The organism is Janthinobacterium sp. Bl 1, assembly GCF_058215535.1.
Genome location: NZ_CM177086.1, coordinates 5,471,944 through 5,700,079 on the forward strand (window position 1 = coordinate 5,471,944; position 228,136 = coordinate 5,700,079).

General features: G+C 62.7%; 206 protein-coding genes, 4 tRNA genes and 2 pseudogenes (2 of these 212 running past the window's edge). 108 read left to right on the forward strand and 104 right to left on the reverse strand.

Annotated features, from left to right (window positions below; genetic code table 11):
* Together AC4BCN_RS24665 and AC4BCN_RS24670 are read left to right on the forward strand one after the other, a co-directional pair.
* On the forward strand, window positions 1-1,242 hold the end of the coding sequence (locus tag AC4BCN_RS24665; RefSeq protein ID WP_490491982.1) for an efflux RND transporter permease subunit. 1,875 nt of this gene lie to the left of the window's left edge; only the last 1,242 of its 3,117 coding nucleotides appear in the window; its start codon lies off the left edge, out of view; it ends in the stop codon at window positions 1,240-1,242.
* A gap of 131 nt (window positions 1,243-1,373) precedes the next feature.
* Complete coding sequence (locus AC4BCN_RS24670) at window positions 1,374-2,351, forward strand: hypothetical protein (protein WP_034747205.1); 978 nt, start codon at window positions 1,374-1,376, stop codon at window positions 2,349-2,351.
* Window positions 2,352-2,390: 39 nt separating this feature from the next.
* Here the strand turns inward: AC4BCN_RS24670 and AC4BCN_RS24675 are convergent, their stop codons facing one another.
* The 9 genes from AC4BCN_RS24675 to AC4BCN_RS24715 form a co-directional block, all read right to left on the reverse strand.
* Window positions 2,391-3,131 (reverse strand): hypothetical protein, encoded by a 741-nt coding sequence (locus AC4BCN_RS24675; RefSeq protein ID WP_485881155.1) that lies wholly within the window; start codon window positions 3,129-3,131, stop codon window positions 2,391-2,393.
* Between the two features lie 91 nt (window positions 3,132-3,222).
* Complete coding sequence (locus AC4BCN_RS24680; RefSeq protein WP_490491983.1) at window positions 3,223-4,617, reverse strand: efflux transporter outer membrane subunit; 1,395 nt, start codon at window positions 4,615-4,617, stop codon at window positions 3,223-3,225.
* The gene (locus tag AC4BCN_RS24685) at window positions 4,614-5,795 is read right to left on the reverse strand and encodes an HlyD family secretion protein (RefSeq protein WP_070301358.1); all 1,182 of its coding nucleotides are present in this window, start codon (window positions 5,793-5,795) and stop codon (window positions 4,614-4,616) included. Before AC4BCN_RS24685 ends, AC4BCN_RS24680 begins: the two co-directional genes overlap by 4 nt.
* Complete coding sequence (locus AC4BCN_RS24690; protein WP_456150884.1) at window positions 5,782-7,476, reverse strand: MFS transporter; 1,695 nt, start codon at window positions 7,474-7,476, stop codon at window positions 5,782-5,784. The genes AC4BCN_RS24685 and AC4BCN_RS24690 overlap by 14 nt, the downstream gene beginning before the upstream one ends.
* Window positions 7,477-7,673: 197 nt before the next feature.
* Entirely contained in the window at window positions 7,674-10,085 is a 2,412-nt protein-coding gene (locus AC4BCN_RS24695) for a catalase (protein WP_490491984.1), read from the reverse strand.
* A 240-nt stretch (window positions 10,086-10,325) separates the two neighbouring features.
* Window positions 10,326-10,679, reverse strand: coding sequence for an ElaB/YgaM/YqjD family protein (locus AC4BCN_RS24700; RefSeq protein ID WP_034747191.1), 354 nt, complete (start codon window positions 10,677-10,679; stop codon window positions 10,326-10,328).
* Window positions 10,680-11,112: 433 nt separating this feature from the next.
* Window positions 11,113-11,517 (reverse strand): energy transducer TonB, encoded by a 405-nt coding sequence (locus tag AC4BCN_RS24705; protein WP_338679614.1) that lies wholly within the window; start codon window positions 11,515-11,517, stop codon window positions 11,113-11,115.
* A 19-nt stretch (window positions 11,518-11,536) separates the two neighbouring features.
* A complete protein-coding gene (locus tag AC4BCN_RS24710) occupies window positions 11,537-11,923 on the reverse strand; it encodes a hypothetical protein (RefSeq protein ID WP_219327789.1) in 387 nt (128 codons plus the stop codon).
* Between the two features lie 398 nt (window positions 11,924-12,321).
* Window positions 12,322-12,741 carry a DoxX family protein gene (locus AC4BCN_RS24715; protein ID WP_217653682.1) on the reverse strand — a complete coding sequence of 140 codons (420 nt, stop codon included), beginning with the start codon at window positions 12,739-12,741 and terminating at the stop codon, window positions 12,322-12,324.
* 187 nt (window positions 12,742-12,928) lie between these two features.
* Between AC4BCN_RS24715 and AC4BCN_RS24720 the strand changes: the two genes are divergently transcribed.
* From AC4BCN_RS24720 to AC4BCN_RS24730, 3 genes are all read left to right on the forward strand, one after another.
* Window positions 12,929-13,906 carry an alpha/beta fold hydrolase gene (locus AC4BCN_RS24720; RefSeq protein WP_490491985.1) on the forward strand — a complete coding sequence of 326 codons (978 nt, stop codon included), beginning with the start codon at window positions 12,929-12,931 and terminating at the stop codon, window positions 13,904-13,906.
* 163 nt (window positions 13,907-14,069) lie between these two features.
* Window positions 14,070-14,813, forward strand: a complete 744-nt coding sequence (locus tag AC4BCN_RS24725) for a sensor histidine kinase (RefSeq protein WP_490491986.1) — start codon at window positions 14,070-14,072, stop codon at window positions 14,811-14,813.
* 14 nt (window positions 14,814-14,827) lie between these two features.
* A complete protein-coding gene (locus tag AC4BCN_RS24730; RefSeq protein ID WP_456150888.1) occupies window positions 14,828-15,469 on the forward strand; it encodes a response regulator in 642 nt (213 codons plus the stop codon).
* 30 nt (window positions 15,470-15,499) lie between these two features.
* Here the strand turns inward: AC4BCN_RS24730 and AC4BCN_RS24735 are convergent, their stop codons facing one another.
* Window positions 15,500-15,778 carry a XapX domain-containing protein gene (locus AC4BCN_RS24735; protein ID WP_490491987.1) on the reverse strand — a complete coding sequence of 93 codons (279 nt, stop codon included), beginning with the start codon at window positions 15,776-15,778 and terminating at the stop codon, window positions 15,500-15,502.
* Window positions 15,779-15,851: 73 nt separating this feature from the next.
* Entirely contained in the window at window positions 15,852-16,538 is a 687-nt protein-coding gene (locus AC4BCN_RS24740) for a hydrolase (RefSeq protein WP_072455759.1), read from the reverse strand.
* A gap of 210 nt (window positions 16,539-16,748) precedes the next feature.
* Between AC4BCN_RS24740 and AC4BCN_RS24745 the strand changes: the two genes are divergently transcribed.
* On the forward strand, window positions 16,749-17,381 hold the full coding sequence (locus AC4BCN_RS24745; protein ID WP_490491988.1) for a response regulator: 633 nt from the start codon (window positions 16,749-16,751) through the stop codon (window positions 17,379-17,381).
* Here the strand turns inward: AC4BCN_RS24745 and AC4BCN_RS24750 are convergent.
* Both AC4BCN_RS24750 and AC4BCN_RS24755 read right to left on the reverse strand, forming a co-directional pair.
* Complete coding sequence (locus AC4BCN_RS24750; protein ID WP_490491989.1) at window positions 17,355-20,435, reverse strand: sensor histidine kinase; 3,081 nt, start codon at window positions 20,433-20,435, stop codon at window positions 17,355-17,357. The two genes, AC4BCN_RS24745 and AC4BCN_RS24750, sit on opposite strands and share 27 nt — an antisense overlap.
* 6 nt (window positions 20,436-20,441) lie before the next feature.
* Entirely contained in the window at window positions 20,442-21,140 is a 699-nt protein-coding gene (locus AC4BCN_RS24755; protein WP_092713839.1) for a YoaK family protein, read from the reverse strand.
* 245 nt (window positions 21,141-21,385) lie between these two features.
* Here AC4BCN_RS24755 and AC4BCN_RS24760 point away from each other — a divergent pair, with 245 nt between their 5' ends.
* From AC4BCN_RS24760 to AC4BCN_RS24775, 4 genes are all read left to right on the forward strand, one after another.
* Complete coding sequence (locus AC4BCN_RS24760; RefSeq protein WP_490491990.1) at window positions 21,386-23,260, forward strand: amidohydrolase; 1,875 nt, start codon at window positions 21,386-21,388, stop codon at window positions 23,258-23,260.
* A 7-nt stretch (window positions 23,261-23,267) separates the two neighbouring features.
* Complete coding sequence (locus AC4BCN_RS24765) at window positions 23,268-24,359, forward strand: porin (RefSeq protein ID WP_490491991.1); 1,092 nt, start codon at window positions 23,268-23,270, stop codon at window positions 24,357-24,359.
* Between the two features lie 83 nt (window positions 24,360-24,442).
* Complete coding sequence (locus AC4BCN_RS24770) at window positions 24,443-25,270, forward strand: AraC family transcriptional regulator (protein WP_490491992.1); 828 nt, start codon at window positions 24,443-24,445, stop codon at window positions 25,268-25,270.
* Window positions 25,271-25,347: 77 nt separating this feature from the next.
* Window positions 25,348-25,767, forward strand: a complete 420-nt coding sequence (locus tag AC4BCN_RS24775) for a cupin domain-containing protein (protein WP_490491993.1) — start codon at window positions 25,348-25,350, stop codon at window positions 25,765-25,767.
* 68 nt (window positions 25,768-25,835) lie between these two features.
* Here AC4BCN_RS24775 and AC4BCN_RS24780 read toward each other — a convergent pair.
* The 3 genes from AC4BCN_RS24780 to pepN form a co-directional block, all read right to left on the reverse strand.
* A tRNA-Thr gene (locus tag AC4BCN_RS24780) sits at window positions 25,836-25,911 on the reverse strand.
* A 117-nt stretch (window positions 25,912-26,028) separates the two neighbouring features.
* Entirely contained in the window at window positions 26,029-27,030 is a 1,002-nt protein-coding gene (locus tag AC4BCN_RS24785) for a class 1 fructose-bisphosphatase (RefSeq protein ID WP_034747152.1), read from the reverse strand.
* 144 nt (window positions 27,031-27,174) lie between these two features.
* Window positions 27,175-29,829, reverse strand: a complete 2,655-nt coding sequence (pepN, locus tag AC4BCN_RS24790) for an aminopeptidase N (RefSeq protein ID WP_490491994.1) — start codon at window positions 29,827-29,829, stop codon at window positions 27,175-27,177.
* Between the two features lie 198 nt (window positions 29,830-30,027).
* On the opposite strand from pepN, the gene AC4BCN_RS24795 reads away from it, so the two are divergent.
* Window positions 30,028-30,657 carry a DUF4136 domain-containing protein gene (locus AC4BCN_RS24795; protein WP_490491995.1) on the forward strand — a complete coding sequence of 210 codons (630 nt, stop codon included), beginning with the start codon at window positions 30,028-30,030 and terminating at the stop codon, window positions 30,655-30,657.
* A gap of 168 nt (window positions 30,658-30,825) precedes the next feature.
* Here AC4BCN_RS24795 and AC4BCN_RS24800 read toward each other — a convergent pair whose 3' ends face one another.
* From AC4BCN_RS24800 to AC4BCN_RS24815, 4 genes are all read right to left on the reverse strand, one after another.
* Window positions 30,826-31,815: a quinone oxidoreductase family protein gene (locus tag AC4BCN_RS24800; RefSeq protein WP_436480062.1), complete on the reverse strand. Its 990-nt coding sequence runs from the start codon at window positions 31,813-31,815 to the stop codon at window positions 30,826-30,828.
* Between the two features lie 23 nt (window positions 31,816-31,838).
* Complete coding sequence (locus tag AC4BCN_RS24805) at window positions 31,839-32,228, reverse strand: methylglyoxal synthase (protein ID WP_139091126.1); 390 nt, start codon at window positions 32,226-32,228, stop codon at window positions 31,839-31,841.
* A gap of 28 nt (window positions 32,229-32,256) precedes the next feature.
* Window positions 32,257-33,177 (reverse strand): DMT family transporter, encoded by a 921-nt coding sequence (locus AC4BCN_RS24810; RefSeq protein WP_128142048.1) that lies wholly within the window; start codon window positions 33,175-33,177, stop codon window positions 32,257-32,259.
* A 143-nt stretch (window positions 33,178-33,320) separates the two neighbouring features.
* A complete protein-coding gene (locus AC4BCN_RS24815) occupies window positions 33,321-35,804 on the reverse strand; it encodes an alkaline phosphatase D family protein (RefSeq protein ID WP_490491996.1) in 2,484 nt (827 codons plus the stop codon).
* 143 nt (window positions 35,805-35,947) lie between these two features.
* On the opposite strand from AC4BCN_RS24815, the gene AC4BCN_RS24820 reads away from it, so the two are divergent.
* From AC4BCN_RS24820 to AC4BCN_RS24875, 12 genes are all read left to right on the forward strand, one after another.
* The gene (locus AC4BCN_RS24820) at window positions 35,948-36,673 is read left to right on the forward strand and encodes a YebC/PmpR family DNA-binding transcriptional regulator (RefSeq protein WP_034747129.1); all 726 of its coding nucleotides are present in this window, start codon (window positions 35,948-35,950) and stop codon (window positions 36,671-36,673) included.
* A 60-nt stretch (window positions 36,674-36,733) separates the two neighbouring features.
* Complete coding sequence (gene purD, locus AC4BCN_RS24825) at window positions 36,734-38,002, forward strand: phosphoribosylamine--glycine ligase (RefSeq protein WP_456150900.1); 1,269 nt, start codon at window positions 36,734-36,736, stop codon at window positions 38,000-38,002.
* Between the two features lie 125 nt (window positions 38,003-38,127).
* Complete coding sequence (locus tag AC4BCN_RS24830; protein ID WP_338679624.1) at window positions 38,128-38,937, forward strand: hypothetical protein; 810 nt, start codon at window positions 38,128-38,130, stop codon at window positions 38,935-38,937.
* Window positions 38,938-39,007: 70 nt separating this feature from the next.
* Window positions 39,008-40,558, forward strand: coding sequence for a class I SAM-dependent methyltransferase (locus AC4BCN_RS24835; protein ID WP_338679625.1), 1,551 nt, complete (start codon window positions 39,008-39,010; stop codon window positions 40,556-40,558).
* 107 nt (window positions 40,559-40,665) lie between these two features.
* On the forward strand, window positions 40,666-41,580 hold the full coding sequence (hemF, locus tag AC4BCN_RS24840; protein ID WP_490491997.1) for an oxygen-dependent coproporphyrinogen oxidase: 915 nt from the start codon (window positions 40,666-40,668) through the stop codon (window positions 41,578-41,580).
* A 20-nt stretch (window positions 41,581-41,600) separates the two neighbouring features.
* Window positions 41,601-42,248, forward strand: a complete 648-nt coding sequence (gene nadD, locus AC4BCN_RS24845; RefSeq protein WP_223278931.1) for a nicotinate (nicotinamide) nucleotide adenylyltransferase — start codon at window positions 41,601-41,603, stop codon at window positions 42,246-42,248.
* A complete protein-coding gene (rsfS, locus tag AC4BCN_RS24850) occupies window positions 42,249-42,938 on the forward strand; it encodes a ribosome silencing factor (RefSeq protein ID WP_490491998.1) in 690 nt (229 codons plus the stop codon).
* A gap of 6 nt (window positions 42,939-42,944) precedes the next feature.
* A complete protein-coding gene (rlmH, locus tag AC4BCN_RS24855) occupies window positions 42,945-43,415 on the forward strand; it encodes a 23S rRNA (pseudouridine(1915)-N(3))-methyltransferase RlmH (protein ID WP_034747108.1) in 471 nt (156 codons plus the stop codon).
* Between the two features lie 8 nt (window positions 43,416-43,423).
* Window positions 43,424-44,044, forward strand: coding sequence for a Maf family protein (locus AC4BCN_RS24860; protein WP_128142043.1), 621 nt, complete (start codon window positions 43,424-43,426; stop codon window positions 44,042-44,044).
* A gap of 43 nt (window positions 44,045-44,087) precedes the next feature.
* Window positions 44,088-45,551, forward strand: a complete 1,464-nt coding sequence (gene rng / locus AC4BCN_RS24865) for a ribonuclease G (protein ID WP_034747098.1) — start codon at window positions 44,088-44,090, stop codon at window positions 45,549-45,551.
* Between the two features lie 2 nt (window positions 45,552-45,553).
* Window positions 45,554-46,330 (forward strand): AraC family transcriptional regulator, encoded by a 777-nt coding sequence (locus AC4BCN_RS24870; RefSeq protein WP_139091137.1) that lies wholly within the window; start codon window positions 45,554-45,556, stop codon window positions 46,328-46,330.
* Window positions 46,331-46,405: 75 nt separating this feature from the next.
* Window positions 46,406-47,029, forward strand: a complete 624-nt coding sequence (locus AC4BCN_RS24875; protein WP_490491999.1) for a LysE family translocator — start codon at window positions 46,406-46,408, stop codon at window positions 47,027-47,029.
* Here AC4BCN_RS24875 and AC4BCN_RS24880 read toward each other — a convergent pair.
* The 3 genes from AC4BCN_RS24880 to AC4BCN_RS24890 all read right to left on the reverse strand — a co-directional run bounded on the left by AC4BCN_RS24880 (window position 47,005) and on the right by AC4BCN_RS24890 (window position 49,225).
* Window positions 47,005-47,544 carry a hypothetical protein gene (locus AC4BCN_RS24880; protein WP_252867309.1) on the reverse strand — a complete coding sequence of 180 codons (540 nt, stop codon included), beginning with the start codon at window positions 47,542-47,544 and terminating at the stop codon, window positions 47,005-47,007. The genes AC4BCN_RS24875 and AC4BCN_RS24880 overlap by 25 nt on opposite strands.
* Before the next feature lie 66 nt (window positions 47,545-47,610).
* Window positions 47,611-48,090: a hypothetical protein gene (locus AC4BCN_RS24885; protein ID WP_490492000.1), complete on the reverse strand. Its 480-nt coding sequence runs from the start codon at window positions 48,088-48,090 to the stop codon at window positions 47,611-47,613.
* Window positions 48,091-48,199: 109 nt separating this feature from the next.
* Entirely contained in the window at window positions 48,200-49,225 is a 1,026-nt protein-coding gene (locus tag AC4BCN_RS24890; RefSeq protein ID WP_128142040.1) for a LacI family DNA-binding transcriptional regulator, read from the reverse strand.
* 207 nt (window positions 49,226-49,432) lie between these two features.
* On the opposite strand from AC4BCN_RS24890, the pseudogene AC4BCN_RS24895 reads away from it, so the two are divergent.
* The 4 genes and pseudogenes from AC4BCN_RS24895 to AC4BCN_RS24910 all read left to right on the forward strand — a co-directional run.
* A pseudogene (locus AC4BCN_RS24895) lies at window positions 49,433-50,671 on the forward strand (malic enzyme-like NAD(P)-binding protein); the annotation flags it as partial.
* A gap of 252 nt (window positions 50,672-50,923) precedes the next feature.
* Entirely contained in the window at window positions 50,924-52,135 is a 1,212-nt protein-coding gene (locus AC4BCN_RS24900) for an O-antigen ligase family protein (RefSeq protein WP_490492001.1), read from the forward strand.
* A gap of 50 nt (window positions 52,136-52,185) precedes the next feature.
* Entirely contained in the window at window positions 52,186-53,919 is a 1,734-nt protein-coding gene (msbA, locus tag AC4BCN_RS24905; protein WP_139091141.1) for a lipid A export permease/ATP-binding protein MsbA, read from the forward strand.
* A gap of 35 nt (window positions 53,920-53,954) precedes the next feature.
* Window positions 53,955-55,055 (forward strand): glycosyltransferase family 9 protein, encoded by a 1,101-nt coding sequence (locus AC4BCN_RS24910; RefSeq protein ID WP_139091142.1) that lies wholly within the window; start codon window positions 53,955-53,957, stop codon window positions 55,053-55,055.
* Between the two features lie 15 nt (window positions 55,056-55,070).
* Here AC4BCN_RS24910 and AC4BCN_RS24915 read toward each other — a convergent pair whose 3' ends face one another.
* From AC4BCN_RS24915 to AC4BCN_RS24930, 4 genes are all read right to left on the reverse strand, one after another.
* Window positions 55,071-55,682 carry a response regulator transcription factor gene (locus AC4BCN_RS24915; RefSeq protein ID WP_189396615.1) on the reverse strand — a complete coding sequence of 204 codons (612 nt, stop codon included), beginning with the start codon at window positions 55,680-55,682 and terminating at the stop codon, window positions 55,071-55,073.
* Window positions 55,669-57,264: an ATP-binding protein gene (locus AC4BCN_RS24920; RefSeq protein ID WP_490492002.1), complete on the reverse strand. Its 1,596-nt coding sequence runs from the start codon at window positions 57,262-57,264 to the stop codon at window positions 55,669-55,671. The genes AC4BCN_RS24915 and AC4BCN_RS24920 overlap by 14 nt, the downstream gene beginning before the upstream one ends.
* A gap of 119 nt (window positions 57,265-57,383) precedes the next feature.
* Complete coding sequence (locus AC4BCN_RS24925; protein ID WP_490492003.1) at window positions 57,384-58,772, reverse strand: ATP-binding protein; 1,389 nt, start codon at window positions 58,770-58,772, stop codon at window positions 57,384-57,386.
* Entirely contained in the window at window positions 58,769-59,455 is a 687-nt protein-coding gene (locus AC4BCN_RS24930) for a response regulator (RefSeq protein ID WP_490492004.1), read from the reverse strand. Before AC4BCN_RS24930 ends, AC4BCN_RS24925 begins: the two co-directional genes overlap by 4 nt.
* A gap of 157 nt (window positions 59,456-59,612) precedes the next feature.
* On the opposite strand from AC4BCN_RS24930, the gene AC4BCN_RS24935 reads away from it, so the two are divergent.
* The 3 genes from AC4BCN_RS24935 (at window position 59,613) to AC4BCN_RS24945 (ending at window position 61,926) form a co-directional block, all read left to right on the forward strand.
* A complete protein-coding gene (locus AC4BCN_RS24935; RefSeq protein ID WP_485881219.1) occupies window positions 59,613-60,434 on the forward strand; it encodes a MipA/OmpV family protein in 822 nt (273 codons plus the stop codon).
* A 142-nt stretch (window positions 60,435-60,576) separates the two neighbouring features.
* Complete coding sequence (locus tag AC4BCN_RS24940; protein WP_490492005.1) at window positions 60,577-61,578, forward strand: VirK/YbjX family protein; 1,002 nt, start codon at window positions 60,577-60,579, stop codon at window positions 61,576-61,578.
* A gap of 117 nt (window positions 61,579-61,695) precedes the next feature.
* Entirely contained in the window at window positions 61,696-61,926 is a 231-nt protein-coding gene (locus tag AC4BCN_RS24945; protein ID WP_034747058.1) for a DUF6139 family protein, read from the forward strand.
* A gap of 63 nt (window positions 61,927-61,989) precedes the next feature.
* Here AC4BCN_RS24945 and dnaE read toward each other — a convergent pair whose 3' ends face one another.
* On the reverse strand, window positions 61,990-65,529 hold the full coding sequence (gene dnaE / locus AC4BCN_RS24950) for a DNA polymerase III subunit alpha (RefSeq protein WP_490492006.1): 3,540 nt from the start codon (window positions 65,527-65,529) through the stop codon (window positions 61,990-61,992).
* A 137-nt stretch (window positions 65,530-65,666) separates the two neighbouring features.
* Here dnaE and AC4BCN_RS24955 point away from each other — a divergent pair, with 137 nt between their 5' ends.
* The 17 genes from AC4BCN_RS24955 to AC4BCN_RS25035 all read left to right on the forward strand — a co-directional run bounded on the left by AC4BCN_RS24955 (window position 65,667) and on the right by AC4BCN_RS25035 (window position 85,293).
* Window positions 65,667-66,566 (forward strand): sulfurtransferase, encoded by a 900-nt coding sequence (locus tag AC4BCN_RS24955; protein WP_490492007.1) that lies wholly within the window; start codon window positions 65,667-65,669, stop codon window positions 66,564-66,566.
* A 960-nt stretch (window positions 66,567-67,526) separates the two neighbouring features.
* Window positions 67,527-68,297: a glucose-1-phosphate cytidylyltransferase gene (gene rfbF, locus AC4BCN_RS24960; protein ID WP_072455706.1), complete on the forward strand. Its 771-nt coding sequence runs from the start codon at window positions 67,527-67,529 to the stop codon at window positions 68,295-68,297.
* On the forward strand, window positions 68,297-69,364 hold the full coding sequence (gene rfbG, locus AC4BCN_RS24965; RefSeq protein WP_072455201.1) for a CDP-glucose 4,6-dehydratase: 1,068 nt from the start codon (window positions 68,297-68,299) through the stop codon (window positions 69,362-69,364). The genes rfbF and rfbG overlap by 1 nt, the downstream gene beginning before the upstream one ends.
* Window positions 69,365-69,382: 18 nt before the next feature.
* Window positions 69,383-70,708, forward strand: a complete 1,326-nt coding sequence (gene rfbH / locus AC4BCN_RS24970) for a lipopolysaccharide biosynthesis protein RfbH (protein ID WP_338679638.1) — start codon at window positions 69,383-69,385, stop codon at window positions 70,706-70,708.
* Window positions 70,709-70,716: 8 nt separating this feature from the next.
* On the forward strand, window positions 70,717-71,250 hold the full coding sequence (locus AC4BCN_RS24975) for a dTDP-4-dehydrorhamnose 3,5-epimerase family protein (RefSeq protein WP_338679639.1): 534 nt from the start codon (window positions 70,717-70,719) through the stop codon (window positions 71,248-71,250).
* Between the two features lie 13 nt (window positions 71,251-71,263).
* A complete protein-coding gene (locus AC4BCN_RS24980) occupies window positions 71,264-72,181 on the forward strand; it encodes an NAD-dependent epimerase/dehydratase family protein (RefSeq protein ID WP_072455159.1) in 918 nt (305 codons plus the stop codon).
* Entirely contained in the window at window positions 72,178-73,554 is a 1,377-nt protein-coding gene (gene wzx, locus AC4BCN_RS24985) for an O-unit flippase-like protein (protein WP_338679640.1), read from the forward strand. Before AC4BCN_RS24980 ends, wzx begins: the two co-directional genes overlap by 4 nt.
* A gap of 3 nt (window positions 73,555-73,557) precedes the next feature.
* Entirely contained in the window at window positions 73,558-74,586 is a 1,029-nt protein-coding gene (locus AC4BCN_RS24990; protein ID WP_338679641.1) for a glycosyltransferase family 2 protein, read from the forward strand.
* A 56-nt stretch (window positions 74,587-74,642) separates the two neighbouring features.
* Window positions 74,643-75,905, forward strand: a complete 1,263-nt coding sequence (locus AC4BCN_RS24995; protein WP_338679642.1) for a glycosyltransferase family 4 protein — start codon at window positions 74,643-74,645, stop codon at window positions 75,903-75,905.
* Window positions 75,898-76,590 carry an acyltransferase gene (locus AC4BCN_RS25000; protein ID WP_072455155.1) on the forward strand — a complete coding sequence of 231 codons (693 nt, stop codon included), beginning with the start codon at window positions 75,898-75,900 and terminating at the stop codon, window positions 76,588-76,590. Before AC4BCN_RS24995 ends, AC4BCN_RS25000 begins: the two co-directional genes overlap by 8 nt.
* Window positions 76,587-77,726 (forward strand): glycosyltransferase family 4 protein, encoded by a 1,140-nt coding sequence (locus tag AC4BCN_RS25005; RefSeq protein ID WP_338679643.1) that lies wholly within the window; start codon window positions 76,587-76,589, stop codon window positions 77,724-77,726. The genes AC4BCN_RS25000 and AC4BCN_RS25005 overlap by 4 nt, the downstream gene beginning before the upstream one ends.
* Window positions 77,727-77,782: 56 nt before the next feature.
* The gene (locus AC4BCN_RS25010; RefSeq protein ID WP_072455153.1) at window positions 77,783-78,994 is read left to right on the forward strand and encodes an O-antigen ligase family protein; all 1,212 of its coding nucleotides are present in this window, start codon (window positions 77,783-77,785) and stop codon (window positions 78,992-78,994) included.
* A 1-nt stretch (window position 78,995) separates the two neighbouring features.
* Window positions 78,996-80,069: a DUF1972 domain-containing protein gene (locus AC4BCN_RS25015; RefSeq protein WP_338679644.1), complete on the forward strand. Its 1,074-nt coding sequence runs from the start codon at window positions 78,996-78,998 to the stop codon at window positions 80,067-80,069.
* Window positions 80,053-81,030 (forward strand): UDP-glucose 4-epimerase family protein, encoded by a 978-nt coding sequence (locus AC4BCN_RS25020; RefSeq protein ID WP_072455151.1) that lies wholly within the window; start codon window positions 80,053-80,055, stop codon window positions 81,028-81,030. The genes AC4BCN_RS25015 and AC4BCN_RS25020 overlap by 17 nt, the downstream gene beginning before the upstream one ends.
* A 10-nt stretch (window positions 81,031-81,040) precedes the next feature.
* A complete protein-coding gene (locus tag AC4BCN_RS25025; RefSeq protein WP_072455150.1) occupies window positions 81,041-81,601 on the forward strand; it encodes a sugar transferase in 561 nt (186 codons plus the stop codon).
* Window positions 81,602-81,703: 102 nt separating this feature from the next.
* Window positions 81,704-83,650, forward strand: coding sequence for a polysaccharide biosynthesis protein (locus AC4BCN_RS25030; RefSeq protein ID WP_072455149.1), 1,947 nt, complete (start codon window positions 81,704-81,706; stop codon window positions 83,648-83,650).
* A gap of 404 nt (window positions 83,651-84,054) precedes the next feature.
* Window positions 84,055-85,293 carry a GumC domain-containing protein gene (locus AC4BCN_RS25035; RefSeq protein ID WP_072455148.1) on the forward strand — a complete coding sequence of 413 codons (1,239 nt, stop codon included), beginning with the start codon at window positions 84,055-84,057 and terminating at the stop codon, window positions 85,291-85,293.
* A gap of 245 nt (window positions 85,294-85,538) precedes the next feature.
* On the opposite strand, the gene AC4BCN_RS25040 is transcribed toward AC4BCN_RS25035, so the two are convergent.
* Window positions 85,539-87,089, reverse strand: coding sequence for a DEAD/DEAH box helicase (locus tag AC4BCN_RS25040; RefSeq protein ID WP_490492008.1), 1,551 nt, complete (start codon window positions 87,087-87,089; stop codon window positions 85,539-85,541).
* Between the two features lie 170 nt (window positions 87,090-87,259).
* Here AC4BCN_RS25040 and AC4BCN_RS25045 point away from each other — a divergent pair, with 170 nt between their 5' ends.
* Complete coding sequence (locus AC4BCN_RS25045; protein WP_490492009.1) at window positions 87,260-87,682, forward strand: oxidoreductase-like domain-containing protein; 423 nt, start codon at window positions 87,260-87,262, stop codon at window positions 87,680-87,682.
* A 10-nt stretch (window positions 87,683-87,692) separates the two neighbouring features.
* On the opposite strand, the gene AC4BCN_RS25050 is transcribed toward AC4BCN_RS25045, so the two are convergent.
* Window positions 87,693-89,378 (reverse strand): methyl-accepting chemotaxis protein, encoded by a 1,686-nt coding sequence (locus AC4BCN_RS25050; protein ID WP_490492010.1) that lies wholly within the window; start codon window positions 89,376-89,378, stop codon window positions 87,693-87,695.
* 480 nt (window positions 89,379-89,858) lie between these two features.
* Here AC4BCN_RS25050 and AC4BCN_RS25055 point away from each other — a divergent pair, with 480 nt between their 5' ends.
* The 7 genes from AC4BCN_RS25055 (at window position 89,859) to AC4BCN_RS25085 (ending at window position 94,195) form a co-directional block, all read left to right on the forward strand.
* Window positions 89,859-90,578 (forward strand): Crp/Fnr family transcriptional regulator, encoded by a 720-nt coding sequence (locus tag AC4BCN_RS25055; RefSeq protein WP_034747863.1) that lies wholly within the window; start codon window positions 89,859-89,861, stop codon window positions 90,576-90,578.
* Window positions 90,579-90,649: 71 nt separating this feature from the next.
* A complete protein-coding gene (locus AC4BCN_RS25060) occupies window positions 90,650-91,255 on the forward strand; it encodes a glutathione S-transferase (RefSeq protein WP_490492011.1) in 606 nt (201 codons plus the stop codon).
* A gap of 120 nt (window positions 91,256-91,375) precedes the next feature.
* Entirely contained in the window at window positions 91,376-91,867 is a 492-nt protein-coding gene (locus AC4BCN_RS25065; protein WP_456130064.1) for a DUF4265 domain-containing protein, read from the forward strand.
* A gap of 125 nt (window positions 91,868-91,992) precedes the next feature.
* Window positions 91,993-92,361, forward strand: coding sequence for a BPSL0067 family protein (locus tag AC4BCN_RS25070; RefSeq protein ID WP_490492012.1), 369 nt, complete (start codon window positions 91,993-91,995; stop codon window positions 92,359-92,361).
* A complete protein-coding gene (locus AC4BCN_RS25075) occupies window positions 92,358-92,750 on the forward strand; it encodes an STY0301 family protein (RefSeq protein WP_034746993.1) in 393 nt (130 codons plus the stop codon). The genes AC4BCN_RS25070 and AC4BCN_RS25075 overlap by 4 nt, the downstream gene beginning before the upstream one ends.
* Window positions 92,751-92,907: 157 nt before the next feature.
* Window positions 92,908-93,621, forward strand: coding sequence for a YjjG family noncanonical pyrimidine nucleotidase (locus tag AC4BCN_RS25080; RefSeq protein WP_331777010.1), 714 nt, complete (start codon window positions 92,908-92,910; stop codon window positions 93,619-93,621).
* A gap of 97 nt (window positions 93,622-93,718) precedes the next feature.
* Window positions 93,719-94,195, forward strand: coding sequence for a DUF2726 domain-containing protein (locus tag AC4BCN_RS25085; protein WP_338679649.1), 477 nt, complete (start codon window positions 93,719-93,721; stop codon window positions 94,193-94,195).
* A 16-nt stretch (window positions 94,196-94,211) separates the two neighbouring features.
* Here the strand turns inward: AC4BCN_RS25085 and AC4BCN_RS25090 are convergent, their stop codons facing one another.
* Both AC4BCN_RS25090 and AC4BCN_RS25095 read right to left on the reverse strand, forming a co-directional pair.
* A complete protein-coding gene (locus AC4BCN_RS25090) occupies window positions 94,212-94,547 on the reverse strand; it encodes an FKBP-type peptidyl-prolyl cis-trans isomerase (protein ID WP_331777012.1) in 336 nt (111 codons plus the stop codon).
* Window positions 94,548-94,903: 356 nt separating this feature from the next.
* Window positions 94,904-95,182, reverse strand: a complete 279-nt coding sequence (locus AC4BCN_RS25095; protein ID WP_338679650.1) for a DUF3892 domain-containing protein — start codon at window positions 95,180-95,182, stop codon at window positions 94,904-94,906.
* A 963-nt stretch (window positions 95,183-96,145) separates the two neighbouring features.
* Here AC4BCN_RS25095 and AC4BCN_RS25100 point away from each other — a divergent pair.
* The 3 genes and pseudogenes from AC4BCN_RS25100 (at window position 96,146) to AC4BCN_RS25110 (ending at window position 97,227) form a co-directional block, all read left to right on the forward strand.
* Entirely contained in the window at window positions 96,146-96,454 is a 309-nt protein-coding gene (locus AC4BCN_RS25100; RefSeq protein ID WP_338679651.1) for a hypothetical protein, read from the forward strand.
* 229 nt (window positions 96,455-96,683) lie between these two features.
* Window positions 96,684-97,013, forward strand: a pseudogene (locus AC4BCN_RS25105) (helix-turn-helix domain-containing protein); the annotation flags it as partial.
* Window positions 97,014-97,089: 76 nt separating this feature from the next.
* Complete coding sequence (locus AC4BCN_RS25110) at window positions 97,090-97,227, forward strand: hypothetical protein (RefSeq protein ID WP_425324064.1); 138 nt, start codon at window positions 97,090-97,092, stop codon at window positions 97,225-97,227.
* Window positions 97,228-97,340: 113 nt separating this feature from the next.
* Here the strand turns inward: AC4BCN_RS25110 and AC4BCN_RS25115 are convergent.
* The 7 genes from AC4BCN_RS25115 to ybiB form a co-directional block, all read right to left on the reverse strand.
* Window positions 97,341-97,419 (reverse strand) — tRNA-Ile (locus tag AC4BCN_RS25115).
* A gap of 109 nt (window positions 97,420-97,528) precedes the next feature.
* The gene (gene rpoD, locus AC4BCN_RS25120) at window positions 97,529-99,769 is read right to left on the reverse strand and encodes an RNA polymerase sigma factor RpoD (protein ID WP_034746980.1); all 2,241 of its coding nucleotides are present in this window, start codon (window positions 99,767-99,769) and stop codon (window positions 97,529-97,531) included.
* A gap of 464 nt (window positions 99,770-100,233) precedes the next feature.
* Window positions 100,234-102,030 (reverse strand): DNA primase, encoded by a 1,797-nt coding sequence (gene dnaG / locus AC4BCN_RS25125; protein ID WP_034746977.1) that lies wholly within the window; start codon window positions 102,028-102,030, stop codon window positions 100,234-100,236.
* Window positions 102,031-102,159: 129 nt separating this feature from the next.
* The gene (locus AC4BCN_RS25130; protein ID WP_070287781.1) at window positions 102,160-102,612 is read right to left on the reverse strand and encodes a GatB/YqeY domain-containing protein; all 453 of its coding nucleotides are present in this window, start codon (window positions 102,610-102,612) and stop codon (window positions 102,160-102,162) included.
* Between the two features lie 190 nt (window positions 102,613-102,802).
* Window positions 102,803-103,015 carry a 30S ribosomal protein S21 gene (rpsU, locus tag AC4BCN_RS25135; RefSeq protein WP_008451879.1) on the reverse strand — a complete coding sequence of 71 codons (213 nt, stop codon included), beginning with the start codon at window positions 103,013-103,015 and terminating at the stop codon, window positions 102,803-102,805.
* Between the two features lie 183 nt (window positions 103,016-103,198).
* Entirely contained in the window at window positions 103,199-104,413 is a 1,215-nt protein-coding gene (locus tag AC4BCN_RS25140; protein WP_338679652.1) for a BaiN/RdsA family NAD(P)/FAD-dependent oxidoreductase, read from the reverse strand.
* A 56-nt stretch (window positions 104,414-104,469) separates the two neighbouring features.
* Window positions 104,470-105,462 carry a DNA-binding protein YbiB gene (gene ybiB, locus AC4BCN_RS25145; protein WP_490492013.1) on the reverse strand — a complete coding sequence of 331 codons (993 nt, stop codon included), beginning with the start codon at window positions 105,460-105,462 and terminating at the stop codon, window positions 104,470-104,472.
* 158 nt (window positions 105,463-105,620) lie between these two features.
* Here ybiB and AC4BCN_RS25150 point away from each other — a divergent pair, with 158 nt between their 5' ends.
* Both AC4BCN_RS25150 and AC4BCN_RS25155 read left to right on the forward strand, forming a co-directional pair.
* A complete protein-coding gene (locus AC4BCN_RS25150; protein ID WP_490492014.1) occupies window positions 105,621-106,298 on the forward strand; it encodes a hypothetical protein in 678 nt (225 codons plus the stop codon).
* A 143-nt stretch (window positions 106,299-106,441) separates the two neighbouring features.
* Window positions 106,442-107,503, forward strand: coding sequence for a 3-deoxy-7-phosphoheptulonate synthase (locus tag AC4BCN_RS25155; RefSeq protein ID WP_290603517.1), 1,062 nt, complete (start codon window positions 106,442-106,444; stop codon window positions 107,501-107,503).
* A 131-nt stretch (window positions 107,504-107,634) separates the two neighbouring features.
* Here the strand turns inward: AC4BCN_RS25155 and AC4BCN_RS25160 are convergent, their stop codons facing one another.
* Window positions 107,635-108,042, reverse strand: a complete 408-nt coding sequence (locus tag AC4BCN_RS25160; RefSeq protein WP_338679655.1) for a nitrite reductase (NAD(P)H) small subunit — start codon at window positions 108,040-108,042, stop codon at window positions 107,635-107,637.
* Window positions 108,043-108,308: 266 nt separating this feature from the next.
* On the opposite strand from AC4BCN_RS25160, the gene AC4BCN_RS25165 reads away from it, so the two are divergent.
* Together AC4BCN_RS25165 and tsaD are read left to right on the forward strand one after the other, a co-directional pair.
* Entirely contained in the window at window positions 108,309-109,046 is a 738-nt protein-coding gene (locus AC4BCN_RS25165) for a PEP-CTERM sorting domain-containing protein (protein ID WP_338679656.1), read from the forward strand.
* 106 nt (window positions 109,047-109,152) lie between these two features.
* The gene (gene tsaD / locus AC4BCN_RS25170; protein ID WP_490492015.1) at window positions 109,153-110,193 is read left to right on the forward strand and encodes a tRNA (adenosine(37)-N6)-threonylcarbamoyltransferase complex transferase subunit TsaD; all 1,041 of its coding nucleotides are present in this window, start codon (window positions 109,153-109,155) and stop codon (window positions 110,191-110,193) included.
* 63 nt (window positions 110,194-110,256) lie between these two features.
* On the opposite strand, the gene eutC is transcribed toward tsaD, so the two are convergent.
* The 21 genes from eutC to ybaK form a co-directional block, all read right to left on the reverse strand.
* Window positions 110,257-111,027 (reverse strand): ethanolamine ammonia-lyase subunit EutC, encoded by a 771-nt coding sequence (eutC, locus tag AC4BCN_RS25175; protein ID WP_490492016.1) that lies wholly within the window; start codon window positions 111,025-111,027, stop codon window positions 110,257-110,259.
* Between the two features lie 9 nt (window positions 111,028-111,036).
* Entirely contained in the window at window positions 111,037-112,425 is a 1,389-nt protein-coding gene (locus AC4BCN_RS25180; RefSeq protein ID WP_490492017.1) for an ethanolamine ammonia-lyase subunit EutB, read from the reverse strand.
* Window positions 112,426-112,499: 74 nt separating this feature from the next.
* Window positions 112,500-113,963 carry a TIGR01777 family oxidoreductase gene (locus AC4BCN_RS25185; RefSeq protein ID WP_490492018.1) on the reverse strand — a complete coding sequence of 488 codons (1,464 nt, stop codon included), beginning with the start codon at window positions 113,961-113,963 and terminating at the stop codon, window positions 112,500-112,502.
* Entirely contained in the window at window positions 113,960-114,601 is a 642-nt protein-coding gene (locus tag AC4BCN_RS25190; protein ID WP_456150960.1) for a DUF4166 domain-containing protein, read from the reverse strand. The genes AC4BCN_RS25185 and AC4BCN_RS25190 overlap by 4 nt, the downstream gene beginning before the upstream one ends.
* Window positions 114,598-115,152, reverse strand: coding sequence for a GbsR/MarR family transcriptional regulator (locus AC4BCN_RS25195; protein ID WP_034746943.1), 555 nt, complete (start codon window positions 115,150-115,152; stop codon window positions 114,598-114,600). The genes AC4BCN_RS25190 and AC4BCN_RS25195 overlap by 4 nt, the downstream gene beginning before the upstream one ends.
* A 67-nt stretch (window positions 115,153-115,219) precedes the next feature.
* Window positions 115,220-116,338: a fatty acid desaturase family protein gene (locus AC4BCN_RS25200; protein ID WP_490492019.1), complete on the reverse strand. Its 1,119-nt coding sequence runs from the start codon at window positions 116,336-116,338 to the stop codon at window positions 115,220-115,222.
* A complete protein-coding gene (locus tag AC4BCN_RS25205; protein WP_490492020.1) occupies window positions 116,335-117,450 on the reverse strand; it encodes a sterol desaturase family protein in 1,116 nt (371 codons plus the stop codon). Before AC4BCN_RS25205 ends, AC4BCN_RS25200 begins: the two co-directional genes overlap by 4 nt.
* A complete protein-coding gene (locus AC4BCN_RS25210; protein WP_490492021.1) occupies window positions 117,447-118,070 on the reverse strand; it encodes a phosphatase PAP2 family protein in 624 nt (207 codons plus the stop codon). Before AC4BCN_RS25210 ends, AC4BCN_RS25205 begins: the two co-directional genes overlap by 4 nt.
* Window positions 118,071-118,084: 14 nt before the next feature.
* Window positions 118,085-119,389, reverse strand: coding sequence for a F390 synthetase-related protein (locus AC4BCN_RS25215; protein ID WP_490492022.1), 1,305 nt, complete (start codon window positions 119,387-119,389; stop codon window positions 118,085-118,087).
* On the reverse strand, window positions 119,386-120,216 hold the full coding sequence (locus tag AC4BCN_RS25220) for an MBL fold metallo-hydrolase (protein ID WP_490492023.1): 831 nt from the start codon (window positions 120,214-120,216) through the stop codon (window positions 119,386-119,388). The genes AC4BCN_RS25215 and AC4BCN_RS25220 overlap by 4 nt, the downstream gene beginning before the upstream one ends.
* Window positions 120,209-121,246: an NAD-dependent epimerase/dehydratase family protein gene (locus AC4BCN_RS25225; RefSeq protein ID WP_490492024.1), complete on the reverse strand. Its 1,038-nt coding sequence runs from the start codon at window positions 121,244-121,246 to the stop codon at window positions 120,209-120,211. The genes AC4BCN_RS25220 and AC4BCN_RS25225 overlap by 8 nt, the downstream gene beginning before the upstream one ends.
* A gap of 10 nt (window positions 121,247-121,256) precedes the next feature.
* Window positions 121,257-122,237: a 3-oxoacyl-[acyl-carrier-protein] synthase III C-terminal domain-containing protein gene (locus tag AC4BCN_RS25230; protein WP_034746931.1), complete on the reverse strand. Its 981-nt coding sequence runs from the start codon at window positions 122,235-122,237 to the stop codon at window positions 121,257-121,259.
* A gap of 49 nt (window positions 122,238-122,286) precedes the next feature.
* Window positions 122,287-123,195: an ion transporter gene (locus AC4BCN_RS25235; RefSeq protein WP_070301274.1), complete on the reverse strand. Its 909-nt coding sequence runs from the start codon at window positions 123,193-123,195 to the stop codon at window positions 122,287-122,289.
* An 80-nt stretch (window positions 123,196-123,275) separates the two neighbouring features.
* The gene (locus tag AC4BCN_RS25240; RefSeq protein WP_490492025.1) at window positions 123,276-125,027 is read right to left on the reverse strand and encodes a cation:proton antiporter domain-containing protein; all 1,752 of its coding nucleotides are present in this window, start codon (window positions 125,025-125,027) and stop codon (window positions 123,276-123,278) included.
* Window positions 125,028-125,139: 112 nt separating this feature from the next.
* On the reverse strand, window positions 125,140-126,372 hold the full coding sequence (locus AC4BCN_RS25245) for a metal-dependent hydrolase (protein WP_490492026.1): 1,233 nt from the start codon (window positions 126,370-126,372) through the stop codon (window positions 125,140-125,142).
* Window positions 126,373-126,474: 102 nt separating this feature from the next.
* Window positions 126,475-128,136, reverse strand: a complete 1,662-nt coding sequence (locus AC4BCN_RS25250; protein ID WP_490492027.1) for a GDYXXLXY domain-containing protein — start codon at window positions 128,134-128,136, stop codon at window positions 126,475-126,477.
* The gene (locus AC4BCN_RS25255) at window positions 128,133-129,092 is read right to left on the reverse strand and encodes a DUF2157 domain-containing protein (protein WP_072455121.1); all 960 of its coding nucleotides are present in this window, start codon (window positions 129,090-129,092) and stop codon (window positions 128,133-128,135) included. The genes AC4BCN_RS25250 and AC4BCN_RS25255 overlap by 4 nt, the downstream gene beginning before the upstream one ends.
* Window positions 129,093-129,131: 39 nt before the next feature.
* Complete coding sequence (locus tag AC4BCN_RS25260; protein ID WP_070301271.1) at window positions 129,132-129,422, reverse strand: DUF427 domain-containing protein; 291 nt, start codon at window positions 129,420-129,422, stop codon at window positions 129,132-129,134.
* A gap of 70 nt (window positions 129,423-129,492) precedes the next feature.
* Entirely contained in the window at window positions 129,493-130,164 is a 672-nt protein-coding gene (locus AC4BCN_RS25265; RefSeq protein WP_456130046.1) for a DsbA family oxidoreductase, read from the reverse strand.
* An 89-nt stretch (window positions 130,165-130,253) separates the two neighbouring features.
* The gene (plsY, locus tag AC4BCN_RS25270; RefSeq protein WP_223278936.1) at window positions 130,254-130,898 is read right to left on the reverse strand and encodes a glycerol-3-phosphate 1-O-acyltransferase PlsY; all 645 of its coding nucleotides are present in this window, start codon (window positions 130,896-130,898) and stop codon (window positions 130,254-130,256) included.
* Window positions 130,899-130,995: 97 nt separating this feature from the next.
* Window positions 130,996-131,487, reverse strand: coding sequence for a Cys-tRNA(Pro) deacylase (gene ybaK / locus AC4BCN_RS25275; protein ID WP_490492028.1), 492 nt, complete (start codon window positions 131,485-131,487; stop codon window positions 130,996-130,998).
* A 37-nt stretch (window positions 131,488-131,524) separates the two neighbouring features.
* On the opposite strand from ybaK, the gene AC4BCN_RS25280 reads away from it, so the two are divergent.
* Window positions 131,525-132,496: an endonuclease/exonuclease/phosphatase family protein gene (locus AC4BCN_RS25280; RefSeq protein ID WP_490492029.1), complete on the forward strand. Its 972-nt coding sequence runs from the start codon at window positions 131,525-131,527 to the stop codon at window positions 132,494-132,496.
* Here the strand turns inward: AC4BCN_RS25280 and AC4BCN_RS25285 are convergent.
* Window positions 132,471-135,035 (reverse strand): sensor domain-containing protein, encoded by a 2,565-nt coding sequence (locus AC4BCN_RS25285; protein WP_490492030.1) that lies wholly within the window; start codon window positions 135,033-135,035, stop codon window positions 132,471-132,473. The genes AC4BCN_RS25280 and AC4BCN_RS25285 overlap by 26 nt on opposite strands.
* A 392-nt stretch (window positions 135,036-135,427) precedes the next feature.
* On the opposite strand from AC4BCN_RS25285, the gene AC4BCN_RS25290 reads away from it, so the two are divergent.
* The 4 genes from AC4BCN_RS25290 to AC4BCN_RS25305 all read left to right on the forward strand — a co-directional run bounded on the left by AC4BCN_RS25290 (window position 135,428) and on the right by AC4BCN_RS25305 (window position 141,175).
* Window positions 135,428-136,666 carry an efflux RND transporter periplasmic adaptor subunit gene (locus AC4BCN_RS25290; protein ID WP_490492031.1) on the forward strand — a complete coding sequence of 413 codons (1,239 nt, stop codon included), beginning with the start codon at window positions 135,428-135,430 and terminating at the stop codon, window positions 136,664-136,666.
* Between the two features lie 3 nt (window positions 136,667-136,669).
* Complete coding sequence (locus tag AC4BCN_RS25295) at window positions 136,670-139,786, forward strand: efflux RND transporter permease subunit (protein WP_490492032.1); 3,117 nt, start codon at window positions 136,670-136,672, stop codon at window positions 139,784-139,786.
* A 361-nt stretch (window positions 139,787-140,147) separates the two neighbouring features.
* The gene (locus AC4BCN_RS25300) at window positions 140,148-140,867 is read left to right on the forward strand and encodes an MgtC/SapB family protein (RefSeq protein WP_205412515.1); all 720 of its coding nucleotides are present in this window, start codon (window positions 140,148-140,150) and stop codon (window positions 140,865-140,867) included.
* Window positions 140,867-141,175 (forward strand): hypothetical protein, encoded by a 309-nt coding sequence (locus AC4BCN_RS25305; RefSeq protein WP_034746892.1) that lies wholly within the window; start codon window positions 140,867-140,869, stop codon window positions 141,173-141,175. Before AC4BCN_RS25300 ends, AC4BCN_RS25305 begins: the two co-directional genes overlap by 1 nt.
* On the opposite strand, the gene AC4BCN_RS25310 is transcribed toward AC4BCN_RS25305, so the two are convergent.
* Complete coding sequence (locus AC4BCN_RS25310) at window positions 141,167-142,564, reverse strand: HAMP domain-containing sensor histidine kinase (RefSeq protein ID WP_490492033.1); 1,398 nt, start codon at window positions 142,562-142,564, stop codon at window positions 141,167-141,169. The two genes, AC4BCN_RS25305 and AC4BCN_RS25310, sit on opposite strands and share 9 nt — an antisense overlap.
* On the reverse strand, window positions 142,557-143,237 hold the full coding sequence (locus AC4BCN_RS25315) for a response regulator transcription factor (RefSeq protein ID WP_490492034.1): 681 nt from the start codon (window positions 143,235-143,237) through the stop codon (window positions 142,557-142,559). The genes AC4BCN_RS25310 and AC4BCN_RS25315 overlap by 8 nt, the downstream gene beginning before the upstream one ends.
* 234 nt (window positions 143,238-143,471) lie before the next feature.
* On the opposite strand from AC4BCN_RS25315, the gene AC4BCN_RS25320 reads away from it, so the two are divergent.
* From AC4BCN_RS25320 to AC4BCN_RS25330, 3 genes are read left to right on the forward strand one after another with little or no spacing between them, the layout of a single operon-like run.
* Window positions 143,472-144,596, forward strand: a complete 1,125-nt coding sequence (locus AC4BCN_RS25320) for an efflux RND transporter periplasmic adaptor subunit (protein WP_490492035.1) — start codon at window positions 143,472-143,474, stop codon at window positions 144,594-144,596.
* Window positions 144,589-147,693: an efflux RND transporter permease subunit gene (locus AC4BCN_RS25325; RefSeq protein WP_490492036.1), complete on the forward strand. Its 3,105-nt coding sequence runs from the start codon at window positions 144,589-144,591 to the stop codon at window positions 147,691-147,693. Before AC4BCN_RS25320 ends, AC4BCN_RS25325 begins: the two co-directional genes overlap by 8 nt.
* Window positions 147,680-148,957 (forward strand): TolC family protein, encoded by a 1,278-nt coding sequence (locus AC4BCN_RS25330; RefSeq protein WP_490492037.1) that lies wholly within the window; start codon window positions 147,680-147,682, stop codon window positions 148,955-148,957. The genes AC4BCN_RS25325 and AC4BCN_RS25330 overlap by 14 nt, the downstream gene beginning before the upstream one ends.
* Window positions 148,958-149,026: 69 nt before the next feature.
* On the opposite strand, the gene AC4BCN_RS25335 is transcribed toward AC4BCN_RS25330, so the two are convergent.
* From AC4BCN_RS25335 to AC4BCN_RS25360, 6 genes are all read right to left on the reverse strand, one after another.
* Window positions 149,027-149,224 carry a hypothetical protein gene (locus AC4BCN_RS25335; RefSeq protein ID WP_490492038.1) on the reverse strand — a complete coding sequence of 66 codons (198 nt, stop codon included), beginning with the start codon at window positions 149,222-149,224 and terminating at the stop codon, window positions 149,027-149,029.
* 80 nt (window positions 149,225-149,304) lie between these two features.
* Window positions 149,305-150,222 (reverse strand): site-specific tyrosine recombinase XerD, encoded by a 918-nt coding sequence (gene xerD, locus AC4BCN_RS25340; RefSeq protein WP_225242529.1) that lies wholly within the window; start codon window positions 150,220-150,222, stop codon window positions 149,305-149,307.
* A gap of 8 nt (window positions 150,223-150,230) precedes the next feature.
* Window positions 150,231-150,731 carry a methylated-DNA--[protein]-cysteine S-methyltransferase gene (locus tag AC4BCN_RS25345; protein WP_490492039.1) on the reverse strand — a complete coding sequence of 167 codons (501 nt, stop codon included), beginning with the start codon at window positions 150,729-150,731 and terminating at the stop codon, window positions 150,231-150,233.
* A gap of 425 nt (window positions 150,732-151,156) precedes the next feature.
* Window positions 151,157-152,437 (reverse strand): TRAP transporter large permease, encoded by a 1,281-nt coding sequence (locus AC4BCN_RS25350; protein ID WP_490492040.1) that lies wholly within the window; start codon window positions 152,435-152,437, stop codon window positions 151,157-151,159.
* The gene (locus AC4BCN_RS25355; RefSeq protein WP_099409695.1) at window positions 152,434-153,006 is read right to left on the reverse strand and encodes a TRAP transporter small permease; all 573 of its coding nucleotides are present in this window, start codon (window positions 153,004-153,006) and stop codon (window positions 152,434-152,436) included. The genes AC4BCN_RS25350 and AC4BCN_RS25355 overlap by 4 nt, the downstream gene beginning before the upstream one ends.
* A gap of 116 nt (window positions 153,007-153,122) precedes the next feature.
* A complete protein-coding gene (locus AC4BCN_RS25360; RefSeq protein ID WP_442908193.1) occupies window positions 153,123-154,115 on the reverse strand; it encodes a TRAP transporter substrate-binding protein in 993 nt (330 codons plus the stop codon).
* A gap of 135 nt (window positions 154,116-154,250) precedes the next feature.
* Between AC4BCN_RS25360 and AC4BCN_RS25365 the strand changes: the two genes are divergently transcribed.
* Entirely contained in the window at window positions 154,251-156,263 is a 2,013-nt protein-coding gene (locus tag AC4BCN_RS25365; protein WP_072455110.1) for a sensor histidine kinase, read from the forward strand.
* A gap of 39 nt (window positions 156,264-156,302) precedes the next feature.
* Complete coding sequence (locus AC4BCN_RS25370) at window positions 156,303-156,887, forward strand: response regulator transcription factor (RefSeq protein WP_490492041.1); 585 nt, start codon at window positions 156,303-156,305, stop codon at window positions 156,885-156,887.
* A 168-nt stretch (window positions 156,888-157,055) separates the two neighbouring features.
* Here the strand turns inward: AC4BCN_RS25370 and AC4BCN_RS25375 are convergent, their stop codons facing one another.
* The 3 genes from AC4BCN_RS25375 to AC4BCN_RS25385 all read right to left on the reverse strand — a co-directional run bounded on the left by AC4BCN_RS25375 (window position 157,056) and on the right by AC4BCN_RS25385 (window position 159,118).
* On the reverse strand, window positions 157,056-157,562 hold the full coding sequence (locus AC4BCN_RS25375; RefSeq protein WP_319990757.1) for a carboxypeptidase-like regulatory domain-containing protein: 507 nt from the start codon (window positions 157,560-157,562) through the stop codon (window positions 157,056-157,058).
* A 157-nt stretch (window positions 157,563-157,719) separates the two neighbouring features.
* Entirely contained in the window at window positions 157,720-158,547 is an 828-nt protein-coding gene (locus AC4BCN_RS25380; protein WP_051990799.1) for a siderophore-interacting protein, read from the reverse strand.
* 22 nt (window positions 158,548-158,569) lie between these two features.
* The gene (locus tag AC4BCN_RS25385; RefSeq protein ID WP_034746852.1) at window positions 158,570-159,118 is read right to left on the reverse strand and encodes a PadR family transcriptional regulator; all 549 of its coding nucleotides are present in this window, start codon (window positions 159,116-159,118) and stop codon (window positions 158,570-158,572) included.
* A gap of 218 nt (window positions 159,119-159,336) precedes the next feature.
* On the opposite strand from AC4BCN_RS25385, the gene AC4BCN_RS25390 reads away from it, so the two are divergent.
* Window positions 159,337-159,714, forward strand: coding sequence for a DUF3052 family protein (locus AC4BCN_RS25390; protein WP_319990756.1), 378 nt, complete (start codon window positions 159,337-159,339; stop codon window positions 159,712-159,714).
* Between the two features lie 7 nt (window positions 159,715-159,721).
* On the opposite strand, the gene queG is transcribed toward AC4BCN_RS25390, so the two are convergent.
* Window positions 159,722-160,813, reverse strand: a complete 1,092-nt coding sequence (queG, locus tag AC4BCN_RS25395; RefSeq protein ID WP_070301251.1) for a tRNA epoxyqueuosine(34) reductase QueG — start codon at window positions 160,811-160,813, stop codon at window positions 159,722-159,724.
* 78 nt (window positions 160,814-160,891) lie between these two features.
* On the opposite strand from queG, the gene tsaE reads away from it, so the two are divergent.
* From tsaE to AC4BCN_RS25410, 3 genes are read left to right on the forward strand one after another with little or no spacing between them, the layout of a single operon-like run.
* The gene (gene tsaE / locus AC4BCN_RS25400) at window positions 160,892-161,380 is read left to right on the forward strand and encodes a tRNA (adenosine(37)-N6)-threonylcarbamoyltransferase complex ATPase subunit type 1 TsaE (RefSeq protein WP_034746843.1); all 489 of its coding nucleotides are present in this window, start codon (window positions 160,892-160,894) and stop codon (window positions 161,378-161,380) included.
* Window positions 161,344-162,741: an N-acetylmuramoyl-L-alanine amidase gene (locus tag AC4BCN_RS25405; RefSeq protein ID WP_034746839.1), complete on the forward strand. Its 1,398-nt coding sequence runs from the start codon at window positions 161,344-161,346 to the stop codon at window positions 162,739-162,741. The genes tsaE and AC4BCN_RS25405 overlap by 37 nt, the downstream gene beginning before the upstream one ends.
* Window positions 162,742-162,755: 14 nt before the next feature.
* Entirely contained in the window at window positions 162,756-163,592 is an 837-nt protein-coding gene (locus AC4BCN_RS25410) for a D-hexose-6-phosphate mutarotase (RefSeq protein WP_319990755.1), read from the forward strand.
* Here the strand turns inward: AC4BCN_RS25410 and AC4BCN_RS25415 are convergent.
* The gene (locus AC4BCN_RS25415) at window positions 163,589-164,620 is read right to left on the reverse strand and encodes a carbonic anhydrase (protein ID WP_034746833.1); all 1,032 of its coding nucleotides are present in this window, start codon (window positions 164,618-164,620) and stop codon (window positions 163,589-163,591) included. The genes AC4BCN_RS25410 and AC4BCN_RS25415 overlap by 4 nt on opposite strands.
* 157 nt (window positions 164,621-164,777) lie before the next feature.
* The gene (locus AC4BCN_RS25420) at window positions 164,778-165,428 is read right to left on the reverse strand and encodes a VTT domain-containing protein (RefSeq protein WP_034746831.1); all 651 of its coding nucleotides are present in this window, start codon (window positions 165,426-165,428) and stop codon (window positions 164,778-164,780) included.
* Between the two features lie 248 nt (window positions 165,429-165,676).
* Between AC4BCN_RS25420 and AC4BCN_RS25425 the strand changes: the two genes are divergently transcribed.
* The 9 genes from AC4BCN_RS25425 (at window position 165,677) to AC4BCN_RS25465 (ending at window position 176,225) form a co-directional block, all read left to right on the forward strand.
* A complete protein-coding gene (locus tag AC4BCN_RS25425) occupies window positions 165,677-166,618 on the forward strand; it encodes a peptidylprolyl isomerase (RefSeq protein WP_338679681.1) in 942 nt (313 codons plus the stop codon).
* A gap of 127 nt (window positions 166,619-166,745) precedes the next feature.
* Window positions 166,746-168,659 (forward strand): DNA mismatch repair endonuclease MutL, encoded by a 1,914-nt coding sequence (mutL, locus tag AC4BCN_RS25430; RefSeq protein ID WP_338679682.1) that lies wholly within the window; start codon window positions 166,746-166,748, stop codon window positions 168,657-168,659.
* Window positions 168,660-168,757: 98 nt separating this feature from the next.
* The gene (miaA, locus tag AC4BCN_RS25435; RefSeq protein ID WP_490492042.1) at window positions 168,758-169,705 is read left to right on the forward strand and encodes a tRNA (adenosine(37)-N6)-dimethylallyltransferase MiaA; all 948 of its coding nucleotides are present in this window, start codon (window positions 168,758-168,760) and stop codon (window positions 169,703-169,705) included.
* Between the two features lie 228 nt (window positions 169,706-169,933).
* Window positions 169,934-170,010 (forward strand) — tRNA-Met (locus AC4BCN_RS25440).
* Window positions 170,011-170,069: 59 nt separating this feature from the next.
* Window positions 170,070-170,146, forward strand: a tRNA-Met gene (locus tag AC4BCN_RS25445).
* Window positions 170,147-170,328: 182 nt separating this feature from the next.
* Window positions 170,329-170,856 (forward strand): sigma-70 family RNA polymerase sigma factor, encoded by a 528-nt coding sequence (locus AC4BCN_RS25450; protein ID WP_139091212.1) that lies wholly within the window; start codon window positions 170,329-170,331, stop codon window positions 170,854-170,856.
* On the forward strand, window positions 170,853-171,839 hold the full coding sequence (locus AC4BCN_RS25455) for a FecR family protein (RefSeq protein WP_490492043.1): 987 nt from the start codon (window positions 170,853-170,855) through the stop codon (window positions 171,837-171,839). Before AC4BCN_RS25450 ends, AC4BCN_RS25455 begins: the two co-directional genes overlap by 4 nt.
* A 79-nt stretch (window positions 171,840-171,918) precedes the next feature.
* Window positions 171,919-174,399: a TonB-dependent siderophore receptor gene (locus AC4BCN_RS25460; RefSeq protein WP_490492044.1), complete on the forward strand. Its 2,481-nt coding sequence runs from the start codon at window positions 171,919-171,921 to the stop codon at window positions 174,397-174,399.
* A gap of 119 nt (window positions 174,400-174,518) precedes the next feature.
* Window positions 174,519-176,225 carry a histidine-type phosphatase gene (locus AC4BCN_RS25465; protein WP_490492045.1) on the forward strand — a complete coding sequence of 569 codons (1,707 nt, stop codon included), beginning with the start codon at window positions 174,519-174,521 and terminating at the stop codon, window positions 176,223-176,225.
* Here the strand turns inward: AC4BCN_RS25465 and AC4BCN_RS25470 are convergent.
* From AC4BCN_RS25470 to AC4BCN_RS25500, 7 genes are all read right to left on the reverse strand, one after another.
* Window positions 176,141-177,427 (reverse strand): MFS transporter, encoded by a 1,287-nt coding sequence (locus AC4BCN_RS25470; protein ID WP_139091215.1) that lies wholly within the window; start codon window positions 177,425-177,427, stop codon window positions 176,141-176,143. The genes AC4BCN_RS25465 and AC4BCN_RS25470 overlap by 85 nt on opposite strands.
* Before the next feature lie 550 nt (window positions 177,428-177,977).
* Window positions 177,978-178,298: a thioredoxin family protein gene (locus AC4BCN_RS25475; RefSeq protein ID WP_490493631.1), complete on the reverse strand. Its 321-nt coding sequence runs from the start codon at window positions 178,296-178,298 to the stop codon at window positions 177,978-177,980.
* Between the two features lie 21 nt (window positions 178,299-178,319).
* Window positions 178,320-179,015: a fumarylacetoacetate hydrolase family protein gene (locus AC4BCN_RS25480; RefSeq protein WP_139091217.1), complete on the reverse strand. Its 696-nt coding sequence runs from the start codon at window positions 179,013-179,015 to the stop codon at window positions 178,320-178,322.
* Window positions 179,016-179,091: 76 nt separating this feature from the next.
* Window positions 179,092-180,387: an MFS family transporter gene (locus tag AC4BCN_RS25485; protein ID WP_128141967.1), complete on the reverse strand. Its 1,296-nt coding sequence runs from the start codon at window positions 180,385-180,387 to the stop codon at window positions 179,092-179,094.
* Between the two features lie 153 nt (window positions 180,388-180,540).
* The gene (gene pcaF, locus AC4BCN_RS25490) at window positions 180,541-181,743 is read right to left on the reverse strand and encodes a 3-oxoadipyl-CoA thiolase (protein ID WP_490492046.1); all 1,203 of its coding nucleotides are present in this window, start codon (window positions 181,741-181,743) and stop codon (window positions 180,541-180,543) included.
* Window positions 181,744-181,784: 41 nt separating this feature from the next.
* Window positions 181,785-182,426, reverse strand: coding sequence for a 3-oxoacid CoA-transferase subunit B (locus AC4BCN_RS25495; RefSeq protein ID WP_456147680.1), 642 nt, complete (start codon window positions 182,424-182,426; stop codon window positions 181,785-181,787).
* A gap of 10 nt (window positions 182,427-182,436) precedes the next feature.
* Window positions 182,437-183,135: a 3-oxoacid CoA-transferase subunit A gene (locus AC4BCN_RS25500; RefSeq protein WP_490492047.1), complete on the reverse strand. Its 699-nt coding sequence runs from the start codon at window positions 183,133-183,135 to the stop codon at window positions 182,437-182,439.
* 165 nt (window positions 183,136-183,300) lie between these two features.
* Here AC4BCN_RS25500 and AC4BCN_RS25505 point away from each other — a divergent pair, with 165 nt between their 5' ends.
* On the forward strand, window positions 183,301-184,128 hold the full coding sequence (locus AC4BCN_RS25505; RefSeq protein ID WP_490492048.1) for an IclR family transcriptional regulator domain-containing protein: 828 nt from the start codon (window positions 183,301-183,303) through the stop codon (window positions 184,126-184,128).
* Window positions 184,129-184,144: 16 nt separating this feature from the next.
* Here AC4BCN_RS25505 and AC4BCN_RS25510 read toward each other — a convergent pair whose 3' ends face one another.
* Genes AC4BCN_RS25510 through AC4BCN_RS25525 form a run of 4 tightly spaced genes read right to left on the reverse strand, consistent with a single transcriptional unit; the run spans window position 184,145 to window position 186,260 of the window.
* Complete coding sequence (locus AC4BCN_RS25510; RefSeq protein ID WP_490492049.1) at window positions 184,145-185,002, reverse strand: ChaN family lipoprotein; 858 nt, start codon at window positions 185,000-185,002, stop codon at window positions 184,145-184,147.
* Between the two features lie 42 nt (window positions 185,003-185,044).
* On the reverse strand, window positions 185,045-185,476 hold the full coding sequence (locus tag AC4BCN_RS25515; RefSeq protein ID WP_485881389.1) for a DUF6691 family protein: 432 nt from the start codon (window positions 185,474-185,476) through the stop codon (window positions 185,045-185,047).
* Complete coding sequence (locus tag AC4BCN_RS25520) at window positions 185,473-185,898, reverse strand: YeeE/YedE family protein (RefSeq protein ID WP_490492050.1); 426 nt, start codon at window positions 185,896-185,898, stop codon at window positions 185,473-185,475. The genes AC4BCN_RS25515 and AC4BCN_RS25520 overlap by 4 nt, the downstream gene beginning before the upstream one ends.
* A gap of 8 nt (window positions 185,899-185,906) precedes the next feature.
* Window positions 185,907-186,260, reverse strand: a complete 354-nt coding sequence (locus tag AC4BCN_RS25525) for an ArsR/SmtB family transcription factor (protein WP_139091224.1) — start codon at window positions 186,258-186,260, stop codon at window positions 185,907-185,909.
* 334 nt (window positions 186,261-186,594) lie between these two features.
* On the opposite strand from AC4BCN_RS25525, the gene AC4BCN_RS25530 reads away from it, so the two are divergent.
* Window positions 186,595-187,002: a PEP-CTERM sorting domain-containing protein gene (locus tag AC4BCN_RS25530; protein ID WP_128141959.1), complete on the forward strand. Its 408-nt coding sequence runs from the start codon at window positions 186,595-186,597 to the stop codon at window positions 187,000-187,002.
* A gap of 70 nt (window positions 187,003-187,072) precedes the next feature.
* Here AC4BCN_RS25530 and AC4BCN_RS25535 read toward each other — a convergent pair whose 3' ends face one another.
* Genes AC4BCN_RS25535 through AC4BCN_RS25550 form a run of 4 tightly spaced genes read right to left on the reverse strand, consistent with a single transcriptional unit; the run spans window position 187,073 to window position 189,816 of the window.
* Window positions 187,073-187,252, reverse strand: a complete 180-nt coding sequence (locus tag AC4BCN_RS25535) for a hypothetical protein (RefSeq protein WP_034746783.1) — start codon at window positions 187,250-187,252, stop codon at window positions 187,073-187,075.
* Entirely contained in the window at window positions 187,249-187,650 is a 402-nt protein-coding gene (locus AC4BCN_RS25540; RefSeq protein WP_490492051.1) for a DUF3224 domain-containing protein, read from the reverse strand. Before AC4BCN_RS25540 ends, AC4BCN_RS25535 begins: the two co-directional genes overlap by 4 nt.
* Entirely contained in the window at window positions 187,650-188,237 is a 588-nt protein-coding gene (locus AC4BCN_RS25545) for a DUF1697 domain-containing protein (RefSeq protein WP_490492052.1), read from the reverse strand. The genes AC4BCN_RS25540 and AC4BCN_RS25545 overlap by 1 nt, the downstream gene beginning before the upstream one ends.
* Window positions 188,238-188,250: 13 nt before the next feature.
* A complete protein-coding gene (locus AC4BCN_RS25550; protein WP_490492053.1) occupies window positions 188,251-189,816 on the reverse strand; it encodes a sensor histidine kinase in 1,566 nt (521 codons plus the stop codon).
* A 207-nt stretch (window positions 189,817-190,023) separates the two neighbouring features.
* Here AC4BCN_RS25550 and AC4BCN_RS25555 point away from each other — a divergent pair, with 207 nt between their 5' ends.
* Both AC4BCN_RS25555 and AC4BCN_RS25560 read left to right on the forward strand, forming a co-directional pair.
* Complete coding sequence (locus AC4BCN_RS25555) at window positions 190,024-190,362, forward strand: hypothetical protein (RefSeq protein WP_072455083.1); 339 nt, start codon at window positions 190,024-190,026, stop codon at window positions 190,360-190,362.
* Complete coding sequence (locus AC4BCN_RS25560; RefSeq protein ID WP_490492054.1) at window positions 190,359-191,204, forward strand: HDOD domain-containing protein; 846 nt, start codon at window positions 190,359-190,361, stop codon at window positions 191,202-191,204. Before AC4BCN_RS25555 ends, AC4BCN_RS25560 begins: the two co-directional genes overlap by 4 nt.
* A gap of 152 nt (window positions 191,205-191,356) precedes the next feature.
* Here AC4BCN_RS25560 and AC4BCN_RS25565 read toward each other — a convergent pair whose 3' ends face one another.
* Window positions 191,357-191,683, reverse strand: coding sequence for a hypothetical protein (locus AC4BCN_RS25565; protein WP_034746769.1), 327 nt, complete (start codon window positions 191,681-191,683; stop codon window positions 191,357-191,359).
* Between the two features lie 662 nt (window positions 191,684-192,345).
* On the opposite strand from AC4BCN_RS25565, the gene miaB reads away from it, so the two are divergent.
* The 11 genes from miaB (at window position 192,346) to AC4BCN_RS25620 (ending at window position 203,900) form a co-directional block, all read left to right on the forward strand.
* A complete protein-coding gene (miaB, locus tag AC4BCN_RS25570; protein WP_139091229.1) occupies window positions 192,346-193,713 on the forward strand; it encodes a tRNA (N6-isopentenyl adenosine(37)-C2)-methylthiotransferase MiaB in 1,368 nt (455 codons plus the stop codon).
* Window positions 193,710-194,774 carry a PhoH family protein gene (locus AC4BCN_RS25575; RefSeq protein ID WP_034746759.1) on the forward strand — a complete coding sequence of 355 codons (1,065 nt, stop codon included), beginning with the start codon at window positions 193,710-193,712 and terminating at the stop codon, window positions 194,772-194,774. Before miaB ends, AC4BCN_RS25575 begins: the two co-directional genes overlap by 4 nt.
* On the forward strand, window positions 194,758-195,228 hold the full coding sequence (gene ybeY / locus AC4BCN_RS25580; protein ID WP_436479935.1) for an rRNA maturation RNase YbeY: 471 nt from the start codon (window positions 194,758-194,760) through the stop codon (window positions 195,226-195,228). The genes AC4BCN_RS25575 and ybeY overlap by 17 nt, the downstream gene beginning before the upstream one ends.
* 137 nt (window positions 195,229-195,365) lie before the next feature.
* Window positions 195,366-195,788 carry a DUF4259 domain-containing protein gene (locus tag AC4BCN_RS25585; RefSeq protein WP_490492055.1) on the forward strand — a complete coding sequence of 141 codons (423 nt, stop codon included), beginning with the start codon at window positions 195,366-195,368 and terminating at the stop codon, window positions 195,786-195,788.
* Window positions 195,789-195,905: 117 nt separating this feature from the next.
* Window positions 195,906-196,784 (forward strand): CorC family transporter, encoded by an 879-nt coding sequence (locus AC4BCN_RS25590; RefSeq protein ID WP_034746750.1) that lies wholly within the window; start codon window positions 195,906-195,908, stop codon window positions 196,782-196,784.
* 16 nt (window positions 196,785-196,800) lie between these two features.
* On the forward strand, window positions 196,801-198,381 hold the full coding sequence (gene lnt, locus AC4BCN_RS25595) for an apolipoprotein N-acyltransferase (RefSeq protein WP_490492056.1): 1,581 nt from the start codon (window positions 196,801-196,803) through the stop codon (window positions 198,379-198,381).
* 147 nt (window positions 198,382-198,528) lie between these two features.
* Window positions 198,529-199,446: a glycine--tRNA ligase subunit alpha gene (glyQ, locus tag AC4BCN_RS25600; RefSeq protein WP_034746745.1), complete on the forward strand. Its 918-nt coding sequence runs from the start codon at window positions 198,529-198,531 to the stop codon at window positions 199,444-199,446.
* Between the two features lie 39 nt (window positions 199,447-199,485).
* Window positions 199,486-201,588 carry a glycine--tRNA ligase subunit beta gene (glyS, locus tag AC4BCN_RS25605; RefSeq protein WP_139091234.1) on the forward strand — a complete coding sequence of 701 codons (2,103 nt, stop codon included), beginning with the start codon at window positions 199,486-199,488 and terminating at the stop codon, window positions 201,586-201,588.
* The gene (gmhB, locus tag AC4BCN_RS25610; RefSeq protein ID WP_490492057.1) at window positions 201,588-202,175 is read left to right on the forward strand and encodes a D-glycero-beta-D-manno-heptose 1,7-bisphosphate 7-phosphatase; all 588 of its coding nucleotides are present in this window, start codon (window positions 201,588-201,590) and stop codon (window positions 202,173-202,175) included. Before glyS ends, gmhB begins: the two co-directional genes overlap by 1 nt.
* Window positions 202,176-202,191: 16 nt before the next feature.
* The gene (locus tag AC4BCN_RS25615) at window positions 202,192-202,932 is read left to right on the forward strand and encodes a lysophospholipid acyltransferase family protein (protein WP_034746739.1); all 741 of its coding nucleotides are present in this window, start codon (window positions 202,192-202,194) and stop codon (window positions 202,930-202,932) included.
* Window positions 202,933-202,976: 44 nt separating this feature from the next.
* The gene (locus AC4BCN_RS25620; protein ID WP_490493632.1) at window positions 202,977-203,900 is read left to right on the forward strand and encodes a M48 family metallopeptidase; all 924 of its coding nucleotides are present in this window, start codon (window positions 202,977-202,979) and stop codon (window positions 203,898-203,900) included.
* 100 nt (window positions 203,901-204,000) lie between these two features.
* Here the strand turns inward: AC4BCN_RS25620 and waaA are convergent, their stop codons facing one another.
* From waaA to AC4BCN_RS25640, 4 genes are all read right to left on the reverse strand, one after another.
* Complete coding sequence (waaA, locus tag AC4BCN_RS25625; protein WP_490492058.1) at window positions 204,001-205,275, reverse strand: lipid IV(A) 3-deoxy-D-manno-octulosonic acid transferase; 1,275 nt, start codon at window positions 205,273-205,275, stop codon at window positions 204,001-204,003.
* Window positions 205,276-205,293: 18 nt separating this feature from the next.
* Entirely contained in the window at window positions 205,294-206,316 is a 1,023-nt protein-coding gene (gene waaC, locus AC4BCN_RS25630; RefSeq protein WP_139090775.1) for a lipopolysaccharide heptosyltransferase I, read from the reverse strand.
* Window positions 206,317-206,320: 4 nt separating this feature from the next.
* Window positions 206,321-207,715 carry a phosphomannomutase/phosphoglucomutase gene (locus AC4BCN_RS25635; RefSeq protein WP_139090774.1) on the reverse strand — a complete coding sequence of 465 codons (1,395 nt, stop codon included), beginning with the start codon at window positions 207,713-207,715 and terminating at the stop codon, window positions 206,321-206,323.
* A 103-nt stretch (window positions 207,716-207,818) separates the two neighbouring features.
* Window positions 207,819-208,127 carry an H-NS histone family protein gene (locus tag AC4BCN_RS25640; protein WP_077408468.1) on the reverse strand — a complete coding sequence of 103 codons (309 nt, stop codon included), beginning with the start codon at window positions 208,125-208,127 and terminating at the stop codon, window positions 207,819-207,821.
* A gap of 441 nt (window positions 208,128-208,568) precedes the next feature.
* Here AC4BCN_RS25640 and AC4BCN_RS25645 point away from each other — a divergent pair, with 441 nt between their 5' ends.
* The 7 genes from AC4BCN_RS25645 (at window position 208,569) to AC4BCN_RS25675 (ending at window position 215,013) form a co-directional block, all read left to right on the forward strand.
* Window positions 208,569-209,408 (forward strand): symmetrical bis(5'-nucleosyl)-tetraphosphatase, encoded by an 840-nt coding sequence (locus AC4BCN_RS25645; RefSeq protein WP_139090773.1) that lies wholly within the window; start codon window positions 208,569-208,571, stop codon window positions 209,406-209,408.
* Window positions 209,409-209,501: 93 nt separating this feature from the next.
* The gene (locus AC4BCN_RS25650) at window positions 209,502-210,422 is read left to right on the forward strand and encodes an AraC family transcriptional regulator (RefSeq protein ID WP_139090772.1); all 921 of its coding nucleotides are present in this window, start codon (window positions 209,502-209,504) and stop codon (window positions 210,420-210,422) included.
* A 129-nt stretch (window positions 210,423-210,551) separates the two neighbouring features.
* Entirely contained in the window at window positions 210,552-211,106 is a 555-nt protein-coding gene (locus AC4BCN_RS25655; protein WP_139090771.1) for a carboxymuconolactone decarboxylase family protein, read from the forward strand.
* Between the two features lies 1 nt (window position 211,107).
* Window positions 211,108-212,193: an acyl-CoA dehydrogenase family protein gene (locus AC4BCN_RS25660; RefSeq protein WP_490492059.1), complete on the forward strand. Its 1,086-nt coding sequence runs from the start codon at window positions 211,108-211,110 to the stop codon at window positions 212,191-212,193.
* A complete protein-coding gene (locus tag AC4BCN_RS25665; protein ID WP_490492060.1) occupies window positions 212,190-212,984 on the forward strand; it encodes an ABC transporter ATP-binding protein in 795 nt (264 codons plus the stop codon). Before AC4BCN_RS25660 ends, AC4BCN_RS25665 begins: the two co-directional genes overlap by 4 nt.
* Before the next feature lie 17 nt (window positions 212,985-213,001).
* Window positions 213,002-214,246: an ABC transporter substrate-binding protein gene (locus AC4BCN_RS25670; RefSeq protein WP_034746706.1), complete on the forward strand. Its 1,245-nt coding sequence runs from the start codon at window positions 213,002-213,004 to the stop codon at window positions 214,244-214,246.
* A gap of 2 nt (window positions 214,247-214,248) precedes the next feature.
* Complete coding sequence (locus tag AC4BCN_RS25675; RefSeq protein ID WP_139090767.1) at window positions 214,249-215,013, forward strand: ABC transporter permease; 765 nt, start codon at window positions 214,249-214,251, stop codon at window positions 215,011-215,013.
* On the opposite strand, the gene AC4BCN_RS25680 is transcribed toward AC4BCN_RS25675, so the two are convergent.
* From AC4BCN_RS25680 to AC4BCN_RS25705, 6 genes are all read right to left on the reverse strand, one after another.
* A complete protein-coding gene (locus tag AC4BCN_RS25680; protein WP_485881432.1) occupies window positions 215,010-215,756 on the reverse strand; it encodes a lysophospholipid acyltransferase family protein in 747 nt (248 codons plus the stop codon). The genes AC4BCN_RS25675 and AC4BCN_RS25680 overlap by 4 nt on opposite strands.
* Window positions 215,757-215,895: 139 nt before the next feature.
* Window positions 215,896-217,197 (reverse strand): dihydroorotase, encoded by a 1,302-nt coding sequence (locus AC4BCN_RS25685; protein WP_128141937.1) that lies wholly within the window; start codon window positions 217,195-217,197, stop codon window positions 215,896-215,898.
* Between the two features lie 24 nt (window positions 217,198-217,221).
* The gene (locus AC4BCN_RS25690; protein ID WP_034746695.1) at window positions 217,222-218,187 is read right to left on the reverse strand and encodes an aspartate carbamoyltransferase catalytic subunit; all 966 of its coding nucleotides are present in this window, start codon (window positions 218,185-218,187) and stop codon (window positions 217,222-217,224) included.
* The gene (gene pyrR, locus AC4BCN_RS25695) at window positions 218,180-218,704 is read right to left on the reverse strand and encodes a bifunctional pyr operon transcriptional regulator/uracil phosphoribosyltransferase PyrR (protein ID WP_034746692.1); all 525 of its coding nucleotides are present in this window, start codon (window positions 218,702-218,704) and stop codon (window positions 218,180-218,182) included. The genes AC4BCN_RS25690 and pyrR overlap by 8 nt, the downstream gene beginning before the upstream one ends.
* A gap of 39 nt (window positions 218,705-218,743) precedes the next feature.
* The gene (gene ruvX / locus AC4BCN_RS25700; RefSeq protein WP_490492061.1) at window positions 218,744-219,142 is read right to left on the reverse strand and encodes a Holliday junction resolvase RuvX; all 399 of its coding nucleotides are present in this window, start codon (window positions 219,140-219,142) and stop codon (window positions 218,744-218,746) included.
* Window positions 219,139-219,741, reverse strand: a complete 603-nt coding sequence (locus tag AC4BCN_RS25705; protein WP_490493633.1) for a YqgE/AlgH family protein — start codon at window positions 219,739-219,741, stop codon at window positions 219,139-219,141. The genes ruvX and AC4BCN_RS25705 overlap by 4 nt, the downstream gene beginning before the upstream one ends.
* 386 nt (window positions 219,742-220,127) lie before the next feature.
* On the opposite strand from AC4BCN_RS25705, the gene AC4BCN_RS25710 reads away from it, so the two are divergent.
* Window positions 220,128-221,591 carry a cryptochrome/photolyase family protein gene (locus AC4BCN_RS25710; RefSeq protein ID WP_490492062.1) on the forward strand — a complete coding sequence of 488 codons (1,464 nt, stop codon included), beginning with the start codon at window positions 220,128-220,130 and terminating at the stop codon, window positions 221,589-221,591.
* A 55-nt stretch (window positions 221,592-221,646) separates the two neighbouring features.
* Here the strand turns inward: AC4BCN_RS25710 and AC4BCN_RS25715 are convergent, their stop codons facing one another.
* Together AC4BCN_RS25715 and AC4BCN_RS25720 are read right to left on the reverse strand one after the other, a co-directional pair.
* The gene (locus AC4BCN_RS25715; protein WP_490492063.1) at window positions 221,647-226,944 is read right to left on the reverse strand and encodes an Hpt domain-containing protein; all 5,298 of its coding nucleotides are present in this window, start codon (window positions 226,942-226,944) and stop codon (window positions 221,647-221,649) included.
* Window positions 226,945-226,985: 41 nt separating this feature from the next.
* Window positions 226,986-228,136 carry the 3' portion of a methyl-accepting chemotaxis protein gene (locus AC4BCN_RS25720; protein WP_436479915.1) on the reverse strand. The gene runs 1,087 nt beyond the window's last position, so only the last 1,151 of its 2,238 coding nucleotides appear in the window; its start codon lies beyond the right edge, outside the window; it ends in the stop codon at window positions 226,986-226,988.

Below are 228,136 nucleotides of genomic sequence, written 5' to 3' on the forward strand. Positions count from 1 at the left end.
CGCAAGGAATCGATGGCGGACCTGGAAACCCAGCTGCGCCAGAAGCTCGATACCATCCCCGGCGCCCGCTTCACGGTGGGACCGCCCGACACCGGCGTCAAGATGCAGCTGGTGCTGCGCTCGGAAGACCCGGTGGCGTTGATGGCGGCGGCGCAAAAGGTCGAGCGCGAACTGCGCGGCCTGAAAGGCATCGGCAACGTCAATTCCAGCGCCTCGCTGGTGCGCCCGGAAATCATCGTGCGTCCCGATTTCGCCAAGGCGGCCGACCTGGGCGTGACGGCAGCGGCCATCGGCGAAACGGTGCGCGTGGCCACGGCCGGCGACTACGACACGGACCTGACGAAAATGAACCTGCCCGAGCGGCAAGTGCCGATCCGCGTCAAGCTGCCCAACAGCGTGCGCGCCGACCTGGCCGCCATCGAGCGCCTGACCGTGCCCGGCAAGAATGGTCCCGTGCGCCTGGCGAACGTGGCCAGCGTGACGATGGAAAGCGGCCCGGCGCAGATCGACCGCCTGAACCGCAGCCGCAATGTGACCCTCGACGTGGAACTCGGTTCGCGCACCCTGGGCGAACTGAATGAAGAGGCGCGCGCGCTGCCGTCGATGAAGAACTTGCCGCCATCCGTGAAGATCGCCGAACTGGGCGACGCGCAGGAGATGGCCTCGTTGTTCGCCAGCTTCGGCCTGGCCATGCTGATCGGCGTGCTGTGCATCTACTGCGTGCTGGTGCTGCTGTTCAAGGACTTCATGCAGCCGGTGACCATCCTGGCGGCGTTGCCGCTGTCGATCGGCGGCGCCTTCGTGGCGCTCCTGATTACGGGCAGCGCCCTGTCGATGCCGTCGATGATCGGCCTGATCATGCTGATGGGGATCGTCACCAAGAACTCGATCCTGCTGGTCGACTATGCGATCCTGGCGCGCCAGGCCGGCATGAACCGCTTCGATGCGCTGGTCGACGCCTGCCACAAGCGCAGCCGCCCCATCCTGATGACGACGATCGCCATGGGCGCCGGCATGATGCCGCTGGCGCTGGGCTGGGGCGCCGACCCCAGCTTCCGTTCGCCGATGGCCATTACCGTCATCGGCGGCCTGATCACGTCGACCCTGTTGAGCCTGCTGGTGGTGCCGGCCGTGTTCACCTACATCGACGACCTCGAGCACCTGCTCAAGCGCGGCATGGCGAAACTGCGCCGCCAGAAGGCGCCGCTGCGGCGCGATGACAAGGTGGCACTGGAAAAATAAGCGCCACGGTCAATTGCAAAATCGCCCCCTGCGGGCAAGGAAACGAGGGACCGGCCGCCAGGCCGCGCTCCCTCGCTTTCATCTATCTGGCATACTGCGCCCATTCTCCATGAACGCAATCTGCCCTGCCTATGAATTACCGCACCCCGCTCGTCCTGCTGATGGCATCCGCGCTGCTCGGCGCCTGCTCGGACAAGACCGCCCCCGCCAGCGCCGACCTGGCAGCTGACGTGGTCACCGAAGTCCCCGCTGCCGCAGCCGCAGCAGACACCGCATCGGCCGAACACGTGCCGCCGCCATCCGCCACCGCCCCCAGGACGGAAGCGATGAACACGCCCCAGGCGCGCGAGCGCGAAGTGGGCATGATGCGCGCCGTCTTCGGCAAGGACTACCGCAGCGACAGCGAAGATGCGCTGGCCGACCTGCCCGATCCCGATAACCACGTCGACAAGCTCAGTTACGTGGTCAGCGCCGTCAGCCACAAGCTGCTGCCCGATGGCAGCGCCATCCTGGTGGCGAATGCGGAAACGGCCAACACGGAAGGCACGGCCGAATCGGCGCATGCTTCGCCGGGGCTGCTGAATGTCTTTTTCCTGGCGCCCAAGGGCCAGCCGGAAGACGGCCAGTGGCAAGTCGTGAAACGCCTGGAAAACATCGCCGCCCTGGGTTCGTCGGGGCAGCTCGGCGAAGTCCACTGGGTCATGCTGGGCGCGAACAAGCCGGGACTGGCGATCCGCCATGGCTATACGGGCCAGGGCTACACCATCACGCAACTGGCCCTGTTTGAAATCGGCGACGGCAAGGTCACCTCACTCGATGGCGCCATCGACCTGTATTCGGACAATATGGGCGCCTGCGGGCCCGAGACGGACGAGTGCTGGATGGTCAAGGGGAACTGGCGCTTCGCGCCGGCGCGCAATGGCGGCGCCTACGATGACTTGCTGATCGATTTCAAGGGCGCCTCCGAGAAGATCAAGCCCGGCGTCACGGTCAAGCCCGACGAAGACCCGCCGCGCATCGCCACGCCCCTGAACAACCACGCGCGCTACGGCTTCGATGGCAAGGGATATAAACTGATTGAAGGGAAGAATACGGTGCCTGGCGTCTAATGGGATCAGACCCGCCGGGTCTGACCCCACGTAAGCCAGCTACTTGCGCGCCGCTTCCAGGCGCGCCAGCAGCGGCGCATACATGGCACGCGTATGGCTGCTCCAGCGGGCCATGGCGCTGTCGATATCGAGCAGCAGGCGTTCCGACAACACCTTGTCGCCCTGCTGCAGCGCCCAGATCGCGCACTCGGCACGGCACTCGAAGCTGTTGTAGCGCGTCAGCGCATCGTCGAATTCCGCTTTCGCTTCCACCTGCCGCCCGCTTTGCGCCAGCGCGCGCGCCGTCAGCAGGGACACCATCTCGGGACGGAAATGGATGTCGCTGCGGCGGATGAATTCCAGGTGCGTCAGCGCTTCGGCGCCCCGTTCGCACTCCAGGTAGGCGCGCGCCGCGCCCAGGCGAATTTCCAGGTCCGATGCGAACGCTCCCTGCAGGCAGGCTTCGTAGGTCGATGCCGCTTCCTTTGCATTGCCCGCTTCGAGCTGCGCGCTGGCCAGGCGCATCTGGTTTTGCGCCGTCGGCGTGTACTCGAAGGCCGCTTTCGCCTCGCGCAATTCGCGGTTCGGATCGAGCACCTGCACTGCCACCGACGCAACCTTGCGCGCGCCTTGCGGCAGGCGCGAATTGGGCAGGTAGATGGCGAAGAAATACACCACGCTGCCCAGCAGCGGGAACATGAACAAGATGAGCAGCCAGTACAGCTGCTGCCCGTTGCGCACCACGTGGACCGCAAAAAATACCGCGATCAGGATGTGGATGCCTATGCCAAAAATCGTCATGCTGCGACCTCGTTCGTGATGGGAGCAGCCGGCACCATGCCGCCGCTTTCCCTGCTCAGAATATTACACTGGCCACGCCGTGCACACGCGCCTATTGCGCCTTGGCCGACCAGCCGCCGCCCATGGCGCGGTACAGGTCCACCGAGGCGACGAGGATGCGCGTCTTCAGCTGCAACAGTCCCACGTCGGCACTGTACAGGGTGCGCTGGGCGTCGAGTTCTTCCAGGTACGAGGCATAGCCGTTGCGGTAGCGGTTGTGCGCGATGCGCAGGGTGTCGGCCGCCGTGGCGCGGCGCGCATCGTTTTCCACGGCTTGCTGCTGCAGCCGGTAGATGGCGCCCAGGCTGTTCTCCGTTTCGGCGAAGGCATTGCGCACCACGTTTTCATATGTGTACACGAGCTGGTCGCGCTGGGCGCCCGCCGCATCCGTCTGCGCCTGCACGCGCCCGCCATCGAACAGGGGGCCGGCCGCCAGCGCCGTCAGGCGCCACAAGGCAGTGGGCGCATGCAGGAAATCGGTGAGTGTTGTCGCTTGCCCGCCGCCGACAGCCGTCAGCTTGAACGAAGGCAGCAGCTGGTCGCGCGTGGCGGCCAGGCTGGCGTTGGCGGCTGCCAGGTTGTGTTCCGCGCGCGCGATATCGGGCCGCCGGCGCAGCAATTCGGATGGCAAGCCGGCCGGCACGCCAGGCGCCGCCAGCTCGGACAGCGGCAAGCCGCGCGCGATGGGACCGGGATTGCCGCCCACGAGGATGGCCAGCGCGTTTTCCTGTTCGAAGATCTGCCGCTGCAGCTGCGGCACCTGTTCCGCCGCCGCATGGTATTCCGATTGCGCCTGCAGCCATTCCAGGCGCGAGCTGTAGCCCACCTCGAACTGCTTGCGCGCCAGCTCGCGCGACTGTTCGCGCAGCTGCAGGGTCGATTGCGTGAGCGCCAGCTGCGCGTCGAGCCCCCGCAGGTTCAGATAAGCCGTCGCCACACTGGCGGCGATCGACAGGGCCGCCGCATCGAGGCTGGCCTGCTCGGCGCGGTAGCTCTCGCCGGCCGCATCGCTCAGGCTGGCCAGCCGGCCCCATACGTCGATCTCATAACTGGCCTGCAGTTCCGCCTGGAAGACATTCGTCACGTACGGTTTGCCGCTGGACGCGAGGGTGCGCGTGCGCGTGGGCGAGCCGTCGAAGGCCAGGTTGGGCGCGCGGTTCGCATCGGCCTGCGCCAGGCGCGCGCGGTATTCCTGCACGCGGGCGCGCGCCACGCGCAAGTCGCCATTGCGCGCCAGCGCCTCGCCCACCAGGTCGCTCAAGACCGGGTCGCCGAAGGCTTGCCACCACAACTGCTCGACATGGGCCTCAGTCGCCGCAGGTGCGCCGATGGCCTGAGCGCGCCAGCCGGATGGCAGCTGCAGTGCCGACGCAGGCTGCGGTGGCGCGTTGGCGGCACAACCGGCCAGCGCCAGCGCGCCGGCCATCAGCAGGAAACGGCGCTTCATGGCTTGGCCTTCTTCGGCGGCGGTGGCGGCGCCGGATTGTCCGCCGAGTCGTTCAGCACGGCGGACGTATCGACGCTGACCACCACCGACATGCCGGGCACGAGGCGGCGCGCATTCGCCTGCCCCGGATCGATGCGGATGCGCACGGGAATGCGCTGGGCGATTTTAAGGTAATTTCCCGTCGCGTTATCGGCCGGCAGCACGGAAAACTCGGAACCGGTGGCCGGCGAAATGCGCTCGACCTGGCCCGTCAGCACGGCGCCGTCGAGCGCGTCGACGTGGAAAGTGGCGCTCTGCCCTTCCTGCACGCCGTTCATCTGCGTTTCCTTGAAATTGGCAATCACCCACATCTGGCGCGGCACCAGCGCCATCAGCTGCGCGCCCGAATTCACGTACGCGCCCTGGCGCACTGTCACCTGACCCAGTTGGCCATCGGATGGCGCCACGATGCGCGTGTTATCGAGGTCGATCTTCGCCGCCTTGACGGCCGCCTGCGCATTGGCCACGGCCGCTTCCAGCGCCTGCTTGTTGACCACCACGCTATGCACGCTTTGCTGGGCGATGTCGAGATTGGCGCGCGCCTGCGCCAGCGCCGCCGCCATCTGCGCCTGCGTGGCGCGCGACTGGTCGTGTTCGCGCTGCGACAGCGAGCCATCGGCCACCAGCTGCTCCACGCGATTGAGGTCGGCGCTGGCCTTGCGCGCTTGCGCTTCCGCATTCGCCATCACGGCCTCGCTGACGGAAATGCCCGCCTGCGCGCTGGCCTTTTGCTGCGCCCAGTTCGACAGCGCCGCCTGCTGCGCGGCCAACTGGGCCTGCGCCTGCTCGTAGCGCTGCTGGTAGATGCGGTCGTCGATGCGCACCAGCAGCTGGCCTTCCTTGACGTCCATGAAATCCTGCACCGTCACCTCCACCACATAGCCCGACAGCTGCGTGCCAATGATGGTCACCTGCCCCCGCACGGTGGCGTTTTCCGTCGTCACGATGGGACTCGTGAACGGCGGCAGACGCCACGCATACAGCACGATCAGCACGCCCACCAGGGCCACGGCGGCAAAGGCCAGCGCGGACAGCCACTGGTGGCGGCGGTCCGGCTGCGCCGTGGAAGTGGTTGGCGCCGGCGTGGTCGCGGCTGCGGGCGTTGTCGGTGCTGGTGGCGGAGTATTATTTTCTGTCATTGCTCGGTTCCGAATTGGTAATGGGGACGATGGCCATGGCCGTCTGCGCATCGCGCACGGGGCCGACCAGGCGGCGCGCGCCGGTGGTGATGCGGGTCCAGGACTGGCTGACCAGCATCCAGATCAGGGTGGCGATGGCAACGCCGGCGATCATCAAAAAAACGTCGTTATAGGCCAGCACATTGGCTTCGCGCGTGGCGACGGCGCCCAGGCGCGCCACGCCCTGGGCGCTGCGCAAGGCAGGGTCCATCAGTACGCCGCCATAGCTTGCGGCGCCCGACTGCACGCGCGCCGCCACCTGCGGATCGAGCATGGTGAGATGCTCGACCAGATAGCTGGAATGGTATTTTTCGCGCGCCGTCTGGATGGTGCCGACGATGGCCGCACCGAGCAGACCGCCCAGGTTCTGCGTCATGGTAAACATCACGGAAAAGCTCACGAGGTTGCGCGGTTCGGCGATCACGGCGCCCATGCCCGCCACCATCGTGGGACCGAGAAAATACGTGCCGCCAAATGCCAGCAGGAACTGGCTCACATACATGTTGACGGGGCGCGTCTGGCTGGTGGCGTGCGCGTCGATCAGGGCGCCGGCAGCGATCAGCAGCAGCGCGAACATCAGCGAGCGGTTCAAGGTCGCCGGATTGATCGTCAGCGCGCTGACCACCAGGCCCGCCACGCTACCCAGCAGCACCACGACGAACAGGTTCTGCATCTGGTCCGTGTTCAGGCCCAGCGCCTGCAGAAAGCCGACGGCGCCCGTCGATTCGGACAGCACGATGCGAAACAGCAGCACCGATAAAAACAGCTTGGCGATCTTGCCCGTCGTAAGCCAGCGCGTGTTGAGCAGCGGACGCGCGCGGTTATGCTCGATGGCCAGCGAGGCGGCGATCAGCACGATGGAGCACGCCAGGCACACGCCCACCCATTCGGACTCCATCCACCATGCCGTGCGCCCCTGCGCCAGCACGGCACAGAGCAGCGCCACGCCGGGCGCGAACAGGATGAAAGTGAGGAAATCGAGCGGCTCGAACGTCTGCACGCGGTCGCCGGGCGGCAGCTTCAGGGCCAGCACACAGCCCAGCGCCAGCAGGGCCAGTCCCAGTTCGAACAGGTACAGGCCGTGCCATTCACCGATCTGCAGCAGTTCGGACGTGAAGATGCGCGCCAGCGGCAAGGCCAATTGGGCAAAGCCCAGGCCCAGCACCACGCCCTTCAGGCGGTGCCGCGCGGGAAACGCCTGCAAGGTGTAGTACAGCCCCAGCACGCCCAGCGCGCCGCCCACCATGCCATGCGCGGCCCGCACGGCGATCGCCGACGGCAAGGTATTAGCGTACAAGTGGGCGAACGTCACCAGCGCATACAGCACCAGGAACGCTTCCGTAAACAGGCGCAGGCCGAACTGCTGGCGGAACTTCACCAGCAGCAGATTCATGGAAACGATGGTCATCACGTAGGCGGCCGGCAGCCACTGCATCTGGTAGGCATAGGCGGCCAGCGAACCTTGCAGGTTCAGCAAATTGGCCGTCACCAGGCCATTGCCCAGTCCCCCCGTCAGCGCGACGATCAGGCCGACGATGAAATACGCGACACGCTTGGGCGTCGAATGTTCGGGCATCGATGGCGACCCGGGCAAGGTCGGGCGTTCGCCCGGCCCCCAGGTGCGAGGTGTGTACTTGTCCATGCGGTAATCGCGATCCGGTTTGCTGAAGCCGTTCCTTGCTGCTGTTATACAGATGGTGGCAAATGAACAGTTCTAGTCAGCAGCATAGCACCGCAGGACGTTTTTATTGTTTACATTGCTGCACGCAATTGCGCGCGGAAGTCGAGCAGCGTTGGCGTCGTGCCCAGCCGCCCTGTCCTCCGTTCAAGCGCGGTCACTCACACCCGCGGCGGGTCTGTCTCGCGCGCAAACGCCCGGTGCGCGGCCAGCGCTTTCTTGAACGCAGCCACGGCTTTCACTACGTCGCCGGATGGCGCGACGATGATGGCGGGATCAGGCTTGCCGTCGGGCAGGGTCACCGGCACGCCCGCCTTGTCCAGCAGGTCCTTGCCCGCGCCGATGGCCAGCATCGGCTTGCAGTGGCGGTATTGCAGGCGCAGGAAGTCGAGCGCATTGGCGTCGCTGCCCAGCTGCTGCACGGCGCCCTGGCCGTCGGGCACCACGACGGCGTCGAACAGCACCCCCGGCCCCGCTTCGAGCGAGATTTCCACGGCCAGCGGCGCCCCGCCGCTCGTGTCGACTTTACCCAGGTGGCTGCCCACCAGGCGCGGCGCGGCGCCGTCGGCCAGCAGCGCGGCATAGATGCTGCGCACCTGCGCGCCATCGCTGCCCGGCCCCACGAGGATGGCCACGCGCCGGGTATGGATGCCCGTCTTGCCAGGGCGGAAAAAGAGCGACAGGGCTGGCGATGGCGGATACGCGGGCAGCGGATCCAGGGAAGCGCGCGGCATCACGGGCGGCAGCGCCAGGCCCAAACCATCGGCCAGGCGCTGCGCCAGGGTCTCGTCGACATTGCGCAGCATGGCGACGATGCGCTGGCGGATGGCCACCGTCTGCACCTTGCTCAGTTCAAAGCGGAACGCATGCACAATGTGCTCTTGTTCGACAGGCGTCTGGCTGATCCAGAACAGGCGCGCCTGGCCATAATGCTCGGCGAATTTCTCGGGCTTGCCGCGCACCTTGTCGCCTTCTGCGGACGCGGGAAAACTGTTGAAACCTTTCGCCCCCGCCTGGAACGGACAGCCGCCCGCCAGCGAGTTCGGCTCGTACGCGACCCGGCCCCGGTTGATGGCCTGGCGGTGCATGCCGTCGCGCTGGTTGTTGTGCACGGGCGCCAGCGGCGCATTGATGGGAATTTCGTGGAAATTCGGGCCGCCCAGGCGCGTCAGCTGGGTATCGACATACGAGTGGATGCGCCCCTGCAGCAGCGGGTCGTTACTGAAATCAATGCCGGGCACGATGTGCGCCGTGCAGAACGCCACCTGCTCCGTCTCGGCGAAAAAATTGTCGGGATTGCGGTTCAAGACCATTTTCCCGACGGGGATCAGAGGGACGACTTCTTCGGGAATCAGCTTGGTCGGATCGAGCACGTCAAAGGGGAACGCTTCCGCCTGCGCTTCCGTGAAGACCTGGAAGGACAGCTCGTATTCGGGATACTCGCCACACTCGATGGCTTCCCACAGGTCGCGCCGGTGGAAATCGGAATCGGCGCCGCTGATCTTGACGGCTTCGTCCCACACGAGCGAATGCGTGCCGGCCATCGGCGACCAGTGGAATTTGCAGAACACGGACTGGCCCTTGGCATTGACGAGGCGGAAGGTGTGCACGCCGAAGCCCTGCATCATCCGATAACTGCGCGGGATGGCGCGGTCCGACATGACCCACATCAGCATGTGCGTGATTTCCGGCGACAGCGACGCAAAATCCCAGAAGGTGTCGTGCGCGCTGGCCGCCTGCGGCATGCCATGGTGCGGCTCGGGCTTGACGGCGTGGACCACGTCGGGAAATTTCATCGCATCCTGGATGAAGAAGACGGGGATGTTATTGCCGACCAGGTCCCAGTTGCCCTCGTCCGTATAAAACTTCACGGCGAAGCCGCGCACGTCGCGCGCCGTATCGGTCGAACCGCGTTCGCCGGCCACCGTGGAAAAGCGCACGAAGACGGGCGTGCGCTTGCCCGCCTTGGCGAACGGCGCGGCGCGCGTCAGCTTGCTCTGCTCCTTGTAGCATTCGAAATAGCCATGGGCGGCCGAACCGCGCGCATGCACGACACGCTCGGGGATGCGTTCATGGTCGAAATGCGTGAGCTTTTCACGCAGGATGAAATCTTCCATCAGGGTGGGGCCGCGCAAGCCCGCCTTCAAGGAATTCTGGTTGTCGCCCACGGGCACGCCCTGGTTCGTCGTCAGCACGCAGCCGCTGTCGTCGGCACGGGCGCCGTCGAGCGAGGCGTTGCGCGCATTTTCGCCAAGTGCCGGGTGACCGTCGCCCGTCTTAGGAGACGCTGTCGTTTCGGCCGTGGTGCTGGCCGTGGCCAGCGGCTCGCCCGTTGCCACATGCACGCCTTCGACCGGCGTGCGCGCCGCGTCGCCATACTGGCCATCTTCCTTGGGATTGACGGCCATGGCGGCGGACAACTGCTGGCCGGCGGCCGTCTTTTGCAGCAGCGCGCGGGTCACGTCATTGTCCGCGCCCAGGCTGTGCGGCGCATTGCTGTCGGATGGGCCGGACATACTGCTCAATACGGAACCCGCACCGTCCGTGGACGGCGTTTTCTTGTTGGTAGCCATTACATCTCCTGTGAGTAGTCTGCCCCGGGAAGTAACGCTACAACTCCCTCATTCAGCGCACGAACAGGGCAATCAAAATAATGATGGGAATAGGTATGCCGATCAACCACAACAAAATGGAGCGCATCATCACTCTCCTTTACTGCTTGTTACTACCTTGTGCGCGTGGGCGCCGGCCCCCCCGCCATGACGGCGAAGGGAACAGCGCCCACGACAGTACCTTCCAGGAAGGCGCAGAACTTATTTACGCGAACCTAGCAGTTTCGACAGGCCATAACCAGCCGCTGCCGCGATCAGCAGGGACACGGCCGGGCGTTCGCGCACATAGCCGCGGCCCGTTTCGCCGGCGCGCTGGCAGGCGGCGCCCAATTGCTTGCCGCGCGCCATCAGGCGTTCGGAAGCCTTGTTGACGCTGTCGCTGACCTGGCCGAGGCGTTCACCCACCTGGTCCACGCTGTCATGGGCGCGCGTGGCCACCTTGTCGGCCAGGGGCTGGGCCTGGCTTGCCACCTTGTCGATGGTGCGGTGCAAATCCTGGCGGGTATCCTGGGCGGTGCCATTCATATCGGAGCTGGTTTTTTCAATCGCGTTCATGATGGTTTCCTTTAACAGTGAATAATTTCAACCATGCTCGATGCCGTGACCGAATCATGATTCTCCTCGCTTCGGGGAAAAAGAAGCGGCTAAACGCTGCCGGGCTGAGCCATATCAAACAGTGGATCAGCAGCAAGCTGTTGGCACTACCTTAACTGCGTCCGCCCCGCGCCACCGTGCGCTGCCACACCTTGAGGCACAGACTTAAATTCCTGTTGGAAATAACAATCCCCGCCGGCCTGGTGGGGCGGACGGGGATGGAGGCGAGTTTGGCAGGCCTGGCCGGCGTGCGCAGCGAAGAGAACGCGTGTTGTGATCCGCATCGTCCTCACCGGCACCAGTCACACGCGCAACGACGGCATCCATCGAAGAAAGAAACCACGGCGCGAACGGCTGCTTCTATAGCAAGGACGATGGGCCAGGCGTTCCGATATCAGAAACCTGTCTCTTCAAGACTCCATACATATTGGATATAGGACCAAGCCTCAACCGTTTTTCCATCGATGACGGCAGGTTCAAATCGACATTTAGACAAGGAAATCAACGCAGCATCATCCAAATCCGCATTGCCGCTTGATTTTTTCACCTTGGCATCCAAAACCTTTCCGTTGACGCCTATCAAAAAGCTCAAAGTGACTGTGCCTTCTGCTTGTTTAAGCTGCGCGGCACGCGGGTAAACTGGTTTCCGGCAACTTGCGCCAATGCTGCCATCAATGCTGGAAGCCTGCTGGCCAAATCCTGTGTCTTTAACAAATTGCGCATTTGCAGGCAGGTTAACGACCCAGCAGGCGCCCCCGGAAACCACCGCTAGCAAAATTTTAAAAAATGGCGTTGACATTGATATAAACCCTTGCCTGTCAAGGTTGCAGGGGAGTGGCAGCGTGCGTCAGACGACGTGGCCGAAGCAAGATGGCTCGAGAAATGACGTGGACCCTGCCGCTAAAATTGAGCTGTTCAACTTGACGAATGACCCGCGTTAAATCCTGTTCGGATGTTACGCCATCGAATTGAATTTCTATCTCAACGCTTCCATGGCTGGTGCTGGAATTGACTTGCGCTACGCGCTCGAGCTTGTAAAAAGACTGTTCAAGCGGAGTCGTGATGAGAGTCATCAACTGCTCGGGCAAACTTTCGCTGACGTTGTACTGAACGGATACGACAGGGGCGCACGGCTGACTTGCGCCAGCGGCTGCAGCGGCGGCAAAGAGCGCCGCGGCCATCGGAAAGAAGGATTTCGACGACACGGTGCACCTCTTCTTATCAAGATAAAAACCACACCATCTGCTCCTGGTAACCAACAACGGTTACTTGCCAGGCAGGCTTTCAGGGAGTTTTTTGGTCGGTTTTCTTCCCTGGCCATATGGCCGAGCATATACCACAAAACACGCCTACAAAGACGGCACGGTGCCAGTCGAATGCATGCGTATCGCTCATCAGGCCTGTATAGAGAAGGCTGCCCGTGGCGGTCCCCAAAGTGGTGATTACAAATGTCTTCATGGTCCGCCAACTCCCATTCATTGAAATAAAGCCCGACGAAATGACAACGGCACCTGAATATTGTATCCAGATAAACGGCATCGTGGCATTAAAAATAAGAAATTATATTTGGACCATGAAACTGGTATGCATGCCAATACCTGAGTCAAGCACGCAGGCGCAACCGCGCATCGAGCGAATAGCGTCCCGCGCCGCTGATGGCGATGGTGCCAAAGACGATGATCAGCAACCAGCCGAACTGGCCGTCGGCGATGCTCCAGTCCGGGTGCACGAGCAGCATCGACACACCCAGCAGGAACAGCAATGGCAGGCAGGCCAGGCGCGTCAGCAAGCCGGCGGCGACCAGCAGCGGGCAGACGATTTCCGCGAACAGGGCGCAGTACAGGGTGACGGCGCGGCCCAGGTGCAGCGGGTCGTCGATGTGCGCCAGTTCATCGGAAAAATGCAGCAGCTTGGGCAGACCGTGCACGTGCAGCACCAGCAGCGCGCCCGTCAGGCGCGCAAACAGCATACCCGCATCGGGTAAAAAGGGGCCGGCCAGCGCCGCCATCCAGTTTTTCTTCATGATCGCTCCAGTGGGAAAGCCAGTCGGCGCGGCGCGCCGCTGCCAGCCATCATAGGCAGGCGGACACGTGGGCGCGACTGGTCTTTTGGCAGAGGCGCCGGCGCGCGCGAAGGCCTAGACTGGCCGATGCCATCACTGGTCCAGGCCGTAACCGGCCTCCCTCCCCCATCCCCGAAGGAAATGCATCATGTCGAAGAAAATCGAAGCCGAAGAAGTCACTTCCCGCCGCAAGCTGCTCGTCAGCGTCGCCGGTGTCGCCGCCGGTGCGGGCCTGCTGGCCGCCGGTGGCGCCAGCGCCGCCGCCAAGCCTGCCGCTGCCGCCACCGCACCGGGCAAGCTCACCGTCAACAACGTCACCGTCAAGGACGGCACCGTCATCCACTTCAAGGACTGGGGCACGGGCACGCCCGTTGTCTTCAGCCACGGCTGGCCATTGCAGGGCGACGCCTGGGAAGACCAGATGATGTTCCTGGCCAGCCACGGCTACCGCGTGATCGCGCATGACCGCCGCGGCCACGGCCTGTCGAGCCAGCCATGGCAGGGCAATGACATGGATACCTACGCCGACGACCTGGCTACCCTGCTCGACGCGCTCGACATCAAGGGCGCGACCCTGGTCGGCCATTCGACGGGCGGCGGCGAAGTGGCGCGCTATATCGGCCGCCATGGCGAAAAACGCGTGGCCAAGGCCGTGCTGGTGGGCGCCGTGCCGCCACAGATGGTCAAGTCGGAGACCAATCCGGGCGGCTTGCCGATGTCGGTGTTTGACGGCATCCGCGCCGGCGTGCTGGCCGACCGTTCGCAATTCTTCAAGGACCTGACCGTGCCGTTCTTCGGCGCCAACCGTCCCGGCAACAAGGTATCGCAAGGCATGCGCGACACCTTCTGGCTGCAGGGCATGCAGTGCGGCATCAAGAACGCCTACGATTGCATCAAGCAGTTTTCCGAGACGGACTTCACGGCCGACCTGAAGAAAATCTCCGTGCCGACCCTGGTCGTGCACGGCGGCGACGACCAGATCGTGCCGATCGACGCTTCCGGCAAGGCTGCGGCCAAGCTCATCAAGAACGCCAAGCTGGTCATCTATGAAGGTGCGCCGCACGGCTTGCCGGCGACCCACAAGGACCGCCTGAACGAAGACTTGCTGGCCTTTATCAAGTCCTGATCGTTCTTCGCTCCCCGCACCGCCGGCCCGCCCGGCGGTGTTTATCGCCTCCGTCGCATAAAAAAACCGCCCGCCTCCCCCATTCGTATAACTGCCTTGCCTGACGGCGCGTGCATACTTGTTGCAATGCGGCATACGCCGCGACAGCGACAGGAGCACGGCGATGGCCAGCATGCATTATTTCCCTCAGAAGCAAGACGCCGACCTGGCGCACGCGCAGCACATGGGCAGCATGGACGGCATGGGTGAATTTGCCGCATCGGTCGCGCACGAGGTGCGCCAGCCGCTGGCGGCCATCGCGCTCAATGCCGATGCCGCCTTGCGCTGGCTCGATCACGACCCGCCCCGCCTCGACGAGGCGCGCGCGGCGCTGGCCCTGGTCGCCAGCGCCGGCAGCCATGCCAGCGCCGTGCTGCGCAGCGTGCATGGCCTGGCCTGCAAGGCACCGGGCAGCCACGATCATTTTGTGGCCGACGACGCTGTGCAAGACCTGCTGCCGCTGCTGCGCGCGCCACTGCAACGCCACGCCATCCACCTGGAAACGCAGCTGGCACCTGGCCGCCCGCTGCTGCACGCCGACCCGGTGCAATTCCGGCAAGTCGTCCTGAACCTGCTGATGAACGCCATCGAAGCCCTGCAGGGCACCAGCGGCAGGCCGCGCACGGTGCTGCTGTCCTCGCGCCTCGATGGGGGCGTGCAGCATTTCAGCATCGCCGACAATGGCGCCGGCATCGCGCCGCAGGCAGCCGGCCACCTGTACGACGCCCCGTATTCCAGCAAGCCGGACGGCATGGGCATGGGCCTGGCCATCTGCCGCCGCATCGTCGACGCGCATGGCGGGCGCCTGTGGCATGCGCCCGGCGCGTCCCACGGCAGCGTCTTCCACTTCACCCTGCCAGCGTTATGAGGACAACCATGGACATGACCACGCCCCCGGCGGATCCGCCGATTACCCTCTTGATCGCCGACGACCACCCGCTGATCCTGGCCGGCCTGGCCTCGCTGATCGCCTCGCTGCCCGGTTTGCGCCTGCTGGGCCAGGCCGGCACGGGCCTTGCCGCCGTGGAGCTGTACCGGCAGCTGCGGCCCGACGTGGTGCTGATGGATTTGAACATGCCGGAGATGCATGGCGTCGAGGCGATCGAGCGCATCTGCGCGGACGACGCGCAAGCGAAGATCATCATCCTCACCACCTACCAGGGCGAGGACAGCGTGCACCGGGCCTTGCGCGCCGGCGCGCGCGGCTACCTGCTGAAGGATTCAGGCTTCCTGCAACTGACGCAGTGCATCCGCCAGGTGGCCGCCGGCAGACATTACCTGCCGCCGGAACTGGCGGCGCAGCAAGCCAGCCGCATCGACGCGAACCGCCTGTCGAAACGCGAGCACGACATCCTGCTGCACCTGTCCGCAGGCAAGAGCAACAAGATGATCGCGCGCAGCGCCGGCATCGAGGTGGGCACCGTGAAATTTCACGTAAACAATATTTTGACCAAGCTCAACGTATCAAGCCGCACCGAGGCGGCCACGGTGGCCGCCCGGCGCGGCTTGCTGGGCGCGTTCTAGCTGCCGGGAACCGGGGTCAGACCCCAGCATTTACGCTGCATCATCATCCGACTTTGCCGCGGCCTTGGCCAGCGTTGGCTTGGCTTCCACGCCGCTGATCTTCGGCACGCATTCGCTGCGCAGCCACGATACCGTCACAGGCTCGCCCGCCATCAGGCGCTTGACACTGGGGACGATCTGTTCGCCGATCAGCATGCCCAGCAGGCCGATCAGGGCTATCGCGGGCGGCGCCGGCGAGCGCACTTGCAAGACGGCGTAGATGATGCCAACGAGCAAGCCCACAGCCAGCGAAATCACATATAACTTCATGGCGCATTCCTTTCAATGAAAAAAAACGCCGCGCGCGGTCAGGCGCGCGGCGCATGGCATAGCCGCGCGGCGTTTACTTGGCCGGCACCGGCGCCAGGGTCGTATGGTCGCCATGGATGCGCTGCGGCGCCTTGTGCACCATCGTGTAGGCGTAGTCGACGCCCATGCCGTAGGCGCCCGAATGTTCGCGCACGATGGCCATGACGGCGTCATAGGTCGCCTTGTGCGCCCAGTCGCGCTGCCATTCCAGCAGCACCTGCTGCCACGTCACCGGCACCACGCCGGCCTGGATCATGCGCTGCATGGCGTAGTCGTGCGCTTCCTTCGAGGTGCCGCCCGAGGCATCGGCCACCATGTAGATTTCGTAGTCGCCTTCGAGCATCGCGCACAGGGCGAAGCTGTTGTTGCACACTTCCGTCCACAGGCCCGACACGACGACCTTCTTCTTGCCGTTGGCGGCCAGCGCATCGCGCACCTTCTGGTCATCCCACGAATTCATCGAGCTGCGCTCGAGGATATCCTTGCCGGGGAAGACGTCGAGCAGTTCCGGATAGGTATGGCCGGAGAAGCTTTCCGTTTCGACGGTGGTGATGATGGTGGGGATGTTGAACACCTTGGCGGCCTTGGCCAGGCCCACGGTATTGTTTTTCAGCGCCTGGCGGTCCATCGACTGCACGCCGAACGCCATTTGCGGCTGCTGGTCGATGAAGATGATCTGGCAATTGTCGGGGGTAAGAACTTCCAGTTTCGGATTGGTCATGATGTCATCCATGAAGGAGAGGGTTGAGTGGGTACTGCCGTGCATCGTATGCCTGGCGGCGTGCCCGCACCACTATCTAAATATAGGCTGGCATGTTGATTGCCGCTGGGAAATAGCTCCTACAGGAGGGCGGGCGCTGCGGTAAAATACCTTTTGCTTACCATGTTCCGACGACTCTTGATCGATAACTCCTCTTTCCCAGACAACATCATGCGCAGCGATACGGCACCGATACGCGTCCTCATCGCCGACGACCACCAGTTGCTGCTCGACGGCATCGCGGCCCTGCTGCGCGCCTTTCCCAGCGTGGTACTGGTGGGCCAGGCGACCGATGGCCAGCAGGCGGCACAGCAATTTGACGCGCTGCTGCCCGATGTCACGCTGATGGATTTGCAGATGCCGGTCATGAGCGGCCTCGACGCGATCGGCGCCATCCGCGCACGCCATCCGCAGGCGCGCATCATCGTGCTGACCACCTACAAGGGCGACACGCAGGTGCTGCGCGCCATCCGTGCGGGCGCCTGCGGCTATGTGCTGAAAAGCGCGCTGCGCCACGAATTGCTGGCGGCGATACAGAACGTGCACGCGGGTCGGCGCCACATCACGCCCGAGATCGAGGCGGAGCTGGCGCTGTATGCGTGCAGCGACGTGCTGTCGAACCGTGAACTGGACGTACTCAAGCAGGTGGCGCAAGGCAATTCCAACCGCGAAACGGGCGCCCTGCTGCAGATCAAGGAAGAAACCGTCAAGGCGCACATGAGCACCATCCTGGCCAAGCTGGGTGCCAGGGACCGCACCCACGCCGTCACCATCGCGCTACGGCGCGGCATCCTCGACGCCTGAGCGGCGCCAGCGCTGCCACCAGCGGCGCAGCGGGCCGTGCGCCACCGGCCAGGCGCGGCGCGCCGGCACCCGCAGGTGCCACTGCGTGCCGCCTCCGTCGCGCCCGCCCACGGACAGGCGCGCGCCGAGCCTGGCGGCGCGCTCGCGCATGCCGGGCATGCCCCAGTGTCCGGGAATCTGTCCATAGGCCGCCACCACGGGCGGCAAGCCCTGGCCATCATCGCGCACGAGCAGTTCAATGCCGCCGCACGCATAGCGCACCGCCACCTCGACCACCTGCGCGCGCGCATGCTGGAAGGCATTACGCAGCGCTTCGCTGGCGATGCGGTAGATTTCATGGGCGGCGCGCGCATGCAGCATGCGCGGCTCGCCTTCCTCCGCATAGCGGAACACGATGCCGTGCTGCGCCGCCAGCCGTTCGCCTTCGCGCTGCAGGATGGCGCTCCAGCGCGCGCCGGCATCGTCGCCGGCGCGCAGGTCGTGCACGTGGTCGCGCCCCTCGCCCAGCATGCGGTCGGCGTCGTCGAGCGCGCGCAGCATGGCGGCGCGCGCGGGATCATCCTCGGCGATGGCCATGCTGGCATTGTGAAAGTGCAGGATCATCGCCTGCGTGCCCTGCAGCAGGGTATCGTGCAGTTCGCGCGCGATGCGTTCGCGCTCGGCCTGCTGCGCCTCCATCCGCGCCTGCAGGCGCGCGGCGTGCTGGCCCAGACGCCAGCGGCAAACGCCATACGCAGCCGCCAGCAACGCCGCCGCGCACAGGCTGCGGAACCACCAGGTCTGGTAGAAGGCGGGCAGCACGCGGAATGGCAATTGCGCCACCGCGCTGGCCACGCCGTCGCCATTGATGGCCATCACCTGGAAGCGGTAGGCGCCCGGCCCCAGGCCCGTGTATTGCGCCTGGCGCCGCTCGTCCGCATGCTGCCAGTCCCTGTCGTAGCCTTCCAGCCGGTAGCGGAAGCGCAGGCGCGACGGCGCGCCCAGGCTGCTGGCGTTGTAGGCGAACTGCACGTCGCGCGTGCCGGCGGGCAGGCGCTCATAATCGGCGGCGGCAACGTTCTCGCCGTCGACCATCAATGCGCCGATCTCGGCCTGCGGCGCCGGCAGTGGCGGCGCCGGCTGATGCGGATCGATCCAGAAGGTCGCGCTCTGGCGCGAAAACCAGATCCTGCCATCGTCCGCTTCGGCAATCGAGTCGTTATGCAGCAAACTCATTTTGCCGTTCAAGCCATCGGCGCCATCGTACAACTGCGCCTGCATGGGATGCGATGGATCGCGCAGAGCCTGGGCTACTTCGGCCGCGGCCACGCGCACGGCGCCATTGCCCGTATTGAGCCACAGAGTACCGTCACGCGCGCGCAGCATGCCAACCACGCCATCGAAAACGCCGGGCACCGCGGCACGCAGTGGCACGAAGCGCCCATCGCGCCACAGCGCCAGGCCCTGCTGACCGCCCGCCAGCAGCTGGCCGCCCGTCTCGATCAGCGCGGGCACCTTGCCCAGGTCCAGGCCCTGTGCGGGACCGTAGCTGGCCAGGCGCCCGCCGCCCAGCACCGCCACGCTGCCGTCCGGATAGGACAGCCACAGGCGGCCGGCCGCATCGGCCAGCAGCGCCAGCGGCACCTTGCGCCCGCCCTCGGGCAAGGCCGGTTCACGCCGCCATGCGCCGTCCGCGTACTGGAACACGCCGGCGCCGCTGAAAATCGCCCACAGGCTGCCGTCGGGCGCGTTCACGGCCATGCGCACCCGTTTCAAGGCGGCCGCTTCCGGCGGATAGGCAATCGTCTCGAGCACGCGGCCATCGTCGCCATCGAGCCGCAGCAGGCCGGCGCGGGCGCCCACGCGGATACCGCCCGGCGCCGCCATGATGGCCGTGATCGGCCCCAGCGCGGGCGCGCGCAAGACCTTGCCGTCGGGCGCCGCCAGCATCAGCGGCGCATCGCCTTCGCGCGATAGCCACATGCGCCCTCCCGTGCCGGGCGACAGCTGCTGCGCGCGGAAGGTTTCGGGCGCCTTGGGTCCCGCGCGCGCGCTGAGGATCACGGGCGCGGCCTGGCGGAAGCGGTCCAGGCCAGCATACGTGGCAACCCAGACATTGCCTTCGTTGTCGTAGCACAGGGAACCGATCAGCACATTGCTCAAGCCGTCGCGGGGCAGGAACGATTCCGTGTCGCCGCTGATGCCCAGCTGTTGCGGCTCCAGCGCGCCGGCGCTGCGCGTGCGGTGCAGGCCGAACTGGCTGTCGAACCACAAGGTGCCCTGGCGGTCGACCAGCATGCTGCCGCTGGTGCCGCTCGTATCGCGGTAGATCCAGCGGTGGTCGAGCTGGTCGTAGCGCTCGAGCGAGTCGATGATGCGGATGCCGCGCAGCTCCAGCAGATACAGGCGGCCGTCCGGTCCCTGCTGCGGGGGCGCGCGCAGGTCCAGGCGGCCCACGGGCGGCGCGAAGCGAGCCTGGCCCGGCTGCCAGAGAAACAGGCCCTGTTCGCTGAACACGCCCAGCTTGCCGCCGCGGTCCGCGAACACGGCCGAGGCCTTTTGCGCCGTGTAGCCCTGCGCCGGCCCCATCGCCTGCCAGCGCCGGCCGTCGAAGCGCGACACCCCGGCCACGCCGGCGGCCCACACGGCGCCCGTGGCGTCGATGGCAAAACCCCAGACGGAACCGGGCCGCACGCCCTGCGCCTCGCCGTAATTGCGCACCACGCCATCCTTGACATGGCTGATGCCGCCCACTTGCCAGCCCACCCACATGCCGCCGTCGGCCGCGCGCTTGAGGGCCAGGGTCACCGTATCGGGAAACGCGCCCTGGCGCGCGCGCAAGGGTGCGAAACGCAGGCCGTCAAAACGCACGAGGCCCGAATGGGTGCCCAGCCACAGGAAGCCGTCGCCGCCCTGGGCGATGACGCTGATATCGTCCGGTGCGCCATCCCTGGACGTCCAGCTGGTGTGCTGCAGCTGGTGGATGCCGCGCGCCGCGTCGATGGCCAGCCCGGGAGGGCTGAACAACAGCAGCAAGGGCAGCCAGCACAGCGCGGCCAGGACGGACAGGCGCACGGCGGATCAGGCGGCAGGCACGGCCGCGCGGCCGCTGCGGTGCTGCACGATAATCAGGCCGGCGAGCAGCAGCAAGGGCACGGCCAGCGCCACGAAGCCGACAGCCAGGTAGGCAAAGGCGGCCGCGATAGCGCCCAGGGCGAAGGCTGCCAGCGGCCAGAAGAACTTGCCGCAGCGTGCATGGGTGGCGGCATCGGCAGCGCCGCGCAGCACGTCGACGGTGTCGATGACGATCTGCGTCACGTTCCCCGTCATCATGGAGGTGGGCGCCAGGTGCGCCAGCAACAGCCGGCTGGTGGCGCTGTGCACGCCCATGGCGGCCGTGCCCAGCAAGCCTGCCACCATGGCCATGGAACTGACGTCCTTGCCGATCGGTTCGGCCAGGATGCCAAACACCATGAAGCCGGCCAGCAAGGCCCACTGCAGCAGCATCGCCAGGGTCAGCGACGGGCCGGCGCGGCGCTCGACGGCCAGCACCATCAGGCGCGTGACGGCGACGCCGGCGATAAACGCGGGAAAAGCGAGAAACTTCAACAGGATGGACACGCGCGATGCATCCGCCAGGGCGGCGCCGATCAGCACGAAGTTGCCCGTGACATGGGCCGTAAACAGGCCAAACAGGGCAATAAAACCCAGGGTATCGACATACCCGGCTAAAAATCCCAGGCTGGTGCCGAACAAGCGGCTGTGTGGTGGCTGATCCATCGAATGACTCCCGATACCGTGCAATGCACTAAAAAACAGAAAACGCGCCAGGGAAGCGCCCCGGCGCCACTGCCTGCATGGTAAGCCATGCGGCCGGCCTGCGCCCCCGCCATTCGGCCAGTGCGCCACGCTCCACCTGATCTTTTGACCCGTGTTCAAACGCGGGGCGCCAGCTACACTGGCCGACGTGACTTTCGCGCCGCGCACGCCGGCCCTCCCCCGCACCGCAACCATGGAGCTGCACCATGCCAGAACACACCCTCCCCGCCGCCGCACCCTTGATACTGCTCAATGGCTGCTTCCATACCGTCGATAAAAGCTGCCCGCAAGCGAGCGCGGTGGCCATCGCCGACGGCAAATTTCTCGCCGTGGGCGATGCCGATGACGTCATGCGCCACCGCGCGCCCGACAGCCGCGTGATCGACCTCGGTGGCCGCACCGTGATTCCCGGCCTGAACGACTCGCACCTGCACCTGATCCGCGGCGGCTTGAACTACAACCTGGAATTGCGCTGGGAAGGCGTGCCCTCGCTGGCCGACGCCCTGCGCATGCTGAAGGAACAGGCGCTGCGCACGCCGAACCCGCAGTGGGTGCGCGTCGTCGGCGGCTGGAACGAATTCCAGTTCGCGGAAAAGCGCATGCCGACCCTCGATGAAATCAACGCGGCCGCACCGGACACGCCCGTCTTCATCCTGCACCTGTACGACCGCGCCCTGCTCAACCGCGCCGCCCTGCGCGTGGTCGGCTACGATAAAAATACGCCGAACCCGCCCGGCGGCGAAATCGTGCGCGACGCGGCCGGCAACCCCACGGGCATGCTGATCGCGCGTCCGAACGCCATGATTTTATATGCGACCCTGGCCAAGGGTCCAACCCTGCCGCGCGAATTGCAAGTCAATTCCACGCGCCAGTTCATGCGCGAACTCAATCGCCTGGGCCTGACCAGCGCCATCGACGCGGGCGGCGGCTTCCAGAATTATCCGGAAGACTACGCGGTGGTCGAGGAACTGGCGCAAAAAGAGCAGCTGACGATACGCATCGCCTACAACCTGTTCACGCAAAACAAGGGCGCGGAACTGCAAGACTTCCAGAAGTGGACGGAGATGGTCACGCCGGGCCAGGGCGACGATTACTACCGTCATAACGGCGCCGGCGAAATGCTCGTGTTTTCCGCCGCCGACTTCGAGGATTTCCTCGAGCCGCGCCCGGACCTGGCGCCCGGCATGGACGACGAACTGGAAAAGGTCGTGCGCCACCTGGTGTCGAAACGCTGGCCTTTCCGCCTGCACGCCACCTACGACGAATCGATAGAGCGCATGCTGACGGTCTTTGAAAAGGTCAACCGCGATATCCCGTTCGACGGCCTGCACTGGATGTTCGACCACTGCGAAACCATCACGCCGAAAAACATCGACCGGGTCAAGGCGCTGGGCGGCGGCATCGCCATCCAGCACCGCATGGCCTTCCAGGGCGAATACTTTGTCGACCGCTACGGCGCGGAAGCGGCCAAGGCCACGCCGCCCATCGCCCGCATGCTTGCCTCGGGCGTGCCCGTGGGCGGCGGCACGGATGCGACCAGGGTCGCCAGCTACAACCCGTGGACGGCGCTGTACTGGCTGGTATCGGGCCGCACCGTAGGCGGCTTGCGCCTGTACGACGCGGGCAGCCGTTTGTCGCGCGGCACGGCGCTGGAACTGTGGACGGCGGGCAGCGCCTGGTTCTCCAGCGAGCAAGGCAAGAAGGGGCGCATCCAGGAAGGCATGCTGGCCGACCTGGCCGTGCTGAGCGCGGACTTCTTCAGCATCGATGAAGAGGCGATCAAGTCAATTGAGTCCGTGCTTACCATCGTCGGCGGCAAGATCGTCTACGGCCAGGCGGAATTTACCAAGCTGGCGCCGCCTGCTATTCCCGTGCTGCCCGATTGGTCGCCCGTGAAAAACGTGGCCGGCCACTACCGCTCCGCGCCGCCGCAAAAAACCAGCGTCATGCAGCAGCACCAGTGCCAGGGCGCTTGCGGCGTGCATGCCCACGCCCACGACGTGGCGCGCAAGAGTTCCGTACCCGTGTCCAGCCATTCCGGCTTCTGGGGTGCGCTGGGGTGCAGCTGCTTTGCGTTCTGAGGTGCGTATGGCGCGCGTGTTTTCATGCGCCGCCGGTGCCCTGGCACTGGCGGCGGCCCTGCCCGCCGCGGCACAGGAAAATGTGCAGCTGTACGGCCGCCTGAACGTGGCGCTCGAAGCGCTGCATGCGTCCGGCAGCGGCGACAGCGTGCAGCGCCTGTCCAACAACCGCTCGGTACTCGGTGTTCGCGGCAGCGAAAACTTGGGCGGCGGCTGGCAGGCGCTGTTCCAGGTCGAAGGTACCTTGTCGCCCGACACGGGCGCGGGCTCCATCGCCGCGCGCGACACGCGCGTCGGCATTGCCGGGCCGTGGGGCACGCTGTTTGCCGGCAACTGGACCCTGCCCTACAACAGCGCCACCTCCGCGCTCGACCCGTTCTATCCCACCACGGCCGGCTACATGAGCCTGATGGGCAACGGCGCGGGCGCGACCGAAAACAATACCAGCAACACGTACTCGTTCGATAGGCGCCAGCAGAACAGCGTGCATTACTGGACGCCGCAGTGGCAGGGCTGGTCGCTGCGCGTGGCGCACGGCATGGCGGAAGAACGGCCGGCCAGTGGAGCACATCCGGCACTGACGTCGGCCGCCCTGCTCTACGACGGCGGCGCCCTGTACGCCACGGTGGCGCATGAAGAGCATCACGACTACCAGGGACGGGGCTTGAGCGACCGTGGCAGCAAGCTGGCCATCGCGTGGCGCGTTGACAGCGCCACGCAGCTGGCGTTAGCCTTGGAAAGCCTGCGCTATGCCACGGCGACAGGAGACCTGCGCCGGCGCACGGTGTATGCCTCCGCCACGCGCCAGTTCGGCCGCCACGGCCTGCGTGTCGGTCTGGCCCACGCGCAAAGCGCCACCGGCAGCGCGCTGGAAACCATCGGCACCGTGCGCGCGGGAGCCGGCATGGGCGCCACCCACGCCACCATCGGCTACGACTACCAGCTGTCGAAACGCAGCAGCCTGTATGCCTACTACACGCGCCTGGCCAACGGCCGCAACGGCATCGCCGGCTTTGCCATCAACAGCGTCGGACGCGAAACAGGTACGGCAGGCGCGACCCTGTCGGGCGTGGCACTGGGGATCAAACACAACTTCTGAGGCACGGTTTTCGTGGACAGCCCTGCGCGCGGCGCGTACAGTCTTCATTCCGCAACCAGGGCAGGCATCTGCGAACAGACACCATGAAGCGAGCATCAGCGTCGGCGCTTGGCGACTGGGTCAAGTGCGCCGAACCGGTACAGGGAATCGAACGCATCGAAGCGTGGTTCCAGGGCAAGGCCTATGCCATGCACCGCCACGACACCTACGCCATCGGCCGCACGCTGGCCGGCGTGCAGCGTTTCAGCTATCGCCGGGGTCAGCGCGACAGCCTGCCCGGCAATACCATGATCCTGCATCCCGACGAGGCGCACGATGGCCAGGCGGGTACCGACGCCGGCTTCCGTTACCGCATGTTGTATATCGAACCGGCGCTGTTCCAGGACGTGCTGGGCGGCCGCGCGCTGCCCTTCATCGAAGGCGGTGTGTCGACCGATCCCCGCCTGGCGGCGGCCACCTGCGCCTTGCTGCCGCACGACGGCCACCCGCTCGAAGCGCTGGAGCAGAGCGAGGCGCTGGCCGAACTGGCGCATGCGCTGGCGGAGGCGGCCGGCACGCCGATGCAGCGTCCAAAAGGCGACTACCTGGCGGCGCGGCGCGCGCGCGACTACTTGCAGGCGCACTGCACGCGCGCCGTCACCCTGGAGGAACTGGAAGCGGCGATGGGACGCGACCGCTGGAGCCTGTCGCACGACTTTCGCGTGTTTTATGGCACCAGCCCATACCGCTATCTGACGATGCGGCGCCTGGAGATGGTGCGGCGCCTGCTCTTGGGTGGCGCCACGCTCGCCTCGGCCGCCATGGCGGCAGGCTTTGCCGACCAGAGCCACATGACGCGGCATTTCCTGAAAACCCACGGAATCACGCCCGGCCGCTGGCTGCGTTACGCTGGCGGCGCCAGCACACGCTGAAAACACCCACGATCGTTCAATACGGCCGGCAAGCACCTGCGTATTCTCGCTGCATCGCCACTTGAACGGAGTACAGCATGCCAGACACTACCACTACCACCACCACGCGCGTCCAGGGCCAATCCATCGACCTGGCAGGCAAGATCGACCTGATCGACGGACACTGGCAACCGCGCGTCATCGCCGAAATGAACGACTACCAATTCAAGGTCGTCAAGGTACTCGGTGAATTCCAGTGGCACCGGCACGCCGATACGGATGAAACCTTCATCGTGCTGGACGGCGAATTGCGCATCGCACTGCGCGGCCCTGGCTATGCGGAAGGACACGCCATCGTGCTGACTGCCGGCCAGATGGCCGTGGTGCCCAAGGGCGTCGAACACAAGCCGTGCGCCAGCGCCGAAACGAGGCTGCTGCTGATCGAGCCGCGCGGCGTGGTCAATACAGGCGACGGCGGCGCGGGCGAACGCACGGTGCAGAACGACCAGTGGATCTGAAACAGGAAAGCGAAAAATAACAAAAAACCCGCTGACTTTTACAAGTAAGCGGGTTTTCTGATGAAACTTGGTGCCGTTGGCCGGAATCGAACTGGCGACCTTCACATTACGAATGTGCTGCTCTACCAACTGAGCTACAACGGCGAAGACCCACATTCTACAAACAATGCACAAAATTTGCTAGTGTCAACGCGAACTTTTTTGCATTTTTTTAGCGGCCCGGCTGCGGGCCGCTGAAAATCGTGGAAAAGTGCGGTTTTTTTACTCAGCGTGGTAAGCCGTGACGCGGGCCACTTCGTCTTTCGAGCCGAGGAACACGGGCACGCGCTGGTGCAGCTTGTGCGGGGCGATGTCCATGATGCGCTGCTGGCCGTCGGTGGCCGCGCCGCCCGCTTGCTCGACGATGAAGGCCATCGGGTTCGCTTCGTACATCAGGCGCAGCTTGCCCGGCATCGACGTGTCGCGCAGGTCGGCCGGATACATGAAGATGCCGCCGCGGTTCAGGATGCGGTGCACGTCGGCCACCATCGAGGCGATCCAGCGCATGTTGAAATTGGTGCCGCGCGGGCCCGTGTCGCCGGCCAGCAGTTCGTCGACATAGCGTTTCACGGGCGGATGCCAGTGGCGCGCGTTCGACATGTTGATGGCGAATTCCTTCGTCGTCGGCGGAATCTGCATATTGCTTTGCGTGAGGACCCACGAACCCATTTCACGGTCCAGGGTGAAGCAGTTCACGCCATTGCCGAAGGTCAGCACCAGCATGGTTTGCGGGCCGTACACGGCGTAGCCGGCCGCCACTTGCTTGCTGCCTGCCTGCATGAAGTCCTGCTCGGTCGGCTGCCCCATGCCGTCCGGCGCCTTCAGCACGGAGAAGATGGTGCCGATCGAGACGTTGACGTCGATGTTCGACGAGCCATCGAGTGGGTCGAACAACAGCATGTATTCGCCCTTCGGATAGCGGTTCGGGATCGGGTGGATCGATTCCATCTCTTCTGACGCCATGGCCGCCAGGTGGCCGCCCCATTCGTTCGCTTCGAGCAGGATCTCGTTGGAGATGATGTCGAGTTTTTTCTGTACTTCGCCCTGCACGTTTTCCGTGTCGGCCGTGCCCAGCACTTCGCCCAGCGCACCCTTGCCGACGGCGTGGCTGATGGTCTTGCAGGCGCGCGCGACGACTTCGATCAGCAGGCGCAGTTCGGCCGGAATGCTGTTGTTCGAGCGCTGCTCTTCAACCAGGTATTGCGTAAGACTGATGCGTTTCATGAAACCCCTTCGTTAGTTTTAAATACGTCTCGTTCGGTGCCTGTCGGCTTACGCGCCCCTGGCGCTAAGCCGACCTACAAAATGATGAATGCCCATGCATGCGCGTAGGTCGGATTAGCCCGCAGGGCGTAATCCGACGTGCAATCAATTTGCCAATGCCTTGGAAACGACTTCCATCACGTCATTCGACAAACTGGCCTGGCCGGCGACTTTTTCCAGCGCGTCGCGCATGGAGCCTTGCAGCGCCGGCACGTAACGGCGCCAGCGGTCCATCGAGCGCGCCAGGCGCGCGGCCACTTGCGGGTTCAGGGCGTCGAGCGCGATGACCTGTTCCGCCCAGAAGGCGTAGCCGCTGCCGTCCTGCGCATGGAATTGCGATGGATTGCCATTGGTGAAATTGAAGATCAGGCTGCGCGCGCGGTTCGGATTTTTCAAGGTGAAGGCCGGGTGCGTCATCAACTGGCGCACGGCTTGCACATCGGTCGTTGGCGCGGCCGCCTGCATGGCGAACCACTTGTCGACCACCAGCGCTTCGTTCTCGAAATCGCTATAGAAACTGGTCAAAGCCGCCTGCGCATGCGGCTGCGAGCCGGAATGAATCAGCGCCGCCAGCGCTGCCGCGCGGTCCGTCATGTTGCCGGCATTGTCGAACTGCAGCCGCGCCAGGTCCAGCTCCGCCGCTTCAGGCGCGATCAGCAGATACGACAGGGCCAGGTTTTTCAGCGCGCGCTTGCCAGCCGACAGGGCGTCGGGGCTGTACTCGCCCGGCGTCTGGTTGGCGTGGTACTGCGCCAGCAATTCGGGTTTCAGGGCTGCGGCAATCGTGCGGCGCATGAACTGGCGCGCCGCGTGGATCGCTTGCGGGTCGACTTGCGCCATGCGCTCGGCGATGATGGTTTCCGACGGCAGGATCAGGGCCAGCTCGCGGAAGGCAGGATCGAGCGTATCGTCGGCCAGCAAGGCGCGCTGCGCTTCAATGAAGGTGTCGTCCAGCGCCAGGGTCTCGCCGGCGGCGACGGCGCCCGTCAGTTTGAGCAGCCGCTCCATGGCCAGGCGCTGGCCCGCTTCCCAGCGGTTGACGGGATCGCTGTCGTGGCGGAACAGGTGCAGCAGTTCCGCGTCGGTATAGCCGTATTCGAGCACCACAGGCGCGGAAAAATCGCGCAGCAGCGACGGCACGGGCGCTTCCGCCACGTTCGTGAAGCGGAAGGTCTGCGACGCCTGCGTCAATTCCAGCACGACGCTGGTGGCGCCATTGGCTGCCACGCCATCGACGTGCAGCGGCAGATCACTGCCATCGACAGCCAGCAAGCCGACGGTGACGGGAATGTGGAACGGCAGTTTCTTCGCCTGGCCCGGCGTGGCGGGGCAGCTTTGCGCCAGGGTCAGTTCGAACGTCCGGCTGGCAGCGTCGTAGCGCGTGGAAGCGGTGACGATGGGCGTACCGGCCTGGCTGTACCAGCGCTCGAATTGCGTGAAATCGCGGCCATTCGCGTCCGCCATGGCGGCGCGGAAGTCGTCGCACTGGACGGCCTGGCCATCGTGGCGTTCAAAATACAGGTCCATGCCCTTGCGGAAACCGTCGCGGCCCACGAGGGTCTGGTACATGCGCACCACTTCGGCGCCTTTTTCGTAGATGGTGACCGTGTAAAAGTTGTTGATCTCGACGAAGGAATCGGGACGCACGGGGTGCGCCATCGGGCCCGCATCTTCGGGGAACTGCGCCTGGCGCAGGGTGCGCACCTGGTCGATGCGCGTGACGGCGCGGCCCGTGTCCGTGCCGATCATGTCGGCCGAGAACTCCTGATCGCGGAACACCGTCAAGCCTTCCTTCAGCGACAGCTGGAACCAGTCGCGGCACGTCACGCGGTTGCCGGTCCAGTTGTGGAAGTATTCATGGCCCACCACCGCTTCGATGCCCGCGTAATCGACGTCGGTGGCAACGCGCGAATTGGCCAGCACGTACTTGGTGTTGAAGATATTCAAACCCTTGTTTTCCATGGCGCCCATGTTGAAGTCGCCCACGGCAACGATCATGAAGCGGTCCAGGTCCAGCTCCAGGCCGAAGCGTTCCTCGTCCCAGCGGATCGAGTTTTTCAGCGACTGCATGGCGTAGTCGGTTTTATCGAGGTTGCCCTCTTCCACCCACACTTGCAGCAGCACTTCGCGGCCCGACTTCAAGGTGTAGCGCTCTTCCTGGCACACCAGGCGCGCGGCGACGAGGGCGAACAGGTACGATGGCTTCTTGAACGGGTCTTCCCACTTGGCGTAGTGGCGGCCATCGCCGAGGTCGCCCTCTTCGATCAGGTTGCCATTCGATAGCAGCACCGGATATTGTTCCTTTTGGGCGCGCAGCATGACCGTGTACTTGGCCATCACGTCGGGACGGTCCGGGAAGAAGGTGATGCGGCGGAAGCCTTCCGCTTCGCACTGCGTGAAGAAATTATGGTTCGACACGTACAGGCCGGACAAGGACGTGTTGTCCTGCGGCGCCAATATGGTTTCGATATCGAGTCGCACGTCGTCCGGCGCCTTCGGGATGGTCAGCATGCCGGCCGTCAGCTTGTACTGCGACGGCTTCAGCACTTTGCCATTCAGGCGTACCATCACCAGTTCGATATGTTCGCCGTGCAATTCGATGCTGCGGCTGGTACTGGCCGGGTTGTGGCGCATGCGGATCCGGCTCGCCACCACTGTGCGGGCGGGATCAAGATCGAAACCAAGTTCGACGCTGTCGACCAGGAAGCTGGGCGGCGTGTAATCTTTGCGGTAAATCGTCTGAGGGCTGTCTGTGCGCATAGGGATTTGGGTGGGAGCGGAGGCAAAAGCCTATTTTACCAACACCAGCCCCCGATAGTCGCGATTCACCTCAGGAATGTTGGATTCCCTTACACGCCGACATGCTCGGTAACATTCTGTAATAATGAATAGAAACAAATAGAACTATTCTTATAATACTAAGCGATGAATTGTGTCTACTAATCAGGAGGTCATGCAATGAAACGTTATCTCACCATTATGATGGCCGCATTGATCGTGTTGCTGACCGGATGCGCCACCACCATACGCAGCGATGTGACCGTCTTTCATGAATGGCCTGCGCAATTGCAGGACAAATCGTATGCGTTTGAAGCGCCAGCGGCGGAAAACGATACGCTGGAATACCGCAGCTACCAGAACCTGGTGCGCGCGGAACTTGCCAAGCACGGCTTTGGCGAAGCTTCCGGCCCTGCGGCAGCCAATTTGCGCGTAGCGATGAATTTCTCCACCGTCGACTATCCTGAGCGCGTGCTGCAGGCCACCGACCCATTCTGGTATGGTCCAGGCTACTGGCCCGGCCGCTATGGCTACCGTTACGGCGCCTGGCCTGGCTACGGCCGCTTCGGCTACAACCCCTACTGGTATGGTCCGCTGGACGTGGAAGAAAGCGTGCGCCATAAATACGAGCGCGAACTGCGCATCACGATCAATGACCGCAACGGCAAGAAACTGTACGACGTGACCGTGCAATCGACCAGCAACAAGCGCGCCACGTCGCAAGTGATGCCCGCCATGGTAGCGAGCGCCTTTGCCGACTTCCCCGGCCAGAGCGGCGTACCCCGTAAAGTCGAAGTCAAGGTGGACTGATGACGCGGCCATGCCAAAACCGGCTACTGCAGCAGTGCATCAGCCGGTTTTTTTTCACCTAAGAATAATACGCCTCGGCCGCAAAGGTCAGCGCGCCGATCAGGGCCACGGCCAATAACAGCACGATCAGCAGGCGGCCGAATTTCGGCGTGCCGTCACTGCCGCCGCTCATGGCACGATGATGGTCGAGCCCGTCGTCTTGCGCCCTTCCAGGTCCATGTGCGCCTGGGCGATATTGGCCAGGTTGTAGCGCTGGTTGATCTCGATCTGCACTTCGCCGCTGCTGACGACGCCGAACAGCGAGGTCGCCATCTCTTCCAGGTTCGTGCGGTTCGACGCGTAGCTGAACAGAGCCGGGCGCGTGAGGAACAGCGAACCGCGCGAGGCCAGCTCACCGAGGGTAAACGCCGGCACGGGACCGGACGCGTTGCCGAAGCTGACCATCATGCCCAGCGGCGCCAGGCAGTCGAGCGAGCCCGTAAACGTATCCTTGCCGATGGAATCGTAGACGACGGAGACGCCCTTGCCGCCCGTGATCTCGCGCACGCGCTCGACGAAGTTTTCCGTGTTGTAGTTGATGACGTGGGCCGCGCCGTGCGCCTTGGCCAGCGCCACCTTTTCATCGGAGCCGGCCGTGCCGATCAGGTTCACGCCCAGCACTTTCGCCCACTGGCAGGCGATCAGGCCCACACCGCCCGCAGCCGCGTGGAACAGGATGGTGTCGCCCGCCTTCAGGGCCACCGTGCGGTGGAACAGGTATTGCACCGTCAAGCCTTGCAGCATCATGGCGGCCGCCGTGTCGAAAGCGATGCGCTCGGGCAGCACCAGCAGCAGGGCCGCCGGCAGGTTGCGCTGCTGCGCATACGCGCCATTGATGCGCGCCGCATACGCCACCCGGTCGCCGACCTTCACTTCCGTGACGCCCTCGCCCACCGCCTCGACGATGCCCGCGCCCTCGACGCCGAGGCCATTGGGCAGCGGCTGCGGGTACAGGCCCGTACGGAAATACACGTCGATGAAATTGAGGCCGATGGCCTCGTGCCTGACGCGCGCCTCGCCGGGACCGGGCGGCGGCAGTTCCACGTCCACATATTCCATCACTTCCGGGCCGCCCGTGCGCTGCACGCGGATGGCTTTGGTGGTAATCGTTGCGCTCATGCTCATCTCCTCGTGTAGGTGAATCAGGCGGTCGCGCTGGCCCGCGCCTGCAGTTGCGACAGCACCAGGTGCGCCGACGACAGATTCGTTGCGCACGCCACGTTGTGCACGTCGCAGGCGCGCACCAGGGCATTGATGTCCGGCTCGTGCGGCTGCGGCGTCATCGGGTCGCGCAGGAAGATCACGCAATCGATCAAGCCTTCCACCAGCAGGGAACCGATCTGCAAGTCGCCGCCGAACGGGCCCGAATGCTTGCGCTCGACGGCCAGGCCCAGTTCATTGATCAGGCGCCCGCCCGTGGTGCCCGTGGCCGACAGTTCGCAGCCCTTCAAAAAATCCAGGTATTCGCCCGCCAGGGTAATCATGTCATCTTTTTTCTTGTCGTGGGCAATCAGGGCGATGCGTGTTTTCATGGTGAGGACTTTTCAGTGGGTGGAGGAGTTATTTCTTTTTCGACAACAAGTAAATACCGGCCAATACCAGGCTGGTGCCAGCCAGTTGCCAGTTGGTGATCGGTTCATCGAGGATCATGGCGCCCAGGAACAGGGTCGACACGGGGCCGATCATGCCCGCTTGCGAAGCGACGGGCGCACCGATGCGCTCGACGGCGATCATCGTCATGAAGACGGGCATCACCGTGCAAAAGATACCATTGAGCAAGGACAAGCCATACACGGGCATCGGCTGTATCAGCAGCTCGACGGGGCGCAGGATGAAGAATTGGGCGATGCAGGCAAAGCTGGCCACGCACATCGCGTAGGAAACGAGCCGCATCGAACCGATGCGCTTGACCAATTCACCGGAGCCCAGCAGATACACGGCATACGAGCAGGCCGAACCCAGCACCAAAGTGGAGCCCAGCGCCACATTGCTGGCGCCGCCCTGCAAGTCGTGCACGAACACGAGCACGATGCCGCAATACGAGGTGAGCAAGGCCAGCCACTGCAAGCGGCTGATGCTCTGCTTGAAGTACACGGTGGTAATCAGGAGCACGAAGGTGGGCGTGAGGAACAGGATCAGCCGCTCGAGCCCCACAGAAATATATTGCAGGCCCAGAAAATCCAGATAGCTGGACAGGTAATAGCCGACGAGGCCCAGCCCGACGAGGCGCAGGCGGTCGCTGTTTGATAACGGCGGCTCCGTGCGCATCTTCCACCAGGCGATGACGGCGAACACGGGCAGCGAAAAAATCATCCTGAAGGCGATCAGGGTGACGGCGTCGATCTGGTAGCGGTACAGCAGCTTGGCGACGATGGCCTTGGTGGAAAACAGCACCGCCCCGCCCACGGCGATGGCCAGGCCACCGAGGTAGACGGAACGGGGAAGCGATGCAGGGGTTGCTTGCGGAGAACTGGAGCTCATGCCCAGATTGTAATGGCAAAAGCGAAAGGAAGCCAAGTGCTGGGGTCAGACCCGGCGGGTCTGACCCCCAAATAGCGCGCAGCTCAAGCGTAGGTCGGGTTAGCCCAAAGGGCGTAACCCGACAACACCACCATTGCCCGCCTTTACGCCACCACTACCGCCGCCGCGCCCGCCGTCACCGTCGCCGTCGTCACCCGTGCAATCACGTTCGCCGGCGCCGCCGTGCCGATCAGTTTATTCACCTGCTTGAACTGCGCCACCAGCTTGCCCGGCGTCAAAGTCACCACCGTGTAGCCCTGTGCATCCGTGTTCAGATGCTTGATCCACGGGTTGTTGCCCAGGCCGGACAATTGCTGCGCCAGGCCCAGCAAGGTCGTGCTGAAGTCAGTGCTCGCTTTCAAACCGGCCTGCACGGCAGCGACTGTCGCCTCCAGTTGCGCTTCCGGCACGCCCTTGGCGGCCAGGGCGCCGCGCAGCTGCACGCGCAATTGCTCGAGCAGGCTGTCGACGGTGGGGGCCGCCTTGCCCATGGTGTAGTCAAGCAGGTTGACGTCGAGATTGACCGTGCCCAGTCCCGTGACGGGGATGGCCAGCGGGTAGCTGACGAGGGTGCCGATATCGCCCATGCTGCCGGCGGCCGACTTCAGGTAGCTGAAGAAGGAGTCCGAGCTGACGCCGGCCGACACCAGGTCCACCATGACGGGCGTGCCGCCGCCCGCTGCGTCGAAATCGTCGCTGACGGTGCCGGCAAAGAACGAGTGGATATCGCCGGTCAGCGCCACCACGTTGCCGATGGCATTGGTTTTCAGGTGCGCCATCAAATTCTTGCGCTCGCTGTTGTAGCCATCCCACTGGTCGCAATTGAGCAGGAAGCGCGTGAAGAATGGCGCCAGCGCCGCTTGCTGGCCGGAAGCGGCGACAAAGCTCGATGCGGCGCCCTTGGCCTGCACGTCGGGCTTGATCCAGCCAAAGGCGATCACTTGCGCGGCGGCGGCCGGCGAAGCGCTGTTGTAGGCGGCCACCGTGATACCGGCCTGGGCCGCGCTCAAGCCGGCGCCCACGGCAGCGGCGCCCTGCGCGCTGGCGTTCGCTGCCGCGCCGGCAATGGCCATGGCCGCCGCCTGCGCCACGTTTTGCGCCGCGCCCGCCGTCGATGCTGCCACGATGGCGGACGCCAGCGGCACGCTGCCACCCACCAGCGGCACGGTGCTGGCGATGGCCTTGCCCACGTTGGTCATGGCGCTCAGCGCCAGCAAGGTGGCAATCGCGTCCGTGCCATTCAAGCCCATGCGCAGCAAGGACACTTCATTGCCCCACAGCTTCCAGGTCGAGGTCGCCGCCTTCATCTTGCTTTTCCACCAGTCGCGTTGCGTGCTGCCCAGCATGCCGACAGCGGCCAGCGGGTCGGCGCCGGCCTTGGTGGCGGCCGCCATTTTCTGTCCTTCCACGCTGTCGAACAGCGCTTGCGGCACCAGGTAGCGGCTGCCGATGCTGCCCAGCGGCTTGCCCGTGGCCGGGTTGATGGTCGACTCGGCGATCGCATGGTCGGCGCGGTACAGGCGCTCGTCCGTCATCACCAGCTGCATCAGTTTGCCGAACTGGAAATCGCGGTAGATCTGGATGTTCTGGAACGTGGTCGCGGCGCCATCGAACGTGACGTCGGCCGGCATGTATTCGAACCACGCCTGGTTGGCGCTGCGGCGGCGGGCCGGCTGGTGCAGATCGCTGCCGTCGGCGGCCACGATGCCTTCGTAGGTGGAGGCGTCCTGCCAGGCATCGTCCGTGAATTCATGGTCATCCCAGATGGCGATGAAGGCAAAGCGCTCGTGCACGGCCTGCAGGCGCGCATCGGTGCGGTATTTCTTGTACAGGTAGCGGTAGTCGGCCACGGTGGTCGCGTATTTCGCGCCGGACGCGCCGCTTTTAAACGTGCCGTCGGGCAATTTCAACTGGTCGTGGCGGCTTTCCACGGCGCCGCTCTGGAACGCTTCGCCCACCGTTTCATAGATGTAGTCGCCCAGGTGGACGATGAAATCGAGGTTTTCATTGGCGGCGATGTGCGACAGCGCGCCCCAGTGGTTGATGCTCCAGTCCTGGCACGTCAGGTAGGCGAACTGCAGCTGCGACACGTCGGCAGTGGCGGCGGGCGCCGTCTTGAAGCGGCCCACGTTCGAGCGCACATCGCCGGCGATGAACTGGTAAAAATACACCTGGCCCGGCTGCAAGCCCGTCACCTTGTGGCGCAAGGTATTGTCGAAATCGGCTTTCAATGGCAACTTCGCATCGACGATGGGCGTGCCCGCCAGGGCCGTGTTGCCGCCCAGGGCAGCCGTATTGTCGCTGGCGCTGACGATCAGGCGCACGGCCACGTCGGACTTGCCGGCCACGGCGGGCGCGACGGCATCGAAACTGGCGGGCACGACGCGCGTCCACAGCATGGCGCTGTCGGCGCGCGGGTCGCCCGACGCCACGCTTTGCGGGAATTTCCAGTCGCCGCCCGAAGCGAGCGGCACGCCAGGATCGCTGTAATCGGTGCTGCCGCAGGCGGCCAGGCCGGCGGTGGCCACGGAGACGGTAATGAAGCCGCCCAATTTCAGAAATTGCCGCCTGTCCATTTGACTTGCCATGATGTCGCGCCCTCGATATGGTGAAAGCGCGTCACTTTAGCAACAGATTGTGTCATCCTGATGACGGGGCCATGCCGCTTGCCAAGGGGCCGATATGCTAAAATGTCGGCCACAATTGAACACCCGTCTAAGGAAGATTCGACATGGCAGGACATAGCAAATGGGCCAATATCAAGCATAAAAAGGCTGCCACCGATGCCAAGCGCGGCAAAATCTGGACGCGCCTGATCAAGGAAATCACGGTTGCGGCCCGCATGGGCGGCGCCGACGCCATCACCAATCCGCGCCTGCGCCTGGCCGTCGACAAGGCGGCTGACGCCAATATGCCAAAAGACAACGTCCAGCGCGCGATCAACCGCGGCAGCGGCGGCGTCGATGGCGCCAACTACGAAGAAGTGCGCTACGAAGGCTACGGCGTGGGCGGCGCGGCCGTCATCGTCGAATGCATGACCGACAACAAGGTGCGCACGGTGGCCGAAGTACGCAACGCCTTCAACAAGAACGGCGGCAACATGGGCAACGAAGGCTCGGTCGCCTTCATGTTCCAGCATTGCGGCCAGCTGCTGTTCGCGCCGGGCACCGACGAAGACAAGCTGATGGAAGCGGCCCTGGAAGCGGGCGCCGACGACGTCATCGCCGATGAAGAAGGCGGCTTCGAAGTGGTCACTCCCGTGCACGATTTCGCCACCGTCAAGGAAGCGCTGGAAGCGGCCGGCTTCAAGGCTGAAGTGGCCGAAGTCATCATGAAACCGGCGACGGAAACCGTGTACTCGGGCGACGACGCCATCAAGATGCAAAAGCTGATCGATGCGCTGGAACTGCTGGACGACGTGCAGGAAGTGTTTACCAACGCGTTAATAGAGAATTAATCACTCTGTACTCAAGGGCGGCACCGCCGCCCTGCAACCCACATTGAACGAACGGTCCCTATGAAAATTCTGGTAGTCGGCTCTGGCGGCCGCGAACACGCCCTGGCCTGGAAACTGGCCCAGTCCGAACGCATACAGATGGTGTATGTCGCACCGGGCAACGGCGGCACCGCGCGCGATGCGCGCCTGGTCAATCTCGACATCAGCGATCCACAATTGCTGGCCGACTTCGTTCAGCAGGAACACATCGGCCTGACGGTCGTCGGCCCGGAAGTGCCGCTGGCCGCCGGCATCGTCAACCTGTTCCGCTCGCGCGGCCTGAAAATCTTCGGCCCGACCAAGGAAGCGGCGCAGCTGGAATCGTCGAAAGACTTCGCCAAGGCCTTCATGCAGCGCCACGGCATCCCGACGGCCGCCTACCAGACGTTTTCCGACGTCGCTCCCGCGCATGCCTACGTCGACGCCATGGGCGCGCCCATCGTCATCAAGGCCGACGGCCTGGCTGCCGGCAAGGGCGTCGTCGTTGCCATGACCCTGGAAGAAGCACACCAGGCGGTCGACATGATGTTGTCCGATAACCAGTTCGGCGACGCCGGCGCGCGCATCGTCATCGAGGAATTCCTCGCCGGCGAAGAAGCGAGCTTCATCGTCATGTGCGACGGCAAGAACATCCTGCCGCTGGCCACCAGCCAGGATCACAAGCGCCTGAAGGACCACGACCAGGGTCCGAACACGGGCGGCATGGGCGCGTATTCGCCGGCGCCGATCGTCACGCCGGCCATGCATGCGCGCGTCATGCGCGAAATCATCGTGCCGACCATCCAGGGCATGGCCAAGGATGGCATCACGTTCACGGGCTTCCTGTACGCGGGCCTGATGATCGACGACAAGGGCACGCCGAAGACGCTGGAATTCAATTGCCGCATGGGCGACCCGGAAACGCAGCCGATCATGGCGCGCCTGAAAACCGATCTGGTCACCGTCATGGAACACGCCGTCAACGGCACGCTCGACGCCGTGGAACTGGAATGGGACCGCCGCACGGCAGTTGGCGTCGTGATGGCCGCCGCCGGCTACCCGGACGATCCGGTCAAGGGCACGGCGATCGGCGACATCCCGGCCGAAACGATTGACTCCGTCACCTTCCATGCGGGTACCCGCATCGACGGCGAACGCCTGGTCACCAACGGCGGGCGCGTGCTGTGCGTGGTCGGCCTGGGCGACAGCATCAAGATGGCGCAGAAGCAGGCGTATGAAACCGTGGAAAAAATCCATTTCGACGGCGCGCAATACCGCCGCGACATCGGCTGGCGCGGTTTGAAGCATTGATCATCCCATAATGATCACACGGCGGGGCCGGCGCGGAATGCATCCGCCCCGGCCCCGTTTTATTTGGCGCGCCGGGAAAACGGGCTTTGCGCTAAGATTTTGCCTTTCAGACAAAACTGCCGCCCATGCCCAACCCCAGCCACATTCATCCCTCACTCGCCCAGGTACGCCAGCTCGGTCTGATCACGGACGATGAACTCGACGACGCCATCGCCGAACTGGAGATCATCGAACTGCAGCGCAAGCATAACGAGGAAGAAGGCATCGACGTGCCGGAACTGGCCGCTGGCGCGGGGCTTGTCGACACCCTGGCATGGCTGCTGCTCACGGACCTGCTGCCACAGGACGACTTTTTGCAGCGGGTGCGCGACCTGCCGCGCCAGCATGGCGGCGCGGCCCTACTCGAACGCCAGCAACTGGCCGCCGACGCGCTGCGGCAAGTCAACCGCCAGGCCATCGACACCCTGTACGACGAAGACCTGATCGACCAGTGGCAGCGCGACGCCGCGCACGCCCGCTTGCCGGCGGACCGCCTGCTCGCCTCGCCGGTCGCCGCCCTGCGCGACATGCTACGGCAAGGTATCTTGTCCGCGCCCCAATTCGAGGCGCTGCGCCTGCGCACTCGCCAGCGCGGCTCGGAGCTGGGCCGCATCATCGTCGATGGCGCCGCGCAGCGGGCCCATCGCCCCGCGTATGCGCGCCCGGTGACATGGGTAATGCCCGCGCTGCTGCTGGTGGTGGTATTGGCCGTTGCCGGCCGCGCCATCATGTCCCGGCAGGCCCCCGCTCCCGCCACCATCGCCGAGCAGGGCGTCGAGCGGCCTGAGCTGCAGCAGAACGCCGCGCACGCCGTCGAAAGCGCGCGCCTGCCCGGCGCCGGGCCGGACCTGTCCATCACCGTCGTGCAGGACGGCGCCACGCCGCCGGCGCCTTGAACCACAACGCACTTCCCGCGCAGGCGGCCATGATGGCATACTGCCGTTTTGCCACCAATGCGGGGAAGCCATGGCCTGGAATGAAGGATACGTGTCGGATATCGAGTACACCAACGGTTTTTACAGCGACCTGAGTCCGCATCACCTCAATTTCAGCTGCATCCTCAACGGCGTCGAACCGGTGCCCCTGGACCAGCCCTACACCTACTTTGAACTGGGCTTCGGCCGTGGCCAGACGCTCCATGTCCTGGCGGCCGCCAATGCCAACGGCCGGTTCTACGGCAACGATTTCAACCCGGCCCATGTCGCTGGCGCACGCGCCCTGGCGGCCAAGGCCCAGTCGAGCAATCTGACCCTGCTGGAAAACAGCTTTGAAGAATTGGCCCAGGGCCGCGTGCCCGATCTGCCGCAGTTCGACTTCATTACCCTGCACGGCATCTACACCTGGGTCAACCGCGAGAACCGCCAGCATATCGTCGACTTCATCGCACGCTACCTGAAACCGGGCGGCATCGTTTCGCTCAGCTATAACGCCATGCCTGGATGGAGTTCCGCCCTGCCCCTGCAGCGCCTGCTGCTGGAGTTTGCCGCCAGCTTCCCCGGCCGCAGCGACTTGCAGATGCAGGCTGGCATCGCCTACGTGCAGCAGCTGCAGAACCTGCAGGCCGGCTACATCGCAGACAATCCCGCACTCGCGCCGCGCCTCAATGCGCTCATCAACAGCGATCCCCATTACAGCGTGCATGAATACCTGAACCAGAACTGGGAGCCGTTGTACCACACGGACGTGATGCGCGATGTGGCGGGCGCCAAGCTCGATTTTGCCGGCTCCGCCGACCTGCCTTTTGCCTTTCCCGCGCTGTATCTGAACGCCGACCAGCAAGCCACCATCGACTTGCTGCCCGACGCCGCCATGCGCGAAATGATGAAGGATTATTTTCTCAATACCAGCTTCCGCAAGGATGTGCTGGTGCGGGGCGCGCGCCGCATGGGGGCCGTGCGCCAGGCCGAGTGCCTCGCCAGCGTGCACCTGGCCATGCTGGTGCCGCGTGAAAAAATGGTCTTTACCTTCCAGACCAAGGCGGGCGTCGTGACAGGAAACGAGCAGGTCTACGGCGCCGTCTGCGATGCGCTGGCGACCGGCCCGCATAGTCTGGCCGACCTGGCCGCACTGCCCTCCTTGCCCGGACAGAGCGTGCAAAGCCTGGCGGAGGTGGCGGCCATGCTGGTCACCGGCAGCCAGGTCGTGATGTATTTCCCGGCTGGGGCGCAGGACGGCAGCGGCGACGCGGCCGCGCGCCGCCTGAACCAGGCCATCGGCGCGCAGCTGCGCTACGGCGACGGCAATCGTGTCCTGTGTTCGCCATTGGCAGGCAGCGGCATCGACACGGAATTCATCGACCGGCTGCTGTTTTCGCTGCTCATCCAGGAAGGGGAACAGCCGGATCTGGCCACCTTGCAGGCACAGGCGGCCAGCGCCATGGCGCACTGCGGGCGCCGCCTGCTCAATGAGGGCGCGGCATGCGACGACGAGGCGGCGCACCAGCAGCTGCTCAACGCAGCCATCGAGGAATTCCTGCGTGAGAAACTGCCTGTGCTGCAGCAGTTGCGCATGCTGTAAGGGGCGCTGGCCGCAAAACCACAGCGCCAGCGCCGCCCTATCACAAAAATCCGTAACAGGGTACAATCCGTCCTTACTTTTTTATTTCGGCCTCGTCGGCCCACGCGATGTCGTCAACTCCCTCTCCTTCGGCCGTCAAGGCTTATTTGCTCGATTTGCAAAGCCGTATCGTGCAGGCGCTCGAAGCGCAGGACGGCAAGCCCTTCCTGACCGATGCCTGGCAGCGCCCCGAGGGCGGTGGCGGCATTTCGCGGCTGATCGAGGAAGGCAATGTGTTCGAGCGGGGCGGCGTGAATTTTTCGCACGTCACCGGTGCCGCGCTGCCGCCATCGGCAGCGGCTGCGCGCCCTGAACTGGGTGGCAAGGCATGGGAAGCGATGGGCGTGTCGCTGGTGCTGCATCCGCGCAATCCCTACGCGCCCACGGTGCACATGAATGTACGGTTCTTCACCACCGTGAATGCCGATGGCGAACCCGTATGGTGGTTTGGCGGCGGCATGGATTTGACGCCGTATTACGGCGACGCGGGCGACGTGAAGCACTTCCACCAGGTGTGCCATGATGCGCTGGCGCCGTTTGGCGACGAGCTGCATCCGAAGTTCAAGCAGTGGTGCGACGATTATTTCTACCTGAAGCACCGGCGCGAAGCGCGCGGCGCCGGCGGGATCTTCTTCGACGACTTCAACGCCCTGGGCTTTGACGACAGCTTTGCCATGATGCGCAGCGCCGGCGACGCCTTCATCGACGCCTATGTGCCGATCGTGGCGCGCCGCAAGGACACGCCCTACGGCGAACGCGAACGCGATTTCCAGTGCTACCGGCGCGGGCGCTATGTCGAGTTCAACCTGGTGTTCGACCGCGGCACCCTGTTCGGCCTGCAGTCGGGCGGACGCACCGAGGCGATCCTGATGTCGATGCCGCCCGTGGTGAAGTGGCGCTACGACTGGCACCCGGAAGCGGGCAGTCCGGAAGCGGCGTTGTATACTGACTTCCTCGTGCATCGCGACTGGCTGCAGGCGTGAAGGAAAGTGGTACGGCGTGCGTGACGCTGCTCGGCGGCAGCTACGATCCGGTACATAGTGGCCATGTCGCGCTGGGCACGCATTTTTCCAGCCTGCTGCACGCCGATGAACTGCGCGTGATACCGGCGGGCGCGCCCTGGCAAAAGGGCAGCCTGGGCGCCACCGGCCAGCAGCGCGCCGAGATGGCCGGCCTGGCCTTTGCCGGCCTGCCCCTGCCCGTGATGATCGACCGCCAGGAAATCGAGCGCAGCGAACATGGCCAGGCCAGCTACACCATCGATACCTTGCGCCAGGTACGCGCCGAGCTGGGACCGCGCGCTTCCATCGTTTTCCTGATGGGCGCCGACCAGCTGCAGCGGCTCGCGACATGGCGCGAATGGCAGCAATTATTTGAATACGCGCATATCTGCGTCGCGGCCCGCCCCGGCTTCGCGCTGAATGACACAGCAGTACCGCAAGTGGTCGCCGACGAATTTTCGCGCCGCCTGGGGTCTCTGGAAAGCATCCGCAACACGCCGCACGGTCTGACTTATCTGGCACAGGACTTCGCGGTGGATATCTCCGCCACCGAAATACGTGCGGCATTACAACGGGGGAATCGGGCGAACTCGCTTGTTTCCCCGCTAGTGCTAGACTATATTGAACAACATAATTTATACAAAAGCTAAATGGACATCAAAAAACTGCAAACCCTCGTCGTTGACGCCCTTGAAGACGTCAAAGGCCAAGACATCGCCGTCTTCGAAACGAGTCACCTGACCAGCCTGTTCGACCGCATCGCGATCGTCTCCGGCACCTCGAACCGTCAAACCAAGGCGCTGGCCGCCTCGGTGCGCGACAAGGTCAAGGACGCCGGCGGCCAGATCATCGGCATGGAAGGCGAGGAAACCGGTGAGTGGGTGCTGGTCGATCTGGGCGACATGATCGTTCACATCATGCAAGCGCCTATCCGCGCCTATTACCGCCTGGAAGAAATCTGGGGCGACACCCCGGTCAAGCTGGGCGCCGCCAAGCGCGCGCCGAAAAAAGCGGCCGGCGACGAGCCAAAAAAGGTCAGCGGCCATCTGGCGGCAAGCAAGGCCAATGTGGAAGCTGCGCCCGTGATCGAGAAAAAGACACCGGCCAAGAAAGCCACGGCTGCCACCGCCGCCAAGAAAGCCCCGGCGAAAAAAGCCACCGCTTCCAAAGCCGTCGGCAAGACCGTGAAAGTCGCGCCAACCAAGACCGAAGCGGCTGCCGTGAAAGCCTTGAAAGCGCTGCCAGAGAAAAAAGTACGCGCCCCACGCGCGGCCAAGCCGGCAGCCGATGCCGCACCGGCAAAAACCGTGATCAAGCGTATCAAAAAAGTCGAAGAGTAAGCCTCGATGCAGCTCATCATCGCTGCGGTCGGCCATAAAATGCCGGCCTGGATAGAGACGGGCTTCGCGGAATACGCGAAGCGCATGCCGCCGGAATTGCGCATCGTGCTGAAAGAAATAAAGCCGGTGGAGCGTTCCGGCAGCAAGACCGCCGCCACGGCGATGGCGCTCGAACGCGAGCGCATCGAAGCCGTCCTGCCCAAGGGCGTGCGCATCATCGCCCTCGACGAACGCGGCAAGGACCTGACCAGCGTCGGCCTGTCGCAGCAACTGATGGCGTGGCAGCAGGATGGCCGTGATACGGCTTTCCTGATCGGCGGCGCCGATGGCCTCGATCCGCAACTCAAGGCACGTGCCGAAGGCATGCTGCGCATTTCCAGCATGACCCTGCCGCACGGCGTGGTGCGCGTGATCCTCGCCGAGCAGCTGTACCGCGCGTGGTCGATCACGCAAAACCACCCCTATCACCGCGTCTGAACTCCCCCATGAAAACGGCTGATCACAAGATCTACCTCGCCTCCAAAAGCCCGCGCCGGCGCGAACTGCTGCGCCAGATCGGCGTCGATTTCGAATTGCTGCTGCTGCGCAGCGACGGCCCGCGCGGCGCCGACGTCACCGAGGAAGTCCTCCCCGGCGAGTCGGCGCTCGACTATGTCGCCCGCGTGTCGAATGAAAAAGCCGCCTTCGCGTGGGACCTTGTGCGCCGCCGCCACCTGACCCCGCGTCCCGTACTGGCGGCCGACACCACCGTCACCATCGACGGCGTCATCCTCGGCAAACCGGCCGACCGCGCGGAAGCCGTGGCCATGCTGGAGCAGCTGTCGGGCCGCACGCACGAGGTACTCACCTCGATCGCCGTGCACTACAAAAACTTTGCCGAGCAGCGCACGCAGGTATCGCAAGTGCGCTTCGGCGTGCTCTCGCCCGCCTCGATCGCCGCGTATTGCGCCACGCCGGAACCGTACGACAAGGCCGGCGCCTACGGCATCCAGGGCAGCGCCGCCCTGTTCGTCGAGCATATCGAAGGCAGCCATTCCGGCATCATGGGCCTGCCCCTGTACGAAACCGCACAATTGCTGCGGCTAGCTGGTTTGCCCCTGCCCTGATCCCGGGTATGATGTCATTCGTTGCCTCCACTCCCGCGCCTCCATGAACGAAGACATCCTGATCAATATCACGCCGCAAGAAACGCGCGTCGCCCTCATCCTGCAGGGCGCCGTGCAGGAATTGCACATCGAGCGCACGCTCACGCGCGGCCTGGCCGGCAATGTGTATTCCGGCAAGGTGGTGCGGGTGTTGCCGGGCATGCAATCGGCCTTCATCGACATCGGCCTGGAGCGCGCCGCCTTCCTGCACGTGGCCGACATCTGGGAAGCGCGCGGCCACGACGGCCAGAACGCGACACCGGCGCCGATCGAAAAAATCCTCTTCGACGGCCAGGTGCTGACGGTGCAGGTGATCAAGGACCCGATCGGCACCAAGGGCGCGCGCCTGTCGACGCAGATTTCCATCGCCGGGCGCATGCTCGTGTATCTGCCGCAAGACAAGCACATCGGCATCTCGCAGAAAATCGAAAAGGAAGCGGAGCGCGAGCAGTTGCGCGTGCGCCTGCAAAGCCTGCTGCCACCCGACGAAAAGGGCGGCTACATCGTGCGCACCATGGCCGAGGACGCGTCCGACGCGGACCTGAAGGCGGACGTCGATTACCTGAGAAAAACCTGGAGCACCATCACGCACGGCGCGCGCACGCGTCCCGCCACCAGTCTGCTGCATCAGGACTTGAGCCTGGCGCAGCGCGTGCTGCGCGACTTCGTCGGCGATGAAACGGCCACCATCCAGGTCGATTCGCGCGAAAACTACGTGAAATTGCGTGAATTCGCGGAAATCTACACGCCCAGCGAACTGACGCGCTTGCAGCACTACACGGGCGAGCGCCCGCTGTTCGACCTGTATGGCGTGGAAGAGGAAATCCTGCGCGCGCTGGGCCGCAGGGTCGACCTGAAATCGGGCGGCTACCTGATCGTCGACCAGACGGAAGCGATGACCACCATCGACGTCAACACGGGCGGCTTTGTCGGCGGGCGCAATTTCGCCGACACGATTTTCAAGACCAACTTGGAAGCGGCACACGCCATCGCGCGCCAGCTGCGCCTGCGCAACCTGGGCGGCATCATCATCCTCGACTTCATCGACATGGACAATGCCGAGCACCGCAACGCCGTGCTGGCCGAACTGAAACGCACGCTGTCGCGTGACCGCACCAAGGTTTCGGTGAGCAATTTCTCGCCACTGGGCCTGGTGGAAATGACGCGCAAGCGCACGCGCGAATCGCTGGCCCACATCCTGTGCGAACCGTGCCCCGCCTGCGCCGGCAAGGGCCAAGTCAAGACGTCGCGCACGATCTGCTATGAAATCCTGCGCGAACTGCTGCGCGAAGCAAAACAGTTCAACCCGCGCGAATTTCGCATCCTCGCGTCGCAGGAAGTCGTGGATCTGTTCCTCGAAGAAGAATCGCAGCACCTGGCCATGCTCGGTGATTTCATTGGCAAGAAAATCTCGCTGCAGGTGGAGAATGCCTACCACCAGGAGCAGTACGACGTCATCCTGATGTAGCCATGCCGGGCACCTCCGCCTTCTGGCGCGACCCGGCTCTGCCCCACGTGGAGAGCCGGCGCGCCTGCCACAGCCGGGCGTGCTACAAGCCGCACAGCCATCCCACGTTTTCCATCGGCGCCGTCGACTCCGGCGGCAGCATCTTTACGGGCAGCCAAGATGGCCAGGCCATGCTCGCCAATGGCAGCCTGGTGCTGGTGCCGGCCGGCTGCGTACATGCCTGCAATCCCCTGCCTGACGCCCTGTGGAGCTACCAGATGCTGCATCTCGATGCACAGTGGCTGCAGGCACACGCGCCGGCGCTCGATGGCGACACGGCGACGGTGCTGCACTGCCCGCTGCTGTACGCGCAGTTTTGCGCCATGAATGCACTGCTGTTTTCATCGGCCGGCACGGCGGAGAAAGATGCGGCGCTGCTGGCCTTCCTGGGCGCTTGCGCCAGCGTCCGTGCAGACGTGCTGCCCTCGGAACGCAAGCCCGTGCCGCAACGGCTGGCGCCCGTGCTCGCAACGCTGCAGACGCAACCGTCGGCCAGCCTGCGGCAAATGGCGCAAGCGGCGGGCCTGAGCCCGTATCAATTGATACGTGCCTTTCGCGCCGCCACGGGCATGACGCCGCACGCCTTCCAGTTGAACGCGCACGTCAACCGCGCGCGCAGCCGCTTGCAGGCGGGGACGGCGTTGGCCCAGCTGGCGCATGAACTGGGCTTTGCGGACCAGAGCCATTTCCAGCGCGTGTTCAAAGCCCATACGGGCATCACGCCGGGACGCTACCGCTAATCTGCAATTTTCTTCAATACAGGCTGCCGCCTGCCCCTGCATACTCGCGCTTCGCCATTGCCCGAGCCAACTCACATGCAGGATTTCCTCTTCATCGCCGCCGCCCACTTTCTTTCCCTGCTGTCACCCGGCCCCGATTTTTTCCTGATCGCGCGCACTTCGCTGGCCCACGGCTGGCGCGGCGCCGCCGGCACCTGCATGGGCATTACCGTGGCCAATGCCGTGTTTATCGTGGCGGCGTTTGCAGGACTGTCGGTGCTGAAGGCGGGCAGTACGGCCTTCATGGTGGTGCGGCTGGCGGGCTGCGCCTATCTGCTGTATCTGGGCTGGCTGTTCCTGCGCCATGCGGGCAAGAGCAGCCTGGAAGCCGCGCCCGCCACCGGCAAGGCGCGCTGGCGCGGCGGTATGGTGGTAGGGTTTGTCTCCGCCATCCTGAATCCGAAGAATGCGCTGTTCTACGTCAGCCTGGCCACCGTGCTGGCCGCCAGGCAAACGAGCCCGGCTGCGATGGCGGCGTATGGCGCGTGGATGGTCTTTGCCGTGCTGGCATGGGATATGGCGGTGGCGCTGGCCATCGGCAGCAGCGCCCTGCGGCAGCGCTTTGCCCGCGCGCTGCCGTTGCTGGAACGGCTGTCGGGTGTGATGCTGATTGCGTTGGCGGTGGCGTTACTGATTCAGGCCGGCAATGGATCCAGGTAAAACACGGCATACACTTTCAAGGGCGTCGTTTCCGTCGCCTTTTCCGAGCGCACGACGGAGCAATCGTCGGCGGCCAGACTGCGCCAGTTCTGGATGCCGGCCTTGGCGAACATGGCGTGCGCCGGAGCATTCGCGGCCAGGTCCAGCACCAGGCAGGCGTTGCGCGGGCCGGCGCCGTAGTTGACGGCGCGGATCTCGATGCCGAAGGTCGTCATCCATGGTTCCCACAGGCCTTTTTCCTTGCCTGCGGCGATGCGATCGAGCATCTCGCCAAAGGTCAAACCTTTCTTGACGGTATCGCGCAATGCTTGCAACGACGGCGCCAGGCGGGGATCGGGCTGCTTGTTGCCGGCGCGGATCTCGGCGATCGCCTTCAGTTCCTTGATGATGGCTGCATCGCGCTCCGTGTAGTCGCGCATGCGCGCGTAGAAGTCGGCGTCCAGGAAGGGATTGACGGTCAGCTTGGCGACGCCCTCTTCGCGGCGTTTCGGGGAAGGCGTGTTGGTTTTGGTCATGGCGGTAGAGGGCAAGAGAATCGATGAGGGGCGCCAGTTTAACATCATGGCGCGCAGGCGGCGGCGTCAGCGCCGCTTTAATGTTGCGCCCGACGGGTGCGGGGCGGCCACCGCGGTGCGCGCGACAGGCCGCATGAAGCCGCGCCGTGGCCCGAACAGGAAGACGGCGCCCGCATACAGTCCCGCCAGGGGGAAGCGCACCTCCCTGAGCAACTGGTGGAAAATGGCGATCGACTGGGCACGGGTGACGGGAATGTCGGCGCGCCACTGGCACAGCACGTCATGCACGAGGCTGGCATGATAGGTGGCCGGCAAGCCCAGGTGCTGCGCGCCATCGGGCGTGCCCACATAAAACAGGCCAAGCACGCTGATGCAGGGTGAACAACCATCCCAGGCATAGCCGGCGCGGATGCGGATCGCCGATTCGCGGATGGTGACCCACTCGTTTTCAAACTCTATGCCGTCAAGCAAGGGCGAGCAATAGCCATAGTCGCTGTCCAGCGCATAGCGCCAGGCGTTGCCGGGCATGCCGAAATTCTTCGGCATCAGCCGCCTCCCTGCTGTGCTTGCTTGGCTCTCGTCTGCATGGCGTTGCCTTGATCATTATCAATATCAAGATTTAAACATACTCGGCAGAAAGAAGGGCAAGAAGGTGTCAGGCGCGCGGCGCGGCAGTCGATTCGCGCACCACGAGTTCGGGTTTCAGGCGCACGTCGAGCACCGGCGAATCGGGCGAGGCGATGGTTTGCAGGATCAGCCGGGCCGCTTCCGTGCCGATGCCGTGGTGGCGGATGCGGATGGTGGTCAGCGGTGGGCGGATCATGTCCATGTACGGCATGTCGTTGTGGCCCACGACGGAAATATCTTCGGGGCAACTCAAGCCCAGTTCGCGGATGGCGTCGTAGCAGCCGAGAGCCACCAGGTCGCTGCCCGTCACCACGGCCGTCGTTTGCGGCGAATGGCGCAGCAGTTCCAGCAACGCCTCCTTGCCGCATTCGCGCGAATAGCCGCTGCTTTCAAAGACGAACGCTTGCGAAGGATCGAGTTCGCTGGCCTGGATCGCGGCCAGGAAACCGAGGCGGCGCACGTGGCCGGTAGACAAGTTTTCCGGACCCGCGATGTGCGCGATATGGCGGTGGCCCAGCGCCAGCAAGTGCTCGACGGCCAGGCGCATGCCGACCACGTCGTCGCTGACGACACAGGACGCCACGCCGTTTTCATCGCTGCGGTTGACGGTCACGACAGGCACATTCTGGTCGATGCACATCTTGATGACGGGATCGTCGCGGCGCGCCGTGGCCAGGATCAGGCCATCGACCTGCTGCCCCAGCAGGCGGTTGATGACGAACAGCTGCTCTTCCTCGTCGGCCCCCACGTTGGCGACGATGGCCAGGTAGCCATGCTTGCGCAAGCCTTCCTCGATGCCCAGCAAAATCGGCGGAAAAACCGCGTTGGTAATGTCGGGCAAGACCACGCCGATGATGCGCGACTTGCGCGTAACCAAGGTGGAGGCGGCGCGGTTGGGCCGGTAGCCGAGCCGGCCCGCTTCGGCCAGCACGCGCGCAGCCACCTCGGCGCTGACCATTTGCCGCGTTGCCGGGTTCATCACGCGCGACACGGTGGAAAAGTGCACGCCGCTGGCCCGCGCAACGTCGCTTAAGGTGGGGTTCTTGTTTGTCATGGGCTTCCCGGATCGCAATACCGTGATTTTATCGCAAAAAATGCCCATTCCGTCAAAAACCGAGCAAACGCTTGCATTGAAATAATGCCGCTGCCCAAAGCGGTTTTGTTACGCTTAAGTACAATCCAGCCTTGACAGCGTGCAAACGCTTGCATACCATGGCTCGGACTTACCACTCGGGCCATGCATGCCCTTCCCAGAATTCCTATGTCTACTTCGCACAGCAAGCACGCCGAACAGAACGGCGAGACCTTCAACCTGAAAGAAGCCGCCCTCGCCTATCACGCGGAACCCCGCGCGGGCAAGATTTCCGTCACGCCCACCAAACCGCTGGGCGACGCCCGCGCCCTGACCCTGGCGTACTCGCCGGGCGTGGCGTTTGCCTGCGAAGCCATCGTGGAAGATCCGCGCACGGCCGGCATTTACACGTCGCGCAGCAACCTGGTGGCAGTGATCACCAACGGCACGGCCGTGCTGGGCCTGGGCGATATCGGCCCGCTGGCCAGCAAACCGGTCATGGAAGGCAAGGCTTGCCTGTTCAAGCAGTTCGCCGACGTCGATGTATTCGACATCGAACTGGCCGAGAACGACCCCGACTTGTTCATCGACACCGTCGTGCGCATGGAGCCGACCTTCGGCGGCATCAACCTGGAAGACATCAAGGCGCCCGACTGCTTCTACATCGAACAGCAATTGCGCAAGCGCATGAACATTCCCGTCTTCCACGACGACCAGCACGGCACGGCCATCATCGTCGCGGCCGGCATCCTGAACGGCCTGGAACTGGTGGGCAAGGATATCGGTAACGTCAAGGTGGCCGTCTCGGGCGCGGGCGCGGCCTCGATCGCCTGCCTGGACTTGCTCGTCTCGCTGGGCCTGAACAAGTCGCTGCTGAAAGTGTGCGACAGCCAGGGCGTGATCTACCCGGGCCGCGATGCCAACATGGAAGAGAACAAGGCGCGCTACGCGAACGACACGAGCGACCGCGACCTGGCCGATGCCATGGTCGGCGCCGACATTTTCATCGGCGTCTCGAAGGGCGGCGTGGTCAGCGCACAGATGGTTGAATCGATGGCCGCCAAGCCCTTGATCTTTGCCCTGGCCAATCCGCATCCGGAAATCGCCCCGGAAAAAGTGCATGCCGTGCGTGACGACGCCATCGTCGCCACGGGCCGCTCGGATTACCCGAACCAGATCAACAACGTGCTGTGCTTCCCCTACATCTTCCGCGGTGCGCTCGACGTGGGCGCCACCACCATCAACGAAGAAATGAAGCTGGCCTGCGTGCGCGCCATTGCCGCGCTGGCCAAGGAGCCGCTGCCGGGCCACGAGAGCAGCGCCTTGAGCCCGCTGCAACTGATACCGTCGCCGTTCGACGAGCGTCTGCGCAGCTGGGTCGCGCCTGCCGTATCGCAAGCGGCCATCGCCACCGGCGTCGCCACGCGCGTGCCAGCCACCGCCTGAGACGCATGACAGGCCTTGCGGCCTTGGCAAAATAACAGCAAGTTACCATTGCTTACAAAAAAACCATGGCTAAAAACCATGGTTTTTTACATTCTCCTCCTTGAGACCGTCTACATAGTTGTCGAAGAGTCAATTCCGTACAGGCGTTTTTGCAGCCACCTTCGATTACAATGACGCCTACTTTATGTTGCTACAGTTGCCATCATGGCGACACGTGCGTTACCAAGGATATTCATGCTCGGCCTGACCTCTGTTTGTGTTTTTCTCTTTTCGGCATTGGCGCTGGCTGTCAACAGCGGATACTCCCTTGGCGCGCTGGTTCTTCTGCTGGCCAGCAGCTGGCTGCTGTGGAAACGCCCCCGCCTGAACCTGCAACGCCGCGATTATCTGATACTCGGTACCCTGCTGCTGTACTTCGCCATCTTTACCGCCAATATGCTGTATCACGGCGATCCGGCACGCGAACTCGACATGCCCCTGCGGGCACTGCTGGCCGTGCCCGTGCTGCTGCTGCTGCTCGCCTATCCGCCGCGGCCGGCGGCCTGGTGGGGCGGCTTGGCCATCGGTGCGATCGCCGGCGCAGCGCTGGCCTTCACACAGTTCGACCCAAATCGCCCATTCCGCCCGCAAGCGGCAACCAGCAATCCCATTCACTACGGCAATGTCAGCGTGCTGTTGGGATTGTTGTCGCTATGCGGCCTGGAATGGGCCTGCGCGCAGCGCCAGCGGCTGGCATGGATTGTCCTGTTGCTGGCCGGTTGCCTGGCCGGAATCTCCGGTTCCATTCTGAGCGGCAGCCGCGGTGGCTGGATTGCCATGCCAGTCTGCGGATGCATATTTGTCGTCCACTATGCGAGAACACGCGGCAAGCGCTATATGACTGGACTGCTGGCAGTGCTACTGGCCGTGGCTGTATTGTCCTATGCAGTGCCCAATTCACCTGTACTTGAGCGAACGACAGATGCCGTAGAAGATTTGAAAAAATTTGAAGGGAGTGACAACGTCAGCACATCCGTCGGCCAAAGGCTGGAAATGTGGCGTACCGCACTAACTTTATCGGAGGACCATATATGGCTCGGCATGGGACGTAACGGCTATTTAGATGCAAAGAAAGAGCTGTCAACAAAAGGAAAAATGAGCGAAATCGTGTTGCATTATACCAACGCCCATAATGACTACCTCGACGCACTCGTCAAACGCGGCATCATTGGCTTGGCGGCATTGCTGGCGCTTTTCCTGGTACCGCTGACTCTGTTTGCGTGCGCCCTGCGTCACGGCCCCGTCGCGCCCGACCGTTCTGCGCTGGCAGGCGTGATACTGTGCAGCTGCTATATGATTTTTGGCCTGACGACGAGCTCGCTAACCTTGAATATCGGCATCATCATGCTGGTCTTCCCGATGGTGATATTGTGGGCTCTGTTGCGCCAGCAAGAACGCACCGCCTGAGCTCGTTTTTCGCCTGACTGTTTTTGCTGCCCCTGCAAGGAATCGTACCGATGCTGACGCCCGACCTGAAGCGCCTCACCGCGCTGCACGCGCCCTATAAGAAACACCTGGCCCTGGCCCTGCTGGCGATGGTCGTCACAGCGGGCACGGAACCGCTGCTGCCGTATGCGCTCAAGTTGCTGCTCGACAATGGTTTTGGCGGCAAGGTGAGTTTTTCCTTCTGGCTGGTGCCACTGATCGTCATCGGTATCTTTGCCATCCGCGGCGCCTCGACGTTTGCCAGCAGCTACCTGATGAGCTATGTCTCCACGCGCATCCTCAACGAATTGCGGCGCCGGATGTTTGCCAGCATGCTGAACTTGCCCATCGACTTCTACAACACGCACACGGTGGGCAAAGTCATCAACTCAATCATGTTTGAAGTGCAGCAGATCATCGAGATGGTGACCAAGGTGTTTACCTCGATCGTGCGCTCCTCGCTGACCGTGCTGGGCCTGCTGGCGTGGCTGCTGTACCTGAACTGGGCACTGACCCTGGTCACCCTGGTGCTGCTGCCCGTGCTGACCATCGTCGTGCGCACCACGGGCAAGCGCCTGAAAAAACTCAACCGCGACTCGCTGGCCGTCAATGCCGAACTGACCCAGGTCATCGAGGAAACCACGCGCGCGCAGCAAGTGATCAAGATCTTCGGCGGCCAGGCCTACGAGAAAGCCCGCTTCGAAGAACGCGCCGAACAATTGCGCCGCTACAGCATGCGCATGACGACGACCTTTTCCGCGACCGTGCCCATCACGCAGGTGATCACGGCCGCCGCCGTGGCCCTGGTCATCGTGATGGCCCTGTTCCAGTCGGAGCAGGGTCAGATCACGGTCGGTGGCTTTGTTTCCTTCATCACGGCCATGCTGATGCTGCTGACGCCCTTGAAGCAATTGGCCGAAGTCAACGGTCCCCTGCAGCGCGGCATGGCCGCCGCGGAGGAAGTCTTTTTGCTGATCGACAAGACGCCGGAACGCACGGGCGGCAAGCCGCTCGCTGGCCGCAGCAAAGGCTGCATCGAGTTCAGGGACGTGAGCTTTGCCTACCCCGGACATCCGGAGCCGGCCCTGCAGCACATCGACCTGAGCATCGCGCCAGGGCAAACGGTCGCCTTTGTCGGCATGTCCGGCGGCGGCAAATCGACCCTGGTCAGCCTGCTGCCCGGCTTTTACTCGGCCAGCAGCGGTGAAATCTTGCTCGATGGACAGAATATCGATGCCATCGCCTTGACCAGCCTGCGCAGCCAGATCGCCATGGTCAGCCAGCAGGTGGTGCTGTTCGACGATACCCTGGCCGCCAATATCGCGTATGGCGATGCGGCCCCGGACCGGCAGCGCATCGAAGCGGCCGCCGCAGCCGCCTTCCTGTCGGACGTCATCGACGGCTTGCCCGACGGCCTGGAAACGCGCCTGGGCGATAACGGTTCGCGCCTGTCCGGCGGCCAGCGCCAGCGCGTGGCCATCGCCCGCGCGATCTACAAGGATGCGCCCATCCTGATCCTCGATGAAGCCACCTCGGCACTGGATACGGAGGCGGAACGGGCCGTGCAAGCGGCACTCGAGCACCTGATGCAAGGGAAAACCACCTTAGTTATTGCTCATCGGCTATCAACAATTGAACGTGCGGACCGTATCGTGGTATTGTCACATGGGAAAATAATGGAAACCGGCAGTCACCAGCAATTATTGGATGCCAACGGCGCGTATGCCAACCTCCATCGCCTGCAATTTTCCCAGCAAGTGCTATGACACCACCGAATGAATACCTGAAATCGTACTGATACATGACGCCCTTGATTCCCGCCGAACTTCTACAAAAGTCGGACAAAATTCTTTTCATCGCCCATCTGGCGCTGGGAGACTTCACCTACCTGCAAAACGGTTTCCGCGCCTTTGCCGCGGCCTACCCGCATATCCAGATCCACCTGTGGGTGGACGAAGTACGCCGCACATCCGACGCCAAACAATGGGAAAGCTTGCGCACCTATTCGCTGTACGACTGGGTGGAACAATCGGGCCTGTTTTCCAAGGTGTACCGCAAGACCTATAGCCCCGCACTGTACGAAGAGTCACTGCGCGAAGCCAAGGCCGAGCACTATCCTGTCGTCGTGTCGCTTGCCCACGTACGGCCGCAGCAATATGCGGACCTTGCCCGCGCAATCAGCCCGCACGGACTGGTGATCGGCACGCGCAAGCCATTCAGCCCGCTACGCCCCTGGCATTACCTGGCCTACCGCAAGATCGATGCCGTGCTGGCCTCGTATGCGGGACAGGATGCCGGCGAGCACCATATCAGCAGCGTGTATGCGGACTGGTTCCATCAATTGACGGGACTCGACATTCCCGTGGCCGAACGCTATCCCTTCGTGCACATTCCCGAACATGCATTGCAGCAGGCGCAGGAGCAGTTGGCCGCCTGGGGCTTTGCCCCGCGCCAGGGGCCGCTCGTGCTATTGAACCCGTTTGCCAAGTCGCACAAGCGCGGCTGGCCCCTGGAGCGCATTGCCGAGCTGATCACGCGCATGCAAGCGATGCCGAAATGGCAGCATGCCTGCTTCCTGATCAATGCCATGCCGCAGGAACTGGCCAAGGTGAATGCCGTCGTCCAGGCGCATAACTTGCCGCGTACGCAAGCCTTCAGTGCCGTCGACAACTTTTTCCAGCTGCCGGCCATGCTGGCGCAATGCGACCTGATTATTTCGGTGGAAACATCAATCATGCATCTGGCGAACGCCGTGCATGTGCCCGTGGTGGCATTGATGCGCAAGAAGAATCCGGAATGGGCCCCCTTCGACAGCGCCAACAGCACCGTCATCACGGTGGCGCGGCGCAGCGACTGGGTCAAGGCGATTTCAAGCGATCAGGTATTGCAGACCATCGCCTAGAGAACGCTTCATCCGCTAGCCGGTGGCCAGCATGCTGATGCGCACCAGGTCGGCCACATTATCGACGCCCAGCTTGTCCATCAGGCGCGCCTTGTGCACTTCCACCGTGCGCACGGAAATGCCCAGCGCCGGGGCGATATCGCGGTTGTGCTGGCCCGTCACCACCAACTGCATCACTTCGCGCTCGCGCGGCGTCAAGGCGCGCAGCAAGGCCAGCCCGTCCACCTGGCGCTGCAACTGGCAGCGCGCATGCGCCTCGCGCGAAAACGCTTCATCGATGGCGGCCAGCAGCTTGTCGTGATCAAATGGTTTTTCCAGGAAATCGCTGGCTTGCGCCTTGAATGCCTGGCGTGCCAGCGCCACGTCGCCGTGCCCCGTAATGATGATGATCGGCAGCAGGCATTTGCGCTCCAGCAAGCAGCGCTGCAGGCTCAGGCCATCCATGCCCGACATGCGGATATCGATCAGCAGACAGCCGGCCCACTCGGGCCGCCAGCTGTGCAGGAAATCCTCGCCGCAGGAAAACAGGGCCGTGCGGTAGCCGCGTATGCCCAACAGCAAACCCAGCGCATCGCGCACGGCGGGATCGTCGTCCACGATAAACACCGTCAAATTACTTGTCACCATACTCTCCCGTAGCGCCTGCACCGGCGTGCGCCAGGGGCAGGATAAAACGAAACATGCCATGCTTGCCCACTTCGGCCCAGAGCTGGCCGCCATGCGCTTCGACGATACTGCGGCTGAGCACCAACCCCAGCCCCAGGCCGCTGGCCTTGGTCGAGACGAACGGTTCGAACAGGCGTGCGGCCAAGCTGTTGGAAATGCCGGGGCCGCTATCTTCCACGGACAGGCGCAGCCGGCCGCCCTCGAGCGGCTCGGCCGAGACCGTGATCCGGCGCTGGCCGCGCGGCTGGCCCATCACCGCATCCTGTGCATTGGCCAGCAGGTTACGCAGTACCAGCTCGATCTGCAGGCGGTCCGCGTTGACGGCCAGCGGCGACGGCGGCGCCAGCGCCAGCTCGATGCCATGCTCGTGGAACAGCGGCGTGAACTGGCGTGCCAGGCCCTCGATCAGCTCACTCGCCCGCACCGCCTCGAGCTGCATCGCGCCCGTGCGGAAAAAGTCGCGCAGGCGGCGCACCACGTCCGCGGCGCGTCCCGATTCGACGATCATGTGTCCGATGGCGCCTTGCAGCAAGACGCCGCTCTCGCCCCGTTCCAGCAGGTATTCACACGCCTTGCCATAGGTCGACAAGGCCGTCAGCGGCTGGTTCAGCTCGTGCGCCAAGGCGGCCGCCATTTCGCCGGCGGCCGCCAGGCGCAGCGTGTGCTTCAGCTCATCGGCCACTTGCCGCATTTCATCGACGACGATGCCGATAAAAAAGCCCACCAGCGCCAGCACGGCGTCGAGCAGTTGCAGTTCATAGAACTGAATATCGACGGCATGCGTCCATTTCACCAAGGTGATGATGCATAGCTGCAATACAAATACGGCCAGCATGGCGCCGTGCAAGCCCTGGCGCGAGGCGGCCCAAATGACGGGAAGAAACAGGAAATAGAAATGCTTGTATTCGGAACGCACGATGGAACCGAAGAGGCTCCACAGCACGAAGCTGGCCAGGGCCAGGTACGCCAGGGTTTCCCAGCGCCAGACGGCGGTATGCAGGCGCTCGCGCCCGCGCTCGCTGAACAGCACCCAGATCAGCGGCATCGACACCAGCATGCCGACCGTGTCGCCGATGCCGAAACGCCAGACGGCCGTGCCCCATTCGCCGGCCGGTATGCGCCCCGTGAGCGACAGCAGGGAAATGTAGCCGAGCGCATTGAGCGCGGTGCCCAGCAGCACGATGAGAACCCAGGCGCTCAGGCGGCGCCGGTTGTCGAAGATGTCGCTGCTGCTGAAACTGCGGCGCAGGACTGCGCCGATACCACCATAGCCGAGCACCAGCCACGCCGAACAGAGCAAGGTCAGGGGCAGGCCCGCCGGCATGCCGCGCACCAGCACCTCGCCGGCCACCAGGGCGATGAACCATGGCAGCGCCGCCTTGCGGCCATGGATCAGCCAAAACACGAGGCCCAGCGCGGGATCGGGATTCCACGGGGTAATGTTCAGCCCGTACATCGGGTCGATATACGTGGCCCAGTCAAACAGCAGATACAGGCCGACAAAGGCGGGATACGGCAGGTAGCGGGACAGGAATGGACGCATAACGGTGTTTTTTTAACTGTCCCGCATTATGCATCGCAAGCGTGCGCCACGCCATGTCATCTTGCGTTATATGCACATGACATAATTTTCATGCAATACCGCAAGACCTGCCAGCGCGGTCAGACCACGGCCAAGGGCAAGCGCACCTCCACCAGCAAGCCCAGGCCGCCGTTACCGCTGTGCAGCTGAATCGTGCCGCCATGCTGGCGCACGACGGAAGCGACGATGGACAAGCCCAGGCCACTGCCTGGCTGCACCTGCTGCGGCGCGCGGAAAAAGCGGTCGAACACGCGCTCATACAGCGCCGGCGCGATGCCCGGTCCCTGGTCGGCCACATGCAACACGGCCTGGCCCCGCTCCGCATGCAGCGACACTGTCACGCTGCTGCCGCGCGGGCTGTACTTGATGGCGTTTTCCACCAGGTTGTCGATCAACGAAACGAGACTCTCGCGCTGTCCCGGCACGCTGAGCGAGACGCTGGCTTGCAATTCAAGCTCGATATCGCCGGCCTGGGCCAGGCCGGACAGGGCCGCCAGGCGGTCTTGCAGCAAGGTGTCGAGCGCCTGCCGCCGCGGCAACTCGCCCGCGCCCGCCTGCACTTCGCTGCGCGTCAGCTGCAGCAGCTGGCCCACCAGGCGCGCAGCCCGGTTGCCGCTGTTCAAGATACCGTCCAGCAGTTCTTGTTCGCGCGCATCATGTACCTGGCCCTGCAAAGCCTCGACATTCACGCGCATGGCAGCCAATGGCGTGCGCAGCTCATGCGTGGCATCGGCGATGAAGCTGCGTTCGCGCGCGGCGCTGGCGTCGACCCGCTGCAGCAGTGCATTGATATTGTCGACCAGTGCAGCCAGTTCGCCATGCGGCGGCTTGAACGCCAGCGGACGCAAATCCTGCGGCCCGCGCGCCGCCACCTCCTGCGCCAGCTTGCGCCACGGTCGCATGGCAAGGCGGATCGACAGCCAGGCCGGCACCAGCAGGAACGGCAGGCTGATCAGCAACGGCAGCAGGTAGTAACCGCGTGAATTGATCGTGATGAACAATTGCCAGGCGCCTCCCGCTTCCAGCACCGTCACGCGCGTATTGCCCTCGTCCAGGCTGCGGCTGCGCCAAGCCTGGCCCTTGATGTACACCACTTCCATCTGCTCCGGGCCGGCGCTGCGGATACCGCTGGGCGCATCGGGCGACTTGTAGACCAGCTTGCCTTCGCGCCAGACCAGGATGCGCGGCGCCAGTTCCGGCACCTGTCCCGTTTCAAACTCCTCGCGCAAGGCTTCGTCGATGGCGCGCAAGCTTTGTTCCTGGCGCTGCGGCTGCTCGGCCAGGTTATCGGCCACGCTGATAATGGCGTGCAGGACGCCGCGGCTCACGTCGCTCGCTTCGTCCGCCCCCTCGACCAGCACATACGCCACGGCCAGGCTCCACACCATGGTCAGCATCAGCATTTGCGCCATCATCAGGCGGCGTACCAGGGTAGGCCGGCGCAGCATGGCCCAGAAACGCCCCATCATGCGCCAGTACCCGGCGCGGTGGACGGTTCGCCCTGCTGGTCGATGACATAGCCGACGCCGCGCACGGTGCGGATATACCCTTCCCCTATCTTGCGGCGCAGGTTGCCCATGTGCACATCGAGGGTATTGCTGGCATTGGCCAACCCGCCGGGCAAGATGTGCTCTTCCAGCACGCGGCGCGTGATGACCCGGTTGGCGCGCATCAGCAAGGTCTTCAGCAGCGCATATTCACTGGCCGTGAGCTCCACCGGCCGGCCGTGCACGCTGACACGGCGCGTGGGCACTTGCAGCAGCAGGCCGCGCAACTCGATGGTGTCGCCGTCGAAACCATAGCTGCGGCGCGCCAGGGCGCGCACGCGCGACAGCAGCTCGGCCAGCACGAAGGGCTTGACCAGGTAGTCATCAGCGCCGCCGTCCAGGCCCCGCAAGCGCTGTTCCAGCGTGTCGCGGGCGCTGAGGATCAGCACGGGCAGACGGGCCGTGCGCAAGCGGGCCAGCAAATCGAGGCCATCGCCATCGGGCAAGCCCAGGTCCAGCAGCACCAGCTCGCAACTGTCGTGCTCGATGCTGCGCGCCGCATCCTCGAGGCTGCGCACCCAGACCACTTGCATGCCCTGGTCGCGCAAGGCGATCCGCACGCCATTGCCCAGGTCCATATCGTCTTCAATCAGCAGTATCTTCATGGTGAGTATTAAACCACCGCAAGCTGAAGAAAGGGTAAAGAAGCGCTCTTCATGCAATCTTAATAAAAGGCTCATTTTTCCTTCATGGCAAGGGCAGATACTGTCGGCAGTCAATCGAGCCACTCCGGACTCGGTTCTCCACCTGACGGAAAACTCCATGCACGCATCTACAACCTTGTTGACCTCGCTGGCACTGGCTTGCGGCCTGAGCTTGAATCCCCTGGCTGCCGCGGCGGCCGAACCGGCTGCGGAAAATGTCTTCACCATCGGCGGCGGTGTCGCCGCCGTGTCCAGCTATTCCGGCGCCGACAAGCTGTCGGCCTCGCCGCTGATCATCCTCGATTACGCCATGGCCAATGGCCTGTTCTTCAGCACTTCGCGCGGCATCGGCTATGGCGGCGAGGCCGGCCCCTTCAGCTATAGCGCTGCCTTGGGCTACCGCGGCAACCGCGAAGACCACAAGCGCAATGGCGCCAACGGCTGGGGCGGCAGCGATTACCTGAAGGGCATGGGCGAAGTCAAGGGCAACGCCAGCGCCCTGCTCAGCGCTGGCTATTCGCCATTGCCGGGCCTGTCGCTGAGCGTGTCGAGCGACATTCCCCTGTCGAACCGCGAAAACGGTGCGAACGTGCATTTCGAAGCGACGGGCCAGGTCTACGGCAGGTCCGATGCCAAAGGCATGCAGAAGGACAGCGTGACCATCGGTGGCCAGCTGGGCTGGGGCGAGCGCAAATACGTGCAGACCATGTATGGCGTGACGGCCACCCAGGCCGCGAACACCTCGTTCAAGCAATACACGCCCAAGGCCGGTTTCTATGAAGCGCAAGCCACCGTCAACTGGGAGCACCGCTTCGATGCGCGCTGGGGCATCAATACCCTGGTCGGCGTCGAGAGCCGCCTGGGCGACGCGGCCAAGAGCCCCATCGTGCAGCGCAAGACCTCGCCGATCGGCGCCGTGTACGTCACCTACCGCTATTAAAACAAGGCTGGCATAAGGGGAACCCGTACGCTGTTTCGCCAATTTACAGGAGGAGATGGCGTGCATAAGATGACATGCTTTTCCGACTATGACCATCCCTTCCATGCATGCAGCACGCCTTGCCTTGTAACTCCACGCCACAATGATGCCAACCATTACCCTGTCTGACGGCTTGATGGCGATGCCGAGCGGCATGCGCCGCTGGCGCGAAATGCTCAAGCTGCATCTGCGCGCCCGCGTGCAGCAGCGCCAGACTCGCCTCTGGCTGCAACTGCTGAACTCGCATCCGGTATTTCATGACCTGGTGCAGGCCTATCCACACATGATCCACAAGGTCTACCGCCCTTACCTGAGCCTGACCTTGAATTGCCAGCAGCGCGTAGAGTTGCTGGCCGAGCACTACCATTTCATCTTGCAGCAAGGCTGGGGCAAGCTGATGGGCCAAGCGGCGCACGGCCCCGTATGCCTGGGCACGGTGGCGGGCAAGTCGGGCGCGCCCTACCATTTGCAACTGTGTTCGCTGCATCCGATGGACCGCGAAGGCGAGATGGTGCTGCAACTGATGGATGACGACGATGTGCTGTATTCGATCGCCTTTTCCTTCTTCGGCAGCCAGCTGCGCGCCACCCTGGGCATGCGTATCGGCTGCCTGCAAGGCCCGAAGGGCGAGGACAGCGCGCACCGCGTGCGCGAGGCAACGCGCGACTTGCACGGCATGCGTCCGAAGACCCTGATGGTGCGCCTGGTGCGCCAGCTGGGGTACGAACACGGCTGCCGCAAGATGCTTCTTGTCGGCAATATCAACCGCGCCGTGCACCACTCCGCCAAGAAAGGCCGTCTGTTCGCCGACTACAATTCGCTATGGCAAGAACTGGGCGCGCAAGTGCGCCAGGATGGCGATTTTGAGTTGGCGTGCGAAAACCTGGCCTTGCCGGCGCTGCAGGAAATTCCTTCCAAGAAACGCTCGGAAGCACGCAAGCGCCACGAACTGACACTGGCCATGATCGCCTGCCTGCGCAGCGGCCTCGACGCCCATCGCAGCCCGCTGCAAGCCGCCACCGCAGGTGCTGCGGCCGCCGCCGGCGAGGTGCGGCAATCGGTCATGCTCGGCGAAGACGACGACTACGCTTCCGCCATCGCCTGAGCGTCCCCTCTCCTGCGGCACACGCTACAACCCGTGCATGGCACAATCCTGTTACGCTAGCGCTATCGGCATGCACTGCGGTGCGCCGGTTCCCCCAACGCTTACTAGGAGGCATTCATGCGCGTAGACATCTACCGCCGGGCCGAGCACGACGGCATTTTTTCCTACCTCGCCGTGCCGGAAGGAAAGCTCATTCCGGAAGAAGTGACCAATACCGACTGGCAGCTCGAAACACGCGCCAGCGAAGTGGCCGACGATGCCGAAATCTTGCCCGACTACCATATCGAACAGCCGCACCAGCAGATCGCCGCCAAAGGCTATGCGATTACGGGCCTGAAAGACATGTAAACGAAAAAAGCCAAACCAGCATGTCTGCGGTTTGGCTTTGTTGTCTGCGCCAGACGGTGCCGGTCAGTATTCGACCGCCACCTCTTGTGCGCCCAGCATTTGCTCAAGCGCCATCTGCAACTCATCCGATGGCGCCACTTTCCACTCATCACCAAACTGCAGCACGCAACTCACGCCTTGCGGGCTGACCCGCGCGGCGATCGGCAATCCCGTCTCGGCCCGGTGCGGCATGATCACGTCACGGATGCGCTTGGCGTCCAGGGTGGCCGGCAAGGTCAGGCCCAGCTGGCGGCCATACTGCACGCGCGCGGCGATGATGTCGAAGGCGCTCTCGGCCGTGATACGCAAGCCGCCCGAAAAACGGTCTTCCGATACCTTGCCCACGACGGCCAGGAATTCATCTTCCTTGAAGATTTTCCGGTTGGAGTCAAATAATTCGCCATACACCGTCACTTCCACCGTGCCGCTCTTGTCGTCCAGGGTGACGATGAGGATCTTGCCCCGTTGCGTCATCTGCGTGCGCAAGCCCGTGATGACGCCGGCCATCATGCGCGGTTCGCGCGACGGCGACAGTTCCGACAATTTCGTGCGCGCAAAACGGCGCGCCTCGGGCGCATACGAATCGAACAGGTGGCCGGACAGGTAGAAGCCCAGCGCGATCTTTTCTTCCGTCAATCGCTGTTTATCGGTCCACACGGGTACCTTGACGTACTCGGGCGGCGCCACCATGTCGCTGTCGTCGCCGCCGAACAGGCTCACCTGGTTGGCCGCCTTGGCGGCCTGGTCGGCGCATTCCATGGCGAAGGCCACCGATGCGAGCAGGATGGCGCGGTCGACCTTCAGGCAGTCGAAGGCGCCGCTGCGGATCAGCGACTCGATGGTGCGGCGGTTGATCTGTTTTTTATCCACGCGCTTGCAGAAATCGAACAGGCTCGTGAACGGCCCGCCCGCCTCGCGCGCGGCGATGATGGCTTCGATGGCGTTCTGGCCCGAGCCTTTCACGGCGCCCAGGCCATAGCGGATCTGCGTGACTTTCTTGCCGCTCACGGATGGCGGCGCGCCGCTCGGCGTGAAACGGTAATCGGATTCGTTGATGTCCGGCGGCAACAAGGTCAGCTTGCAGATTTCCAGCGAGTCTTCCACCAGGATCTTGATCTTGTCCGTGTCGTCCATGGCCAGCGACAAGTTGGCGGCCATGAAGGCGGCCGTGTGGTGCGCCTTCAGGTAAGCCGTGTGGTACGACAGCAAGGCGTAGGCGGCAGCGTGCGATTTGTTGAAACCGTAGCCGGCGAACTTTTCCATCAAGTCGAAAATCTCGTCGGCCTTTTCCGCCGTCAAGCCATCTTTCGCCGCACCGGCGCGGAAGATCTCGCGGTGCTCGGCCATCTCTTCGGCCTTCTTCTTACCCATGGCGCGGCGCAGCATGTCGGCGCCGCCCAGCGAGTAGCCGCCGACGATCTGCGCCATCTGCATCACCTGCTCCTGATACACCATGATGCCGTAGGTTTCGGACAGAATCGATTCCGTGCGCGGATCGGGATAATCGAAGCGTTCGCCGTGCTTGCGCTTGCAAAAGTCGGGAATCAGGTCCATCGGACCCGGACGGTACAAAGCCACGAGCGCGATAATGTCTTCGAAGCGGTCGGGACGCGCATCTTTCAGCATGCCCTGCATGCCGCGCGACTCGAGCTGGAACACGGCCACGGTCTTGGCCTTGGTCAGCAAGTCGTACGACGGCTTGTCGTTCAGCGGCAAGGTCGCCAGGTCGAAGTTCGCCTGCGCCGGATCGAGCTGCTTGATGTAGCGCACGGCGCGGTCGAGGATGGTCAGCGTGGTCAGACCCAAGAAGTCGAACTTCACGAGGCCGACGGCTTCCACGTCATCCTTGTCGTACTGCGACACGACGCCCGAATCGCCGCCCTGCGTGTACAGCGGGCAGAAATCCGTCAGCTTGCCCGGAGCAATCAAGACCCCCCCCGCGTGCATGCCGATATTGCGCGTGATGCCTTCGACCTGCTGCGCCAGGTCCAGCAGCTGCTTGACCTCTTCCTCGTTTTCCAGGCGCTCCTTGAGCAGCGGTTCTTCCTCGATGGCGTCGGCGATCGACACGGGTTTGCCGGGCTTGAACGGGATCAGCTTCGAGATGCCGTCGCAGAAGTTGTAGCCGAAGTCCATCACGCGGCCCACGTCGCGGATCGCGCCCTTGGCCGCCATGGTACCGAAGGTGGCGATCTGCGAGACCGCCTCCTTGCCATACAAATCCTTGACGTGCTGGATGACTCTGTCGCGCCCTTCCTGGCAAAAGTCGATATCGAAGTCGGGCATCGAAACGCGTTCGGGATTCAAAAAGCGCTCGAACAGCAGGTTGTACTGCAATGGGTCGAGGTCGGTAATGAGCAGCGAATACGCGACCAGCGAACCCGCACCCGAACCGCGGCCCGGTCCGACGGGCACGCCGTTTTCCTTGGCCCACTGGATAAACTCGGCCACGATGAGGAAGTAGCCGGGGAATTTCATGTTGCAAATCGTATCCGTCTCGAACTTCAGGCGCGACTCGTAGCGCGGACGCTCTTTCTCGCGGCGCTCGGGATCGGGATACAGCTGGATCAGGCGTTTTTCCAGGCCCGCCTGCGATTCGGCGACGAGGAACTGGTCGATCGTCATGCCGTCCGGCGTGGGGAAATTCGGCAGCTGCGGCTTGCCCAGGGTCAAGGTCAGATTGCAGCGCTTGGCGATTTCCACGGAATTAGCCAGCGCGGCCGGCAAGTCGGCGAACAGTTCCCCCATGTCGGCCTGCGACAGGAAGCGCTGGCTGTCGTTAAACCGTTTCACGCGCTTGGCGTTGGCCAGCATTTCGCCTTCAGCGATACAGGTGCGGGCTTCGTGGGCAATAAATTCTTCAGGGGAAATGAATTGCACGGGATGCGTGGCCACCACGGGCAAGCCCAGCTTGGCCGCCAGCGCCACCGCATGGCGCACCTGCGCTTCCTGGTTGGCCTGGCCGCCGCGCTGGATTTCGATATAGAAATGGCCGGGGAAAATCTCGGCCCAGCGCTGTGCATTGCGCTCGGCCAGGGCCAGGTTGCCATTTTCGATGGCCGTACCGACATCGCCGAAGTGCGCGCCCGACAGCACGATCAAGCCATTGGCCGCGCTTTCGCCCGGGTACAGATCGTAGGTATTCGTCGCCAGCGCCTGCAGCCACTCGATGCGCAGCTCGGCGCGGCCCTTGTACTGGTTCGTCAGCCAGGCCGTCGACAGCAGTTCGCACAGCTGCAGATAGCCCATGCGGTTTTTCGCCAGCAACAGCAAGCGCGACGGTTTTTCGCGGTTGTCGTCATTCGTGATCCACACGTCGACGCCGACGATGGGCTTGATGCCCTTGCCGCGCGCTTCCTTGTAGAACTTGACCATGCCAAACAGGTTCGACAGGTCGGTGACGGCCAGCGCCACCTGCTTGTCCTTCGCCGCGGCCTTGACCACGTCGTCGATGCGCACCAGGCCATCGACGATCGAGTACTCCGAGTGCACGCGCAAATGGACGAAGGCAGGACCGGGCTGCATCGCTTGCTGTGAACCTGCCGGAGCGCCGGCCTCTTGCATTACCATTTCCATCCTGTGTACCGTTTCGTGCAAAATTCAATGGGGTCTATTCTACCGCGTCGCGCGTACGGACCGGGTATCCTGCCTGGCCTGTCGGGCTTATAATATCGGCTGTTCAGTCTAAGCCGATCGCCATCATGCAAGCCATCACCCCAGCAACACCCGCCGTTTCCGCCGCCGCCAGCCCGCTGGCCGCCACGTTTGTCAATATCGCCGCGTATAAATTCATCACGCTCGACGATACGGAAGCCATGCGTCCCTTGTATCAGGAGCAATGCCTGGCGCTGGAACTGAAGGGTACGATCCTGCTGACGCCGGAAGGCATCAATATGTTCCTGTCGGGCACGCGCGAGCATATCGACAGCTTCCTCGCCTGGGTGCGCAGCGACGCGCGTCTGGCCGATCTGGAACGGAAAGAAAGCTTGTCTAACGAGCAATCGCACAAGCGCATGCTGGTCAAGCTGAAAAAAGAAATCATCACCATGCGCATGCCGCTGATCAAGCCGGAACTGGGCCGCGCCCCGTCCGTCGACGCGCACACGCTCAAGCGCTGGTTAGATGCCGGCGTCGACGATGCAGGCAAACCCGTGGTCATGATGGAAACACGCAACGCCTTTGAAGTGGACGTGGGTACGTTCAACAACACGCTCGATTATCGGATCGACAAGTTTACGGAATTCCCTGCCGTGGCCGCCGCCCACAAGGACGAGCTGGAAGGCAAAACCGTCGTCACTTTCTGCACGGGCGGCATCCGCTGCGAAAAGGCCGCCATCCACATGAAGGAAATCGGCTACGACAGCGTGTACCAGCTCGACGGCGGCATCCTCAAGTATTTCGAGGAAGTGGGCGGCGAGCACTACACGGGCGACTGCTTCGTGTTCGACTACCGCACGGCCCTGAACCCAAAACTGGAACCGACGGAAACCGTGCAGTGCTTCGTCTGCCGCGCCGTCGTCACGCCGCGCCAGCAACTGGCGCCGGAATATGTGTATGAGGTGTCTTGCCCGCATTGCTACGGTAAGAAAATCGCCGAGTAACGTGAACACAAATCATGGCGAAGGGATGCGTGACTTGTTGACCACAAAGGCGCAACACGCATGCCTTGGGGCTCCAAGACATTGCAGTGAGCGCACTGCAATGTCTCCCACGCGATGATTAAATAGTGGATTTTTCAACATCGTTAGATATTCCACCAGATACTCGTCCTGCTCTCGCTTCAAACGCAAGCAAATGTAACAACATTGGATTTACTTGGGATTTTAATAAACACTGTTCGTCTCCACCATAATAATTGCCGTTTGGATATTTTTTAATATCAGGTATTATTTCGTGCTTTATTTCGTATTCTCTCCGATCAGCCTGTAACCGGGCGGCGCCCGTTGAAGCAATGCATACATGGCAATTCCATGTATTCTGAATTATAATCAAGAGCTAATTGTATTTTTCTCACAGGAAATTTTAGATGATTTTGGTAACAGGCGCGTCGAAGTTTATTATTTTGTGATTTCACTTCATGCTGAATCGGCTTGCACAGAACGATGAATCTGTAATTGATGTGATAAGCACGCTTACGCAGAAAAGTTGCACAGCAGGCGTTCAGTCAATCTGGCTATTTAGCAACCAGTTTCGTGATGCTCACGTTGCTAGAATTTCCACAAGAAAAAAGAAGGCTACACGAGCAGGCCGTGGACCAGAAGAGTTACATGGCACATGATTGGGCACTGGACAGCACTCGGGTAGACGCAGACAATCGCCTGTTATCGCGACGCCTTCAGGGGCGCCACGCTTACGCACATTGCAGGATGATGGCAGGACCAATGCATCAAATTGAGCGATGCGGGAAGGCAGGGACATGAGCGGACATGGTGGCGTGTTGCCTGACCTACACACCGAACTTATACTTTTCCGCCAGGCACGCTGGCCGGTCAATTGTACGGGCGCTAGCCTGCAACTCGATAAAGCAGGCAAATTTACTTCGTTCAACAGGAATAATAAAAATGAAAGCAGTCATTCTTGCGGGTGGCCTCGGCACCCGGATCTCAGAAGAGACCCACACCAAACCTAAGCCCATGATTGAAATCGGTGGCAAGCCAATTTTGTGGCACATCATGAAAAGTTATTCAAGCCACGGCATCAACGATTTTGTGATTTGCTGCGGCTACAAAGGCTATGTCATCAAGGAATATTTCGCCAATTATTTCCTGCACACGTCGGACGTGACGTTCGATATGGAGAATAATCAGATGGAAGTGCATGCGCGCAACGCTGAGCCCTGGAAGGTTACGCTGGTCGATACCGGCGACGAAACCATGACCGGCGGGCGCCTGAAGCGCGTTCAGCCCTACCTGGAAGGCGAAGAGGCGTTCTGCTTCACCTACGGCGATGGCGTGAGCGATGTTAATATTACCGAATCGATCGCCTTCCACAAAGCGCACGGCAAACTCGCCACCTTGACCGCGACCCAGCCGCCAGGCCGTTTTGGCGCGCTGAATCTGGATGGCAACAAGATCAACAGTTTCCAGGAAAAACCACAGGGCGATGGCGCCTGGATCAACGGCGGCTATTTCGTGCTGTCGCCGCAAGTCATCGACTATATTGCCGAGGACAGCACCGTGTGGGAAAAGCAGCCATTGGAGCGCCTCGCCCAAGAAGGCCAGCTCGATGCCTACTTCCATCACGGATTCTGGCAACCGATGGATACCTTGCGCGACAAGGTGCATCTGGAAGAGCTGTGGCAATCGGGCAAGGCGCCCTGGAAGGCGGTTTGATGAATCCCGCATTCTGGCAAGGGAAGCGCGTTTTCCTCACCGGCCATACCGGCTTCAAGGGTGGCTGGCTGAGCCTGTGGCTGCAACAGCTTGGCGCCGACGTGACCGGTTACGCGCTGGAAGCGCCCACCACGCCCAGCCTGTTTGAGGTCGCCAATGTCGCGCACGGCATGCAATCGATCATCGGCGACGTGCGCGATGGTGAAGCCGTCAAGCGCGCCATGGCGATCGCGCGCCCGGACATCGTGATTCACATGGCGGCACAGCCACTGGTGCGCTACTCGTACGTGAACCCGGTGGAAACGTATGCCACCAACGTCATGGGCGTGGTGAATGTGCTTGAAGCCGTGCGCGCCACGCCTGGCGTGCGCGCGGTGGTCAATGTCACCAGCGACAAGTGTTACGAAAACCGCGAGTGGCCCTGGGGCTACCGTGAAAACGAAGCGATGGGCGGCTACGATCCCTACAGCAACAGCAAGGGCTGCGCCGAACTCGTCACGGCTGGCTATCGCAGTTCCTTCTTCCATGCGGACAAATACGCCGAGCACGGCATTGCCCTGGGCAGCGGCCGCGCCGGCAACGTCATCGGTGGTGGCGACTGGGCGCTGGATCGATTGATTCCCGACATGCTGCGCGCCATTGGCGCCGGCGAGCCGGTGATGATCCGCAATCCTCACGCCATCCGTCCGTGGCAACACGTGCTCGAGCCGCTGAGCGGTTATCTGACGCTGGCGGAAAAACTGTACACGGAAGGCCCCGTGCATGCCGAGGGCTGGAACTTCGGCCCGCACGATACCGATGCCAAGCCCGTCGAATGGATCATCGAGCGCATGACGCAGGAGTGGGGCGCCGGCGCCTCCTGGTCGCTCGATGGCCAGGACCATCCACACGAAGCTACCTATCTGAAGCTCGATTGTTCCAAGGCGCGCGGCCAGCTGGGCTGGCATCCGCGTTGGGATATCGGCCAGACCATCGCCAACATCGTCGAATGGCATAAAGCCTGCGACCAGGGCGCCGACATGCGTGCAATGACGCTGGCGCAAATCACGACTTATCAAAATACTTAACAAATTGAAGGCTGTATCATGAGCGAACAACTGACCCAACAACAAATCCGCGAACAGATCGCTGCCCTGGTAGCGCAATACGGCGCACTGGCCAGCGTACCGAAACCATTCGAACCGGGCGTGACGGTGATTCCACCGGCCGGCAAAGTAGTCGGTGCGCCTGAAATGGGCCTGATGGTCGAAGCCTCGCTCGACGCCTGGCTAACCACCGGTCGCTTCAATGACGAATTTGAAAAACGCCTGGCCAAGTTCATCGGCGTCGAATTCCTGATCACCGTCAATTCTGGCTCATCGGCCAACCTGGTGGCCTTTTCGGCGCTGACCTCGCCAAAACTGGGCGCGCGTGCCATTCAGCCAGGTGACGAAGTCATCGGTGTGGCGGCGGGTTTCCCGACCACCGTCAACCCGATCTTGCAATTTGGCGCCGTGCCCGTCTTCGTCGACGTCGAGCTGGGCACCTATAACATCGATGCCTCGAAAATTGAAGCGGCCATCACGGACAAGACCAAGGCCATCATGCTGGCCCATACCCTGGGCAATCCATTCAACTTGGAAGTCATCGTCGCGCTGTGCAAGAAATACAATCTGTGGCTAGTGGAAGATTGCTGCGACGCCCTGGGCGCCACCTACAACGGCCAGATGTGCGGCACCTTTGGCGATATCGGCACCATGAGCTTCTACCCTGCGCACCACATCACCATGGGCGAAGGCGGCGCGGTGTTTACCAACAATCCGGAACTGAAAGCGATTGCCGAGTCATTCCGCGACTGGGGCCGCGACTGCTATTGTGCGCCGGGCAAGGACAATACCTGCGGCCAGCGTTTCTGCTGCAAGCTCGGTACCCTGCCAGACGGCTACGACCACAAGTACACCTACAGCCACCTCGGTTACAACCTAAAAATCACGGACATGCAGGCCGCTTGTGGCCTGGCACAGATGGACCGCGCGGCCGGCTTCGTGCAGGCGCGCAAGGACAATTTCCACTACATGAAAAACGGCCTGCAAAGCTGTGCGGAATTCCTGATCTTACCGGAAGCGACGCCGAACTCGGACCCATCGTGGTTCGGTTTCCCCATCACCCTCCGTCCGGAAGCAAACGTCGACCGTGTCAGCCTGCTGACATTCCTGGACCAAAACAAGATCGGTACGCGTTTGTTGTTTGCCGGCAACTTGACGCGCCAACCGTACATGATCGGGCGTAACTACCGCGTCTCGGGCGAGCTGACGAATACCGACCGTATCATGCATGACACGTTGTGGATTGGCGTCTTCCCTGGCCTGACCAAGGAAATGATGGACTTCTCGATCAGCAAGATTGAAGAATTCTTTGGTGTGAATTTCTAAATTACATTATGAAACTAGTAAAAGAACTCCTTCCCGCCTGTTTTCTACTTGAACCTAGCCGCTTTGAAGATGCGCGAGGTACCTTTGTTAAAACCTATCATGAAGGCATCTGCAAAAATTTAGGCGCAAATCTGGATATACAAGAGGAGTTCTATTCTATTTCACGCAAGGACGTAATTCGCGGCATGCATTTTCAGCTGCCACCCCACGATCATGACAAGCTGGTTTACTGTACTCGCGGTGCCGTCCGCGATGTACTGTTAGACCTGCGAAAAGGACCAAGTTACGGCAAAGTGGCTTCTGTGGACCTGTCTGGAGAAAACGGCCTGATGGTCTTTATTCCAAAGGGAATAGCCCATGGTTTTGTCGCGCTGACAGACGAAGCGTTGATGTTGTACAAGACCAGCACGGTGCACACCCCGTCTGCCGACTGCGGCATACATTGGGACAGCTTCGGGTTCGATTGGCAAGTGACGGCACCGGTCCTGTCCGTGCGCGATGAACAACACAGCGTCTTTGCCGATTTCATTTCTCCGTTTTAATAGGATATCTTCCGTGAAAGTTTTCCTTACCGGCGCTACCGGTTTTATAGGCAGTCAGCTAGTCAAACGTCTGCTTGCCGATAATCACGAGGTTGCAATCCTGGTACGTCAGCATTCCGATCTCAGCGTATTGCAAGATGCTTTACCAAAGATTAGCGTGCATATCCATGATGGCAGCTATCCCTCCGTATATGCTGCACTAGAGCAAACTCAGCCAGACGTCGTTTGCCACGTTGCCTCCTTGTTCCTGGCACAGCATAAGCCGGAAGATGTGAACCGCTTGATCGAGTCAAATCTCGGCATGCCCACACAGTTGCTTGAAGCCATGCAACAGTTGGGATTGCGTCGTCTGATTAATACCGGCACGTCCTGGCAGCACTTTGAAAGTGCTGCATACAACCCCGTTAACCTGTATGCGGCAACCAAACAAGCATTCGAGGATTTGCTGGCCTATTATGTATCCGCACACGGTTTTCAAGCCATCACATTGAAGCTGTTCGACACTTACGGCCCCGGCGATACCCGTGCAAAACTGTTCAGTCTGTTGCGCAAGACAGCCCGCAGCGGCGTCAACCTCCGCATGTCACCTGGAGAGCAACTGCTCGACCTCGTGTACATCGATGACGTGCTCGATGCCTACCTTTTGGCCATGCACCGCCTCCCCTCAGTTGGCGTAGCGGAATGCTATGCCGTCAGCAACCCTGACCGTCTGACCTTGAAAGATCTGGTTCAAGTCTATGGTGCCGTCGTAGGCAAAAACCTGCAGATCGAATGGGGTGGCCTGCCTTACCGTCCACGTGAAACCATGCAACCGTGTACGCGTCAACCTCGTCTGCCAGGTTGGCAGCCACACATTACGTTGCAGCAGGGAATTGCGCGCATGGAAGCCGACACGCTCATCGAGGGCTTGCTGGTCGGACAAAATAAATGAAAAAAGACATGCTCTGGGGCTATCTGTCTCAGTTTTTGCAGTACGGCGCAGCTTTGCTGGTCCTTCCATTATTACTGAGAAAACTGAGTAGTGCAGAGCTAGGCATCTGGTATGTCTTCATGACGATATCGGCACTGGTGACGATGCTCGACCTCGGCTTCACGCCCACGCTGGCGCGCAATGTCAGTTATGTCTTGGGCGGCGCGAAACGTTTGCTAAAGGATGGTTTCGAGGTATTAACCACGCCATCCGCTGTCGACTATAGCTTGTTCAATGCCATCATTCACGCAGCACGGCGCATCTTCATGGTGCTGGCCGGCTGTGCCTTCCTGCTGCTGGCGACTCTGGGAAGCTGGTACATCGTGCATGTATCGGAAGGTCAGATCCCCGCGCAAGAAGTATTGCTTGCCTGGGGTGTGTTTGTTGTCGCTACAGTAATCAATCTGTATTACAAATACTATACGCCACTGCTGCAAGGACGCGGCCTGTATGCCGCATTCTACAAATCGAGTGCCCTGTCCAATCTCGGTTTCGTGATTGTTACGGCCGTACTTTTGCAATGTGACCTGACCTTACTGGCAGTGGCATTAGGATATCTTGCTTCGGCGCTCATTGGACGCTGGCTCAGCTGGTACTATTTCCACGATCAGTCTTTCCAGGCAGCCCTGCGTCAAGCGCCGCCTTCCAGCATTTCCACGCGCGATATCTTCGGTATTCTCTGGCATAACGCATGGCGCATGGGCCTGGGGGTCATCGGTGCCTTCCTGATACTCAGGGCCAATACGCTGCTATCGTCAGCTTATCTAGGCCTGGCCACCACCGCCGCTTATGCGCTGACGCTGCAGGTCTATTCCGTCTTGCAAAACATGTCGATGGTTTTGTTCAATATCCAGCAACCTAAACTTGCGCAATACCGTGTGGCGAATGAACCCGAGCGCCTGCGTCATACCATACAGATCGGAATCGGCTGTGCAATTGGGATCTTTCTCTGTGGATCGATCGTCCTGGTGTGTTTTGGCCCGACCATGATCGAATGGATCGGCGGTCAAACCGGGCTGCTGGCATTACCGCTACTGATTTGGGTTGGAATCATGGTGTTGCTGGAATTGAACCATTCGCTGGCCGCCAGCGTCATTGTTACCGGTAACCGTGTGCCATTTGTCAAACCAGCACTCGTCTCCGGGGTGGCTATTGTGGCGCTCTCATGGCTAGGCTTGCGTTTGGGGGGCATGGGCCTGACGTGGCTCATTGCAAGTCAATTTACAGTACAACTCGTCTATAACAATTGGAAATGGCCATACATGGTCTGGCTCGAACTGTACCGCAATAAAGCGTCGCCTGCCGCCTCCTCGCACCATCAAATGAAAGTGTAACGTTTGAATATTCTTGATATTGAAGACCAATTTGCCATTTGTGCAGATCGTCCTTCGTCACTCATCATTGATGGCGGCAAGCACATCATGCCAATACTGTCCATCATGATCCCGACCTATCGCCGCCCAGACATGCTGGCGCAGGCGATTCGTTCGGTACTAGCCCAGGCAAGCGATATCGACTTTGAAATCGTCGTGGTGGACAATGACCATTCGATGAGCAAACAAATTGACGAACTGATTCGTCAATTTGCAGATGATCGTCTGCGCCTGTTCCGCAACAGCGAAAATCTGGGTATGTTCGGCAATTGGAACCGCTGTATTGAACTGGCGCGCAGTGAGTGGATTTCCATCCTCAACGACGACGATTTATTACATCCGAACTTTGTCGACGAAATGTTTTCAGTGCTGGAGAAAAAACCTGCAATTAGCATGTTGTATTGTCGTTCCATTTTCATGGATGATCGCGGAAACTTTGCCAGAAAGCTCAAAAGCACGGTAAAACAGGGCCTGAAAAATATCAAGAATACCTGGCTGATGCCGCGCCTGAGCGCGATCCCGATTTCACACGTGTATATGGATTCGCCATCAAGCGCTCTCGGCCTCATTTTCAAACGCAGCAATGCTATGGAGATAGGTGGTTATAAAGCGGCGGCCTTTCCCAGTTCGGACTACGTATTTTTTACGATGTATTTCCTTCGCTTTGGCGCTAGCAGGCTGAACAAGACCTTGGCTTATTACCGCATTCATGAAAATGAAACCGCCAACCCGAGTACCGGTGAAGGTTTTATCGCAAAAAATCTACAATTACGCAGGAGCCTTGAACAGCATGTCAAGGCGCCGCCTTCGCTGTTGCGCATTTATGCACAACTCTATGCGTTGACCACGATAAAACAATATAAAAGCTTCTGGAATGTCGAGCTTGACCTAGACCGCCTGCGCCGTGAACACGGCTTGACGGAATTGCCAATATTTCCTTTTTACCATTTTAGCCGGCTGGCATTGCGTTTGTGGCTGCTCGTTTGCCGGTAACCGGATCGTCGCCATATTGAAATACGTTCAGCAATACTTTTATAAAAAATAAATTCATGACTTCCCAAATTTCGCAGAAGAAAAAGATACTGATTGCTGCCTACGCTATTTCTCCTTATTCCGGCTCGGAATTCGGCGTGGGATGGAATTTTGTTTCCAAGTTAAGCGAATTCTATGACATTACCGTCATGTACGGCACCTCTGGAGTCTGCATGGGCAATCGCGATGCTATGCTCGCCTATCTGCAATCCCAGCCTGCGGATGGCGTCAAGTATGTCTACGTCGAGCCGAATGCACTGGTGCGCCTCTTCGACTGGATGAACCGTTCGGTAACGCCGCTGTTTTTCTCCTTTTCTTACATGTTATGGCAACGCCAAGTACTGGCAACTGCAAAAAAGTTGAAAAAAAATGAAGATTACAGCCTGGTGCATCAGTTGAACACCATTGGTTTTCGTCATCCTGGATTTTTGTGGAAACTCGACCTGCCATATGTATGGGGCCCGGTCGGCGGGAGTTCGGATTTGAACGATATCTTTTTCCCCATCCTCAGCAAAGGAAATTACCTACGAAATAAGCTGCGTAACTGGACAAACCGATATTTTCTGCGGCATTCAGCACGCGTCAGGAATGCAGCAATAACTGCAAAGGCGGTTTTTTGCGCCACCTCGGCGGACCGCGACAACTTCAGACGGTTTCTCAATGTGGATTGCCAGGTCATCCGCGAAAATTCGGTGCTGAACATGAAGGACGCGATCAAGCCTACAGGTGCCCAGGTGCAGTTCGTCTGGGCCGGCAGCGTCGACGAGCGCAAGGCATTGAATCTGCTGTTTAGTGCCCTCGAGCAATTGCCGTCCCGTTCAGACTGGTGCTTGCACGTGATCGGCGACGGACCGATCAAATCCATGCTGCAGGCCAGGGCCGTGGTATCCGAGCTGGACAAGCAGATACTCTGGCATGGCCAGGTCCAGCGCGAGGAAGTGCTGCGCATTATGCGCGAAGCAGATGTGCACATCATGCCCTCGATCATGGACAGCAATCCGACTGTTTTGCTGGAAGCGTTTGAAATGGGCTTGCCAAGTATTGCTCTGGACCAATTTGGCGCGCATGACCTGATAACGGCAGAAACAGGCTTCAAAGTGAGCGTCAATACGCTGGAAGAAATCGTCGAACAATTGGCACAGCATATAACGTTCTGTCTCGATAACCACGCCACCGTCGACCTCATGAAGACCAATGTCCTACTCCGCCAAAAGGAATTACATTGGGATATCAGCCTTCGCCAGGTGCGCGACCTCTACGAAAAGGTATCACATGAGTGATTTTTTCTCGGCACTGGCCTCACGGGCGAGGAAGGAGAAATTCGCCATCGATCCGGACGTGCCTCGCTCCTACTTGCTGCGTTTTTTCTTGACTAAGGTCATTGACCTCCTGCGGGGCGTGCTCGTCTTCCGGAGACTGAATGCGCGTATTTTTATCGGCAAGAAAGTCGAGATTCTGTGCGCATCGAAAATCAGTACGGGTCGCTTCATTAAATTCGCTTCCGGATGCTATGTAGATGCCCTGTCGCGCGATGGCATCAGGCTGGGTAACAATTTTTCCCTGGGACGGGGTGCCTCCATTGAATGTACGGGTTCGCTGGCCACCTTAGGCATAGGTTTTTCTGCGGGCAATAATGTCGGCATTGGTTCCTTCAGTTTCCTGGGTTGTGCGGGTGGCATCAGCATTGACGATAACACGATACTGGGAAATTTTGTCAGCATGCATTCCGAAAACCATAATTTCGAACGCCTTGATATCCCTATACGCCTGCAAGGCGTCACCCAGCAAGGCATACACATTGGGAAAAACTGCTGGATCGGCGCCAAAGCCACCATACTTGACGGCGCACGTATCGGCGACCACGCTGTCATCGCCGCTGGTGCGGTCGTCACGGCGGGAGAATATGAAGGCAATGCCGTATATGGCGGTGTTCCTGCGCGTAAATTAAAATCACTTATCGCATGACACAAACTACTCCCATCCCTCGCGCGGACCACGCAAAAATCGACCTGGTTTTTTGTCATTTGTTAAATGATGCGTCGGGCAGTCCACGCGTCCTGCGTGGAACGATCAAGGCATTGGTGGACGATCCTGCGCGCGCCATGCTGTTTGTCGGCTCCCAGGGCCGCGGTGTGCTGGAAAACTGCGGCATTCCCATCCGCCGCTATTGGTACCACCGCTCACAGTTTCGTATCATTACCCTGTTCAATCTGATACTCAGCCAGCTATTTCTGCTGTTTTCCTTGCTATGCGAGCGACAGATTGCCAAGGATGCCGTTATCTATGTGAATACCCTGCTACCATTCGGCGGCGCACTGTATGGCAAGCTCACCGGACGTAAGGTCATCTATCACGTGCATGAGATTTCGATAGAACCGAAGCCGTTGCGCGTGTTTTTATGTACTATCGCGCAAATCTGCTCTGCCTATAACATTTATGTCTCAAATTCACATGCGGATGCCTTACCCATCGCTGGCGTGCAGTCCGTGCGAATCTACAATGCGCTTGACGACGACTTCACGGCAATCGCTGCCCAAGCCGTCTATCAGGCGCGACACGACGACATATTTACTGTGCTGATGCTGGCTTCGCTGCGCGACTATAAGGGCGTACCAGAAATGGTGGCGCTTGCCGCTGCGCTTACCGACCGCGCGGATGTGCAATTTGAACTGGTTGTCAATGATGACCAGGCGGCCATCGATCAATATTTCGCCAATAAACCCGTCACGGCTAACCTGCGAATTTATCCTCGCACCGACAATCCAGCCATGTTTTACCAACGCGCCGGCGTCCTGTTCAATCTCTCGCGCATCGACAGCTGGATTGAAACATTCGGCCTCACGGTTCTGGAAGGAATGGCATTTGGCATACCGGTACTGGTACCGCCAGTGGGCGGACCTGCAGAACTGGTTCACGATATGCAAGAAGGTTTTCTAGTCGACTCACGTGACTTCGCCATGTTAAAGCAAAGAACGCTCACCCTGGCAGACGATACGGCCCTGTGCAAATCCATGTCGGAAGCCGCACGTCGCAGAGCGGACAATTTTTCAAAAGAAAAATTTTCTCAGGCACTCAGAAGCGTCATACAAAAAATACAATAAAGCGCAACACACCGGCCCAATTATAAGACGTGCCCTTCAATATAACGGGAAATAGTTTGTTAATCAGTAAAATAATCCATACACCACGTCAGATCGGTGCGCCGTCGCAATTCCTATTCTGGGGACTCCTGCTGTCTGTGCTTGGCCTCTTTTTCAGTTCCAACTATCTCAAGCTGGGCAGCCTGTTCCTGATGGGGCTTTATATTTTTCTGCCTGTAAAAAAGATCCGGCGCTACCGTGGGGAAAGGCTCGAATTTTATTTGCTTTTACCATGCGTCATTGGTATTTTTTTTGCGTGGAAAAACCATCTCGCCGATGCGGTCCGGGATATTTTATTCTTTCTCATTCCATACATTTATTTTTTGGCAGGTAAAAGGTTTTTCAAGCAAGGGGGAAATATTCGGGCGTTGATTTTTGGTTACTCAAAAATATACTGCGTTATTTTCCTGTTGCTTCTATGTTTCTTCTGGTATGAAATGGGATTCATAGGTGTATTGGAGATACGTGATTTTGTCAGCCCTGGCAGCTTCTTGCTGGTTTACTGTATCGTGCTGCTGTATGAAAAACGAAAATCATGGCAAAATCTCTTGCATAACCCCTGGTTCATTGCCGTGCACGCCGTCTTCCTCGCACAATTTTCACGCACATATGTAATTATTCTGGCGGCATTTTTCTTTCTATCCGGAAAGAAAATCGTAGACGGAAAAATAATGTGGCGAGCCATCGCCTTTTTTTTCATCGCCGCGCTCATAGCGGGAGCTTTTGGCTTGTATGATTTAATTGGCGAGACTCTGCATAAAGCCATATCTGAATTGCATTTCAATGACGATTGGACTCAGGAAGACATGGGCACCAGTTATCGTGCCTACGAGATTTTTGCCGCGTTTAATGAATTTAAAAACTATCCTTTTATCAATAAAATCCTTGGTGGTGGGTTTGGCGCTTTGGTGCATTTGGATTTTTCAGTCGTACTGGGTGGTGGCGAGTATTCGGAAATTCCCTGGATGCACAATGGTTATTTTTACATTCTGATCAAGAGTGGATTGATTGGCATGCTGTGCTATCTCACTTTCCTGGTAAAAATATTCAGGCGGGCCAAGCACTGTGTCGATACCAGTGGCAGAGTCATGATACTCGGCAGCATCGCGGGACTTTTACTGTCCAACATGGTCATCTGCGGCATATTCAGCAATGAATCCGTATTTTCTTACATTGTATTAGGTTATTTCTCAAGCTTTCTTGCAACAAAAAAAACAGGTTCACATTAATATGAAAAAAATCGCTATCGTAGGTTCCGTCGGATTACCAGCCAAATATGGAGGATGGGAAACACTTGTCGACCACCTGACGACGCGCTTGTCCACTTCCTTTGAGTTCACCGTGTATTGCTGCGCTGAAAAATATCCGGAGAAACTGGCAACCTATAATGGCGCCAAGCTGGTCTACATCAACCTTGATGCCAACGGCATGCAAAGTATCATCTATGACCTGTGGTCGATGTTGAAAGCGGTCCGTTATGCCGATACGATCGTGGTGTTGGGGGTATCCGGCTGCGTCTTCATGCCTGTGCTGAAGCTCATATCGCGCAAAAAATTTGTTATTAATATTGATGGCCTTGAGTGGCGCCGGGCCAAATGGAGTGGCTTTGCAAAATGGTTCCTGAAACTATCGGAGTCCGCCGCCGTACGCTATGCCGATCAGGTCGTGACGGACAATAAAGCGATTCAAGATTATGTCAAAACGCAATATGGACGCGATAGTGCACTGATCGCCTATGGTGGCGACCATGCCGTACGCCCACAGCGGGATGATGCAATACTAGCAAAATATGAACTCGATCGCGTGAAATACGCATTTAAAGTATGCCGTATCGAACCTGAAAACAATATCGACATGATTATCGAGGCATTCGCCAGTGCCCCCATGATGGATCTTGTCATCGTGGGAAACTGGGACAATAGCGAATATGGCAAGCAATTACGACAAAAATATGCCGGCATTGCCCATTTACATTTACTCGACCCAATCTACGATCACACCATCCTGAATCAGTTGCGCACTGCTTGCCAAGTGTATGTCCACGGCCACAGCGCCGGTGGAACCAATCCATCCTTGGTCGAAGCGATGAGCCTGGGCTTGCCAGTGCTTGCCTATGGCTGCATCTTCAACCGAGAAACGACCAATCAGCAGGCTTATTTTTTTGACACGTCAGTGGAATTAACTGAACTGCTGAACAGCTTGGATGAGGCCAAGCTGATGCTCTTGGGACAGCAGATGAAACAATTGGCGGATCAATTGTATACATGGGACAGAATTTCGAGCGGCTATGCACACATCTTTTAATCCCCACAGTTTTCTTGTGACAGGTGCCTCAGGTTTTGTCGGCAGGGCACTGACACAGTATCTGGGCGCCCAAGCCGGAACGCACGTGGTGTGCGCTGCCCGTCGCCACATCCCATGCACGGCGCCAAACATGACGTTCTTCCAATGCAACGATGCGCTTGAAACACAGGATTGGCACACGGCGCTCAACGGTGTGGAAGTGGTCATTCATCTTGCAGCCAGAGTCCACGTCATGCAGGACACGGCAGCGTCTCCAGCAGATGAATTTCGTCGTATCAACGTGCAAGGCAGCATCAATGTGGCCCGCCAGGCAGCGGATGCCGGTACCCGCAGATTCATCTTCATCAGTTCATTAAAGGTGAATGGGGAGCAGACGCGGCCAGGACACCCGTTTCAAGCCAATGATGCTGCGAATCCACAAGACCCCTACGGCATCTCCAAACACGAAGCCGAACAGGCGCTACTGGCCATTGGACGCGAAACGGGCATGGAAATCGTTATTCTGCGTCCACCGCTAATCTATGGGCCTGGTGTACGCGCTAATTTCGAACGATTGATGCGTTTGGTACAGCGCGGTGTACCATTACCATTCGGCGCCGTACACAATGTCCGCAGTATGGTTGCACTAGAGAATTTTGTTGATTTGATTGCACTCAGTACATGGCATGCACAGGCACCGGGGAAAATATTCCTAGTGTCAGATGACCACGATGTCAGCATTGCACAATTACTGCGTATGTTGGCAAAAGGCATGAAAAAATATATTTGGCTGATACCCATTCCTCCCGCCCTGATTGTGGCGTTGGCGTGCTTGGCAGGGAAATCGATGGATGCGAGCCGGCTGCTTGACTCATTGCAGGTTGATATTAGCGAGACCAAACGCACACTGAACTGGCAGCCTCCCTATGCAATGCAGGAAGCCATCAATAAGACGGTGACTTCTTTTATTTCAAAACAATAAAAATACTCCAATGAAAAGATTATTTGATTTCGCCCTTTCGGCCGTAGTGCTGCTGGCCTTTGCCGTCCCTATTATGATTGTCGCCATCCTTGTCAAACTGACCTCCCCAGGGCCTGCCATTTACTGGTCGGACCGGGTTGGAGTGCGTAACAGAATCTTCCGCATGCCAAAGTTCCGTACGATGCGTATAGACACACCGGCTGTGGCAACGCACTTGCTAAATAATCCTGGACAGTTCCTCACGCCAATAGGCTCCTTCCTGCGCAAGTCCAGCCTTGATGAGTTACCGCAATTGTGGAGTATTCTGCGCGGCGACATGAGTTTTGTCGGTCCTCGCCCTGCCCTGTTCAACCAACAGGATTTGATCGCGCTGCGGACGGAGTACGGCGTCGACCGCATACTACCCGGCCTGACCGGCTGGGCACAGATCAATGGGCGCGATGAATTGCCGATTCCAGAAAAGGTCAAACTTGATCTAGCCTATATGCAGCAGCAGTCATTCTTATTCGACTTGAAAATTATCATCCTGACGGCACTCAAGGTTGTACGCCGTGATGGCGTCACGCATTGATGAGTTTTACATTGGAAACCAGTATGGTTCTTGCAATATCCCAACAGTATGCAGTAAAACCAATGCTAACCCTTATCCTTTCTAAAGTAATTATTCGTCAAAATGAAATTAATTATTGATTTGTCACGCTTTAAAAAACAGCTCATCGCTGTTACAGCTGATTTGATATTCTTGCCATTGACCTTTTGTCTGGCGATTATTTTGCGTTACGATGTAGTTAACCTGAACTTATTCCTCAGCTATTTTTGGATCATCGTTGCGGCACCCATCGTCGCCATCCCCATCTTTATCAAAATCGGCCTGTACCGCGCCGTCATCCGCTTCATCGATCAGAAAATCGTGTATGTGGTCATCTTCGGTGTCACGCTGTCGGTTGCTGTTTTACTGGCATTGGCAGGGTTATTGACGCATATGGCAGGAGTCTCACGCGGCGTATTTGGCATTTATTGGGTGAGTGCCTTGACCTATGTAGTGGCCAGTCGCTTTCTCGCACGGGGTGTGCTGCTACACCAGATGGGACGCCGCTATACTCGCGTCGCCATCTATGGAGCAGGCAAAGCGGGCGTGCAATTGGCCAGTGCCTTGCGTGCAGGCCGCGAGTACATGCCAGTGGCATTCATCGATGATATGAAGGAATTGCGCGATGCAACTATTTCTGGCATCAAAGTCCATCCATCCAATGCGCTTGCCGACGTGATCGAAAAATATGGGGTGAACGAGATACTTCTGGCCATGCCGGCCTTGAACAAAGGCGAACAGAAAAAAATTCTCAATAGCCTTGAACACTTGAAAGTGAAGATCAAGGTTACCCCGCCCGTGGAAAGCCTGGTCAGTGGTGAATTACGCGTGCAAGATGTCCGCGACATCGAAATTGAAGATTTGCTGGGCCGTGACCAGGTGTCGCCCGATCTGTCGCTGATATCCAGTTGCATTATCGGGAAGTCCGTCATGGTAACGGGCGCTGGCGGCTCAATCGGTTCCGAATTGTGTCGCCAGATCATCCGATTGAAACCCTCGCGTCTCGTCTTGCTGGACATGTCCGAATTTGCTTTGTATTCGATCAAGCAGGAGTTAAAGAGCATCAATGAAGGATATGAGTTAGGAGTCAATATACTGCCCTTCCTCGGCAGCGTGCTCGATACCGAAAAATGTCAGCGCATCTTGCAGTCCTTCTCGGTGGAGACGCTATATCATGCGGCGGCCTACAAACACGTGCCGTTAGTAGAGCATAACCCCATTGAGGGAGTACGTAACAATGTATTCGGCACGCTCAGCATTGCCAAGGCGGCGATGGCGGCCCATGTCAAATATTTTGTCCTGATTTCCACGGACAAAGCGGTACGTCCAACCAATGTAATGGGCACAACCAAGCGCCTCGCGGAACTCATTTTGCAGGCATTTACACGCGAACAGAGCCACACGCGCTTTTGTATGGTGCGTTTTGGCAATGTCTTGGGCTCGTCTGGTTCTGTTGTTCCCTTGTTCCGTCGGCAGATCGAGGCCGGTGGTCCCATCACCCTGACGCATCCGGAAATCACACGCTATTTCATGACCATTCCAGAGGCCGCCCAACTTGTCTTACAGGCCGGCGCCATGGGTACCGGCGGTGATGTGTTCGTTCTTGACATGGGCGAGCCCGTGAAAATCATGGATCTGGCTGAACGCATGATCCATTTGAGTGGACTGGAAGTGAAGAGCAAGTCAGCCCCGGATGGTATCGAAATACAGCATGTAGGCCTGCGCCCAGGAGAAAAGCTTTATGAAGAGTTGTTGATTGGAGGCAATGTAGAAGGCACTGAACATCCCCTCATCATGCGGGCAGAGGAGTCGGAAGTACCTTGGCAAGATTTGAAAAATATCTTGGAGGAAATGGATCTTGCATGCAACAACTTCAATTTCGAGGCATTACGGAATCTGCTGCTGCGGGCTGTTCACGAATATGTACCGCAATGTGGTATCGAAGACCTTATCTGGACGGAACAGCAGCGTCAACAGGCTACGTCACAAGATAAGTCGCCATCGCTCCAGGATACCAATTTTTTGACATGAAGCCTACGAGAAACTGAAGACTGCTCTGAATAAAAATGGGGAAAAATGCAGGCAGCGAGACAAGGAAGCTCACAAATTGTAACAAATGCCTATTTCACGCCCCTCATTATTCCCTATAATATTTTGTGAAAAAATCTGCTCTCCGAAAAAACATCGAAACAGAAAAATTAACATCGTGTATTACCCTTGAATTGAAACCAAATACTTTCACTCAATAGCAACTGACTTATTCGTCAGAAATAGCCGTATAAAACAGATGCCCATCAAATACGGCATACTGCGAAGGCATATCAGTTCGACATCTTCAGGCAAGACTGAGCGAGATAACAGGGTAGCCCTTTGAAACATCCTTGCCATCTTCACCGTTAAGAAATGGCAAGCTGGAAAATTAAAAAAGAGAAATTATGGAAAAACATGACGAATTAAATGAAGTGGGATTTTACGTTGAAGACGATGACTTCAACTTAACAAATTTCCTCTCTATCTTATGGAAATCGCGTGGCGTTATCCTAGCGGGAACTGCTTTAGTGACGTTACTTGGCACTTCCAGCGCCTTATTTCTTAGCCGATACCAAAGTGAGGGTTTTTTACAATTTGGAGGTGCTATTCCTGAGAAAAAAATAGAGAAAGACGGAAAAGAAATAAAAGAACAAGCACCCGGTATCGCTTTAGCTGACTACAAGCGCTATTCCTCACCATTAAACACCAGTGAACGTTTTAATGAATTTGCCAGGCAAAACAATATAGAAAATGACCCTACTGTTATCGCTTTGAGCCAGACATTTGCCTCGCGCGGCGGGATTGCGAAGGTGATCGAACCGATCTTTCCGTTCACCAAGCTTGATGCAAAAGAATTGATGAGTAGCACCAAGGATTCCGACAACAATGTCATCGCCGTCTCCATCAACTATGCGGCCAAGACACCGGAAAGCGCGCAACAAGCGGTGAGATTGCTTGGACGATACACAGTCGACACTATTGTTTACATGATTTATACGGATATTTTACGCTTTAAAAATTCCGAAATTTCCGCTGCCATTACCAAGTTGGATAATAAAATCATTGAAAACAAGGAAAAAATCGACTCGTATCAGCGCACAGGCGCCAAGCTGAAGCAGATCGTTACGCGCTATCCGGACGCTGCCGGTCAGGCTTCCCGCCAGCTTGTATCAATCACCGAAGATACGGCACGCTACCTCTCGCCGCTTAGCCAACTGATGACTAGCGAAGTCGAGATTAATGAAGCAAATGAAGCCATCTACAAGGCAAAGCGGGAACAAAAACAGTACATGATTCTTGCAGAATATTATGATCGCGCAAAAGCATTGGCTGAGAGCACAAAATCTGGCGAAGCCATTCTGCGAGGACTGGAACCAATCAAGAAAACCGTTTTTAGCAATAAGGATATGGAAGACGAAACGATCAAGGAAGTCTATAACAAGATCAGTGTCGATAATAGTTCCGCAATTAGTCTTTATCTGGAAAAAACACGGTTTATTGCCGGTCCTAGCCTGCCAAAGAATCGGACAACCCGTACGTCAATCGCCCTGCTAGGCAGCCTGCTTGCAGGCTTGGGTATCTCTATCTTTTTTGTGCTGGGACGTCGCTGGTGGCAGAATAATCGTCAACAACTGCAAGGCTGATTACGATAGTACACGCGGCACTAGCGCTACTAACTGGTTTGACAACCGTCAATACCGGCCGTCGCCGCCACAGCGTCTGAATTTCCTTGCGTCCGGCCACCACAGCCATATCGCGGCGCACGCTAGCTTCCGCTCATAAAAAAACCCAAAAAGTCAGCATTGGACATTTTGGGTTTCATTCATCAATTCAGGGACTGTTGCTACCCGAACTACAACATGCAATAGTTAGTCGCGACAAAAAAGCATCAACTCTTCAATAAGCCACCCAACAACGCGGCCACCTTCTGCTTCGGCTTGGTCGCGGCAGGCGCGATGCTGGCGGCAGCGGGAGCGGCTGCTTTGGCGGGCTCATATGGCTTCAGGAACCAGGGATCGGCCTTCTCACGGCGGGCGCCGGGACCAAAGGCGGGACGCGCACCGCGCTCGGCGGAGCGGCTGTCGCGGCTCTCGCCGGCATGGCGGCCCTCCGGCGCACGCGCGGGACGTGCATCCCCACCTTCGGTGCGGCGTGGCGGGCGGCGCTCGCTGTCGCTGCTGCGGGCAGGAGCCGGGTTGAAGCCCGTCAATTCGCCGCGCTTGATGCTTTGCTTGATGAGTTTCTCGATATCGGCCAGCAAGCGCTCGTCTTTATCGGAATAGATCGAAATGGCGTCACCCGAAGCGCCGGCGCGGCCCGTGCGGCCGATGCGGTGCACATAATCTTCCGCGTTATACGGCAAGTCGAAGTTGATGACGCAAGGCAGGTCGGAAATATCCAGGCCGCGCGCCGCCACGTCGGTGGCCACCAGCACGTCGATCTCGCCCTTCTTGAACGCTTCCAGCGCCGCCATGCGTTCCTGCTGGCTCTTGTCGCCGTGAATCGCCGTGGCGCTCATGCCTTCCTGTTCCAGCACGCGGGCCAGGCGCGAAGCGCCGATCTTGGTGTTCGAGAAGACGATGACCTGCTTCAGGTCGCGCTGGCGCAACAGATGGGCTACCAGGGCATGCTTCTGGTCTTCCGTCACCTTGTAGACCACTTGCGTGACCTTGTCGGCCGTCTGGTTGCTGCGCGCCACTTCGATCGTCAGCGGATCGTTGAGGAAGGTGGCGGCCAGCTTCTTGATTTCTGGCGAGAACGTGGCCGAGAACATCAGGTTCTGGCGCTGCTTCGGCAGCAAGTTGATGATGCGTTGCAAGTCCGGCAGGAAGCCCATGTCCAGCATGCGGTCCGCTTCATCCATGACCAGCATTTGCACCTGGCTCAGGCTGATGTTCTTTTGCTCGATATGGTCGAGCAATCGGCCCGGCGTGGCGATGACGATTTCCACGCCGCCGCGCAGGATGACGGTTTGCGGTTTCATGTCCATGCCGCCGAAGACGACGGTCGAACGCAGCGGCGTGTGCTTGGCGTAAGCCTTGACGTTTTCGGCCACCTGCACCGCCAGTTCACGCGTCGGCGTGAGGATCAGCGCGCGCACCGGGTGGCGCGCCGGCGACATGCTGCTGCTGGCATGCGCCATCAGCAACTGGATGATCGGCAAGGAAAAACCGGCCGTCTTGCCGGTGCCCGTTTGCGCGGCACCCATCACATCGCGGCCTTGCAGCACGACGGGAATCGCTTGTTCCTGGATCGGTGTCGGATGGGTGTAGCCCTGGTCGGTCAGTGCGCGCTGGATTTCAGGCGCCAGGCCAAAGTCGGCAAAAGTCAGGCTGGGAGCAGCGGATGCGGCAGGTGCTGGTGCAGGCGCAGCGGCGGCGGGCGCCGCTTCAGGGGCAATCGCCGGGCTGGGCGTAGGAGTCGATTCGGTTTCAGACATAAATTTTCTGGTGTGCCTCCGCACTGCGGAAGCCATGCTTTCTCAATAAACAACATTTCGGGGCACAGGCAGCTCCGTCTTGCAAGCCATGGATCATTGTTCTTGCGGCACCTCCGTGCTCCGGGACATGCTGGAAGGCGTATGCGGGAGCGTCGAAGAGATGTGCTGCGATGGCGGCGGAGATCGCGCCGGCGGAACATCGCGCGCAGAAGATACAATATCAGTGCTGTAAACGATACCCTAATTCACCGCAACTGTACACGGAAACCGTGATTTTTGAGCAAAAAGCATTCCAGCAATGGCCTGCGGGAATGCCGTATGATGCCGTTCCAATGCCTGCTCCGATCCCTGCCGCTCCGTCCCCTGCCCTCACCATGTTCACCCCGCCCTTAGCCCACGATCCGCAACCGCAGCCACCCAGCAAACCGGGCAGTGACGAGTGCTGCCATAGCGGCTGTACCTTTTGCGTGCTGGAAATGTATCAGGAAGACCTGGCCGCCTACGAAGAGGCCCTGCGGGCCTGGCAGCAGCGCCAGCAAGCCGCTGCCGCGCCCGCTGCCGCAGGCATCAAAAAGCCGCGCAAGCGCGCTTGACTTTATTTACTTAAAAGCTTTCCCACTCATCGACTGGCGCCGCGCGACGCGCCGTGCTGGCCAGTTGACGCGATGCCATTGCTGGCGCTACGGCTGCCGGCGCCTTGACGGTGGCGGGCGCGCGCGGCGGGCGCGCGGCGGCGCTGGCCACGTCAAGCTTGAAGACGCTGACGACGGCGCTCAGGCTGGCAGCCTGCTCCTGCATCGACTCAGCCGCAGCGGCCGCCTCTTCCACCAGGGCCGCATTTTGCTGCGTCACCTGGTCCATCTGAGCGATGGCCTGGTTGACCTGTTCGATACCGGCGCTCTGCTCGCTGCTGGCGGCCGTGATCTCGCTCATGATGTCCGTCACGCGGGTGATACTGGCAACAATGTCATCCATCGTGCGACCCGCCTGGTCCACCAGTTTCGATCCCGCCTCGACTTTCTCGACCGAATCGCCGATCAGGACCTTGATATCCTTGGCCGCCGCGGCCGAGCGTTGCGCCAGGTTGCGCACTTCCGTTGCCACGACGGCAAAGCCGCGCCCCTGTTCGCCTGCGCGCGCCGCCTCGACGGCGGCATTCAAGGCCAGGATATTGGTCTGAAAAGCAATGCCGTCGATGACGGCGATGATGTCGACGATCTTGCGCGACGATTCGTTGATCGACGCCATCGTGCCCACCACTTCGCCGACGACCTTGCCACCTTCGATGGCGATGCTCGACGAGGTCAGCGCCATGGTGTTGGCCTGGCGCGCATTGTTCGCATTCTGCTTCACGGTCGAGGTCAACTCTTCCATCGACGAGGCTGTTTCTTCCAGCGAACTGGCCTGCTCTTCCGTGCGCGACGACAAATCCTGGTTGCCGGCGGCAATCTGGCTCGACGCTGTGGCGATGGTATCGGTGCCGCTGCGTACCTGGCCCACCAGCTTTTGCAGGCTGGCATTCATGTCTTTCAGGGCCTGCATCAACTGCCCCGTTTCGTCTTGCGATTGCACAACGATCTGTGCCGTCAGATCGCCAGCGGCCACCTGGCGCGCCACGCCGACGGCCTCGATCAGCGGACGCGCCACACTGCGCGCCACCCACAGTGCCAGCAGCATGCCGATGACGACGGTGCCCACCACCAAGCCGATCAGGCTGGCACGCGAGGCCGCATAGGTTGCATCGGCGCTGGCGCTCGAGCGCATGCCGCCGTCCGTATTAATCGACACCAGTTTATCGAGGGCCGCCATCATGTCCATCATGACCTTGGTCGATGGCCCCACGGCCAGTGCGCGCGCCTCTTCCTTTTTCATTTCGCGCGACAGGCTCAGCATGGTTGCATGCAGGCGCATGAATTCTTCGTTGAGCGTCAGGAAGCGCTCGAACACTTCCTTCTCGCCCGCTGAGGAAATCAGGCTGCGGTACTTGTCGGCATCGGCCTTCAGCTTGGCCTGGGTTTCCGTCATGCGCGTTTCGTTCTGCGCCATGTCGGCATCCTGCGCGGCCAGCATGTGCGCCAGTTCCCAGCGACGGAAATCGCTGACATCGCTGCGCATATTCATGGCCGTCAGCACGCTGGGCATCCAGTTGTCGGACAGGTCGGTCGATGCGGTATTGATGCGCGCCATGGACAAGATCGCCGACACGCCCAAGGCCGCCGTCAATAACAGCACGGCGCCAAACGACAAGATCAGCTTGGTGGCAATTTTCAAATCAAAAAACCATTTCATGCGTTGCTTTCCTTCATTAAACAAACGGGACAAAGTGAGCAGTGATGGAGAGCAAGCTCATACCGGCACACAAATCAAATTTCCGCAATGCAACATTTTATCACCGTCGTATTGCAGCGCAGAGTGGTTTGATCGCGGCGTGCGGCCAAAGTTCACGCATAGCGGCAAGGTCGGCGTTTTTTACTCAAGCACGCTTGTTTCCACAGGGAAAAATGCAGCAGCAGGCGTAGGAGTCGGATGACACGGGGCAATGTTCCTAGCCTACATAAGCACGTCGGCTCATCCGATGCCCGCCGGCGCCCCCTGGTTCTATAGTGGATACAAGATTCAGCACAACGCTAGCAAGCCATAAAAGCAGCGCCATCCAACAAAATCAGAAGACGAGGCCCTACCATGTACAAAGCTTATAGCAACCTGACACCAGCAACGAATGCCCACGCAGCCGCCCAGCACAACTGGCAAGCCGCTCCCGCCACACCCATGATCAGCATCACGGGCGCGCAACAGAACGAATTGCTGCGTGCCTTGTCGCGCGCCGATCTGGAGCGCCTGTTTTGCCAACTGGAATTGGTCGCTTTGCCTGCCGGCAAGCACCTGTTCGATTGCGGCGGCAAGATTGAATACACGTATTTCCCTACCAATGCCATCGTTTCCCTGCTGTATGTGATGGAAGACGGCGCCACCACCGAGATCGCCGTCGTCGGCCGCGAAGGCGTGGCCGGCGTGGTGCTGTACGAAGCCGAGCGCGCCACCTGCACGGCCATCGTGCAAACGGCCGGCTACGGCTACCGTCTGAAAACGGCCTTCCTGCGCGAAGTGTTCAATGAAGGCGGCGCCCTGGCGCAATTGCTGATGCGCTACACCAGCGCCATGTTTGCGCAAATGGCGCAGAACGTGGTGGGGGGCCGCCATTGCAGCATCGAACAAAAACTGTGCCGCTGGCTGCTGGATCGCCTCGACCGTTCCCTGTCGAACGAGCTGAAGGTGACGCAAGACACCATGGCCAACATGCTGGGCGTGCGCCGCGAAAGCATCACCGTCACGGCCCGCAAGCTGCAGGACGAAGGCTTGATCCAGTACCGCCGCGGCACGGTCGAAGTACTCGACCGCGAAGGCCTGGAAGCGGCCGCCGGCAATTGCTACAAGGCCGCCCGCGCCGGTTTCGAACAATTCCGCAGCGGCATCAGCGCACACAATTAAGCACCATGCTGGCAAACGGGCAGGCAAGCGGGTATCGTAGGCATTCCCGCTGACTTCCCCGGAGACTGGCCATGAAACTGATCGGCATGCTCGACTCGCCCTATGTGCGCAGGGTCGCCATCTGTTTGCAACTGCAGGGCATTAACTACGAGCACTTGCCGCTGTCCGTGTTCCGCAACATGGACGCCGTGCGCGAAATCAATCCCGTCATCAAGGTGCCGACCCTGGTCCTGGACAACGGGCAGGTGCTGATGGATTCCACCCTGATCCTGCAATATCTGTCGCTGCTGCGCCCCGCCACTTCTGTCCCCGACCTCACAGACAGCGTGCGCGCACTGCGCCTGACAGGCTTGGCGCTGGCCGCCTATGAAAAGGCCGTGCAAATCGTCTACGAACGCAAGCTGCGCCCGCTCGACAAGCAGCACGCGCCATGGCTGGAACGGGTCAGCATGCAACTGCACGCCGCGTGCAACCTGCTGGAACAGGAGTGCGCGCGCCTGCCTCTGCCTGGAGAGACGGGCACCATCGACCAGGTGGGCGTGACCATCGCCGTCGGCTGGAGCTTTGCCCTGCTGGAAACGCCCGATATCGTCAAACCGGCCGACTACCCGGACGTCCACGCCTACACCCGCTCGGCGGAAACCCTGCCTGCCTTCCTGGCCACGCCGCCAGTCTGAACCACCGGGCGAACTGCCTGCGGCAGGTGCGGCCCCAGCAGGCACGCACCCGGTACAATATTGGTATTCCCCTATCTGGCGCGCCCAACAGCGCGGCGCGCCGGCACCATGAAAGAATGAATGGAAGACATCAATTGCGAAGGCTTGCCGCACATCCGCGTACTGGCAGGCGAAAACACCGACGGCCCCGTGTATGAGACCCTGCCGGCGCGCCAGATCGACGAGCACGTCTACGAACTGCTGGCCTCACCCGGCCTGACCCTGAACCTGGCGCGCGGCGACATCGTCAGCATCGCCGACCCGCTCGCCCCCGCCGAAGTATTAAAACGCGGCGGCAACTTCTGCATCCAGATCTATGCCGACGACGTGTCGCAAGAGGCAGTGAACCAGCTCGAACGCGACGTACAAAGCCAGCTGGGCGGCACCATGGATGGCCAGTACAAGGGCAACCTCACCTTCAGCGTGCCGGGACACCACGGCATCTACAACGTCAACGGCCCCTTCGACGCCTTCCGCGAAGCGACGGGCGTGGAATGGTACTTCGCCAACATCTACGTCAACCTCGATGACGACGATGATGAAACCTTGCTTAACTGGTGGGTGGATATGTAAGGTTGCCCGTGCGCCAGGCGGGGTCATGACTCGCGTCAATGCGTCGTATTGCCCTGGCGCACATCAAGATACCTGCCTGCATCTTGCGTACGCTCTCTCTACCGTCAACCACAGAGAGAAACGCTATGCCCTACATTGCGCGTGCCGACTATGCAAAGCAAAAAGAGATCGTAGGAAATGGCGAGTGCGTCACCCTCGCCAGGCACCTCACTGGCGCCCGTGCCTCATCGCTTTTGAGCGAAGGAGACAAAGTGCCGGACCTGTTGGAAAAAGGTGGCATCGCGAAAGGCACGCTGATTGCCACCTTCGTCAATGGCCGCTATCAGAATTTGCGGCAGGGTAACCATGCAGCGCTCTTCATTCGCCAGGTGCCTGGCGGCATTGAAATTTTCGACCAGTGGCGCAACCACAAACCGAGCGCCCGCGTGATCCACTTTGGCCGTTCGGCGGCAGGAGCATCGAATCGCCCTGAGCTCTATTCGGTGGTCGAATGAAGCCGCTCGCACTGCTGGCATTGGCTATCGCGGCCACGACGATGCAGCCAACTGCAGCAGCCCCTCTTTCTTGCCCGCAAGCAGCTCCATCGACCTGGAACCTGTCCGTCACCAGGCTCGACAGCGTGCGCGTGCTGTCCTATCCGGCGGATCAGCCTCCGGTGGATGGCGGAGCCTTGCCTATCCTGGCCCCGATCAGGGAGTGGACACGTGCCGGCACCTTGTATCAACGCTGGAATATCAATTTCGATGCTCCCCACTATCTGTTCCAAGTGGACTGCCTGTATGCCGGTACCGAACGCTACCTGCGCATGGATTTGCCTGGAGTCAAACAGTGCACCGCAGCCATTCAACAGCGAACAAAGATAATAAGTTTTCAGTGCAAATAGTGCGCTGGGCCGAATTTCTCATGCATGCTCATGGGAAAAACGGAGTGCATGTGACAAGTCTGGCAGCAGTAGTAGCGGATCGCCCGCGCAGGGCACGGCCAACCGAACTCATCGCTACGTGCTACGATGCAAGACAAGTTCCTTTCAATGACACGCCATGAAATACAAGCTATTCCTGTTTGACCTCGACGATACCCTGCTCGACTTCCGGGCCTCCGAAAAACGCTCGTTCCTGCACACCATGCACGAACTGGGCTTGCGCGACAACATCGACGCGCTGTTTTCCCAATACCAGGCGATCAACGTCGACCTGTGGAGACGTTTCGAAACGGGTGACGTGACCAAAGATTTCCTGAAAGTGGAGCGCTTCCGCAAGACGTTTGCGCTGAACGGCATCGCCATCGATCCGGAACTGGCCAGCCGTTTATATCTGGACTCCCTGCCGGACACGGTCGTGCTCATCGATGGCGCCAGAGAAGTGTGCGAAACGCTGTCGCGCATCGGCGAAGTGGGCATCATCACCAACGGCGTCGACTCCATCCAGAACCGCCGCATCGCCGCCTCCGGCCTGAGCGACTACATCTCCTTCGTCGCCACCTCCGAAGCGTGCGGCCATGCCAAGCCGGACGTGCGCTTCTTCGAATACGCCGCCAACATGGCGCGCGCATTCAGCAAGGATACGACCATCATCATCGGCGACCGCCTGGACGCCGACATCCTGGGCGCCAACCGCTACGGCATAGCCAGCTGCTGGTTCAACCCGGACAGCATGGCCAATACCTCGGCCGCCATTCCCACCTATGAAGTGGCCAGCCTGCATGACATCGTGCCGGCGCTGGACGTGATACCGGTGAACTTGAAACAGGCTTGATCGCCAACAAGCGCAGCACCTGAAATACGCTGGCAGCGGCACGAAAACGCGCCGCTACTCGCGTACCATCAGGACTCGTCCATATTGGTGCCAGCTTATGCCTTCCTACACCGTCCTGCTCGCCATCGCGGCATTGATCCTGTTCTTTGCCATGCTGGCCACGCGCCAGGCTGCCAAGTCGCGCAAGCCGCTGAGGCTGCAAAGAAAACCCGTCATGACGGCGCGCGAACAACAGATGTACCACCTGCTGCATACGGCCTTGCCGGAGTGCACGGTACTGGCACAAGTGGCATTTTCCGCGCTGGTGACGGCGAAGGGATGGGCAAACAGAAACCGTTTTGACCGCAAGGTGGCCGATTTTGTTCTGTGCAGCCAGCAACTGCACGTCATTGCCGTCATCGAGCTCGACGACCGCAGCCACGCCGGCCGCGAACGCCAGGACAGGGAGCGCGACGCCATGCTCAGGCTGGCAGGCTATGTGACCTTGCGCTATCTCACCTTCCCCACCCAGCAGGCGCTGCGCGCCGACATCGAGCAACTGCTGCTGAAAAAGGCCGGCGTCGTATCTGCCTGATGACACCATCCAGGCATCAATCGCGCGTCAGCACTTCCAGCAATTCAATCTCGAAGATCAAATTGGAATGCGGCGGAATCAATCCCACCTGCCGCTCACCATATGCCAGCGCCGCCGGCACCCACAGCTTGCGCGTGCCGCCCACCTGCATGCCGTGCAAACCCAAAATCCAGCCCTGAATCACCTTGTTATTACTCAACACACAGCGGAAAGGCTCGCCCCGCTCGTGCGACGAGTCAAACTCCGTCCCATCTTCCAGCCAGCCCCGGTAGTGAGCAGTCACCAGCGCACCACGCGCCGCCGCCTTGCCATCACCCACCACGATATCTTCCATCTTCACTTCAGCCGTCATCTCGTTTCATCCTTCATCAATCGCTATGCCGCGATTGTACGACAGCACGAAAAAAGCCCCGGCAGTCACCTGTCGGGGCTCGTTCTATTCTTGCTAAATTCTGGTGGGCCTCCCGTGAGTCGAACACGGCACCAACGGATTATGAGTCCCTACTGACGCACAACAATATCCAACTTTACGTTACTTTACAAGGACTTAGCATCCTTTGTAGCACTTTACCACTGCGTTACACAACTATGTGGTTGAACCTTTGTTGAACCCAGCTTTATGCGGTTACTTCTGAACAGCTACCAGCCAACTGCACCTACAGATAAAAAAAGCCCGCATTTGTGCGGGCTTGACTCAACTTATAAAATTTAAATCGGACAAAATTGCAGAGAAAGCAAGTTATCCGACCAAACTCCATCAGCGTAAGTACGCAGGTAAGGTGGCTGACCATCAACAACACCTACGTTAGCACGGTTGCCACGAGCATCTTTCACATAAAACGTATGCTCTTTGTTTCTGATCATTGCGACAGCTTGTGCCACAGTAAGGCGCGAACTCCAAACCCCTGGGTTTCCAACATGAGTGATATGTTCATGGCGACCATTGGTATGAGACAAGTTAATACAAGTAATTTGGCAATCAGCCATATCAAAGCTCCTTTGAGTTGATGACATAGAAACAATAAAATAGTCCCGTTCTTCTCATTTGGCGATTGACAAGCGCCATCAGCTAGATAAACTTTGATTTCCACGTCGAAGCATATCCAAACGGGTATTCTTTGTGGGGGTTGTTCTAAGGAACTTCCCCCAACCTCCCTCGCCTCACACCACTAGATGTAGTACCAAAGCCAACGATTACCCTAATTGTAGGCCATTCTTCTCTCTGGTTGTCATACCCGTGTAGATTTTTTTACAGCATTTCCGCTTGACTTTCTCAAACTTGCTCTGCCGCGTACGCTCCACGAGAGCAATTACTCACACATAACCACACATCTAATTGCAAATACCGTCGCAAATATACAACACACAAGCAAAATTTTTTACTGTTTAAAAAACCAGTAGTTTTTACTGTCATTTTCATTCGTTGTCTAGCGGTTGCGTATAGCAAACCAGCTGGCATCGTCGCTCGCCGGCAAGACCGGCCAAAACCCTCCTACATGCAACCGTGGGGCAAAAAGGGTTCCGCTTCGCTTCAGCCCTCACGCGCCTCAAATCGCCCTTTTTTCGGTACGCTAGCACCAGGGGTGGCAAGCAATACGAGAACCACTTGATGTAATACGCCACTACCAACTGGCACCATACTGGCCTTCTCATTACACTTGGCTTATCAGGCATGCCAGATATTGCTATGGGCGATTTACCTTGAATCAAGCAGCCAACGCTAGCGTCCTCTACTAGGATCTCGCCTGGGTGGACAGGACGCATACCACTCTTGAACATGATGTACTCCACTTCAGTATAGAGCCACATTCCTAAGTAATCTGATGCGTGTCTCACCTCAACCATCATACGAATGCAGTACCAAATTACTTGACAGAAAAGTAATTTCATGTAAATATAGTTTCATTGGGGAAACATGAATTCCTCATTAACAACTATCGAAAGGTGTTCATGACTAAGAAGTTCGTTGCTACCTGGTTCTATGCTCCACTATCCACCTATCAGAAAAAAGAAGGGGTTATTTTTAAAGAAGTTGTAGAATATTCAAACCATCGCCTTGTCGACTTAGATCAATTTTCTCACCTGATTGCAGAAAAATATGAAGAATTGGACGAGAACGGCTATGACGTTGTAAACGTAATACCTATCACAATAGGGCAGTCAGAAAATTGTACGCAATCTAATGGAAATTACGTCGGAGATGTCGGCTTTTCAATTACGCGTGGTGCTGTAGTTGTCGGCAAACGTCGCATTGACTAATTTACAAAGCGTCTAAATATTACCGGGTTCCAAACTTGCGACAACAACCGGCTGGCATCGTCGCTGGCCGGGACGACCGGCCAAAACGCTCCTACATGCCACCGTGGAGTAAAAAGGGTTCCGTGTTGATTTGCAGCGAAATCTGACCCACTTCACCGCATAATTTGCACACGAAACTGACCCACGTATAAGACACAATCCTGCTCATGACATTGAGTGGGGAATTGGAGTGATCGACGTGGCATTACTAGGCATTATTCGACGCTGGCACATTCGCGACCAGGTCCCTTTGAGAGAGATCGCCAGGCGTTTGGGCATCTCTAGAAACACCGTCCGACGCTATCTGCGATCGGAAACCATTGAGCCAGCCTACTCTGAGCGGCGCTCCGTCCGGGCCATCGACAAATACGCGTTTCAGCTTTCTGCGCTCCTAAAAACCGAGGCGGCGCGATCACGCAAGCAGCGGCGCACGCTGAAACAGATCCATGAAGACTTGAAGGAATTGGGATTTGAGGGGTCTTACGACAGGGTCGCGGCGTTCGCGAGGACATGGAGGGAGGGTCAAACTGAGAGGGTCAATCCGGCCAGCAAACGAACACCACATTCTCAGGCACACGTTTGCAAGCCACTTCATGATGAATGGCGGAAATATACTTGCGTTGCAAAAAGTGCTCGGGCATCAAAGTCTCACGATGACGATGCGATATGCACATCTTTCACCAGAGCATTTACAAGAAACACGTCACCTCAATCCACTCTCTCGGCTCAGCTAAGTTAAGCAGAGAAGTCTGCAACTTACGCGTTGAACTTTCGTTGAACCTTTTTAAAAATGGATAAAAAAAAGGAGTTGCGAACAATCGCAACTCCTTGATTTTAATCATAATTCTGGTGGGCCTCCCGTGAGTCGAACACGGCACCAACGGATTATGAGTCCGCTGCTCTAACCAAGCATGAGCTAGAGGCCCAGGGGACTGCGGCGTGGCGGCGCTGTTGATGCCCGCCTCGCGCGGCCGTTTTGGAAACGGACACGCGAGGATAGGGGTATCAGGGGCGTACGTCAAGCCCTATTGGCTTCTAGTTGCCTTCCAAGAAGCTTTTCAGCTTGTCGGAGCGCGATGGGTGGCGCAGCTTGCGCAGCGCCTTGGCTTCGATCTGGCGGATGCGCTCGCGCGTCACGTCAAATTGCTTGCCCACTTCTTCCAGCGTGTGGTCGGTGGACATCTCGATGCCGAAACGCATGCGCAGCACTTTCGCTTCGCGTGGCGTCAGGGAATCGAGCACGTCCTTGACGACGCCGCGCATGGACGCGTGCAGGGCTGCGTCGGCCGGCGCCAGGGTGTTGTTGTCCTCGATGAAGTCGCCCAGGTGGGAATCGTCGTCGTCGCCGATCGGCGTTTCCATCGAGATCGGTTCCTTGGCGATTTTCATGATCTTGCGGATCTTGTCCTCGGGCATTTCCATCTTGATCGCCAGGGTGGCCGGATCGGGTTCCGCGCCCGTTTCCTGCAGGATCTGGCGCGAGATCCGGTTCATCTTGTTGATCGTCTCGATCATGTGCACGGGAATGCGGATCGTGCGCGCCTGGTCGGCGATCGAGCGCGTAATGGCCTGGCGGATCCACCAGGTCGCATACGTGGAGAACTTGTAGCCGCGGCGGTACTCGAACTTGTCGACGGCCTTCATCAGGCCGATATTGCCTTCCTGGATCAGGTCGAGGAATTGCAGGCCGCGGTTCGTGTATTTCTTGGCGATCGAAATAACCAGGCGCAAGTTGGCCTCCGTCATTTCGCGCTTGGCCTTGCGCGCCTTCATTTCACCGGCCGCCATCTGGCGGTTGATGTTGCGCAAGTCAGGCAGCGGTAGTACAACGCGCGCTTGCAGGTCGATCAGGCGTTGCTGCAGTTCCTTGACCGTCGGAATGTTACGGCCCAGGATGGCGCTGTACGCGTGTCCTGCGTTGACTTCGCCATCGACCCAGTCGAGGTTGGTTTCATTGCCCGGGAAAACCTTGATGAAGTGGGCGCGCGGCATGCCGCAGCGATTCACGGCCACGTCGAGGATCTGCTTTTCGATATGGCGCACTTCGTCGACCTGGCCACGCAGGGTGTCGCACAGCTTTTCCACGACCTTGGCCGTGAAACGGATGCCCAGCAATTCTTGCGAAATGGCTTCCTGCGCCTTGGCGTACGGTTTCGAGTTGTAGCCCTCTTTCTCGAAGGCGCGGCGCATCTTGTCGAATTGCTGCGAAATGATGGCGAATTTTTCCAGCGCCGTGCGTTTCAGGGTTTCCAGCTGCTCGGCGGAGAAACCGGCCGCGCCCGAAGCGCTCGCTTCTTCTTCCTCTTCTTCTTCCTCTTCTTCCGCTTCGCCTTCTTCCTCGTCTTCTTCGACGGGCGCGGCCACGACAGGGGCGGCGGCAACCGGTTCATTTTCATCGACGAGGCCATCGACGATTTCGTCGATCTTGATCTCTTCGTTGGCGATGCGGTCGGCGGCGGCGATGATCTCGGCGATCGTCACGGGGCAGGCGGAAATGGCCTGGATCATGTCTTTCAGGCCATCTTCGATGCGCTTGGCAATCTCGATCTCGCCTTCGCGCGTCAGCAGCTCAACCGAGCCCATTTCGCGCATGTACATGCGCACGGGGTCGGTGGTGCGGCCGAAGTCGGAATCGACGGTCGACAATGCGGCCTCGGCTGCCGCTTCCGCCTCGTCGTCGCTGGTGACGACGGCAACGTTATCGGACAACAACAACGTTTCCGCATCGGGCGCGTGCTCGTAGACGGCAATGCCCATGTCATTGAAGGTACCGATGATGCCTTCGATGGCTTCCGGATCGACGATGTTTTCAGGCAAGTGATCGTTGATTTCCGCGTAGGTCAGGAAACCGCGTTCCTTGCCGAACTTGATCAGGGTCTTGAGTTTCTGGCGCCGGCGCTCGAGTTCTTCCTCGCTCGCTTCCGTGTCGGACGAGAACGCGTCCTTCAGCAGTGCGCGCTCTTTCGCCTTGCGGTCCTTGGCCTTGGCCTTGTCGACGGCCTTCAGTTCGGCCCGCTCGACGGCGTTCAGGGCGGCGACTTCATCATTTTCTGGCTGGAATTCTTTAGGCTTGCGGCCGCGGCGGCCTGGCACTTTTACCGACGGCAAGACATAACCGGACGTATCGATCGCGGCCAGGGTGGCGGCGTCGGTGGTCTGGCTGACCACGGGCGCGCTGGTGACGCGCGCTTCTGGCCGGTCGAGCGCCTTTTCGGCTTTCGTGGTAACTTTAGTGGGCTTTGCAGCCGCTTTGGATTCGGGTTTCTTGATTGGCACAGGCGCTTTCGATTACACAACGACTTGCTTTACGGTGGATTAGGATAAAGTTTGCTGCCAGTTCCCTGTTTACCTGCGGGAACCACCATCTTCGAACCTGCCGACTACGCAAATTCGACACTGTTACGTTACTTACACCTCATCGGCCACGATCCGCGGGAAGCGCAGCAATTCCTGTCCACCGGCTGTTGCCAGCCGCCTCGGCAAAAATTCCTGCATCGACCGCGTTGGGAGCGAGAGCCTGGCGCGGCTTGCCAGCGTCTGCGAGCCTTGCCCGCAACGCCGAAAGCGCCTGTTGGCCCTGGCTGCCGACACGATCCACCGCGCCGATCAAGAGCCTAACTTACTGAAAACAAATACTATTTACGAAACAGAACTAGCTTGCCAAAGCACACAATACTTAGCATTTAATTATAGCACGCGAAAAATGTTTTTCCAGTGCGCGCCATACCCTCAGAGCAAGGTTAGCGATTCACCAACTCGGCATCGCGCTCGCGTTCCAGCGCCCCCTGCTCCTGCATGATTTCGCGGTAGCGTACACCAATTTTCTCCGATGGCAAACCCGAGGCAAACAATTGCTGCAATTCCGCCTTCAAGGCATTCAATTTGATTTCGCGGATGGTGCTCACCAGCCACGACAATTCGCTGTCGTAATCGGATTCCGTGCCGGCCGCGATCTCGCCGATGATCTCGTCATATTCACTGCCCAGCTCCTTCAACTGCTGCGCCAGCGCGGCAAAACTGCCGTGCTCGCCCAATGCCTGGCCCACGGCCACCAGCTGCCCCAGGCTGTGCGCCGCGTCCGGCCCCAGATGCTGGAAGGCGGCCAGGGCGGCTTCGTCGATACGCATCGTCAGCGGCGGATGCGCCACCAGCATGCGCATGATCTTCAATTCCAGGCCGACAGGCACGGGACGTCCCGATTTCGGCGGCGCGCGGTGCGCCACGGCAACGGGCTTGGCCAGCTCGAACAGGGCTTCGATCTCGGCCGGCGTGGACTGCGTCAGTTGCGCCAGGCCGCGCACGATCTGCAGGCGCAGGGACGATGGCGCCATCAGCTGCAGTAGCGGCTTGGCGTCGAACTGCACGCGGGCGCGCCCTTCCGGTTCCGACAGATCATGCTCGCCCGACACTTCTTTCAGCAAAAATTGCGACAGCGGCATGGCTTCGTGCACTTGCTGTTCAAACCCCTCGGCGCCGAATTCGCGGATATAACTGTCCGGATCGTGTTCCGAGGGCAGGAACAGGAATTTGATCGTTTTATTGTCCGACACGTGGGCCAGACTCGCTTCCAGCGCGCGGCGGGCGGCGCGGCGGCCGGCCTTGTCGCCGTCGAAGCTGAAAATCACGTTATCGGTCTGGCGCAGCAGTTTTTGCACGTGGGTCGGCGTGCACGCCGTGCCCAGGGTCGCCACTGCCTGCGGGAAACCCATCTGCGCCAGCGCCACCACATCCATATAGCCCTCCGTCACCAGCACGTAGCCGGCGTCGCGGATGGCCTGGCGCGCCTCGAACAGACCATATAGTTCGAAACCCTTGGAAAACAAGGGGGTTTCCGGCGAGTTCAGGTATTTCGGTTCGCCATGGTCGAGCACGCGGCCGCCAAAGGCGATCACTTGCCCCTTGGTATTGCGGATCGGGAACATGATGCGTTCGCGGAAACGGTCATAGCGCTTGCGGTTGTTGCCTTCCTCATCGACCTTGTCGATCACAAGACCGGCCTCGGCCAGGGCTACCACGTCGTATTCAGGGAAGACGGAGCGCAGATTGTCCCAGCCGCCGGGCGCAAAACCCATGCCGAAGCGAGCGGCCACTTCGCCCGTCAAGCCCCGGTTCTTCAGGTAGGCGATGGCTTCGGGCGCGTGGCGCAATTGCCCCCGGTAATAATCGCACGCCTGCGTCATGGCGTCGGACAGGGCCAGGCTCTGCGCCTGGATCTGCGCGCGCTGGGCTGGCGGAATCTTGTCGTCCGCTTCAGGCACGACCATGCCCACGTTCTGCGCCAGGTCCTTGACGGCGTCGACAAAGCCCATGCCCGAGTACTCGATCAGGAAGCCGATCGAGGTGCCATGCGCGCCACAGCCGAAGCAATGATAGAACTGCTTGGTGGGGCTGACGGTAAAGCTGGGCGACTTTTCGCTGTGGAACGGGCACAAGCCCATGAAATTGGCGCCACCTTTTTTCAGTTGCACATAGCGCCCCACGACATCGACGATATCGACGCGGTTGAGCAAATCGGAAATGAAGGATTGAGGTATCACTGGCTAGGGCGGGTCTTGTTATAGGTCAGACTATACTACCGCACGTGGCCTGAGGTTGAGCCAGGTCAACGTGTGGGCTGTTAACAGGCTGCCAGCGCGACGGCTGGCAGCCCTTGCTACTATTTATGCTTACGCTGCCGGCGTCAAGGCTTTCTTGACCAGGGCGGACACCACCGTCATGTCGGCGCGGCCAGCCAGCTTCGGCTTGACGATGGCCATGACCTTGCCCATGTCTTGCGGACCGGCAGCGCCAGAGGCGGCCACGGCGGCAGCCACTTCGGCCGCCACTTCTTCGTCCGACAGGCCGGCAGGCATGTAGCCAATCAGGTGGACCAGCTCGGCTTTTTCGATGTCGGCCAGGTCGGCGCGGCCACCGGCTTCGAACTGGGTGATCGAATCCTTGCGCTGCTTGATCATCTTTTCCACGATGGCCGTCACGTGGGCATCCGTCAGCTCGATGCGCTCGTCGACTTCCTTGCGCTTGATTTCCGCCAGCAACAGGCGAATCGTGCCCAGCTTGCCCGCCTCCTTGGCGCGCATGGCGTTTTTCATGTCTTCGGTAATTTGTTCTTTCAAGCTCATGGCAATCCTCGTTGGTAAGTAGGTTCGTGCTCATGCACGGCTACCAACAGCGGGCCACAAAAGCGAAAACCCGCTGCGGCGAACCGGAGCGGGTATGCGACTCATCTGAAGTATCACTCCAGGCGAATCAAAACAAAACCCGTGGCGAGCAAGGCGCCGTACTACCCGGGTTGGTTCTGACTGAACAGTCTTAGAATAATTTTTTCGGCAGTTGTTGGCTGCGGATGCGTTTGTAATGACGCTTGACAGCAGCTGCCAGCTTGCGCTTGCGCTCAGCTGTTGGCTTTTCGTAGAATTCGCGAGCGCGCAATTCGGTCAGCAGACCCGTTTTTTCGATGGTGCGTTTGAAGCGACGCATTGCGACTTCGAACGGCTCGTTTTCTTTAAGGCGAATAGTGGTCATGTAAAATTCAAACCGTTGAGGTGGTGTATAGGAAGAGATAGATAGTAGCAGCTTTTATTCGGAAAGGGAAGCCCCTCCCCCACTTGCGTGCGGCATGCAGCCTGAGATTGCCGCCCGGCTGTGGCGTAAACCACGCACCGGGGTGGGCGCACGGGGCGCCAGAACCCCATCCTACAGACTTGCTTACTGCAAGGCAATACCTGCCGCCACGCCCGAAGCCCAGGCCCACTGGAAGTTGTAGCCGCCCAGCCAGCCCGTCACGTCGACCGATTCGCCGATGAAATACAGGCCCGGCACCTTATTGGCCATCATGGTCTGCTGCGACAGTTCGCGCGTGTCGATGCCGCCACGCGTCACTTCGGCCTTGCGGTAGCCTTCGGACCCGTTCGGCACGATGGACCAGGCATTGATGGCCAGCCCCAGCTTGCGCAGCTGCGCGTCGGGCATGTCGGCGATGCGCGCGTCCGGCGCCAGGCCGTTGACGGCCAGCAGGCAGTCGGCCAGGCGCTGCGGCAGCCATTGGGCGACGATATTGCCCAGCTGCTTCTTCAAGGTGCCCTTGCCTTCGATCAAGGTCTGCGCCACGTCCACTTCCGGCAACAGATTGATGACGATGGGCTCGCCCGGCAGCCAGTAGCTGGAAATCTGCAGGATCGCCGGGCCCGACAGGCCGCGGTGCGTGAACAGCAAATCTTCGCGGAAACGCGCGCCCGTCGCCTTGCGGCCTTTCAGGCTACCCGTTTCCACATCGACTTCCAGGGCGATGCCGGACAATTCCGCGAACGGCGCCCAGCTGGCTGCATCGAACGTCAGCGGCACCAGGGCCGGACGCGGTTCGACCATCGTCAAGTCGAATTGCTTGGCGATGCGGTAGGCAAAATCCGTGGCGCCGATCTTCGGGATCGACAGGCCGCCCGTGGCGATGACGATGCTGGCCGTCTCGATGTCGCCGCTATCGGTCTGCAGCACGAAGCCGCCATCCGCTTGCTGGACAACATTGTCGATCTTGCACGGCATGCGCCAGTGCACGCCGCCAGCGGCGCACTCGTCCTTGAGCATGTCGATGATCTGCTCGGCCGATTCATTGCAAAACAGCTGGCCCTTGTGCTTCTCGTGGTAGCCGATCCGGTATTTTTTCACGAGCGCGAGGAAATCCTGCGGCGTGTAGCGCGACAGCGCGCTCTTGCAGAAATGCGGGTTTTCCGAGAGGAAGTTCTGCGGGGTGGCGTTGATATTGGTGAAATTACACCGTCCACCACCCGAGATGCGGATCTTTTCGGCCAGCTTGGCCGCGTGATCGATCAACACCACGCGCTTGCCCTGCTGGGCGGCCACAGCCGCACACATCATGCCGGCCGCGCCCGCGCCGATCACTGCCACATCAAATTGTTTTGCCATAAAAATTCCGGTCACCGCTGATTACAAAGACGCCATTGTAAACTGCGGCGACGCGGCTAGCGCGGCCGTGCCGCAATCTGTCGCGATGCCGTCAAGCATTGCACCACCTGCTCGGCGATCGACGGCGGCACGGGCACCTCGCCGCGCAGCACGGCCGCGATCCAGGCCGCCGTAGTGGCCGCATCGCGCTCGGCTGGCAAATGCGGCAGCTCTTCCACCAGCAGTTGCTTTTCCACCAGCACCGTGCGTTCCACGCCATGGAACCAGTCGATCTGCTGCGCCTTGTTGGCGTTGGCCACCGTCTCGCCCTCCGTGCCACGCATGAGGAAAGCGTCGCCGCGCGCGGGATCTGAGGCGGTGAGGAAATATTCGCCGAGCATTTCCAGGTATTCCGGGTGCGTGTACGACACCAGCCGCAGGGCAGGACCGCCAAACGGCTGCATGATTTTCACCAGGGTGTGCGTGGAATTGCGCACGCCCAGCACGCGCCGCAGCGACAGCATCCAGGCCAGGCGCGGCGCCAGCGCTTCGATGGGCAGGAAGGCGGCCTCCCCGCGCACCATGGCGGCCTCGGCTTGCGCATGGTCCGTGGAAGCGGGCACGCCCAGCGCGGCCAGCACTTCGGCCGTCGTGATGCGGCCTGGATCGCTGGTCACGCCATGTACGAGCACGGGTGCGCCCGCGCGCGCCAGCAGCAGCGCCAGCAAGGCCGTCAGGTTGGCCATCTTGCGCGCGCCGTTGTAGCTGGGAATGATGATCGGGGCAAATTCGCCGGCCGGCGCGGCCAGCGGGGCAAATGACGCTTCGGCAGCGTCGAGGAAGCCCGCGATCTCGTCCACGGACTCGCCCTTGATGCGCATCGACAATAAAATGCCGCCCAGCTCCAGGTCCGACACGCGGCCCTCGAGCATGGCGCGGTACAGGGCGCAGGCGTCGTCACGCGTCATGCTGCGCGCGCCGTTCTTGCCGCGTCCTATTTCCTTGATGAAACGTGCTGCGGGGAATGGCTCACCGGCCACATCGGTATGGGGTATGGAAACAGTCGTCATGGTGCCAGCTTACACGGATTTTTCCCCTTGCAGAGGCGCTGGAAGACGCCATAGGCGCCGATGCAACAGTCTTTCAAGCTCTTTTTTGAATGAATCCGCATCGCGGCTGCATCCAAACGCGCCACCGCTGCGTATAAGACTGCACAGGGGGACTCATCATGGAACACGCGATCAGACGGGAAACGGCCTTCGTCGGCATCGAAACGAGCAAGCTGCTGCTGAAAGCCGTGCTGCTCTCGGGTAACGAAGTGCTGTGCAAAGTGCTGGAAAACGACGTGGCCGGCTACCGCTGGCTGCGCAGCTGGCTGCAAAGGAACGACGTTCCCGTCATCGGCTTGCGCGTCTGCATGCGCCTCGATATGCCATACAGCGAGGCACCCGCCCGCATGCTGGCCGACATGGGCATGGTGGTTTGCGATGCGCAGCCCGCGCAACTGGACGACTATCTGCGCGGCCAGGGCTTGCCCGATGACGCGGCGCACAGCGCCGTGGTGCTGGCCAACTACTGTGCGCACAGGCGTCCCGCGCGCTGGACGCCGCCCTCGCCCGCCTACGTGGAACTGCGGCTATGGCTGCGCCGCCTGCACGCCATCGAAGGCGTGCGCCAGCAGGAATCGGCGCGCCTGAATGTGCATCTGCAGGCTGGCCAGCATGCGCTGCACGCCCTGTTGCGCCAGCAGATCGCCTGCCTCGACGCGCAGATACGCCAGCACGAAAGCGCCATCCTCGAGCATGTGAAGCGCCATCCCGGCCTGCCCCGGCCGCCCGAGCTGGCCGGCAACTACCAGCGCATCGCCCGCTACAGCGTTGGCGCCAGCCTGGCCGGCGGCCATTGAACGCACAGGGGCCGGCAGCGTGCCGGCCCTGCCATAAAAACAACTGAAGCATTGCCGTTTTGCCCCCATCCCCGCCGCCAGGCCGCATTTCCGCTACACTATTGCCTCTTAAAGAACGCAATCGCGAAAGCCGAGCCAGAATCATGAATACGCCAGACATCGAAAATATCAACGTCACCTCTTTCGCGCCCATGCCGACACCGGCCGAACTGCACGCCAAGCTGCCCCTGTCGGAGAGCGCCTTCGACACCGTCAGCCGCGGCCGCGAAGCGCTGCGCAACATCATCGACCGCAAGGACCAGCGCCTGTTCGTCGTCGTCGGCCCATGCTCGATCCACGACCCCGTCGCCGGCCTCGATTACGCGCGCCGCCTGAAAGCGCTGCAAGAGGAAGTCAAGGACACGATGCTGCTGGTGATGCGCGTGTATTTCGAAAAACCGCGTACCACCACGGGCTGGAAAGGCTATATCAACGACCCGTACATGGACGACTCGTTCAAGGTCAATGAAGGCATGGAAAAGGCGCGCCAGTTCCTGCTCGACGTATGCGAACTGGGCCTGCCCACCGCCACCGAAGCGCTGGACCCGATCTCGCCGCAATACCTGGGCGACCTGATCGCCTGGACCGCCATCGGCGCGCGCACGACGGAATCGCAGACGCACCGCGAAATGTCGTCGGGCCTGTCGACGCCAGTCGGCTTCAAGAACGGCACCGATGGCGACATCAGCATCGCGGTAAACGCGATCTTGTCGTCGGCGCATCCGCACTCCTTCCTGGGCATCAATGGCGAAGGCAACGTCGCCATCGTGCGCACGCGCGGCAACGCGTATGGCCACGTCGTGCTGCGCGGCGGCGACGGCCGTCCGAACTACGATTCGGTGTCGATCGCCATCGCCGAACAGGCGCTGGCCAAGGCCAAGCTGCCGGCCAACCTGGTGGTCGATTGCTCGCATGCGAACAGCTACAAAAAGCCGGAGCTGCAACCGCTGGTGATGGGCGACGTGATCAACCAGATCCGCCAGGGCAACCGCTCGCTGGTGGGTGTGATGATCGAATCGAACATCGTTGGCGGCAACCAGAAGATCCCGCAAGACCTGTCGCAACTGACCTACGGCTGCTCCGTCACCGACGGCTGCATCGACTGGGACACGACGGCGACCATGCTGCGCGATGCGCATGCGCACCTGCTGAACCGCCCTGCGTAACTATCGTAGTTACTGCCAACAGTATTGTCGGATTACGCGCTTGCGCGCTAATCCGACCTACCCGGCCGGCCGCTTCAATGCGTAGGTCGGCTTAGCGCACAGCGCGTAAGCCGACACCACCACGAGACATATCACGCCATCTGCACATGCGGCAGCACGGCAAACGATCCCGCCAGCGCCTGTTCCGCCTTGCTGGCCGGGATATTCAATTCATTCATGTCCAGGTAGATGCGTCCGTCCAGGATGCGCACGGCGTACATACGCGCCAAGCCCTGCACGGGCGCCACCAGGCGGCCCGAATCGAGCTCGATGATCCAGCTGTTCTTCGGCCCCATCAGGTTTTTCTCCATCAGCACTCCCTGCGCGAGCGGGCCGCCCAGGCAAGGCACCGTGTCGAGCAGCGCGTACACCGTATCGTCAGCTGCGCGAAACAGCGCCACGCCCGGTAAATCCTGCCACGCCAGGCCCCGCTGCACCATGCGCGCGCCCGCCAGCGGCATGTCCTTCAGGCGGCAAATCATTTTCCATTGTTCCGACATCGCAAGCTCCCTCGAGAAAGGTACACGCTTGCATAAGCAAGAGCGGTGCCAGTGCCGGAGGGGCAAACTCCAAGGCGATATTCCGCTACCCAAGACCAGCATGCACCATCAGTGCGCAAAAATAGTCGGCGGCGGTGCATGGAAATAAATGCAATGCCAAAAACGAAAGACTATTCCAGTGTTATTTTGATAATTACATGTATTATTAGCATGCATTTTTAATACTTTCACTGAAAACTTCCCACTTCTCCAACAAAGAGGTTTATATGCATCCTTCCACACGACTTGCCGCAATCGGTTTCGCCGCCTTCCTGATGATGCCTGGCGCGCATGCGGCTCCTCCCGCCGATCTCGGCTCCATCACCATCAACTATCCGGCGGAAGTTCAATACTGGTTCGACAAACCTGCAAGTCCCACGCTCGTTTCCAGCACACCGGGAGCGGCTACCCTGGATTTCGGCGCGGGCTTGAACAAGTACAACTCGGTTCCCCTCCTAGGCACGCAATCATTCCAACTGACGGCAAAGCCTGGCTACAAGATCACCGGCTTCTCCTATTCATCGCAACTGTCCGGTCTATTGCAGGACAGCGAGGCGCCGCCAGGTTACAGCGGACAACCTGGCCATGCCACCAGCGTCGCCACGGCCTATCTGTCTGTGCGCGGCACAGATGGCAAGCAGCTCAGTCTCGTGGGAGCGAAGGAGGAAAATATCAATGGAAGCGGCCTGCTCAGCTTTAATACCGGCCTGCTGGATCTGCCTGATACTGTCAGCCTTAGCCTCGAAGGCAACCTGTTCCTCCAATTGGGCTATGGCTACTACTACAATGAGTTTGGCGACGAACGGAAAATATCATCGAGTGGCTGGCTGGGCGCCGAAAATTCCTTCCTGACTATCCATACCACCGCTCTGCCGGTACCAGAACCGTCGACCTGGATGATGCTGTTGGGCGGCCTGCTGCTGCCATGGGTCGTCAGCCGCCGTCAACGCGCGCGCGCTGCCTGATCACGCTTGAGCATGGGTGCAAATGCCACGCGGCGCTTGCACCCTGGAGCCTGCTGCCCGGCTTTCCTTTACAATGGCGGATTACTCCTCCCTATTTAGCACCTTCATGATTGTTCTTGGCGTCGAATCCTCCTGTGACGAAACCGGCCTGGCCTTGTACGACACGCAACGCGGCCTGCTGTCGCACGCCCTCTATTCGCAAGTCGCCATGCACGAGCAATATGGCGGCGTGGTGCCGGAACTGGCGTCGCGCGACCATATCCGCCGCGCCATCCCGCTGCTCGAAGAAACCCTGACCAGGGCCGGCATCGCCCTGCCCGAGATCGACGCCATCGCCTACACGCAAGGTCCTGGCCTGGCCGGCGCGCTGCTGGTCGGCTCCTCCGTTGCCTGCAGCCTGGGCCTGGCCATCAACAAGCCGGTGCTGGGCATCCACCACCTGGAAGGCCATCTGCTGTCGCCCTTGCTGGCGTCCGAACCGCCGGAATTCCCCTTCATTGCCCTGCTGGTGTCGGGCGGCCATACGCAGCTGATGCGCGTCGATGGCGTGGGCCAGTACACGATGCTGGGCGAAACGCTGGACGATGCTGCAGGCGAAGCGTTCGACAAGTCGGCCAAGCTGCTGGGACTCGGTTATCCGGGCGGCCCCGCCATTTCCCGCCTGGCCGAATTCGGCGACCCGCTCGCGTATAAACTGCCACGCCCGATGCTGCATTCGAAGGATTTCAACTTCAGTTTTTCCGGCCTGAAGACGGCCGTGCTGACGGTGGTGAAAAACCACGAAGAAAAAGTCATCGCGAATATCTGCGAACAGGACAAGGCGAACATCGCGCGCGGCTTCGTGGACGCCATCGTCGACGTGCTGACGGCCAAATGCGTATCGGCCCTCAAGCACACGGGCTTGAAACGCCTGGTGATCGCCGGCGGCGTGGGCGCCAACGCGCAACTGCGCGCCTCGCTCAACGCGGCTGCCGCCAAGAAGCGCTTCAAAGTGTATTACCCGGAGCTGGAATTCTGTACCGACAACGGCGCCATGATCGCCTTTGCCGGCGCCATGCGCCTGCAGATCAACCCCGACGCCGCCAAGCACGATTACTCGTTCAACGTGCGCCCGCGCTGGCCGCTGGACGAGATCCGGGAAGTCTGATCCTTAGAGGACAGTTGCGTCGCGCCCGTCCAGGGCCGTTCGTCGCCTCTTCCACGGAGTCTATCACTTCAGCAGGAAGTTCCGCCCCGCAGGGCCGCGCCCTTCTTCCACCGTTTCATCCTTCAATTCCACGCCCGACAGCTGCCTTGTAAACGCCTGCGACAGCAGGTAGTGCAGCCGGTACGCCGCCTGCGCATACGCCAGCCCCTCGGGGCGCACGTTCGAAATGCAGTTGCGGCGCTCGTCGAGCAAGCCCACTGCAGGTGCCCACGTCAGGTACAGGCCCAGGCTGTCCGGGGAACTCAAGCCCGGCCGCTCGCCGATCAGCACCAGCACGGCCTTCGCTTGCAACAGCTGCCCCACCTCGTCGCCAACGGCCACCCGTCCCTGCGCCACAATGTGCAGCGGCGACAGCGTCCACGCTTCCAGCGCCAGCCGTTCGCGCAGGGCGGCCAGGAACGGCGCCGCGTGACGCTGCACGGCCAGCGCCGACAGGCCATCAGCCGCCACCAAGGCCAGGTCGACTCCCGTGGCAGCGGCGGCCAGCCGCGCCCGTGAAGCGTCGTCGAGCCGGCGTCCCAGGTCGGGGCGTTGCAGGTAGTCGGCGCGCGTGGCGGCGGCGCTGTGCAGCTGCACGCAATCTTGCCCCTGCGCGGCGAGAACGCGCGCCAGGCCCTCGTCATCGAGCGCCAGATGCACGGCGTCGCGCGCCTGCGCGTGGGCCAGCTGGAACGCCAGCTGCGCCTTGGTCGGCACGCTCACGCCACGGCGTCCCAACGCGATGCGGGCGGCCGTATGCGCGCGCAGCGCTTGCCAAGGATAGTTTTCATCCATGCGTGCTCCCTAATCGTCCAGGCGCAGCAGGGCCGCCTGGAAGGCCGGCGCCAGCGCCGTGTTCAAACGGCCCTGCCCATCCGTGATCTGCATGCGCGCCAGCCAGGCCGCGAATTCCGGCGCAGGGCGCAAGCCCAGCACCCGGCGCGCATACAGGGCGTCGTGGAACGAGGTGCTCTGGTAGCCGAGCATGATGTCGTCCGCGCCCGGCACGCCCATGATGAAATTGCAGCCGGCCACGCCCAGCATGGTCAGCAAGGCGTCCATGTCGTCCTGGTCCGCTTCCGCATGGTTGGTGTAGCACACGTCGCAGCCCATGGGCAGCCCAAGCAGCTTGGCGCAGAAATGGTCTTCCAGCCCCGCGCGCATGATCTGCTTGCCGTCGTACAGGTATTCGGGGCCGATGAAGCCCACGACGGAATTGACCAGCAGCGGCTGATACGCGCGCGCCACCGCATATGCGCGCGCTTCGCACGTCTGCTGATCCATGCCGTAATGGGCGCCGGCCGACAGCGCGCTGCCCTGCCCCGTCTCGAAATACATGACGTTGTTGCCCACCGTGCCGCGCCCCAGCGACAGGGCCGCCGCCCGGCCCTCGGCCAGCAGCGCCAGGTCGATGCCGAAGCTGCGGTTGGCCACCTGCGTGCCCGCCACCGACTGGAACACCAGGTCGACGGGCGCGCCGCGGCGGATCGCCTCGATGGTATTGGTAATGTGCGTGAGCACGCACGACTGCGTGGGAATCCGATATTGGTCGATGACGGCGTCGAGCAGGTGCAGCAGCGAGACCACCTGCGCCACATTGTCAGTGGCGGGATTGATGCCGATCACGGCGTCGCCGCTGCCCAGCAATAGGCCATCGAGAATGGAGGCGGCAATCCCCGTGGCGTCGTCCGTCGGGTGGTTCGGCTGCAGCCGCGTGGACAAGCGGTTTTCCAGTCCCAGGGTATTGCGAAAGGCCGTGACGACCCGGCACTTGCGCGCCACCAGCACCAGGTCCTGCAGGCGCATGATTTTCGAGACGGCGGCCGCCATTTCCGGCGTGATGCCGGCGGCCACTTGCGACAGCGTTTGCGTATCCGTCGCGTCATCGAGCAGCCAGTCGCGAAAGTCGCCCACGCACAGGTGCGCAATGGAGGCAAACGCGGAGCGGTCATGACTATCGATGATCAGGCGAGTGACCTCGTCCTCCTCGTACGGCACCAGCGCCTCGCTGAGGAATAGCGATAGCGGCACGTCGGCCAGCGCCAGCTGCGCCGCCACCCGCTCCCGCGCGCTGGCGGCCGCTACGCCGGCCAGCACGTCGCCCGAACGCAGCGGCGTGGCCTTGGCCAGCAGCTCCTTCAGGCTGGCGAACGCATAGGTGTGGCTGTCTATCGTATGGCTGAAGCGGGGCATGGTCGGTTCCTGATGGCCCCATTCCCCGCGGGGCTGTCTCCTCAGCATGCCCCATTCTACGCTCAGAACGGCGGCTACAGGCTGCGCAGCGCCCCTTCCAGCTGCGGATAGCGGAAGGCAAAGCCGTCGGCCAGCAAGCGGCGCGGCGCGACCCGCTGGCCTTCGACCAGCAAATCGGCTTGCTCGCCCAGCAAGGCTTGCATGACGAAGGCCGGCGTGGGCATGAAGCTGGGGCGGTGCAGCACGGCGCCCGCCACCTGGGCGAAGCGGCGCTGCGCTATGGCTTCCGGCGCGCAGAAGTTGTATGCGCCGCTCACCGCCTGTTCTTCGCTGCGGCGCGCCAGATGGGCGATGCCGCGGATCACGTCGCGCACATGCACCCACGTGACCCATTGCTTGCCGCTGCCCAGCGGGCCGCCCACGCCGAAGCGGATCGGCAGCAGCATTTGCGGCAGCGAACCCTGGTGACCGAAGACGAGGCCAAAGCGCATGCAGCCCACCTGCACGCCAAATTTCTCCGCCTGGCGCGCGGCCGCTTCCCACTCCTGGCATAGCTGCGACATGAAGATGGCTTGCGGCGCGCTCTCCTCCGTCAATTCCGTGTCGTCGCCCTGCGGCTGCACACCGTAGTAGCCGATGGCAGACGCCGACAGCAGCACCCGTGGCTTGTGCTGCGCGCGGGCGATCCACGCCACCAGCTCCTGCGTCAGCGCGACTCTGCTGCGGCGCAAGGCCGCCTTGCGCGCATCCGTCCAGCGCCGCCCGACGATGCGCGCGCCGGCCAGGTTGACGACCATGTCGATACGCTGCGCATCCGCCAATTCGTCGAACGACTGGATGCAGCGCACCTGGCCATCAAAGGTCCACGCGGCCTGCTTCGGCTGGCGCGTCAGCACCGTCACGGCATGGCCATCGGCCAGCAAGGCGGCAACCAGTTGCTGGCCGATGAAACCCGTGGCGCCCGTTACCAGCACGGATTGCGGCGTGGCGGCAAAGCGCAGCGGTTCCTCTTGCTCTGCTGTCTCTTGCACCTTGCGCCGTCCCAGCTGCCACACGGCATACGCGTCACGCAGGCCGGACAAGCCCACGCCCACGCCGCACAGGGCGAGGAAGACGCTGAGCCAGCCATACGGCTGCCACACGAGGGCCGTCGGCAAGCTCGCCCATTCGCTGCTGTTCAGGGCCAGCAGGGCGATGAAGGCGCCCGCGTTAATCGCCAGCACCGTGTGCGTGACCCGCTCCGTGGCGGGCAAGAGGCGCGTCTGGTCCTCCACGACGAAGTCCCACAAGGTCAGCACGATTTCCACGCCAAACACGATGACCAGCACCCAGGCCCAGGCACCATGCCACTCCCACGCGGCCAGGCCCACGAACAGCAGGCTGTAGATCAGGGCGCGCGTCGCATGGATCGTCAATTCAAGTCGCGCGGACGCCTTTTGCGGCAGCGCCTCCGTGATTTCATGGTGGTAGATGGTGTCGAAGGCGCCCAGGCAGCCTTGCGCCGCCATCAGTTGCAGGGCCAGCAGATGCGTATTCATGGTGTCTCCTTCATTTCCGGTGCGGCGGACTCGCGGAACACGCCCGCCTGCGTGAACGTGGTGCCGAACAGCGCGTGGCGAATTTCGATGCGGATGTTGAACTGCTGCGGCGTTTCATTGCGGTGGCACAGAAAGGTTTTTCCGGGCGTGAGCACGCCGGGCAGCGGCATGCGCCAGCCGAAAAGATCCCAAAAATAGCCGTCGCTGGTGAAGTGCAGGTTGCCGTCTTCGACGTGCAGCACCAGCTTCATGCCCAGGCCCATGCCCACGTATTCGAGCACTTCGCCCTTTGCGCTTTCCGCCATGTAGGAGGTGAAGCGGATCGGCGCGCGGCCATGCAGGCGGTAGGTGCGCTGCTTGAAAATGAACGGGCAGCCGGGGCGCGAATAGACTTCGATATCGACGGGAAAATCGTGATCGTCATGCGGAATCAGGGCGCCGTCGATGAAGGGGCGCGTGAGCCAGCCGAGGAATTTTCCCAGGCGCGAGCTGCTGAGTTCACTGAGCTCGCCCCGGTAATACAGGGGCTGGCCCGGTGCGGGATTTTTCTCGAAGCGGCGGCGGATATCGGGGTGCAGCGTGAGCCACTGCGCGCCCATCACTTTCTTGAACAGTTCTCCTTCCGAAGGGCCGTTCATGATTTTGCGCGCTTGCCAGGTTTGTCTTCCGGGCTGAGGAACTTGGCCACCTTGCCGCCCATCGACAGCATGCGCTGCAGGGTTGCCGGCGGCAAGTTTTTGTAATCGCTATAGGTGCTGCTGAGCATTTCCAGAAACGCCAGCACTTCGCCCATGCGCTCGAGCGTGGCCGGTGGAATGGCCGCATCGTGCTCGCCCTCGATCGCGCATTCGCGCAGCACCGTCAGGGTGGGATCGATCTCGCGCCGCTTGCGCTCTTCCATGATGACGCGGAAGATTTCCCACACATCCTGCAGGGCGACGAAATGGTCGCGCCGGTCCCCCATCACGTGCGTACTGCGCGCCAGGCCCCAGCTTTGCAATTCCTTCAGGCTGTTGCTGACGTTGGACCTGGCCACGTTCAGGCTGGCCGCGATGTCTTCCGCCGTCAGCGGTTCATTCGCCAGGAACAGCAGCGCGTGGATTTGCGCCACCGTGCGGTTGACGCCCCAGCGCGTGCCCATTTCACCCCAGTGCAAAATGTACTTCTGCGTGGTCGGACTCAGTTCCATGATTTTCTCTTATTTCTGTCGTTACAGAAATGTAAGACGGAACGGAAACCGAGTCAAGCACGATTCGTCAGGTGCGGGTGGGCGGCTGGCCCATGGCGCGCAGGAACTGCTGCTGCGACTCTTGCAGCTGGCCATAACCAAGTTCGCGGTACACGAGGCCGTGGCGCGGCGCCAGTTCGGCCAGAATGCGCGCCAGCGCCGGGTAGTGGCGGTGGTTCCAGGTGGGGAACAGGTGATGCGTGAGGTGCAGGTTCAAGCCGCCCAGCCAATAGCCTAGCCAGCGCAGCGCGCGCGGTTTCGGCGTCCAGTCGCAGGCCGTATAAAACGTGTGCTGGTACCAGTCGTGCGGCAAGGTGCCGTCCGCGCCCGGCTGGAAGAATTCCACTTCGGCCCAGTGGGTGCCGAGGATCAGCGCCACCAGCGCGCACGAGGCGATCATCTGGCCCAGGAAATACGCGCCCAGCACCACGCCCCAACCTATTCCATGCTGCTGCAGCACCCACATGGGCAGCGCCAGCACCAGCGCCACGTGGCCCAGCTTCCAGCCGAGGAATGACAACCAGCCGCGCCAGCCCTGCAAGCGGCTATGCGCGGCCACGGGCGTCTTGCCGAAGCGGTCCAGCCAGTCGCCATACCAGTTCAGATACGGCAGCGACAGGGCCGCCACCACGGGCCAGTACAGGTATTGATAGCGGTACTGGGGCGACCAGATTTGGTACGGCGTCTGGCGCAGGAAGGGGTTCGGCTCCGTGTCGAGGTCATAGCCTTCCACGTTCGCATACGTGTGATGGAAGTGCACGTGGCGGATGGTCCAGAAATCCGTGTCCACGCCCACGGGCAAGCCCACCAGGCGTATCAGCACGCGGTTCAGGAATCCCCGGCGGAAGACGGCGCTGTGGGCCGCGTCGTGCAGGGTATTCATGGCCAGCGCCATGGCCGCGACCAGGCAAGCGACATAGCTGGCAACAAACGGCCAGGTACTGCCGGCATTCAGCGCCAGCGCATACAGGCCCACCGTCAGCGCGGCCAGGAAGACGGTTTTCGCATGCAGGCGCGCGTCGCCGAAGCGGTGCGTTCCTTCATCCGCCAGGTAGGCGTCGGCGCGGGCGCGCAATTCGCGGCGGAAGGCGGAATCGCGGGCGGGCTGGAAGCGCAGGGGCGGCAGCGAAGGTACAGGCTGCGTCACGCGCGCGTCCCCGCTGCCGCAGGCCACCACAGGCGGCGCGCGCCATCGAGGCCATGCGCCAGCAGCGCGGCCAGGAAGACCATGCCCCACACGTCGCGCGCGCCATACCAGCCCAGGTACAGGGCCGGCATGACCAGCGCGATGACGACCCAGGCGATGGCTCCCCAGCGGCGCGCGTCGGACAGGCCGCCCAGCGCCAGGGTGCCGCCGAAGATCAGCGCGAACAGGATCGCCTGCTGCGCGCCAGCCAGCACCGCTTCGTGGTTGACGTAATAGATCACGAGACCAAACAGGATCACGCCGCCGATGCCGATGAACAGCTCGGGCACGTGGAAGGTGCCGCGCGACTGCCAGTGGGGGAAACGCGCGCGCAGCCATGTAAATAGTTTGCCGTTGCTGGCCAGCAGCGGGTTGTGCGTGGGTGTCATGCCCTTCACGCCATAGCGCATTTCCACGCCCTCGAGTTCGGGCTGGAAGCTGCCAAACAGCCTGTCCCACAGCAGCAGGGTGCCGCCGAAATTGCGGTTGATGTAGCGTTTATCGGTGCCGTGGTGCACGCGGTGGTGCGAGGGCGTGACCATGAAACGATCGAGGATGCCGGATTTGTTCACCAGCGCATTGTGGTTATAGAACTGCACCGTGTAATGCAGCGACGAGACGACGAGGAAGATTTCCAGCGGCACGCCCAGCACGGCCAGGATGGCGATGAAGGGGAAATTCGTCAGCGACGAATACCAGGAATTGCGCACGCCCAGCGACAGGTTGAAATGCTCGCCCTGGTGGTGCACGACGTGCACGGCCCACAGCAAAGGAATCTTGTGGTGCAGCCGGTGCATCCAGTAAAAGCACAGGTCCCAGGCAAAAAACGCGAATATCCATTGCGCCACCACGGGCCACTGGTCAACGACGTGCAGGTTCGCATGGCGCAGCAGCAGGGCGAAGGCCGCCACTTCCACGCCGCGGAACACCCACATCAGGATGTGGCCGGAATTGAGATTGAAGATCACGTCCTTCCACGGCACGGGCGTCTTGCGTACCCATTTGAGTATCAGCAGTTCGGCCAGCACGAAGGCCAGCATGATCAGGAACGACAGGGCAAATGGATTCATCATGGTGCGGTGTTGATGGAAACGGCGCGGCGGGCAGCCAAGGATACCTGCATTTTCGCCAGCATGCCGCCGGCGATGCCAACAAACAGGCCGGCGGCCAGGTCGATGCTCACGTGCCGGCGCAGCGCGATGATGGCGTAGCAGATAGCCACGCCCAGCACCACGGCCAGCGCGGAACGAACCAGGTGGCGTTTGTCGCACAGGGCCCATACGCACAGCAGGGTCAGGGCGCCGTGCAGCGACGGCAGGCAGTTTTGCGTGGAATCCGCCGCCTGCAGCATGCGCAGCGCCTGCGTGCTCCACGCATTGCCCTCGCCCACGGGCGGGTAGGCGAGCGTGGTCGGATACAGAAGGAAGACCACGCCGCACAGGACGGCGGAAAGCGCCATGGCGCGCGCCAGCCAGCGCACGCGGACCGCATCGGCCGCCAGGTAGGTGTACGGGATCAGGATGAAGAAGGACAGGTACAGCCAGATGGCAGAGTCGCTGTAGGGGATGGCGCGGTCGATGGCCGTTTCGGGCAGCAGTACCCCCTGCCCTTGCAGCAAGTCGCTGGAAAAATACACGAGGCCGACGCTGCCCCAGCCGGCCAGCAGGTGCAGCAGGCGGGAATACAGCGTCATGGTGTCTACAGATTTCATGCGGTGGCAAGGCGCCGGATGCGGCGCCGTTTCATGGTGGGGTCAAAGGAAGGCAGTTCGCCGCTCATCGTCCAGGCCAGGCCGTCGGTGGCTACGCCCAGGCCCTGCAGCACCGTTGCCAGGTGCGCGCGCAGGGCGGCCAGGCCCGCATCGTCCAGCGCCGCATGCAGCTGCAAGGCGCTATCGCCCGTTTGCACCAGGCGGTAATCGGCATCGGCCGGCAAGGCTTGCGCAAACGCGCGCGTCAGCACGTCGGCAAACACGGCGATGGGTTCACCGCCGTTCTCCGATGGCAAGGATGGCAAGAGCAGCATATCGTCGCAGCGCCCTTCGATGCCATCGATGGCGCGCGTGGCGCGGCCGCACGGGCATGGCGCGGCGCGCGCGATCAGGATGTCGTCCAGGCGGTAGCGCACGATGGGTTGCGTGATGCGCGTAAAGTCCGTAATCACGGGCACGAAGCGCCGCTGTTCAGCATCGAGCCACTGCGGTTCGATGTGCACGTATTCTTCGTTCAGGTGCAGCACGCCGTGCTCGCAGCTGCTGGCAAGGAAACCCTCGGTGGCCTGGTAGATTTCATGCACGGCGCCAAACGCCTGCACGATCAGTGCGCGGTCCTGCGCTTCCAGTACTTCGGCCACGGAGATGACTTTTTTCGGCGCCAGCGCGAGGCTGCCGTCGATGACGCGCAGGGCCAGCTGGCGCAGTACCTGGGCCGGCGCGACAATGACGGATGGCCGGTATTGCGCCAGCCGCGCGCACAGTGCGTCGAACGGTTCGAACAGATCGTAAAACGCAAAGGTCAGCCACGGCGAACGCACGGCCGTGTACAGATTGCTGTTCGCGCGCAGGAACAGCGCGACTCTTTCGCCGGAAAACAGGCCGTCGGGCAGCGCCTTGGCCAGCATCACGCCCGCCCATTGGGCTTTTTCGCGGGGGCTGACGGTAAACACGGCGCGCCGCGACGAAGTGCCCGACGACAGGCCCACCGTGATGTCGCCGACAGCCGGCGTGAAGTCGCGGCTATGCTCGGCCGCCATGGCCGCGTCCATCGCCTGCGCCAAAGTCACCCCTTGCGTGTTCATGGCATCGAAATGCTCGAGCATCAGCGCCTTATTCATCGTCGGCCACTGCGCCAGCGGCAAGTTGCGGTATGGGGCAAAGTAGCGGCTGCGCGCACACAGCGTGTCGATAAAACGGGCCAGCTGCCGCTGCTGGTAGGCGGCCAGCTGCGTGCGGTCCGCAAAGCGCAGGCGGCGCGTGCGCCAGTACGACAGCAACAGCCAGACGATACGCTTCACGGGCGGCCCGCCACAGCAATGTAGTCGACCGTATCTTCGTGCGTGATGCGGATCTGCGCATTGCCCGAGCGGTGCAGCTGGTGCAGCCGGTTCAAGGTGGCGTAGTACGGCGCGCGCTTGTGCTGGATGATGAACGACAGTTCCGACGGTCCGCGCAGCTGCTGGAAGCTTTCCGGCACCCAGGCCGCGTCCGACGCCAGCAGGGTCCAGCCGCCGTCCTGCAGCACGAAGGCGCCCAGATGGCCGATGGCGTGGCCGGGCAAGTCAACGATGTAGATCTCGCCCGTGCCGCTGACGTCGCGCCCGTGCGTGAATGGCAGCAGGGCCGCCGGCAGGGCCGTTTCGGGCACGCTTTCCACGAAATCCAGGCGGTCGGCGATATCGTTCGGCAGCAGCTCGGGCACGAAGGCCTGGCGCACGGCGGCCACGCCGGACAGGCCGCGCACGGCGTCCCAGCCCGTCTTGGACGCCATCAGCCGCGCGCCGGGAAAGTCGCGCATGCCGGCGATATGGTCGGCGTGGAAGTGCGACAGCAGCAGGGTGTGGATGTCGCCGGGCGAGACGCCATGCGCGCGCAGCTGGCCCTGCAGCGACTCGTTCTCGTCGAAGAAAATCGGCGTCACCCACGCATACATGCGGTACACGCCTTTCGACGTGGCGGCGCGGAAGTGCTCGGCGTAACCGGTGTCCCACAGGTACAGGCCCGCGCGCGTCTCGATCAGGTAGGCGCGCGAGGGGAAGCAGCGGCTGGCCAGCCCGCTGCCTTTCAGGACCATGCACGAAGGATGGGTGCAATGGCCGACGCGAAACGCGGTAATCCTAGCCATTGCGCTCCTTGCCCACCTTGTGCGCCGCCGCTTCCTGGCGCATCCACTGCGCAGTGCGGGCAATGCCGTCCTGCAGGCTGACGATGGGACGGTAGCCGAGCACCTTGCGCGCCTTGGCGTTATCGAGCGTCATGTCGAAACTGAGCGCGCCGATGCTGTAGGGCGTCAGCGATGGCTCGCGGCGCGTAAAGCGCGAGGCGAACTGCATCAGGCGCGCGACCGCCGCCAGCACGCGGTAAGGCACGCTGACGATCTCGAACGGCTGCTGCAGATGGTCGCAGAACAGGGTGCGCAAGATGTCGCACAAGCGCGCCGGTTCGCCATTCGTGATGTTGAAGGCGGCGCCCGAAGCGATGGTCTTGTGTACGGTGGCCAGCCACATCGCATGCACGACGTTGTCCACATAGGTGACGTCGATGGTGGCCGCGCCGCCATTGGGCAGCGGCAGCTTGCCGCCGCGCTCCTGCAGCACCCTCGCCAGACGCGGAATCAAGACCTGGTCGTGCGGGCCGAAGATAGCGCGCGGGCGCAGGATCACGCACGTCATGCCGCGCTGGCGGTCGACGCACTCCTGCACCAGTTTTTCCGCCATCGCCTTGCTGCGCGCGTAGGCGTTGACGAAGGCGTCGGGGCGGAAGGATTCCGGCACCTCGTGGCGGTTGCGGTAGTCGAAATAGATGGCCGGGGTGGAGATGTGCACGAAGCGCGCCACGTGCAGGCTGGCGGCCGCGCGCAGCAGCTGGGCCGTGGCCGTGACGTTGGCGGCGATGAAGTCGCGTTCCGCGCCCCAGGGCGACGACAGCGCGGCGCAGTGCCAGACGGTGTCCATGCCGCGCACCAGTTCGTCGACCTGGCGCGGCGTGGCCTGCGCCAGGTCGAGCGCGACGAATTGCGCGCCCATGCGTTCGAGTTCGCGGCCCACGGCGGCGTTGCGGCCCGTGGCGCGCACTTCCACGCCCTGCGCCAGCAGGGTGCGCACGGCATTGCGCCCCAGCCCGCCCGTCGCTCCCGTGACCAGTATCCGCCTCATCACACCACCTTCACAGGTCAAGTATCATGCCGCCGATGGTCAGGCCTGCGGCCGTGCCCATCATCAGCAAACGCTGGCCTGCCACGGCCCGCCCCGTCATCACCGCCTCGTGCAGGGCGGTGGGCAAGGACGCGGCCACCTGGTTGCCATGCGTTTCAAAGATCTTGATGATTTTAGCATCGGGGACGTCGAGGATGCGCGCCGCATGCGCGAGGCCCAGCGGGCTGGCCTGGTGCGGCACGACCACGTCGACCTTGTCCAGTCCCGCGCCCGATTCCTGCATCAGTTCCGCCAGGAAATCCGGCATCACCTTGACGGCCAGGCGGAACACGGCCTTGCCATCCATGCGGAACAGGTAGTCGCCCGGTTCGCAGCCGTTGCGCGGATTGCGCTCGGTGCCGCCGCCGCGGATTTCGCAGTAGCGCCGCCCTTCCGGATACGTACCCATCTTGTAGGCGCGGATGCCCGCGCTGCCGTCGCCCCGCTCGACGATGACGGCGGCGGCGCCATCGCCAAAGATCATCGACGCTTCCGGCTCGCTCCAGTCGACCCCGCGCGAGGCAAGATCGGACGAAACGATGGCGATGCGCCGGTAGGCGCCGCCGGCCAGCATGGACGCGGCCACGCGAAAGGCGGCCATGAAACTGAGGCAGCTGGCGTTGACGTCAAAGCTTTGCGTGCCTGGCGGCAAACCCGCGTGTTCGGCCACGAAGCAGGCCGTATTCGGCAATGCCTGCTCGGGCACGCCGCAGGCGCAGATCAGAAGATCGATGTCGGCCGGGCGCAGGCTGGCATTCTTCAGCGCATCGAGCAGGGCGGCGGCGCCCAGCTGGCTTTGCGACTCATCGGGCGCGGCGACAAAGCGCGACAGCACGCCGCTCTTGCGCAAGGTGTAGCCGGCCGGATGGCCCAGTTTCAGGTCCAGGCTGGCGGAGGTAACGCTGTGCGACGGCACAGCTTTGCCCGTCGCAATCAGGCGAACTGGGATCATGTTGGCCTTAAAAAAGTAAAGTAAATACGGTGGATGAAGGGTTCAGTCGCTAATCGCGGGCCAGCGGCGGCAATGCGACTCCGCAGTTCTTGCAGAAATTGGCATCGTCGTCGAGCCCTTCTTTCAGGCACGTGGGGCAGGTACGCGTGGTGACCAGCTTGGAGCTGCGCTGTACCGTCATCTCGGCGCTGATAATGCCGGTAGGCACTGCCAGGATGCCCCAGCCCAGCAACATCATCAGCGAGGCGATGGTGCGCCCGATGTCGGTCTTCGGCGTGATATCGCCGAAACCCACCGTGGTCATGGTGCTGATGGCCCAGTATATCGACGTGGGGATACTGCTGAAACCGTTTTCCGGCCCTTCCACGACGTACATCACCGTGCCCAGCAGAAAGACCACCATCATGACGAATGACAGGAAAATGAGGATCTTGCGCCGGCTGGCCAGCAAGGCCCGCCCCAGCACCGTGTATTCATGCACATACGACGTGAGCTTGAGGATACGGAACATGCGCAGCAGGCGCAAAATGCGCACGTCGATCAGCACGTGCGCGCCCGGCAGCAGCAAGCCGATGTAGGTTGGCACGATGGCCAGCAAGTCGATAACGCCAAAGAAACTCTTGGCGTAGCGCACCGGATGCTGCAGGCACGCCAGGCGGGCGAAGTATTCGATGGTGAATAAAATGGTGAAAAACCATTCGAGCGCCGTCAGCCAGGTGCCATAGCGCTCGGCCACGGAGGCGACACTGCTGAGCACGACCACCGTCACGCTGATCAGGATGGCGGCGATCAGCAGCAAATCGAAGGCGCGGCCCGTGCGCGTTTCCGCCTCGAAGATGACGGTGTACACCTTCTCGCGCCAGCCCCGCTCGGGCTTGCCAAATTTTTGCTGCGTTTCCTGCGCCGCCAGCTGCTGCGGCGTCAGGGGCGCCGCTCCGCTTTTCGTCGCGGCTTTCATGTGGTTGATGTGCTCATATACTATTATTGTATAGATAATTGACAAAGCACGGCGACACGCACTGTTGCGCTACGGCAGCACTACGACAGCTTTTTCGCCAGCAGCACGGCATTGCGCCGGTCGCGCTCGGCCTGCACGATGTCCGTCGTGCGCGCTTCCGACAGGCCCACCGTGTGCAGCACGGTGGCCGTCAGCTGCAGCGCCGATTCCAGCGCCTCGGGCACGACCAGGGTGGCGCCCGCCTGTATCAGGGCCACGGCATGGGCCTCGTCGCGTGCCCGCGCATACACGGGCAGCAGCGGATATTCGCGGCGGATCGATTTCACGGCATGCAGCACGGAGGCTGCGTGATCCATGGTCAGCACGACGGCGGCGGCCCGGTCCGCGTTCACTTTTTGCAACAGTTCCGCGCGCGAGGCATCGCCGAAATACACGGGGAAACCGCGCGGATGCAGGGTCGTCACCAGGCGCGCATCGTTTTCAATCGCCACATACGCGATATCCTGCTCCGTCAGCACCTTGGCCAGCAATTGCCCCACCCGGCCGAAACCGGCGATGATGACGGTGCTGCCCTGCGGCGGCAGCGCGCCGTGCGCCAGGTCGGCCAGCTGATGGTGGTGGCGCTGTTCCCACCAGTTGCCGAACGCGCGCGCGGCCTTGGCCAAGGCCGGCGTGGCGAACAGGCTCAGGCCCACCACCAGCATGACGAACTGCGCCACCTGAGGGCCGATCAGTTTGGTACCAAGTGCATACGCGACGACGATGAAGGCGAATTCGCCGCCCTGCCCCAGCAGCACGCCCGTTTCCACGGCGCGCCCCCAGTGAAAGCCGCCGATGCGGAAAATCACGCTGAGGACGAGGGTCTTCAGCGCAAACAGGCTCAGCACGGCCAAGGGAATCAGCACGGGCGACTTGAGGATTTCGCGCACGTCGATCTGCATGCCCACCGACATGAAGAACAGCCCCATCAGCAAGCCCTTGAAGGGCTCGATCGTCACTTCCACTTCGTGGCGAAATTCCGTTTCCGCCAGCAGCAGGCCGGCCAGCAAGGCGCCCAGCGCCATCGACAGGCCCGCCAGATACGTCAGGCCGGCGATGCCCAGGGTACTGAGCAAGGTCAGGGCCATGAACACGTCGGGCTGGTGCTTCTTGACGAAAAACTGGAACAGCGGGCGGATCACGCGGCGCCCCAGCAGATAGATGAGCAGGATGGCGCCCGCCGATTTCACGGCCGCAAAGCTGAGCAGGTAGGCCAGGTCGTCGCTGCGCCCGCTGGCGAAGACGTCGATCAGGATGAACAGCGGCACCACCATCAAATCCTGGAACATCAAGATGGAAAAACCCGCCTGTCCGGCCGGCGTTTGCAGCGAGCGCTGATCGGTCAGCAACTGCATCACGACGGCCGTCGACGACAGCGACAGCACCAGGCCCAGCACGATGGACGCTTCCAGCGACAGGCCAAAGTAGTAGGCCACGCCGCCGATCAGGCAGGCGCTGACGGCCACCTGCCCCACGCCCGCGCCGAACACCCAGCGCCGCAGCGCCCACAGCCGTTCCGTCGACAGCTCCAGGCCGATCATGAACATCAAGAACATCACGCCCAGCTCGGCCAGGCCGCTCACCTGCTCGGCCCGCACGAACGAGAAATACGTCAGCCACGTAAAATCGCCGGCCCACAGGCCGAAGCCGAACGGGCCGAACAGGGCGCCCACGGCCAGGAAGCCCAGCACCTGGTTGACCTTCAGGCGTTGCAATAGCGGGATAAAAATCCCGGCCAGGGCGAGAAACAGCAGGGTTTCTCGCAAATACGGTAAGGCGTGCTGCTCTTCCAAAATAATCCTAACTTAATGATATCCATGCCGAATTGGCAATTATTGCATGCTGGGTCGTGGCAAAACAGGCGCATCCGCGATATTTTTTGCCTAAAAGCAACACAGCCGTTCTCTATTTCGGCGGCGCCAGCATGTCCGCGCGGGGACGGTCCCAGCCCGGCACATAGGCGGGGCATGGCCGGCTGCGGAACTGTTGCAATTCGACGGTCGTGAAATTGGGCTGCATGCCAGGATTGAAACGCACGTCCGTCAGCTTGTCCGCATTCAACCTGGGCATGCGCGCAAAGCGGAACCAGGCGTCGACATAGCAATTGTCTTCCTGCAAGGCACGCAAGGCGGCCAGGCTGCCCGCCGCACGGGCGGACACGGCGATGCCGGGCGCCAGTTGCTGCTCCTTCTTGCCCGTCTCGGCCAGCCCGGCCGGGCAGGCGGCGGGCGCCAGCGATGCGGGCAACAGGCTCAGGGTGCCGCGCCGCAGGGTGTACACGTCCGTCTTGCTGTCGAGCGAGACATAGATCCAGCACAGAGGATTGCTGGGGAATGCCGTCATCGCCACGTCCCACACGCGCGTGCCGGGGTCCAGGCGCTGCACGGCCGCCTCAATGCGCGTACGGCCGAGGGCGGAAGCCACGCCCTGCGTACCGATGAAGGTGGCGGCCAGCGCGAAAGCCAGCAGCAATGGACCGCGTCCCCGTTCGCCGGCCCGTCCCTGCAGCACGGCCAGGATTACGCCCAGCCCCAGCAGCACGGCCAGCGAGGCGGGCGCCAGATAGGTTTTATAGGTAAAGAAACACAGGGCCGCCGCCAGCCCCGCCAGCAGCACGCTTTTGACGATGCCGTAGCGCAAGGACATGATCAGTGGCACGCCCAGCAGCACCCAGAACATCGGTTCGACAATGAAGACCATGTCGCCATACAGCCAGCGGCTGTCAAACGGATAGAACGGGTGCAAACCATAGGAATTGAGGAAATCCATGCTCATGTGCAAGCAGAATCCCAGCAGCAGACAAGCTGCCAGGCCGATGCGGGCGGGCACGCTTTCCTTCAGCAGACGGCGCGCGCCCGGCCATAGCAGCCACAGCAAGGCCAGCAAGATCAGCGCCTGGGGCAAGGCCAGCAGCAAGGTGTGCGTGTGGCCACGGTGGTGCAGCATGTAGCCGAAGGGGCGCGGCAACAACTTGGTCAGCACCAGGTCGAGGTCGGGCGCGTTGCTGGCAAACCATGCTGTAAAGAGAAACAGCGCACGCCGGGTGCGCTGTGCGGGTAGCTGCGGCTCGGGCGGCAGGCTGCGGTGTACCAGTTCGCCGACCCCGAGGCCGATGACCGAATGCGTAATATTATCCATCGGGCAATTTTACAGGATGCGGCCACCCCAAGAGCAAAGGCCGGGGTCGTACCCTCAGGGTACGACCCCGGATTCTGCCATTGGGTTTGTTCAATCAAGCGGCTACAGCGCCTGTAAATCTTCCCCGCGCATGCCCACCAGCAAGGCGCGGCCATCGGGCAGCACGCGGAACTCGCCATAACGTGCCTTTTCCCAGCGCGCCGCCTCGCCTTCCTTGAAGAACCAGGCATCGCTGACCAGCACCCAGTTCCCATCCTTCGGCGTCAGCTCGAGCAGGAATTCGCCGGGCGCCAGCACCTCTTTGGTGTACGGGCGCAACAGTTCCGCCACGCCGCGCGCATCGCGCCTGGCCACGACGAAAGGCCGGCCGGGCGCCCGCTCCACGCTGGCCAACGTGCTCAGCACACCCAGGTTGACGAAATTGAGGCGCATGTAGTCGCCCTGCATCAGCGAGCGGGGATCGACGGGTTCCAGCGCTACGAAGACAGCTTCCCCCTTGGCAATCAGCTGCTCTTTTTGCCAGATGCCGCCATTGGCGACCAGCAGCACCAGCAGCAATCCGCCCAGCACGCCCAGGCGCAAGAAGCGGCGCTCAAGCGCCACGTCCGCCGGTTTGCTTTCCACCAGGTGCAGCACGGCGCCGCGCGTGGCCAGCCACGACAGCGCGCACAGCACGGCGCCCGCGATCGCCAGCAGCGCCGCCTTGCTGGCCAGCGGCCAGGCCAGCTGGTAATAAAAGCTGCCGATGATCCACGCCGCCGCCAGCACGGCCGCCACGGCCACGCGCGAGCGCCCGCTCGTCACGCAATACGCAAGGATCAGCAGCACCGGACCCAGCCCCGGCATGAACCACGCCAGCACGATCAGCACCAGCGCCACGCCGATGGCGGGCAACTGGCGCAGCGCGGGCCAGCGCCACCCCGTCCAGGCGGCAGCGGCCGCGGCCAATACAAGCGACACGCCATTCAAGGCCTGCGCATACCAGGCAATACCCTGGTGCCGGGTCACTTCGCGCGCCACTTCGCCGGCAAAGCCTCCGCCCAACGCGCCGCCCAGCATGAAGGTCATGCCGGACCAGAAGACCAGCCCCAGCAGGATCGCCAATACCCACCCCGTCGACAGCGATTCCAGGAAGGCGGCGACGGGCGCGCCGCGGCCGTCGTTGAACGCTTGCTTCTGCAGCCAGTGGGCGGCCAGCCACAGTGCCAGGGCCAGCATCCAGGCAAAATACAGTTCCGTGGGGTCGTTCTCGAAAATCCAGTCGCGCGTGCTATCGACGATGCCCAGCCCCAGCAAGCCGCAGGCGACCAGTCCCAGCAGCACGCGCAGCCAGTCGCGCGGCAAGGCGGCGGCCACCACCAGGCACGCCAGGCACAGCAGCAGCGACGCCGTCTGCGTGGAATAGTCGCGGTACAGGGCATAGCCGAGCAGGCCGCCGCCCACGAGCAGGCAGGGCACGGCCAGTTGTTCGACGAACAGCGCCACGCCGCGCGTGCGGATCAGCAGCACGGCCACGACCAGCACGATGGCGGCCACGACATACGCGCCGGGACCGTGGCGCACGATGCTTTCCAGGCCCACGCCCAGCGCAATCATCAGGGGAATGGCGGCCAGCCAGGCGCCGAAGGCCGTCATCAGCACCAGCGGCCACGGCCGAACATCCTGCACGGGGCGGGTGGCGTTGGGCGGCAGCAGGCCGGCGCGCGTGGCGTCGTCGATCAGGGTGGCGAGCGCATCGGTTCGTTGAGTATTGATATTGCTCATGCCGCCTCCCGGCGCGTGCGCCACAGTATGCCTTGCACGGTCAGCGCCAGCAGCACGGCGGCCAGCAAGCCCAGCACGGTCAGCGCGCCGACGCCATCGCCATGCCCGTTGAACAGCACGTGCGTCAGCCCTCCCACCAGCAAGGTGTTGATACCGAGCGCCACGGCGCTCAAGCCGAACACGTCAAAGAACCGGCCGGTGGCCAGCAGGACGCCGGCGACGAGCAGCAAGCCCAGTCCGGCCCAGTACGGCGACTCGATATCATTGCCGAACAGGGCGCTGACGGCCGTGCCCGTGATGAGGATGGTGGCCAGCACCAGGCCCAGGCGCAGGGCCCAGCTGCCCGCGCCCGTCCAGCGCGCCAGCAGGGGCGAGACAAACGCACAAGCAAGCAGCACGGCCAGCCAGCCGCTGAGGAAAATGCTCAGGTCGGACGAATCGATGCGCCAGCTATGGCGCACATGGGCCTGCATCCACAGCGTGACGGCCGTCGACAGTACCAGCATCCACGGCGTCCACAGCACATCGCTGCGCGCGACAAAACACAGGGGCAAGGCCAGCACGGCCCACAGGGCGAACAGCTGCCACGGATCGGCGCCCGTCTGGTAGGTCTGGCCGAAATACGCGAACAGGCCGCCGATGGCCAGCAAGGCCAGCAGCAACAAGGGAACGCGCGCCTTGGGCACGGCAAACGCGCCCACGCAGGCAGCGGCAAACATGCCTTGCAGCAGGGCAAAGCGGCCCATGCGGCCGAAGTCTTCCCAATTGGCGGCCACCCAGCAGATCAGGCCCATGCCCAGCAAGGCGGCGCCCAGCACGGCCACGCCGCGCGGCAGCCAGTAGGCCAGGCGCGCCGGTTCGCGCTGGAAACCGGCCACTTCCTGCAACTGCCGGGTTTGTTGGGCATCGAGCGCATGGGCCGAGGCGAGTTGGTACACGGCGAGGCGTAAATCCATCGTCTGCTTTCTATTGATTTTTAGTATGGAAAGAAAGTGTCAGCGCTCGACGCTGACGCCGCGCCAGAAGGCGACGTGGCCGGTAATTTGCTTGGCGGCATCCTTGGGCTGGGGGTAATACCAGGCCGCGTTGGCATTGACCTGGCCGTCGACGACGAGGTCGTAATAGCTGGCCGTGCCCTTCCAGGGGCAGACGCTCGTGTGGCTGCTGGGACGCAGGTAGTCCTGCGTCACCGCAGACAAAGGAAAATATATATTGTTTTCAACGACTTGCACCTGCGCATCGGTCGCTTGCGCGATGACGGCGCCATTCCAGCGGGCTGTTGGCATTTGGCTATCCTCCTTCACTGCGGAGTGTAGCCGAAATTAACCGTCATGGCGCGCGCCATTGGCGCCCGGTTCAGGCGCCGGCGATGATCTGGCGCAAGGCTTGCTCGAACACTTCAGGCGGCTGGCCGCCGGAAATCAAATGGCGCTCGTTGATAATGACGGCCGGCACCGAGTTGATGCCGTTCTGCTGGTAGAACTGTTCCTGCGCGCGCACCTCGTCCGCATAGGCGTTCGATGCCAGCACGTCGGCCGCTTTCACGGTATCGAGCCCCACCTTGCCGGCCACGGCCAGCAGCACCTCGTGCGAGGATGGGTCCTGCCCTTGCGTGAAATAGGCATCGAACAGCGCCATCTTGAGTTCCTTCTGGCGCCCTTCCAGGGCGGCCCAGTGCAGCAGACGGTGGGCATCAAACGTGTTGTAGATGCGGCCGCGCTTGTCCATGGCGAAGGTAAAGCCCAGCTGTTCGCCGCGCGCGCGGATCGCTTCGCGCGATTGCGCCATCTGTTCCGGAGTGGAACCGTATTTGCGGGCGATGTGTTCGCCGATATCCTCGCCTTCGGGCGGCATGTTGGCGTTCAGCTCGAAAGGCTGGAAGTGGATGTCGGCCTGGACGGTGTCTTGCAGCTTGTCCAGCGCCTGCTCCAGCGATTTCAGGCCGACCACGCACCAAGGGCAGGAAACGTCGGAAACGAAATCGATACGGACGGGAGTGGGAGTGGCGGAGGAGGTAGAAACAGTCATGGTGGGCAGCCTTTGCGCGAGTCGGTGGCGGCCGCACCGSGCTGCGCCGCTAGTTAGGGCTTACCCCCGGCGGGTCTGACCCCGGCATTTTACTTTTTCTTGGCGGGCGCCTTGGCCGCATCTTTCTTGCCGCCGATCTTGCTTTCCTTGCCAGAGAGCAAGTTCGCGATGTTCTGGCTGTGGCGGTAAGCGAGCAGCACGCTCATGACGATGACGGACAGCAAGATGGGATCGACGCCGAACAGCAAGCCATAGTAAAACGGCGCGAACAGGGCCGCCACCAGGGCTGCCAGCGAGGAATAGCGAAACGCGTAGGCAATGATCAGCCAGGTGGCCAGAGTCGCCAGGCCCAGCCATGGGTTGATGCCCAGCAGCACGCCGAGGGCCGTCGCCACGCCCTTGCCGCCGACGAAGCGGAAGAACACGGGCCACAGATGGCCGAGGAAGACGGCGATGGCCACCAGGGCCACGGCCGTGTCGCCCACGCCCAGCGCGCCGGCAAAATGGTCGGCCAGGAACACGGCCAGCCAGCCCTTGGCGCCATCGCCCAGCAGGGTCATGATGGCCGCGCCTTTGTTGCCGCTGCGCAGCACGTTGGTGGCGCCCGGATTTTTCGAGCCATAGGTGCGCGGATCGGCAATGCCGTAGACCTTGCTCATCACCACGGCAAACGATATCGAGCCGAGCAAGTAAGCGGCCACTGTCATTGCCACGGTTGTGATTACTGGATTCATTTCTTCCCTTTATTGTGTTTATTACACCAGCATCGAGGCTGGCGCAGCAGAATATACACCAGCGCCCAGTCCAAAGACAGGGCGGGGACTGGTTTTCTTAATCCTGCAAGGCGCACTGCACCGGCTTGGCTTGCAGCAAGTCAACAAGCACCTGTGGCGCCAACGAAACGAGAAAACCACGTCGTCCGCCATTGATGTAGATGCGCGGCAAGTCCAGGATCGACGCTTCCACGTACACGGGCATCGTCTTCTTCGTGCCGAACGGCGAGGTGCCGCCGATCATGTAGCCGGAATGGCGCTGCGCCACGTCGGGCTTGCACGGCTCGACGGATTTGCAGCCGATGCCGCGCGCAAGGTTCTTGGTCGACACCTTGCAATCGCCATGCATGAGCACGATCAGCGGCTTGGCCGCCTCGTCCTGCATCACCAGGGTCTTGATCACATCGTGCTCGGGCACGCCAAGTTCGCGCGCCGACACGCTGGTGCCGCCGTGCTCTTCGTACGGATACGGGTGTTCTTCGAAGGAAACTTGATGCTTGCGCAGCAACTGCGTCGCCTGGGTTTCGGAAATACGCTCTTTTTTAGCCATGCGTGATACGCTGATCGTTCAGTGAGGAGTGCTAATTATGCAGGAAGAAATCCGCTTTGCCACATTCAATGTCTGCAACCTTGCCCCCGCCGGGGCGAAATTGTATGACAACCTGGAACCGTTGAGCCCGGCGCAATACGCAGCCAAGGCGGAGTGGACGGCCCGGCAGATCGACCTGCTCGACGCCGACGTGATCGGTTTCCAGGAAATTTTCTCGCAGGCGGCCCTGCGCGACGTGCTGTCGCGCACGCGCCATTACCGCGAAGCCACCGTGGCCGGCTACGATGCGATGGACCCCGCCGGACGCATGCTGCCCACGGTGGCGCTCGTGTCGCGCCTGCCGCTGGTGGGCGCCGGTGTGGCCTGGGCGGATTTTCCCGCCGGCGTGAGCGTCTCCGCCGAGGACAACGCCTGCCGCTTCGCCCGCGCGCCCTTGCACGTGCAGGTCATCTTGCCTGGCGGGCAGCTCACGGATGTGGTCGTCGTGCATTTGAAATCGCGCCGGCCCGACTACCACCATGGCGACGGCAACGATGCGGCCGCCTACGCGCTGGCCAACCTGCGCTCGCTGCAGCGGCGCGGCGCGGAAGCCGTGGCCCTGCGCGTGCTGGCAAGCGAACTGGGCCATAGCGGCCGTCCCCGCATCGTGCTGGGCGACTTCAACGACATCGCCAATGCCGTCACGACGGCCATCGTCATGGGCGCCGGCGCGCCGTGCGAGCCGCATGGTGACATGCCGGAAATGCGCGCGCGCCTGTACGACGCCAACGCCATCCAGCTGCGCCAGGATGCCTTGCGCCACGTGGGCTACACGAATATCCACGACAGCGCCTACATGACGATCGACCACATCCTCGTGTCCGAACATTTTCATCCGGCCTCGCCGCGCGCCATCGGCGTGCTGCAGGAAGTGACGTATCTCAACGATCATTTGCTGCTGGGCCTGCCGCACGCATCCGACCATGGCCAGGTGCTGGCGCGCATCAAGCTGCTGGGAAACATTCACTAACGCAGTAATTCAKCAACCTCGCCAGCGCGCTGCCCTCGACTTGCGCGCTGGCAAAGCGCCCCTGGTATTGCTGGCAGCCCTGCCCCCGCAGATACGCGAGTTGCTGCGCCGTTTCCACGCCTTCGGCGATCACCGTCAATTGCAGCTCGCGCGCCATGGCGATGATGGTGGCGGCGACGGCCGTGTCGGACTCGCCCGCCGCGCCGTCCGCGACGGCGGGCAGGAACGAGGGGTCGATCTTGAGTTTGTCCACCGGGTAATGGCGCAGATTGGCCAGGCGCGAATAGCCGGTGCCGAAATCGTCGATGGCCAGCCTGGCGCCCAGCGCACGCAGCTGCGCCAGCACGCCGGCCAGGCGCGCGCCGCCCTTCATCAGCAACGATTCCGTCACTTCCAGTTCCAGGCTGGCGGCAGGCAAACCGGACACAGCCAGCGCTTCTTGTACGCTGAGCAATAAATTATTGTGCAGGCATTGCGCCGGCGACAGATTCACGGCTACGCGCCAGGCATGGCCCGCATCGTGCCAGGCGCGCGCGCGCAGGCAGGCGTGGCGCAGCACCCAGTTACCGATCGACACCATCAAGCCGCATTCCTCGGCCACGGCGATGAAGCGCTCGGGCGGCAGCACGCCCAATTGCGGGTGGCGCCAGCGCAACAGCGCTTCGGCGCCGAGGATCTGCCCGCTGGCAACATCGAGCGCGGGCTGGAACTCGAGCACGAATTCATTGCGGCCCAAGGCTTCGCGCAAGCCTTGCTCCAGGCTGGCCCGCTCGACGATTTGCGCATTCATTTCGGCATTGAAAAACTGAAAATTGTTACGCCCGTTTTCCTTCGCGTGGTACATGGCGATGTCGGCGTTGTGCACGAGGGTATCGATGCCGTCGCCATCGCTGGGAAAGATGGCCACGCCGATCGACGTCGACACGTGCAGTTCGTATTCGCCCAGCTGGTACACCTGCGTCACAGCATGCAGCAGGCTGGCCGCCACGTGGGCCACCTGGTCGATGCCGCCCACCTCGGCCAGGATGATGACGAACTCGTCGCCGCCATGCCGGCTGACCGTGTCGACGCCACGCACGCAGCGCACGAGGCGCCGCGCCACTTCCTTGAGCAGCAAGTCACCCACGTGGTGGCCCATGCTGTCGTTGATGTGCTTGAAGTGGTCGAGGTCCAGGTACAGGATGGCCAGCATGCTCAGCTTGCGCCGCGCGGCCGCCAGCGCCAGCGACAGCCGGTCCAGCAGCAGCACCCGGTTCGGCAAATCGGTGAGGAAATCGTGCTCGGCCAGGTGGCGCGTGTATTCCTCGTTTTTCTTGCGCTCGCTGATATCGCTGAGGATGGCCAGGTAATTGCTCAATTGGCCCTGCGGGTCGCGGATGGCCGTCAGCGACAGCCAGGCCGGGTAGCGCCCACCCGCCTTGCGCTGGCCCAGGATGTCGCCTTGCCAATAGCCGTTCGCCTCGACCTCATCCCACACATGGTCGAAAAACGCGGGCGCGTCCGGCTCCACCCCGTGCAACACAAAAGGCTTGCCCAGCATATCGTCCAGGCTGTAGCCGCTGATCTCGCTGTACGCGGGATTCATGCTGACGACGCGCTGCTGCGGATCCATCACGACGATGGCTTCGCGCGCATGTTCGACCACCTGTGCCGACAGGTACAGGGCACGCTCGGCGAGTTTGCGTGAGGAAATATCGCGGATCACGGCGTAAAACAGGTAAGTGTGGTCGAGCGTGACGGATGTGAGCAGCACTTCGCCCCAGAACAGCTCGCCGGTGCATGTCTGATAGCGCCAGTCGTAGCGGCAGTTGCCGTCGGCATGGGCTTGCGCGGCCAGCTGCGTGCCGCGCAACGAGGACAATGCGCCATCGGGCTGGCGCAAGGGCGAAAAGTCGCTGAGGCGGCGCCCCAGCAGCCGTGGCCGGTCTTCGCATCGGAACAGGGCAATGGCGGCCGGATTCGCTTCGGCGATATGCTCGTCGCGCAGCAGCAGGATGGCGTCGGCCGATTTCTCGTACAACTGGCGGAAATTGTCGCCCATCAGCAACAAGGCGCCCTGCGCGGCGCCGTCGTGGCCGCTGGCCGTGATGTCGACATCGACACAGACCACTTGCCGCACACGCCCGGATTGGATGACGGGAAACACGGTGGAGCAGATGCAGCGCGGCGCGGCTCCGTCGGTAGCGAGCTTCCACAGGCGCGTACTGCGCGCCTTGCCGCTTTCCCACACGGCCGCCAGTTCGCCCGCCGCCTCCTCGGCCACGCTGGCGGCGCCGGGCAGCGCGGCGGCCACTGTGGCCCAAGGCTGGCCCAGCGCCAATTCGGCCGCCACGCCATACAGGCGCGCCGCACCAGCGCTCCAGTAGCGCACCATGCCGTCGCGGTCGATGCCGCGTACGGCCAGGCCGGGCGCCTGTTCGATCGCGGTAACAATGATCGACAGCAAATCGAGCGCCTTGCCGGCCGGCCCCGTCTGCGGTTCGGCCGCGGCCAGCAAACGGCCCGGCGACGGGGCGGCTCCGGCAATCCGATCAGACATCAGGCCCCCTGTGGCGCGGCCGCGCGGCAACCGGCGGGCGTATGGCCTGTCCGGTGGCGCAACCATCCCGACCATTCTTGCGCGCCGGCGAATCGGCTTCTTGAGGATGCGCAAGCATCGTGACGCGCATGGCGGGCATGCTGGCATTGGTCTCCGGTCGCCGTTTTTTGCATTCCAGCCCCGATTTTGTGCAATCTGTCGCACGGCGATGGCGGCCCGGCTTGAATCTTCCTAAAGTGGCAACATGCGCATCGCCGTGAACGGCCGCAGCGGCAGGCGTGCTGTCTGCGGCCGCCACGGTGATGCGCTACCCGAATTCCCCCGGCCTGCCGCAGGCCGGCCGCACCGAGACCTGGCGCCGAACCCCTGCGCCGCTCCTGACTAAAAAACCTATGAAAAACGAGACCCTGCCCCCCGCCTCCCCCCTTGCCGCCACGCGCCGCCGGCGCTGGCGCACGCCCGTCTTGATCCTCGTCGTGCTGGGCCTGGCCGGCGGCGGCTGGGCGGTGATGCAATCGAAGCAGCAAGCCGCCAAGGCGGCCGAGCAGCAGGCGAGCAAGAAGAAGGAGCAGGAAAAGACGCCCGTGCATGAACTGGCGCAGGGCGACGTGGCCGCCATTGATGCGCGCGCCGTCAGTATCAGCTTGCCCCTGTCCGGCTCGCTGGCGCCCGTGACCCAGGCGACCATCAAGGCCAAGGTTTCCGGCGTGATCGAGGCAACGACCTTGCAGGAAGGCCAGCACGTGGCCAACGGGCAAATCCTCGTGCGCCTGGACGCGGCCGACCAGCGCGCCCGCCTGACGCAGCAGCAAGCCATGCTCGACGAAGCGCAGGCGCGCCTGTCGATGGCCAGCAAGAATGAAGCGAACAGCCAGGCGCTGCTCAAGCAAAAATACATTTCACAGACGGCTTACGACACGACGCAGAACTCCGTCGACCTGGCGCGCGCCAACGTCAAGTCCGCCGCCGCCATGCTCGACATCGCCCGCATCGCGCTGGCCGACACGGTGATCCGCGCACCGATGGCCGGCATCGTCAGCAAGCGCCACCTGCAGGCCGGCGAAAAAGTCTCGCCCGACATGCCCGTCTACACCATCGTCAACCTGGCCCAGCTGACCCTGGAAGCGCCCGTGCCCAGCGCGGAAATCCCCCGCATCAAGCTGGGCCAGGATGTGCACTTCAAGGTCGACGGCTTCGGCGCGCGCGACTTCGCCGGCAAGGTCACGCGCATCAACCCGACCACCGAGAGCGGCTCGCGCGCCATGCTCGTCTACATCGCCGTCGACAATGGCGATGGCGCGCTGCGCGGCGGCATGTTCGCCAAGGGCAGCATCGTCACCGAGCGCTCGCCCGTGGCGCCGCTCGTGCCCCTGACGGCCGTGCGCAATGAAAAACAGGGCCCCGTCGTGTATGCGCTGGTCAACAACAAGGTCGTCGCCCAACCCGTCACCCTGGGCTTGCGCAACGAGGATGAAGGCTATGCGGAAGTGACGTCCGGCCTGGTGCCGGGCGCGAAAGTCATCGTCGCCAAGCTCGATGGCGTGAAACCTGGCCACGGCGTGACCTTCGCCGCGACCGACGCCGCTGCCGCCCCCGCCGCGCCGGCAGCCGTGCTGGCACGGAAGGATTAAGCCATGTGGATGACCAAAGTCAGTATTCAGAATCCCGTCTTCGCCACCATGGTCATGGTGGCGCTGGTGGTGCTGGGCATCTTCTCCTACCGGGGCCTGGGCGTGGAAAGCATGCCCAGCGTGCAGTTCCCGTTCGCCGCCATTGAAGTGAACTACCCGGGCGCCTCGCCCGAGGCCGTGGAAAACGATATCACGCGCCCCATCGAGGACGCCGTCAACACCGTCAGCGGCATCAAGACCATCCGCGCCAACTCGTGGGAAGGACGCGCCGGCGTCTACCTGGAATTCGAGCTGTCGACGAATATGGACAAGGCCATGCAGGACTTGCGCGACAAGGTCGCCCTGGTGCGCCCGCGCTTCCCGAAAGAAGCCAAGGACCCGTTCATCGCCCGCGCCGAGGGCGACAACGAGCGTCCCATCGCCACCATCGTGCTCACAGCCACCGGGCATGACCTGCGCGCGCTGTCGACCATGACGGAGCAGATCATCAGCAAGCGCTTCCAGGGCGTGGCCGGCGTGGGGCAAGTCAAGCTGCGCGGCTTGCGCGCGCGCCAGATCCTCATCAGCATGAAGCCGATCGAGCTCAATGCCCAGGGCATCGGCGTCGATGAAGTGATCCGCGCCATCCAGGCGACGAATACGAATTTGCCGGCCGGCTCCATCAGCCATGGCGCGGCCGAGCAATTGGTGCGCGTGGAAGGCAAGATCAAGGATGCGCGCGAATTTGGCAAGATCATCGTCGCGCGCCGCGCCGTCGGCCCCGTCTACCTGGACCAGGTAGCCACCGTCGTCGACGGCGAACAGGAAGAACTGTCGATCTCGCGCATGAACGGCAAGCAAGCCGTGACGATGGAAATCACCAAGGTACAGGATGCCAACGTGGTGGAAGTGGGCACCGGCATCCTGAAAGTGGCGGCCGACCTGCAAAAGACCCTGCCGCCCGATATCACTCTGCGCGTGCTCGACGACGAATCGGAACGCGTGCAAAGCCAGCTCAATAACGTCAAGCGCACCATCATCGAAGGCGCCGTGCTGACCATGGTGATCGTCTTCCTGTTCCTGCACTCGTGGCGCTCGACCATCATCACGGGCTTGACCCTGCCGATCTCCGTGCTGGCCAGCTTCATCGCCATGAAGGCCTTCGGCTTCACCCTGAACTTTTTGACGCTGATGGCGCTGTCCCTGTGCATCGGCCTGTTGATCGATGACGCCATCGTCGTGCGCGAAAACATCGTGCGCCACCTGGGCATGGGCAAGAACCACTACAAGGCGGCCAACGACGGCACCAATGAAATTGGCCTGGCCGTGATGGCCACCACCTTCGCCATCGTCGCCGTGTTCGTGCCCGTCGCCTTCATGGACGGCATCATCGGCCGCTTCTTCCTGCAGTTCGGCATCACCGTGGCCGTCGCCGTGCTCGTGTCGCTGTTCGTCAGCTTCACGCTCGACCCCATGCTGTCGTCCGTCTGGCGCGACCCTGTCAAGGACCGCTTCAAATACGTGCCGTGGCTGGGCCGCTTCATGGCCTGGATCGAGACGGGCATCGACCGCCTGCACGTCTGGTACGGCAAGGTGCTGGCCCTGGCCCTGCGCTGGCGCAAGACGACCCTGGCCACGGCCGTGGCGCTATTCGCGGGCAGCCTGATGCTCGTACCCATGATCGGCGGCGAGATGTTCCCCGAGACGGACCAGGGCTGGGTCAACCTCCGCTTCAAGACGCCCGTCGGCTCCAGCCTCGAATACACGGATAGCAAAGTGCGCCAGATCGAAACGGCCCTGAAGGAATTCCCCGAGATCGACAGCCTGGTGGCCAATATCGGCACGCCAGATGGCCGCAACGCGGCCGAGGTGAACCTGAAGCTGACCGACATCAAGACGCACAAGCGCCGCTCGCAGCAGGAACTGGAAAAACTGATCCGCGAGCGCCTGGCGCCGATTGCCGGCATCACCCTGTCCGTCGGCCAGCGTCCCATCTTCATCGCCATCCTCGGCACGGACGAAGGCAAGCTCGATGCGGTGGCGCACACCTTGATGGACAAGATGCGCAACATCAAGGGCCTGGCCGACATGGAATACAGCCAGGAAGGCGCCAATCCGTCGACCACCGTGAAGATCAATAACGAACTGGCCAGCGACCTGGGATTGTCGGTGCAGCAGATCGGCAATGCCCTGCGCCCGTTTGTCGCCGGCGACACGGTCAGCCACTGGCTGGCGTCCGACGGACAGAACTACGACGTCAACGTGCAGCTGCCCAAGTCGGGCCGTCAAAAGGTGGCCGACCTGGCCGACCTGTCGCTGGCGTCCAGCAAGTTTGACGCGAACGGCAAGCCCGTCATGATTCCGCTGCGCCAGGTGGTCGACTTCGTGCCGTCATCGAGCCCGCAAGTGCTCAAACGCCAGGCCTTGCAGCGCCGCGTCGCCATCTATGCGGGCGTGCAGGGCCGCCCTGCCGGCGACGTCGACGCCGACGTGCAAAAGGCCATGCAATCCATCGATCTGCCGCCGGGCGTGCGCTTCGACGTGGCCGGCAATGCGCAGCAGATGGCCGAAACCATGGGCGGCGCCATGATGGCGCTGGGGATCGCCGTGATCTTCATCTACCTGGTGCTGGCCTCGCAATTCGGCAGCTTCCTGCAGCCGATCGCCATCATGGTGTCCTTGCCGCTGTCGCTGATCGGCGTGCTGGCTGCATTGCTCATTACGGGCAGCACCTTGAACATCTTCTCCGTGATCGGCTTCATCATGCTCATGGGTTTAGTTACCAAGAATGCGATCTTGCTGGTCGACTTCACCAACCAGCGCCAGCGCGAAGGCCTGGGGCAGTTCGAGGCGCTGATGGAAGCGGGGCAAGTGCGCCTGCGCCCCATCCTGATGACGACCCTGGCGATGGTCTTCGGCATGCTGCCGATGGCCATCGGCATGGGCGACGGCGGCGAATCGCAGGCGCCGATGGGCCGCGCCGTCATCGGCGGCGTGATCACCTCGACCCTCTTGACACTGGTGGTGGTGCCCGTCGCCTATACCTACCTCGATAGCCTGGGCAAGCGCGCCGCGCGCTTCTTTGGCGGCGGCGAGCATGCCCACGCCGATGCCGACGACGCCAAGGCACACGCCCACTGATCCACCGGTCGCCTTCACCGTCCCCGCATTGGCGGGGACGACGCGGCGGCTTCCTGAAGAGAGCTTCAGTTGACCAAAGCGGCCCCACTGGCTAGACTGTCCCCGTTATCAATGATATGGAGTGACTCGTGGGTGCTTGTTCCAGTGACAGTAGTCGATTGACCATCGGCGATCGGCCTTAGGCAAGACGCGCGCATTCCGCCCGCCTTGCCCTCGGCAAGGTGCGGTTTTACCAGCGGCAGTATTCTCTCGCCGCCACTTCCCCCTCTTCGTTCCACCGTTGTCGTCTGCTGCCCCAATCCGGGCGGATAGTCTTCGCCTTATGCACTCGCCTGTTCCTCCCCAGCCTGGAGAAATAATGGTGGTATTTGACTTTGCGCTGCGCGTTGCCGCGGCATTGACCCTGGGCGCCATGATCGGCGCCGAACGCCAGCTGCGCCAGCGCATGGCGGGCCTCCGCACGAACGCGCTGGTGTCCGTCGGCGCCTCGCTGTTCGTGATGGTTTCCGTGCTCGAAGGCGATGCCTCTGGCCACATGCGCATCGCCGCGCAGGTGGTGTCGGGCATCGGCTTTCTGGGCGCCGGCGTCATCATGCGCGAAGGCATGACGGTGCGTGGCTTGAACACGGCCGCCACCCTGTGGTGTTCGGCCGCCATCGGCATCCTGTGCGGCCTGGGGTTTGCGCTGGAAGCGGCGATCGGCACGGGCTTCGTGCTGATCGCCAACCTCGTGCTGCGCCACCTGGCGCAGCGCATCAACGCGCACGGCAGCGAAGCGGGCATCGAGACGGAAAGCATCTACCGCGTGACGGCCGTATGCGAGGCGGAGCAGGAAGTCCAGGTGCGCAAGCTGATGCTGCGCTTGATCAGCGGCATGCCGGCGCTGATGCTGCAGTCCTTGCACAGCGAGGACGCCGCGCACGCGGGACGCATCGAAGTGCGGGCCGACTTGCTCACGCCCTTGTCCAGCCTGGGATTGCTGGAGCAGATCGTCAGCCAGGTGAGCCTGGAAGGCAGCGTTTCGGCCGTGCGCTGGGCGCTGGTCAACAACGCGGAATTTGTCGCAGAACGGGGTGTGTGATGAAAAAATTCTTACATTGGTTTGCCCGGCGCAGTCCCGTCGTGGCCACCTACCGCCTGACCGTCACCTGCCCTGCGGCGCAAGCCGACCATGTCGTGCGCCTGCTGCTGGCCGAACTGAAAGGCGCGGGCCTGGCGCCGTCGCAAATGCTGCGCAGCTGGGACGAAGCCAGACAGGTGGTGCAGCTGATCGCCACGGTGCTGTGCCAGGCCGTGCAGCGCGCCGTGCTGGTGCGCTTCGTCAACCGCGCGGGCGCCTGGCCGCAAGTGCGGCAAGTGCGCTGGGAAGGCGTCGCGCCCTCAATCTGACGCTGGCAGGCGCATGAGGAACAGCGCGCCGCCTTGCGGGCGGTTCTGCGCCTCGATACTGCCGCCGTACGCGTGCACGATCGCTTGCGACAGGGCCAGGCCCAGGCCGAAACCGGGCGCCTCGCCCGCGCGCGCCTGGGCGCCACGGTAAAAGCGCTCGAACAGATGCGGCAAGTCTTCCACGCCGATGCCCGGGCCCGCGTCCGCCACGCCGACGAGCGCATGCGCGCCATCGCGCGCCACGTGCACGGCGATGACGCTGTCGGGCGGAGAAAACTTCACGGCGTTATCGAGCAGGTTGGCCAGCACCAGATCCACCGGGCCGGCCGCCACCCGCGCCTGCACGGGCACACTGTCATCGAAGACGATGCGGATGCCGCGCTGCGCCGCCGCCTTTTCCAGGCGCTGCGCGGCCGCCCGCACGAGGGGATTGAGCGCGATGGTTTCCACGGCATTGCGTTCCTGGCCCACGTCCAGGCGCGTGAGCATCAACAACTCTTCCACCAGGGTCGTCAGGCGCTGCACTTCATCGAGGCAGGACGCCAGCGCATCGACATACTCGGGCGCTTCGCGCGGGCGGCGCAAGGTGATTTCGATTTCCGTGCGCAGGCGCGACAGGGGTGAACGCAATTCGTGCGAGGCGTCGGCCGTGAAGCGGCGCTGCGCATCGTAGCCGTGCTCCAGGCGGTCCAGCATGGCGTTCAGGGTGTCGACCAGGCGGCCGATCTCGTCTTGCGTGCCGGGATGGGGCAGGCGCTGGTGCAGGCTGGCTTCGCCGATCGAATGGGCCTGGTCCACCACGTCATCGATGGCGCCCAGCACGCGGCGCGTGAGCATTTCGCCGGCCAGTCCCACGGCCGCCAGCAAGGCCAGCGCCATGGCGCCAAACAGCACGGTGGCCGCGGCCAGCACGCGGTTGGTGTCGTCGAGCGAGCCAGCCACCTGCACCGCCAGGCCCGCGCCGGACGAGGGCACGGGGATCGACACCATGCGCAGCGGCTCTTCGCCGAACTTGGGCAAGGTCTCGAAGACGGTCTCGCCGGCCGCCAGGCGCGTGAGCAGGGCGGCCGGCGCCGGCAGCTGCGCCGCTTCCAGATTGCGGCTGCGCGCCAGCACGCGGCCTTCGACATCGATGATCTGCACCAGGCGGTCGAGCCGTGTCAACGACGGCGGCGCCAGCCCCGGCGCCACCTCATGCACTTGCACGGGCTGGCGCGGCGCGGCCGGCAGCATGGCCATTTCCGTCTCGCCCAGCGCCAGCAGGGCCGCATCGAGCTGGCCGTGCACGGCGCGCGACAGGCCCCAGTAGCCGGCCAGCGCCGTGCAGGCGACGATGGCGAGGATGACGGCCAGGTGCACCAGCAACAGGCGTTTGCGAAAGCTAGCCACCGTTGTTTTCCGCCAGACGGAAACCGCGTCCGCGCACCGTGTGGATCAAGGGCGGCAAACCCGGCGCATCCACTTTTCCCCGCAAATTGCGCACGTGGACGTCGATCAGATTATCGATGCCGATCAGGTCCGCCTGCCATATCTGCTCGGCCAGGCGCGCGCGGCTGACCACCTCGCCCGCCTGGCGCAGCAGGATCAACAGAATCGCGTATTCCTTGGGTGTCAGCACCAGAGACGCGCCGGCCCGCGTGGCCTGATGGCTGACGGGATCGAGCGTCAAATCGGCCAGCGCCAGCACCAGCGGGCGGCTGATGTCGGAGCGGCGCAGCAAGGCGCGGATGCGCGCCAGCAGCTCCTCGAATTCGAACGGTTTGGTCAGGTAATCGTCGGCGCCCGTATTCAGGCCCGCCACCCGGTCAGCCGTGGCGTCGCGCGCCGTGAGCATCAGCACGGGCGTCTGGATGCCGCGCGCGCGCAAGTCGCGGCAAAAATCGAGGCCCTGCTTGCCCGGCAACATCCAGTCCAGCACGATCGCATCGTAGTCGACGGCGTAGCTTTCATCCTCGCCCTCTTCCGCGCTGTGCGCCACGTCGACGATAAAACCTTCTTCCTGCAAGCCGCGGGCCAGCAGGCGCGCCGCCTTGCGGTCGTCTTCCACCAGGAGGATTCTCATGCCTGCCTTTCGCGTCGCGCCTTGTTTTCCATGCTGGCATTTTACCGCGCCGCACCGCGCACGCACCGAACCTGAAGAATGATTCAGGCATTCTTGGGCGCTTCTTCAGGAGCACATTGCTATGCTTTCCCGGCGCTGTAGTGACACTGCCTGCGCTGCTTGCTCCCCTCTACCGCCCGCCTGGGCACGGCATCCACGCATGCCCCATCACCATCAATAACAAGGAAACACGGGATGAACACGACCACCCGCAACGCCCTGGGCGCCAGCTGCGCCCTCGCTCTCGCCTGTTCGGCCCTGGCCGGCTGCGCCAGGCCGACGCCGGCAGCCACGCCGCCCGCCCAATCGATGCACCTGGACGACGGCAGCATCGCCGTCGACAAGATGTCGCCGCTGCGCCAGCGCCTGCAGATCGCCGCCGTGCAGGAACAGGACATCGCCACGCAGACGCAGGCGCCCGGCAGCATCGAAGCGATGCCGGAAAAACTGGTGAAAATCACGCCGCCGCTGGCAGGGCGGATCACGCGCTTGCAGCGCGCGCTGGGCGACAGCGTGAAGGCGGGCGACCCGCTGTTCACGCTCGATTCGGCGGAACTGAGCGCCGCCTACGCGGACGACAGCAAGGCCAAGTCCATCCTGCTGCAGGCGCGCCAGGAACTCGAGCGCCAGAAGACCCTGTTCGACGCGGAAATCGCCGCGCGCAAGGAGTACGAAGCGGCCCAGGCAGCCTACGACCAGGCCGGCAGCGACGCGCAGGCCAGCGCCGACAAGCTGGCCCAGTACGGCGCCGGCGCGCGCGGCACCCGCCGCGATTACGTGCTGCGATCGCCCATCGCCGGCACCGTGATCGCCATGGAAGGCGCCCAGGGCGGCTACTGGAACGATATCAACGCACCCGTCATGACGGTGGCAGACCTCTCCACCGTGTGGCTGTCGGCGAATGTGGCCGAGCGGGACCTGGCGCAGGTGGCCGTGGGCCAAGCGGCCAGCATCTCTGTCGACGCCTGGCCCGGCAAGGCTTTCGAGGGCAAGGTCGCCTATGTCGGCGCCGTGCTCGATCCCGAGACGCGCACGGTGAAGGTGCGCGTGGCCATCGACAACCGCGCCGGCGCCTTCAAGCCGGGCATGTTCGCCCACGCGGGATTCGCCGGCGCCAGCCGCCGCACCCTCCTCGTGCCGGCCGCCGCCGTGCTGCAAAGCGGACCATCGACGCGCGTGATGGTGGAACGCAGCCCGCTGGTATTCACGCCGCGCACGGTGCAGGTGGGCGCCAGCCATGGCGAGCAGGTGGAAATCGTCTCGGGCTTGACGCGCGGGGAACGCATCGTCGTCAAGGAAGGAGTGCTGCTCAATGATTGACCGTTTCATCGCCACCTGCTGCCAGCGGCGCGGCATCGTCTGGCTCGTGCTGCTGTTCGTCGCCGCCTACGGCGTCTACTGCTGGAAGCAGCTGCCCATCGAAGCCTATCCCGACATCGCCGACGTCACCTCGCAAATCGTCACGCAGGTGCCGGGCCTGGGCGCCGAGGAAATCGAGCAGCAGATCACGATTCCCCTCGAACGCGCGCTGCTGGGCACACCGGGCATGCACGTGCTGCGCACGCGCAGCCTGTTCGCGCTGTCCTTGATCACCGTGGTGTTCGAAGATGGCAGCGACGGCTACTTCACGCGCGAACGGCTGCAGGAGCGCCTGGCCAGCGTGAACCTGCCCTACGACGCCAAGCCGGGCCTCGATCCCTATACCTCGCCCACGGGCGAAATCTACCGCTACACGCTGGAATCGACAACACGGTCTTTACGCGAACTGTCCGAGCTGCAGTTCTGGACCGTGATCCCGCGCCTGCAGCAGGTGCGTGGCGTGGCGGACGTCAGCAATTTCGGCGGCCTGACGACGCAGTTCATGCTGGAACTCGATCCGGCAAAGCTGGACAGCTACGGCTTCTCGCTGGCGCAGGTCAAGGACGCCATCAACGCCAACAACATCAGCGGCGGCGGCAGCGTGATCGACCGCGGCCAGCAATCGTACGTGGTGCGCGGCGTGGGCTTGCTGCATACGCTGGACGACATGGGCAACGTCGTCGTCAGCAGCAAGGATGGCGTGCCCGTGCTGGTGAAGGACCTGGGCAAGCTCGCTTACGGCAACGTGGAGCGGCGCGGCATCCTGGGCAAGGACGACAACCCCGACACCATCGAAGGCATCACCCTGCTGCTCAAGGATTTCAATCCGTCCGAAGCGCTGGCCGGCATCCATGCGGCCGTGGACGACTTGAACGCCAACGTGCTGCCGAAGGACGTCAAGATCGTGCCCTACCTGGACCGCAGCTCGCTGATCGACGCCACCCTGCACACGGTGGGATTTACCCTGGGCGAAGGCATGCTGCTCGTCGCCCTCGTGCTGCTGCTGTACCTGGGCAGCCCGCGCGCGGCCGCCATCGTCGCGCTGACGATCCCGCTGGCCCTGCTGATCGCCTTCATCTTCATGCACCATTTTAAGATTCCCGCCAATTTGCTGTCCTTGGGCGCGATCGACTTCGGCATCCTTGTCGACGGTTCCGTGGTGGTGCTGGAGAACATGCTGCGCCGCCGCGAACGGGATCAGGAACGGCCCCTCACCCTGCAGGACGCCATCGACGCGACCCTGCAGGTGGCGCGCCCCATCATGTTCGGCATGGCCGTCATCATCGCCGCCTACCTGCCACTGTTCGCTTTCCAGCGCATCGAATACAAGCTGTTCTCACCGATGGCGTATGCGGTGGGCGCAGCGCTCGTGGGTGCGCTCGTGGTGGCGCTGGTGCTGATCCCCGGCCTGGCCTGGCTGGCCTTGCGCAAGCCGCGCCGCACCTTCCACAACCGCGCGCTGGACACGCTGGCGGGCGCGTATGGCCGCTTCCTCGAGCGCATGGTGGGTAGCAAGCGCTGGGTGGCGATGGTGTGCGCAGGATCGCTCGCAGCGCTTGCCATCCTGGGCGGCAGCATCGGGCGCGACTTTTTACCGTACCTCGATGAGGGTTCCTTGTGGCTGCAGGTGCAGATGCCGCCCGGGATCACCCTGGACAAGGCGTCCGAAATGGCCAGCGAACTGCGGCGCGCCGCGCTGGAATTCCCGGAAGTGTCGACCATCGTCACGCAGACGGGACGCAACGACGACGGCACCGATTACTGGACGCCGTCGCACATCGAAGCGAGCGTGGGGCTGCATCCGTACAAAAGCTGGAAGTCCGGCATGAGCAAGCAGCAGCTGATCGCGAAAATGAATGCACGCTTCGCCCGCATGCCTGGCGTTACGGTGGCCTTCATGCAGCCGATGATCGATGGCGTGCAGGATAAATTGTCGGGCGCGCACAGCGACCTGACGGTGAAAATCTTCGGCAACGATCTCGATGAAGTGCGCGCCATCGCCGGCAAGGTGGCCAATGCCCTGAAGACTGTCCACGGCGCCTCCGACGTGGCCGTGGACGTGGAGCCGCCCTTGCCCAACCTGAAGGTGGAACTGGACCGCGCCAAGGCGGCGCGCTACGGCATCAATGCGGCCGACGTGGCCGACCTGATTTCCACCGGCATCGGCGGCGCACCCATCGGCCAGGTCTACGTGGGAGAAAAAAGCTATGACATCGCCGTGCGCTTTCCGCCCGCCACGCGTTCCAGCCCCGACGCCATCGCCAGCCTGAAGCTCGCGGCAGCCAACGGCGCGAAGATCCCGCTGGCGCAGGTGGCCACCATCAACACCACCTCGGGCGAGAGCGTGATCGTGCGCGAAATGGGGCGGCGCCACATCATCGTGCGCCTCAATGCCCGTGGGCGCGACCTGGCCGGCTTCCTGGCCGAGGCGCGTCCGCTGGTGGCGCAAGCCGTGGCAGGCGAGCACCAGCGCATCAGCGTGGAATGGGGCGGCCAGTTCGAAAACCTGCAGCGCGCGCAAAGCCGTTTGGCCCTGATCCTGCCGATGACCCTGGGCGCCATGTTCTTGCTGCTGTTTGGCCAGTTCCGCAACCTGCGCCAGCCCGCGCTGGTCTTGCTGGCCGTGCCGCTGGCCATGCTGGGCGGCCTGGCCGCGCTGCACCTGCGCGGCATGACCTTGAATGTGTCGAGCGCCGTCGGCTTCATCGCCCTGTTCGGCGTGGCCGTCCTGAATGCCGTCCTGATGCTGGCGCAAATCAACCGCTTGCGCACCGACGAGGGCAAGAGCTTGCGCGACGCCGTGCTCGAAGGCGCGCGCGACCGCATGCGTCCCGTGCTGATGACAGCCACCGTGGCCGCCCTGGGCCTGACGCCGGCCATGCTGGCGACGGGTCTGGGCAGCGACGTGCAGCGCCCGCTGGCCACCGTCGTCGTGGGCGGCCTGGTGACGGCGACGGCACTGACCTTGTTGCTGTTGCCGGCCCTGTATTACCTGATCGAGGCGTACCTGCAAAAACGCCAGACGCATACCGAAGGAGAACCCCATGACGCGTTTTAATGTACTGCTGGCGGCCTGGCTGATCGCGCCCTTCGCCAGCGCCGCCCCGTTGAGCTTTGAGGCCTATTTGTCCGCTGTCGAAAGCCACAGCCTGGAACTGCAGGCGCAGCAGGAAGGCATCGTCTCGGCCAAAGCCGGCATCGGCATCGCCGGCCTGCGTCCCGATCCCGAGTTCACTCTGGGCGCCACGCGCGAAACCGTGCGCAGCGCCGAGCACCGTCCCGTCACGTGGAACCCGGCCATCAGCATGGCCATCGAGACGGGCGGCAAGCGCGCCGCGCGCTTGAAGGCCGCGCACAGCAATGTCGCGCTGGCCGAGGAAACGGTGGCCGGCTTCAAGAGCGATCTGTATGGCACGGCCGCCGCCGCGTTCACGGAAGCGTGCCGCACGCGCGACGTCCTCGCGCGCAAGGAGCAGACCATGGCGGCCCTGTCGAAAGTGGTCGAGGCGAACGCCGTGCGGCGCAAGGCGGGCGACGTGGGCGGCATCGAACTGCTGCAGTCGCGCGTGGAACGCGACCAGTTCCAGGCCGAGCTGGCGCAGGCCCGCAGCGAGGCGGACAGCGCCATGTTGAATTTGTCGCCGCCCCTGGGCCGCCAGTTCGACGCGCTGTTTCCGGACGCGCAGCTGGCCTGCGACTTCGCCGCATTTGAGGACAAGGATGCCAGGGTGCTGCTGCCGCAAGCGCTCGGCGCCCGCAGCGACGTGCGCATCGCCCGCGCCACCGTCGACAATCTGCGTGATGGCGCGGCGCTCGTGCGCGCCAACCGCGCCGTCGATCCGACCGTCACCGTGGGCCTGGCCGCCGCGCGCGGCTACCATGACGGCATCGATGGCAGCGGTAATCCCGTCGAAGGCGCGGCCCGCTCGCGCGCCCTGTCCATCTCGCTGGCCATTCCCATCCCCCTGTCGCGGCGCGACACGGGCGACATCGTGCAGGCGGAATCAAGTGTCACGCAGGCGATGCTGGCCTTGCGCCAGGCGGAACTGACAGCGGAAACGCAGGTGCGCACGGCGCAGCGGCAATTGCGTGCGGCGCGGGACAGGCTGGCGCGCTACCGCGACGGCGTGCTGATCGATGCGCAAAAGGTGGTCGATGGCATGCGCCTGTCCTACTTCAGTGGCAATGCTTCGCTGCTGGAATGGCTGGCGGCGCAGCGTTCGGCCGATGAGGCCTACCAGGGCTATGTGCAGGCGCGCGCCGATGCGGCCATCGCCAGCACGCAGCTGCAACTGGCGATCGGCCAGCGGCCGAGCTTGTAGCGGGGAGAAAGTAGAACGAGGAGTTACCGGCGCGGCGATGGTGCCGCACCGGTCGTCAAGCACGGGGAATTACTGGGGCTGGGCGGGCGCGTCGGTAGCGTCGTCCGCATCGTCCGCTTCGGACTCTTCACCCTCGGCACCCTCTTCGCCTTCGGCCGGCTTCGGATTGTTCTTCGCTTCCAGCTTGCGCCTGGCTTTTTCCTCGGCTTTCTTCTTCTTTTCCAGCTCTTTTTGCCGTTTTTCGTATTGGAAATTTGTCTTGGCCATTTACTACCTCTTTAGTTTTTAGATGTTACAGATAAGCATATAAGGCACATTATGACGTAGTTGGAGCAAACACCAAATGTTTAGCCGCGTGGATGATGCTGCGCATGCAGCAGTTTCAGCCGTTCGCGGGCCACATGCGTGTAAATCTGCGTGGTGGAAATATCGGAGTGCCCCAGTAACAATTGCACAACACGCAAGTCCGCGCCATGGTTGAGCAAATGGGTGGCGAACGCGTGGCGCAAGGTGTGCGGCGACAGCGGCGCCGTGATGCCGGCGCTCAGCGCATGCTTCTTGATGATGACCCAGAACATTTGCCGCGTCATGGCGCCCCCGCGCCGCGTGACGAACAGCGCATCGTCCATTTGCCCGTCGAGAATGATGCCGCGCGCCTCCTTCAGGTAGCGCTCGATCCACAGCCGCGCCTGTTCACCGAACGGCACCAGCCGCGTCTTGCTGCCCTTGCCCGTGATGCGCAGCACGCCATCGTTGAGGCTCAGTTCCACGGATTTCAAGTCCACCAGTTCCGACACGCGCAAGCCGCTCGCATACATGAGTTCGAGCATGGTGCGTTCGCGCAGGCCCAGCGGCGTGCTCACGTCGGGCGCCGCCAGCAGCGCTTCCACCTGCGCTTCGCTCAGGGTATGCACGAAGCGCGCGGGCTGCTTGGCCGAGACCATCTTCAGACACGGGTCGGCGGCGATATGCTTGTGCCGCAGGGCCAGCTGGTAAAACCGCTTGAGCACGGACAGGCGCCGGTTCGACGACGTGGCCTTGCTCTCGTCGTGGCGGGCCGCGAAATACGCCTCGATGTCGGCCGTGGAGACTTCGTACAGGCCCTCGCGCCCGGGCCGCGCCACTTCCAGCCAGCGCGCAAACAGCCGCATGTCGCGCCGGTAGGCGTCCAGCGAGTTTTTCGACAGGCCGTCTTCCAGCCACAGGCTGTCGCAGAATTCATCGATCAGGGTAGCGTTGTCGGGCGCCAGCAGGCTATTCATCATCGTGTAGACTACCCCATGCCCGCCACGCCTTCGTGCGCCAGCAGCCAGCGCTTGACGCCCAGGTGGAAACCCGTCGCATCGTCGTGATGGGCAAAGCCGCCCAGGCCGCCAGCGGCCGTGACCCGGTGGCAGGGGATCACCACGGGAAACCAGTTGGCGCCGCAGGCCTGGCCCACGGCGCGCGGTGCCGAGCCGATCAGGCGCGCCACGTCGCCATACGTGCGCACCTGGCCGCGCGCAATGCCGCTGATCGCCGTCCACACCCGTTGCTGATAGGTGCTACCCGAAGCGGCTAGCGGCAAGTCGAAGACATAATCGGGGTCGCGGAAATAGCGCGCCAGTTGCTGGCAGGCCCGCTCGGAGACGGCATCCTGCGCGTCTTTCTCGTCAAAGTGCGGCGGCAGATAGACCAGTTCGCATATCTGGCCATCCTGCGCGCGCACGCCCATGGCGCCGAATGGCGCGGCCACGATGGCGCTGAACAGTTCACTGCCCTGTTGTTTTTTCATCTGCTGATCATTATTCAAGTGTGGCATATATGCAACCTGCCGGCGCGGGAAGCGGCGCCACGGGAATTATGCACCGACTTTGGGCGTGCCGGCGGACGTTTCCTGCGCACGAAAAAAAAGCGCACCAGTCGGTGCGCTTCAAATATTGCTTCACGTTCCCGGTCATTTGGGTCCGCCGGTGCCGGCTTGTGGCCGCAGACAGCTATGACTCAACAACTTCTGTGAAACGTGTGTCTCCTCAATATATCCCCGGTATCAATACCGTTTTTATAGACCACTCCCCCACTAACCTTGTTGCCAATTCTGTATTTCAGCCTTGCTACCGGGGCGCATATGCATATACGTGTTTCCCCTTAAGGCTGCCCATCATAGCGCATTTATTCGGCCGTATCGACTTTTTTTGCACCATGACGGGGACAACTGTTTTAGTTGTAAATTAAATTTGGCAGCCACAGCGAGATTTGTGGTACGTAGGTGATCAGGCCCAGGAAGGCCAGCATCGTCAGCAGCCATGGCATCACGGCCACGGTCAGCTCCGAAATGCCCATCTTCGTGATGCCTGACCCCACGTACAGGTTCAAGCCCACGGGCGGATGGCACATGCCCACTTCCATGTTGACCACGATCAGGATGCCGAAGTGCACGGGATCGATGCCCAGCTTCATGGCGACGGGGAACAGGATAGGCGCCATGATCAGCACGATGGACGACGGTTCCATGACGTTACCAGCCAACAACAGCAGCACGTTGACCACCAGCAAGAAGCTGATCACGCCCAGGCCCTTGCCCGTAATCCACTCGGCCATCGCTTGCGGGATGTTTTCACTGGTCATCAGGAACGAGAACAGCACGGCATTCGTGATGATGTACAGCAGCATCGCCGACATGGCGGCCGAATCGAGCAAGACCTTGCCCACTTGCTTGATCTTCAAATCCTTGTAGACGAAGACGGCGATGATGAAGGCGTACACGGCAGCCATGGCGGCCGCTTCCGTCGGCGTGAAGGCGCCCGAATAGATGCCGCCCATGACGATGACGATCAGCAGCAAGCCCCAGGCGCTCTTCTTGAACGTGACGAAGCGCTCGCCCCAGCTGGCCTTTTTCATGCGCGGATAGTTGTGCTTGCGCGCCAAAAACCACGTCGTCAGGCCCAGCAGCATGGCCAGCATCATGCCGGGAATCACGCCGGCCATGAACAGCTTGCCCACCGAGGTATTCGTGCTGACGGAATACATCACCATCACGATCGACGGTGGAATCAAAATGCCCAACGCGCCCGAGGTGGTGATGACGCCGGCGCCGAAACCGCGCGGATAGCCCTGCTTGACCATGGCCGGCAGGATGATGGAGCCGATCGCCACGACGGTGGCGGGGCTGGAGCCGGAGACGGCCGCAAACAGCGCGCACGCCATCACCCCGGCCAGCGCCAGGCCGCCATGCCAGTGGCCGACCATGGAGCTGGCGAAGTTGATCATGCGCCGCGCCACCCCGCCATGCGTGAGGAAGTTGCCGGCCAAAATGAAGAAGGGGATGGCCATGATCTCGAATTTCTCGATGCCCGTGAAAATCTTCAGGGCCACCGATTCGATGGGCACGCTGGTCATGGTAAACAGGAACGTCAGTACCGTCAGGCCCAGCGAAATGGAAATCGGCATGCCGGTCAGCATCAGCGCCAGCAGCAACACAAAAATGATCAGCGCGTTCATGCCTTGGCTCCTTTTTCTTCAGCCGTCAGTTCATCTTCCAGCCCCTCGACGTGCGAGTGGTCGTGTTTCGGCAAGGCGCCCGTCTTGATGAAATGCACCATCACTTGCAGGAAGCGGAAGCACATCAGGTAGGAACCAAGCGGCACGGCCAGGTAGACCAGCCACATCGGCACTTCCATGTCGGCCGAAGTCTGGTCCGTGTGGCCAATCGACCACACGAAGCTGGCGCCCAGGGTCCCGACGATGCCCGTAAACAGGGCGCCGGCAGCCAGGCCGAAGACGATGAAGCGGTCGCGCCAGCGCGGGTTCATGCGGTTGATCAGCACATCGACGCCCACGTGGATGCCCGTGCGCACGCCATATGCGGCGCCGAACTTGGCCATCCAGACAAACATGTAGATACACAGTTCCTGGGCCCAGCTGGTATTGATTTGAATCAGGAAGTCTTGCAGGCCCGGTATCGGCAGGCCCGCCAGGTAGCGGTGCACGACCGCGACGAAGATGATGAAGGTGGCCGCGCCCATCAGGGTCGCGATCAGCCACTCTTCCAGGTGATCCAGAAATTTCATGGTGGACTTTCAAAGAATGCGGGTACGCTGGCACCCGCGCAGGACGCGCAGGTGCCGTTGCTGCAGAAAGACAGGGATGCCCCTGACAGCCTCGCCGGGTGGCGTGGCCAGCGCGATTACTTCGCGCTTTCCTTGTTGATCGCCGAGATCAGATCCTTGCCGATGCGCCCTTCCATGGCCTTCTGCACGGGCGCCAGCGCCTTGCGCCACTCGGCCTGTTCCTGCACCGTCAGGGTATAGATCTGCGTCTTGCCCGCTTTCTTGATGGCCTCGAGGGCCTGGTCGTTGTCGCGCTGGGCGATGGCTTTTTCAAACGTCGTCGCCTCGCGCATGGCTTTTTCCAGCTGGCCGCGGATATCGGGCGGCAAGCCATCCCAGAATTTCTTGTTGACGATGACGGCATAGCCCAGGTAGCCGTGGTTCGACACGGTCACGTGCTTTTGCACTTCATGCATCTTTTGCGTGTACATATTCGATGGCGGATTTTCCGTGCCGTCGACCACGCCCGTCTGCAGCGCCTGATACACTTCCGAGAAGGCCAGCACTTGCGGATTGGCGCCCAGCGCGCGCATCTGCGCGTCGAGTACCTTCGACGACTGGATGCGCATTTTCAGGCCCTTGAAGTCGGCCGGCATGTGCAGCGGCTTGTTGGCCGACATCACCTTGAAGCCGTTGTCCCAGTAAGCCAGGCCCGTGATACCCTTGGGTTCCAGTTTTTTCAGCAGGCTCTTGCCGATTTCGCCTTCGGTGACGTTGTACAGCGCCGTCTTGGTGGGGAAGATATAGGGCAGGTCGAACGCTTCGAATTCCTTCACGCCCAGCGGGCCGAACTTGGCCAGCGACGGCGCCAGCATCTGCACGGCGCCCAGCTGCAACGCTTCGAGTTCTTCCTTGTCCTTGTACAGCTGGCTGTTCGGGTACAGTTCGACCTTGACCTTGCCGTTCGTGGCTTTTTCGGCCAGCTGCTTGAAGCGCTCGGCGGCCTGGCCTTTCGGCGTGTCGGTGGCCACGACGTGGCTGAATTTGATGACGATGGGGGCTTGCGCGTAAGCGTGGACGCCGGCGGTGGCGCCAATGGCCGCGCACAGCGCGACGAACATGGTTTTCATCTGCATTTTTGTCTCCTGGATGGTTTTTGAAAAACTTTATTATTTGTCTACTTGAATATTGTGCCAAAGAAACTGCTTCGGCTATTGTGGTTAACCACAATAGCCGGTTCCCGATAAGCCGCTACCCTGCCAGCCATGCCGACTCCCCCCACCCTTGCGCGCCGCTTCAAGCTATCGAGCCCGATGCGCTGGCTGCTGCCCGTCATCCTGCTGCTGCTGTTCCTGTCCATCCTGTTCTGGCTGCCCTGGCAGGCGCGCCAGATGGAAAGCAACGAACGCCAGGAGCAGCTGATCGCCGACACCCTGTGGGTGGAGCAGACCATCCGCTTCCAGCTGGCGCGCAACGAGGAAAGCCTGTTCAACCTTGGCGTGGACATCGCCAGCGGCTCGCTGGGTGCGGAAAAAGTGCACGAACGGCTGCAGCAGATGTTGCGCAATGGCCGCGAATTGCAGCGCGTACTGTGGCTCGACACCAGCGGCAAGGTGCTGGCCACCAGCGACAACAGCCTGCCGCACGCGCTGTCGTTTTCGCCGGCCTCGCTGACGGCGGCCGACAATGCGCGCCGTTTGCACCGGGGCCAGTACGCCCAGCCTTCGCAGCAGACGGGCTTTCCCGACGCGCCGCCGGGCGCCATGCTGATGGATTACCACCAGCCCCTGTTCGATGGCCAGCGCTACGTGGGCAGCCTGGTCGCCACCTACCAGATCAGCAGCCTGCTCGATGAAATGGTGCCGTGGTGGTTTGCGCAGGATAACCAGATTTCGCTGATCGACCGCGACGACAAGGTGCTGGCGCGGCGCGCCGCCGCCGGCCCCGGCCACGGCGTGTACACGCACAAGCGCGCGCTCGACGTGCCCGGCGCCAGCATCACCCTGTTTACCGACAGCGTGAAAAGCCAGCCCAAGCTGCTGCCCAATCTGCTGGTCGGCTCCGTCATCGCCCTGTCGCTGGGTTTGCTGTGGAGCTTGCTTGCCCTGTGGCGGCATATTTCGCGCCGCCTGGTGGCCGAAGGCGCGCTGCGCCAGCAGATGCTGTTTCGCACGGCGATGGAAAACTCGCTGGTGACGGGCATGCGCGCGCGCGACCTGGAAGGCAGAGTCACGTACGTGAATCCCGCGTTTTGCCAGATCGTCGGTTATCCGCCCGAGGAAATCCTCGGGCGCCTGCCGCCCATGCCCTACTGGGTGCCGGAAGCGCTGGAGGAATACCAGCAGCGCTTCGTCAAGGCACTGGCCGGCAATCCCACGCCGCAGTTCGAAACCTATTTCCAGCGTCCGGACGGCACGCGCGTGCCCGTGCTGATCTTCGAGGCGCCCCTGGTGGACAAGAATGGCCAGCAGACGGGCTGGATGGGTTCCGTGCTCGACATCTCGGACCGCAAGCGGGTCGAAGAACTCAATCGCCAGCAGCAGGAAAAGCTGCAAACGAGCTCGCGCCTGGCCACCATGGGCGAGCTGGCGTCGATGCTGGCGCACGAATTGAACCAGCCGCTGGCGGCCATTTCCAGCTACACGACAGGCGCCCTGAATTTGATCCGCCGCGCCATCGACCATGACGCCCCCGTCGATCCGGGCACCTTGAAGCCGGCGCTGGAACAGGCCAGCGCGCAGGCGCAGCGGGCCGGCCAGATCATCCGCAGCGTGCACGATTTCGTGCGCAAGAGCGAGCCGCAGCGCCAGGATATCGCCATCCGCACCCTGATCGACGGCATCCGCGCGCTGATCGACCTGCAGGCGCGCAAATACTATGTCACCATCCAGGAAGAGCTGCCGCCGGACCTGCCGCTGCTGCGCGCCGATCCCGTGATGATCGAGCAAGTGCTGCTGAACCTGACGCGCAACGCCATCGAGGCCATGCAGGATGCGGCGCCGGGACGGCGTATCATGCGCCTGCGGGCCAGCCACGACGCGCAGCAGGGCATGGTGACGGTGGACGTGATCGACCATGGCCATGGCATTCCCCAGGACGTGGCCGAGCGGCTGTTTTCGCCGTTTTTCTCGACCAAGTCCGAAGGCATGGGCATGGGCCTGAACATCTGCCGCACCGCCATCGAATTTCACGGCGGCGCGCTGACCTTCGGCGCCAACCCCGCTGGCGGAACGATCTTTACCTTCAGCGTGCCGGCCGCGCCAAGCGCGCCGCACTAACGATTAACTAATAACGCATAACGACAAGCCGGAGACACCATGCTACACATCATCGACGACGAAGAGGTCGTACGCGACTCCCTGTCCTGGCTGGCCGCCTCGCGCAGCATCGAGGCGCGCAGCTACGCCAGCGCCCAGCAATTTCTCGATAGCCTCGATGGCAGCTTCGACACCGCCGGCGACTGCGTGCTGCTCGACGTGCGCATGCCCGACATGAACGGCATCGCCATGTTCGACCAGCTGGTCAAGCGCGACCTGACGGCGCGCCTGCCCGTGATCTTCCTCACCGGCCACGGCGACGTGCCGATGGCCGTCGACAGCCTGAAGCGGGGCGCCTTCGATTTCTTTGAAAAGCCGTTCAACGACAACGACCTGATGGACCGCGTGCAGCAAGGCCTGGCCAACTCGCGCCAGGCGGGCGAACTGGCCGCCGTGCACGCGCGCCTTGCCACCTTGTCGACACGCGAACGCGAAGTGCTGGACCTGATTTTGGCGGGCAAGATGAACAAGGTGGTGGCCGACAAGCTGGGCATCAGCATGCGCACCGTGGAAGTCCACCGCGCGCATATCTTCGACAAGATGCAGGTCAAGACGGCGGTGGAGCTGGCGGGGTTGTTGAAGTAATGACGCTGATGTTGGATTACGCGGCGCTCGCGCGCCGCTAATCCAACCTACGTTGCAATGCAGGTCGGCATAGGCGTAGGTCGGCTTAGCGCGCAGCGCGTAAGCCGACACCACCACTCAAGACGAAGGTAAAGCGGGCGCGGTTGTTGACGACAACGGAAACGGGGCTTACCGCGTCAGCATGACCGTCGAGACCTTGCCATCCGCCACCGTCACTTCGGAGGTCAGCGTGCCGCCCTGCTTGCTTTCGACGGGCGTGAAGGCGCCCGGATAGAACACCGACCACGTCACGTTGGTGGTGACGTAATAGGTGCCATCGGGGACTTCCGTGAATTCGAACCGGCCGTCGCTGTCGGCCATGGTCGTGCGGTCATAGTCGCGGATCTTCGGGCTGACGGTGCCGACCACCTGACGCTTGTACAGCGAGGCAGGCAGCATGGCCAGCTTGCGGGCATACTCCGTCTTCGGTCGCAAAGTGACCTTCTCGCCACCGGCCTTCTTGAATTCGCCGCCCTTGGTCTTCATGAAGGCCTGGCCCTTGACACCGCCAGTACCGTTTTTTTGCAAGGCGTCATATTCCGCCTGCTGGAATTCCGGCATGACAACGGGTGGACGCGGCGTCGAGCATCCCATCAGCACTGCGGCCAGCACGCTCAAAGACAGTAATTTCAACATTTTCCCCTTGAATATTATTTCTATAAAAAAATATTATATGCAATTGGAAAGTTAAAAACCAGGCAATCGTCTCATGCGCGAAGCGGGCCTCCGGCTGGCGCGGCACATCAGGCGTAGGTCGGCTTAGCGCCCCGCGCGTAAGCCGACACCACCACCATCACTCATCGTGATGTTCATGATGCTCGGCCGCCCCATGCTTCCAGTAACTGGCCACATGCAGATGCTGCTTCGGCACCCCGCCTTCAATAAAGTGCCCGCGCAAGCCCTGCACCTGCGCATGCTCGCACGCCACCCACACATAGCCGTCGCCTTCTGACGGCAGCGTGACCTGACGCAGCGCGTCCAGCAGCAGCGGCCCCTTGCGGCCATTGCGCGCGACCCAGCGCACCTCCAGCTGCGCCGCGCAATCGAGCGCGATCTGCTCGCCGTCTTCGACGATCTCGATCACGGCAATGGCCCGCGCCGTGGCCGGCAGCTGCTCCAGGCGGCGGGCGATGGCCGGCAAGGCCGTCTGGTCGCCCACCAGCACATACCAGTCGAAGTCGAGTGGCACCAGCATCGAGCCGCGCGGGCCGCCCACGCCCAGGGTCTGGCCCGGTGCGGCTTGCGCCGCCCAGCTGGCCGCTGGGCCATCGCCATGCAGCACGAAGTCGATTTCCAGCTCGCGCCGCGCGGCATCGTAGCGGCGTGGCGTGTAGTTGCGGGCGATGGGACGCGCGCCTTCCGCGTACTGGATGGGATTCGGGCCATTGCCCAGCACGGGGAACACGGGAGTAGTCTGCCCCGGGGCGGGGAAGAACAGTTTCACGTGGTCGTCGTGCGCCGGCGAGACAAAGCCATCGAGGTCGTCGCCCGCCAGCGTGATGCGGCGCATGTGCGGCGTGATCTGTTCGGTGCGCACGACGGTGAGCACGCGCAGTTTCAAGTCATGCCGCACGCGTTCGATGGCGTGCGGGCGTGGCGTTGCAGTTGATACAGTAGTCATTGGGTATCCTTGTAAAGTGGGCTCAGTGGCCGTCAACGATGGCGTTGGCCGCCTGTTCCAGCACGGCGGAGACGCGCTCGGCTTCCGCGTCGCTCCAATTGGTCTTGTTCAGCAGTAGCGCATGCTTCAAGGTGTGCATGGCCTGGTGCACGCGCTCGGGCAAGGCCTTGCGCGCCTGGACGCGGGCAAACATGTCGAGGCGGGCCAGGATGCCGTCGACCTGGGCGCGGTTCTCGTCGAGATATGCGCGGCCCAGGTCCGTGATCGTGTAGAGCTTCTTGCCGCTGGCGCTTTCGGACGACGTCACGTGGTCCTGCTCTTCCAGCAGGGTCAAGGTGGGATAGACGGCGCCCGGGCTGGGGGCGTACGCGCCGCCGCAACGCTCTTCGATGGCCTTGATGATTTCATAGCCGTGGCGGGGGCTGATTTCGATCAGCGCCAGCACGATCAGCGGCAAGTCGCCGCGGCCGAAGACGCGCTCGGCCCGCTCGCCGCGTCCACCGCGCCCGCCAGGACCACCGCCCATGCCGTCACCGCGCTCGTCGAAGCCGCGCGGGCCGCGGCCATGCATGGAGTATTCGTGGCGATGCTCGCCATGATGGTGGTGATGCTGGCCACAATGGCCGTGATGATGATGACCGCCGTGGCCGTGTTCTGTATGGTGTGAGTTTCTCATGTTTTCTCTTTAAAGATATATCGTTAGTAGGTATCGCTATTTTATAACGATATATCGATAAGTCAAGGAGAAATTTGTTATGCTCGTCTTTCCCCACTCCACACGCCGATGCCATGTCCGAAAAAACCTTTGCTGAAAAAATGTATGTGAAAAATGCCACGGCCCTGGCCGTGCTCAATGACGGCGGCGAGCATGAGGCATTGCTGGCGCAGTTGCCGGCCGAGCGGGTGGTACGGGAAGGTGAAAATGCGGACTGGATACTGCTGTTCGCGCGCAGCCGCGCGGAACTGGAGCAATTCCTGCCAGCGGCGCAGGCGCGCCTGGCGCCCGGTGGCGCACTGTGGGTGGCGTACCGCAAGGGTGGAATCAAAGCGGGCAGCGATATCCACCGCGACGATATCCGCGACTTTGCGCAAACCGTGGGGCTCGACAGCGTGGCGATGGTCGCCATCGACGCGGACTGGTCGGCGCTGCGCCTGAAGCAGGTGTAAGGACGGTCTAGGCGATGCCGTGCAGCGCCAGCGCCCATTCCACATGTTCGCGCACGATGGCCGACGGGTGCTCGCGGCGCGACAGCAGGGCCGCGACGATGTCGGCCTGGCCCTTGGCCTTGGCGGCCGCGTTGCCCATGCCGACGGCCAGGTTGCGCAGCCAGCGTTCGTGGCCGATGCGGCGGATCGCGCTGCCTTCCATGCGGCGGTTGAATTCCTCTTCCGTCCAGGCGAACAGCTCCACCATGCCGGCGCTGCCCAGGCTGTGGCGCTCGTCGAAGTCCGGCACGACGGCGCGCTGGGCGAACTTGTTCCACGGGCAAACGGTCTGGCAATCGTCGCAGCCGTACACCTTGTTGCCGATCAAGGGGCGCATTTCGACGGGAATGGCGCCTTTCAATTCGATGGTCAAGTAGGAGATGCAGCGGCGCGCGTCGAGCTGGTACGGCCCCAGGATGGCTTGTGTCGGGCACACCGTGATGCATGCCGAGCACTGGCCGCAGCGCGGCGTTTCCGGCGGGTCGACGGGCAGCGGCACGTCGATGAGGATCTCGCCGAGAAAAAAGAAGGAGCCGCCCTGGCGGTTGATGAGCAAGGTGTGCTTGCCGCGCCAGCCCAATCCCCCTTTTTGCGCCAGCTCGACTTCCATCACGGGCGCCGAATCGCTGAAGACGCGGTAGCCGAAGTCGCCGATCTCGCCCTTGATGCGGTCGGCCAGCTGCTGCAGGCGCGAACGCATCACCTTGTGATAATCGCGGCCGCGCGCGTACACGGAGATCACGGCCGCTTCAGGGTCGGCGTCGCGCGCCGCCTCGCGTTCGCGCCAGTCCGGTCCCAGCGCCGGCGGCAGATAATTCATGCGGGCGCTGATGGCGCGCACCGTGCCCGGCACCAGTTCGGCCGGGCGCGCGCGCTTCATGCCGTGGCTGGCCATGTAATCCATTTCGCCGTGATACCCTGCATCGAGCCAGGCTTGCAAGGGCGCTTCCATGTGCGACAGGTCGACGTCGGCGATGCGCACCTCGGCAAAACCCAGCTCGCGCCCCCATTCCTTGATGGTGCGCGCCAGGACGGCGAGATCGGTGACGGTGGCGGACATAAGGGACTTTACGGAAAACGGCAGGCGCGCGGGCGGTTACAATGACAGCAGCCTCCATTTTATGCGATACCGAAGATAATGACCGAACACTTCAAAGCCCACCTCCACGACGAAGCCGGCACCGCCGCGCTGGGCGCCGCGCTGGCGCGCGCGCTGGCGCCGGGCCTGGCGATCTACCTGCACGGCGACCTCGGTGCCGGCAAGACGGCCCTCACGCGCGCCCTGCTGCACGCGGCCGGCCATGCGGGCCACGTGAAAAGCCCCACCTACACCTTGTCCGAACCGTACACGGTGCAGCTCGATGGCCAGCGCGTCAACGTCATCCACTTCGACCTGTACCGCATGGGCAGCGCCGAGGAATTCCTCGATGCAGGCTTTCGCGAAGACTTCGACGGCCGCAATATCTGCATCGTCGAATGGCCGGAGAAAGCCGAACCGGTACTGCCGCCGGCCGACCTGAATATTTATTTGAACGTTGCGGGTACAGGACGTGATGTAGAATTGCAAGCGTCTTCTGAATTGGGTCTGTCATGCCTTCACCGTCTCAAATTCGCCCCGAACCTTTGATCTCCTCGCCCATCACCCGGCGCACGGTCCTCAAGGCCGGCGGCACCCTGCTGTTGTCCGTGTTCGCGCCCATGTCGGCGATGGCGGCGCAAATTCTCGCCGTGCGCGTCTGGCCGGCCGAGGACTACACGCGTGTCACCCTGGAAAACGACAGCATCCTCAAGGCGACCCACTTCATCGTCAAGGATCCGGAACGGCTGGTGGTCGACATCGAGGGGCTGGAACTCAATCCCACCTTGAAGGGCCTGGTGGCGAAGATCCAGTCGAACGACCCGTACATCAAGCAGGTGCGCGTGGGCCAGAACCGGCCCAACGTCGTGCGCCTGGTGTTCGACCTGAAAGAGGAAGTCACGCCGCAGCTGTTTACCCTGCCGCCGGCCGGCTCCTATAACCACCGCTTGATCTTCGACCTGTATCCCGTGCGCGAACCGGACCTGATCGCGCAGATGATCGAAAAGGGCGACTGGTCGAGCGACCCGGCCAAGCCACCGATGGCCGACACGCACACACCGCCGCCCGCGCTGCCTCTGCCCGAGAGCGGCAAGCCGCCCGTGGCCGCCGTCACACCGGCAACACCGATCGTGCCGCCCGTGCCCGACGTACGTCCGGAACAGCGCCCCGAAGCGCGCCCCCAGCCTGGCCAGAAAGTGATGCGCATGATTACCATCGCGCTCGATCCCGGCCACGGCGGCGAAGACCCGGGCGCCATGGGCAGCCGGGGCAGCCGCGAAAAAGACGTGGTGCTGGCCATCGCCAAGCGCCTCAAGACCAAGCTGGAACTGCAGCCGAACATGCGCGTCATGCTCACACGCGACGCCGACTTCTTCGTCCCGCTGGGCATGCGCGTGGAAAAAGCGCGCAAGGTGCAGGCCGACCTGTTCGTCTCCATCCACGCCGACGCCTTCATCCAGCCGACGGCGCGCGGCTCGTCCGTGTTCGTGCTGTCCGAAAAGGGCGCCACCTCGACGGCCGCGCGCTGGCTGGCCAACAAGGAAAACCAGGCCGACCTGATCGGCGGCGTGAACGTGAAGAACCACGACAAGCAGCTGGCCAGCGTGCTGCTCGACCTGTCGACGACGGCGCAGATCAATGACAGCATGAAGCTGGGCAAGGCCGTGCTGCGCGAAATCGGCGGCATCAACCGCCTGCACAAGGGCTCCGTCGAGCAGGCCGGCTTCGCCGTGCTGAAAGCGCCCGACATCCCTTCCATCCTGATCGAGACGGCTTTTATTTCGAATCCGGAAGAAGAAGCCAAGCTGACCGACAACGGCTACCAGGACCAGATGGCCGACGCCATCGTCACGGGCATCAAGAATTATTTTGCGAAGAATCCGCCGCTGGCGAAAAGCCGCCTGACCTGACATGAAAGCCTAGCATGAGCGAGAGTATCTTTGGCGAGCTGCCGGCCGTGACCATCCGCGCGGCCGATGGTGCGCAGGCGACCGTCACCCTGTACGGCGGCCACCTGGTCTCGTGGCAGACCAGCGATGGCCAGGAGCGCCTGTTCTGCAGCCGCGATTCGGCCCTCGACGGCAGCCGCGCCATCCGCGGTGGCGTACCCGTGATCTTTCCCCAGTTCGGCGCGCGCGGTACGGGCATGCGCCACGGCTTTGCGCGCGTGGCAACGTGGCAGCTGGAATCGAGCGGCGACAGCGATGGCGCCGCATGGGCGCAGTTTATCCTGACCCAGGCCGACTTGCCCGAAGCGATCGCCGCCAGCTGGCCCTGCGCCTTCACCTTGTGCCTGCGCGTGGCCGTCAAGGCGCAGGCGCTGGAACTGGACCTGTCCGTGCACAACACGGGCGAGCAGGCGTTTCCGTTTTCGGCCGCCCTGCATACGTATTTTTCGATTGATGATTTGAGCGAAGCGCGCATCAAAGGCTTGCAGCGCGTGCGCTATTCGGACGAGACGCCGCAAGATGCCCTGCAGGCGGAAGAAGTGCTGCAATTTTCGGACAAGCTGGACCGCATCTACTACCAGCTGCCGGGCGCCTTGAGCCTGCAGTCTGGCCGCCACACCCTGCGCCTGGAGCAGCAGGGCTTTACGGACGCCGTCGTGTGGAACCCGGGCGCGCAAGACGCGGCCGCCCTGCCCGACCTGGCCGACGACGAGCAGCCGCGCTTCATCTGCATCGAGCCGGCCCTGATCCAGCCCGATACGCTGGCCGCCGGCGCCGAATGGACCGGGCGCCAGCGCCTCGCATTCGTTTAATTCGATTCCTTGATGATGCGGCCATTGGTCGGCTGAACCGGGCGCGCATTCAAGGGATACAGGCGGCTGAACAGCGCCATCTGCGCCGGCGACGCCTGCACCGGTTGCTTCATTACCATCCACAGCACGCCTTCGCTGCAAGGCGGCTCCGTCATCGATCCCATGTACGTGTAGTAGTCGCGCCGCGCCGGCAGCATTTCGGCCGGGTCGAGCAGGATGGTCGGCTGCATGGTCTCGAATTTTTCCAGCGGCAGGTTGTTCCACACGGTCTGGATGGTCGCTTGCGGCGCACCGCGTTCGAGCAGCAGCGCCAGCACGGCTTGCCGGCCTTCCGCGTCGCGGTGCACCAGGTGTACCACCATCTCGAAGGCCTTGCCATTGATACGCTCTTCGGACGGGCGGTGGAAATGGAATTGCTGCAGCTCGAACATGCGGTTCTGCACCGTGATGTAATTGCCGCCGCTCACGCCCACCTGCACCGTGTGGCCATTGTCGACCACGTTGAACGACGACGGGCGGTAGTCAAAGCTGATCTGCTCGAGCTCCACCTTCATGCCGTCGCGGATATCGATCGGCGACTGGCGGCTGCCATTGCCGCACTTGCCCCAGTCGACATTGATCTTGCTCCAGTTGGCCGGACCGCTGTCGCCCTCGTACGACCAGTGCGTGCCGCGCGGCACGGGTGGCGGTGGCGGCGGCGCGGCCTTCACCACGGCGGCGCGCTTGGCGCGGGCGGCGGCGCGGGCAGCTTGGGTGGCGCGCATTTCCGCCAGGCGCGCGGCGATGCGTTCGGACAGATCGACTTCGGCCGCTTCCTCCTTTTCGCGCGCCGTGGGCGCGACGACGACAGGCGCCTTGGCCTCCTTGCCCTTCACCGACTCGGTCAGGGTTTTCATGGCGGCCGCGCGCGCCGACGCCGACATGGGCGCGGATGCGGTGGCGCTCGCCGGGGCGGGGGCATCTTTGGCGCTTGCCATGGCCGTCATCACGGCAAGGCTGCAAGCTAACAGGGCGCTCAAATGTCGCATGGAAATCCAGAAAGTGAGAATACCTTCTGGTTTACGGCTGTAAAGCAACAAAACTTGAATCAGGGCAGGAGCAAAACAGAAGTACCGAAGAGAAAACGGGATCCAGGGCCAGCTGTGGACGGCGCCGCAGCATGCTTGCCCTGGATCTTTGCAGCAATTACGCCGACTTGCCGACCATGCGCTTGTAGAGTTTCCACATGCCGCCCAGTACCACCGGCACGACGGCGGCGCCGACACCGATCAGCACGATCAAGGTCAGATGGTCGCGGATCCACGGGATATTGCCGAAGAAGTAGCCCGCCGTGACCAGACCGACCACCCACAACAGGGCGCCCGTGATGTTGTACATCTGGAAGCGCACATGCGTCATGTCGGAAATGCCGGCCACGAACGGGGCGAAGGTACGCACCACCGGCACGAAACGGGCCAGGATGATGGTCTTGCCACCGTGCTTTTCAAAGAATTCATGCGTGCGGCGCATGGCGTCCTTGTTGATCCAGCGGTAATCGTGGGTAAACACCCTCTGCCCGATGGCCTCGCCTATCCAGTAATTGAGCGTATTGCCCGTGATGGCCGCCGTGACGAGCAGGAAGATCAGCAAGCCCAGGTGCATCTGTCCCGTCGCGCAAAACGCGCCGGCGATAAACAACAAGGTATCTCCAGGGAAGAAAAACAGCACCACGAGGCCTGTCTCGCAAAAAATAATGGCGAACAGCACCGCATACACGAGGGTGCCGTACTGCTCGATCAAGATACCCAACGTCTTGTCGACATGCACGATCATGTCGAGGAATTGCACAAAATCCATATATTTTTCCCTAAAGGTAGCGGCGGAATCATACACCACCCGGCCCGCGCAACGGCAGTCCCCGGGCCGATATTTCTGGATTAATTATGCGGCGCCCTTGCGCGTGTGGCAATTTAAGTAAAGGTTAAGGAAACACCATATCGGCAGGCAACTCTCAGGATTACGGTATGCAATGTTTTTACGACGAAATATTGCCATTCCGGTATACACTTTCTGCACGGCGCAACCCGCGCCGACCAGGAGAAAACATGTATCGACACCCACTGAGCGGCCTGACCATGGCCACCGTACTGGGCCTTGCACAGCTGGCTGCCCACGCGGCGCCCGTCCAGATCAAGGCGCCCGCCGAACTGCCCGCCAAGGCGACCTTGGCCGACGTGATCAAGGCCTCGAAGTCGTCCGACTGGCGTCCACTGGACCCGGACAACACCCTGTACCTGGACATTCCCGCCGGCCGCGTGGTGATCGAACTGGCACCGGACTTCGCGCCCAAGCACGTGGCCAATATCAAGGCCCTGGTGGCGGAACAGTATTACGACGGCCTGGCGATCACGCGCGCGCAGGACAACTGGGTGGCGCAGTGGGGCGATCCGAACGAGAAGAATCCCAAGCCGATCCAGCATGCGCAGCGCACCCTGCCCGGCGAATTCACGGTACCGCTGAAAAATATCAAGAGCTTCACGCGCCTGCCGGACGTCGACGGCTATGCGCCGCAAGTGGGCCATTCGAACGGTTTCCCGTCCGCGCGCGATCCGAAAACGGGCACGGCCTGGCTCACGCATTGCTATGCCACCGTGGGCGTGGGCCGCGACAGCGCCAGCGACAGCGGCGGCGGCACGGAACTGTACGCCGTCATCGGCCAGTCGCCGCGCCACCTGGACCGCGACATCACCGTCGTCGGCAGGGTCGTCTCCGGCATGCCATTGCTGTCCACCCTGCCGCGCGGCACGGGGCCCATGGGCTTTTATGACAGCCCCGAGAAAAACGTGCCGATCAAGGCCATCCGCCTGGCCGCCAGCGTGCCGCCCGAGCAGCGCAGCAAGCTGGAAGTGATGCGCACCGACAGCGCCGCCTACCAGGCCGTGCTGGAAGCCCAGCGCCACCGCGGCGGCCCGTGGAGCAAGGTCACGGCCGGCCACGTCGACGTGTGCAATGCGCCGATACCGGTGCGGGAGGTGGGGAATAAATAGGGACTAAGGCTGGGGTCAGACCCCCGGGCACGTAGGCGCTAAATTTTGAGTTAGCGGTGTTGAGGGTCTGACCCCAAGTACGCTGGCGTTGGCGGCGTTGAGGGTCTGACCCCGGTATAATTGGCGCATGAACGCTCCCATTACGCCCCACCGCCCGATCCAGGCCTTGCCTGACCAGTTGATTTCGCAAATCGCCGCCGGCGAGGTGGTCGAGCGGCCATCGGCTGTCGTCAAGGAACTGCTGGAAAACGCGCTCGACTCGGGCGCCACGCAGATCACGGTGCGGCTGGAAGAAGGGGGCGTGAAACGCATCGCGATTACCGATAACGGCCGCGGCATCGACAAGGATCAGCTGCCGCTGGCCCTGGCGCGCCACGCCACGTCGAAGATCGCCTCGCTGCACGACCTGGAAAACGTGGGCACCCTGGGCTTTCGCGGCGAGGCGCTGGCCTCGATCGCCTCGGTGGCCGCCGTCACCGTGACCTCGCGCACGGCTGACGCGGCGCATGCGTGGGAAATCGTCGGCTCGCACAATGGCAGCGTCTCTCCGTCGTCGGGCGCGCACGGCACCACGGTCGACGTGCAGGACCTGTATTTCAACACGCCCGCGCGGCGAAAATTCCTCAAATCCGAGCAGACGGAATACGGCCACTGCGCCGAAGTCGTGCGCCGCATCGCGCTGGCGCGGCCGGACGTATCGTTCTCGCTGTCGCACAACGGGCGCACCATCGACCAGTGGAATATCAGCGAACTGGCCAAGCGCAGCGCCCACATCCTCGGCAATGACTTCGCCGAAGCGCGCCTGGCGCTGGACGAGTCGGCCGGCAGCCTGCGCATACACGGCTTTGCCGGCTTGCCGACGGCATCGAAGGCGCGCGCCGATGGCCAGTTCTTTTATGTGAACGGACGCTTCGTGCGCGACAAGCTGCTCGTGCACGCCGTGCGCATGGCCTACCAGGACGTGCTGCACGGCGACCGTTTTCCATCGTACGTGCTGGCGCTCGACCTCGACCCGGCCCTGGTCGACGTCAACGTGCACCCGTCGAAGATCGAAGTGCGCTTCCGCGACAGCCGTTCCGTGCACCAGTTCGTCTTCCACGCCGTGCAGCGCGCGCTGGCGCAGACGTCGGCCACAGCGTTCGGCAGCGTACCGGCGCCTTTGCCGGCCGCCTCCAGTCTGAGCGGCGATACCGCGGGCGCGGGCTTGGGTGGGTCCGGCATCTGGCGCCGCGAGCAGACGCAGACCTCGTTCGGCGCGCAATTCACGAACACCTTCGCGCCCGCCTCGCCCGGCGCGAACCGTCCCTTTTTTGCCGACGCCCCAGGCGTGGCCCAGGATACGGCGGCCTATGGCGCCCTGTTCGGCGGCGGTGCAGGCGCCGCCAACTCGCCGATCACGCAGGTGGAGCCGTACATCGCCTCGCCCGAAGCGATGGCGCGCGAAGAATATCCGCTGGGCTTTGCCCTGGCCCAGCTGCATGGCATCTACATCCTGGCGCAAAACACCAAGGGCCTGGTGCTGGTCGACATGCACGCGGCGCACGAGCGCATCCTGTACGAGCAGCTGAAAAACGCGCTGCAGGCGCAAGTGTCCGGTCAGGACATGCAGGTGCAATCCTTGCTGATCCCCGTCACCTTCTATGCGGACGCCATCGAAGTGTCGACGGCGAATGAAAACCAGGACACATTGAAAGCGCTGGGCTTCGACATCGCCGCCCTGTCGCCCACCACGCTGGCCGTGCGCAGCGTGCCGACACTGCTGAAAAACGCGGACGCGCAAACCCTGGCGCGCGACGTGCTGCGCGACGTGCGCGAATACGGCGGCTCGCGCGTGCTGATCGAGCGCCAGAACGAATTGCTGGGCACCCTGGCCTGCCATACGGCCGTGCGCGCCAACCGGATCTTGTCGGTGCAGGAAATGAACGCCCTGCTGCGCCAGATGGAAAGCACGGAACGCGCCGACCAGTGCAACCACGGCCGGCCGACGTGGGTGCAGGTCGAGATCAATGCGCTCGATAAACTGTTCCTGCGCGGCCAGTAGGTCGGATTAGCGCAGCGTAATCCGACACTGCAGCGGCGGCATCACGTCGGATTACGCTTGCGCTAATCCGACCTACGCATCACCTTACAAGAGTCACCATGACAAACACCCCACACCTCCCCCTGGCCGTTGCCATCATGGGCCCCACGGCCAGCGGCAAGACGGCCAGTGCGCTGGCCATCGCGCAAGCGATTCCGTCCGAGATCATCTCCGTCGATTCCGCCCTCGTCTACCGCGGCATGGATATCGGCACGGCCAAACCGTCGAAGGAAGAACTGGCCCAGGTACCGCATCATCTGATCGACATCATCGACCCGCTGGACGCCTATTCCGTCGCGCAGTTCCGCAACGACACCCTGCGCCTGGTGAGCGAAATTTCCGCACGCGGCAAGCTGCCGCTGCTCGTCGGCGGCACCATGTTGTACTTCAAGGGCCTGGCCGATGGCCTCGACGATCTGCCCGGGGCCGATCCTGCCTTGCGCGCCCAGCTGGAAGAAGACGCGGCCGCCATCGGCTGGCCCGCCATGCATGCGCGCCTGGCGCAGCAAGATCCCGTCACGGCAGCGCGCCTGGCGCCGCAGGACGCGCAGCGCATCGGCCGCGCGCTGGAAATCATCGCCCTGTCCGGCCAGCCCATGTCGGCCCTGCTGGACCGCCGCGAAAAGACCGTGCTGCCGTTTCAATTGCAATCGTTCGCGCTGGAGCCGTCGGATCGCGCCGTGCTGCACGCGCGCATCGCCACGCGTTTCGACCTGATGCTGAAAAACGACGCCCTGCTCGATGAAGTGGATGGGTTGCGCCGGCGCGGCGACCTGCACCCGGGCCTGCCCTCGATGCGCTGCGTGGGCTACCGCCAGGCCTGGGACTACCTCGACGGCCGCATCGACCGCGCCGCCTTGCGCGAAACAGGCATCATCGCCACGCGCCAGCTGGCCAAGCGTCAGCTGACCTGGTTACGCTCGATGCCGGAACGCATCGTTATCGACTGCCTGAGCCCTGATCCGGCCTCGTCCATGCTGGCGCAGATCCAGCCGTTATTGAAATAATCATCGCCACGCGCCAGCTGGCCAAGCGTCAGGCTCGACCTAGGTTACGCTCGATGCCGGAACGCATCGTTATCGACTGCCTGAGCCCTGATCCGGCCTCGTCCATGCTGGCGCAGATCCAGCCGTTATTGAAATAATCATGCCTTCGCCGGTGCGTGAAAAAACCGCACATTTTTTTGCGCCGGCATTGACAAGGAATTGGGAAGACTGGATAATGCTCGGCTGTTGGGTGATATAGCTCAGTTGGTTAGAGCACAGCATTCATAATGCTGGGGTCGGTGGTTCAAGTCCACCTATCACCACCAAAGAACATCGATCAGGTTTCCCCTGGTCAAAACGAGCATCCGGTCTGACCGGTCTGTTTGGTGATATAGCTCAGTTGGTTAGAGCACAGCATTCATAATGCTGGGGTCGGTGGTTCAAGTCCACCTATCACCACCAAGAATTTGCAGTATGAAGAACCCGCCCCTGCCCCGTGCAGCGGCGGGTTTTTTCATTTCCGGCAGCACCGCGCATGCGGCCTGCGCGCAACACCTGCCCCATCCGCATGCAATCGGGGATTGTGACAAGTCGCCTCTGCCGCTTACAATGAGAATAATTCTCATTTATATTATTCATCACCCATGTCCGCCATCCAGCCCAGCCTGCAACAGCAAGTGCAGTCGCTCTACAGCGAGCATCACGGCTGGCTGGTCGGCTGGCTGCGCAAGAAACTCAGCTGCCCACATGGCGCGGCCGACGTGGCGCAAGATACGTTCGTGCGCATCATCGCCTCGCGCGACGCGCTGTTCGGCATGCGCGAGCCGCGTGCCTATCTGTCGACGACGGCGAAGCGCTTGCTGCTCGACCGCGCGCGCCGGCAAGTACTCGAGCGCAGCTATCTGGCGGAACTGGCCCTGCTGGCCGACAGCCTGCCCGGCGCACCCTCGCCGGACGAAATCCTGATGGCCGTGCAGGCGCTCGGGCAGATCGCCACGGCGCTGGACGGAATATCCGCCAAGGCGCGCGACGCCTTTTTGCTGCACTACCTGGAAGAGCAGCCGCAGGCCGCCGTCGCCGCGCAGCTGAACGTCTCCACGCGCATGGTGCAAAAATACCTGGTGCAAGCCTTGCTGGCCTGCCGCCACGCCTGCCCGGCCATGGCGGCATGAGCGGCACGCGCACCGATATCGCCGCCGAGCAGGCTGCCCGCTGGATCGTGCGGTTGAGCGCGGACGACCCGGCCGAGCGCGACATGGCGCGGGCCGGCTTCGCCGCGTGGAAGGCGGCCGATCCGCTGCACGCGACAGTGGCCGCCGGCATGGAAAACCTGCTGCGCCAATTGCATGCCGTGCGCGAGCCGGCCGGCGGCGACCATCGCCCCGCGCGCGCCGCCCTGGCCGCCATCGCGCCCAAGCGCCAGCGTCTGCGCCAGCTGGCCGCCGCCAGCGCCGTGGCCATGCTGGTGCTGACCGGCGCGCTGGTCCTTGGCGAACGTCCCGCCTACCTGCTGGCCGACCTGCGCAGCCCCACGGGGCAATGGCAGACGTACACCCTGGCCGACGGCAGCCGCCTGACTCTGGCCGGCGGCAGCGCCGTCAACGTGCGCTTCAATGCGGGTGAACGGCATGTGGAACTGGTGCGTGGCGACATCCTCGTCGACGTGGCCAAGGATGCGCAGCGCCCCTTCATCGTCGACAGCAAGCAGGCGGCGATCCGCGCGCTGGGCACGCGTTTTGCCGTGCGCAGGGAAGATGGCGCCACCATCCTCAGCATGCTCGAATCGGCAGTATCGGCGCAGGTGCCACAGCATCGGGCCGTCGTGGTGCAGGCAGGCCAGCGCACGCGCATCACGGACGATGGCGTCGGGCCACTGACCAGCATCGATGCGGCCAGCGTGCAGCAAGCATGGCGCGCGCACCAGCTGGTGGTCGACGACTTGCCGCTGGCCGACGTGCTCGACGAGCTGGCCCGCCACCGCCCCGGCCAGCTGCATTACGACCGCGCGCAGATCGCCGGCATCCGCGTGGCGGCCGTGCTGCCGCTGGACGACACGGACAAGGCGCTGCAGCTGCTGATCGACAATTTCCCCCAGCTGCGCATCCGCATGCTGACGCGCTACCTGGTGATGGTCGACGCCCCCGCCAAAAAGTAAATATTTTTTGCATTCGCGGTTCCACTTTGCGCATCTCGTGCGTCAAGGCAGCTGAGATCAATCAAAAAAGGCTGTCACCATGTCCGCTCGTATCCTTACCGTTTCCTCGCCGCGCGCGCTGCGCACGCGGCTGCATCCCCTGGCCCTGGCCGCCCTGCTGCTGGCTGGCGCCGGCATGCACGTCCAGGCAGCCGCCCAGGCGCAGGCCAGCCTTGCCACCGCCAGCTACGCCATCCCCGCCGGTCCGCTGGCAGGCGCCCTGAACCGCTATGCGCAGCAGGCGGGCGTATCCATCGTCATCGACGCAGCCAAGGTACAGGGACTGCAGACGGCCGGCCTGCAGGGCAGCTATGCCATCGACGACGGCTTTGCCGTGCTGCTGCGCGGCAGCGGCTACGCCATCGGCAAGACGGCGACCGGCTATGTGCTGGTGGCCGCGCCGGCATCCGCCCCCACGGCAGCGGCAAGCGCCGCCTCGGCGGCCGAGCGCACCATGCCCTCGATTACCATCGTCGGCCAGACCGAGCAAGGCGCCACCACGGAAGGCAGCGGCTCCTACACGGCGCGCAAGATCACCCTCGGCAAGGGCGAACAATCGATGAAGGACATGCCGCAATCGGTCAGCGTGCTGACGCGCCAGCGCCTGGACGACCAGGGCATCACGGACTTGCGCGAAGCCGTCAACAACGTCACCGGCGTAGTGGGCGTGCATGGCGTGGGCGCGGGCGTGGTGATCACCTCGCGCGGCTTCCAGATCGACCAGTGGCAGTACGACGGCGTGCCTATCGACCGCAACACCTATGCGCTGGGTAACTGGGGCCAGGAAAACATGGTCATCTACGACCGCCTGGAAGTGCTGCGCGGCGCATCGAGCCTGCTCGAAGGCACGGGCAGCCCGGGCGGCTCCGTCAACCTGGTGCGCAAGCGCCCGCTGGCCACGCGCCAGGTTGCGCTCACGGGCCGCGCCGGTTCGTGGGACCATTACGGCGCGCAGCTCGACGTCAGCACGCCGCTGAATGCGGAAGGTACTTTGCGTGGGCGCGCCATCATCGATGAAGACGACAGCCACTCCTTCATCGACCAGGTCTGGAGCAAGAACCGCACCGTGTATGCGGCGCTCGACTACGACCTCGGTCCCGCCACCACCGTGGGCCTGGCCGTAAGCAACGTCAATGGGCGCGGCCGCCCGATGTTCATCGGCCTGGCACGCTACGCCGACGGCAGTGAACTGGGATTGCCCCGCTCGACCTATACCGGCGCCGACTGGAACCGCAGCAAGGTGGAACAAACCACCGTCAACCTGGACCTCGAGCACCACTTCAACAGCCGGTGGGTCTTCAAGACGGCCGCGCTGGGCGTCAATGAACGCACCAATTCGACCCACCAGCGCATGGCCGGCACCATCAAGGCCGATGGCAGCGGCTCCATGTACGGCGACTTCTCCACCGATTTCAAGAACCAGAAGCGCGGCATCGACGCCTTCGTGCGCGGCAAATTCGATGGCCTGGGCATCGCGCAGGAAGTCGTCGTGGGCGCCAGCTATGTGAAGTTCCACTCCGACGACCGCTATGCGCGCGCCTGGACGCAAGGCGCACAAATCTTCAATATCGACCATCACCGCCCATGGCAGGACTTCGACACCATCGCCGCGCGCGGCGTGAGCTCCAGCAGCACCTACGACATGCGCCAGAAAGGCCTGTACGGCACCTGGAATGGCCAGCTGACCAGCAACCTGAAAGCGCTGCTGGGCGGGCGTTTCAGCTGGTATGACTTCGAGTATGCCCCCAAGGGCGGCACGGCGGACAACACCAGGGTCACGGCCAAGTTCACGCCATCGGTGGCCCTGATGTATGCGCTGACGCCGCAATGGTCCACCTACGCCAGCTATGCGGGCGTGTTCCAGCCGCAGACGAACCGCAACGCGGCGGGCCAGGTCCTGAAACCGGTCACGGGCGACAGCTATGAAGCCGGTGTCAAGGGCGAGCTGCTGGACGGCAAAGTCAACACCTCGCTGGCCGTCTTCCGCTACGAGCACAAGGACCGCGCCGTCAACGACTACGCCGCCGGTTTCGCCTGCGAAGGCTGGTACTGCTCGCGCGCCTCGGGCAAGGTGCGCAGCCAGGGCCTGGAAGCGGAAGTGTCGGGCGAAGTGGCGCGCGGCCTGCAACTGTCGGCCGGCTATGCCTACACGACGACGACCTACCTCGACGACCCGGACAACAAGGGCGAGGTCTTTTCGACGTGGACGCCGAAGCACATGCTGCGCCTGTGGTCCGGCTATACCCTGCCCGGCGAGTGGAGCAAGTTCAGCGTCGGCGCCGGCGTGAACATGCAAAGCCACACGCTGGACTTCGGCCGCTCGTTCGACGTGGCCGGCTTCTCGCTGTGGAACGCGCGCCTGGCCTGGCAAGCCACGCCGCAGCTGTCACTGGCCGTCAACGTCAACAACCTGTTCGACAAGCGCTACGTGATCCCGTCGTATAACGACACGGGCGGCAATAACCACTTCGGCGACCCGCGCAACGTGCAGCTGACCCTGAAGTACACGCCGAAGTGGTAGGCTGACGCGCTGCGCTGACGGCACAGGCGGGCCGGCATTCAGCCGTGCCCGCCTTTTTTTCCGCTTTTTTTCGTTCAGTGCTAGGCTGGCGTACGAGAAATATTCACCACGAAAAAACCATGCCCTTACTGCTACCCCTGTCCAGCATTGCGCTGGCCCTTGCCCTGCACGCCAGCCCCTCCCTGGCCACCGAAGGCCATTACCAGACCAAGACGCCATATGCGCCGCAGCAGGACCCGGCCACCTATGCCGCGCCGCCGGCCGGCTTCCAGCCCATCTACACGCAACTGGTGGCGCGCCACGGGTCGCGCGGATTGACCGGCATGAAGAACGACGCGGCTCTGTATGCGATGTGGCAGCAGGCCGCCGCGCAGGATGCGCTCACGCCGTTGGGGCGCGAACTGGGTCCCGACATCCTGGCCCTGATGAAGGCCAACGCGCTGCTTGGTTATGGCGTGGCCGGCATCGCGAAACCCGGCTACGGCAATCTGTCGCAGACGGGCATCGAGGAACACCGGCAACTGGCCGTGCGCATGCTGGCGCGCCTGCCCGCCCTGTTTGCGCAAGTGGGCCAGGACGCGGCGACGGCGCCGCGCCAGCTCGTCACCATCGATTCCGGCGTGGATCGCGCGCGCGACAGCGCCCGCTTTTTCACGCAGTCGCTGCTCGAGCACGCGCCCGCGCTGGCGCCCTTGCTCTACATGCCGCCCGCCCCGGCGCCGTATCCGCAGGGGCGCAAGGCGGTACCGCAAGCGGATGGCGTCAACCGTTTCCTGCTGTACGCGCACAAGCTGGCGCCGCAGACGGATCTTGTCGCCGATCGCGCCAACCAGTACTACTCCACCTATGCCGCCAGCCAGGCCTACCAGTACTACGAAAGAACCAAGCAGCTGCATGCGCTGATGGATGCCCCCGCCAGACTGCCTGCGGCGGCCGCGCATGCGCGCCACGTGCTCGAACGGCTGTTTGCACCCGCCTTCCTCGACCAGCTGGAGCGCGGCGCCGCCAGCTATGCGGACACGGGCAGCTACACCTTCACCAGCGCGGACGGCCAGCTCACGCGCACCATGACGGGCAGCGGCAAGACCGTCATCCGCAGCCTGAATGCGGCCGCGACAAAACTATATGAACTGTATGCGATCGCCGCCGGCATGCGCCATGAAGCGCCGGCCGATTTCAGCCGCTACATGCCCGCCGAGGATGCGCGCTACTACGCTTATATCGCCGACCACGAGGATTTTTACCAGAAAGGGCCGGCCATCACGAACAGCCCCGGCGTGACCTGGCGCTTCGCGCTGGCCTTGCGCGACGATTTTTTCAAGGAAGTCGATGCACTGGCCAAGGGGGATTTACGCCACGCGGCCAAGCTGCGCTTCACGCACGCCGAAATGATCATTCCGCTCGCTTCGGCCATGGGCTTGAAAGAGGCGCTGGCACCGCTGCCGGCATCGGCCGGCGACAGCCATGCCGGCCCTCGATGGCGCGGCCAGAGCATCTCGCCGCTGGCGGCCAACATGCAGTGGGATGTGTACCGCAACGGCGCAGGACAGCTGATCGTGCGCCTGCTGTACAACGAAAAGGAAACGCCGTTCCAGGCCGCTTGCGACGGCGCGCGCATCGCGCCCGGCAGCGTCTTCTACGACTATGCGGGACTGAAAGCCTGCTACGGCCACGTGGCGCCGACACAAAAAAAGCCGCCAGCTATGCAACTGGCGGCTTTCGACCATCGTGTAGCAAGCAGTTACTGCCAGGCTTCCTTGCCCGCGCGCGGCTTGCCCACCATCAGCAGCGCGCCCAGGGTCAGCACGGCCGCCAGCGACAGGTAGTAGCCCACGTATTGCAAGCCGTAGTTGGTGGCCAGCCAGGTGGCGATGTACGGCGCCAGCGAGGCACCGAGGATGCCAGCCAGGTTGAACGTCAGCGAAGCGCCCGTGTAGCGCACTTCGGGCGGGAACAGCTCGGACAACATCGTGCCCAGCGGTCCGTAGGTCATGCCCATCAGGCCCAGGCCGACGGCCATGAAGAGCGTCACTTCCCAGGTCACGCCCGAACCGAACATCGGCGCGAGCACCAGGCCGAAGATGGCGATGGCGACGGAAACCCAGATCATGGTCGCGCGGCGGCCGCGGCGGTCGGCCAGCACGGCCGAGAATGGAATCGTCAGGGCGAAGAACAGCACGGCAAACAGCTGCACGATAAGGAATTCCTTGCGCGTGAAGCCCAGTTTGGTCGTGCCCCAGCTCAGCGCGAACACCGTCATCAGATAGAACAGCACGAAAGTGGCCAGGGCGATGATGGTGCCCAGGAACAGCATGCGGCCATGCTGGCGGAACACGGTGGCGACCGGCAGTTTGACGACTTCGTTCTTGTCGATGACTTTCTGGAAGTCCGGCGTTTCCGTGATCTTCAGACGCACGTACAGGCCGACGATGACCAGCAGCGCGCTGGCCAGGAACGGGATGCGCCAGCCGTAGCTGAAGAACTGTTCATCGGTCATGGTTTCACTCAGCAGCAGGAAGATGCCGCCCGACAGGAAAAAGCCGATCGGCGCGCCCAGCTGCGGGAACATGCCGTACCAGGCGCGTTTGCCCGGTGGCGCGTTTTCCGTGGCCAGCAGCACCGCGCCGCCCCACTCGCCGCCCAGGCCCAGGCCCTGGCCGAAACGGCACAGCGCCAGCAGCAGCGGCGCCAGGGTGCCGATGGCGGCATACGTCGGCAGCAAGCCGATGATGACGGTGGAGATACCCATGGTCAGCAAGGCTGCCACGAGAGTCGCCTTGCGGCCGATGCGGTCGCCGAAGTGGCCGAACACGGCCGAACCGATGGGGCGGGCGAAGAAGGCGATGGCGAACGTGGCCAGCGACTGCAGCACGGCGGCCGACGGGTCGCCGGCGGGGAAGAACAGTTTCGGGAACACCAGCACGGCGGCGGTGGCGTAGATATAGAAGTCGAAGAACTCGATGGTAGTGCCGATCAGGCTGGCGAACAGCACCGTGCCGGGGGAATTTTTCTTGGGGGGGGTGCTCATTTACTGCGCTCCTTGGGGAGGGTGTCTAAAGGCCATTCTCTGGATGTTTTTTCAGGCAGCAGCACAGCACGTTGTCTAGGCGCGCGGTTCACATATCATAGCTGTGCTCGGGCGTAATTGCTGCGAATTTGCTATTAAATTCGCAAACAAATTCCACGCCGTAACACGCCGTTGTTAACGGCAGACAACGGTGTACCAACGCGCGCTATCGCGCCGTGATCAGTGCTGATTTAGAGAAACAACGGTCGTGCGCCATCCGGTTACCCGGGGCACGGCAGGAAAGGCGTCAGGGGGTGGGCGACGTGTATCAGGCCCGGCGTATCGCCAGGCATTCCGTACCAGACCCGCGCGTCGGCATCGCGGCATCGGTCATTTGTGGTGAATCCTTGCCTGCGGCCCCTCCGGGTGGAGCGGGCCGGCGATGATCGCGCAGCATCACTCAGGATGCGGTTGATCTTGCTGTAAGCGGCTTATGATACGCGCAGTGGTGCGGTGCGGCAAGAAGTAGTGCACAACTGCCGGCAACAGACAAGGCGGGTCTGAAAMCGACCTACGCATCAATCAATGCAAAAGCCCTGTCAATCTCCGCGCTGTCGAGCGGGCGCACGAGGCGCGCCACTTCCTGGCCATCCTTCAAAAAAACCAGGGTCGGCCACAGCTTCACCCGGAACGCGCGTCCCAGCGCGCGGCCGGGGCCGTCTTCCACGCGGATATGCGGCACCCCGGGGTGCTGCGCAAACGCGGCGGCCAGCGGCGCCTGGGTGGCGCGGCAGTGGCCGCACCAGCCCGTGCCGAATTCCAGCAGGGCCGGCCCGGTCAAGGCGTCGATCTCGGCGCGCGTCGGTTGCGCTACGGAATACGTGTCGTTCATCATGTCAGTCTCCTTGAGAACTTAGACCACTTTCACGCGCAAAGTGCCCAGGCCATCAATGGCGCCGACCAGCTCGTCGCCGCGCTGCACGGCCGCCACGCCGGCCGGCGTACCCGTGTAGATCAGATCGCCCGGCTGCAAGGTGAAATAGGTCGACAGGTCGGCGATGGTTTCGGCCACGTTCCAGATCAGCATGTCGATGGTGCTCGCCTGGCGCAGCTCGCCGTTCACGTGCAGGGTGATGGCGGCATGGCCAATGTCGCCCGCCTGCGCGGCCGGGGTGATGGAACCGATGGGCGCCGAGTGCTCGAAGGCCTTGCCCGTGTCCCACGGACGGCCCAGTTTTTTCGCTGCGCCCTGCACGTCGCGGCGCGTCATGTCCAGGCCGATCGCATAGCCCCACACGTGGCTCAGCGCGTCGGCCACGCCGATATCGCTGCCGCCCTTGCCGATGGCCACCACCAGTTCCATCTCGTGCTGGAAATCCTGCGTCTGCGCCGGGTACGGCAGTTCACCCGTCGTGCCGGCAGGCACGGGCAGCACGGCATCGTTTGGTTTCATGAAGAAAAACGGCGCCTCGCGGCCCGTGTGGCCCATTTCCTTGGCGTGGTCGACGTAGTTGCGGCCCACGCAATAGATGCGGTGGACGGGAAAGCTGTCGGCGCTGCCCGTGACGGGAACGCTGGGCTGGATCGGTGCGGGAATGACATACGACATGAAAACTCCTGATCGGCACGATAAAAAAGCGGTGATGAAAAAGGGACACCGCAGTGTCCCCCATTTTACGACAAGCTTACTTCAGCAGCCCCGAGCGGCTCGGGTCCGGCATGCGGATGGCGACGATAAAGGAAATCAGGCACATGATGGTCACGTACCAGTAGAAATACTCTTCCACGTGCCAAGCCTTGAACTGCAGTGCCACGTATTCGGCCGAACCGCCGAACATGGCGTTGGCGACCGCATACGACAGGCCCACGCCCAGCGCGCGCACTTCGACGGGGAACATTTCCGCCTTGATCAAGCCGCTGATCGACGTGTAGAAACTGATGATGGCCAACGCGATGACGATCAGGCCAAACGCCGCGTACGGGCTGGTGATGTCTTTCAGGGCATGCATGATCGGCAGCACGCACAGGGTGGCCAGGCCGCCGAAGAACAGCATCGAGGTACGGCGGCCGATGCGGTCGGACAAGGCGCCGAACACCGGTTGCAGAATCATGTAGACGAGCAGAGCGCAGGTCATGACGGCGCTGGCCGTCTTGGTATCCATGCCGGCAGTGTTGACCAGGTATTTCTGCATGTAGGTGGTAAACGTGTAGAACACGAGCGAGCCGCCGGCCGTAAAGCCCAGCACCGTGATGAAGGCGCGCTTGTGCTTGAGCAAGCCGCGCAAGCTGCCCGCATCCTTGTCCTTGCGCTCGCTGGCGGTAGTCGTTTCCGTCAGCGATTTACGCAGGTTCAGCGACACGAGAGCCGCCAGGGCGCCAAAGACGAACGGGATGCGCCAGCCCCAGGCACGCAGCTCTTCCAGGGTCAGCAGTTGCTGCAAGACCACCAGCACCAGCAAGGCCAGCAGCTGGCCGCCGATCAGGGTCACGTACTGGAACGAGGCGAAGAAACCGCGCTTGCCCGATTCCGACACTTCGCTCATGTAGGTGGCGCTGGTACCGTATTCGCCGCCCACGGACAGGCCCTGGAACAAGCGTGCCACGAGCAGCAGGAAGGGAGCGAAGGCGCCGATGGTTTCATAGGTCGGCAGCACGGCGATCATCAGGGAACCGCCGCACATCATCAGCACGGAAATCATCATCGACTGGCGGCGGCCGTATTTGTCGGCGATGCGGCCGAACAGCCAGCCGCCCACCGGGCGCATGAGGAAGCCGGCGGCGAAGATGCCAGCCGTCTGCAGCAGCTGCGTCGTCGGGTTACCGGAAGGGAAGAACGCGTGCGAGAAGTACAGCGCGCAGAACGAGTAAATGTAGAAGTCGAACCATTCGACCAAGTTACCGGAGGAAGCGCCAATGATGGCCTTGATGCGCTGCTGGGAAGTCAGCTGCGCAACGTCATGCGGAGTATCGTGGGATGTCATATCAGTCTTCTTGTTCGTGTGAAAAAGCCAACGCCAGCCCGGTTGCCCGGGCTGGTTTTGCATCATACGCCCTTGATCGGGGTCAAAAAGCCGCCCGGCATACGGGTTAATACGTAGCGCCGGCAACTATTTTTCGCCTGCGGGCGCGTGGAATCAGACGCGTTCCAGCACCAGCGCGATGCCTTGGCCCACGCCGATGCACATGGTGCACAGCGCATAGCGCCCGCCCGTGCGGTGCAGCTGGTTGACGGCCGTCATGGCCAGGCGCGCGCCGGAGGCGCCCAGCGGGTGACCGAGGGCGATCGCACCGCCGTTCGGATTGACGCGCGCGTCGTCGTCAGGCAAGCCCAGCTGGCGCAGCACGGCCAGGCCTTGCGCGGCAAACGCTTCGTTCAGTTCGATGACGTCGAAGTCGGCCAGGGTCAAACCCGTCATGGCCAGCACTTTCAAGGTGGCGGGCGCGGGGCCGATGCCCATGATGCGCGGCGCCACGCCAGCCGTCGCCATGGCCACGACCCTGGCGCGCGGCGTCAGGCCAAAGCGGGCCGCGTTCGCCTCGTCGGCCAGCAGCAGGGCCGCCGCGCCATCGTTGACGCCCGATGCGTTGCCAGCCGTAATCGTGCCATCGGCGCGCACGACGGGTTTCAATTTGGCCAGGGTGTCCAGCGTGGTGGCGCGCGGGTGCTCGTCGCGGGCAACGACGATGGGCTCGCCTTTCTTTTGCGCGATGCTGACGGGACAGATTTCACTGTCGAACACGCCCGCCTGCTGCGCCGCCAGCGCCTTGACCTGGCTGGCCAGCGCGAACGCATCCTGGTCCGCGCGGCTGATACCGAAGTCGGACGCCACGTTTTCCGCCGTTTCCGGCATCGAATCGACACCGTACTGCGCCTTCATCAAGGGATTGATGAAGCGCCAGCCGATGGTCGTGTCTTCCATTTTCATGCCGCGTGAAAAGGCGCTGTCGGCCTTGCCCATGACGAATGGCGCGCGGCTCATGCTTTCCACGCCGCCTGCGATCAGCAAACCCGCTTCGCCGCTCTTGATGAAGCGGGCGGCGCTGCCGATGGCGTCCAGGCCCGAACCGCACAGGCGGTTCAGGGTCGCGCCCGGCACGCTGTCGGGCAAGCCCGCCAGCAGGGCGGCCATGCGCGCCACGTTGCGGTTGTCCTCGCCCGCCTGGTTGGCGCAGCCGTACAGCACGTCGGTAACGGCGGTCCAGTCCACGTCCGGATTACGCGCCATCAAGGCACGGATGGGCACGGCGCCCAGGTCGTCGGCGCGCACGCCGGCAAGTCCGCCGCCATAGCGGCCGAAGGGCGTACGCTGGGCATCGCAGATATAAGCGTGGGTCATGTTCTTTCCTCCAAGAAAGTGGTTTGCGTATTGATACTGAATTAACGTCCGTCCGTCAGCGGCACGGCCGTCAACGCTTGCAGCTGTTCAAAACTCAAGCCATCGACCAGTTCGACGACCTTGGCGCCATTTGGCCCCAGGTCGAGCACGGCCAGATCGCTGTAGATGCGGCTGACGCAGCCGATACCCGTGAGCGGATAAGTGCAGGCCTGCACCAGCTTGCTTTCACCGGTCTTGGTCAGCAATTCCATCATGACCCAGGTTTTTTTCGCGCCGATGGCCAGGTCCATGGCCCCGCCCACGGCGGGAATGGCGTCCGGCGCGCCCGTGTGCCAGTTGGCCAGGTCGCCCGTGGCGGATACTTGAAACGCGCCCAGCACGCAAATGTCGAGGTGGCCGCCGCGCATCATGGCAAAGCTGTCGGCATGGTGGAAATAGCTGCCGCCGGGCAGCAGGGTGACGGGTTGCTTGCCCGCGTTGATCAGGTCGTAGTCTTCCTCGCCGGGCGCGGGCGCGGGGCCCATGCCGATCACACCGTTTTCGCTGTGCAGGATGATGTCCGCGCCAGCCGGCAAGTGGTTCGCCACCAGGGTCGGCAAGCCGATACCGAGGTTGACGACACTGCCTTCATGGATGTCGGCCGCCACGCGGGCCGCCATCTGGTCTCGATTCCATTTGTTCATTTGATACTCCTCAGGCAGCTTTGAAGCCGGCGGGGCCGGTGGCCGTGCGCGGCACTTGCACGATGCGCTGCACGAACAGGCCCGGCGTGATGACGTGCTCGGGATCGATGCTGCCCAGCTCAGCAACTTCATGCACGGAAGCAATGCTGACCTTGGCGGCCATGGCCATGATCGGGCCGAAGTTGCGCGCCGTCTTGCGGTAAGTCAGGTTGCCCCAGCGGTCGCCCTGCTCCGCCTTGATCAGCGCGAAATCGGCGTGGATCGGCGACTCGAACACATACATGCGGCTATCGATCTCGCGCGTTTCCTTGCCCTTGGCCAAGTCCGTGCCATAACCGGTAGGCGTGAAAAAGCCGCCGATGCCGGCGCCGGCGGCGCGGATGCGCTCGGCCAGATTCCCCTGCGGCACCAGTTCCAGTTCCAGCTTGCCCGCGCGGTACAGGGCGTCGAAGACGTGCGAATCGGCCTGGCGGGGGAACGAGCAGATGATCTTGCGCACTTGCCCGTTTTTCAGCAGGGCCGCCAGGCCCGTGTCGCCATTGCCCGCATTGTTGTTGACGATGACGAGGTCGCGCGCGCCCTGGGCGATCAAGCCGTCGATCAGCTCGGCCGGCTGGCCCGCGCCGCCAAAGCCGCCAATCATGACGGTGGCGCCATCGTGGATATCGGCCAGCGCATCAAGCACGCTGGAACGCAGTTTGTCGATCATTGCGGTCTCCTCCCAATCAAATCCATCTGCTACTTGTTCGCATAACGAACAAATATTCGTATTTAGAACTTATTCGTGAGAATATGCCTGATCGGGGCGCTTGTCAATTTGCCGTTTTCGCCAGCGCCATGGCTATAATTGCCACCTTGATCAATTGGAATTGCCATGACCGCACGCAGCAGCACCTCCCTTTCCGCCGAAGAAACCGCCGATGCCGACGGCGCGCCGCGTCCCGGCGACAGCTATGTGCAATCGTTCGCGCGGGGCCTGGCCGTGCTGCGCAGCTTTGGCGCGGACGCGCCGCAACAGACCCTGAGCGAAGTGGCGGAACGGGCGCAGCTGACGCGCGCGGGCGCGCGGCGCATCCTGCACACCTTGCTGCATCTCGGTTACGTGGAAGCGGATGGGCGGCTGTTCCGTTTGACGCCGAAGGTGCTCGACCTCGGCTACGCCTATCTGTCATCCTTGCCCGTGTGGGCGCAGGCGCAGCCGCTGCTGGAAGAATTGATGCAGACCTTGCGCCAGTCGTGCTCGGCCACCGTGCTCGACGGCGACGACATCGTGTATGTCGTGCGCCTGTCCGCGCACCGCACCATGTCGATCAACCTGGGCATCGGCAGCCGCCTGCCCGCCTACTGCACCTCGATGGGACGGGTTTTACTGTCGGGCCTGGCGCCCGACGTGCTGCGCGAACGGCTGTCGAAGATGGCGCTGCTGAAAATCACGCCGGCGACCAAGGTCGATATCGACGTCTTGATGGAAGAGATTGCGCAAGTGCGGCGCCAGGGCTGGTGCCTGGTACAGGAAGAGCTGGAACAGGGCTTGATCGCCCTGGCCGCGCCCGTGTTCGACCGGGCCGGCAAGGTGGTGGCGGCGATCAACGTCAGCGGCCAGACGGCGGGGCCGTCCGTGGCGCATCTGCTGGAACACAGCTTGCCGAAACTGCTCGATACGGCAAGCCGGGTCAGCGCCCTGGTGCGGGTGCAGCAGTAGGCTTATTTCTTGAACCTTATTTCTTGAACTTGGCGCAAGGATCCCGGCGCGGCTGCGCCGGCATTGTTTGCGTCAGGTCGAACGTGCCCTTGTAGCCGCTGCCACCCTGCTCCAGGTAGCCGATGCTGCGCACGTTCAGTTGCGGGTCGGCCAGCTTCAGCCAGCGGGGCACACCGATATCCTTGCGCACATGCTCATTGCCGGCGATCAGTACCACGTCGCGCGGCGCCTGGTCGCGGATCAGCTTGGCCATCCAGATATCGCGCGCCACCTGGGCGTTGACGACGCCACCCACCATCATGTCGGGCAGCATATTGCAGCGGGCCGCCTGGACTTCCTTTTTTTGCCCTTCCAGGATATCGACCGGCACGGGCGCGGCCAGGTACGTGGCCACCATGGCGGACGGCATCGACCACTGGATGCCGTCGCGCACGATGCGCGAGGCATCGGCCGGCGACAAATTGCCGGCGACCAGGGTCAGCTGGTAGCTGATGACGAGGTCCAGCACGGGACGGTACACGCTCCAGTCCCAGCGCGGCTGTTCCATCACGCGGATGATGCAATCGGGGTCGGCGCATTCGCGCGCGGCGCGCGTCAGCAAGGCCTGGTTTTCGCGGTCGAACTGCTCCATGACAATCACGGGACGCCAGCCGGCCGCCAGGCGGCGCTGCAATTCTGCGACGCGCAGGCGGTGGCCTTGCGCATTGTCAGGCACTTCACCGAGCAGCAGCACTTGCGGATTGGGCAAGGCGTCAGCCACGGGCGCGGGAGCGGGCGGGGCTTCCTTCTTCAGCAGGCTGCCGCAGGCGGCCAGCGCCAGCACGCTGCACAGCAGGGTGGCGCGCGCGCCGGCACGGAAAATCTGGGTCTTCATGTAAGCGGTATCCAAAGTGGCGATGCGCCAGATTGTACCGTCTCAGGCCGGCGCGGGCAGCTTGCGGCGCTCCAGCACTTCAAACACGGCCATGCCGGCCAGCATGGCGCCGGCAAACATCCACGCTTTCGGCTGGCCCGCCAGCAGCGACACGAGGGCGGGACCGGGACAGAAACCGGCGATACCCCAGCCCGCACCAAAGGCCAGGCTACCCAGCAGCAAGCGCCGGTCGATGCGCCGCGATGCCGGCAACTGCATGGGTTCGCCCAGCAGCGACTTGCTGCGCCGCCGCGCCAGCCAGAAGGCCGGCAAGGCCACGCCGATGGCGCCGCCCATCACCAGCGCCAAGGATGGATCCCAGGCGCCGGCCAGGTCGAGGAAAGCGAGTACCTTGGCCGGGTTGGACATGCCGGAGACGATCAGGCCCAGGCCAAAGACGAGGCCGCTCAACAGGGAAAGAATCAGTTTGTTCATACGTGGCGCAACAGATAGACGGTGAGGAAACCAGCCGCCATGAAGGCACAGGTGGCCGCCAGCGAACGCGGGGACAGGCGCGACAGCCCGCACACGCCGTGGCCGCTGGTGCAGCCGGCGCCATAGCGCACGCCCACGCCCACCAGCAAGCCCGCCACGATCAGGGCGGGCGTGCCCGCGTCGATCTGCACGGGCGGCAAGGCTTGCCACAACGGGTACAGCAAGGGTGTGCCGATCAGGCCGGCAAGAAAGGCGATGCGCCAGCCGAGGTCGCCACTGCGCGGACGCAGCAAGCCGCCGACGATGCCGCTGATGCCGGCGATGCGGCCATTGAACAGGATCAATAGCGCAGCCGCCAGGCCGATCAGCATGCCGCCGGCCAGCGAGGCCCACGGCGTGAAGTGCTGCCAGTCTATGGTCATGGCAGGGTTCAGTCCGCTTCGTCGTTGAACGGGGGGCGCGGCGCGCAAAATTGCGCGTACAGCACTTGCAGCACGGCCAGCACGGGCGCGCTGGCGACGCGGTAATAAATCTGCTTGCCGTCGCGCCGCGTGGCCACCAGCATCTCTTCGCGCAGCACGCCCAGCTGCTGCGACAGGGACGGCTGGCCGATGCCCACTTTTTGCTCGAGGTCGCTGACGCAATGCTCACCCTGCGATAGCTGACACAGCAGCATCAAACGGTCGGCATTGCCCATGGCCTTGAGCAGCGAGCTGGCCTTGTAGGCCGAGCCACGCATGGCGTCGAGGTTGTATTCGGCGTGTTGTGTTGCGACTGTCTCCATCTTGCCCTCCCACAGGCGGTCATGTTGAATAGCGTGCGATAAACAATATACTAATCAATATATTGTTTTCGTGCTGGCGATTCGCGCAAAAAAACAACAGTGTTTTTTCGTCGATAGCATCCTTATGCAAAGTGTGCGGCAGCGATCATGTTTACGCTATCAAAATGACAAATATTCGTAATAAAGAGGAAATAAGCGTATCAAAATTGTCACGATCTATGCTGTAATGGGAGAACAGCAGAAAAACCATGATACGCCCCCGTACGGGCGAATTGTCCGTCCATGCGCTAACCGGTTTCGGCTGCGCCGCACGGTGAACAACAGGGAGAGCACGATGAGAATCTATCAGTCGCTATGCATGGCCTTGCTGGCGCTGTCGGCCAGCACATGGAGCATGGCGGCAGTCAGCGACACGACAGCCGGCAAGCTGCAGGAAGCCGGCGAACGCGTGACGATCGATGAAAGCATCAGCTTGAATAATAATCCCGGCTGGGAAACGCCGGACTTGCCGTATGCACGCCTGCTGGCCAGCAGCAGCGCGACGGCGGCACCGCACTGGAGCACCAGTGGCGCGCGCCATGTGGCCCTGGCGCCACCGAGGCCCATGACGGCCGCACCCGCACAGCAAGCCAACGTGCCGGCCCCCGTGCCTGAAGCGAGCATGTACTCGATGTTGCTGGTGGGATTGGGCTTGGTGGCCTTGAGCCTGCACGGCGAAAAACAGGAAAAATTCGATAACTGACGGCGCCTGCACTGGCAAGCTGCTGCTGAAGAACATTCCGCCTGGTGCGGAATGTTTTGTTATGGCGCCATTATTTGTCCAGCAGGCGGCAAACCCGTTCGATGTTCCCCACCGGAATGCCCGACTTCAGGGCGCGCGCGATGCAGCCCGCCTTGTCCGGGCCCGAGGCGGAAATGAGCACGAAGGCCGTCACCACCACGCTGATGGCGACAAGCACGATCAGGACACCCTTGACGATATCCCAGTTCATTGCGCCTCAACAATGTCATACGTAAAATCATAATAATGCTTGCCGTCCTCGATGCGGATGGCCAGGCTGCCCCTGAGTCCTTGCAACTGCTCCGTTCCCGTATCGGGCACCACCGTCACCGACAAGGCGGGCGCGCCGCGCGTCATCGTGCCGCTGTGCTGCAAATAAAAACTGCCGCGGCGCCCGTCCAGGCTGCCTTCCACCCGTTCCAATGCCACATAGCCTGCCGAGCCCGTCACGCTGGCGCGCGCGCTCAGCATCTCGCCCTGCGCGCTGGCCTCGAGGGCGCCGTGGTAGCTTTTGTCGAGCGACAAGCGTCCCAGCCCCGATTGCGCGGCCGTGTCCGACAAGGTTTCCGGGGTAATGGTGACGTCAAAGGTACCGGTAATGGAAGGCATCAGTGCTCCTTGGAAAATGAAGAGGTGGCTGCCGCATCGGGTCCGCTCAGCAGCGCATTCAGTTTTTGCATGGTGGCCCAGTTGCGCGACGTGACGCCGTCGCCCAGCAGCACGCCCAGCGCCGCCACCACCTTGCTGGCCAGCACGCCATCGGGACACCACGCATATGCGGCCCAGCGCCCCAGCGCCAGCGCTTCAGGCTGCCACGACTGCTGCAAAAGCGGCGCCAGGCGCTTGACGTCGGCCGGATTGTTCAGCACCAGGGTCAGCAAGCGGGCCGCATCGGCCGCCGGCGCCAGGGTGTTTTGTTCGACCAGCTCGGCAAACTGGCTGGCCGACAGCACCGTCACCCTGGCTGCCACGCCCAGTTTCAGCACCAGTGCTTCCTCGATGCGGGAGGCGGCCTCGGCCGGCGCTACCTTGCCGCCGTCATACACGACGTTGCCACTGTTGAGTACCGTGCGCACTTGCGCAAACCCCAGGTCGCCCAGCAGCTTGCGCAGGTCGGCCATGGCCACGCGCTTGGCGCGGCCCACATTAATCCCGCGCAACAGCGCCACTTGCTGACTGTTTTCTATTTGTGCCATGCTGTCTCCTTGCCTATGCCTGGCTGTTGGTGCTTTCCGGCAACGGCGTCACCGTGGGCAGGCGCAGCAGGAACGTCGCACCCTGCCCCAAGGTGCTGCTGACCGTGATGGTGCCGCCAAATTGCTTGGCAATCAAGTTGAACACGATATTCAAGCCCAGTCCCGTGCCGCCCTGCCCGCGCCGCGTGGTGACAAACGGATCGAACACGCGGTCGAGCATGTCGGGCGCGATGCCGCGGCCGTTGTCGCGTACCTGCATGACGATCGCGTCGCCATCGCGGCGCACGCCGATATGGATGTTGCCGGCCATGTCCGCATCAAACGCATGCTCGACGCAGTTCAACACCAGGTTGGTCAGCACCTGCGCCAATGCGCCCGGATAGCTGTCGAGCATGATGTCGGGCGGGCAATCGATATCGATGCTGATGCGCGTCTTTTTCAGGGTCGGCTGCAGGCTCGAAATCACCTCGCCGATATAGTCGCGCAATTCGAACAAACGGCGCGCCTCGCTGACCTGGTCGACGGCGATCTGTTTGAAGCTGTGGATCAGGTGCGCGGCGCGGTAGGCATTGTTCATGATCAGCCGCGCGCTTTCGCCGGCCGTTTCCAGGTAGCGCACGATGTCGGTCTTCTTCACGCTGCCGCCGGCCACGGCTGCGCTGATGTCATCGGTGGCTTCCTTCAGCACCGAGGCGCTGGTCAGGGCGATGCCGACCGGGGTGTTGATTTCATGCGCCACGCCGGCCACCAGGCTGCCCAGCGAAGCCAGGCGTTCCGATTGCAGCAACGATTCCTGCGCGCGGCGCAGCTCGTCCATGGCCTGCGCCGTTGCCTGCTGGGAGCGGCGCGCCATGTCTTCCGCCTCGCGGCTGCCTTCGATGATGGACTTGAGCTTGCGCTGCACGGCATTGAAACCGCGGATCACGTCGCCCAATTCGTCGCGCCGGTTTTCCGGCAGCTCTTCAACGTCATCGCTGCCGCGCGTGGCCAAGTCGAACAAGCCGTCGCGCAACTGTTTCAGTGGCTCGAAGACGATGCGCAGGCTCAGCGCCAGAGCGCCCACGAGGATGATGTCAAGCAGCAACACTTCCAGCACCTTGCGCCGCACTTCGGCATGCAGGGCCGCATCGATCTGCGCACGGCTGAAATTGACGATGACCTTGCCGACGATCACCGGCTTGCCGCCCGTGGCCGCCGCCACGGCGTCGCGAAACACCAGCGGCGCCTCGACGGGCGTGCCGCCCATGGCCATGTCGGCGCTCAAAGGTACCAGGGTACCGCCCGCGTCGCGCACCTCGCCCGCGAACAGGCCGACCGAGGCGTCGTAGACGCGGATGCCAACCAGTTCCGGCGGCAGCATTTCAGCCGCGACGATGCTGTCGACCTTGGATTTGTCGAGGTCCCACAGTGCCGAAGGCAAGCTGGTCTGCAAGCGCGTGAGCACGCCGCTACGCAAGCGCGCGCTGCCCGATTCGAGTTCCTGGCTCAGTGTATATTGGGTATAGCTGCCGGAAATGCCCAGCACCAAGGTGACGATCACGACAAAAAGCAGGGTCAGCCGGACTTGGATACTCGCCATCAATCAACACTCCCCGGGCCAGGCCAGCCGCCGGCCCGCGGCGCGGGCGTAGATACGTCGGCAATACAAGGGCCTGAATCAAATGTACGGTATGACATGCTTATTGGCAAGATTTACAGTATTCCCACTTTCGATAGAGACTTTGATGCAGGTTGAGACATTGCGGCATGGCAATGGTAATATCCCGCAATCATCTAAGGAGTCGTCATGGCGGTCACGCATCAACATCTACCCCTGGAACAAGTTCGTCCCGGCATGATCTTGTCGGATGTCTTGCTCGATGCGCATGGACAAGTGCTGTTGCCGCAAGGCGCGGTATTGACGGAAAACATGCTGGCCCTGATGCCCCGCCACAACATCGACATGCTGCCCATCCAAGCGCCGCCCCCTACTCCGGAAGCAATCGCCGCGCAGCAGGCGGCCGACAGCGAACGGCTGGCCTACCTGTTCCGCAAGCATGATCCCGACGATCCCTTGGACGCGGCCACCACCTTGCTGCGCAGCTATGTCACGGCTTACCGCCTGGGCACGGGAGAGGCCGCATGAGCACGCAGCTGACGCTCGACGATATCGTCGCCCACCTCGATGACCTGCCTTCGCTGCCCGCCGTCGTCATGGAACTGCTCAACAGCATCGACCAGGAAGACGTCGATATTTCCGTGCTGGCCAAAAAAGTGTCGTACGACCAGGCATTGACGGCGAAAACCCTGCGTCTGGCCAACTCGTCCCACTATGGCTTGCAAGTGAAGGCCACCACCATCCAGCAGGCGATCACCTACCTGGGCTTCCAGACGACGCGCAGCCTGATCACGTCGGCCGCCATCACCGGTTGCTTCCCGGAGGGGCGCTGCCCCGGTTTCGACGACAAGGCCTTCTGGCGTCATTCGGTGGCGACGGCCGCCTGCGCCAAGGTGCTGGCGCGGCAGATCCGTTTCAACCAGGATTACGCGTTCACGGCCGGCTTGCTGCACAACATCGGCCGCCTGGTGCTGGTCAGCAGCTTTCCCGCGCACTACGCGCAAGCCATCGCCCACCAGGCCGCGCACGATTGCAGCCTGCTCGAAGCGGAGCAGGCCGTGCTGGGCGTGGACCACGTGCAGGCGGGCGTGGCCCTGGCCGAACACTGGAATTTTTCCGACACCATGCGCTTGGCGCTGGGCAACTACCTGCAGCCGGAAACGCCGGGGGCAGGCTTTCTCGCGTCGCTGATCCACGTGGCCAATGCGGTTGTTTGCGCGCTCGACCTGGCGCAGGCGGGCGACGACATGGTGCCGCGCGTATCGCCGGTGGCCTGGGATGCGCTGGGCCTGAGCGAAGACGCGTATCTGCAGCTGTTCCGCGAAACGGAGCTGCGCTACGATGAAATCACCTCGGCACTGCTGAGCTAAGCAATGTCCTCACAACGCCGCAAACGCAAACGGCTCTCGCTGCGAAGCGAAAGCCGTTAGGGGTACTACGGTCGGTCCATGCTGCCCGGTCCACGCCAGCCTGTTGCCGCCAGCAGCTACGCAAGCGGCACAGTCAGCGTACAACCGCCACATCAGTGCGCGTAATTCGATTCTTGCGCATCGCCGCGGTCTTCCGCTTTTGGACGGCCCTGGGCGTCGGACAGACGATACTTGGTGCGGCGGTCGCCCATCAAGTCGCGCAGGTCGCGGATGCTCATGCCCGTTACTTCGTGCATGCGGATCAGCAGCGAAGCGCCAACCGGCAAGCGGTGGTGGCGGATCTTGCTGATGACCGGTGGCGCCACCTCAAGCAGACGCGACAGGGCTGCATCGTTCTTCAGCTGCATCTTGCTCAGCAGAATATCCAGCAGGTGGTTCGGGTTGTAACTCTCTTGCGATGCTAATGCATGATGTGCCATGATTTTTCCTCGTCTGGTGAATGTAGAAAATAATGCCGATACGAACTTAAGGCTGGCTTAGAGTGTTTAAATAAACGTCTTTCCCACTGATTCAGCCTTCCCCCGCCCTTCCTCCTTATCGCACTGCCCGCACAGGACTCGCACAGCCACGCCCAGCTAACGTACGCAACTTGCCGCGTGAGTAAAAAGCACTGCAATCCACCAAAATGAATTGCATATAAGACAATATACTAGCCCAAACACGCGGCATCTGCGCCTCGCGCAAACTTCCTGATTGTTAAATATCAATCAAGCTGCTGGTTGGCTTGGCAACGATGCTATTTCAACACATTAGGATGCCAGCGGGCGCACACAAGGCTTTGCAGCAACTTGTTACAAATCAATGGTGACGTACGGCAATAAATGCTTTTGAGCATCAAGACACATGGCGGCATATACAAGCGGCAACCTTGTCGGCAAGGTCAGCACGACATGGCCCGTGCCCGCGATTTACGCTAAACTATGGCCTGAACTTGCAGCGAGCCTGCCACCGGGCAGCCAGAGGCGCCCGGCCGGCCATCCACCGCCTCCCGCCCCGAGCGGCGCACGGCACAAGCCGCCTGCCCAGCTTATTTTCCGCCACACTTATTTGCAGCCACATTTACCGATAAGCGCCTGACTCCATGCAGAAAAAAGTATTCATTAAAACCTTCGGCTGCCAGATGAACGAGTACGACTCGGACAAGATGGCCGACGTGCTGGGCGCCTCCGATGGCCTGGTACGCACCGACACGCCGGAAGATGCCGATGTGATCCTGCTCAATACCTGCTCCGTACGCGAAAAGGCGCAGGAAAAAGTGTTTTCCGACCTGGGTCGTCTGCGCGAGCTGAAACTGGCCAAGCCGCACCTGTTGATCGGCGTGGGTGGCTGCGTGGCGTCGCAGGAAGGCGACGCCATCGTCAAGCGCGCGCCGTATGTCGACATGGTCTTCGGCCCGCAAACGCTGCACCGCCTGCCGCAGATGATCGAGTTGCGCCGCGCCAGCGGCGATGCGCAAGTGGACATCAGCTTCCCGGAAATCGAAAAGTTCGACCACATGCCGCCGGCCAAGGTGGAAGGCGCCTCGGCGTTCGTCTCCATCATGGAAGGCTGCAGCAAATACTGCAGCTACTGCGTCGTGCCCTACACGCGCGGCGAGGAAGTGTCGCGCCGCTTCGAGGACGTGCTGACGGAAGTGGCGGGCCTGGCCGCCCAGGGCGTCAAGGAAATCACGCTGCTGGGGCAAAACGTGAACGCCTACCGGGGCGCGATGGAAGGCGGCGAGATCGCCGACTTCGCCCTGCTGCTCGAATACGTGGCTGACATTCCCGGCATCGAACGCATGCGCTTCGTCACCAGCCACCCGAAGGAATTCACGCAGCGCCTGATCGACGCCTACGCGAAGATCCCGCAGCTGGTCGACCATTTATATCTGCCCGCGCAGCATGGCTCCGACAAGGTGCTGGGCGCCATGAAGCGCGGCTACACGGGCCTCGAATACAAGTCCATCATCCGCCGCATCCGCGCCGTGCGCCCGAACATGGCCATTTCGTCCGACTTCATCGTCGGTTTCCCCGGCGAGACACAAGCCGACTTCGACGCCATGATGAAGCTGATCGCGGACGTCGGCTTTGACAACAGCTACAGCTTCATCTTCAGCAAGCGCCCCGGCACGCCGGCCGCCAGCCTGGAAGACGACACGCCGCATGAAGTGAAACTGGCCCGTTTGCAGCAGCTGCAGGCGGCCATCGACGCCAACACGCGCAAGTACAGCCTGGCCATGGTGGGCACCGTGCAAACCATCCTCGTCGAAGGCCGTTCCAAAAAGGACACCGATGACAGTGAACTGCAAGGCCGCACGGAGAACAACCGCGTGGTCAACTTCGACGCCGGCCCGGACGCGCTGCAGCTGGTCGGCCAGCTGGTCGACGTGCGCATCACCGAAAGCCATTCCTACACCCTGCGCGGCGAATTGGTCGCCAGCGCACCCGCATTGAAAAGAGCCAGTTGAAAACCAAAGCCCCGATACAGCCGCATTACTTCATCCCCGAGCCGCTCGATAACACGCGCCTGGCGCACCTGTGCGGACCGCTCGATGAAAACCTGCGCCAGATTTCCGCTGCCCTCGACGTGACGATTTTCCGCCGCGGCGAGAAATTCATCGTCGGCGGCAGCAATGCCGAACGCGCCGTGGAAATCCTCGAACAGTTCTACGCCATCGCCAACAAGGTCGTGCCGCTCGAAGAAGTGCAGCTGGCCCTGGTGGAACAGCGCGCAGGCCTGTCCGCCGCCTCCGAACACCATGCCAACGCGCCCGCCAGCACCTTCGTCGAGCCGGACATCGCCAGCCCCGTGCTGAAAACGCGGCGCTCCGACCTGCGCGGGCGCACGCCGCACCAGATCGCCTACCTGCGCGACATCCTTGAACACGACATCAGCTTCGGCGTCGGTCCTGCCGGCACGGGCAAAACCTATCTGGCCGTCGCCTGCGCCGTCGACGCGCTCGAACGCGATGCCGTCAAGCGCATCATTTTGACGCGCCCCGCCGTCGAAGCGGGCGAGCGCCTGGGCTTCTTGCCGGGCGACCTGGCGCAAAAGGTCGACCCGTATCTGCGTCCCCTGTACGACGCGCTGTACGATTTGCTGGGTTTTGACCGCACGCAGAAGCTATTTGAAAAACAGGTGATCGAGATCGCCCCGCTGGCCTATATGCGCGGACGCACCTTGAACCACGCCTTCGTCATCCTCGATGAAGCGCAAAACACCACCGTCGAACAGATGAAGATGTTTTTGACGCGCATCGGCTTTGGCAGCAAGGCCGTGGTGACGGGCGACGTGACGCAAGTCGACCTGCACAAGAGCCAGACGAGCGGCTTGATCGACGCCGTGCACGTGTTGAAAGACGTGCGCGGCATCGGCTTCACGCAATTTAACAGCACCGACGTGGTGCGCCATCCGCTCGTCGCGCGCATCGTCGATGCCTATGAAACGGCGCAGGCGGCAAATGCCGACGCCGCCCACCTGCCCTCCTTATTGAAACCAGCCGCCGCCAAAAATGTCCGAAAAAAATAAACTGTCCCTGTCCGTGCAATACCCGGACACCCGCCTGGAAGCCCTGATCACGCGCCCGAAAGTGCGCCGCTGGGTCAAGGCGGCCCTGTTCGCGCCAGCCGAATTCACGATCCGCTTCGTCGACGCGGAAGAAGGCCGCACCCTGAACCGCGACTACCGCGAAAAGGACTACGCCACCAACGTGCTGACGTTTGCCTACAATGAAGGCGAAGAACTGGGCGACGACGAACCGACGCGCGCCGACATCATCCTGTGCACGGACGTGCTGGAAAAGGAAGCGGCGGAACAGAAGAAGAGCGTGGAAGAGCACACGGCCCATTTGATCGTCCACGGCGTGCTGCATGCGCAAGGCTACGACCACATGGATGACGAGGAAGCCACCGAGATGGAAGGCCTGGAAACGGACATCCTCGCCAAGCTCGGCATCAGCGATCCCTACGCGGACCAAAAATAAACCGCGTAGGTCGGGGTAGGTCGGGTTAGCCCGCAGGGCGTAACCCGACAACACCCAACAACTTAACCGGAGCACCGCAACGTCTGACCCACATGCCACAATAGCGCCATCAACCACACACGCAACAAGGACACACTATGGGCACTTGGGCCACTGACGCCTTCGGCAACGACTACGCCATGGATTGGGCGCAGGATTTGCACGAATATAAAACCCTGGAACTGGTCGAGACGACGCTCGACAACGTCATCGACAGCCAGGAAGCGGAACTGGAAGCGCCGTTCGCCGCCGAAGCGCTGGCCGCGCTGGAAGTGATCGCGCGCCTGCAGGGCAAGCAGGGCGAGGATGACCCGGCCACGGCCGAAGTGGACGAATGGGTGGCCGCCTGCAAGAAGAAGGTCACGCCGCCGCTGCTGGAAAAAGCGCGCCTGGCCTTCGAGCGCATCACGGCCGAGTCGTCGGAACTGCGCCAGCTGTGGCAGGACAGCGAGCATTTCGCCGACTGGCAGGCCGACGTGGCGGCCCTGCGCACGCGCGTGCTGGGCCAGGAAGCGGCGTAAAACATCGCGCAACGGCGCACTTCAACGTATTAAATTTACATCAAAAGCGGGGAAATCCGGTATGGCCCCACTTTTGGTGTATCCTATATCCCTTCGCAACAACGGCTCACGCCTCCTATGCCCGAGCACCCTAGTGGCGTCAGAACTGACGTCAAGCCCCACCGGTCACTGTTTGAACGCCTGACCGCACTCATTTCCCCCGAGCCAGAGAACCGTGCAGAATTGCTCGAAGTTCTACACGATGCGCATGAACGCAAGCTGATCGACGCCGACGCCCTGTCGATGATCGAAGGCGTGTTCCAGGTATCGGATCTCTGCGCGCGCGACATCATGATTCCCCGTTCGCAAATGGATGTCATCGACATCAGCAAGCCGATCGAGGAATGGATGCCGGAAGTCCTGTCCACCGCCCACTCGCGCTTCCCCGCGATCGAAGGCGAGCGCGACAAGGTCATCGGCATCCTGCTGGCGAAAGACTTGCTGCGTTATTACGCAGAAGAAACTTTCGACGTGCGCGACATGCTGCGGCCTGCCATCTTCATCCCCGAATCGAAACGCCTGAATGTGCTGCTGCGCGATTTCCGCGCCAACCACAATCACATGGCCATCGTCGTCGATGAATACAGCGGCGTCGCCGGCCTGATCACCATCGAAGACGTGCTGGAACAGATCGTCGGCGACATCGAGGATGAATACGACTTCGACGAAGCCGAGGACAATATCCTCTCGCTCAAGGAAGGCCAGTTCGGCCCCCGCTGGCGTGTCAAGGCGCTGACCGAGATCGAACAGTTCAACGAAGAAGTGGGCAGCCATCTGGTAGACGACGACGTCGACACCATCGGCGGCCTCGTGTCGAAGTATCTGGGCCGCATGGCGCACAAGGGCGATATTTTCGACCTGGGCAATCTGCGCTTCGAGGTACTGCGCGCCGATGCGCGCCAGGTGCACGTGCTGCTCGTCGAGCGCCTGCCCAACGTGCCGGAACTGGAACTCTGACATGCGCGTGCTGTAAATGCGTTTCAGACGCGTCGATCCCAACGCCCCCGCCAAACCGCCCCGCAGCACGTGGGCGCGCATGCTGACTGCGGCCATCGCCGGCGCCGTCGCGGTGCTGGCGTTCGCCCCTTTCGGCTACTGGCCGCTGCAAATCCTCAGCCTGGGCGTGCTGTTCTACCAGGTGCTGCGCGCTTCGAACGTCAAGGCCGGCGCGCTGATCGGCTGGGCCTACGGCTTCGGCTGGTGCGCGGCCGGCACGCACTGGCTGTATATCTCCATGCACCGCTATGGCGATATGGCCGCACCGATCGCCGCCATCGCCGTGGCCTTGCTGGCCCTCCTGATGGCCATTTACGTGGCCCTGGCCATGGGCGCGGCCGCCTGGCTGCGCCAGCGCTGGGTACTGTCGCTGCCCGCCATGACCTTGCTGGTATTGCCCGCCACGTGGACCCTGTTCGAATGGACGCGCGGCTGGCTGTTTACGGGTTTCCCGTGGCTGGCCACCGGCTACGCCCACAATACCAGCCCGCTGGGCGGCTTTGCCCCCATCATCGGCTCGTATGGCCTGGGCTGGCTGGCGGCGTTGTCCGCCGGCGCCCTGCTCTTGCTCACGCACCGCACGCGCTGGTTTGCGCTGGGCGGCGTCATCGCGCTGTACGCGGCCGGCTTCGGCTTGCAATACGTGAACTGGACCCACCCTGTCGGACGCCCGATCACCGTGCGCCTGTTGCAGGGGAACGTGCCGCAGCAGCAGAAATTCGACCCCGGCTTCGTGCTGGGCGCCCTGCAGATGTACCAGAGCGCCATCACCAGCGCGCCGGCCGACCTGATCGCCACACCGGAAACGGCCGTCACCGTGCTGCCGCACCAGCTGCCACCAGGCTATCTGGATAACCTGGCGACGTATTCACAGCAGACGGGCAGCACGATTTTGGTTGGCATGCCCGTGCTCGACGAACAGCAGCGCTTCTATAATGCGGCCGTGGGGATCACGCCCAACGGCACGCCGGGCCCCTACTACCAGTACCGCAAGCACCATCTGGTGCCATTCGGCGAATTCGTGCCGCCCGGCCTGCACTGGTTTGTCGCCATGATGGCCATCCCGCTGGGCGACATGGGCCGCGGCGCGGAAGTACAAGCGCCTTTGCCCGTGCGCGACCAGCTGGTGCTGCCGAATATCTGCTACGAAGACTTGTTTGGCGAAGAAATCGCCGGCCAGCTGGCCAGCGCCCACCGCCATGGCAAGCAGTCGGCGTCCGTGCTGCTCAATATCTCGAACCTGGCCTGGTTTGGCGACTCGATCGCCATCCCGCAGCATCTACAGATTTCGCAGATGCGCAGCCTGGAAACGGGCCGCCCCATGCTGCGCTCGACGAACACGGGCGCCACCGCCGTCATCGACGGCAAGGGCGTGGTGCAAAGCCTGCTGCCACCGGAACAGCAAGCGACCCTGGCGGCCAAGGTGCAAGGCATGGGCGGCATGACGCCATACATTCTGTACGGCAATAAACTGGTGCTGGCCCTGGCCGCGCTGGCCCTGCTGACGGCCTTCCTGCTGTCGCGCGCCGCCCGCCGTGGCCGCGCCGCGCAGCAATAAGCGGCCGATATTGCCCGAAGAGTCACAGTGGGCCCGTAAAAACCGCTAAAATTAGCAAAACCCCGGCCCGGACGCGCTGCCAAGCATGCGTCCGGGCTTCAAGCAAACCTTAACAAAGCGCAGCCTCCCGCGCGGCGAACTCATACGATGCTCACATTTCAACAAATTATCCTGACCTTGCAAACCTATTGGGACAAGCAAGGTTGCGCCCTGCTCCAGCCTTACGACATGGAAGTCGGCGCCGGCACTTTCCACACCGGCACCTTCCTGCGCGCGATCGGCCCGGAACCTTGGCGCGCCGCGTATGTGCAGCCGTCGCGCCGCCCGAAAGATGGCCGCTATGGCGAAAACCCGAACCGCATGCAGCACTATTACCAATACCAGGTGGTGTTGAAGCCGGCGCCGGAAAACATCCTCGACCTGTATCTGGGTTCGCTGGCCGCGCTGGGCCTGGACTTGAAGCAGAACGACGTGCGCTTCGTCGAAGACGACTGGGAAAGCCCGACCCTGGGCGCCTGGGGCCTGGGCTGGGAAGTCTGGCTGAACGGCATGGAAGTGACCCAATTTACCTACTTCCAGCAAGTGGGCGGCCTCGATTGCAAGCCCGTGCTGGGCGAGATCACCTACGGCATCGAACGCCTGGCCATGTATCTGCAAGGCGTGGAAAACGTGTATGACCTGGTGTGGACCGAGTGGGAAGAAAACGGTACCACAAAAAAACTGACCTACGGCGACGTCTTCCACCAGAACGAGGTGGAGCAATCGACCTACAACTTCGAGCACGCGAATACGGACCTGCTGTTCGAACAGTTCGGCAATTACGAAGCGGAAGCGAAGCGTTTGATCGAGCTGCAACTGACCCTGCCCGCCTACGAAAAGATCATGAAGGCATCGCACAGCTTCAATATGCTCGATGCGCGCGGCGCCATCTCGGTGACGGAACGCGCCGCCTACATCGGCCGCGTGCGTACCCTGTCGCGCCTGGTGGCACAAGCGTATTACGACTCGCGCGAACGCCTCGGTTTCCCGATGCTGCCAGCCGCAGACCAACCCGCCGCCGCCTAATCGCCTAGCTCATACACCGCCGTACCTGACAAGAACACCATGAACCAAACACTGCTCATCGAACTGCTGACCGAAGAACTGCCGCCGAAAGCGCTGGCCAAACTGGGCGCCGCCTTCACGGCCGGCATCGTCAACGGCCTGAAATCACGCGACTTCCTCGAAGCCGACAGCGTCGCCACCAGCTACGCCTCGCCGCGCCGCCTGGCCGTCTCCATCACCAACGTGCGCGAAGTCTCGCCCGACAAGTCGATCCGCGAAAAAGTCCTGCCCGTCTCCGTGGCGCTGGACGCGAACGGCAACGGCACGCCGCCGCTGGCCAAGAAACTGGCCGCGCTGGGCTTCCCCGATCTGACGGTAGCCGACCTGGAACGTGCCGCCGACGGCAAGGCTGAAAGCTTCTTCTACACCTACACGGCGCCAGGCAGCCAGCTCGCCGCCGGCGCGCAAGCGGCGTTGACCGAATCGGCCGCCAAGCTGCCGATTCCAAAGCTGATGAGCTATCAGCGCCCGGACGGCACCACCGTGCAATTCGTGCGCCCTGCCCACAGCCTGATCGCCCTGCACGGCATCAATATCCTGCCACTGACCCTGCTGGGCTTGACGGCCGGCCGCAGCACCCTGGGCCACCGCTTCCTGACCGACGGCGAACCGATCGCCATCGCGCACGCGGAAAACTATGCGCCCTCGCTGATCCTCAACGCCAGCGTCATCGCCAGCAACGAGGAACGCAAGGAACGCATCCGCGCCCAGCTGCTGGACAAGGCCGGTGCCGACCAGGTGCTGATGCCCGAAGCGCTGCTCGATGAAGTGACGGCCCTGGTCGAATGGCCGGTCGTGTATGAATGCCACTTCGAGGAAGAATTCCTGGCCGTGCCGCAGGAATGCCTGATCCTCACCATGCAGACGAACCAGAAGTATTTCGCGCTGACCGACAGCGAAGGCAAGCTGCGCTCGCGCTTCCTGATCGTCTCGAACATCGAAACGGACACGCCCGAGCACATCATCGGCGGCAACGAGCGCGTCGTGCGTCCGCGCCTGTCCGACGCCAAGTTCTTCTTCGAGCAGGACAAGAAGAAGACCCTGGCATCGCGCCTGCCGCTGCTGGCTAACGTTGTGTACCACAACAAGCTGGGTACGCAAGCGGCACGCACAGAGCGCGTCAAGTCGCTGGCCGGCGCCATCGCCGCCAAGCTGCAGTACGACGTGGCCCTGGCCGAACGCGGCGCCCTGCTGGCCAAGGCCGATCTGCTGACCGACATGGTCGGCGAATTCCCCGAACTGCAAGGCATCATGGGCACGTACTACGCGCGCCATGACGGCGAGCCGGAAGAAGTGGCCTTGGCCGCCTCCGAACACTACCAGCCGCGCTTTGCCGGCGACAGCCTGCCGTCCACCGCCACCGGCACCGCCGTGGCCCTGGCCGACAAGCTGGAAACCCTGGTCGGCATCTGGGCCATCGGCCTGGCGCCCACGGGCGACAAGGATCCGTTCGCGCTGCGCCGCCACGCGCTGGGCGTGCTGCGCATGCTGCTGGAAAAACGCCTGCCATTGTCGATCCAGGGCTTGCTGGCGGATGCCGCCGCGCAGTTCGCAGCGGTGCCCGGCTTCAAGGATCCTGTCGCGGATGTGACCACCTTCATGCTGGAGCGCCTGCGCGGCATCCTGCGCGAGCGCGGCTTCTCGCCGAATGAAATCGAAGCCGTCGTGGCACAGAATCCGGACCGCCTGGACGACATCGTGCAGCGCCTGGAAGCCGTGCAGGCATTTGCCGCTTTGCCGGAAAGCGCCTCGCTGGCGGCCGCCAACAAGCGCATCACGAACATCCTGAAAAAGAACGAGGAAGCCGTGAGCCAGGTTGCCGCCGGCGGCGTCAACGTGGCGCTGCTGCAGGACGAAGCGGAGAAAAAACTGGCCGCCGCCGTCTCGCGCGTGCAGCCGGAAGTCGACGCTGCCTTTGCCAAGGGCGACTTCACCAGCACCCTGCAAACCCTGGCGCAGCTGCGCGACGATGTCGATGGCTTCTTCAACGACGTGATGGTGATGGCCGAGGATGTCGCCCTGCGCAACAACCGCCTGGCTTTGCTGTCGTCCCTGCACGGCATGATGAACCGCGTGGCCGACATTTCCAAGCTGGCGGCATAATGGGTACTCCGGCGCTGAAACTGATTATTCTCGACCGCGACGGCGTCATTAATCATGACTCGCCGGCCTTCATCAAGTCGCCGGCCGAATGGCTGCCGATCCCCGGCTCGCTCGAAGCGATCGCCCGCCTGAACCAGGCCGGCTATCGCGTGGTGATCGCCTCGAACCAGTCGGGCATCGCGCGCGAATACTTCGACATGACGGTGCTGAACGCGATCCACCAGAAGATGCACACTCTGGCGCAGCAAGTCGGCGCCGATATCGACGCCATCTTCTTTTGCCCGCACGCGGGCGCGGACAATTGCGACTGCCGCAAGCCGAAACCGGGCATGTTCCATGAAATCTCGCAGCGCTACAACACCAGCCTGAAAGGCGTGCCCACGGTCGGCGATTCCCTGCGCGACCTGCAGGCCGGTTTCATCAGCGGCTGCGTGCCCTACCTGGTATTGACGGGCAAGGGCGAAAAAACCAACGAGACGGGTGGCCTGCCCCCCGGCACCCAGGTCTTCCCCGACCTGGCGGCCGTCGTCAGCCACCTGCTCAAGGCGCCAGCCGCACCGGTGCCCACCGTGGCATTCAGTATCTAATCTTCGGAGAACCGCATTGCGTAATATTTCCCTGTTCCTGCGATCACTGCTGTTCATGATCATCATGATCGTGGCCACCATCGTCTGGGCCTGCGTGTGCTTTTTTGCCGCGCCATTGAGCTACAACAAGCGCTATTGGGTCACCTCGCGCTGGAACGTGTTTATCCTGTGGTGCGCCAAGGTCATTTGCGGCATCCGCTATGAAGTCAAGGGCGCCGAGAACTTCCCCGACGCGCCGGCCATCGTGCTGTCGAAACACCAGTCGGCATGGGAAACCATCTTCTTGCTTCCCAGCCTGCCACGCCCGCTCGTGTATGTGTTCAAGAAGGAGATTTTGTACATCCCCTTTTTCGGCTGGGCCATGGCGCTGCTGCGCATGATCCCCATCGACCGCAAACAGGGCAAGCATGCGTTCAAGAGCGTCGTCGCGCATGGCAAGCGCCGGCTGGCCGATGGCCAATGGATTATCATGTTCCCTGAAGGGACCCGCATTCCCGTGGGCCAGGCGGGCAAGTACAAGAGCGGCGGCACGCGTCTGGCCATTGCCACGGGCGCCGTGGTGGTGCCGATTGCGCACAATTCAGGCGAGTGCTGGCCCAAGCAGTCATTCCTCAAACGCCCGGGACTGATCACCGTCTCGATAGGCAAACCGATTTCGCCGGAAGGGCAAACCCCGGACAGCATGATGCAACAGGTGGAAAATTGGATAGAATCAGAAATGCGCGTCATTTCGCCTCACGCCTACAACGCTGGCTAGACGGCATCAGCGCGGTCATCCAGGAGCCGACACTGCGCCAGCAGATGAAGACCATCAAGGTCGGCGACCAGCAACTGGATTTGTTCGCGCATGACGTCTCGACCAGCACGCCCCCGGCGGTGCGCCCCACGGCACCGCCAGCGCCGCCCGTGGCGCCACCGGTAGTGGCGCCCGCGCCGCCCAACGTTMGTGCGGMCCMVCCTCCCCTGCCTTCCCCGCCACGCACCGCCGATGGCCCGCCATTGCGCCAGCTGCAGCTGGGCAGCCACCTCGTTGAATTCGCGCTGCGCCGCTCCACGCGCCGTTCCATCGGCTTCATGATCGACGATAACGGCTTGCGCGTGACGGCCCCCAAGCGCGTCACCCTGGCCGAAATCGACAACGCCATCCGCGCCAAGCAAAGCTGGATCGTCTCGAAGCTGCTGGAACGGGGCGAGCGCAAAGTGCAGCGCCAGCAGCGCCCGCCCGTGGCCTGGGTCGATGGCGCCGTGCTGCCCTACCTCGGTGGCGAGATCACCTTGCGATTGCACCAGGCGCCGCGCCACCGCGCCAGCTTCCAGCGCGAGACGAATGAGCTGCACGTATGGGTCACGCCCACGGGCAGCGAGCAGCAATTGAAGGAAAAAGTGAAAGGCTGGTTCCAGCACGAAGCGCGCCAGCTGTTCGAGGCGCGCCTGGACGTATATGCGGACAAGCTGGGCGTGCGCTACGATTCGCTGTCGCTATCGTCGGCCGGCACACGCTGGGGCAGCTGCACCATCGAGCGCAAGATCCGCCTGAACTGGCGTTTGATCCACTTCGCCCTGCCACTGATCGACTACGTGGTGGCACACGAGCTGTCGCACCTGCTGGAAATGAACCACAGCCCCCGCTTCTGGGCCACCGTGGAATCGATTTATCCCGATTACGATGGGGCCAAGCAAGCGCTCAGAAAGCGCTCGCAGGAGTTGCCGGTGCTGTTCACGTAGGCGCCTGTCGGATTACGCTCTACGAGCTAATCCGACCTACAGTCACGTAGGTCGGATTAGCGCAACGCGCGTAATCCGACGACATTGTTGGGCGCGCCCATCACGGCAGCAGCGGTTTGATCGCCGCGATAGTGCGCGGCGTGGCCCCCCGGTGCTGGTTGGCAAACGCCAGCGCCCGCTCTCCCATGGAAGATAAACGCGACGGATCCTGCAGCAAGGCCGACGCCTGCGCCATCAGCGCATCGGCGTCCGCCACCAGCGCGGCGCCGCCGGCGGCAATCGCCTGCTCGGTGACCAGCGCGAAATTAAAGGTGTGGGGGCCGATCAGCACGGGTTTGCCCAGGGCCGCCGGCTCGATCAGGTTTTGCCCGCCCAGCGGCAACAGGCTGCCGCCGACGAAAGCGCAATCGCAGGCCGCGTAATACGCAAACATCTCGCCCATCGAGTCGCCCAGCAGCACCTGCGTGCCCGTCGCCACGGCATCGTCCTGCTGCCAGGCCGACCTGCGCTGCACGGCCAGGCCCTGCGCCGTGATCAATTTTTCCACCTCGTCGAAGCGCTGCGGATGGCGCGGCACGATCAGCAGCAGCGCATTCGCCGGCAAGCTGGCACGAATATACGCATCGAGGATCAGCTGCTCTTCCCCTTCACGCGTGCTGGCACACAGCAGCACGGGACGCTGGCCGATGGCGTTGCGCAGCCAGGTGCCCGTCGCCAGTGCCGCCTCGGGCACGACGACGTCGAACTTGATGCTGCCCGTGACGACGACGTCCTGCACGCCCAGCTGGCGCACGCGATCGGCGTCGTCCTGCGTCTGCGCCGCCACCAGGGTGATGCCGCGCGCCGCATCGGCAATCAGCTTGCCCAGGCGCTGCGCCTTGCCCAGCGAGCGCTGCGACAGGCGCGCATTGGCCAGCACCACGGGCACTTTGTAGCGATTGCACTGGTGGATCAGATTCGGCCACACTTCCGTCTCCATCAGGATGCAGATGCGCGGCGCGAAATGGCGGATGAAACGGGCCGGCATGGCGCCCGTGTCGTAGGGCAGATAACTTTGCACGAGGCGCGCGCCGTGTTTGGCGAACAGGGATTTGCCGGTCGCGCGCCCCGTCGGCGTCATGTGCGTGAGGACGATGCGGCACGCGGGCCAGGCGGCCAGCAGCGCATCGATCAGCGGCTCGGCCGCGCGCGTTTCGCCGACGGAGACGGCGTGCAGCCAGATGGTGTTTGTAGCAGACGCCGGCTGGCGCCCGTAAAAGCCCAGGCGCTCGCCCCAGTGCTGGCGGTAGCCGGGTTCCTGGCGTCCGCGCAGCCATAGCCGCGCCAGCACCAGGGGCAAGGCCAGCCACCAGGCAAGGGTATAAAGAAGTCGCATGATGATTGAATGTTAAAGTCAGGCGGGAGGATAGTCTGCCAGCAGGCGCCGTGCCGCGGCCAGCACTTCCGGCACGCCGGGCGGCGCGCCTTTATCGCCCAGGTTGATGATTTTCGGCGACCAGTTGCCTTCCGTTTTCCACAGCGGCGAATCGGCATAGATTTCCACCGTCGGGCGCACAAAGGCGGCCGCGATGTGCGTCAGGCCCGTGTCGACGCCGACCACCAGCGCCGCATGGCGCGCCAGCAGGGTGGCGTCGCCCATCGACAGCTTCGGCAGCACGCGCGCGTTCGGTAATCCGGCCGCCAGTTGTTCCGCTTCCGCCTTTTCCTTGGGCGAACCCCAGGGCAGCAAAATCGGCATCGGTGCGAGCGCCTGGCCCAGGGCGATCCAGTGTTCCGGCGCCCATTTCTTGGCGTCGCGCGCCGTGCCGTGGAAATACACGCAGTAGGGCGCTGCCCCCATCCAGTCCGGGCGCGGCTCGCTGCTTGACACTTCCGGCAAGCCGAAATCGGCCGGCGTGTCGGCCGTGTAGCCGAGCGCCGCGGCTGCCACCAGGCGGCCACGCGCTACCGCATGCGTGCGCGGGTCGAGCGGGATGCTTTTCGTGTGAAAAATGCGCGATATGCCTTCGTAGCCCGAGCCTTCGCTGCCATTGGCCAGGCCGACCTTCTGTCCGCCCGGCGCCAGGCGCGCGGCGCCCATGATGATGCCCGTCTTGAGCAAGCCCTGGGTATCGAACACATAATCATAGTGCGTCTGGCGCAGGCTGCGGAAGAAGGCGGCGATTTCCGCGCGCGTCTCTTTCTTGCCCAGGCTCTTGCGCCAGCGCCGCAGCGCGAACGGGAAGATGGTATTGACACGCGGGTTCAGGCGCACCAGGCTGGTGTAGCCCTCTTCGACCACCCAGTCGATGGTCGCGTTCGGGAAATGGCGGGCGATGTCCGCCACCATCGGCAGGTTATGCAGCACGTCGCCCAGCGAAGACACGCGCACCAGCAGGATTTTCAAAGGCGCCTGTGCGCCAGGTTGAGCGGCCATGCTGTCAGAACGGCAGTACGGCGTCAGGTTTGGCGGCCAGGATCACGCTCTTGAACTGCCCCTGGATGCGCGCCAGCGCTGCCGGCGTTTCCGCTTCGAAGCGCATGACGATCACCGGCGTGGTGTTCGACGAGCGGGCCAGGCCGAAGCCGTCCGCATATTCCACGCGCAAGCCGTCGATGGTGATGATCTGTTCATTGCCGGGGAAAACGGCGTCGCGGCGCAGCATGTCCATCAGCGCGACGTTCTCGCCTTCCTTCAGTTCCAAGTGCAGTTCCGGCGTGCTGTCGGACTGCGGCAGGGAGTTCAGCAAGGCCGAAGGGTCGGCTTCGCGCGTAAGGATTTCCAGCAGGCGCGCGGCCGAATACATGCCGTCGTCGAAACCGTACCAGCGGTCCTTGAAGAAGATATGGCCGCTCATTTCGCCGCCCAGCGGCGCCCCCGTCTCGCGCAGCTTTGCTTTCACCAGCGAGTGGCCCGTCTTGTACATCAGCGGCACGCCGCCATGCTTGCTGATCCACGGCGCCAGGTGGCGCGTGCATTTCACGTCGTACAAAATCTGCGCGCCAGGGTGGCGGGTCAGCACGTCGGCGGCAAACAGCATCATCTGGCGGTCAGGGTAGATGATCTGGCCATCCTTGGTGACCACGCCCAGGCGGTCGCCGTCGCCGTCGAAGGCGATGCCGATTTCCGCATCCGTCTCGGCCAGGCAGCGGATCAGGTCTTGCAGGTTTTCCGGATGCGCCGGATCCGGATGGTGGTTCGGGAAATTGCCATCGACTTCGCAGAACAGTTCGATGACTTCGCAGCCCATGCCGCGGAACAGGTCGCCCGCGAACGCGCCGGCCACGCCATTGCCGCAATCGACGGCGATCTTGATCGGGCGCGCCAGCTTGACGTCGCCCAGGATGCGCTCGAGGTAGGCGGCACGGATATCGTGCGTGGCATAGGTGCCCGGATTGGCAACGTCCCTGGCGCTGACGCTGCCGTCGTGCGCGACGATGCTGTGGTACAGCGCCTGGATCGCTTCGCCGTGGATCGCTTCGCCGGCCAGCACCATCTTGAAGCCGTTGTAGTCAGGTGGATTGTGGCTGCCCGTGACCATGATGCCGGAGCGCGTGTCGAGCACATTCGTGCCGAAATAAACCATCGGCGTGGCCACCACGCCCAGGTCGATCACGTCGACGCCTGCCGCTTGCAAGCCCTGCGCCAGCGCCGCCGTCAATTCCGGTCCCGACAAACGGCCATCGCGGCCGATCACGACCCGCTGCTCGCCCTTGGCCAGGGCGGCCTGGCCAAATGCCTGGCCGATCTTGTGCGCCACGCTGGCATCGAGGGTTTTAGCGATGATGCCGCGAATATCGTAGGCCTTGAAGATCGTTTGGGACAATGGAAGCATGGTGTGGCCGGTATAAGTAAGGGTCGAATAAGGAATAAATAGGGAGCCTGGCAAGGTGCAGCGTGCGGCTGGCAACTTGCTACTGCGCCATGAGCATACCGAATTATACGCGCAGCAGATCGATCGACTTGCCCGATTCCACCCACTGCCTGACCCACAGCGGCTGGCGGCCACGGCCTGTCCATTGTTCGGTCGCATTGTCAGGATGGCGGTAACGCACCGCGACTTTGCCCGTGCGCGGGTGCAAACCATCGAGTATCAGCTGTTTCAGCGGAATGCCCGCCTGCTGCGCGATGGCCATGATCTGTTCGCGCGCCTTGTTCAAGTCTTCGCGCTCGCGGCTGTTCAATTCCTGTTTGACATTATCTTCCAGTTTGCGCAATTCCAGCATCGTCATCGTAGACAGATCCATTGGTACATCCTTTATATTCATTTAAATAATAAAATCACGTGGAATATACTACATTGCATAAACATTTGCGCACCATTGCATAATCTATCGTCAATTTCATTACTGCTCCCGGTTTATTTAGCGGAGCAACATTAAGATTCAATGAAGAATATACGGGAAGCACACATGAAAATGAATAACCATGAATAAAATGGCATTCCCGCATGCAATCAACCATGGAATAAAATGGCGATTCATGCCGTGCGGCATGCCGGCCGATTATTGCCGATATAGGGCGGCAGTGAATGCAGCCGAATCAACTCCCCATGCGGAATAATCGGCGCCCGTGTTTTTCTTCCCGCCGGCCATGCGTGCAATCGGGCACTTGCCAGAAATGCCGCCAACGCCAAAGGGCCTGCATGCTTATAATGCAGGCGCGTAGTCCACTTCACCCCGGCACATATGAAAACTTATTTTATCGGCGATCTGCAAGGCTGCCATGACCAAACCGTCGAACTGATCGAACGGATCCAGGCGGCAGCGGATGGTCCGTACCGCCTGCTGTTCGCGGGCGACTTGATCAATCGCGGCCCGGCCTCGCTGGCCACCCTGCGCCACATTCACACGCTGGCGCGGCAGGGCCTGGCCGACAGCGTCCTGGGCAACCATGACTTGCACCTGCTGGCCGTGGCCAACGGCATCCGCCCCGAGCATGCGTCCGACACCCTCGCCGAAATCCTCGATGCGCCCGACCGCGCGGAGTTGATCGACTGGCTGCGCCAGCGGCCACTGGCACTGGAACACGATGGCCATGTGCTCGTGCATGCGGGCTTGCTGCCGCAATGGAGCGCGGCCCAGGCCCTGTCTCTGAGCGGGGAGGTGTCCAGCATGCTGCGCAGCGACGATTGGGTGGCGTTCCTGCGCACCATGTACGGCAACGAGCCGGCCGCCTGGCGCGACGACCTGCAGGGCGCCGACCGGCTGCGCTGCATCGTCAACGCCATGACGCGGCTGCGCTTTTGCACGCCGGACGGCGTGATGGACTTCAAGATGAAGGAAAGCGGCAGCCCGCCGCCCGGTTCCGGCCTGCAGCCCTGGTTCGACGTGCCGGGCCGGCGCAGCGCCGGCGACACCATCGTCTTCGGCCACTGGTCGGCGCTGGGACTGCAATTGCGGCCGCACCTGATCGGCCTCGATAGCGGCTGCGTGTGGGGCGGAAAACTGTCGGCCGTGTGCCTGGAAGACCGCTCGCTGCTGCAGGTCGACTGCCCCACGTTCCAGCAGCACAGCGGCAAACGCTAAGTAGCAACCATGGCGCGCATATGCTTAGTCGAAATCGGTCGTTGGCTATGCCGCGCCTGGCCCGTATGATGGAGCTTTTGCCTTTGCCATCCCATGCATCCTGATACCGACAGACTGGCGCGCTGGCTGCTCGGCAGCCTGGAACTCGACACCGCCGTCCTGCATGTGGGCCAGTACTGCGGCCGCTGGCGCGCGTCCACGGCGGGCCGGGAACTGGGCAGCTTTCACCTGGTGCTCGATGGCCACTGCTATCTGCACCTCGACGGGGCGGCGCCGATCGCGCTCGGCCCGCGCGACGGCGTCTTCCTGCTGCGCGACTTGCCGCACTTTCTCAGCCCCCACAGCGACCCGCTGCAGGCGGTCAGCGCGCAAGCGATGCTGCCGCTGCAAACGCCCACGGAGCAGCCGGCGACGGCGCTGGCCTGCGGCTTCTTTCAATTTCGCGGCGCCCTCTCCGCGCTGATCGTCGACTCGTTTCCGCCGTATCTGCTGATACGCGGCGACGCGCCCGCCTTCAGTGCGGCCGCCGCGCTGTTCGACCTGATCCTGGCGGAAGCCGGCGGCGATCCGGAACAGCCGTCGCCGCTGATCGCGCGCCTGGTCGAACTGCTGTTCTTTTACCTGATCCGCCATGTGGCGCAGGGCGAGCAGGTGGCGGCCGGCCTGCTGTCGCTGCTGCACCAGCCCGCATTTTCGCCGCTGCTCGAACGCATGCTCGACGCGCCCGCCGACGACTGGTCGATCGAGAACATGGCCAAGGCGGCGTGCATGTCGCGCGCCAGCTTCTGCAAGCATTTCGCCAGCGCCAGCGGCCACTCGCCGGCCCAGTTCCTGCTCCTGCTGCGCATGAAGATCGCCGCGCGCCGGCTGCACGACGGCGTCTCCGTCGAACGTGCGGCCGAACTGGTGGGCTACCGCTCGCACGCCGCCTTCACGCGCGCCTTCAAACGGGTCACTGGCGAGCAGCCGGGCGCCTATCGGCGCGACCAGAGATTGCGCCAGCTGGCCAGCTAAGCGCCTGCCGAAATCAAGGATCGCACAATCGCAGACGAACGAGCACAAAAGGACGACGCTGACGTCTGTTGCGTGCACGGCATGGCCGATATAATGGCCGGGTGACTTACTAACTTAGCAAGGTACCCCATGTCCCGTCTGACGCTGCACACTCTCGATACCGCCCCGGCCGATAGCCACCCCTTCGTGGAAAAGGCCATCGCCAACAATGGCTTCCTGCCCAACCTGATTGGCGTGCTGGCCAATGCCCCGCTGGCACTGGAAACCTATCTGACCGTATCAAGCATCAATGCGCGCGCCAGCCTGACGTTAATGGAACGCGAAGTGGTGCAGATCACGGCCGCGCGCATCCATGGCTGCGATTTCTGCATCGCCGGCCATAGCGCCATCTCGCTGAAAAAAGCGGGCCAGACGCCGGACACGGTACGCGCCCTGCAGCACGGCCAGCCGACGGGCGATGCGAAGCTGGATGCCGTCGCCGCCTTCGCCACGGCCGTCATCGCCACGCGCGGCGCCGTGGCCGACAGCGAATATCAAGCCTTCCTGGCCGCCGGCTACAACGAACAGCAAGCGCTGGAAGTCGTGCTGGGCATCAGCCTGGCCACCCTGTGCAATTTCTCCAACAGCCTGGCTGGCACGCCCGTCAATCCGCAATTGACGCCCTACCTGCCTGGCGCCGTCTGACATGGCGAACCTCACTCACTGGCTGCACATGCATGCCGACCAGCTCGACCAATCATCGGAACTGGCTGAAACCGTTTTACCTGCCCTCGCTGGCGACAAGCTGCTGGCCATCGGCGTGCCGAAGGAATACGGCGGCGCGGGCGGCGACGTGCGCGACGCCATCGACGCCATCGCCAAAGTGGCCGAGCAATCGGTGACGGCGGCCTTTGTCTTCTGGGGCCAGCGCTGCTTTATCGAATTCCTGCTGCAAAGCGAAAACCGCGCGCTGGCCGAACGCCGCTTGCCCGGCCTGCTGGCCGGCACGCAGGCAGGCGCCAGCGGCCTGTCGAACGCCATGAAATTCTTGTCCGGCATCGAGCAGCTGCAAATCACGGGCGCGCGCCACGATGACGGCTTGCTCGTCGACGGCGGCCTGGCCTGGGTGACGAACTTGCGCAAGGCGGGCTTTGTCGCGGCGGCCGCCGTGGCGCCGGACGACGGCGCGCCACCCGTCATCATCGCCTTCGACAGCGGCAGCGCAGGCGTCAAGCGCAGCGACGACCTGGACCTGATCGCCCTGCGCGGCAGCAATACGGCATCCGTCAAGCTGGCGCAGGTGCACATCCCGGCCGCCGACATCATCAGCGACAATGCGCCAGCCTGGCTGCCGCAGGTGCGCCCATCGTTCCTCGGCATGCAGTGCGGCCTGTCGATCGGCCTGGCGCGCGCCGGCCTGGCAAAGGCGGCGCAAATTTCCGCCGGCTCGCGCAACCAGCTCACGCCACGCATCGAAGCGCTGCAAGCGACACTGGAAGCAGCCGTCGCTACCCTGCTGGCCGGCGTGCACGATGGCCGCTTCAAGACGCAGGCGCCAGCCATGTTCCGCCTGCGCATACAGCTGGCCGACGTGCTGCAGCAGGCGCTGATGCTGGAACTGCAAGCCATGGGCGGGCGCGCCTACCTGAACGCCGAGCAGCAGGGCTTTGCCCGCCGCTGGCGCGAATCGTCGTTCATCCCCATCGTCACTCCCAGCCTGACGCAATTGCAGGCGGCCTTGCAGCTGTTCGACAGCCAGCAGGCGGCCAAGGCAGCGGGAGCGCAGGCATGAGCGTTGCCGATTGGGCCTTGCAGGCGCAGGATCTGAGCTACGCCTATCCGGGCACGGCGCCCGTGTTCCAGCACGTCTCGCTGGGCGTGCGCAAGCGCGAAATCGTCTGCCTGCTGGGCGGCAGCGGCTGCGGCAAATCGAGCCTGTTGCGCGTGCTGGCCGGCTTGCAGCCGCCATCGACTGGCGAGATCCAGTTTCTCGACGCTCCCATGCGCGAACCGGATCCGCGCAGCGCCCTCGTCTTCCAGCAAGCCAGTTTGCTACCCTGGCTGAACGTCACGGGCAATGCCGGCTTCGGCCTGGACTTCAAGCACCAGCCGCATCTCACGCGCGAGGCGCACCAGGCGCGCGTGGCGCAAGCCATCGAAGCGGTGGGCTTGAAGGGCCGCGAAAAACTGTATCCGTCCGCGCTGTCGGGCGGCATGGCGCAGCGCGTGGCCCTGGCCCGTGCGCTGGCGCGCGAACCGGAACTGCTGTTCGCGGACGAACCGTTTTCCGCGCTCGACGCCATCACGCGCGCCGAGATGCAATCGCTGCTGGTCGACGTGGTGCACCGCTGGCACACGGCCGTGCTGCTCGTCACGCACGATATCGATGAAGCGATTCTCGTGGCCGACCGCATCTTGCTCATGGGCGGCAAGCCGGGCAACATCGTGCGCGAATGGCCCGTCGCCATCGACCAGCCGCGCATCGGCCACAGCGCCGACGTCATCGCCCTGAAGATGGACATCCTCGACGCCCTGCAGGCGCTGCAAAAACAGGACCAAGCGCCTGCCTTTGCTCCCAATTAATTGACCGGAACATTCCCATGACATTCGAAGACCACAACAAACCCCTGCACATCTGCGCCTCGTCCGATTGCGACTGCGGCCTGACACGGCGCGACTTCCTGCGCATGTCGGCCCTGGCCACGGCCAGCGTCGCCTCGCCGCTGCTGTTCGCCGGCGACGCCATGGCCCAGCAAGGACCGAAGGGCGACGACCAGCCCGTGAAAATCGGCTACCTGCCGATTACCGACGCCACCCCGCTGCTCGTCGCCCACGCCCGCAAGCTGTTCGAAGCGGAAGGCTTGCAAGCGGAAACGCCGCGGCTGTTCCGCAGCTGGGCGCAAATCATCGAAGCCTTCGTCGCCGGCCAGGTCAACGTGATTCACCTTCTGTCGCCGGCCACCCTGTGGGTGCGCTACGGCGCCAAGTTCCCCGCGAAAGTCGTCGCCTGGAACCACGTCAACGGGTCCGCGCTGACGGTGGCCAACGAGATCAACAAGGTCTCCGACCTGGGTGGACGCACGGTCGCGATCCCGTTCTGGTACTCGATCCACAACATCCTGCTGCAGCAGATCCTGTCCTCGAATGGCTTGACGCCGGTCACGCGCGCGCGCAACGCCGCCATCAAGCCGAATGAAGTCAACCTGATCGTGCTGGCGCCGGCCGAAATGGTCTCGGCCCTGGCCAGCAAGTCGATCGCCGGCTACATCGTGGCAGAGCCGTTCAATGCGGCGGCGGAAAACGCCGGCATCGGCAAGATCCTGCGTTTCTCGGGCGACGTGTGGAAAAACCATGCATGCTGCGTCACCTTCCTGTCCGAGCGCGACATCAACACGCGTCCGGAATGGGCGCAAAAGGTCACGAACGCCATCGTCAAGGCGCAGCTGTGGACGCGCACGAACCAGGTCGACACGGCCAAGCTGCTGTCGAACGTGGGCGAGCACCGCTACACGCCGCATCCGCTGCAGGTGCTGACCAAGGTGCTGGCCACCACCGATTACGCCGGCTACGAAAAGCAGGGCCTGATCGTGCACAAGAACTGGCAGCAGCGCCGCATCGACTTCCAGCCGTATCCGTTTGCCTCGTACACGGAAGAACTGGTGCGCGCCATCGGCCGCACCAAGGTCGAAGGCGATACGCGCTTCCTGGCCAACCTCGATCCAAAGTTCGCCGCGCGCGACCTCGTCGATGACCGCTTCGTGCGCAAGGCCATCACGGCGGTCGGCGGCCCTGCCGCCTTCGGCTTGCCGGCCAACCTGCTGCGCAGCGAAACCGTGGCGGTCTGACGATGGCGAGCAAGCTGTTCACGAAGTTCGGACTGCCCCTCGTGGGGCTGGCCTGTGCCTTGCTGCTGTGGTCCATGGGCGTGACGGCACTGGAGAAATCCACGCCCATCGCCACCGCATTTGCGCCGCTGCCCACGGCACTGGCGTTCAGGGAGATGGTGGGCGGAGCGGATATCTGGCTGCACGTGGTATTGAGCCTGCAAAGGGTGGCCGTGGGCCTGGGACTGGCCATCGTCATCGGCGTGCCGCTCGGTGTGCTGGTGGCCATGTCGAAAAGCTTTTCCGGTGCGGCCATGCCGCTGTTCCAGCTGCTGCGCATGATTTCGCCGCTGTCGTGGATGCCGATCGCCGTGATGGTGCTCGGCGTCGGTGACGCGCCCGTATACTTCCTGCTGGCGTTTGCGGCCGTCTGGCCGATTTTGCTCAATACGGCGGCCGGCGTGGCGCGGCTCGATCCGAACTGGCTGCTGCTGGCGCGCAGCCTGTCGGCCACGCGCAGCGAAATCGTCTTCAAAGTGATTTTGCCGGGCATCACGGCCGACATTCTGACGGGCGTGCGCCTGGCCATCGGCATCATCTGGATCGTGCTGGTGCCGGCGGAAATGCTGGGCGTATCGGCGGGCCTCGGCTACTTCATCCTCGATACGCGCGACCGCCTCGCGTATTCGGAGCTGATGGCCGCCATCGTGCTGATCGGCATACTCGGCTTCATTCTCGACTACCTGGCCCGCGCCGCGCATGCGCGCTGGCTGCACGTGAAGAATTAAGCGGCCTTGTCCAGCGGCAGCGTAGCGGCTACGGCCGCCTGCGTTGCCGCCGCCAGTTCGCGGCGGTGCGCGTCGAGCGTCGCCACCGGCGCCAGGCAGGTCAGGCGCGCCGTGATGGGCGGACCGCTCAAGATCGCCACCATGCTTTGCGCAAAACTCATGTCGCCGATAAAGTCTACGGCGTGATGCAAAGCCCCCTTGTCATCGACATACACGAGCGCGAACGGCTGCACCGGCACTTGCGCGTCGATGGCCGCCTCGAACAGATTGGCGTGAAACGGCAGGATCTGCCCTTGCGCGGCGGTCGTGCCTTCGGGGAAGAACGCGATGCGCTCGCCCGCCGTCAATTTATCCACCAGACCCTGGAAGATCAAGCGCAGATCGCGCTTGCTGCCGCGCGAAATGAAGATGGTGCCCGCGCGCCCCGCCAGCCAGCCCAGGATCGGCCAGGCGCGGATTTCCGCCTTGGCGACGAAACGGCAAGGGTGGACGGCGTTGATGACGAAGATATCGAGCCACGAGACGTGATTCGCCACCACCATCGCATGGTCGAGCGCCGGCACGCTGTCGGCCGGCTGCGCCACGTGCACGCCGCAGATATCGAGCAGCTGCGTCGACCAGCGGCGGATACGCCGGTTGCGCCCCTCCAGGTCCAGCCAGGGAAAGAGCACGGCGCTCTTGGCCATGCCGCAGCTCAGGTGAATGGCGATGCGCGCGAGGCGGTAGGTAAGCAGAAGTTTCAAATGACACCAGATAAAGAAGCAAACCCACAGCAAATTCTGGGGTCAGACCCGGCGGGGGAATCCGCCCCAATGGGGCGAATTCCGCTCCTGAAAGGACTGACCCCGGCAGTATGCTGGAGTTTCACTCCGATACAAACAATTAACGCTGAAACGCCACCTGTCCGGCAACGATGGTCGCCTTGACGATGCCGCTCAGCTCATAGCCGAGGAAAGGCGTGTGCTTGCCCTGGCTGGCCAGCGACGCCGACGACACGGTCCAGCGCGCGGCGGGATCGAAGACGCAGATGTCGGCCGCTTCGCCCACGGCCAGGCTGCCAGCCGGGATGCCGGCGACACGGGCCGCGTCGGCCGTGACCTTGGCCACGGCGCGCGCCAGCGGACGTGCGCCCGCTTGCGGCTGCTCCAGTGCGTAGTCGTCGGCCCATTTCAAGGCCAGCGACAGCAGCAGTTCCAGGCCCGTGGCGCCGGGCGACGCTTCGCCGAACGGCAGCAGTTTTTCATCGTCGTCGACGGGCGTATGGTCCGAGCACATGGCGTCGACCGTGCCATCGAACAGGCCGGCGCGGATCGCATCGCGGTCGCGCTGGCTGCGGAACGGCGGCGTGACCCTGGCGTTCGGATCGAAAAAGCCGATGTCGGCGTCCGTCAGATGCACATGGTGCACGCCCACGTCGCAGGTGACGGGCAAACCTTCAGCTTTCGCAGCGCGGATCAGTTCCAGGCCCGCCGCCGACGAGATGCGGCACAGGTGCACGCGCGCGCGGCTGGCGCGCATCAATTCGAAAATAGTGTGCAGGGCGATGGTTTCGGACATCACGGGCACGCCGGACAAGCCCAGGCGCGACGCCAGCGGGCCGCTATGGGCGATGCCGCCACGGCCGATATGCGGGTCTTGCGGGCGCAGCCAGACCGTGTAGCCGAAGGTGTTCGCGTACTGCATGGCGCGCAGCAGCACGGTCGTGTCTTCGATCGGCTCTTCCGCCTGCGCGAAGCCGATGCAGCCCGCTTCCGTCAGTTCGGCCATTTCCGTCAGCGACTTGCCCTTCAAGCCCATGGTCAGTGCGCCCAGCGGATGCACGTGGGCCTTGTTCTGCGTCTTGGCGCGGTATTTCAGCATCTCCACCAGGCCCGGTTCATCGAGCACGGGGTCCGTGTCGGGCGGGCAGACCAGGCTCGTGACGCCGCCTTGCAGCGCCGCCTGCAGTTCCGATTCCAGGGTCGCCTTGTATTCGTAGCCCGGCTCGCGCAGGCGCGCGGACAGGTCGACCAGGCCGGGGGAAACCACCAGGCCGGCCGCGTCGAACGTGGTATCAGCCTTGAAGCCGGCCGGGGCGCTGCCCACGGCCAGCACCTTGCCATCGGCGATAAACAGGTCTTGCAAGCCATCGATGCCGTTGGCAGGGTCGATCAGGTGGCCGTTCTTGATATGTAGTGTCGTCATGCTCGCTTACTCGTCCTTGGGCTATCAGCCCTGATTACCAGCCAAAATACTCATCACCGCCATGCGCACAGCGATACCGAACGTCACCTGCGGCAAGATCACCGCCTGCGGACCGTCGGCCACGGCCGAATCGATTTCCACGCCGCGGTTCATCGGGCCCGGATGCATGACGATGGCGTCCGGTTTCGCCAGCGCCAGGCGCTCGGGCGTCAAGCCGTAGCTCTTGAAATATTCCTGCGCCGACGGCAGCAGCGCGCCGCTCATGCGTTCATTTTGCAGGCGCAGCATGATGATCACATCGACGCCTTTCAAGCCTTCATCCATGTTGGTAAAGGTGCGCACGCCCATCTGTTCCAGGCCGCCCGGCAGCAGGGTGTGCGGACCGATGGCGCGCACTTCAGGTACGCCCAGGGTGGTCAGCGCGTGGATGTCGGAACGGGCCACGCGGCTGTGCAGGATGTCGCCCACGATGGCCACCGTCAGGTTGGTGAAATCCTTCTTGTAGTGGCGGATCGTGTACATGTCGAGCAAGCCCTGGGTCGGGTGCGCATGGCGGCCGTCGCCCGCGTTGACGACGTGGACGTGCGGCTGCTTGGTGTCGATCAGGTGCTTGGCGATCAGGTAGGGCGCGCCCGACTGCGCGTGGCGCACGACGAACATGTCGGCATGCATGGCCGACAGGTTGTCGATGGTGTCGAGCAGCGACTCGCCCTTGCTGGCCGACGAGGCCTGGATGTTCAGGTTGATGACGTCGGCCGACAGGCGCTTCGAGGCGATTTCAAAGGTGGTGCGGGTGCGCGTGGAGTTTTCAAAGAACAGGTTGAAAACGCTCTTGCCGCGCATCAGCGGCACTTTTTTCACGTCGCGGTCGGAAATGCCGACGAACGAGGAAGCCGTGTCGAGGATGTGGTTGACGATAGACTTCGGCAAGCCTTCAATCGTCAGCAGATGTTGCAGTTCGCCGTGTTTATTCAGTTGCGGATTAAGCATGGTGGGTATCTATGGTGAGCGTGAATTTTCCATCGTCGGCTTGCTTCAGGACCAGGGCCTGACCCGGCGGCACGGCAGTGAAGGCGGCCACGAAATCGGCGGCCACCGGCAGCTGGCGTTCGCCCCGGTCGACCAGTGCGGCCAACATGATCTTCGCCGGGCGGCCATAGTCGAACAATTCATTGATGGCCGCGCGCGTCGTGCGGCCCGTGTACAGCACGTCGTCGACCAGCAGGATGGTGGCGCCGGCCACGTCAAAGCTGATCTGCGTCGGCTTGACGTCCGCATGCAGGCCCTTCTGGGCGAAGTCGTCGCGGTAGAAGGACACGTCGAGCACGCCCAGGCGGTCGAGCAGATTCAGGTCGCGCGCCAGGCGTTCGGCCAGCCAGGCGCCGCCCGAATGGATGCCGACGATGGCCACGTTGGGGATGCCCGCCAGGCCGCTTTGCACTTGCTGCAGCAAGACCCCGTACAGGGCCTCGGCGTCGAGTTGGGATGGATTCGTAGGATGCGGCATAGAGTTCTTAATCATTCAAGGAGGGAGTCTAGGGTCAGATTAATAATTCGCGTCGAAATACTGTTGCAGGATGATGGCGGCGGCGCGATCGTCGATGACTTCGCCGCGCTTGGCGGTGATGACGGCCGAGGAATAGCGTTCGTCGACCAGTTCCACGGGCAGGTTGAAGCGGCCATGCACCTGGTTGGCGAAACGGCGGCAGCGCGCGCTCATCTCGTGTTCCGTGCCATCGGGATGGCTGGGCAAGCCCACCACGATGCGGCTGGCGCCCCACTCCTTGATCAGGCTATCGATGGCGGCAAACTTCGGCTCGTTCGCCGTGGCCGTGATCACGCTGAGCGGCTTGGCCTGGCAAATCATGGTATTGCCGATGGCCACGCCGATGCGTTTCAAGCCGAAATCGAAGGCGAGGATGGTGTCGATGGCGTCACCGCTCATGCGTGTCCGGCTTCGATCGCCAGCATGAGAGGGTCGATACCGAGCAGCTTGATGGCCGCCACGTAGCGCTGCTCGATGGGGAAATCGAACAGGATGTCGGCCGAGGCGCCCACCGTCAGCCAGCCGTTGCGGCCGATCTCGTCTTCCAGCTGGCCCGGGCTCCAGCCCGAGTAGCCGATCGAGACGAGCATGCGCTCGGGGCCATCGCCCTTGGCGACGGCTTCGAGCACGTCGATCGAGGTGGTAAACGCCACCTCATCGGTCACCGTCAGCGACGAGGAATAGCGCGCGCCCGGCGTATGCAGCACGAAGCCGCGGTCGTCCTGCACGGGGCCGCCGAACATGATCGGTTCATTGATGATGGGTGTGTCGCTGCCGGCCGCCAGTTTCAGGTCGATGCGGTCGAACAGCACTTCCATGGTCATGTCGGTGGGCTTGTTGATGACGACGCCGAGCACGCCGTTTTCATTGTGTTCACACACGTACACGACCGTGCCGCCGAAGATCGGATCTTGCATGGCCGGCATCGCAATGAGGAAATGGTTGGCCAGATTCAGGGTGGAGGAACCGGTCGCGGCCGGTTCTCCCACACCCTGCATCAGACGATGTCCTGGTAGAGTCTGGTCGATTTTACTCTTTTTCATACGCGATGCTCTCTCTGTGGGCTTGCTGGCAAGTCTCGCTTACCCCGCTATCGTACGCCTGGCGCAAGCTGCCGCGAATCTTGGGCGGCGCGCACCGTGGTGCCAGGCGTTATTCTTGTTATCTTATAAATTAATGATCAATTCGCTATGTCTGCCGGCGCATTTCAATGCCAATTGTAAAATTGATTGCAAAATCGCTGTCGCACATAAAGTACCGCGAACATACCCGCTAGTTTACACTGAATTACCGCCGCAGCGACGCCAAAGGCGCGACGCGAGCGGCCATAAAGCCCTGTTGGCGGCAAAAAATAGCCTATCTTTGACCCTGAACACGCGAAATAATGACAATCAAGACTTCCCTGGTGTGGTTCCGGCGCGATCTGCGCGCGTTTGACCATGCTGCACTGCATCACGCCCTGCGCCAGAGCCAGGCCGTGCATTGCGTCTTCGTGTACGACACCGCCATCCTGGCTGCGCTGCCGCGCCGCGACCGGCGGGTCGACTTCATCCATGCCAGCGTGGCCGAGCTGGCCAATGAGCTGCGCCAGCTCGGCGGCGACCTGATCGTGCTGCACGCGGACGCGGCCGAGGCCATCCCGCGCCTGGCCGCCGAGTTGAACGCCGACGCCGTCTTTGCCAACCACGACTACGAGCCGCAAGCGATCGCCCGCGACGCCACGGTGGCCGCCGCGCTCACGCATGACGCGCGCCTGTGGTTCAGCTTCAAGGACCAGGTGATTTTTGAAAAGGACGAAGTGCTGACGCTCTCGGCCAAGCCCTACACCGTCTACACGCCGTACAAGAATGCCTGGCTGAAGAAAATGCGCGCCGAACCTGCCTGCCTGGCGCCATTCGATATCGAGCCGCATGCGGCCAGCCTGGCGCCGCCGCGCGCCGGCACGCCCGCGCCACTGCCCGCCCTGGACGAACTTGGTTTCGAGGCCAGCAACCTGGCCGAACTGGCCATCCCCACCGGCATGTCGGGCGCCAGCCAACTGTTCGATGATTTTTTGCCGCGCGTGGCCCGCTATGACATGGCGCGCGATTTCCCCGCCCTGAAGGGACCATCGTACCTGTCCATGCATCTGCGCTTCGGCACCGTCTCGCTGCGCTACCTAGTCCGCACCATCGTCGACCTGATGGACCGGGGCGGTGGCGGCGATGGCGCGCCCGTGTGGCTGGCAGAACTGATCTGGCGTGATTTCTACGCCATGATTTTGTACCAGAACCCGCATGTGGAAGGCGGCGCCTTCAAACCGGCCTACGACGCCATCGCCTGGGAAACGGGGCCTGACGCCGATGCCGCGTTTGCCGCCTGGTGCGAGGGGCGCACCGGCTATCCGCTGGTGGACGCGGCCATGGCGCAGCTGAACCAGACGGGCTATATGCACAACCGCCTGCGCATGGTCACGGCCTGCTTTTTGATCAAGGATCTGGGCATCGACTGGCGCCGTGGCGAAGCGTATTTCGCGCTGCACCTGAACGACTTCGACCTGGCATCGAACAACGGCGGCTGGCAATGGGCTTCGTCGTCGGGCTGCGACGCGCAGCCCTACTTCCGCATCTTCAATCCCATTACGCAGTCGGAAAAATTCGACGCCAGCGGGCGCTTCATCCGCCGCTACCTGCCGCAGCTGAAAGCGCTGGGCGACAAGGAAATCCACGCGCCCTGGCTGGTGCCGCGCATGCTGCTCGAACAAAAAAACATCATGCTGGGACGCGATTATCCGGAACCGCTGGTGCAGCACGACGAGGCGCGCAAGGAGACCCTGGAGCGCTATGCGGTGGTGAAGGTGGTGGCGTAATCAGGTAATTGTTGGCTTCGGGTGTCGGGTTACGCGCTCAACAGGCGTAGATCTGTTAGCATTGGGCCTTACGCACGCCGTCGCTCAACAACCGCCCGACCTCCGCCAGCAACTCCTCCTCCTGGAACGGCTTGCCGAAATACGCATTCACGCCCAGCTCGAACGCGTGCGCGCGGTGCTTGTCGGCGCTGCGCGAGGTGATCATGATGACGGGGATGGCGCGCGTCTTGTCGTCGCTGCGCACATTGCGCGTCAAATCAAAACCATCCATGCGCGGCATTTCCACGTCGACCAGCAGCAGGGCCGGCATGGCGGCCGGTTCAAGCGCATGCAGCTGTTCCAGCGCATCGAGGCCATCCTTGGCCAGCAGCACCTGGTAGCCTTCGCGCTCGAACAGGCGCTGCATCACGCGGCGCACCGTCAGCGAATCGTCGACCACCATCACGCGCACGGCTGGCGTGGCCAGCGCGCTGGAAGCGGCATGCTGCTCGCTGCTGGCCAGCGCATACTGCGACAGCAGTTCCGGATGGTGTTCCAAGTGCTGCGCCAGCGCCACCGGGTTCAGGATCAGCACGATGTCGCCCGTGCCCAGCACCGTGGCGCCGGCGATGCCCGGCATGCGCGCCAGTTGCGGGCCCACGTGCTTGACCACGACTTCGCGGTTGCCCACCACGTCATCGACCTGCAAAGCCAGCCTGTCATTGCCATTTCGCAACAGGAGCACGGGCGCATAACGCTGCGTGGCCTGCGCCGCCGGCGTCTCGCCCAGCATGGCCGACAGGTGGTGCAGCGCCAGCGACTGTCCGTGCGACTCGATGCGCCCGGCCGCCCGCACCTGCTCCAGCTGCTCGCCTTTCAGGTGCAGCACCTGCTCCACCAGCACCGATGGCAAGGCATACGTCTTGCCGCTGGCCGCCAGCAGCACCACCTGGGTAACGGCCAGGGTCAGCGGCAGGTGGATGGTGAAGCGCATGCCCAGGCCCGCCTGCGTCAGCGTTTCCACGCGCCCGCCCAGGGCCAGCGCTTCGGAGCGCACGATATCCATGCCAAAACCGCGCCCGGCCAGTTCCGTCAGGCTGTCGGCGGTGGAAAAACCGGGCGTGAAAATCAGTTCGGTCGCCTGCGCGTCGGTCAATGGCGCGTCCGTCGCCACCAGGCCGGTGCCGTGCGCCTTGGCGCGGATGCGTTCCAGGTCCAGTCCCGCGCCATCGTCGGAAAAAGCGATCGCCACTTCGTTGCCCTGCTGGCTGACCTGCACCAGCAGCTCGCCCGTCTCGCTCTTGCCCGCGGCCAGGCGCGCGTCGCGCGGCTCGACGCCATGCACGATGGCGTTGCGCAGCAAATGCTCGAAGGGCGCGGCCATGCGTTCGAGCACGCTGCGGTCGATTTCCACACCACCGCCGCGGATGTCGAGGTTGACGCGCTTGTCGACTTCCTTGGCGCTTTGCCGCGCCACGCGGAACAGCCGTTCGGCGATGCTGGCAAACGGCACCATCCGTATCTGCATCAGGTCGCGCTGCAGCTCGCGCGTCAGGCGTGCCTGCAGCACCAGGTCGTCCGTCACCGCATCGACGCTGTGGCTGAGGTTTTCATGGAACGACGCCACGTCGTTGACGCTTTCGGCCATCATGCGCGTAAGTTCCTGCAGGCGCGTAAAGCGGTCGAATTCGAGCGGGTCGAATTCGCGCTCGCTGCCGACGGCCATGCGCGAGGCGATCTGCGATTCGGCCTGCATTTCCACTTCGCGCAGCTGGCGCCGCAAGCGCGTCAGGTTGTCGGAAAACTCGGACAGCGAAGCGCCGAGCACGCCCACTTCATTTTCCATTTTGGAGCGCGTGATCGACACTTCGCCAGCCTGGTTTACCAGGCGGTCGAGGATATCGGCGCGCACGCGCACCAGGGCCGCCTTCGGTTCGGCGGGCGGCGTGTCTTCCATGCCCGGCAAGGGCAGCAACGGTTGCTGCAGCTGCTCGAACAAGTGCAGCGCATGGTCGTAATGGGCCAGCAATTCCTCGAACGCCTGCGGCGTGGCGGTGCCCGCGTGCAGCATGTTTTCGATATGCGTCTCGATTTCATGCGCATGCTGGCCCAGGCGCATGGCGCCGGCCATGCGCGCGCTGCCCTTGACAGTATGCAGGGTACGCAGCAGCATCTGCGCCTGGCCGCTGTCGTGCGGCTGCTGCTGCCAGCTGCGCAGCGCCTCGCCGATCTGCGGCAGCAAGTCGGCGCCCTCTTCCAGGAAGACGGACAAGAGATCGAGGTCGAGTTCATCGCTGATGCCGGCGCTGGCCGCCAGCAGCGCGGCCGCATCGGCCGGCATGATGGCGGGCGCCGGTGCTTCCGGCGCCGCATGCTCCAACGGCGGTGCGTGTTCAAAACCGGCGTCGAACAGGTCGTCGCTGGCGCCAGTGTCCTGCGCCGGCGACGGTGCCGGCACATCGGCAACCTCCGGCTGCAGCGCATCGGCGACGATGCTCGCATACGTCGCCTCGAACAGCGTCTCGAGCTGCGGCAGCGGGACTTCAGCGACCGGCTCGGCGGGCTGCGCCGGCGCGCCGACGATGCTGGCGTAAGCTTCCGCGAACAGGGCGTCGAGCCGGTCTTCCTTGCTCTCGTCGGGCGGCGCCGTCAAGGCACGCCACAAGGTGTTGAGAGCTTCGATCATGTCCGGCTGCGTTGGCGCCAGGTCGCCCAGCGCGAAGGCCTGCAGCATTTGCCCGATGCGCTGCGTGGCCTGTTCCAGCACGTCGTGCTGTTCGGCGCGCAGGCCCGCCAGCGGCGGCACCACCGTTTCAATCACCGTTTCAAGCGCGTGCGCCAGGTCGCGCAGGGACTGAAAGCCCACCGTGCCCGACGTCCCCGCCAGGGTATGCACGGCTTGCAGCGCCTCCGCGCTGACGGCGCGCTGTTCATGACGCCATTCGCCGAAGTCGCGCGTGAGCACGCGCAGCAATTCATCCGTCTCGGCCAGGTAGATGTTGTACAAGGGAAGACTGATGCGCAGTTCGCCCACGTGCTTGAGGTGATCGTCCGGCGCTTCGTGGAGCGTCGGCGCCGTGGCCAAGGGAAGTCCGATCACATTGCCATTGCTGGCCACTGGCGCGGCCGATGCCGGGCGCGGCTTGCGCAGTTCGAACGGACCGCCTTCGCGCACGCGCTCGGCCGCCATCAGTAGCATGCCGGCCTCGCGCTCGCGCCCAGCGCCGCCTTCCAGTTCGGCCACCCATTCGCTGAGCTGGTACCAGCCGTAATTGAGCAAGGTAAACAAGTCGTCGCTGACGAGGCGCGATTCGGCCAGCCAGGTATTCATGACGCGTTCGATGGCGCCAGCCGCTTCGGCAAACTGCGCCAGGCCGATCATGCGGCTGCTGCCTTTCAGGGTATGGAACGAGCGGCGCAGCATGGCGAGGTGGTCGCCGCTGGCGGCCTGCTCGCGCGGCAGGGCCAGGGTGGTGTCGATGAAGGCCAGCACTTCGCGCGCTTCGGCGATAAAGATGTCGAGCATCTCCGCGTCGACATCGGTCACCGCCGGCACGGCATCCATGCCGGCAGGCGCGGCGGGCGCCAGTGCCTGGTCGAGCAAGGGCACGGGGCCGGCGGCGGCGACTTTTTCAAATGGCAGCGCGCGGAAGGTGCCGGCGGCCGCATCGAAGTGGAAACGCCCGCTGGCCGCCTGCGCGTTGCGGCCCAGCATATCGGCAAAAAAGCCCAGCGCGCTGACATTTTGCGCGATCTCGTCGAGCGCCTCGGCGCGCGCCTCCGCATTGGCACCCGCCTTGGCGTCGCCACCGGCCAGCTGCCGCACGGCCGCATCGACCTGCAGCACGGCGGCGCGTGCGTCTTCCTGTCCCAGCCCGGCCAGCTGCTGCTGCAACTGCTCCAGCACGGGCGCGACGCCATCGAGCGCTCCCGTCCCCGTACCCGCCGCATCCGCGTAATACGCGTTGAGCACCTTTTCCACCTGGCGCAAGCCCGTCTTCATTTCCTCGGCCAGCGCGGCCACCGTCTGGCCCTGTTCGATCTGGCGCGACAGCTCGCCCGCCGTGACGGGCGGCGGCGCCTCGCCAGCCAGCAGCGCCTGCAGGCGCGCGGCGATGGTTTCCGCATTGCCCGCGAAATCGTCGGGCAGGCGGCGCAGCTGCTCCAGGCCCGTGTCGGCAAACAGCAGCGCCATGCCGATTTCATTTTCCAGGGCCCCACTGCGCCCGCTGGCCACGGCTTGCCGCGCCACGGCCGCGCATTCGCGCAGCAGGCTGGCCAGGGCCGGCTGCTTCAGCGTATCCACATGTGCGGCCACCTGTTGCAGCGCCTCGTCGAAATCCGTGTCCAGGGCAGGATCAAGGTCGGCTTGCGCCAGGCGGCTCCAACTGGCGCGCGCCTGCGCCAGCGCCGTGCGGGCGCCTTGCAAGGCATCCTGGTCGACCTGGCCGTAGCGCCGCGCTTCCACGTCGGCCGGCAGCATGCCTTCCAGGGCGAAAGCGGCGCGCAACTGGCGGGCTTCCGGCGTCGGCTCGCGTGCGGCGGCGATGAAGAACAGGGCGTCGCGCAGCATCGCCTCGGGCAGGCTGGCCGTGCCCTGCGCCAGGCGGCGCAACTGCAGGTTGATCAGGCCGAACAACTGCTTGACGTTGAGCGTGCCCATGCCTTCGCCGCTGGCCGCCAGCCCCGCAAACGCCTGCATGGCGAACCAGAAGGTGCGCGCCGGCGCTTCCTGCTGCGCGTCGGCCACCAGGGTCAAGGTGGCGTGCAGGTCGCCAGCATGCTGGCGCCGCGTTGCGTCATCCTGCGCCTTCAGGAAGGGCAGCAAAGACTTTTCAAAGCGCCCGCGCCAGGCCGGGTAATCGGGCACCGGCGGTGCTTCCGCCAGCGCGATGGCGTGCCCTTCCAGCGTCGACGCAGGCGGAAAGAACAGGTCGGCCGGGTGGATGCGCTCGGCGCCCAGCATGGTTTGCAGATCGCGGTAATAGGGGAACAAACGCGCCGGCTGCGGCGGCGTGCCGGCCACCAGGTCTTCCAGGTATTCGCTCAAGGCTTGATACAGTTCGGCGACCACTTGCGCATGGTCCAGCGTGTATTCGAGGCTGCCGTCGCGAAAGCGCGCCAGTGCCAGTTCCGCGGCGTCCGTCAGCAGGCTGACGCCGGCCACGTCCACCATCACCAGCGCGCCATGCGCCTGGTGCAGATGCGAGCGCGCATGCTGCAGGGCCGTGGCGCGTTCCTCGCGCTCGCGGCCACCCGCTTCGAACAGGGCTGTTTTCGAGCGGCTCAGCGCTTCGCGGATTTCCACCATCACCCACGACAAAGGCTCGCTGTCGAACGGCTTGGACTGCTGTGGACTATCTGGTGTGCTCATGCATGCCTCGGTAAAGAATTCGCCCTGGACTGGCGCGGCGTTCAGGCGGCGACGCGGAAGCGCGACACCGAATTTTTCAGTTCCTGTGCCAGCATCGACAACTTGTGGATCGACTGCGCCGTTTGCTGCGTGCCGTCCTGGGTCTGCTCCGTCACGCTCAGGATATGCTGGATATTCAAGGCCACGCCGCTGGCCGAACCGGCCTGCGTACCGGTGGCGAACGAGATGCCCTGGATCAGTTCCGCCAGGTGTTTCGATACTTGGCTGATGTCGTTCAAGGCCGCGCCGGCCGCATCGGACAAGCGCGCGCCCTCGACCACGCCCTGCGTGGACGTTTCCATCGCCCGCGTCGCATCCTGGGTATCGGCCTGGATGGTGCGCACCAGCGCGCCGATCTGCTTGGCGGCGGCGGCCGAGCGTTCTGCCAGGCGCTGCACTTCCTCGGCCACGACGGAAAAGCCGCGCCCCGCCTCGCCCGCCGATGCGGCCTGGATGGCGGCGTTCAGCGCCAGCACGTTGGTCTGCTCGGTAATGTCGGAAATAAGCTCGGTGATCTCGCCGATCTCCTGCGACGATTCGCCCAGGCGCTTGATGCGCTTGGACGTATCCTGGATCTGCTCGCGGATTTCATGCATGCCCTTGATGGCGTTTTCCACGGCCGTCGAACCCTGCTGCGCCGCCGCCACCGACTGGCGCGCCACGTCGGCCGAGACGCTGGCCGACTTCGACACGTCGGTAATCGCATTGGCCATCTTGACGACGGTGGCGCTGACGCCCTGGATTTCGCGCGACTGCTGCTGCGACGCGATCAGCAGCTTGCTCGAGATGCTTTGCGCCTGCGTCGAAGCGCGATTGACCTGTTCGGCCGTCGCCGTCACCCTCCCCACCAGGCCGCGCAATTCCTCGACCGTGTAGTTGACGGAATCGGCGATGGCGCCCGTGATGTCTTCCGACACGGTGGCCTGCACCGTCAGGTCGCCGTCGGCCACCTTCTGCAATTCGTTCATCAGGCGCAGGATGGCCGCCTGGTTCTGCTCATTCCTGGCCTTCGCCACTTCCTCTTTTTCCTGCGACTGCAGGCGCCGGATTTCCGCTTCCTGGCGCCGCCGCTCGGCGTCGCGCGTGCGGTTGACGGAGTCCTGCAGCAGCACCCTGCCGATGCCGGCCGCCGCGATCAGGGTCAGCAGCACGC

Excerpts from the sequence above, each read along its gene's own strand:
- AC4BCN_RS24670 (WP_034747205.1), top strand. The coding sequence starts at position 1,374 with ATGAATTACCGCACCCCGCTCGTCCTGCTGATGGCATCCGCGCTGCTC.
- AC4BCN_RS24675 (WP_485881155.1), bottom strand. The coding sequence starts at position 3,131 with ATGACGATTTTTGGCATAGGCATCCACATCCTGATCGCGGTATTTTTT.
- AC4BCN_RS24680 (WP_490491983.1), bottom strand. The coding sequence starts at position 4,617 with ATGAAGCGCCGTTTCCTGCTGATGGCCGGCGCGCTGGCGCTGGCCGGT.
- AC4BCN_RS24685 (WP_070301358.1), bottom strand. The coding sequence starts at position 5,795 with ATGACAGAAAATAATACTCCGCCACCAGCACCGACAACGCCCGCAGCC.
- AC4BCN_RS24690 (WP_456150884.1), bottom strand. The coding sequence starts at position 7,476 with ATGGACAAGTACACACCTCGCACCTGGGGGCCGGGCGAACGCCCGACC.
- AC4BCN_RS24695 (WP_490491984.1), bottom strand. The coding sequence starts at position 10,085 with ATGGCTACCAACAAGAAAACGCCGTCCACGGACGGTGCGGGTTCCGTA.
- AC4BCN_RS24700 (WP_034747191.1), bottom strand. The coding sequence starts at position 10,679 with ATGAACGCGATTGAAAAAACCAGCTCCGATATGAATGGCACCGCCCAG.
- AC4BCN_RS24705 (WP_338679614.1), bottom strand. The coding sequence starts at position 11,517 with ATGTCAACGCCATTTTTTAAAATTTTGCTAGCGGTGGTTTCCGGGGGC.
- AC4BCN_RS24715 (WP_217653682.1), bottom strand. The coding sequence starts at position 12,741 with ATGAAGAAAAACTGGATGGCGGCGCTGGCCGGCCCCTTTTTACCCGAT.
- AC4BCN_RS24720 (WP_490491985.1), top strand. The coding sequence starts at position 12,929 with ATGTCGAAGAAAATCGAAGCCGAAGAAGTCACTTCCCGCCGCAAGCTG.
- AC4BCN_RS24725 (WP_490491986.1), top strand. The coding sequence starts at position 14,070 with ATGGCCAGCATGCATTATTTCCCTCAGAAGCAAGACGCCGACCTGGCG.
- AC4BCN_RS24730 (WP_456150888.1), top strand. The coding sequence starts at position 14,828 with ATGACCACGCCCCCGGCGGATCCGCCGATTACCCTCTTGATCGCCGAC.
- AC4BCN_RS24735 (WP_490491987.1), bottom strand. The coding sequence starts at position 15,778 with ATGAAGTTATATGTGATTTCGCTGGCTGTGGGCTTGCTCGTTGGCATC.
- AC4BCN_RS24740 (WP_072455759.1), bottom strand. The coding sequence starts at position 16,538 with ATGACCAATCCGAAACTGGAAGTTCTTACCCCCGACAATTGCCAGATC.
- AC4BCN_RS24745 (WP_490491988.1), top strand. The coding sequence starts at position 16,749 with ATGCGCAGCGATACGGCACCGATACGCGTCCTCATCGCCGACGACCAC.
- AC4BCN_RS24755 (WP_092713839.1), bottom strand. The coding sequence starts at position 21,140 with ATGGATCAGCCACCACACAGCCGCTTGTTCGGCACCAGCCTGGGATTT.
- AC4BCN_RS24760 (WP_490491990.1), top strand. The coding sequence starts at position 21,386 with ATGCCAGAACACACCCTCCCCGCCGCCGCACCCTTGATACTGCTCAAT.
- AC4BCN_RS24765 (WP_490491991.1), top strand. The coding sequence starts at position 23,268 with ATGGCGCGCGTGTTTTCATGCGCCGCCGGTGCCCTGGCACTGGCGGCG.
- AC4BCN_RS24770 (WP_490491992.1), top strand. The coding sequence starts at position 24,443 with ATGAAGCGAGCATCAGCGTCGGCGCTTGGCGACTGGGTCAAGTGCGCC.
- AC4BCN_RS24775 (WP_490491993.1), top strand. The coding sequence starts at position 25,348 with ATGCCAGACACTACCACTACCACCACCACGCGCGTCCAGGGCCAATCC.
- AC4BCN_RS24785 (WP_034747152.1), bottom strand. The coding sequence starts at position 27,030 with ATGAAACGCATCAGTCTTACGCAATACCTGGTTGAAGAGCAGCGCTCG.
- pepN (WP_490491994.1), bottom strand. The coding sequence starts at position 29,829 with ATGCGCACAGACAGCCCTCAGACGATTTACCGCAAAGATTACACGCCG.
- AC4BCN_RS24795 (WP_490491995.1), top strand. The coding sequence starts at position 30,028 with ATGAAACGTTATCTCACCATTATGATGGCCGCATTGATCGTGTTGCTG.
- AC4BCN_RS24800 (WP_436480062.1), bottom strand. The coding sequence starts at position 31,815 with ATGAGCGCAACGATTACCACCAAAGCCATCCGCGTGCAGCGCACGGGC.
- AC4BCN_RS24805 (WP_139091126.1), bottom strand. The coding sequence starts at position 32,228 with ATGAAAACACGCATCGCCCTGATTGCCCACGACAAGAAAAAAGATGAC.
- AC4BCN_RS24810 (WP_128142048.1), bottom strand. The coding sequence starts at position 33,177 with ATGAGCTCCAGTTCTCCGCAAGCAACCCCTGCATCGCTTCCCCGTTCC.
- AC4BCN_RS24815 (WP_490491996.1), bottom strand. The coding sequence starts at position 35,804 with ATGGCAAGTCAAATGGACAGGCGGCAATTTCTGAAATTGGGCGGCTTC.
- AC4BCN_RS24820 (WP_034747129.1), top strand. The coding sequence starts at position 35,948 with ATGGCAGGACATAGCAAATGGGCCAATATCAAGCATAAAAAGGCTGCC.
- purD (WP_456150900.1), top strand. The coding sequence starts at position 36,734 with ATGAAAATTCTGGTAGTCGGCTCTGGCGGCCGCGAACACGCCCTGGCC.
- AC4BCN_RS24830 (WP_338679624.1), top strand. The coding sequence starts at position 38,128 with ATGCCCAACCCCAGCCACATTCATCCCTCACTCGCCCAGGTACGCCAG.
- AC4BCN_RS24835 (WP_338679625.1), top strand. The coding sequence starts at position 39,008 with ATGGCCTGGAATGAAGGATACGTGTCGGATATCGAGTACACCAACGGT.
- hemF (WP_490491997.1), top strand. The coding sequence starts at position 40,666 with ATGTCGTCAACTCCCTCTCCTTCGGCCGTCAAGGCTTATTTGCTCGAT.
- rsfS (WP_490491998.1), top strand. The coding sequence starts at position 42,249 with ATGGACATCAAAAAACTGCAAACCCTCGTCGTTGACGCCCTTGAAGAC.
- rlmH (WP_034747108.1), top strand. The coding sequence starts at position 42,945 with ATGCAGCTCATCATCGCTGCGGTCGGCCATAAAATGCCGGCCTGGATA.
- AC4BCN_RS24860 (WP_128142043.1), top strand. The coding sequence starts at position 43,424 with ATGAAAACGGCTGATCACAAGATCTACCTCGCCTCCAAAAGCCCGCGC.
- rng (WP_034747098.1), top strand. The coding sequence starts at position 44,088 with ATGAACGAAGACATCCTGATCAATATCACGCCGCAAGAAACGCGCGTC.
- AC4BCN_RS24870 (WP_139091137.1), top strand. The coding sequence starts at position 45,554 with ATGCCGGGCACCTCCGCCTTCTGGCGCGACCCGGCTCTGCCCCACGTG.
- AC4BCN_RS24875 (WP_490491999.1), top strand. The coding sequence starts at position 46,406 with ATGCAGGATTTCCTCTTCATCGCCGCCGCCCACTTTCTTTCCCTGCTG.
- AC4BCN_RS24880 (WP_252867309.1), bottom strand. The coding sequence starts at position 47,544 with ATGACCAAAACCAACACGCCTTCCCCGAAACGCCGCGAAGAGGGCGTC.
- AC4BCN_RS24885 (WP_490492000.1), bottom strand. The coding sequence starts at position 48,090 with ATGCCGAAGAATTTCGGCATGCCCGGCAACGCCTGGCGCTATGCGCTG.
- AC4BCN_RS24890 (WP_128142040.1), bottom strand. The coding sequence starts at position 49,225 with ATGACAAACAAGAACCCCACCTTAAGCGACGTTGCGCGGGCCAGCGGC.
- AC4BCN_RS24900 (WP_490492001.1), top strand. The coding sequence starts at position 50,924 with ATGCTCGGCCTGACCTCTGTTTGTGTTTTTCTCTTTTCGGCATTGGCG.
- msbA (WP_139091141.1), top strand. The coding sequence starts at position 52,186 with ATGCTGACGCCCGACCTGAAGCGCCTCACCGCGCTGCACGCGCCCTAT.
- AC4BCN_RS24910 (WP_139091142.1), top strand. The coding sequence starts at position 53,955 with ATGACGCCCTTGATTCCCGCCGAACTTCTACAAAAGTCGGACAAAATT.
- AC4BCN_RS24915 (WP_189396615.1), bottom strand. The coding sequence starts at position 55,682 with ATGGTGACAAGTAATTTGACGGTGTTTATCGTGGACGACGATCCCGCC.
- AC4BCN_RS24920 (WP_490492002.1), bottom strand. The coding sequence starts at position 57,264 with ATGCGTCCATTCCTGTCCCGCTACCTGCCGTATCCCGCCTTTGTCGGC.
- AC4BCN_RS24925 (WP_490492003.1), bottom strand. The coding sequence starts at position 58,772 with ATGATGGGGCGTTTCTGGGCCATGCTGCGCCGGCCTACCCTGGTACGC.
- AC4BCN_RS24930 (WP_490492004.1), bottom strand. The coding sequence starts at position 59,455 with ATGAAGATACTGCTGATTGAAGACGATATGGACCTGGGCAATGGCGTG.
- AC4BCN_RS24935 (WP_485881219.1), top strand. The coding sequence starts at position 59,613 with ATGCACGCATCTACAACCTTGTTGACCTCGCTGGCACTGGCTTGCGGC.
- AC4BCN_RS24940 (WP_490492005.1), top strand. The coding sequence starts at position 60,577 with ATGATGCCAACCATTACCCTGTCTGACGGCTTGATGGCGATGCCGAGC.
- AC4BCN_RS24945 (WP_034747058.1), top strand. The coding sequence starts at position 61,696 with ATGCGCGTAGACATCTACCGCCGGGCCGAGCACGACGGCATTTTTTCC.
- dnaE (WP_490492006.1), bottom strand. The coding sequence starts at position 65,529 with ATGCAAGAGGCCGGCGCTCCGGCAGGTTCACAGCAAGCGATGCAGCCC.
- AC4BCN_RS24955 (WP_490492007.1), top strand. The coding sequence starts at position 65,667 with ATGCAAGCCATCACCCCAGCAACACCCGCCGTTTCCGCCGCCGCCAGC.
- rfbF (WP_072455706.1), top strand. The coding sequence starts at position 67,527 with ATGAAAGCAGTCATTCTTGCGGGTGGCCTCGGCACCCGGATCTCAGAA.
- rfbG (WP_072455201.1), top strand. The coding sequence starts at position 68,297 with ATGAATCCCGCATTCTGGCAAGGGAAGCGCGTTTTCCTCACCGGCCAT.
- rfbH (WP_338679638.1), top strand. The coding sequence starts at position 69,383 with ATGAGCGAACAACTGACCCAACAACAAATCCGCGAACAGATCGCTGCC.
- AC4BCN_RS24975 (WP_338679639.1), top strand. The coding sequence starts at position 70,717 with ATGAAACTAGTAAAAGAACTCCTTCCCGCCTGTTTTCTACTTGAACCT.
- wzx (WP_338679640.1), top strand. The coding sequence starts at position 72,178 with ATGAAAAAAGACATGCTCTGGGGCTATCTGTCTCAGTTTTTGCAGTAC.
- AC4BCN_RS24995 (WP_338679642.1), top strand. The coding sequence starts at position 74,643 with ATGACTTCCCAAATTTCGCAGAAGAAAAAGATACTGATTGCTGCCTAC.
- AC4BCN_RS25000 (WP_072455155.1), top strand. The coding sequence starts at position 75,898 with ATGAGTGATTTTTTCTCGGCACTGGCCTCACGGGCGAGGAAGGAGAAA.
- AC4BCN_RS25005 (WP_338679643.1), top strand. The coding sequence starts at position 76,587 with ATGACACAAACTACTCCCATCCCTCGCGCGGACCACGCAAAAATCGAC.
- AC4BCN_RS25015 (WP_338679644.1), top strand. The coding sequence starts at position 78,996 with ATGAAAAAAATCGCTATCGTAGGTTCCGTCGGATTACCAGCCAAATAT.
- AC4BCN_RS25020 (WP_072455151.1), top strand. The coding sequence starts at position 80,053 with ATGCACACATCTTTTAATCCCCACAGTTTTCTTGTGACAGGTGCCTCA.
- AC4BCN_RS25025 (WP_072455150.1), top strand. The coding sequence starts at position 81,041 with ATGAAAAGATTATTTGATTTCGCCCTTTCGGCCGTAGTGCTGCTGGCC.
- AC4BCN_RS25030 (WP_072455149.1), top strand. The coding sequence starts at position 81,704 with ATGAAATTAATTATTGATTTGTCACGCTTTAAAAAACAGCTCATCGCT.
- AC4BCN_RS25035 (WP_072455148.1), top strand. The coding sequence starts at position 84,055 with ATGGAAAAACATGACGAATTAAATGAAGTGGGATTTTACGTTGAAGAC.
- AC4BCN_RS25040 (WP_490492008.1), bottom strand. The coding sequence starts at position 87,089 with ATGTCTGAAACCGAATCGACTCCTACGCCCAGCCCGGCGATTGCCCCT.
- AC4BCN_RS25045 (WP_490492009.1), top strand. The coding sequence starts at position 87,260 with ATGGCGGCGGAGATCGCGCCGGCGGAACATCGCGCGCAGAAGATACAA.
- AC4BCN_RS25050 (WP_490492010.1), bottom strand. The coding sequence starts at position 89,378 with ATGAAATGGTTTTTTGATTTGAAAATTGCCACCAAGCTGATCTTGTCG.
- AC4BCN_RS25055 (WP_034747863.1), top strand. The coding sequence starts at position 89,859 with ATGATCAGCATCACGGGCGCGCAACAGAACGAATTGCTGCGTGCCTTG.
- AC4BCN_RS25060 (WP_490492011.1), top strand. The coding sequence starts at position 90,650 with ATGAAACTGATCGGCATGCTCGACTCGCCCTATGTGCGCAGGGTCGCC.
- AC4BCN_RS25065 (WP_456130064.1), top strand. The coding sequence starts at position 91,376 with ATGGAAGACATCAATTGCGAAGGCTTGCCGCACATCCGCGTACTGGCA.
- AC4BCN_RS25070 (WP_490492012.1), top strand. The coding sequence starts at position 91,993 with ATGCCCTACATTGCGCGTGCCGACTATGCAAAGCAAAAAGAGATCGTA.
- AC4BCN_RS25075 (WP_034746993.1), top strand. The coding sequence starts at position 92,358 with ATGAAGCCGCTCGCACTGCTGGCATTGGCTATCGCGGCCACGACGATG.
- AC4BCN_RS25080 (WP_331777010.1), top strand. The coding sequence starts at position 92,908 with ATGAAATACAAGCTATTCCTGTTTGACCTCGACGATACCCTGCTCGAC.
- AC4BCN_RS25085 (WP_338679649.1), top strand. The coding sequence starts at position 93,719 with ATGCCTTCCTACACCGTCCTGCTCGCCATCGCGGCATTGATCCTGTTC.
- AC4BCN_RS25090 (WP_331777012.1), bottom strand. The coding sequence starts at position 94,547 with ATGACGGCTGAAGTGAAGATGGAAGATATCGTGGTGGGTGATGGCAAG.
- AC4BCN_RS25095 (WP_338679650.1), bottom strand. The coding sequence starts at position 95,182 with ATGGCTGATTGCCAAATTACTTGTATTAACTTGTCTCATACCAATGGT.
- AC4BCN_RS25100 (WP_338679651.1), top strand. The coding sequence starts at position 96,146 with ATGACTAAGAAGTTCGTTGCTACCTGGTTCTATGCTCCACTATCCACC.
- AC4BCN_RS25110 (WP_425324064.1), top strand. The coding sequence starts at position 97,090 with ATGAATGGCGGAAATATACTTGCGTTGCAAAAAGTGCTCGGGCATCAA.
- AC4BCN_RS25130 (WP_070287781.1), bottom strand. The coding sequence starts at position 102,612 with ATGAGCTTGAAAGAACAAATTACCGAAGACATGAAAAACGCCATGCGC.
- rpsU (WP_008451879.1), bottom strand. The coding sequence starts at position 103,015 with ATGACCACTATTCGCCTTAAAGAAAACGAGCCGTTCGAAGTCGCAATG.
- AC4BCN_RS25140 (WP_338679652.1), bottom strand. The coding sequence starts at position 104,413 with ATGGCAAAACAATTTGATGTGGCAGTGATCGGCGCGGGCGCGGCCGGC.
- ybiB (WP_490492013.1), bottom strand. The coding sequence starts at position 105,462 with ATGACGACTGTTTCCATACCCCATACCGATGTGGCCGGTGAGCCATTC.
- AC4BCN_RS25150 (WP_490492014.1), top strand. The coding sequence starts at position 105,621 with ATGGAACACGCGATCAGACGGGAAACGGCCTTCGTCGGCATCGAAACG.
- AC4BCN_RS25155 (WP_290603517.1), top strand. The coding sequence starts at position 106,442 with ATGAATACGCCAGACATCGAAAATATCAACGTCACCTCTTTCGCGCCC.
- AC4BCN_RS25160 (WP_338679655.1), bottom strand. The coding sequence starts at position 108,042 with ATGTCGGAACAATGGAAAATGATTTGCCGCCTGAAGGACATGCCGCTG.
- AC4BCN_RS25165 (WP_338679656.1), top strand. The coding sequence starts at position 108,309 with ATGCATCCTTCCACACGACTTGCCGCAATCGGTTTCGCCGCCTTCCTG.
- tsaD (WP_490492015.1), top strand. The coding sequence starts at position 109,153 with ATGATTGTTCTTGGCGTCGAATCCTCCTGTGACGAAACCGGCCTGGCC.
- eutC (WP_490492016.1), bottom strand. The coding sequence starts at position 111,027 with ATGGATGAAAACTATCCTTGGCAAGCGCTGCGCGCGCATACGGCCGCC.
- AC4BCN_RS25180 (WP_490492017.1), bottom strand. The coding sequence starts at position 112,425 with ATGCCCCGCTTCAGCCATACGATAGACAGCCACACCTATGCGTTCGCC.
- AC4BCN_RS25185 (WP_490492018.1), bottom strand. The coding sequence starts at position 113,963 with ATGAATACGCATCTGCTGGCCCTGCAACTGATGGCGGCGCAAGGCTGC.
- AC4BCN_RS25190 (WP_456150960.1), bottom strand. The coding sequence starts at position 114,601 with ATGAACGGCCCTTCGGAAGGAGAACTGTTCAAGAAAGTGATGGGCGCG.
- AC4BCN_RS25195 (WP_034746943.1), bottom strand. The coding sequence starts at position 115,152 with ATGGAACTGAGTCCGACCACGCAGAAGTACATTTTGCACTGGGGTGAA.
- AC4BCN_RS25205 (WP_490492020.1), bottom strand. The coding sequence starts at position 117,450 with ATGATGAATCCATTTGCCCTGTCGTTCCTGATCATGCTGGCCTTCGTG.
- AC4BCN_RS25210 (WP_490492021.1), bottom strand. The coding sequence starts at position 118,070 with ATGACGCTGTATTCCCGCCTGCTGCACCTGCTGGCCGGCTGGGGCAGC.
- AC4BCN_RS25220 (WP_490492023.1), bottom strand. The coding sequence starts at position 120,216 with ATGGCTAGGATTACCGCGTTTCGCGTCGGCCATTGCACCCATCCTTCG.
- AC4BCN_RS25225 (WP_490492024.1), bottom strand. The coding sequence starts at position 121,246 with ATGAGGCGGATACTGGTCACGGGAGCGACGGGCGGGCTGGGGCGCAAT.
- AC4BCN_RS25230 (WP_034746931.1), bottom strand. The coding sequence starts at position 122,237 with ATGATCCCAGTTCGCCTGATTGCGACGGGCAAAGCTGTGCCGTCGCAC.
- AC4BCN_RS25235 (WP_070301274.1), bottom strand. The coding sequence starts at position 123,195 with ATGAAAGCCGCGACGAAAAGCGGAGCGGCGCCCCTGACGCCGCAGCAG.
- AC4BCN_RS25245 (WP_490492026.1), bottom strand. The coding sequence starts at position 126,372 with ATGGATAATATTACGCATTCGGTCATCGGCCTCGGGGTCGGCGAACTG.
- AC4BCN_RS25250 (WP_490492027.1), bottom strand. The coding sequence starts at position 128,136 with ATGAGCAATATCAATACTCAACGAACCGATGCGCTCGCCACCCTGATC.
- AC4BCN_RS25255 (WP_072455121.1), bottom strand. The coding sequence starts at position 129,092 with ATGGATTTACGCCTCGCCGTGTACCAACTCGCCTCGGCCCATGCGCTC.
- AC4BCN_RS25260 (WP_070301271.1), bottom strand. The coding sequence starts at position 129,422 with ATGCCAACAGCCCGCTGGAATGGCGCCGTCATCGCGCAAGCGACCGAT.
- AC4BCN_RS25265 (WP_456130046.1), bottom strand. The coding sequence starts at position 130,164 with ATGACTGTTTCTACCTCCTCCGCCACTCCCACTCCCGTCCGTATCGAT.
- plsY (WP_223278936.1), bottom strand. The coding sequence starts at position 130,898 with ATGAATCCAGTAATCACAACCGTGGCAATGACAGTGGCCGCTTACTTG.
- ybaK (WP_490492028.1), bottom strand. The coding sequence starts at position 131,487 with ATGGCTAAAAAAGAGCGTATTTCCGAAACCCAGGCGACGCAGTTGCTG.
- AC4BCN_RS25280 (WP_490492029.1), top strand. The coding sequence starts at position 131,525 with ATGCAGGAAGAAATCCGCTTTGCCACATTCAATGTCTGCAACCTTGCC.
- AC4BCN_RS25290 (WP_490492031.1), top strand. The coding sequence starts at position 135,428 with ATGAAAAACGAGACCCTGCCCCCCGCCTCCCCCCTTGCCGCCACGCGC.
- AC4BCN_RS25295 (WP_490492032.1), top strand. The coding sequence starts at position 136,670 with ATGTGGATGACCAAAGTCAGTATTCAGAATCCCGTCTTCGCCACCATG.
- AC4BCN_RS25305 (WP_034746892.1), top strand. The coding sequence starts at position 140,867 with ATGAAAAAATTCTTACATTGGTTTGCCCGGCGCAGTCCCGTCGTGGCC.
- AC4BCN_RS25315 (WP_490492034.1), bottom strand. The coding sequence starts at position 143,237 with ATGAGAATCCTCCTGGTGGAAGACGACCGCAAGGCGGCGCGCCTGCTG.
- AC4BCN_RS25320 (WP_490492035.1), top strand. The coding sequence starts at position 143,472 with ATGAACACGACCACCCGCAACGCCCTGGGCGCCAGCTGCGCCCTCGCT.
- AC4BCN_RS25325 (WP_490492036.1), top strand. The coding sequence starts at position 144,589 with ATGATTGACCGTTTCATCGCCACCTGCTGCCAGCGGCGCGGCATCGTC.
- AC4BCN_RS25330 (WP_490492037.1), top strand. The coding sequence starts at position 147,680 with ATGACGCGTTTTAATGTACTGCTGGCGGCCTGGCTGATCGCGCCCTTC.
- AC4BCN_RS25335 (WP_490492038.1), bottom strand. The coding sequence starts at position 149,224 with ATGGCCAAGACAAATTTCCAATACGAAAAACGGCAAAAAGAGCTGGAA.
- xerD (WP_225242529.1), bottom strand. The coding sequence starts at position 150,222 with ATGATGAATAGCCTGCTGGCGCCCGACAACGCTACCCTGATCGATGAA.
- AC4BCN_RS25345 (WP_490492039.1), bottom strand. The coding sequence starts at position 150,731 with ATGAAAAAACAACAGGGCAGTGAACTGTTCAGCGCCATCGTGGCCGCG.
- AC4BCN_RS25350 (WP_490492040.1), bottom strand. The coding sequence starts at position 152,437 with ATGAACGCGCTGATCATTTTTGTGTTGCTGCTGGCGCTGATGCTGACC.
- AC4BCN_RS25355 (WP_099409695.1), bottom strand. The coding sequence starts at position 153,006 with ATGAAATTTCTGGATCACCTGGAAGAGTGGCTGATCGCGACCCTGATG.
- AC4BCN_RS25360 (WP_442908193.1), bottom strand. The coding sequence starts at position 154,115 with ATGAAAACCATGTTCGTCGCGCTGTGCGCGGCCATTGGCGCCACCGCC.
- AC4BCN_RS25365 (WP_072455110.1), top strand. The coding sequence starts at position 154,251 with ATGCCGACTCCCCCCACCCTTGCGCGCCGCTTCAAGCTATCGAGCCCG.
- AC4BCN_RS25370 (WP_490492041.1), top strand. The coding sequence starts at position 156,303 with ATGCTACACATCATCGACGACGAAGAGGTCGTACGCGACTCCCTGTCC.
- AC4BCN_RS25375 (WP_319990757.1), bottom strand. The coding sequence starts at position 157,562 with ATGTTGAAATTACTGTCTTTGAGCGTGCTGGCCGCAGTGCTGATGGGA.
- AC4BCN_RS25380 (WP_051990799.1), bottom strand. The coding sequence starts at position 158,547 with ATGACTACTGTATCAACTGCAACGCCACGCCCGCACGCCATCGAACGC.
- AC4BCN_RS25385 (WP_034746852.1), bottom strand. The coding sequence starts at position 159,118 with ATGCATGGCCGCGGCCCGCGCGGCTTCGACGAGCGCGGTGACGGCATG.
- AC4BCN_RS25390 (WP_319990756.1), top strand. The coding sequence starts at position 159,337 with ATGTCCGAAAAAACCTTTGCTGAAAAAATGTATGTGAAAAATGCCACG.
- queG (WP_070301251.1), bottom strand. The coding sequence starts at position 160,813 with ATGTCCGCCACCGTCACCGATCTCGCCGTCCTGGCGCGCACCATCAAG.
- tsaE (WP_034746843.1), top strand. The coding sequence starts at position 160,892 with ATGACCGAACACTTCAAAGCCCACCTCCACGACGAAGCCGGCACCGCC.
- AC4BCN_RS25405 (WP_034746839.1), top strand. The coding sequence starts at position 161,344 with ATGCCTTCACCGTCTCAAATTCGCCCCGAACCTTTGATCTCCTCGCCC.
- AC4BCN_RS25410 (WP_319990755.1), top strand. The coding sequence starts at position 162,756 with ATGAGCGAGAGTATCTTTGGCGAGCTGCCGGCCGTGACCATCCGCGCG.
- AC4BCN_RS25415 (WP_034746833.1), bottom strand. The coding sequence starts at position 164,620 with ATGCGACATTTGAGCGCCCTGTTAGCTTGCAGCCTTGCCGTGATGACG.
- AC4BCN_RS25420 (WP_034746831.1), bottom strand. The coding sequence starts at position 165,428 with ATGGATTTTGTGCAATTCCTCGACATGATCGTGCATGTCGACAAGACG.
- AC4BCN_RS25425 (WP_338679681.1), top strand. The coding sequence starts at position 165,677 with ATGTATCGACACCCACTGAGCGGCCTGACCATGGCCACCGTACTGGGC.
- mutL (WP_338679682.1), top strand. The coding sequence starts at position 166,746 with ATGAACGCTCCCATTACGCCCCACCGCCCGATCCAGGCCTTGCCTGAC.
- miaA (WP_490492042.1), top strand. The coding sequence starts at position 168,758 with ATGACAAACACCCCACACCTCCCCCTGGCCGTTGCCATCATGGGCCCC.
- AC4BCN_RS25450 (WP_139091212.1), top strand. The coding sequence starts at position 170,329 with ATGTCCGCCATCCAGCCCAGCCTGCAACAGCAAGTGCAGTCGCTCTAC.
- AC4BCN_RS25455 (WP_490492043.1), top strand. The coding sequence starts at position 170,853 with ATGAGCGGCACGCGCACCGATATCGCCGCCGAGCAGGCTGCCCGCTGG.
- AC4BCN_RS25460 (WP_490492044.1), top strand. The coding sequence starts at position 171,919 with ATGTCCGCTCGTATCCTTACCGTTTCCTCGCCGCGCGCGCTGCGCACG.
- AC4BCN_RS25465 (WP_490492045.1), top strand. The coding sequence starts at position 174,519 with ATGCCCTTACTGCTACCCCTGTCCAGCATTGCGCTGGCCCTTGCCCTG.
- AC4BCN_RS25470 (WP_139091215.1), bottom strand. The coding sequence starts at position 177,427 with ATGAGCACCCCCCCCAAGAAAAATTCCCCCGGCACGGTGCTGTTCGCC.
- AC4BCN_RS25475 (WP_490493631.1), bottom strand. The coding sequence starts at position 178,298 with ATGAACGACACGTATTCCGTAGCGCAACCGACGCGCGCCGAGATCGAC.
- AC4BCN_RS25480 (WP_139091217.1), bottom strand. The coding sequence starts at position 179,015 with ATGTCGTATGTCATTCCCGCACCGATCCAGCCCAGCGTTCCCGTCACG.
- AC4BCN_RS25485 (WP_128141967.1), bottom strand. The coding sequence starts at position 180,387 with ATGACATCCCACGATACTCCGCATGACGTTGCGCAGCTGACTTCCCAG.
- pcaF (WP_490492046.1), bottom strand. The coding sequence starts at position 181,743 with ATGACCCACGCTTATATCTGCGATGCCCAGCGTACGCCCTTCGGCCGC.
- AC4BCN_RS25495 (WP_456147680.1), bottom strand. The coding sequence starts at position 182,426 with ATGAACAAATGGAATCGAGACCAGATGGCGGCCCGCGTGGCGGCCGAC.
- AC4BCN_RS25500 (WP_490492047.1), bottom strand. The coding sequence starts at position 183,135 with ATGATCGACAAACTGCGTTCCAGCGTGCTTGATGCGCTGGCCGATATC.
- AC4BCN_RS25505 (WP_490492048.1), top strand. The coding sequence starts at position 183,301 with ATGACCGCACGCAGCAGCACCTCCCTTTCCGCCGAAGAAACCGCCGAT.
- AC4BCN_RS25510 (WP_490492049.1), bottom strand. The coding sequence starts at position 185,002 with ATGAAGACCCAGATTTTCCGTGCCGGCGCGCGCGCCACCCTGCTGTGC.
- AC4BCN_RS25515 (WP_485881389.1), bottom strand. The coding sequence starts at position 185,476 with ATGAACAAACTGATTCTTTCCCTGTTGAGCGGCCTCGTCTTTGGCCTG.
- AC4BCN_RS25520 (WP_490492050.1), bottom strand. The coding sequence starts at position 185,898 with ATGACCATAGACTGGCAGCACTTCACGCCGTGGGCCTCGCTGGCCGGC.
- AC4BCN_RS25525 (WP_139091224.1), bottom strand. The coding sequence starts at position 186,260 with ATGGAGACAGTCGCAACACAACACGCCGAATACAACCTCGACGCCATG.
- AC4BCN_RS25530 (WP_128141959.1), top strand. The coding sequence starts at position 186,595 with ATGAGAATCTATCAGTCGCTATGCATGGCCTTGCTGGCGCTGTCGGCC.
- AC4BCN_RS25535 (WP_034746783.1), bottom strand. The coding sequence starts at position 187,252 with ATGAACTGGGATATCGTCAAGGGTGTCCTGATCGTGCTTGTCGCCATC.
- AC4BCN_RS25540 (WP_490492051.1), bottom strand. The coding sequence starts at position 187,650 with ATGCCTTCCATTACCGGTACCTTTGACGTCACCATTACCCCGGAAACC.
- AC4BCN_RS25545 (WP_490492052.1), bottom strand. The coding sequence starts at position 188,237 with ATGGCACAAATAGAAAACAGTCAGCAAGTGGCGCTGTTGCGCGGGATT.
- AC4BCN_RS25550 (WP_490492053.1), bottom strand. The coding sequence starts at position 189,816 with ATGGCGAGTATCCAAGTCCGGCTGACCCTGCTTTTTGTCGTGATCGTC.
- AC4BCN_RS25555 (WP_072455083.1), top strand. The coding sequence starts at position 190,024 with ATGGCGGTCACGCATCAACATCTACCCCTGGAACAAGTTCGTCCCGGC.
- AC4BCN_RS25560 (WP_490492054.1), top strand. The coding sequence starts at position 190,359 with ATGAGCACGCAGCTGACGCTCGACGATATCGTCGCCCACCTCGATGAC.
- AC4BCN_RS25565 (WP_034746769.1), bottom strand. The coding sequence starts at position 191,683 with ATGGCACATCATGCATTAGCATCGCAAGAGAGTTACAACCCGAACCAC.
- miaB (WP_139091229.1), top strand. The coding sequence starts at position 192,346 with ATGCAGAAAAAAGTATTCATTAAAACCTTCGGCTGCCAGATGAACGAG.
- ybeY (WP_436479935.1), top strand. The coding sequence starts at position 194,758 with ATGTCCGAAAAAAATAAACTGTCCCTGTCCGTGCAATACCCGGACACC.
- AC4BCN_RS25585 (WP_490492055.1), top strand. The coding sequence starts at position 195,366 with ATGGGCACTTGGGCCACTGACGCCTTCGGCAACGACTACGCCATGGAT.
- AC4BCN_RS25590 (WP_034746750.1), top strand. The coding sequence starts at position 195,906 with ATGCCCGAGCACCCTAGTGGCGTCAGAACTGACGTCAAGCCCCACCGG.
- lnt (WP_490492056.1), top strand. The coding sequence starts at position 196,801 with ATGCGTTTCAGACGCGTCGATCCCAACGCCCCCGCCAAACCGCCCCGC.
- glyQ (WP_034746745.1), top strand. The coding sequence starts at position 198,529 with ATGCTCACATTTCAACAAATTATCCTGACCTTGCAAACCTATTGGGAC.
- glyS (WP_139091234.1), top strand. The coding sequence starts at position 199,486 with ATGAACCAAACACTGCTCATCGAACTGCTGACCGAAGAACTGCCGCCG.
- gmhB (WP_490492057.1), top strand. The coding sequence starts at position 201,588 with ATGGGTACTCCGGCGCTGAAACTGATTATTCTCGACCGCGACGGCGTC.
- waaA (WP_490492058.1), bottom strand. The coding sequence starts at position 205,275 with ATGCGACTTCTTTATACCCTTGCCTGGTGGCTGGCCTTGCCCCTGGTG.
- waaC (WP_139090775.1), bottom strand. The coding sequence starts at position 206,316 with ATGGCCGCTCAACCTGGCGCACAGGCGCCTTTGAAAATCCTGCTGGTG.
- AC4BCN_RS25635 (WP_139090774.1), bottom strand. The coding sequence starts at position 207,715 with ATGCTTCCATTGTCCCAAACGATCTTCAAGGCCTACGATATTCGCGGC.
- AC4BCN_RS25640 (WP_077408468.1), bottom strand. The coding sequence starts at position 208,127 with ATGGATCTGTCTACGATGACGATGCTGGAATTGCGCAAACTGGAAGAT.
- AC4BCN_RS25645 (WP_139090773.1), top strand. The coding sequence starts at position 208,569 with ATGAAAACTTATTTTATCGGCGATCTGCAAGGCTGCCATGACCAAACC.
- AC4BCN_RS25650 (WP_139090772.1), top strand. The coding sequence starts at position 209,502 with ATGCATCCTGATACCGACAGACTGGCGCGCTGGCTGCTCGGCAGCCTG.
- AC4BCN_RS25655 (WP_139090771.1), top strand. The coding sequence starts at position 210,552 with ATGTCCCGTCTGACGCTGCACACTCTCGATACCGCCCCGGCCGATAGC.
- AC4BCN_RS25660 (WP_490492059.1), top strand. The coding sequence starts at position 211,108 with ATGGCGAACCTCACTCACTGGCTGCACATGCATGCCGACCAGCTCGAC.
- AC4BCN_RS25665 (WP_490492060.1), top strand. The coding sequence starts at position 212,190 with ATGAGCGTTGCCGATTGGGCCTTGCAGGCGCAGGATCTGAGCTACGCC.
- AC4BCN_RS25670 (WP_034746706.1), top strand. The coding sequence starts at position 213,002 with ATGACATTCGAAGACCACAACAAACCCCTGCACATCTGCGCCTCGTCC.
- AC4BCN_RS25675 (WP_139090767.1), top strand. The coding sequence starts at position 214,249 with ATGGCGAGCAAGCTGTTCACGAAGTTCGGACTGCCCCTCGTGGGGCTG.
- AC4BCN_RS25685 (WP_128141937.1), bottom strand. The coding sequence starts at position 217,197 with ATGACGACACTACATATCAAGAACGGCCACCTGATCGACCCTGCCAAC.
- AC4BCN_RS25690 (WP_034746695.1), bottom strand. The coding sequence starts at position 218,187 with ATGCTTAATCCGCAACTGAATAAACACGGCGAACTGCAACATCTGCTG.
- pyrR (WP_034746692.1), bottom strand. The coding sequence starts at position 218,704 with ATGCCGCATCCTACGAATCCATCCCAACTCGACGCCGAGGCCCTGTAC.
- ruvX (WP_490492061.1), bottom strand. The coding sequence starts at position 219,142 with ATGAGCGGTGACGCCATCGACACCATCCTCGCCTTCGATTTCGGCTTG.
- AC4BCN_RS25705 (WP_490493633.1), bottom strand. The coding sequence starts at position 219,741 with ATGCAGGGTGTGGGAGAACCGGCCGCGACCGGTTCCTCCACCCTGAAT.
- AC4BCN_RS25710 (WP_490492062.1), top strand. The coding sequence starts at position 220,128 with ATGACAATCAAGACTTCCCTGGTGTGGTTCCGGCGCGATCTGCGCGCG.
- AC4BCN_RS25715 (WP_490492063.1), bottom strand. The coding sequence starts at position 226,944 with ATGAGCACACCAGATAGTCCACAGCAGTCCAAGCCGTTCGACAGCGAG.